At 63.1% G+C, this 203,077-nt stretch carries 197 protein-coding genes, 1 tRNA gene, 3 pseudogenes and 1 riboswitch; of the genes and pseudogenes, 73 read left to right on the top strand and 128 right to left on the bottom strand.

Annotated elements, in window-relative coordinates; genetic code table 11:
• The 9 genes from F4827_RS25540 to F4827_RS25500 form a co-directional block, all read right to left on the bottom strand.
• Positions 1-273: hypothetical protein (locus F4827_RS25540; RefSeq protein WP_183728084.1), on the bottom strand; the 273-nt coding region annotated here is incomplete at its 3' end.
• 45 nt (positions 274-318) lie between these two features.
• Complete coding sequence (locus F4827_RS25535; protein ID WP_183728000.1) at positions 319-1,485, bottom strand: porin; 1,167 nt, start codon at positions 1,483-1,485, stop codon at positions 319-321.
• Between the two features lie 676 nt (positions 1,486-2,161).
• Positions 2,162-3,325 (bottom strand): leucine-rich repeat domain-containing protein, encoded by a 1,164-nt coding sequence (locus tag F4827_RS25530; RefSeq protein WP_311674334.1) that lies wholly within the window; start codon positions 3,323-3,325, stop codon positions 2,162-2,164.
• 189 nt (positions 3,326-3,514) lie between these two features.
• Complete coding sequence (locus F4827_RS25525; RefSeq protein ID WP_183727995.1) at positions 3,515-5,158, bottom strand: FGGY-family carbohydrate kinase; 1,644 nt, start codon at positions 5,156-5,158, stop codon at positions 3,515-3,517.
• Between the two features lie 36 nt (positions 5,159-5,194).
• Positions 5,195-5,923, bottom strand: coding sequence for an SDR family oxidoreductase (locus F4827_RS25520; RefSeq protein WP_183727993.1), 729 nt, complete (start codon positions 5,921-5,923; stop codon positions 5,195-5,197).
• A gap of 45 nt (positions 5,924-5,968) precedes the next feature.
• Positions 5,969-7,228: a sugar ABC transporter permease gene (locus tag F4827_RS25515; RefSeq protein WP_183727991.1), complete on the bottom strand. Its 1,260-nt coding sequence runs from the start codon at positions 7,226-7,228 to the stop codon at positions 5,969-5,971.
• A gap of 11 nt (positions 7,229-7,239) precedes the next feature.
• Positions 7,240-8,094, bottom strand: coding sequence for an ATP-binding cassette domain-containing protein (locus F4827_RS25510; RefSeq protein WP_260175400.1), 855 nt, complete (start codon positions 8,092-8,094; stop codon positions 7,240-7,242).
• A 91-nt stretch (positions 8,095-8,185) separates the two neighbouring features.
• Positions 8,186-9,244 carry a sugar ABC transporter substrate-binding protein gene (locus F4827_RS25505; protein ID WP_183727989.1) on the bottom strand — a complete coding sequence of 353 codons (1,059 nt, stop codon included), beginning with the start codon at positions 9,242-9,244 and terminating at the stop codon, positions 8,186-8,188.
• A 124-nt stretch (positions 9,245-9,368) separates the two neighbouring features.
• The gene (locus F4827_RS25500) at positions 9,369-10,307 is read right to left on the bottom strand and encodes an AraC family transcriptional regulator (protein ID WP_183727987.1); all 939 of its coding nucleotides are present in this window, start codon (positions 10,305-10,307) and stop codon (positions 9,369-9,371) included.
• Positions 10,308-10,885: 578 nt separating this feature from the next.
• Here F4827_RS25500 and F4827_RS25495 point away from each other — a divergent pair.
• A complete protein-coding gene (locus tag F4827_RS25495) occupies positions 10,886-12,466 on the top strand; it encodes an isocitrate lyase (RefSeq protein WP_183727985.1) in 1,581 nt (526 codons plus the stop codon).
• A 50-nt stretch (positions 12,467-12,516) separates the two neighbouring features.
• Here the strand turns inward: F4827_RS25495 and F4827_RS25490 are convergent, their stop codons facing one another.
• The 12 genes from F4827_RS25490 to F4827_RS25435 form a co-directional block, all read right to left on the bottom strand.
• Positions 12,517-13,116 (bottom strand): MAPEG family protein, encoded by a 600-nt coding sequence (locus F4827_RS25490; protein WP_183727983.1) that lies wholly within the window; start codon positions 13,114-13,116, stop codon positions 12,517-12,519.
• Between the two features lie 110 nt (positions 13,117-13,226).
• Complete coding sequence (locus tag F4827_RS25485; RefSeq protein ID WP_260175399.1) at positions 13,227-14,531, bottom strand: reverse transcriptase family protein; 1,305 nt, start codon at positions 14,529-14,531, stop codon at positions 13,227-13,229.
• A gap of 398 nt (positions 14,532-14,929) precedes the next feature.
• The gene (locus tag F4827_RS25480) at positions 14,930-15,343 is read right to left on the bottom strand and encodes a DUF3597 domain-containing protein (RefSeq protein ID WP_183727981.1); all 414 of its coding nucleotides are present in this window, start codon (positions 15,341-15,343) and stop codon (positions 14,930-14,932) included.
• A 172-nt stretch (positions 15,344-15,515) separates the two neighbouring features.
• The gene (locus F4827_RS25475) at positions 15,516-16,205 is read right to left on the bottom strand and encodes a hypothetical protein (protein WP_183727980.1); all 690 of its coding nucleotides are present in this window, start codon (positions 16,203-16,205) and stop codon (positions 15,516-15,518) included.
• Positions 16,202-16,630 (bottom strand): DUF333 domain-containing protein, encoded by a 429-nt coding sequence (locus F4827_RS35875; RefSeq protein ID WP_311674327.1) that lies wholly within the window; start codon positions 16,628-16,630, stop codon positions 16,202-16,204. Before F4827_RS35875 ends, F4827_RS25475 begins: the two co-directional genes overlap by 4 nt.
• 105 nt (positions 16,631-16,735) lie before the next feature.
• Positions 16,736-16,912 carry a hypothetical protein gene (locus F4827_RS25465; RefSeq protein ID WP_183727978.1) on the bottom strand — a complete coding sequence of 59 codons (177 nt, stop codon included), beginning with the start codon at positions 16,910-16,912 and terminating at the stop codon, positions 16,736-16,738.
• 346 nt (positions 16,913-17,258) lie between these two features.
• Complete coding sequence (locus tag F4827_RS25460) at positions 17,259-18,707, bottom strand: APC family permease (RefSeq protein ID WP_183727976.1); 1,449 nt, start codon at positions 18,705-18,707, stop codon at positions 17,259-17,261.
• A 218-nt stretch (positions 18,708-18,925) separates the two neighbouring features.
• Entirely contained in the window at positions 18,926-19,867 is a 942-nt protein-coding gene (locus F4827_RS25455; protein WP_183727974.1) for a helix-turn-helix domain-containing protein, read from the bottom strand.
• Positions 19,868-19,973: 106 nt separating this feature from the next.
• Positions 19,974-21,302, bottom strand: a complete 1,329-nt coding sequence (locus F4827_RS25450) for an aspartate aminotransferase family protein (protein ID WP_183727972.1) — start codon at positions 21,300-21,302, stop codon at positions 19,974-19,976.
• 23 nt (positions 21,303-21,325) lie between these two features.
• Entirely contained in the window at positions 21,326-22,825 is a 1,500-nt protein-coding gene (locus tag F4827_RS25445) for an aldehyde dehydrogenase family protein (protein ID WP_183727970.1), read from the bottom strand.
• A gap of 178 nt (positions 22,826-23,003) precedes the next feature.
• Positions 23,004-23,444: a hypothetical protein gene (locus tag F4827_RS25440; RefSeq protein WP_183727968.1), complete on the bottom strand. Its 441-nt coding sequence runs from the start codon at positions 23,442-23,444 to the stop codon at positions 23,004-23,006.
• 26 nt (positions 23,445-23,470) lie between these two features.
• The gene (locus tag F4827_RS25435) at positions 23,471-24,166 is read right to left on the bottom strand and encodes a helix-turn-helix transcriptional regulator (protein ID WP_183727966.1); all 696 of its coding nucleotides are present in this window, start codon (positions 24,164-24,166) and stop codon (positions 23,471-23,473) included.
• Between the two features lie 237 nt (positions 24,167-24,403).
• On the opposite strand from F4827_RS25435, the gene F4827_RS25430 reads away from it, so the two are divergent.
• A complete protein-coding gene (locus tag F4827_RS25430; RefSeq protein ID WP_183727964.1) occupies positions 24,404-25,201 on the top strand; it encodes an SDR family NAD(P)-dependent oxidoreductase in 798 nt (265 codons plus the stop codon).
• A gap of 572 nt (positions 25,202-25,773) precedes the next feature.
• Here F4827_RS25430 and F4827_RS25425 read toward each other — a convergent pair.
• From F4827_RS25425 to F4827_RS25405, 5 genes and pseudogenes are all read right to left on the bottom strand, one after another.
• The gene (locus F4827_RS25425) at positions 25,774-26,556 is read right to left on the bottom strand and encodes an SDR family oxidoreductase (RefSeq protein WP_183727962.1); all 783 of its coding nucleotides are present in this window, start codon (positions 26,554-26,556) and stop codon (positions 25,774-25,776) included.
• The gene (locus F4827_RS25420) at positions 26,553-27,413 is read right to left on the bottom strand and encodes a MoaF C-terminal domain-containing protein (protein ID WP_183727960.1); all 861 of its coding nucleotides are present in this window, start codon (positions 27,411-27,413) and stop codon (positions 26,553-26,555) included. The genes F4827_RS25425 and F4827_RS25420 overlap by 4 nt, the downstream gene beginning before the upstream one ends.
• Before the next feature lie 129 nt (positions 27,414-27,542).
• A complete protein-coding gene (locus tag F4827_RS25415) occupies positions 27,543-28,652 on the bottom strand; it encodes a class II histone deacetylase (protein WP_183727958.1) in 1,110 nt (369 codons plus the stop codon).
• A gap of 67 nt (positions 28,653-28,719) precedes the next feature.
• Positions 28,720-29,904, bottom strand: coding sequence for an MFS transporter (locus F4827_RS25410; RefSeq protein WP_183727956.1), 1,185 nt, complete (start codon positions 29,902-29,904; stop codon positions 28,720-28,722).
• A 31-nt stretch (positions 29,905-29,935) separates the two neighbouring features.
• Positions 29,936-30,969, bottom strand: a pseudogene (locus tag F4827_RS25405) (porin).
• A gap of 409 nt (positions 30,970-31,378) precedes the next feature.
• Between F4827_RS25405 and F4827_RS25400 the strand changes: the two are divergent.
• From F4827_RS25400 to F4827_RS25385, 4 genes are all read left to right on the top strand, one after another.
• On the top strand, positions 31,379-32,503 hold the full coding sequence (locus F4827_RS25400; protein ID WP_409258852.1) for a response regulator transcription factor: 1,125 nt from the start codon (positions 31,379-31,381) through the stop codon (positions 32,501-32,503).
• A 115-nt stretch (positions 32,504-32,618) separates the two neighbouring features.
• Entirely contained in the window at positions 32,619-33,527 is a 909-nt protein-coding gene (locus tag F4827_RS25395) for a LysR substrate-binding domain-containing protein (RefSeq protein ID WP_183728069.1), read from the top strand.
• Between the two features lie 163 nt (positions 33,528-33,690).
• The gene (locus F4827_RS25390) at positions 33,691-34,983 is read left to right on the top strand and encodes an MFS transporter (protein WP_183727954.1); all 1,293 of its coding nucleotides are present in this window, start codon (positions 33,691-33,693) and stop codon (positions 34,981-34,983) included.
• A gap of 49 nt (positions 34,984-35,032) precedes the next feature.
• Entirely contained in the window at positions 35,033-36,280 is a 1,248-nt protein-coding gene (locus F4827_RS25385; protein ID WP_183727952.1) for an amidohydrolase family protein, read from the top strand.
• A 98-nt stretch (positions 36,281-36,378) separates the two neighbouring features.
• On the opposite strand, the gene F4827_RS25380 is transcribed toward F4827_RS25385, so the two are convergent.
• Complete coding sequence (locus tag F4827_RS25380) at positions 36,379-37,293, bottom strand: LysR family transcriptional regulator (protein WP_183727950.1); 915 nt, start codon at positions 37,291-37,293, stop codon at positions 36,379-36,381.
• Between the two features lie 93 nt (positions 37,294-37,386).
• Here F4827_RS25380 and F4827_RS25375 point away from each other — a divergent pair, with 93 nt between their 5' ends.
• The 6 genes from F4827_RS25375 to F4827_RS25350 all read left to right on the top strand — a co-directional run bounded on the left by F4827_RS25375 (position 37,387) and on the right by F4827_RS25350 (position 45,503).
• Complete coding sequence (locus F4827_RS25375; RefSeq protein ID WP_183727949.1) at positions 37,387-38,952, top strand: AMP-binding protein; 1,566 nt, start codon at positions 37,387-37,389, stop codon at positions 38,950-38,952.
• A 102-nt stretch (positions 38,953-39,054) separates the two neighbouring features.
• Positions 39,055-40,230 (top strand): acyl-CoA dehydrogenase family protein, encoded by a 1,176-nt coding sequence (locus F4827_RS25370; RefSeq protein ID WP_183727946.1) that lies wholly within the window; start codon positions 39,055-39,057, stop codon positions 40,228-40,230.
• Between the two features lie 73 nt (positions 40,231-40,303).
• The gene (locus F4827_RS25365) at positions 40,304-41,629 is read left to right on the top strand and encodes an MFS transporter (protein ID WP_183727944.1); all 1,326 of its coding nucleotides are present in this window, start codon (positions 40,304-40,306) and stop codon (positions 41,627-41,629) included.
• A gap of 76 nt (positions 41,630-41,705) precedes the next feature.
• On the top strand, positions 41,706-43,613 hold the full coding sequence (locus F4827_RS25360) for an alkyl/aryl-sulfatase (protein WP_183727942.1): 1,908 nt from the start codon (positions 41,706-41,708) through the stop codon (positions 43,611-43,613).
• Positions 43,614-43,670: 57 nt separating this feature from the next.
• On the top strand, positions 43,671-44,732 hold the full coding sequence (locus tag F4827_RS25355) for a porin (protein WP_183727940.1): 1,062 nt from the start codon (positions 43,671-43,673) through the stop codon (positions 44,730-44,732).
• A 156-nt stretch (positions 44,733-44,888) separates the two neighbouring features.
• Positions 44,889-45,503, top strand: coding sequence for a glycine zipper 2TM domain-containing protein (locus F4827_RS25350; protein WP_183727938.1), 615 nt, complete (start codon positions 44,889-44,891; stop codon positions 45,501-45,503).
• A 66-nt stretch (positions 45,504-45,569) separates the two neighbouring features.
• Here F4827_RS25350 and F4827_RS25345 read toward each other — a convergent pair whose 3' ends face one another.
• Positions 45,570-47,243 (bottom strand): long-chain-fatty-acid--CoA ligase, encoded by a 1,674-nt coding sequence (locus F4827_RS25345; protein WP_183727936.1) that lies wholly within the window; start codon positions 47,241-47,243, stop codon positions 45,570-45,572.
• A 53-nt stretch (positions 47,244-47,296) separates the two neighbouring features.
• Positions 47,297-49,213, bottom strand: coding sequence for an MFS transporter (locus F4827_RS25340; RefSeq protein ID WP_183727934.1), 1,917 nt, complete (start codon positions 49,211-49,213; stop codon positions 47,297-47,299).
• A gap of 191 nt (positions 49,214-49,404) precedes the next feature.
• Between F4827_RS25340 and F4827_RS25335 the strand changes: the two genes are divergently transcribed.
• Positions 49,405-50,148 (top strand): helix-turn-helix domain-containing protein, encoded by a 744-nt coding sequence (locus F4827_RS25335; protein ID WP_183727932.1) that lies wholly within the window; start codon positions 49,405-49,407, stop codon positions 50,146-50,148.
• Between the two features lie 25 nt (positions 50,149-50,173).
• Here F4827_RS25335 and F4827_RS25330 read toward each other — a convergent pair whose 3' ends face one another.
• The 3 genes from F4827_RS25330 to F4827_RS25320 all read right to left on the bottom strand — a co-directional run bounded on the left by F4827_RS25330 (position 50,174) and on the right by F4827_RS25320 (position 52,702).
• Complete coding sequence (locus F4827_RS25330; RefSeq protein WP_183727930.1) at positions 50,174-50,704, bottom strand: GNAT family N-acetyltransferase; 531 nt, start codon at positions 50,702-50,704, stop codon at positions 50,174-50,176.
• The gene (locus tag F4827_RS25325; protein ID WP_183727928.1) at positions 50,701-51,288 is read right to left on the bottom strand and encodes a helix-turn-helix domain-containing protein; all 588 of its coding nucleotides are present in this window, start codon (positions 51,286-51,288) and stop codon (positions 50,701-50,703) included. The genes F4827_RS25330 and F4827_RS25325 overlap by 4 nt, the downstream gene beginning before the upstream one ends.
• 157 nt (positions 51,289-51,445) lie before the next feature.
• Positions 51,446-52,702: an MFS transporter gene (locus tag F4827_RS25320; protein WP_183727926.1), complete on the bottom strand. Its 1,257-nt coding sequence runs from the start codon at positions 52,700-52,702 to the stop codon at positions 51,446-51,448.
• 192 nt (positions 52,703-52,894) lie between these two features.
• Here F4827_RS25320 and F4827_RS25315 point away from each other — a divergent pair, with 192 nt between their 5' ends.
• Positions 52,895-53,278, top strand: coding sequence for a nuclear transport factor 2 family protein (locus F4827_RS25315; protein ID WP_183727925.1), 384 nt, complete (start codon positions 52,895-52,897; stop codon positions 53,276-53,278).
• 24 nt (positions 53,279-53,302) lie between these two features.
• Here F4827_RS25315 and F4827_RS25310 read toward each other — a convergent pair whose 3' ends face one another.
• From F4827_RS25310 to F4827_RS25295, 4 genes are read right to left on the bottom strand one after another with little or no spacing between them, the layout of a single operon-like run.
• Positions 53,303-54,841: an efflux transporter outer membrane subunit gene (locus F4827_RS25310; RefSeq protein WP_183727924.1), complete on the bottom strand. Its 1,539-nt coding sequence runs from the start codon at positions 54,839-54,841 to the stop codon at positions 53,303-53,305.
• A complete protein-coding gene (locus F4827_RS25305) occupies positions 54,838-55,911 on the bottom strand; it encodes an HlyD family secretion protein (protein ID WP_183727923.1) in 1,074 nt (357 codons plus the stop codon). Before F4827_RS25305 ends, F4827_RS25310 begins: the two co-directional genes overlap by 4 nt.
• A 12-nt stretch (positions 55,912-55,923) precedes the next feature.
• Positions 55,924-57,516: an MFS transporter gene (locus F4827_RS25300; protein ID WP_183727922.1), complete on the bottom strand. Its 1,593-nt coding sequence runs from the start codon at positions 57,514-57,516 to the stop codon at positions 55,924-55,926.
• 5 nt (positions 57,517-57,521) lie between these two features.
• Complete coding sequence (locus F4827_RS25295; protein WP_183727921.1) at positions 57,522-58,190, bottom strand: antibiotic biosynthesis monooxygenase; 669 nt, start codon at positions 58,188-58,190, stop codon at positions 57,522-57,524.
• A gap of 348 nt (positions 58,191-58,538) precedes the next feature.
• Here F4827_RS25295 and F4827_RS25290 point away from each other — a divergent pair, with 348 nt between their 5' ends.
• Complete coding sequence (locus tag F4827_RS25290; protein WP_183727919.1) at positions 58,539-59,453, top strand: LysR family transcriptional regulator; 915 nt, start codon at positions 58,539-58,541, stop codon at positions 59,451-59,453.
• 20 nt (positions 59,454-59,473) lie between these two features.
• Here the strand turns inward: F4827_RS25290 and mug are convergent, their stop codons facing one another.
• Together mug and F4827_RS25280 are read right to left on the bottom strand one after the other, a co-directional pair.
• On the bottom strand, positions 59,474-60,001 hold the full coding sequence (gene mug, locus F4827_RS25285; RefSeq protein ID WP_183727917.1) for a G/U mismatch-specific DNA glycosylase: 528 nt from the start codon (positions 59,999-60,001) through the stop codon (positions 59,474-59,476).
• Positions 59,967-60,974 (bottom strand): GlxA family transcriptional regulator, encoded by a 1,008-nt coding sequence (locus F4827_RS25280; protein ID WP_183727915.1) that lies wholly within the window; start codon positions 60,972-60,974, stop codon positions 59,967-59,969. The genes mug and F4827_RS25280 overlap by 35 nt, the downstream gene beginning before the upstream one ends.
• A 366-nt stretch (positions 60,975-61,340) precedes the next feature.
• On the opposite strand from F4827_RS25280, the gene F4827_RS25275 reads away from it, so the two are divergent.
• The 3 genes from F4827_RS25275 (at position 61,341) to F4827_RS25265 (ending at position 62,788) form a co-directional block, all read left to right on the top strand.
• Positions 61,341-61,952 carry a DJ-1/PfpI family protein gene (locus F4827_RS25275; protein WP_183727913.1) on the top strand — a complete coding sequence of 204 codons (612 nt, stop codon included), beginning with the start codon at positions 61,341-61,343 and terminating at the stop codon, positions 61,950-61,952.
• A 13-nt stretch (positions 61,953-61,965) separates the two neighbouring features.
• Positions 61,966-62,262, top strand: a complete 297-nt coding sequence (locus F4827_RS25270; RefSeq protein WP_183727910.1) for a helix-turn-helix transcriptional regulator — start codon at positions 61,966-61,968, stop codon at positions 62,260-62,262.
• A gap of 220 nt (positions 62,263-62,482) precedes the next feature.
• Entirely contained in the window at positions 62,483-62,788 is a 306-nt protein-coding gene (locus F4827_RS25265) for a hypothetical protein (RefSeq protein WP_183727908.1), read from the top strand.
• Positions 62,789-62,854: 66 nt separating this feature from the next.
• Here F4827_RS25265 and F4827_RS25260 read toward each other — a convergent pair whose 3' ends face one another.
• The 6 genes from F4827_RS25260 to F4827_RS25235 form a co-directional block, all read right to left on the bottom strand.
• Entirely contained in the window at positions 62,855-63,643 is a 789-nt protein-coding gene (locus F4827_RS25260) for a hypothetical protein (protein ID WP_183727906.1), read from the bottom strand.
• Positions 63,644-63,763: 120 nt separating this feature from the next.
• Entirely contained in the window at positions 63,764-64,066 is a 303-nt protein-coding gene (locus tag F4827_RS25255) for a hypothetical protein (protein ID WP_311674312.1), read from the bottom strand.
• Positions 64,067-64,162: 96 nt separating this feature from the next.
• Positions 64,163-64,247: transfer RNA gene (locus F4827_RS25250), tRNA-Leu, on the bottom strand.
• 175 nt (positions 64,248-64,422) lie between these two features.
• Positions 64,423-65,223 carry an alpha/beta fold hydrolase gene (locus F4827_RS25245; RefSeq protein WP_183727904.1) on the bottom strand — a complete coding sequence of 267 codons (801 nt, stop codon included), beginning with the start codon at positions 65,221-65,223 and terminating at the stop codon, positions 64,423-64,425.
• 42 nt (positions 65,224-65,265) lie between these two features.
• Positions 65,266-65,574, bottom strand: coding sequence for an AzlD family protein (locus F4827_RS25240; protein ID WP_183727902.1), 309 nt, complete (start codon positions 65,572-65,574; stop codon positions 65,266-65,268).
• Positions 65,567-66,298: an AzlC family ABC transporter permease gene (locus tag F4827_RS25235; protein WP_183727900.1), complete on the bottom strand. Its 732-nt coding sequence runs from the start codon at positions 66,296-66,298 to the stop codon at positions 65,567-65,569. The genes F4827_RS25240 and F4827_RS25235 overlap by 8 nt, the downstream gene beginning before the upstream one ends.
• A gap of 132 nt (positions 66,299-66,430) precedes the next feature.
• On the opposite strand from F4827_RS25235, the gene F4827_RS25230 reads away from it, so the two are divergent.
• A complete protein-coding gene (locus F4827_RS25230) occupies positions 66,431-66,889 on the top strand; it encodes an Lrp/AsnC family transcriptional regulator (RefSeq protein WP_183728048.1) in 459 nt (152 codons plus the stop codon).
• A gap of 334 nt (positions 66,890-67,223) precedes the next feature.
• Positions 67,224-67,799: a GGDEF domain-containing protein gene (locus F4827_RS25225; protein WP_183727898.1), complete on the top strand. Its 576-nt coding sequence runs from the start codon at positions 67,224-67,226 to the stop codon at positions 67,797-67,799.
• Positions 67,800-67,808: 9 nt separating this feature from the next.
• Here the strand turns inward: F4827_RS25225 and ligD are convergent, their stop codons facing one another.
• Together ligD and F4827_RS25215 are read right to left on the bottom strand one after the other, a co-directional pair.
• Positions 67,809-70,448, bottom strand: coding sequence for a DNA ligase D (ligD, locus tag F4827_RS25220; protein ID WP_183727896.1), 2,640 nt, complete (start codon positions 70,446-70,448; stop codon positions 67,809-67,811).
• A 24-nt stretch (positions 70,449-70,472) separates the two neighbouring features.
• Positions 70,473-71,363 (bottom strand): Ku protein, encoded by an 891-nt coding sequence (locus F4827_RS25215; protein ID WP_183727894.1) that lies wholly within the window; start codon positions 71,361-71,363, stop codon positions 70,473-70,475.
• 63 nt (positions 71,364-71,426) lie between these two features.
• Here F4827_RS25215 and F4827_RS35540 point away from each other — a divergent pair.
• Positions 71,427-71,585: pseudogene (locus F4827_RS35540) on the top strand (DUF3142 domain-containing protein); the annotation flags it as partial.
• 30 nt (positions 71,586-71,615) lie between these two features.
• On the opposite strand, the gene F4827_RS25210 reads toward F4827_RS35540, so the two are convergent.
• The gene (locus tag F4827_RS25210) at positions 71,616-72,143 is read right to left on the bottom strand and encodes a DUF4232 domain-containing protein (RefSeq protein WP_183727892.1); all 528 of its coding nucleotides are present in this window, start codon (positions 72,141-72,143) and stop codon (positions 71,616-71,618) included.
• Between the two features lie 226 nt (positions 72,144-72,369).
• On the opposite strand from F4827_RS25210, the gene F4827_RS25205 reads away from it, so the two are divergent.
• From F4827_RS25205 to fusA, 4 genes are all read left to right on the top strand, one after another.
• A complete protein-coding gene (locus F4827_RS25205; RefSeq protein WP_183727890.1) occupies positions 72,370-74,250 on the top strand; it encodes a methyl-accepting chemotaxis protein in 1,881 nt (626 codons plus the stop codon).
• Positions 74,251-74,367: 117 nt separating this feature from the next.
• A complete protein-coding gene (locus F4827_RS25200; protein ID WP_260175398.1) occupies positions 74,368-75,975 on the top strand; it encodes a nodulation protein NfeD in 1,608 nt (535 codons plus the stop codon).
• Positions 75,972-76,745 (top strand): slipin family protein, encoded by a 774-nt coding sequence (locus tag F4827_RS25195; protein WP_167052714.1) that lies wholly within the window; start codon positions 75,972-75,974, stop codon positions 76,743-76,745. Before F4827_RS25200 ends, F4827_RS25195 begins: the two co-directional genes overlap by 4 nt.
• Before the next feature lie 115 nt (positions 76,746-76,860).
• Positions 76,861-78,909: an elongation factor G gene (gene fusA / locus F4827_RS25190; RefSeq protein WP_183727888.1), complete on the top strand. Its 2,049-nt coding sequence runs from the start codon at positions 76,861-76,863 to the stop codon at positions 78,907-78,909.
• 148 nt (positions 78,910-79,057) lie between these two features.
• Here fusA and F4827_RS25185 read toward each other — a convergent pair whose 3' ends face one another.
• The 4 genes from F4827_RS25185 to F4827_RS25170 all read right to left on the bottom strand — a co-directional run bounded on the left by F4827_RS25185 (position 79,058) and on the right by F4827_RS25170 (position 84,959).
• Positions 79,058-81,472: a glycoside hydrolase family 31 protein gene (locus F4827_RS25185; RefSeq protein ID WP_183727886.1), complete on the bottom strand. Its 2,415-nt coding sequence runs from the start codon at positions 81,470-81,472 to the stop codon at positions 79,058-79,060.
• Positions 81,473-81,514: 42 nt separating this feature from the next.
• The gene (locus F4827_RS25180) at positions 81,515-82,714 is read right to left on the bottom strand and encodes a porin (protein ID WP_183727884.1); all 1,200 of its coding nucleotides are present in this window, start codon (positions 82,712-82,714) and stop codon (positions 81,515-81,517) included.
• Positions 82,715-82,751: 37 nt separating this feature from the next.
• Complete coding sequence (locus tag F4827_RS25175) at positions 82,752-84,047, bottom strand: MFS transporter (RefSeq protein ID WP_183727882.1); 1,296 nt, start codon at positions 84,045-84,047, stop codon at positions 82,752-82,754.
• 393 nt (positions 84,048-84,440) lie between these two features.
• Entirely contained in the window at positions 84,441-84,959 is a 519-nt protein-coding gene (locus tag F4827_RS25170) for a MarR family winged helix-turn-helix transcriptional regulator (protein ID WP_183727881.1), read from the bottom strand.
• A gap of 223 nt (positions 84,960-85,182) precedes the next feature.
• Here F4827_RS25170 and F4827_RS36030 point away from each other — a divergent pair.
• The 4 genes and pseudogenes from F4827_RS36030 to F4827_RS25155 all read left to right on the top strand — a co-directional run.
• Positions 85,183-85,392: pseudogene (locus F4827_RS36030) on the top strand (hypothetical protein); the annotation flags it as partial.
• A 144-nt stretch (positions 85,393-85,536) separates the two neighbouring features.
• A complete protein-coding gene (locus F4827_RS35535) occupies positions 85,537-85,713 on the top strand; it encodes a hypothetical protein (protein WP_260175397.1) in 177 nt (58 codons plus the stop codon).
• 46 nt (positions 85,714-85,759) lie between these two features.
• A complete protein-coding gene (locus F4827_RS25160) occupies positions 85,760-86,818 on the top strand; it encodes an aromatic ring-hydroxylating dioxygenase subunit alpha (RefSeq protein WP_183727879.1) in 1,059 nt (352 codons plus the stop codon).
• On the top strand, positions 86,818-87,783 hold the full coding sequence (locus tag F4827_RS25155; protein ID WP_183727877.1) for a PDR/VanB family oxidoreductase: 966 nt from the start codon (positions 86,818-86,820) through the stop codon (positions 87,781-87,783). The genes F4827_RS25160 and F4827_RS25155 overlap by 1 nt, the downstream gene beginning before the upstream one ends.
• A 6-nt stretch (positions 87,784-87,789) precedes the next feature.
• On the opposite strand, the gene F4827_RS25150 is transcribed toward F4827_RS25155, so the two are convergent.
• From F4827_RS25150 to F4827_RS25140, 3 genes are read right to left on the bottom strand one after another with little or no spacing between them, the layout of a single operon-like run.
• Complete coding sequence (locus tag F4827_RS25150; RefSeq protein ID WP_183727875.1) at positions 87,790-89,055, bottom strand: Zn-dependent hydrolase; 1,266 nt, start codon at positions 89,053-89,055, stop codon at positions 87,790-87,792.
• Positions 89,048-89,608: an L-2-amino-thiazoline-4-carboxylic acid hydrolase gene (locus F4827_RS25145; protein ID WP_183727873.1), complete on the bottom strand. Its 561-nt coding sequence runs from the start codon at positions 89,606-89,608 to the stop codon at positions 89,048-89,050. The genes F4827_RS25150 and F4827_RS25145 overlap by 8 nt, the downstream gene beginning before the upstream one ends.
• Positions 89,609-89,625: 17 nt before the next feature.
• Positions 89,626-90,789 (bottom strand): branched-chain amino acid ABC transporter substrate-binding protein, encoded by a 1,164-nt coding sequence (locus F4827_RS25140; RefSeq protein WP_183727871.1) that lies wholly within the window; start codon positions 90,787-90,789, stop codon positions 89,626-89,628.
• A gap of 208 nt (positions 90,790-90,997) precedes the next feature.
• Between F4827_RS25140 and F4827_RS25135 the strand changes: the two genes are divergently transcribed.
• On the top strand, positions 90,998-91,897 hold the full coding sequence (locus F4827_RS25135; RefSeq protein WP_183727869.1) for a LysR substrate-binding domain-containing protein: 900 nt from the start codon (positions 90,998-91,000) through the stop codon (positions 91,895-91,897).
• Positions 91,898-91,909: 12 nt separating this feature from the next.
• Here the strand turns inward: F4827_RS25135 and F4827_RS25130 are convergent, their stop codons facing one another.
• The 4 genes from F4827_RS25130 to F4827_RS25115 form a co-directional block, all read right to left on the bottom strand.
• Positions 91,910-93,043: a porin gene (locus tag F4827_RS25130; RefSeq protein WP_260175406.1), complete on the bottom strand. Its 1,134-nt coding sequence runs from the start codon at positions 93,041-93,043 to the stop codon at positions 91,910-91,912.
• A gap of 339 nt (positions 93,044-93,382) precedes the next feature.
• Complete coding sequence (locus F4827_RS25125) at positions 93,383-95,074, bottom strand: hypothetical protein (RefSeq protein ID WP_260175396.1); 1,692 nt, start codon at positions 95,072-95,074, stop codon at positions 93,383-93,385.
• 210 nt (positions 95,075-95,284) lie between these two features.
• Entirely contained in the window at positions 95,285-96,637 is a 1,353-nt protein-coding gene (locus F4827_RS25120) for a pyridoxal-dependent decarboxylase (RefSeq protein WP_183727865.1), read from the bottom strand.
• 20 nt (positions 96,638-96,657) lie between these two features.
• Complete coding sequence (locus F4827_RS25115) at positions 96,658-96,957, bottom strand: helix-turn-helix transcriptional regulator (RefSeq protein WP_183727863.1); 300 nt, start codon at positions 96,955-96,957, stop codon at positions 96,658-96,660.
• 137 nt (positions 96,958-97,094) lie between these two features.
• Between F4827_RS25115 and F4827_RS25110 the strand changes: the two genes are divergently transcribed.
• From F4827_RS25110 to F4827_RS25095, 4 genes are all read left to right on the top strand, one after another.
• Complete coding sequence (locus F4827_RS25110; RefSeq protein WP_221303809.1) at positions 97,095-97,544, top strand: DUF2946 domain-containing protein; 450 nt, start codon at positions 97,095-97,097, stop codon at positions 97,542-97,544.
• A 172-nt stretch (positions 97,545-97,716) separates the two neighbouring features.
• Positions 97,717-98,553, top strand: coding sequence for a hypothetical protein (locus tag F4827_RS25105; protein WP_260175405.1), 837 nt, complete (start codon positions 97,717-97,719; stop codon positions 98,551-98,553).
• Between the two features lie 23 nt (positions 98,554-98,576).
• Complete coding sequence (locus tag F4827_RS25100) at positions 98,577-98,939, top strand: copper resistance protein CopC (RefSeq protein ID WP_183727859.1); 363 nt, start codon at positions 98,577-98,579, stop codon at positions 98,937-98,939.
• Positions 98,940-99,093: 154 nt separating this feature from the next.
• Entirely contained in the window at positions 99,094-99,510 is a 417-nt protein-coding gene (locus F4827_RS25095) for a DUF1801 domain-containing protein (protein WP_183727857.1), read from the top strand.
• 51 nt (positions 99,511-99,561) lie between these two features.
• On the opposite strand, the gene F4827_RS25090 is transcribed toward F4827_RS25095, so the two are convergent.
• A complete protein-coding gene (locus F4827_RS25090) occupies positions 99,562-100,659 on the bottom strand; it encodes an aromatic ring-hydroxylating dioxygenase subunit alpha (RefSeq protein WP_183727855.1) in 1,098 nt (365 codons plus the stop codon).
• Positions 100,660-101,272: 613 nt separating this feature from the next.
• Here F4827_RS25090 and F4827_RS25085 point away from each other — a divergent pair.
• From F4827_RS25085 to F4827_RS25075, 3 genes are all read left to right on the top strand, one after another.
• Complete coding sequence (locus F4827_RS25085; protein ID WP_183727853.1) at positions 101,273-101,962, top strand: hypothetical protein; 690 nt, start codon at positions 101,273-101,275, stop codon at positions 101,960-101,962.
• A gap of 65 nt (positions 101,963-102,027) precedes the next feature.
• On the top strand, positions 102,028-102,975 hold the full coding sequence (locus F4827_RS25080) for a hypothetical protein (RefSeq protein WP_183727851.1): 948 nt from the start codon (positions 102,028-102,030) through the stop codon (positions 102,973-102,975).
• Between the two features lie 17 nt (positions 102,976-102,992).
• Positions 102,993-104,168, top strand: a complete 1,176-nt coding sequence (locus tag F4827_RS25075; protein WP_183727849.1) for a LysM peptidoglycan-binding domain-containing protein — start codon at positions 102,993-102,995, stop codon at positions 104,166-104,168.
• A gap of 300 nt (positions 104,169-104,468) precedes the next feature.
• Here F4827_RS25075 and F4827_RS25070 read toward each other — a convergent pair whose 3' ends face one another.
• Positions 104,469-105,044: a helix-turn-helix domain-containing protein gene (locus F4827_RS25070; protein ID WP_183727847.1), complete on the bottom strand. Its 576-nt coding sequence runs from the start codon at positions 105,042-105,044 to the stop codon at positions 104,469-104,471.
• Positions 105,045-105,385: 341 nt separating this feature from the next.
• Here F4827_RS25070 and F4827_RS25065 point away from each other — a divergent pair, with 341 nt between their 5' ends.
• Positions 105,386-106,888: a peptide MFS transporter gene (locus F4827_RS25065; RefSeq protein WP_183727845.1), complete on the top strand. Its 1,503-nt coding sequence runs from the start codon at positions 105,386-105,388 to the stop codon at positions 106,886-106,888.
• Positions 106,889-107,168: 280 nt separating this feature from the next.
• On the opposite strand, the gene F4827_RS25060 is transcribed toward F4827_RS25065, so the two are convergent.
• The 4 genes from F4827_RS25060 to F4827_RS25045 all read right to left on the bottom strand — a co-directional run bounded on the left by F4827_RS25060 (position 107,169) and on the right by F4827_RS25045 (position 111,204).
• Positions 107,169-108,092 carry a LysR family transcriptional regulator gene (locus tag F4827_RS25060; protein ID WP_183727843.1) on the bottom strand — a complete coding sequence of 308 codons (924 nt, stop codon included), beginning with the start codon at positions 108,090-108,092 and terminating at the stop codon, positions 107,169-107,171.
• Positions 108,093-108,222: 130 nt separating this feature from the next.
• Entirely contained in the window at positions 108,223-109,236 is a 1,014-nt protein-coding gene (locus F4827_RS25055) for a zinc-binding alcohol dehydrogenase family protein (RefSeq protein WP_183728037.1), read from the bottom strand.
• 116 nt (positions 109,237-109,352) lie between these two features.
• Positions 109,353-110,252: a LysR family transcriptional regulator gene (locus tag F4827_RS25050; protein ID WP_183727841.1), complete on the bottom strand. Its 900-nt coding sequence runs from the start codon at positions 110,250-110,252 to the stop codon at positions 109,353-109,355.
• Between the two features lie 28 nt (positions 110,253-110,280).
• The gene (locus tag F4827_RS25045; protein ID WP_183727839.1) at positions 110,281-111,204 is read right to left on the bottom strand and encodes a LysR family transcriptional regulator; all 924 of its coding nucleotides are present in this window, start codon (positions 111,202-111,204) and stop codon (positions 110,281-110,283) included.
• A 395-nt stretch (positions 111,205-111,599) separates the two neighbouring features.
• Between F4827_RS25045 and F4827_RS35530 the strand changes: the two genes are divergently transcribed.
• Both F4827_RS35530 and F4827_RS25040 read left to right on the top strand, forming a co-directional pair.
• On the top strand, positions 111,600-111,734 hold the full coding sequence (locus tag F4827_RS35530; protein WP_260175395.1) for a hypothetical protein: 135 nt from the start codon (positions 111,600-111,602) through the stop codon (positions 111,732-111,734).
• Positions 111,735-111,805: 71 nt separating this feature from the next.
• Positions 111,806-112,273 carry a YaiI/YqxD family protein gene (locus tag F4827_RS25040; protein ID WP_183727838.1) on the top strand — a complete coding sequence of 156 codons (468 nt, stop codon included), beginning with the start codon at positions 111,806-111,808 and terminating at the stop codon, positions 112,271-112,273.
• 18 nt (positions 112,274-112,291) lie between these two features.
• Here the strand turns inward: F4827_RS25040 and F4827_RS25035 are convergent, their stop codons facing one another.
• The 3 genes from F4827_RS25035 to F4827_RS25025 form a co-directional block, all read right to left on the bottom strand.
• A complete protein-coding gene (locus tag F4827_RS25035; protein WP_183727837.1) occupies positions 112,292-115,009 on the bottom strand; it encodes an MGH1-like glycoside hydrolase domain-containing protein in 2,718 nt (905 codons plus the stop codon).
• A gap of 54 nt (positions 115,010-115,063) precedes the next feature.
• Positions 115,064-117,052: an amylo-alpha-1,6-glucosidase gene (locus tag F4827_RS25030; RefSeq protein WP_183727836.1), complete on the bottom strand. Its 1,989-nt coding sequence runs from the start codon at positions 117,050-117,052 to the stop codon at positions 115,064-115,066.
• Between the two features lie 159 nt (positions 117,053-117,211).
• Positions 117,212-117,610 carry an FKBP-type peptidyl-prolyl cis-trans isomerase gene (locus tag F4827_RS25025; RefSeq protein ID WP_183727835.1) on the bottom strand — a complete coding sequence of 133 codons (399 nt, stop codon included), beginning with the start codon at positions 117,608-117,610 and terminating at the stop codon, positions 117,212-117,214.
• Between the two features lie 168 nt (positions 117,611-117,778).
• Here F4827_RS25025 and F4827_RS25020 point away from each other — a divergent pair, with 168 nt between their 5' ends.
• The gene (locus F4827_RS25020; RefSeq protein ID WP_409258851.1) at positions 117,779-118,225 is read left to right on the top strand and encodes a hypothetical protein; all 447 of its coding nucleotides are present in this window, start codon (positions 117,779-117,781) and stop codon (positions 118,223-118,225) included.
• Here F4827_RS25020 and F4827_RS25015 read toward each other — a convergent pair.
• The gene (locus tag F4827_RS25015; protein WP_183727832.1) at positions 118,219-119,892 is read right to left on the bottom strand and encodes an ankyrin repeat domain-containing protein; all 1,674 of its coding nucleotides are present in this window, start codon (positions 119,890-119,892) and stop codon (positions 118,219-118,221) included. The genes F4827_RS25020 and F4827_RS25015 overlap by 7 nt on opposite strands.
• 253 nt (positions 119,893-120,145) lie before the next feature.
• Here F4827_RS25015 and F4827_RS25010 point away from each other — a divergent pair, with 253 nt between their 5' ends.
• The gene (locus F4827_RS25010) at positions 120,146-120,670 is read left to right on the top strand and encodes a hypothetical protein (RefSeq protein ID WP_183727830.1); all 525 of its coding nucleotides are present in this window, start codon (positions 120,146-120,148) and stop codon (positions 120,668-120,670) included.
• Between the two features lie 44 nt (positions 120,671-120,714).
• Here F4827_RS25010 and F4827_RS25005 read toward each other — a convergent pair whose 3' ends face one another.
• From F4827_RS25005 to F4827_RS24980, 6 genes are all read right to left on the bottom strand, one after another.
• A complete protein-coding gene (locus F4827_RS25005) occupies positions 120,715-121,056 on the bottom strand; it encodes a high-potential iron-sulfur protein (RefSeq protein WP_260175394.1) in 342 nt (113 codons plus the stop codon).
• 78 nt (positions 121,057-121,134) lie between these two features.
• Positions 121,135-121,389, bottom strand: a complete 255-nt coding sequence (locus F4827_RS25000) for a hypothetical protein (RefSeq protein WP_183727828.1) — start codon at positions 121,387-121,389, stop codon at positions 121,135-121,137.
• A 110-nt stretch (positions 121,390-121,499) separates the two neighbouring features.
• A complete protein-coding gene (locus tag F4827_RS24995) occupies positions 121,500-122,216 on the bottom strand; it encodes an SRPBCC family protein (RefSeq protein WP_183727826.1) in 717 nt (238 codons plus the stop codon).
• A 295-nt stretch (positions 122,217-122,511) separates the two neighbouring features.
• Positions 122,512-123,462: a LysR substrate-binding domain-containing protein gene (locus F4827_RS24990; protein ID WP_311674292.1), complete on the bottom strand. Its 951-nt coding sequence runs from the start codon at positions 123,460-123,462 to the stop codon at positions 122,512-122,514.
• Complete coding sequence (locus tag F4827_RS24985; RefSeq protein WP_183727824.1) at positions 123,462-124,613, bottom strand: porin; 1,152 nt, start codon at positions 124,611-124,613, stop codon at positions 123,462-123,464. The genes F4827_RS24990 and F4827_RS24985 overlap by 1 nt, the downstream gene beginning before the upstream one ends.
• Positions 124,614-124,644: 31 nt before the next feature.
• Positions 124,645-126,090 carry a cytosine permease gene (locus F4827_RS24980; protein ID WP_183727822.1) on the bottom strand — a complete coding sequence of 482 codons (1,446 nt, stop codon included), beginning with the start codon at positions 126,088-126,090 and terminating at the stop codon, positions 124,645-124,647.
• Positions 126,091-126,523: 433 nt separating this feature from the next.
• Between F4827_RS24980 and F4827_RS24975 the strand changes: the two genes are divergently transcribed.
• The 4 genes from F4827_RS24975 (at position 126,524) to F4827_RS24960 (ending at position 132,013) form a co-directional block, all read left to right on the top strand.
• Entirely contained in the window at positions 126,524-127,672 is a 1,149-nt protein-coding gene (locus tag F4827_RS24975; RefSeq protein ID WP_183727820.1) for an aromatic ring-hydroxylating dioxygenase subunit alpha, read from the top strand.
• A 9-nt stretch (positions 127,673-127,681) separates the two neighbouring features.
• Positions 127,682-129,142 (top strand): NAD-dependent succinate-semialdehyde dehydrogenase, encoded by a 1,461-nt coding sequence (locus F4827_RS24970; protein ID WP_183727818.1) that lies wholly within the window; start codon positions 127,682-127,684, stop codon positions 129,140-129,142.
• A 140-nt stretch (positions 129,143-129,282) separates the two neighbouring features.
• Positions 129,283-130,245, top strand: coding sequence for a PDR/VanB family oxidoreductase (locus F4827_RS24965; protein ID WP_183728028.1), 963 nt, complete (start codon positions 129,283-129,285; stop codon positions 130,243-130,245).
• Between the two features lie 691 nt (positions 130,246-130,936).
• Complete coding sequence (locus F4827_RS24960) at positions 130,937-132,013, top strand: helix-turn-helix transcriptional regulator (RefSeq protein WP_183727815.1); 1,077 nt, start codon at positions 130,937-130,939, stop codon at positions 132,011-132,013.
• Between the two features lie 36 nt (positions 132,014-132,049).
• Here F4827_RS24960 and F4827_RS24955 read toward each other — a convergent pair whose 3' ends face one another.
• The 3 genes from F4827_RS24955 to F4827_RS24945 all read right to left on the bottom strand — a co-directional run bounded on the left by F4827_RS24955 (position 132,050) and on the right by F4827_RS24945 (position 134,705).
• On the bottom strand, positions 132,050-132,385 hold the full coding sequence (locus F4827_RS24955; RefSeq protein ID WP_183727813.1) for a hypothetical protein: 336 nt from the start codon (positions 132,383-132,385) through the stop codon (positions 132,050-132,052).
• A 183-nt stretch (positions 132,386-132,568) separates the two neighbouring features.
• Positions 132,569-133,648: a tartrate dehydrogenase gene (locus F4827_RS24950; protein WP_183727811.1), complete on the bottom strand. Its 1,080-nt coding sequence runs from the start codon at positions 133,646-133,648 to the stop codon at positions 132,569-132,571.
• Between the two features lie 178 nt (positions 133,649-133,826).
• Entirely contained in the window at positions 133,827-134,705 is an 879-nt protein-coding gene (locus F4827_RS24945) for a LysR family transcriptional regulator (RefSeq protein ID WP_183727809.1), read from the bottom strand.
• A 119-nt stretch (positions 134,706-134,824) separates the two neighbouring features.
• Here F4827_RS24945 and F4827_RS24940 point away from each other — a divergent pair, with 119 nt between their 5' ends.
• The 3 genes from F4827_RS24940 to F4827_RS24930 all read left to right on the top strand — a co-directional run bounded on the left by F4827_RS24940 (position 134,825) and on the right by F4827_RS24930 (position 138,835).
• A complete protein-coding gene (locus F4827_RS24940; protein ID WP_183727807.1) occupies positions 134,825-136,372 on the top strand; it encodes a UbiD family decarboxylase in 1,548 nt (515 codons plus the stop codon).
• Entirely contained in the window at positions 136,365-136,967 is a 603-nt protein-coding gene (locus F4827_RS24935) for a UbiX family flavin prenyltransferase (protein WP_167052820.1), read from the top strand. The genes F4827_RS24940 and F4827_RS24935 overlap by 8 nt, the downstream gene beginning before the upstream one ends.
• A 437-nt stretch (positions 136,968-137,404) precedes the next feature.
• Positions 137,405-138,835 (top strand): ATP-binding protein, encoded by a 1,431-nt coding sequence (locus F4827_RS24930; RefSeq protein WP_183727805.1) that lies wholly within the window; start codon positions 137,405-137,407, stop codon positions 138,833-138,835.
• Between the two features lie 130 nt (positions 138,836-138,965).
• On the opposite strand, the gene F4827_RS24925 is transcribed toward F4827_RS24930, so the two are convergent.
• The 35 genes from F4827_RS24925 to F4827_RS24755 form a co-directional block, all read right to left on the bottom strand.
• Positions 138,966-139,829, bottom strand: a complete 864-nt coding sequence (locus F4827_RS24925; protein WP_183727803.1) for a hypothetical protein — start codon at positions 139,827-139,829, stop codon at positions 138,966-138,968.
• A gap of 78 nt (positions 139,830-139,907) precedes the next feature.
• Positions 139,908-140,384: a lysis system i-spanin subunit Rz gene (locus F4827_RS24920; protein WP_409258850.1), complete on the bottom strand. Its 477-nt coding sequence runs from the start codon at positions 140,382-140,384 to the stop codon at positions 139,908-139,910.
• A gap of 65 nt (positions 140,385-140,449) precedes the next feature.
• Positions 140,450-140,947, bottom strand: a complete 498-nt coding sequence (locus tag F4827_RS24915; RefSeq protein ID WP_183727799.1) for a lysozyme — start codon at positions 140,945-140,947, stop codon at positions 140,450-140,452.
• Positions 140,940-141,152, bottom strand: a complete 213-nt coding sequence (locus tag F4827_RS24910) for an HP1 family phage holin (protein WP_183727797.1) — start codon at positions 141,150-141,152, stop codon at positions 140,940-140,942. The genes F4827_RS24915 and F4827_RS24910 overlap by 8 nt, the downstream gene beginning before the upstream one ends.
• A 60-nt stretch (positions 141,153-141,212) precedes the next feature.
• Entirely contained in the window at positions 141,213-141,461 is a 249-nt protein-coding gene (locus F4827_RS24905; RefSeq protein ID WP_221303808.1) for a hypothetical protein, read from the bottom strand.
• A gap of 81 nt (positions 141,462-141,542) precedes the next feature.
• On the bottom strand, positions 141,543-142,181 hold the full coding sequence (locus tag F4827_RS24900; protein WP_183727793.1) for a hypothetical protein: 639 nt from the start codon (positions 142,179-142,181) through the stop codon (positions 141,543-141,545).
• A gap of 110 nt (positions 142,182-142,291) precedes the next feature.
• Positions 142,292-142,606, bottom strand: a complete 315-nt coding sequence (locus F4827_RS24895; RefSeq protein WP_183727791.1) for a hypothetical protein — start codon at positions 142,604-142,606, stop codon at positions 142,292-142,294.
• On the bottom strand, positions 142,606-146,583 hold the full coding sequence (locus F4827_RS24890; RefSeq protein ID WP_183727789.1) for a phage tail protein: 3,978 nt from the start codon (positions 146,581-146,583) through the stop codon (positions 142,606-142,608). Before F4827_RS24890 ends, F4827_RS24895 begins: the two co-directional genes overlap by 1 nt.
• A 1-nt stretch (position 146,584) precedes the next feature.
• Complete coding sequence (locus tag F4827_RS24885; RefSeq protein WP_183727786.1) at positions 146,585-147,148, bottom strand: tail assembly protein; 564 nt, start codon at positions 147,146-147,148, stop codon at positions 146,585-146,587.
• A complete protein-coding gene (locus tag F4827_RS24880; protein ID WP_183727784.1) occupies positions 147,141-147,896 on the bottom strand; it encodes a C40 family peptidase in 756 nt (251 codons plus the stop codon). The genes F4827_RS24885 and F4827_RS24880 overlap by 8 nt, the downstream gene beginning before the upstream one ends.
• On the bottom strand, positions 147,897-148,580 hold the full coding sequence (locus tag F4827_RS24875; protein ID WP_183727782.1) for a phage minor tail protein L: 684 nt from the start codon (positions 148,578-148,580) through the stop codon (positions 147,897-147,899). It abuts the gene before it with no gap.
• Positions 148,577-150,250, bottom strand: coding sequence for a tail fiber domain-containing protein (locus F4827_RS24870; RefSeq protein WP_183727779.1), 1,674 nt, complete (start codon positions 150,248-150,250; stop codon positions 148,577-148,579). The genes F4827_RS24875 and F4827_RS24870 overlap by 4 nt, the downstream gene beginning before the upstream one ends.
• A 6-nt stretch (positions 150,251-150,256) precedes the next feature.
• A complete protein-coding gene (locus F4827_RS24865) occupies positions 150,257-150,598 on the bottom strand; it encodes a phage tail protein (RefSeq protein WP_183727777.1) in 342 nt (113 codons plus the stop codon).
• On the bottom strand, positions 150,598-153,981 hold the full coding sequence (locus tag F4827_RS24860; protein WP_183727775.1) for a phage tail tape measure protein: 3,384 nt from the start codon (positions 153,979-153,981) through the stop codon (positions 150,598-150,600). The genes F4827_RS24865 and F4827_RS24860 overlap by 1 nt, the downstream gene beginning before the upstream one ends.
• Positions 153,971-154,204: a DUF4035 domain-containing protein gene (locus F4827_RS36025; RefSeq protein WP_409258853.1), complete on the bottom strand. Its 234-nt coding sequence runs from the start codon at positions 154,202-154,204 to the stop codon at positions 153,971-153,973. Before F4827_RS36025 ends, F4827_RS24860 begins: the two co-directional genes overlap by 11 nt.
• A 74-nt stretch (positions 154,205-154,278) precedes the next feature.
• Positions 154,279-154,704, bottom strand: a complete 426-nt coding sequence (locus tag F4827_RS24850) for a phage tail assembly chaperone (RefSeq protein WP_183727773.1) — start codon at positions 154,702-154,704, stop codon at positions 154,279-154,281.
• A 2-nt stretch (positions 154,705-154,706) separates the two neighbouring features.
• Positions 154,707-155,186 carry a phage tail tube protein gene (locus tag F4827_RS24845; protein WP_183727771.1) on the bottom strand — a complete coding sequence of 160 codons (480 nt, stop codon included), beginning with the start codon at positions 155,184-155,186 and terminating at the stop codon, positions 154,707-154,709.
• Between the two features lie 65 nt (positions 155,187-155,251).
• The gene (locus tag F4827_RS24840; RefSeq protein WP_183727769.1) at positions 155,252-155,623 is read right to left on the bottom strand and encodes a DUF3168 domain-containing protein; all 372 of its coding nucleotides are present in this window, start codon (positions 155,621-155,623) and stop codon (positions 155,252-155,254) included.
• A gap of 4 nt (positions 155,624-155,627) precedes the next feature.
• Positions 155,628-156,125 (bottom strand): HK97-gp10 family putative phage morphogenesis protein, encoded by a 498-nt coding sequence (locus F4827_RS24835; RefSeq protein ID WP_183727767.1) that lies wholly within the window; start codon positions 156,123-156,125, stop codon positions 155,628-155,630.
• Complete coding sequence (locus F4827_RS24830) at positions 156,097-156,405, bottom strand: hypothetical protein (RefSeq protein ID WP_183728081.1); 309 nt, start codon at positions 156,403-156,405, stop codon at positions 156,097-156,099. The genes F4827_RS24835 and F4827_RS24830 overlap by 29 nt, the downstream gene beginning before the upstream one ends.
• A complete protein-coding gene (locus F4827_RS24825; RefSeq protein ID WP_311674277.1) occupies positions 156,359-156,658 on the bottom strand; it encodes a phage head closure protein in 300 nt (99 codons plus the stop codon). Before F4827_RS24825 ends, F4827_RS24830 begins: the two co-directional genes overlap by 47 nt.
• Before the next feature lie 29 nt (positions 156,659-156,687).
• Complete coding sequence (locus tag F4827_RS24820) at positions 156,688-157,230, bottom strand: head-tail connector protein (protein WP_183727763.1); 543 nt, start codon at positions 157,228-157,230, stop codon at positions 156,688-156,690.
• Between the two features lie 9 nt (positions 157,231-157,239).
• Positions 157,240-157,602, bottom strand: a complete 363-nt coding sequence (locus F4827_RS24815) for a hypothetical protein (RefSeq protein ID WP_183727761.1) — start codon at positions 157,600-157,602, stop codon at positions 157,240-157,242.
• Positions 157,603-157,667: 65 nt separating this feature from the next.
• The gene (locus F4827_RS24810) at positions 157,668-158,951 is read right to left on the bottom strand and encodes a phage major capsid protein (RefSeq protein WP_183727759.1); all 1,284 of its coding nucleotides are present in this window, start codon (positions 158,949-158,951) and stop codon (positions 157,668-157,670) included.
• A gap of 62 nt (positions 158,952-159,013) precedes the next feature.
• Positions 159,014-159,790: a head maturation protease, ClpP-related gene (locus tag F4827_RS24805; protein ID WP_260175393.1), complete on the bottom strand. Its 777-nt coding sequence runs from the start codon at positions 159,788-159,790 to the stop codon at positions 159,014-159,016.
• Positions 159,762-161,093, bottom strand: a complete 1,332-nt coding sequence (locus tag F4827_RS24800) for a phage portal protein (protein ID WP_311674272.1) — start codon at positions 161,091-161,093, stop codon at positions 159,762-159,764. Before F4827_RS24800 ends, F4827_RS24805 begins: the two co-directional genes overlap by 29 nt.
• A complete protein-coding gene (locus F4827_RS24795; protein ID WP_311674270.1) occupies positions 161,027-162,649 on the bottom strand; it encodes a terminase TerL endonuclease subunit in 1,623 nt (540 codons plus the stop codon). The genes F4827_RS24800 and F4827_RS24795 overlap by 67 nt, the downstream gene beginning before the upstream one ends.
• A 62-nt stretch (positions 162,650-162,711) precedes the next feature.
• On the bottom strand, positions 162,712-163,215 hold the full coding sequence (locus tag F4827_RS24790; protein WP_260175391.1) for a P27 family phage terminase small subunit: 504 nt from the start codon (positions 163,213-163,215) through the stop codon (positions 162,712-162,714).
• 198 nt (positions 163,216-163,413) lie between these two features.
• A complete protein-coding gene (locus F4827_RS24785; protein WP_183727753.1) occupies positions 163,414-163,782 on the bottom strand; it encodes an HNH endonuclease in 369 nt (122 codons plus the stop codon).
• 9 nt (positions 163,783-163,791) lie between these two features.
• Complete coding sequence (locus F4827_RS24780; RefSeq protein ID WP_183727751.1) at positions 163,792-164,310, bottom strand: hypothetical protein; 519 nt, start codon at positions 164,308-164,310, stop codon at positions 163,792-163,794.
• A 125-nt stretch (positions 164,311-164,435) separates the two neighbouring features.
• On the bottom strand, positions 164,436-164,849 hold the full coding sequence (locus tag F4827_RS24775; protein WP_183727749.1) for a hypothetical protein: 414 nt from the start codon (positions 164,847-164,849) through the stop codon (positions 164,436-164,438).
• Between the two features lie 17 nt (positions 164,850-164,866).
• A complete protein-coding gene (locus tag F4827_RS24770) occupies positions 164,867-165,928 on the bottom strand; it encodes a helix-turn-helix domain-containing protein (protein ID WP_221303807.1) in 1,062 nt (353 codons plus the stop codon).
• Between the two features lie 3 nt (positions 165,929-165,931).
• Positions 165,932-167,299, bottom strand: a complete 1,368-nt coding sequence (dnaB, locus tag F4827_RS24765) for a replicative DNA helicase (protein ID WP_183727747.1) — start codon at positions 167,297-167,299, stop codon at positions 165,932-165,934.
• Positions 167,300-167,322: 23 nt separating this feature from the next.
• On the bottom strand, positions 167,323-167,859 hold the full coding sequence (locus F4827_RS24760) for a phage regulatory CII family protein (protein ID WP_260175390.1): 537 nt from the start codon (positions 167,857-167,859) through the stop codon (positions 167,323-167,325).
• Between the two features lie 241 nt (positions 167,860-168,100).
• Positions 168,101-168,430: a YdaS family helix-turn-helix protein gene (locus F4827_RS24755; protein WP_183727745.1), complete on the bottom strand. Its 330-nt coding sequence runs from the start codon at positions 168,428-168,430 to the stop codon at positions 168,101-168,103.
• A gap of 95 nt (positions 168,431-168,525) precedes the next feature.
• On the opposite strand from F4827_RS24755, the gene F4827_RS34970 reads away from it, so the two are divergent.
• The 14 genes from F4827_RS34970 to F4827_RS24690 all read left to right on the top strand — a co-directional run bounded on the left by F4827_RS34970 (position 168,526) and on the right by F4827_RS24690 (position 175,704).
• Positions 168,526-169,233, top strand: a complete 708-nt coding sequence (locus F4827_RS34970; protein ID WP_221303806.1) for a LexA family transcriptional regulator — start codon at positions 168,526-168,528, stop codon at positions 169,231-169,233.
• A 141-nt stretch (positions 169,234-169,374) separates the two neighbouring features.
• On the top strand, positions 169,375-169,536 hold the full coding sequence (locus F4827_RS24745; RefSeq protein WP_183727743.1) for a hypothetical protein: 162 nt from the start codon (positions 169,375-169,377) through the stop codon (positions 169,534-169,536).
• Positions 169,537-169,538: 2 nt separating this feature from the next.
• Positions 169,539-169,664 carry a hypothetical protein gene (locus F4827_RS35525; protein WP_260175389.1) on the top strand — a complete coding sequence of 42 codons (126 nt, stop codon included), beginning with the start codon at positions 169,539-169,541 and terminating at the stop codon, positions 169,662-169,664.
• Positions 169,665-169,864: 200 nt separating this feature from the next.
• Positions 169,865-170,002: a hypothetical protein gene (locus F4827_RS24740; RefSeq protein ID WP_183727739.1), complete on the top strand. Its 138-nt coding sequence runs from the start codon at positions 169,865-169,867 to the stop codon at positions 170,000-170,002.
• Between the two features lie 8 nt (positions 170,003-170,010).
• Positions 170,011-170,217, top strand: coding sequence for a hypothetical protein (locus tag F4827_RS24735; protein ID WP_183727737.1), 207 nt, complete (start codon positions 170,011-170,013; stop codon positions 170,215-170,217).
• Positions 170,218-170,273: 56 nt separating this feature from the next.
• Positions 170,274-170,801: a PRTRC system protein E gene (locus F4827_RS24730; RefSeq protein WP_183727735.1), complete on the top strand. Its 528-nt coding sequence runs from the start codon at positions 170,274-170,276 to the stop codon at positions 170,799-170,801.
• A 12-nt stretch (positions 170,802-170,813) separates the two neighbouring features.
• A complete protein-coding gene (locus tag F4827_RS24725; RefSeq protein WP_183727733.1) occupies positions 170,814-171,209 on the top strand; it encodes a PRTRC system protein C in 396 nt (131 codons plus the stop codon).
• The gene (locus F4827_RS24720) at positions 171,206-171,388 is read left to right on the top strand and encodes a hypothetical protein (RefSeq protein ID WP_183727731.1); all 183 of its coding nucleotides are present in this window, start codon (positions 171,206-171,208) and stop codon (positions 171,386-171,388) included. Before F4827_RS24725 ends, F4827_RS24720 begins: the two co-directional genes overlap by 4 nt.
• On the top strand, positions 171,385-172,449 hold the full coding sequence (locus F4827_RS24715; protein ID WP_183727729.1) for a PRTRC system protein F: 1,065 nt from the start codon (positions 171,385-171,387) through the stop codon (positions 172,447-172,449). Before F4827_RS24720 ends, F4827_RS24715 begins: the two co-directional genes overlap by 4 nt.
• Entirely contained in the window at positions 172,446-173,159 is a 714-nt protein-coding gene (locus tag F4827_RS24710) for a PRTRC system protein B (protein WP_183727727.1), read from the top strand. The genes F4827_RS24715 and F4827_RS24710 overlap by 4 nt, the downstream gene beginning before the upstream one ends.
• Positions 173,160-173,164: 5 nt before the next feature.
• A complete protein-coding gene (locus F4827_RS24705; protein WP_183727724.1) occupies positions 173,165-173,971 on the top strand; it encodes a PRTRC system protein A in 807 nt (268 codons plus the stop codon).
• Positions 173,972-173,975: 4 nt separating this feature from the next.
• Positions 173,976-174,344 (top strand): hypothetical protein, encoded by a 369-nt coding sequence (locus F4827_RS24700; RefSeq protein ID WP_183727722.1) that lies wholly within the window; start codon positions 173,976-173,978, stop codon positions 174,342-174,344.
• Complete coding sequence (locus F4827_RS24695; RefSeq protein WP_183727720.1) at positions 174,341-175,093, top strand: PRTRC system ThiF family protein; 753 nt, start codon at positions 174,341-174,343, stop codon at positions 175,091-175,093. The genes F4827_RS24700 and F4827_RS24695 overlap by 4 nt, the downstream gene beginning before the upstream one ends.
• Positions 175,090-175,704: a hypothetical protein gene (locus tag F4827_RS24690; RefSeq protein WP_183727718.1), complete on the top strand. Its 615-nt coding sequence runs from the start codon at positions 175,090-175,092 to the stop codon at positions 175,702-175,704. The genes F4827_RS24695 and F4827_RS24690 overlap by 4 nt, the downstream gene beginning before the upstream one ends.
• On the opposite strand, the gene F4827_RS24685 is transcribed toward F4827_RS24690, so the two are convergent.
• The gene (locus F4827_RS24685; RefSeq protein WP_183727716.1) at positions 175,701-176,000 is read right to left on the bottom strand and encodes a hypothetical protein; all 300 of its coding nucleotides are present in this window, start codon (positions 175,998-176,000) and stop codon (positions 175,701-175,703) included. The genes F4827_RS24690 and F4827_RS24685 overlap by 4 nt on opposite strands.
• Positions 176,001-176,010: 10 nt before the next feature.
• On the opposite strand from F4827_RS24685, the gene F4827_RS24680 reads away from it, so the two are divergent.
• Entirely contained in the window at positions 176,011-176,334 is a 324-nt protein-coding gene (locus tag F4827_RS24680; RefSeq protein ID WP_260175388.1) for a helix-turn-helix domain-containing protein, read from the top strand.
• Here F4827_RS24680 and F4827_RS24675 read toward each other — a convergent pair.
• Positions 176,331-177,341 (bottom strand): site-specific integrase, encoded by a 1,011-nt coding sequence (locus F4827_RS24675; RefSeq protein WP_183727714.1) that lies wholly within the window; start codon positions 177,339-177,341, stop codon positions 176,331-176,333. The two genes, F4827_RS24680 and F4827_RS24675, sit on opposite strands and share 4 nt — an antisense overlap.
• 146 nt (positions 177,342-177,487) lie before the next feature.
• Positions 177,488-177,693, top strand: a riboswitch (cobalamin riboswitch).
• 87 nt (positions 177,694-177,780) lie between these two features.
• Between F4827_RS24675 and F4827_RS24670 the strand changes: the two genes are divergently transcribed.
• From F4827_RS24670 to F4827_RS24660, 3 genes are all read left to right on the top strand, one after another.
• Positions 177,781-179,727, top strand: a complete 1,947-nt coding sequence (locus F4827_RS24670; protein WP_183727712.1) for a TonB-dependent receptor domain-containing protein — start codon at positions 177,781-177,783, stop codon at positions 179,725-179,727.
• A gap of 666 nt (positions 179,728-180,393) precedes the next feature.
• On the top strand, positions 180,394-181,050 hold the full coding sequence (locus tag F4827_RS24665; RefSeq protein ID WP_183727710.1) for a peroxiredoxin: 657 nt from the start codon (positions 180,394-180,396) through the stop codon (positions 181,048-181,050).
• A 45-nt stretch (positions 181,051-181,095) separates the two neighbouring features.
• Positions 181,096-182,169 carry an MBL fold metallo-hydrolase gene (locus F4827_RS24660; protein ID WP_183727708.1) on the top strand — a complete coding sequence of 358 codons (1,074 nt, stop codon included), beginning with the start codon at positions 181,096-181,098 and terminating at the stop codon, positions 182,167-182,169.
• 41 nt (positions 182,170-182,210) lie between these two features.
• Here F4827_RS24660 and F4827_RS24655 read toward each other — a convergent pair whose 3' ends face one another.
• The gene (locus F4827_RS24655; RefSeq protein ID WP_183727706.1) at positions 182,211-183,599 is read right to left on the bottom strand and encodes a hypothetical protein; all 1,389 of its coding nucleotides are present in this window, start codon (positions 183,597-183,599) and stop codon (positions 182,211-182,213) included.
• A 165-nt stretch (positions 183,600-183,764) separates the two neighbouring features.
• Here F4827_RS24655 and F4827_RS24650 point away from each other — a divergent pair, with 165 nt between their 5' ends.
• Both F4827_RS24650 and F4827_RS24645 read left to right on the top strand, forming a co-directional pair.
• The gene (locus tag F4827_RS24650; RefSeq protein WP_183727705.1) at positions 183,765-184,568 is read left to right on the top strand and encodes a Sir2 family NAD-dependent protein deacetylase; all 804 of its coding nucleotides are present in this window, start codon (positions 183,765-183,767) and stop codon (positions 184,566-184,568) included.
• A gap of 47 nt (positions 184,569-184,615) precedes the next feature.
• Positions 184,616-185,680 (top strand): YafY family protein, encoded by a 1,065-nt coding sequence (locus F4827_RS24645; RefSeq protein WP_183727703.1) that lies wholly within the window; start codon positions 184,616-184,618, stop codon positions 185,678-185,680.
• A 19-nt stretch (positions 185,681-185,699) separates the two neighbouring features.
• On the opposite strand, the gene F4827_RS24640 is transcribed toward F4827_RS24645, so the two are convergent.
• The 10 genes from F4827_RS24640 to F4827_RS24595 form a co-directional block, all read right to left on the bottom strand.
• Positions 185,700-186,023, bottom strand: a complete 324-nt coding sequence (locus tag F4827_RS24640) for a hypothetical protein (protein ID WP_311674257.1) — start codon at positions 186,021-186,023, stop codon at positions 185,700-185,702.
• A gap of 61 nt (positions 186,024-186,084) precedes the next feature.
• Positions 186,085-187,557, bottom strand: coding sequence for an alginate export family protein (locus F4827_RS24635; RefSeq protein WP_183727701.1), 1,473 nt, complete (start codon positions 187,555-187,557; stop codon positions 186,085-186,087).
• A gap of 8 nt (positions 187,558-187,565) precedes the next feature.
• The gene (locus F4827_RS24630; RefSeq protein WP_183727699.1) at positions 187,566-188,528 is read right to left on the bottom strand and encodes a VOC family protein; all 963 of its coding nucleotides are present in this window, start codon (positions 188,526-188,528) and stop codon (positions 187,566-187,568) included.
• Between the two features lie 29 nt (positions 188,529-188,557).
• On the bottom strand, positions 188,558-189,295 hold the full coding sequence (locus F4827_RS24625) for a YoaK family protein (protein ID WP_183727697.1): 738 nt from the start codon (positions 189,293-189,295) through the stop codon (positions 188,558-188,560).
• A complete protein-coding gene (locus F4827_RS24620) occupies positions 189,292-189,543 on the bottom strand; it encodes a DUF1427 family protein (RefSeq protein WP_183727695.1) in 252 nt (83 codons plus the stop codon). Before F4827_RS24620 ends, F4827_RS24625 begins: the two co-directional genes overlap by 4 nt.
• Positions 189,544-189,599: 56 nt before the next feature.
• Positions 189,600-190,031, bottom strand: coding sequence for a DoxX family protein (locus tag F4827_RS24615; RefSeq protein ID WP_183727692.1), 432 nt, complete (start codon positions 190,029-190,031; stop codon positions 189,600-189,602).
• A 30-nt stretch (positions 190,032-190,061) separates the two neighbouring features.
• Positions 190,062-191,966: an amidohydrolase gene (locus F4827_RS24610; RefSeq protein WP_183727689.1), complete on the bottom strand. Its 1,905-nt coding sequence runs from the start codon at positions 191,964-191,966 to the stop codon at positions 190,062-190,064.
• Between the two features lie 146 nt (positions 191,967-192,112).
• Positions 192,113-192,748: a hydrolase gene (locus tag F4827_RS24605; RefSeq protein WP_183727687.1), complete on the bottom strand. Its 636-nt coding sequence runs from the start codon at positions 192,746-192,748 to the stop codon at positions 192,113-192,115.
• A gap of 257 nt (positions 192,749-193,005) precedes the next feature.
• On the bottom strand, positions 193,006-194,004 hold the full coding sequence (locus F4827_RS24600) for an alpha/beta fold hydrolase (RefSeq protein WP_183728005.1): 999 nt from the start codon (positions 194,002-194,004) through the stop codon (positions 193,006-193,008).
• 171 nt (positions 194,005-194,175) lie between these two features.
• Positions 194,176-195,639: a winged helix-turn-helix domain-containing protein gene (locus tag F4827_RS24595; protein WP_183727685.1), complete on the bottom strand. Its 1,464-nt coding sequence runs from the start codon at positions 195,637-195,639 to the stop codon at positions 194,176-194,178.
• Positions 195,640-196,121: 482 nt separating this feature from the next.
• On the opposite strand from F4827_RS24595, the gene F4827_RS35870 reads away from it, so the two are divergent.
• Both F4827_RS35870 and F4827_RS24585 read left to right on the top strand, forming a co-directional pair.
• The gene (locus F4827_RS35870) at positions 196,122-197,117 is read left to right on the top strand and encodes an AraC family transcriptional regulator (protein WP_183727683.1); all 996 of its coding nucleotides are present in this window, start codon (positions 196,122-196,124) and stop codon (positions 197,115-197,117) included.
• A 65-nt stretch (positions 197,118-197,182) separates the two neighbouring features.
• A complete protein-coding gene (locus F4827_RS24585) occupies positions 197,183-197,905 on the top strand; it encodes a LuxR C-terminal-related transcriptional regulator (protein WP_311674251.1) in 723 nt (240 codons plus the stop codon).
• Between the two features lie 21 nt (positions 197,906-197,926).
• On the opposite strand, the gene F4827_RS24580 is transcribed toward F4827_RS24585, so the two are convergent.
• Both F4827_RS24580 and F4827_RS35865 read right to left on the bottom strand, forming a co-directional pair.
• Positions 197,927-199,060, bottom strand: a complete 1,134-nt coding sequence (locus F4827_RS24580) for a PHB depolymerase family esterase (protein ID WP_183727681.1) — start codon at positions 199,058-199,060, stop codon at positions 197,927-197,929.
• A gap of 223 nt (positions 199,061-199,283) precedes the next feature.
• A complete protein-coding gene (locus F4827_RS35865; RefSeq protein ID WP_183727679.1) occupies positions 199,284-199,859 on the bottom strand; it encodes an H-NS histone family protein in 576 nt (191 codons plus the stop codon).
• A 53-nt stretch (positions 199,860-199,912) separates the two neighbouring features.
• Between F4827_RS35865 and F4827_RS24570 the strand changes: the two genes are divergently transcribed.
• Together F4827_RS24570 and F4827_RS24565 are read left to right on the top strand one after the other, a co-directional pair.
• Complete coding sequence (locus tag F4827_RS24570) at positions 199,913-200,236, top strand: hypothetical protein (RefSeq protein ID WP_183727677.1); 324 nt, start codon at positions 199,913-199,915, stop codon at positions 200,234-200,236.
• Positions 200,237-200,680: 444 nt separating this feature from the next.
• Positions 200,681-201,910, top strand: a complete 1,230-nt coding sequence (locus F4827_RS24565; protein ID WP_183727675.1) for an MFS transporter — start codon at positions 200,681-200,683, stop codon at positions 201,908-201,910.
• A gap of 96 nt (positions 201,911-202,006) precedes the next feature.
• Here F4827_RS24565 and phbB read toward each other — a convergent pair whose 3' ends face one another.
• The gene (gene phbB, locus F4827_RS24560; RefSeq protein WP_183727672.1) at positions 202,007-202,750 is read right to left on the bottom strand and encodes an acetoacetyl-CoA reductase; all 744 of its coding nucleotides are present in this window, start codon (positions 202,748-202,750) and stop codon (positions 202,007-202,009) included.
• Between the last annotated feature and the right edge of the window lie 327 nt (positions 202,751-203,077).

The raw sequence follows: 203,077 nt of genomic DNA, 5'->3' as shown, positions 1-203,077 counted from the left end.
GGCGTGCGCGAGCGGGGCGCCTGCAATCGAGGCCGCTGCGAGCGCCACGAAAGACGTCATCCGTGCTGCACGCAACAGGTTGTTTTGTTTCATGTGTTCTCCGATTCGGTGCCAGCCGAAACTGGCATACAGCGATCTGGCTCGTGGGTGCGTTGAGTCCACGTCCATCGTATCGACGATGAAAATATCGTTCGTATCACGGACGTGGTCGGGGAATGGATTGCCAATGTTGTGCCGCCCGCTTGAGGGCAGTTCACTGGCAGAACGCTTCATTGCCCGGGGTCATGCGCGCATGGCCCCGGGCGTCTACACCTGCGATCAGAAGGCGTGATACATGCCAATGTTGGCTTGAACCTGGTTGCCACCCGATGCGGTGTTACCGAAGTCAGCAACCGAAGCCTGAGCGCCCAGAGCATGGACGTAGGCACCCATGACGTAGACCGAAGTGGTCTTCGAGAGCGAATAGGTGGCGCCCAGCGACACCTGGTTGATCGACGCCATCGTGCGGCCTTCAGCGGCTTGCGCAGGCGTAGCCGCCGAACCGTAGACGTAGGTGTACTCGGCGGCCAGCGAAAGCGCCGGGCTCACGCGGTACTGCAGAAGGCCAGCCATCACGTTGAAGTGGATCGACGCTTGACCATCGGAGCCCTGGTACTGAGCGTTCGAGTAACGCAGGCCAGCCGTGTACGGACCGAATTCATATTGGCCGGCAATTTGAGCAATGCCTGCGCTCTTGAACGCATTGCCACCGTAGTAGCCCGACGACGGGTAGCCCAGGGCGCCGCCGAACGACGGCTGCGCCGTGGCGTTTTCCCAGCCGCTCTCACCCTGATTGACGGCGCGGAAATAGCCGCCGGCAACCGTCAGGCCACCTTGCAGGTAGTCCGCAGCCACCGACCACGATTGCCCCGAACCCGTCGCGCCGGCAACGCCGCCGAACGAGTACGCGCCTTCAACCTGGAAACCGTGGAAGACCGGCGAAATATATTTGACGGCGTTGTTCTGGTTCGTCGTGTTGTCGTTGTTGTCGACGTCGCCCGGCGTCGAGAATGCCGACGCCGAAATGCCGTCGCCGGTGATGCCTTGCACCATTTCCGTCACGGCATCGATCTGGCGACCCATACGCACCGTACCGTACTGGTCCGACGAGAGGCCTACGTAAGCCTGGCGGTTGAACAAGGAACGCGTGGAACCGATCGGACCCTGGCCGTTGATGCGGCCGGTGCCGATATTGAAGCCGTTTTCGAGTTTGAAGACTGCCGAGAGTCCGCCGCCGAGATCTTCCTGGCCCTTGACGCCCCACTTGTTCGAACCCGATGCGCCGCCATCGAGGCTGAACTTGTCGTGGCCGCCCACATTGGACGTATAGCCGATACCTGCGTCGAGCATGCCGTACAAGGTAACCGACGACTGAGCCATTGCTGCCGAGGATGCTGCGAAAGCGGCAACCGCCATCACGCTGATCTTGATTTTGTTGCTCTTCATCTGTCTTTCACGCCTGGAATAATTTTTTGATTGATTGAAATGGGTCGCGTTTTATTCGAATGTCGATGACGGTGTGCGACCTGCGCATTGCCTGATGCCGCGACGGCTCGCGCCTCATTCACGCCAATGGGAAATGGAGGCCATTCACTTCGCCATCCTTACAATCTCATACAAGGCCGCACAGAAAGTTTCGGCTTCCGGTACTGCCTCAATTAAAACCGCCCCGAGGGTTCGCCCCACACGACAACCGCCTCCCTGCTTCCGTTGCCGATCCAGCCAGCCGCGCGGACTGATAATGTGCCGAGCCTCCGGCTTGCAGCACAAACGCCTTGCCTGCCAACCCCAGCAAACCCTCACCGTAGAGCGAGGTAAGCGACCGTGTGCGGCTTCCCACGTGTAGAAACCATATCAGGAACAAAAATTGGCGTCAAAATTTGTTTGATATAAGTAAATCTAGTTTGATGCACTTGCGCCTTACCGACATTTCCCTTATATGAGCCGACCTCGAAACAGTACGCGCGCGGAATCCGCGCCTGCAATTCGGCCTTGATAACAAGATCATCCTGTTGGTCAATAAGGAAAAATCTGGACTATCTGATTTTTCTATTTCGTCAGCGCGGCCAGCTTGGCCAGTGCGGGATAGCAGACTGCGTAGCGCCGCTACCCCGCCCCCGATTTACCACACAATCCGCGTGCTCGGCAAGGCTGCCCTGAGATCATCGACATTGCTGGCTTGAGTGCCGTAGAGCACCAACTCGCGCAGCCCGGTCAGGCCTTTGAGCACGTCGACATTCCTGACCGGCGTATTCGCCAGATAGAGTTCCTGCAAACCCTTGAGCCCTTTGAGCGCATCGATATCCTGAACATCGGTGCGAAAAAGATTGAGCGTTTTAAGTCGCGTCAGATTGCTCAGGGCGTCGACGTTCTCGACACCGGTATCGGAGAGATTGAGCCTTTGCAGGTTAGTCAGCCCTTTCAGCGCGCCAATGTCCGTCACCGGCGTGCGCGAAAGAACCAGCGTATCCAGTTGAAGCAAGCCCTTCATGGCGTCGATATTGTCGACTTTCGACCCGTCCAGCACGAGCGTCGTCAGATTGGGCATGTCCGCTAGCGCATCGATATCGCGAACCGGCGTGTTGGCGAGATACAGCGCCTGAAGAGCGTGCAGATCTTTCAAAGGATCGAGACGCTCGACCTGCGTTTCGTTGAGATCCAGCACCTTTAACGCGGTCAATTGCCCGATTGGCTTGATGCTCTTGACGTTCCTCGCGCCGCCCAGTTTGAGGGTTTCGAGGTGTGGCAGTTTCGCCAGCACATCCAGGTCGCGCACCTGTGTATCGCGCAGATCGAGTTGTTGCAGGTCGCTCAAGTCCTTCAGTGCAGCGAGATTCGAGACCCCGGTCTCCCAGAGAGTCAGCGATTGCAGACCTGTCAGTTCTTTCAAGGCCTCGATGTTCTGCACCTGGGTTCGATGCAGTACGAGCCGTTTCAGCGAGTGCATGCCCTGTAGCGCGTCGATGTTCCACACCTGGGTTCCCGTGAGGTCGAGTGCCTCCACGTTATCCAGATCTTTCAGCGAATCGATGTTATCGACGGGCGTGTCCGTCAGGTTCAATTCGAGTTTGCGATCGAGTTTGTCGAGATGAGGGACCGCTGCGGCAAGCTGGGAAGTCGTCATGGTCGGCTTCGCCCGCAAGGCGATGCACCCCGGCTGCGGCGCGCTTGCGGCATCGCCGCCGCCATTGCAGACACCCGTGAAAAAACCGAGATCGCCTAGCGCGTGTTCATCCAGTCTTTCCCGGAAGGGATTGAAGATCATCAGCAGGATGACGATCAGCACGACGATGGCGCCGCACAGGATCCAGAATCCGGTGCGACGCGAAACTGGCGGACGCGCGCCTTGAGCGGCTGGCTGGGTGTTGTCGGGCGGGGTATCGGCCACGGGCGGCTCCGTTTGTGCGGGATGGCCCATTTATACACGAAGCGCGAGGCCGCGCCCCGTCAGTGCCGTGCCGCCCAGATGCGGCGCTCAGGCCCGCGTCTGCCGGATGCGCCTCGCCACATCCTGCAACTGTCTGAACGCGGCGTATCGCGCGTCATGCAAGGCGGCGATGTCTCCGGTAGCCGGTTCGTGGACCTTGTCGATGCGCGACATCCGAGCCATCGCACCTGGCAGGTCGCCGTACAGGCCTCCCGCCACCGCGCCCAGCATCGCCGCGCCCAGCAGCACCGGTTCCTCTGCCTCGGTCACGAGTACGGGCTTCGCCGTGGCGTCGGCCAGCAACTGGCGCACCAGCCCCAAGCGCCCGGCTCCGCCGCTGATCACCACCCGCTTGATGGGCGCGCCCGCCGCATCCTGCGCCTCGATGATCTGGCGCAAGCCATAGCCGATGCTGCAAATGCCGGCAACATAGAGCGCGACCAGGCTCTCCTGATCCGTCTGCATGCCCAGTCCCGCGACGACGGCCTTCGCATGCGGGTCGGCGAAAGGCGCGCGGTTGCCGAGGAATTCCGGCACCACATGGAGATCGCCCGCGAGCGTCACCGCATCGGAAAGCGTTTCGCAGGCCTGCACCGCCAGTCCCGCAAGCAAGGCGGGCAGCGATTGCCCGGCCTGCGTCGCACGGTCTTGCGCCTCGTGAGCCAGCGGATGCATGCCGATCAGCCGCTCGATGGCCGCACCGGCGACCGACTGTCCGCCTTCGTTCAGCCAGGTCTGCGGCACCATCGCCGAAAAATACGGCCCCCACACGCCGGGCACGAACACCGGCTCGCGCGTGGTGGTCATCGTGCACGAGGACGTGCCGAACACATAGGCGAGACAGTCTTCGGGCGCTCCGTCGGCGCCCACCGTGCCGATACCGCCTGCGTGCGCGTCGATCACGCCCGCCGCCACCGGCGTACCGGCCGCCAGCCCCAGCTCGGCGGCGGCCTGCGGCGTCAGCCCTTGCCCAAGCGCCGTACCCGGTTCGACCACGCGTTGCCCGATGCGCACGAACGCCTCGTCGGCGAGCACGCCCAGTCCCACCGCGCGAAAGTAACTCTCGTCCCAGCGGCGCTCGTGGGCCAGATAGGTCCATTTGCAGGTGACCGTGCACGTGGAGCGCGCCAGATCGCCGCTCGCACGCCACGTGAGGAAATCGGTCAGGTCGAAGAACTGCCACGCGGCCACGAACACGTGCGGGCGATGCTCCAGCAGCCATAGCAGCTTCGGAGTCTCCATCTCCGGCGAGATCGTGCCGCCGACGAAGCGCAGCACCGCGTGGCGCGTATCGTTGATGCGCTGCGCCTGATCGACGGCGCGATGATCCATCCACACGACAATGTCACGCCCGGCCTGTTCCGTGGGGCCGACCGGCAGCGGCTTGCCACCCTCGCCCAGCACCACGAGCGAGCAGGTCGCATCGAAGCTGATGCCGGCGATGTCCTGCGGCGCAAGCGCCGCCGCAGCCAGCGCATCCTGCACGGCGCGGCAGACGGCGCGCCAGATTTCCGCACTCGACTGTTCGACGATCGAGCCGCTCGAATGAAACACGCTGATATCGTGTTTCGCCGACGCCGCCATGCCGCCGTTCGCGTCGAAGACGCCGGCGCGGGCGCTGCCCGTGCCCACGTCCACGCCGATCACATAGCGCGCACGGCTCGCCGGGTGCTGCTGCTTCTCTAAAGTCATCGCAGTTGCTCTATCGGATGATGTGAGCGACGCCGCTCAAAGATCCACGCTGTTGGGCAGGATCACGAGATCGCGAATGGTCACGTTGCGCGGTCGGGTCAGCATGAAGATAACCGCATCGGCGACTTCCTTCGGCTGCATCAGGCTGCCGGAAGCCAGCGCCTCTTCCATCTTGGCCTTCGGCCAGTCGTCGAGCAGCGCGGTGACGACCGGTCCCGGCGCGACCGCGCCCACGCGCACGCCATGTTTGGCGACCTGGCGGCGCGTGGTGTGCACGAAGGCCTGCACCGCGAATTTGGACGCGGTATAGATTGGCTCCCATACCACCGGCACGATGCCCGCAATCGAACTCGTCAACAGGATGTCGCCCGATTGCTGCGCGACCATGTGCGGCAGCACGGCATGCACGCTGCGAAACGCCGCGTTGACGTTCAGGTTGAGCACGCGGTCCCACTCATCGGGATTGCCGTTCACCACCTCGCCGCCAACATATGCACCGGCGTTCGCATGGAATATGTCGAGCCCGCCGGCAAGCTGGAGGATCTTCGGCAACATGCCCGAGACCTCCGCGGGCTCCAGCAGATCCACCTGCAGGGGCAGCGCGTTCGGTCCCAGTTGCGCGCAGCACGCGTCCAGCCGCTCCTTCGCGCGGTCGATCAGGACCACCCTGGCGCCCAGCCCGACCAGCGCACGCGCGCACTCGAAACCGATCCCCGAAGCCGCGCCGGTGATGGCGGCCACTTTTCCCTTCATGGATTCAGACATGAACGACTCTCCGGAATGCATTGGATTAAACGTGATCGGGCGTCATCAGGCGCGGCCGTGCGTGACCCGCGAGCGGCGCGCCAGCGAATCGACGATCACGGCGATGGCGAGCACCGCGCCCGTAATCATGAAACGCAGCGACGAAGACAGATTGAGAAGCGTGAGGCCGCTGGCGATCGACTGGATCACGATGATGCCGAGCACCGCCGACCAGGCGCTGCCGCGTCCGCCGAACAGGCTCGTGCCGCCGATCACGGCCGCCGCGATGGCGTTGAGGTTGACGTCGCCGCTGCCGGCCTGCTGGCTCGCCGAAGCAAGGCGCGCCGCGGTGAGCACGCCGCCCAGCGCCGCCAGCGCGGCGCACAGCACGAAGGCACTCGTATAGATGCGCCGCACGTTGATGCCGGCGCGCCGCGCGGCTTCGCGATTGCCGCCCACGGCATTCATCGAGCGTCCCCAGCGCGTGCGCGTGAGCGCATAGTTCATGGCGACGGTGAGGCCCAGGAACACGCCGAACATCAGCGGCACGCCGCGGCCACGGTCGAGGTAGGCCACCACCAGTTCGAGGAACAGCGTGATGAGCGCAGCGCGCGCGAGCAGGCCGCCAAGCGAGGGCGCCGAGAGGCGGGCGGCGCGGCGCCGCTCACGCGTGCGCAGCCCGAGCACGACGATCGCGAGGCCCGGCAGCAAGGCCAGCACGTGCGAGACTACGGCGGGAATAATCATCAGTTGCCCGAAGTTCACCATCGGCGACCCGTAGGGCAAGTTGATCGAACCGTCCGAGCCGAGCAGATAGAGCTGCATGCCGAGAATCGCGAGCAGCCCGGCAAGCGTCGACACGAAACTGGGCATGCCCAGGCGGTTCAGCAGCAGCGCATAGAGCGCGCCGATCACACCGCCCACGACGATCGCCGCCACGATCGCCAGCAGCACCGGCCAGCCCTCGTTGACCCACAGCACCCCCAGCATCGCCGAAGCGAACCCGCTCATCGATCCCACCGAAAGATCGATTTCGCCGACCAGCAGCACACAGACGATGCCCAGCGAAATGACGCCCACCGTCGAGCAATCGAACAGCAGATTGACGAGGTTGTCGGCGGACAGAAACACCGGATTCAAACTGGCGAAAACCGTCCAGATGATGATCAGACCCACGATGACCGGCAGCGAGCCGAGGTCGCCCGCGCGGATCCGGTCGACGAAAGCGCGGAGGCTTTCGCCCACTCCATGGGCGTGCTTGACGCGCACATCGCTGCGGTCGAGCAGCGGGGCCGGCTGCGTGGCGCCCTGCGTTTGCTTGCTCATGTTGATTCCTTTCATTGAACGTCCTGCCCCGCATCCGGCCCGGCTTCTTGCCCGGCTTCCTGCCCGGCCACCGGCTGAGCGGCGCGGCGACCCGCGCGGCGCGACACCGCGTTCTCGGTCGCGCCGGTAATGGCGGCGACGAGTTCCGCATTGGAGGAGTGCGGATAGAACACCCCGTTGTTGCGCCCAAGACGCAGCACGACGATGCGATCCGCCACGGCGCGCACATCCTCCATGTTGTGGCTGATCATGATCACCGCGTGGCCGCGCTCGCGTACGCGCTCGATCAGGTTCAGCACCTCGGCCGTCTGCGCCACGCCGAGCGCCGCGGTGGGCTCGTCGAGCATGATCAGTTTCGGATCGAGCAACAGCGACCGCGCGATGGCAACCGTCTGGCGCTGCCCGCCGGAAAGTGAAGCGACCACATCGCGCACATCGGGAATGCGCGCGGACAGTTCGTTCAAGAGCGTCCACGCGCGCACTTCCATCTGCACTTCGTCGAGGCGCATCGGGCTCAACTCGCGGCCCAGAAAGATATTGGCGACCACGTCCAGGTTCTCGCACAGCGCGAGATCCTGGAATACCGTTGCGATGCCCAGATCGAGCGCCGTGGCGGGATCGGTGAGAGTGACCGGCTGCCCGCGGAACGTGATGGTGCCCGCGCTCGGCTGATGAACGCCCGCAAGCACCTTCACGAGCGTGGACTTGCCCGCGCCGTTGTCGCCGACGAGGGCCACGACTTCGCCCGCGTGCACGTCCAGCTCGATGTCGGTCAGCGCGGAGACGGCACCAAAATGCTTCGAGACGCCGCGCAGGCTCAGCACGAGTTCGCCCCGCGCGGCGCGGGATGGAGAGTTCTCAATCATGGACCCGGTCATGGTAGTACCCGCATTCGAAAAAAAACGGGAGACGGCCAGCGCCTCCCCATTGATCTGCATACCTGATCAGTTGTGGAAATCAGTTTGCGATGCCCAGCTTCTTGCAGCCGTCCGCGTAGCGCCCCGCGCACAGATCCTTCGCGCTCGTGAAGCCCTTGTCCAGCACCTCGGCCTTGATGTTCTTCGCGGTGATGACAGCCGGCTTGAAGAGTTGCGACGGGGTGTTGAAGAGCGTGGTTTCCGCCTTGGGCTTCTCGCCCGAGAGGAAGCCCACCGCAACCCTGGCCGCCGCGCCTGCCACGATCTCGCTGGGTTTGAGAATGGTGTTGTACTGGTCGCCCGCCACGATCAATTGCAGGCCCGCCAGCGTCGCGTCGTTGCCCGTCACGGGCGGCACCGGATTGACGCCGGCCGCCTTGAACGCGGCGATGGTGCCGCCAGCCGTGCCGTCGTTGGCGGCCACCACGCCGACGATCTGCGCGCCGAAGCGCGTGATCTGCCCGCTCACCCACTGCTGGGCCTTGGGCGGCGCCCATTCCGGCGTGTCGTATTCCGAAAGCGTCTTGTAGCCGCTGCCCTCCAGCCCTTCGTGAATGCCCTTCTTGATGAGGCCGGCCGCCGCATCGGTCGGCGAGCCGTTCACTTCGAGCACACCGCCCTTGCCAGTCGCCACACCCGCATCTTTCAGATGCTGCACGAGCGACTGCGCGATCGACTTGCCGATCTCCTCGTTGTCGAACGAGACGTAATAGTCGGCGGGCGTGGAGGGCACGGGGCGATCGTAGGCAATCACCTTGATCCCCTGACTCTGCGCCATATGCACCAGCGAGGCCGCCGCCGTCGAATCCACCGGATCCAGCACGATCACCTTCGCCCCCTGCGCGATCACCGAATTGAACTGTTGCTGCTGGGTCGAGGCGTCGGCATTGGCGTTCTGGTACAGCACCTTGCAGCCCGCACAGAGCTTGGCCATTTCCGCCTTGAAGCCGGGGAAATCGTGCTGCTCGTAGCGTGTCGACGCGTGGTCGGGCATCAGGAACGCCACCGTGCCGCTGGGCGCGGCGAAGGACGCGGTTGCGCCAGTCAGCGCCAGGCCAAACAGGGCCGCGCCGATCAGATGGGTCGAGAGTCGGGTCATTGAGTGTCTCCATTGTTGGAAAAATGCCGGTTCAGCGCATGCCGCCGGTGGACCACAGGTAAAGCTTCCCCACACCGGGCAAGACTGCCCGGTGCGATGACAGGTACGAGGCGCGAAGCGTGCGCTAGGCCGGCACGGTGGCCGCGACGGCGGATCCGGCGGCGCTGGCGGCATTGAGGCGTTGCCACGCACGCCAGCGCGACGGCGACATGCCCTTGATCTGCAGAAACTGCCGGTTGAAATTGGAGAGGTTGTTGAAGCCAACCTGGTAGCAGATGCCGGTAATGCTCAGCTCGTCGGACAGCAGCAACTGGCAGGCCAGATCGATACGCAACTGGTTCACGTACTGCACGAAAGGCACGCCCGTATGCCGACGGAAATAGCGCGAAAAGGCGCTGACACTCTGCCCCGCGAGCGCCGCGAGGTCGGCCTCGCGCAATTCCTGCGAGAGATTCTTGCCGATGAATGTCAGCACATGATTGATACGCGAACCGGCGTAGCGCGTCGGGTCGGCGTGATAGGCGGCGCTGGCGAGCCGTTGCGGCTCGGCGCTGCGCAGCAGCTGATCGAATAGCGCAATGAACAGCATGACGCGCCTCAGACCTTGTGCGCCGACCATCTCGCGCAGGATCGGCTCCACTGCCGCGCCAGTCTCGGGGGCGAACAGCAGACCGGTGCGCGAGGCGTCGAGCAGCGCTTCCACACGCCGGAATTCCGGAAACGCCTCGATCGCGCGCGTCACGAAGGCCGCATCGAACTGCAGGACGAGGCAACGTTCGTCCACGCGCTCGCCCGGCGGCACGCTGCTGACCCAGTTATGCGGCAGGTTGGGCCCGACCATCACGAGATTGCCCGGGACGAAGTTGCCGATGTGATCGCCCACGAAATACTTGCCCGTGGTGGCCGTGATCAGGTGGATCTCGTACTCCGGATGGAAATGCCAGCGCACCGTGCGATAGGGATAGCCATGCGCCCAGACCTTGAACGATTCGGCTGCCGGGACGGCGACCAGTTCGAGATCGGGCTGGTCGATCCGGGCGTGCCCGGCGTCCCGGTGGGTCATCCGATGGGTCGTCCGATGGGTCGTCCGATGAGTGGCGGAATCGGCCCGATCAGTCATCGCGTCCTGCGTGGTTAGCATCTGTCTCCTCCTGCGGCGTTGCGCGCCTTGTTCGTTCTTTCTTGTCAGGCCCGCGAAATCGACTCACCGCCGCCATGTCTGAAAATTAACCCGTCCGCATGCGGATCGGCTACTAAAAATAAGACGCCCTACTGATACTTTTTTGCATACGGGAAAGCCCCGATCGCGCCTGATGTCAATTTTTGTGCATCGCAACGTCCGGCACGCCACGCCTCGCTGGCTCCATGAGCCGAAAGCGCATTTCACATTGCGGGATTCACGCCGATTTTCGGTCGCCCGATCTTTTCGCCGCTCGAAAACGCGTTTTACATCGCAAAAACCTGCCGCTATCTCATTGAAAATAAACAATAAATAATGTCTTATGTCTTATATAAGAGTTGAGCGGACAGCGTTACTATCTAGTCATGCAGTGCGCTGCCAGAGACACACAGAGAGACGCAGCGGCACGCCGAACCAACCAGTCAAACGCGCATCCACATCAGGACCATCAGGAGAGACTCATGTCCCAATATCAAGACGACATCAAGGCAGTGGCAGGTCTGAAGGAACAGCAAGGCAGCGCCTGGAACGCCATCAATCCGGAATCGGCTGCACGCATGCGCGCGCAGAACAAGTTCAAGACGGGTCTGGATATCGCGAAGTACACGGCGAAAATCATGCGCGCCGACATGGCCGCCTACGATGCCGATCCGGCCAAATACACGCAGTCGCTGGGCTGCTGGCACGGTTTCATCGGCCAGCAGAAGATGATCTCCATCAAGAAGCACTTCAACAGCACCGAACGCCGCTATCTGTATCTGTCGGGCTGGATGGTCGCCGCACTGCGCTCGGAGTTCGGCCCGCTGCCCGACCAGTCGATGCACGAAAAGACGTCCGTGAGCGCGCTGATCCGCGAGCTGTACACCTTCCTGCGCCAGGCCGACGCCCGCGAACTGGGCGGCCTGTTCCGCCAGCTCGACGCCGCTGAGGGCGCCGCCAAGGCCGCGATCCAGCAAAAGATCGACAACCACGTGACCCACGTCGTGCCGATCATCGCCGACATCGACGCCGGTTTCGGCAACGCGGAAGCCACCTACCTGCTGGCCAAGCAGTTCATCGAAGCGGGCGCCTGCTGTATCCAGATCGAAAACCAGGTGTCGGACGAGAAGCAGTGCGGTCACCAGGATGGCAAGGTCACCGTGCCGCACGAGGACTTCCTCGCCAAGATCCGCGCGATCCGCTACGCCTTCCTGGAGCTGGGCGTGGATGACGGCATCATCGTGGCGCGCACCGATTCTCTTGGCGCGGGCCTGACCAAGCAGATCGCCGTGACGAGGCAGCCGGGCGATCTGGGCGACCAGTACAACTCGTTCCTCGATTGCGAGGAACTGTCGGCCGACCAACTGGGCAACGGCGACGTCATCATCAAGCGCGACGGCAAGCTGCTGCGTCCCAAGCGCCTGCCGAGCAACCTGTTCCAGTTCCGCGCCGGTACGGGCGAAGCGCGCTGCGTGCTGGATTGCGTCACGGCCCTGCAGAACGGCGCCGACCTGCTGTGGATCGAAACCGAAAAACCGCATATCGCGCAGATCGCCGGCATGGTCAACGAGATCCGCAAGGTCATCCCGAACGCCAAGCTGGTGTACAACAACAGCCCGTCGTTCAACTGGACGCTGAACTTCCGCCAGCAGGCCTACGACGCGATGAAGGCCGCCGGCAAGGACGTCTCGTCCTACGACCGCGCCCAACTGATGAGCGTGGAATACGACCAGACCGAACTGGCCCAGATCGCCGATGAAAAGATCCGCACCTTCCAGGCCGATGCGTCGCGTGAAGCCGGCATCTTCCATCACCTGATCACGCTGCCGACGTACCACACGGCCGCACTGTCGACCGACAATCTGGCCAAGGAATACTTCGGCGATCAGGGCATGCTGGGTTATGTGGCCGGCGTGCAGCGCAAGGAGATCCGCCAGGGCATCGCCTGCGTCAAGCACCAGAACATGTCGGGCTCGGATATCGGCGACGACCACAAGGAATACTTCAGCGGCGAAGCAGCGCTGAAAGCAGCAGGTAAAGACAACACCATGAATCAGTTCTGATTCCAGTACGCTCTTCGATTCAAACGCCAACCCGCAACGGTTGGCGTTTTTTATTTGCTGGGCGTTTCGGCGGACTTCGCTCGCGTGCCCCAGAACAGCACGGCTTCGACCAGCAGGAAGGCCGCAACGGGCACGATCGCACCTGGCTTCCCGGCGATTTCATTGCCAAACCGGCTCGCTACGTAGAGCAGCACAATCATGCTCATCGCCATTCCCGGCGCGCCAAGCCCGCGCAGCGCCGCGATGCGATGGTAGCCAAGCCAGAACGCCACTCTGGCGACGATCCAGACCACCGTGGTCGCGACGACTGCACGCATGGCGGCGCCATCGGCGCAATAAGCCGCAAGGCCAAATAGCGCCGCGCCAAATACAATGATCTGCTCGACCGTGTTCTGCAAATATCGTTGATTGATGAGCAGCCTTCTTGTCTCGAAGCGCTGCAATGGATCGAATGCTGGCGACGTCAACCGTTCGTGCGCCACGGCCTCCACACCGGTAACCAGGCAGAACAGCACGGCCACGCAAAAGCATTTGAGCGTCAATAGCATTCGTGCGGCGACGCTTTCCATACCCGGTAGAGGCGACATCCCGTGCTCGACGCCCAGCCAGAGCGCCAGGGCAAGCAACGCAGAGACGGCGATGGCGCTCATGCCGCGCGCGCGTTGCCGACGAAAATCGGACGGTGCCAGCCCGGGATCACTCATGAATTTCCTCTGTGTTTCACGTGGCGATGGATCTACTCGCATCGCGTCAGGCGCAATCAACTCGCCGATTCGAGTCGACTCCAGTCGATGCGATCGAAAATCGCGCGCAGCTTCGCGCCGCGCGCGGGGTTCAACATCGCCGCGTGTGCGACATGTCCCGCGAGCGATGCGCGAAAATCGGCCCGTCCATCGCGATTCTGCGAGACCGGGCCGTGACGCACACAATTGGTTAGCAATGCTTTTAAAGTGTCGAACCGGTCGCGCGCCAGATTCGGATGGCGGTTCACCACGACGCCCGCCAGCTGCTGCCGGATACCGCGCGCCATCACCCTCGTCTTGCGCGGCTGGACAGTGAAGCCCTCCTCCAGCGCAATGGCCGCGACCCAGAGCGGCAGGCGATCGGCCACGCGCTCCAGACGCGCCGCGCCGGAAAACGCCAGATCGTCCGCATAACGCGTGTAGTCCGCGCCCAGCGAGCGAGTCAGCGTGGCCAGACGCGTATCGAGCCGGAATGCACACAGGTTGGCGAGCGCAGGCGATGTCGATGCGCCTTGCGGCAAATGCCGCGCGCGCAAACGCTCTTGCCCGGCCCGGTCGAACTTGCCTTTCAACGCTTCGCAGTTCAACACGCGCAGCGGCACGCGATTGGTCGACAAAGCCGTCATTGCGTGCGAAACGGCAAGCGGATAACCGAGCGCATGGAACATGGCATGAACGCGCGCCTGGGTGATCGACGTAAAAAAGTCCGTGAGATCAAGGCGAATCACGAGCGGCTTATCCGCATGGGGCGTGGCGAACGAGACGATGTTGCGCCCCTTGCGAAACCCATGCGCAGCATCGTGCGGCGGCACGTGATCGAGAAGACCGTGCAGCAGCCTGTGTTGAGCGAAGCGCATCAGCGGCTTGGGACGCTCGATCAAACGATGACGACCATCGCGTTTCTCGCGCGCGTGATACGAATAATGATGCAGGGGCGAGGACGCCTCGCCGGGCTCCACTCGCCAGCGCGTCGCGAGCCAGGAGAGATCGCTGTCGTCCAGTTCGAGCCATTCGGCGAGATCGTGGAGCGTGGGCAGATGCGGTAGCCCGATGTGCGCGAGTTGCGGCGGCGGTGGTCGCTGCGCCGGGGCGCGCCGGATGATACGGATGATTTCGAGCCGCGCTTCACTACTGAAAGCGGCGACGAAGGCGGGCGCGTTTTCCAGCACGGACGTCAGTTCATCGGCCTGCGTGGCGTCCCAGCGCGACGCAAAGGCGCTTAGCGCCTGCTGGGCAACTTCCTGCATCCATGCGCCGTACACACCGAACGTCGCAGTCAGCCGCCCGACAATGCCGGCTACGTCGGGCGGACCTGCGAGCATGGCGTCGCAAGCAATAACGAGCGTGTTCCGCAAACCTGGTTGCATGATCGAAAAAGCGAAGGCGGGACGATGGATCAACGTGCCAGTCTGGCTAGAGCTCATTTGCGCGTCAGCGCAACGCCGCTCTTGCGATGTATTGCGGCTTGCGAGTCATCGGCGGGGTAGCCCCACCGTCCGGGAGCGTACTGCCGGACCCCGGGTCGTGCTTGACCCACCGCCCCGCGGACCGACGATAAGCGCCGCGTATCGCGCCTGTCAAGCGCACCTTTGGAATCGTCCCGTCGTGGAGCGATGGGCCATAAAAAAGCGAGCCGCGGGATTTGCTCCCGCGACTCGCCTTTGCGCTTCTTCCCATCCCGGCTCGCCTCTTCAGACGAGACCGCCATGTTGAAAGCGGATCAACCCGCCAGGTCGGCCGGCAGCTTGCCGCCGTTCGCGGCCAGCGCTGACATGACCTGCTTGTGCAACCAGATGTTCATGCTCGCCGAATCGTTCAAGTCGCCCGAGTACTTGAGTTCCTGCGCGAGTTGCTTGCGATGGTCGAGGCTGCTGTCCACGCCGAGCGCCTTCATCGTATCGACGATCGACACGCGCCAGTTCAGCGTCTGGCCGCTTTCGGACACGAGCTGGTCCATCACGACGGCAACGTCGACGTCGGTGAGCGGCGCGGGAGCCGGTGCGGCTTCGGGGGCGGCAGCCTGAGCGGCCGCCTGCGCCACTGCGGGGTCCGGCGTCGGCTCGACGGCCGGCGGCGTCTGGTCGGGTTTGGCCTTGTGGAACAGCTTGTTCACGATATCGCCAAAGATGCTCATTTGCTTGACTCCTGTGGGGGTTGCTGGTTGCCGAGGCGGCGCCGCAGCGCCGTCTTTGCCTCGTCAGGCGAAGTATGCCGGAGCATGGAAAATCGCCGTCCTGAAAATGCCCTGAAATGTGCCTGTCACATGGACGATGCTGGCGTTCGATGCTCCGCACCCGCCTCTGCAATTACCGCATATCGCATATCAATTGCAGCACGGCCTGCGCGCGCTCCAGCGGCAACTCGCTGATCGACAGGTGCACGGTGCCGGCCTGCTCGCTGTCCACTTTCACGTCGATCTGTGGCCCGCCCGTGACAAGGCGCGGCAGCACCACCGAGCGATGCCCCATCCACTCGGTGCTATGCAGCCCGATGCTCGCCAGCAGCGTAGGCATGATGAACAGGTGCGCGGGCCGCGCAATGGCGTAGCCGCGTGGCACGCCCTGCGCATACGACGCCTGCGCGGCATCCGCCTCGCCCTGCTCGCCACGCCGCGCGCGAATCCTGTCGAGCACGTCGAGATAGCCGGGCATCAAGCGCCCCTTGATCTCCTCGGCAAGACGGGTCGCTTTCTTGCTGAGCGACAGCGAAATCATGCGGCGGAAACGGCATGCACGCAGGGTTTCGACGCTGAGGTAGTCAGCGGCCCGCACCGGCGCGCCATCGAGCGCAAGCACACACTCCACCACGATGCGCCCCGGCGCCTCGGGCGGCGAAAAACGCAGCAGCAAGGTCGCGTCCCGATTGATATTCGGCAGGCGCACGACCCAGGCCCGGGCCTGCGGCCTGGACGAAGCATGGTCGATCTGCGCATGCAGGGCGTGTGCGAGCACCTGCACGTCGTCGCCATAGTCTCGATTTGTAGCCGGCGTGATCATTGCGCGGCCGCCTGGCATTCGCCGCGCAGCAAGGCCCACTCCTCGCACTGGTGACCGTTGGGCAGCTTGCAGATGCCGGTCTGCCCTTCGGCAGTCTGAACGATCTGCAGCGTTCCGCCGATGTGAACGCAGTTGACCGACGCCGGGTTGGCCAGCGACGCCTGTTGCTGCGCGGGACTTTGTGCACTGGTTGGAAGCGGTTGGGCACAAGCGGCAGTCGCGCAGAACGCGGCGACGAGTGCGGGGAGAAAGTGGATTGTTTTCATGTTGGCCACCGGGTGAGCAAGCGTTTCGATCCGCCGCCGGACGACGAAACCGGCATTTGCCAATGCAGGCGGCGACACGCCGGGCTTCTTCAGGACCGGTGAAACGCAATGATCACCAGAATGCCGATCGAAGCCCGCGCATCCCTGACGGTACAACATGCTTCGCGCGGCTGCGCGGGCGGCGTCACGAATTCGGAATTTACTCACTTGTCGCGAGGTGATAAGTGGAAGCCCGATCAAACCCGCAGCGGCATCACGGCTCAGCTACTTTCTGATCGCCGCCGTCACCACGATGTATTCGCCGGGATGGCGCTGCTTGAGCAGGACCCAGGCCTGATCGATGGCGGCGTCGCCTGAAACCGCGTCAACCCGGATCGCGGAGCCGATGTCCGTGGCGGTGTTTATATGGCGATGCGTGTATTTGACGATGAAAGCCGGCATATCTTCCTCGAATGGCTGTTGCGGCATACGCGAGCTCGATCCGACGGCTGGTAAATGGCCGCTGAATCTTCGGCGAGTGTATCGCTACGACCCTGAATTCGATACCGCGGCCCACAGTCTTTGACATTTCGCCGATCTCGGCCTGCCTCTGGCGCTGACGGGCCATGCCTGGATCGGGCCAGAAATGTTGCCGATCGTTGAAGCGCGCGAATCCGGCTCTGCAATTGCCGTGCCCTGCCGCGTAAACGCAGCGCGGCCCGTCATCGACGGGCCGCAGGGCGCATTTCGGACAACAGGAAGCGACAACCGGCCAATGATTGGCTATTGATTAACTTTTGACCGGCTACTACAGGCGCGAACTGCCGAGCCGCCCATACGCCTCGGGGTCACGCTGTTTCAGGCGGCGCGCCAGATACACGCCGATCACGGCGAACACCGGCAGGAGCGCCGTCAACGCATACGAGAGCGTGGCCCCCGCCCCCGTAAGCAGCGGGAAGTTCGCGATCGCGAGCATCAGCACCACAGCCAGCGCGATCCCCGACATTACCGGGAACCACACGACCCGCAGCGCGCCTTCCTGACGCACGCTCTGGCGGCGAAAGAACGCGAACACCGCCGCCGATGCCAGCGCCATCAGCGCGATGATGCACAGCGTCGCGACGTTGGTGAGCCACGAGAAGAGCGTGAGCACCGGGTCGGCGTGCGCGACGATGAACACCAGCACCACCACCGCCGCAATCGCCGACTGCCACAGCGAGCCGCGATGCGGACTGCAATGCACCGCATGCGTGCGTCCAAGCGATTTCGGCAGCAGCCCTTCACGGCCGCTGGCGAAGAAGTATCGTGCAGCCGAGTTGTGGAACGCCAGCAGGCCCGCATACACGCTCGTGATGAACAGCACGCTCATCGCCGCCGTGAGCGTGCTATTGGCGTAATGATCGGAAAGCGTGTAGAGGAAGGTAGTCGGATCCTGCAACGCATTGAGCGTCTTGACGATATCGTCCGCGCCCGCGCCAATCACCATGCACCAGACCGAGAACGCATAGAAGCCGCCAATCAGCAGTACTGAGATATACGTCGCGAGCGGCACGGTACGTTGCGGGTCTTTTGCTTCCTCGCTGTAAATCGTGGTGGCCTCGAAACCGATAAAGCTCGCGAAGCAGAACAGGAAGCCAAGCGCGGGCGTGCCGCTCATGAACACATGCGGCGTGAAGGAAACGACATTCACGCCATGCGCGCCGCCGCTCTTGAGAATCGCAAGATCGAGAATCAGCACGACCACATACTCGCCGAGCACGAGCAGCGACAGCACCTTGGCCGACAGATCGATCTGCCGATAGCCCAGCACGGCAATGCTCGCCATCGCAGCCAGCGAGCACGCCCACCATGGCGCATTCAGGCCGAAATGCGTCTGCAGAAAGCCCGACGCCACCGCGCCGAACATGCCATAGAGGCCAATCTGCATCGTGTTGTAGCCGAGCAGCGCGAGCAACGCGGCAGCGCCCCCCGCCGTGCCGCCCAGACCGCGCGCGGTGAATGCGTAGAAGCCGCCGGCGTTGGTGACGTGACGCGACATCGCCGTGTAGCCCGCTGCGAACAGCAGCAGGATCAGGACGGTGGCGATGAGCAGCGCCGGCGTGCCCGCGCCGTTGCCCAGCATGATGCCGATGGGAAAGCCGCCCGCGATGGCGACCAGCGGCCCGGCGGCGGAAATGACGAAAAAGACAATGAAGCCCAGTCCAAGGGCGCCTTTGCGTAGTTCGGTCGAGGGCGTGGGTTCTGCCGCGACGTTCATGTATCTCGCTCCGATGAGGTGTTATCGTGCCGCGGCGCGCCAGGCGGGCCGGGTGTTGGGAACACTGTAGGGAGCCAAAATTGCCGACCGGCAGCACAAATCGGCAAGCCGCGCGGCGCGGAGCCGGAACCAGGGTTAGTCGGGAGAAGAATCGTGCGCGAAAGGCGCGACGGTGTAAGGAGACCGAAAAATAGCGGGTAAAACGACGGGCGCGGCCCTCAGCCCTTGCGCACCGTTTGCGAAGGCAGTTCGCCAAACAGATCGCGATACTCGCGCGCGAAATAACTAAGGTGCGTGAAGCCCCAGCGCGCGGCGGCGTCGCCGATCCGCAGTTCGTCCGCGCTGGTGGAGCGCAGCAGGCGATGCACGGCGTTCAGGCGGATCGAGCGCAGATACTCCACCGGCGTGACGTTCGCCACGCGCTGGAAGCTCGTTTGCAGCGTGCGGCGGCTGCAGCGCAGCATGCGGCACAAATCGAGCACCGTGAGGGATTCCTGGGTGTTGTCCTCGGTGATGCGCTCGCAGCGTTTGACGATGTCGCTATAGGTGGCGTGCGTGAGGTCGCGCGAAGGCAGCCCCGTCGCGCTTTCGAGCAGGCCGAGCAGCACGCTCAGCACCTCGTCCTGGAAGCGCTTGATGGAAGCCGGATGCGCAAACGCAGCGCCATCGCGCTCGCTCGCATCGAGAAAAGGGGCAAGGCGCTGGCGCAGCGCCTGGGCAGCTTCGGCCGGAAACGGCACCACGTTGCGGCGCAACTGGCGCGCGGCCTCTTCGCCGATGGTCACGGCGACGAGTTCGAACATGGTCTCCGCGGGCAGGCTCACGCCCACATAGTGCATGGCCTCGGGCGTGTAGAAACGGAATTCCTCGCCGGGGCCGAGCTGCATGAGTGCATAGCCGTCGACCTTCTGGCCCTGGAAGGTGCCCACGACCGGCGCGTAAAGCGGCACCGCGAGCGAGGCAAAGCCCGCAGGCGAGACGCCTGCCTGCACCACCCGGCGGTTGGTTTGCTCACGGAAAAAATGAAATTCCCCCGACGAGGCCTGCACGACGCGGCTTTCGTAGCGGCCCGGCGTCATCTGACGATAGACCTGCTCCCAGCCATTCATGGCGAGCGAATGATCATGCACATCGGCAAGCGCGCTGACCCTGAAATCCATCTGCTGTCTCCTGCATGAATCAACAGCATTTTAATCGACGAAGTTTAATAGCCGAATATTAATGGATGAAAACGGGTCAGCGCTTGCCAGAAAAAAATGCCTGAATTCAGGCCTCCTCGAAGCCCGCCGCCAGCGCCCGCGCAATGGCGTCGATCTGCGCGGTCTCGATCACGAGCGGCGGCGAAAGAATGATCTTCGTACCCACCGGACGCACCAGCACGCCGTTTTCGCGCGCGATTTCCGCTACGCGACTGGCGTAGCCGTCGCTCGGCTCGATCGGCTCGCGCGTAGCCTTGTCCTTGACCAGATCGAGCGCCACCATCAGCCCCTTGCCGCGCACGTCGCCAACCGCGGCATAACGCTTCGCAAAGGGCCGCAAGGCTTCGAGCAGATGTTTGCCCTGGGTCGCCGCATTGGCCGGCAGGTTTTCTTCGGCGACGATCTTGAGATTCGCCAGCGCCGCCGCGCACGCCACCGGATGCCCCGCGTAGGTGTAGCCGTGCATCAGCGCACCGGTGAAATCGGCGTTCTTCATGAAAGCCTGTTCGATGCGCGCGTTGAAGGCCGTTGCGCCCAGCGGGATATAGCCCGACGAAATCCCCTTCGCGAAGCACATGATGTCCGGCTTCACGCCCCAGCCACGGCTGCCGAACATGCTGCCCGTGCGGCCGAATCCGGTCACGATCTCGTCGGCAATCAGCAGGACTCCGTACTTATCGCAGACTTCGCGGATCAGCGGCCAGTAGTTTTCCGGCGGCACGATCACGCCGCCCGCGCCTTGCACCGGCTCGGCAATAAAGGCGGCGACCGTGTCGGGGCTCTGAAACAGGATCTCGCGCTCAAGCATTTCGGCGCAGATACGGCCCAGCTCCTGCGGGTCCTGCGTGAACGGATTGCGGTAAAGCCACGGCGTTTCCACATGGAAGCAACCTGGCAGATTCGGCTCGTAATTGCGGCGAAACACCGTGTTGCCATTGACCGACGCACCGCCGAAATGCGTGCCGTGATAACCCTGCTTGAGCGAGATGAACTTGGTGCGATCGGCCTGGCCTTCGAGCTTCCAGTACTGGCGCGCGAGCTTGAGCGCCGACTCCACGGCGTCCGAGCCGCCCGAGCTATAGGTCACGCGCGTCATGCCTTCGGGTTCGAGCATCTCGATCAACAGGCGCGACAGCTCCTCGGCGCGCGGATGCGAAATGCCGTCGAACAACTGGAAGTATTCGAGCTCGTCGAGTTGTGTGGTGATGGCCTCTTTCACCTCGCGGCGGTTATGGCCAATGTTGACGTTCCAGAGCCCCGCCACGCCGTCGACCAGCTGTTTGCCGTGCTCGTCGAACACGCAGCAGCCGTCGCCGCGCACGATACGGATTGGCGTGCGCCGCTGCATCTCGGCGGGGTGGATCATCGGATGCCAGAAGGCGGATTGATTGCTCATGGTGTCTCCTTCGGATGCGCTTTTCAGTGCGCGATGCAGATGGATTTGGTTTCGGTGAAGCCTTCCACCGCATACTTGCCGAACTCGCGGCCCATGCCCGATTGCTTGTAGCCGCCGAACGGCATCGACGGATCGAGCGGCACATGGCAATTCACCCAGACCGTGCCCGCCTCGATACGCGGCACGAGATTCATGACCGTGCGCAGATCGTTGCTCCAGAGACTGGCGGCCAGACCATAAGGCGAATCGTTGGCCTGACGCAGCGCCTCGGCGGGATCGTCGAAGGGAATCAGCGCGAGCACCGGGCCGAACACTTCATCGCGCACCAGCGCGGCGTCGTGCGGCACATCGGCGATCACGGCCGGATTGACGTAGTAGCCCGGATGATCGACGCGCGTGCCGCCGGCGAGGAAGCGCAAACCATCGGCATGAGCGCGCGCGATATGCTGCTCCACGCGCTCGCGATGCTGCGCGGAAACGAGCGGATTGATCTGCGCGTTGGGATCGAGGCCGGCACCGAGCGTCATCGACCGCGCGACATCGGCGAGAGCGTCGGCGATCTGCCGATACTTGCTGCGATGGATATAGATGCGCGAAGCCGCCGCGCACACCTGCCCCTGATTCAGGAAGCCGCCTGCCAGCGCGCCCTGCACGGCCTGATCGACATCGACATCGGCCAGCATCACCGCAGGATTCTTGCCGCCCAGTTCGAGCGAGAAACGCGTCATGTTCTGCACGGCCGCCGTGCCGATCAGCTTGCCCGTAGGCGTCGAGCCGGTGAACGAGATTTTCGCGATCTGGGGATGCGAGGCCAGCGCCGCGCCGCATTCGCGAGCGCCGGTAACGACGTTGAAGACGCCCGGCGGGATGCCCGCCTCCACGGCGATTTCCGCGAGGCGCAGCGCCGTGAGCGGCGTTTCGGGCGAAGGCTTGATGACGATGGTGCAGCCTGCCGCGAGCGCCGGAATCAGCTTCCACACCGCGATCATGAGCGGGAAATTCCACGGCACGATGCCCGCAACCACGCCGACCGGCTCCTTGCGCGTGAACGCCGTGTAGCGCGCGCCGGGCGGGAACGGAATCGACACGTCGAGCGTTTCGCCGGTGATCTTGGTGGCCCAGCCGGCCATGTAACGCACGTATTCAACGGTCGCGCCCACTTCGATCGCGCGCGAGATGTTGATCGACTTGCCCTGCTCCAGCGTTTCGAGCTGCGCGAGGTCCTCGGCGTTGGCTTCGATCAGGTCGGCCAGATGCAGCAGGATGCGCTCGCGATCGGCGGGACGCAGACCGCTCCAGACACGCGCATCGAACGCCTCGCGCGCGTTGGAGACGGCACGGCCGACATCGGCGGCATCGGCATCGGGGACGGTGGCGATCACCTCTCCCGTGGACGGATCGAACACCTCGACACGCTTCGCGCTCTGCGCGGGCTGCGGGCCGCCGTTGATGAAGAGGCCATGTTCGCGCGCGACGAACGCACGCACGCTGTCGTTGACCCGGACCTTCGCATCGCTACTCATATCGTCAATCTCTCGCTTGTCACACAGTGGGTACCCGGTAAGCGCCTGGCCCGCGCGGGCGGGCACGGCTTCTGACGCCGACTTTAGGTGCGCGAGTGAGCGGGCGTTAGCGCAAATTGGCAGATCGCCGTGCGATGCGGGTAAACGTTCATCGCCGACCTGAGCACCGCGCCCGCCGCTACGGCCACACGCAGCGCTCGAAAGCATCGCGTTCGCGAAACGCCCGCTCGGGCATCAGCACGGCTTCGGCGGCGTTCACCTGCATCAGGAGAACATGACGCCGGCCGTCGTCATGCGCGACGATGGCAAAGGCCGTATCGTCGACGCCATGCCTGAAGCGTGGATCGACGGCGACGATATCGGGATCGTCGTGCAGACCACGGCAGCGCGCGGCATCGGCGATATTCCAGCTGTCGGGCAGGCGCAGCAGCACGTCGGGCACATCCTCCGCCCGTGAAATCACCACCGCGCCCGCGTGCGCGCAGCGGCGGAACCAGCCAGACTCGCCCGCGGGTTCGACGGCTACGGCGGCTACCGCGTAGAGCAGGAGTGCGGATTCGTCATACGTAGCGGGCGCTGCGTCGTCGGCGTCATTGAGCAAGGGCGCGCGGATATTCATCGTGCAAGCCTCGTTGGGATAGCAGATCAAAGAAACAGCGCGCCGATCAGTTCCGTGCGGCTCGACACGCCCAGCTTGCGGAACATGCGCAGCAAATGTGTCTTCACGGTGGGCTGCGAAAGCGCCAGATCGCGTGCAATCGCCTTGTTCGAAAGCCCGTCGCGTACCAGGCGCGCGATCTGTTCCTCGCGATGCGTGAGGCGCGGCGCCTCGGCGTCATCGCCGGTTGCGGCGGCATGGATCGCGCTTTCGCTGCGCAGCACGGGTGCGAGCGCGAGTTCCAGCAGAGGCTGCACAGCGCCCGCGTGATCGATTTCGTGCTGCGTGAACGGCGCATCCGGAGCGAAGCGCAGCAGCGAAAACGCGCCGATCACGCGGCCCTCGTCGCACAGCAGCACCTCCATCACATCCACCACGCGATGCGGTTGCAGGAAGCGACGCCAGTAAACGGAATCGCCGCGCAGCGCCTCGGGCAATGCAAGCGCGAGCGTGAGCACATTGCCGTGCTGACGCAGATAGCGCGACGGATGCATGGGGTCCAGCACCAGGTAACGCTGCAGCCAGGTGCGATGCATGGTTTCCGCGAGACCAAAGAGCTCGAAACTCGAAGGCTGCTGGTCGGCGCCGATCCGGTAGAACACGGTCGCGCCCGGGCGCGCCAGCTTCGCGAGCGTGGCGACGGCCGTTTCCAGCGCGGCGGCGCGGCGGTCCTGCGTGGGCATGAGCGGTCTCCGTGCTCGGGTGGTCTTGCGGTCCTGGGGTCCTTGCCGGACGGTCGGTATCGACGATGCTAGGCACGCCGGGCGCCAAGGTGTGAGCGCAAATTGGCAAACGGGTACGCGCCTGGCTTTGTGCGGACGCATGCGCCTTGTCATCCTTTTGCCCGATAGGCCCGCCGGCGCGCGCGGCCTAGACTGCGCGCACACCAATGCGGTACTAACACTTCAGGAGCTATCGGCATGACATCCCTCTATTCGCCCGAACAGGGCTGCGTGGTGATTACCGGTGCAGGCACCGGAATCGGCGAAGCTTGCGCCAGGCTTTTTGCCGCTCAGGGCGCGCGCGTCGCGCTGATCGGACGCCGTCGTGCGCCGCTTGAGCGCGTCGCGGCGCAGACGGGCGGCATCGTGCTGGAAGGCGACGCTGCGAGCGCTGCGGATTGGGAGCGGTTTAATGCTGCGCTGGCGGTTGAAGGTGGAGTCGCGAGCCTGATTGCTTGTGCGGGAGGGCTGGGGGCGGGCAGCGCTCTGGAAACCGGCGACGACGATTGGGCCGGTGCGATGCGCGCCAACCTGGATACGGCGTTCGTGAGTGCGCGAGCCTGTCTGCCGCAGCTGATCGCGCGCAGGGGTTCTATTGTGATGGTGGCGTCGATTGCTTCGCTGGCGGCAGGGCCTGGGGTGTGCGGTTACACCACCGCCAAGCACGCGCTGATCGGGCTGATGCGCTCGCTTGCGCGTGATTATGGTCCGCAAGGGGTGCGGGTCAATGCGGTGTGTCCGGGGTGGGTCAGGACGCCGATGGCCGATGAGGAAATGCTGCCGCTTATCGAGCGGTATGGGGAGACGCTTGAGCAGGCTTATGCGCGGGTTTGTGCTGAGGTGCCTATGCGGCGTGCGGCTGGTGCTGAGGAGATTGCACGGGTTTGTGGGTTTCTGGCTTCCGATGCTGCGAGTATTGTTACTGGGGCGGTGATTGTGGCGGATGGGGGGGCTTCGGTTGTTGATGTGCCTACTTTGGCGTTTGAGCGGGTTTAGTGGTTTTTGGTTGTCGCGTTTCCTTGTTCTTTTTTGTCGCGTTTCCTTGTTGTCGTGTCGGTCTATTAGCGTTGCCCCTGTGCGGGGCGGCACCTACTTTTCTTTGCCGCGGCAAAGAAAAGTAGGCAAAAGAAAGCCGCTCAAACCGCTAAATTGACGCCGTCCACCTCTCGCCCATCGACGGAGTGGTGACTGGGCATTGCTCCCACCACGCGCCCAATATCGGAGTGACAAAGCAGTCATTCATCCCGTTGTTCGCTGCGCTCACAACGGTTCGGTATGCCAGGGAAAGCGCAAACCTGCGGTTTGCGTTATGCCCCACGGGGCGCGCAGCGCCCCCGGATGTGCGGGCGTCACCACTCCGATATTGGGCGCGTGATGCGGGCGCTGTCCGGGCGCCACTCTGTTTTATAGGCTGTAGGTGTACCGCGAAGCACTGGCGGTGGTAGCGGCTTTCTTTTGCCTACTTTTCTTTGCCGCGGCAAAGAAAAGTAGGTGCCGCCCCGCACAGGGGCAACGCTAATAGACCGACACGAACACAAGGAAACGCGACAAACAAACGAACAAAAAAATCAACCCAAAACCGCCACCGAAGCCTCCGGCAACGTAGCCCCGCCATCAACCACAATAGTCTGCCCAGTCACATAAGCGGCCGCCGGCGAAGCCAGATAAACCATCGCAGCCGCGATATCCTCGGGTTCACCAAGCCGCCCAAGCGGCACCGCCCCCGCAATCCGCTCGCTCAAAGCCGCATCACCAAGATTCTCCATAGCGGGCGTACGAATCATCCCAGGCTCCACGCCATTAACGGTAATACGATACGGCGCAAGCTCAAGCGCAGCCGCACGAATAAACCCATTCACTCCCGCCTTCGAAGCGGCATAGTGAGCAAGACCAGGATAAGCAACCCGCGGCCCGGTCACCGACGAAGTCACCAGCAAACGCCCGCCACCCTGCCTCACAAACGCCGGCGTAGCAGCCTGCGCCAGCCAGAACAGCGCACCAAGATTCACCGCCAGCGTGCGCCCCAGCACATCCGGCGTAATCTCGCCAAAAGGCGTCAACGGAAAATACGCGGCGTTATGCACGACCACATCAAGCCGCCCAAAATCCGCCTCGACCCGCGAAATCAGCGCATCGATCTGCTCACGCTCCGCCAGATCGACATCATAGGCACGATGCGTGCGCATCGAATCGCCATCGGTCCTCTCCAGCCATTCACGCGCAACTTCGGCCTGCAGATCGGCAACCGCCACCGCCGCGCCCTCGCGCGCGAACGCCTCCACGATGCCGCGCCCGATTCCCTGAGCACCGCCCGTCACCAGCACGGTGCGCCCCTCGAACGCGCGAGTCATGCCGGATGCCGCGTGACGTTGAGCACCTGTGCATGCGCACCCACCGGGAAATTCGACAACGCATCGAAGCGGCTACCCTGATAACCAAAGATCTTGCCGTCGGTTTTCATGCGTTCAAGGTCGATCATGATGACGCCAAGCGTCGGCACGATCTTCTCGCGCCATACGAACAGGTAGAGCCTTTCGTCGATACCGATCATATGGCAGCGGTCCACATCGGCCAGCCCCGCTTCGACGCCCGACAAACACTGCCACGCATAGAAGTTCTCGTTCAGATAGACGTGCTCGTAGCGCTCCGTCGCGCTATAGGTGTAGAGATTGCGCATGCCGATCAACTCGTGCGTCGGTGCGTGCAGCGCGGCTTGCGTCGGTTCAACGCCGTCACCCGCCGCAATGCGACCGTGAAGCAATTGCGCCTGAACGCCGGTCAATTCCATGCCGCGTTCGACGCGCGTAAAGGCATCGATATGCGTTTCGGCCTCGCTGGGCAAGGCGCCCACCACCACGGTGCACAATGCGCGACGCAGGTCGAGCACGTAGCTCGTCGAAACGTTGCGCGGCTTGCCGCTGTCGTCCATGAGCGTTTCGTCGGCGCCCACGTAATCGACAAAATAGATGCCGTTGCGCACTGAACTCACCCGGCATTCATAACGCGCGCGATGCTGTTGCGAGCCGACATTGCGCTCGACTTCCACGCGCTGCGCGCCGGCAAAATGCAGCGTCGTCGCACCGTGCCCCTCGAATTCGAGTGTCAATCGGCGGCCTTCCAGATCGGCCGATGGCGCGAGGCTATGGCTGTCGGGCGCGAAACCTTCGGCGAGTGCGCCGACCTGAATAAAAACGGGTTGGGACGTCATGATAAGGAGGACTCCGTCAATAAGGTGTGAAAGCCGCTTGCCTTGCGCTGCACAGCGGGGCGACTCACACTCTACGGAGCCGCCCCGCTGCGCGGCATCAACCAGAAGGATGACAACGCGCCGCCGCAATCAGCGCACGAACATCTGCGCCATTTCGTCGATCAACTGGCGCTGGAACGCCGCAAAGCGCGCGCTCGGTTGCTGCAGGATGGCGAGGTCAAGCATCGGGTCTTCCACCTGGGTGCGCACGCCCGCCAGCGTTTCGACGATCGCATGCCCGCAGAAGGGCACATAGGCCTCGGAATAGCCGCCTTCGTGCACCACCACCAGCCGCCCGCCGCAATGGCGAGCGGCGGCGTCGCGCATGAGTTGCGTCATCGCGCGATAGCTCTCGCTATGCAGAAGCATGCGCGCGAGCGGGTCGACGGCGCTCGCATCCAGGCCGCTCGCCACCACGATCAGATCGGGCCTGAAGCGATTGAGCGCAGGCAGCACGATGCGCTCGAAGGCGTAGAGCCAGGCATCGTGGCCGCCGCCCGGAAGCAACGGAATATTGATGTTCGCGCCTTCGCCCGCGCCCGCGCCACGTTCTTCCGTGCCGCTGTAGCCAGGCGGGAAACAGCCTTCCTGATGCAGCGAAATAGTCAACGTGTTGGGATCGTCGTAATAGATCGACTGCGTGCCGTTGCCGTGATGCACGTCCCAGTCGATCACGGCCACGCGCTCCACGCGGTGCCTGGCGCGCGCCGCTTCGATCGCAATCGGGATATTGGCGAGCAGGCAAAAACCCATCGACTTGTCGCGCAGGCAGTGATGGCCGGGCGGGCGCGACAGCGAGAATGCATTGGCGGCGCGCCCCGCCAGCACGGTGTCGAGCGCGCTCATCGCCAGTCCTGCCGAGAGCGCTGCGATCTCATAACTGCCCTTGCCAAAGGGCGCCAGCTCGCCCAGGTCGCCGCCGTTCGCGTCGCTCGCCGCCTTGAAGCGTTCGAGGTAGTCGCGCGGATGGATGCGCAACAGGTCGTCGTCGCTGGCCGCATTGGCGCTGCCCATGTCGAGCGAGGCCGCCAGCCCAGACGCCTGGATCAGCGCCAGCAGGCGGCGCTTGGATTCGGGCGATTCCGCGTAAGCGCTCGCGGCGGGCGGCTGCACCCAGCCGCCGACCGGAAAGAACAATGCGTGGGTGCCGCCCGTGTGCCAGAAGGTGCGTTCGTCGGTGAAGAATGCCGTTTTGCTCATGAGTTTCTCTTGCTGGTGGTGGTTCTTGTTTGGTTTATCGATCAACGTCCGGATTGGGATTCGCACTTCAGGCACGCTCGACGCGCAGCAGGCAAAGGCAGGACATCACGCTGATGGCCGCCGCGCCGGCGAACAGCGCGGGGAGCGTGGCGCCCGCATCGAGCAGCACGCCCGCGATCAACGGTCCGGCGGCGAGTCCCGCGCCGATCACGAAATTCAGCGAGGCCATCAGCCTGCCCGTGCCGTCGTGTTTGGCGGCAGCGGCGAGGATAAAGGGCAGCACGAAGGTCCACGCGAACTTGAAGGCGAATACGGCGGCCATATAGCCCGCTGTGCCCGGTTGCGCGGCGAGTCCGGCCAGCGAGACGGCGAGGATCGCGTAACCTGTCAGCAGCATCGCGAGCCGCGCCACGCGACCGCCGATAAGCGAGGCGCAACCCGCGCCGACGATGCCCATCACGCTGGCCGCCGCGAGCACTTCGCCGGTATGGGCGGCATCGAAACCCGCGAGCGCGGCGGCCTTGCTCGCGAAGGTCCAGACGCCGCCAATTGCGACGTAGAACGCCAGCACGCCGCCAATCACCAGGCACGCATTGAGCGCAGCGCGCACGGTGCCCGTCTCCTGTGCCTTGGCAGTCGAACCTGTGCGCCTGGCGCGACCCAGCGCCGGATCGAAACCGCGCACGAGCGGCGCGGCGCACAACCCCAGCACGCCCAGCACGACATAAAGCGCACGCAGCCCGTAACCCGCAAACACGTGCGGCAGCAGGAACAGCCCCAACGCGCCCGCCACCAGCTGGCCGACCACCCAAAGACCATAGACGCGGTCGCGGTTCGCACTGGTCGCGGCGCTCGTCATGCAAAGCACCATCAGCGTGCCGCCACCCAGCGCCGTGACGCTGCGCAGCGCGAGCAGGCCCGCGAAGCCCGGCATCGCCAGCGCCGTCGCGAAGTTGCCGATGCAGAACACGGCTGTCGCAAGGGCCGCCACGCGACGCGCGTCGACACGGCCCAGCCACAGCAGCGAAGGCAGCGTCGCGCAGCTGAATGCGCCGAGTTCGACGAAAAAATACGTGCCGATCTGCGAGGCCGACAGGCCGAGCTGCACCGCCAGTTGCGCCGCGACAGCGGGCGCGACCAGCAACAGCAACGGCGTGATGGCTGCGAATACGACCAGCGAAAGCAGCGTCGAAGCCGCGAAATCGCGCGGCGCGGCATCCACCGCGGCAAACGATGTAGAGGGATTTTTCATGGCGTCAGGGCTTAAAGGAAAGTGGCGAGGCTCAGAACGTGTGGGACATACCCGCCATCGCGCCGAACTGCGAAACACCGGCGACGGGCAGCGAGTCGTATTCGTAGACCGGCTGCGTGCTGCCGCTGCTGTTGTGCGAGTAGCCGAGGTTCAAATAAGCGAAGGTGCGCTTCGAAAGCGCATAGGTGCCGCTCGCAATGTAGAGCGTGGGGTGCCCCACACCCGGCGTGTTCGAAAACGTGTGATAAATACCGGCCGCGAAACCCAGTGCCGCATCGAAGCGATAGCGCGCGCCGCCCCAGGCGACGGTCTTCGCCGGTTCCAGCGAGCCGGTCAGGCGTTCGCCGCCGCCATAGAGCGAGAGCTTGTCGATGTCCCAGTGCGCAGCCAGCACGCCAACCACGCGCTGCTCGGCGGACGTATCCACGCCCGGCGAAACCGTACCGTACGATTGATGGATCACCGCGCTCACGCCAAAGCCGTTGCCCGCGTACTGCGCGCCCGCCTCCAGCACGCGCCCCGAGCGCGAATTGCCGGCGACGCCGCCCGTCGCGGCCAGCGCCTCGCCGCTAAAGCCCGCGATATCCGGACTCTGATATTTGACGGCGTTGTCGATGAAATTCGCTGCCAGCGGCACGAGCACGCCCTGCCCGCTGTATGCCGCGTAGAGCAGCGGGTCGTAAAACACCGTGCGATCGAACAGCACGCTGAACTGCCGCCCCAGCGTCAGCGTGCCGAAGCCGCCCTTGAGCCCCACCCATGCCCCGCGAAAGAACGCGAGGCCCGGCACCGTGGCGGTGCCATCGTTGAGATTGAGCCCCTGTTCGAGGCGAAAGATCGCCTGCAGACCGCCGCCCAGATCCTCCGTGCCGGTAATACCGATCTGCGAAGGCAGCACGCCGTAGTTCTGCAGATTCACCGCGCCGTGCTCGCCGTCGGCGTGGGTGCGGTACTGATACCCGCGTCGAGAATGCCGTACAGCGTCACGCTCGACTGCGCGTGCGCCGTAGCGCTCACGCCCAGCGCTATCGTCAGGGCCAGCGCCTTGATACGCACCCCGCCCATTCCATCCCATCGTTTCATCGACCGACTCTCCAAACCGTACAACGTTGTTGTCATGAACAGCGTTTGTCCGGTGGCCGCCCTGCCCATCCATGCGGCGGACCCGGATCTGCGTGCAGTGTCGGTAGCGGGAAAAGTCGTGAACAGACGTTCAAGTGAACGCTGCGGAAAACCCTGATGCGCGCGGCAAACCTTATTGAAACGGGCTTGTAGCGGGTTTGCCGCGAGTGCGGCACACAGCGCTTCGCGCGCCGCCCCGTTCAAATGCAGGGGGCGACGCCACCCTCCAGCGCGCTGTTCGCCGAAATTCGACGGCACGTATAATCGATTGGGAATCGAGGAAGAATCGCTGCAAGAGACGCAAGATAGAGGCAACAAGAGACACCGCGAAAGCATCGCAGAGGAGGCGCGCTTGAGACGCAACGCAGACCGGCAAGTGCCCCTTCACAACGCGCCAGGCATGCCCGCCGCGATTGCCATCGACGCCTACTCGCAAAGCCCGCTGCCCGCGCGCAGCAACGATTTTGAAGGCCCGTTCCGCAGTGACGGCAGCGCCGGGCGCGACCTGAGCGTGCTGCTGCTCGATCTGTACGCGCTCGCCAACCAGACCGGCATCGGCGAATTCGAGAACGGCTTTTTCCGCCTGCTGGGCGCGCTGATCGATTTCGACGCGGGTTGGACCGGCGTGACCACGCACACGCCCGACGGCCCTGTCATGCACAACAGCTTCACGTGGGGACTGGCCGATTCGTTTTTTACGGAATGGATCAAGGTGCGCGATTGCGATCCGCTCGCGAGCGGCACGCGCGGCGTTTATGGGCGCGCGAAGTCGATCTCCATCGTCGATCCCGAAGCGCCGCCGCGCTTTCGCAACTGGGCCGTCAAACATGGGCTTGCGCAGTTGATGGTGGTGACGGCGCTCGACCATCGCTTCGGACTCACGACTTTTCTTTCGGTGTATCGGCGCGCGCTGGACAAGCCCTTTGGCGCCGATGACGCGCGCAAGGTCGAGAACGTGATCGTCCATCTGGCCGCGGCGCTGACGATCAACCGTTCGTTCCAGCTCACGCGCGAGCGCGGCGCAACGCCCAGCGCCTCGCCGGCACGCGCGATCTGCGATGCGTTCGGCACGGTCCATCAGGCCGACAAGGCGTTCGAAGCCACCTTGCGTCAGGACTGGCCGCTCTACGCAAACCAGACCTTGCCGCAAGCATTGATCGACTGGTTGCACGGCGGCGGCGCGCAGCCTTTTACCGGCGAGCACATCACCGTCCATTGCGTGCCGACGGCGGGGCTGTTCCAGCTGGAAGCGCGCACGCGTTCGGAACTCGACCGCCTGAGCCCGCGCGAACTCGTCGCGATCCAGCATTACGGCGATGGCTTATCGCACAAGGAAGTGGCGCAACGCATGGGTATTTCGCCCACCACCGTACGCCACTATCTGCGCTGCGCGTATCGCAAGCTCGGCATGCACGACAAGAGCGAGATTCCGCGTTTGCTCGCCGCGCGCAACGGGCAGGACGCGGCCGAAGGGTGAACGCGAGCAGCGCCTCGCGAGCCCAGGCCAATCAAAACGCCCTCGGCAAAATATGGACGATCGCGCACTGCGGCTGCATCATGACGTCAGTCCAATCCGCCTGCTGCCCGTCACCATGCGCCTCACGCCTCTTCCGCCGCTTCAATGCCTGGTCGCCTTCGAGGCTGCCGTGCGCCATGCCAGCTTCACACGCGCCGCCGCCGAGCTGCATCTCACGCAAAGCGCCGTCAGCCGGCAGATCCAGCAGCTGGAGGAATTTCTCGGCCGTTCGCTATTCGTGCGCGAGCATCGCGCATTGCGCCTGACCATCGCAGGCGAGCATTACGCGGCGCAGGTGCAGCGTCTGCTCACGCAATGCGCCGAAGCCACCGCGGACGTCATGAAGCATCACGCCGCGCTCGAATTGACCGTGGCGTGTTCGTCGGGTGTGGCGGTGCTCTGGCTCACGCCGCGTCTGCCGCAATTTCGCGCCGCGTTTCCCGATATCAAACTGCGTCTGATCGTGCGCGACGGGCTCGCCGCGATGTCGCCTGCGGAATTCGATGTCGGCGTCTATTACGTGCGGCAGCAGGCGAGCGCCGACTACACCGCGCGGCGTCTGTTCGACGAAGAAGTCTTTCCGGTCTGCTCGCCGGCCTATCTGGCGGGCCGCCATCTGGACGCGGCAGACCTCACCGGCGAAACGCTGCTATTGCTCGAAGACGGCCAGCGCCAATGGATGTCATGGTCAGAATGGCTCGGGCTCAACGGCGTGGCCATGCCGAAGGCGCAGCAAGGCATCACCGTCAACAACTATCCGCAGCTCGTGCAACTGGCCATCCTCGGCCAGGGCATCGCGCTGGCCTGGCGTCATATGATCGACGCCTGCCTTGCCGAGGGGCTGCTCACACGCGTCACGCGGGGCAGCGCGAGCCACGGAGGCGGCTACTATGTGATTTCGCCCGCCGATCGCGCGCAAAGCCAGGCCGCCCGCCTGTTCACGCGCTGGCTGTTCGAACAGGCCGAAGCGCAGCGCAGCGTCTGAGCCAGGGGCTTTCCGAACCTCGCACGACGCATGCGCACGATGCATGCGCGCCACGCATGCAGGCATGCGAATTTATCGTTTCAGAAAAAAAACGCGCCATCCTTAGCATCGGGGTCATGCGGGATACCTCCCGCCTTCCGGTCCACGAGTCAAGGAGGACGCCATGCAGGGAACGCTTTCACCGCGCGCCGCGCGCGCCGTCAATAGCGCCGCGCAACTGCGGCGCCGCGCCATTATCGCCACCGTGCTCGGCAACGGGCTCGAATGGTTCGATTTCACCGTCTACAGCTTCTTTGCCGTCACCATCGCGAGGCTGTTCTTCCCGTCCGGCAGCGAACTGACTTCCGTGCTGCTCGCCGTGGCCACCTTCGGCGTGGGCTTTTGCATGCGTCCCGTCGGCGGCATCGTGCTGGGCGTCTACGCGGACAAGGCGGGCCGCAAGGCCGCCCTGTCGCTCACCATCCTGCTGATGGCGCTGGGCACGGCGCTGATCGGCTTTGCGCCCACCTATGAGCAGGCAGGCATCGCCGCGCCGCTCCTGATCGTTGCCGCACGCCTGCTGCAGGGCTTTTCGGCAGGCGGCGAAATGGGCGGCGCGACGGCGTTCCTCACCGAATACGCGCCGCCGGGACAACGCGCCTGGTATTCGAGCTGGATCCAGTCGAGCATCGGCTTCGCGGTGCTGCTGGGCGCCGCCACCGGCACCTTCGTCACCACCGTTCTCAGCACCGAGGCCCTGCATAGCTGGGGTTGGCGCGTTCCCTTCCTGATCGGCATTCTGGTTGGCCCGGTGGGCTATTTCATCCGCAGCCAGATGGACGAGACGCCGGCCTTCAGCGCCGTCGAAGCCCAGGCGCGCGAGAATTCGCCGCTCAAGGAAGTGCTTTCGCAATATCCGCGCGAGACCTTTGCCAGTTTTTCGATGGTGATTCTCTGGACGGTGTGCACCTATGTGCTGCTGTTCTATATGCCGATGTATTCGGTGCGCACACTGCATCTGCCGCAAGCGACCGGCTTCGCAGCGGGCATGATGGGCGGCCTGATGATCCTGTGCTGCTCGCCCGTGGTAGGCAAACTGGCGGACCGCTTCGGCCGCCGCGTGTTCCTCTCCGGAGCAGCGCTCGCGATTCTCGTACTCGCGTGGCCGATGTTCGCCTGGATCAATCACGCACCGGGACTTGCAGCATTGCTGGTGTTCCAGGCCGTGTTCGGCGTGCTGATCGCGGTCTATACCGGGCCGATCCTGGCCGCACTCGCCGAACTGTTCCCGACCCGCGTGCTCTCCACCGGCCTCTCGGTGGCCTACAACTTCGCGGTGACGATTTTCGGCGGCTTCGCACCGTTTCTCATCACCTGGCTGATCGCCCGCACCGGCAGCAATATGGCGCCCGCGCTCTACGTGATCGTGGCTGCGGCCATCAGCCTCGTCGGCACGCGCTTCGTCAAGGACGCCTGAAACCAGGCAAAACCCCGGCGCTCCCAGCCCCATCGCCAAGGACCTTTTCATGTCAATCACCGTTCTCAAGGGCGGCAACGTACTCGACCTCGACCGGGGCGTGCTGCTCGAACATCACCATGTCGTGATCGAAGACGACCGGATCGTCGAAGTCAGCGATCGCCCCGTCGATCTCGCGCACGCGCAGATCGTCGACGTGCGCGGTAAAACCGTGATGCCGGGTTTGATCGACTGTCACGTTCACGTGCTCGCCTCCAACGCGAATCTGGGCGCCAACGCCGGGCAACCCAATATTCTCGCGGCAATCCGCGCGCTGCCGATTCTCGATGCCATGCTCTCGCGCGGCTTTACGAGCGTGCGCGACGCGGGCGGCGCGGACTGGGCGCTCATGCAGGCGGTCGATACCGGACTGGTGCCGGGACCGCGCATCTTCCCCTCGGGCAAGGCGCTTTCGCAGACCGGCGGCCACGGCGATTTTCGCCCGCGCGGCGATCTGCTGGAGCCCTGCTCATGCTGCTTTCGCACCGGCGCGATCGCGCGCGTGGTCGACGGCGTGGATGCCGTGCGTCTGGCGGTGCGCGAGGAAATCCAGAAAGGCGCCACGCAGATCAAGATCATGGCCTCGGGCGGCGTCGCCTCGCCGACCGATCCGATTGCCAATACCCAGTACTCCGAAGCGGAGATCCGCGCCATCGTCGAAGAGGCTCAGGCCGCCAACACCTATGTGATGGCGCACGCCTATACCGGACGCGCAATCGCGCGGGCGGTACGGTGCGGCGTGCGCACGATCGAGCACGGCAATCTCGTCGATGAGCAAGCCGCGCGCGTCATGCACGAACACGGCGCCTTCGTGGTGCCCACGCTCGTCACCTACGACGCGCTGGCCCGACATGGCGCGCAATTCGGCCTGCCGCCCGCTTCGGTCGCCAAAGTGGCCGCCGTGCAACAGGCGGGACGCGAATCGCTCGAGCTTTATGCGAAGGCCGGCGTGCCGATGGGATTCGGTTCGGATCTGCTGGGCGAGATGCATGCGTTCCAGTGCGGCGAATTTCGCATTCGCGCCGAAGTGCTCGGCAACCTCGAAGCGCTGCGTTCGGCCACCACGGTGGCCGCCGAAATCGTCGAGATGAAGGGCCAATTGGGCACGATAGCCGCGGGCGCCATCGCCGATATTCTCGTGCTGGACGGCAACCCGCTCGCGGATATCAACGTGATTGCGGGCGAAGGCGAGCATGTGTCTTACGTGCTCCAGCGCGGCAAGATCGTGAAAACGGGCGACAGCGCGCGCCCGAACTAATCCGTCGCTCAGGCGTGCCGGGCCCTCGCCGCCTCAATCGCACGCCGCGCACGCAGCGCACGCAGGATCGCGTGCACGCAGCCTCGCGCTGAATCCTTCTATTCCAGCGGCACCGTCGCCGCTGTCGGCTTCGCACGCTGCAACAGTTCCACCAGCCGCTGCGCAAGCGGCGACACATAACCGCCGGCCCGCACGATCGCACCTACGCTGCGGCCCAGTTCCAGTTCGCCGGGATCGACGTTCAAACGCACCAGCCCGCGCTGCGCGTTCGCCGACGCATTTCCGGCGATACACAGCATGCGCGAGCCACGCAGCAGTTCCAGCAGCGCAGGCACCGCGAAATCCGTTTCCACGCGCAAGGCGGGTTCGGGCAGTCCCTGGCGGCGAAACGCGTCGTTGACCTGGCGGCGCAGCGGAATATTCATGCCCGGCAGCAGCCATTCCTCGCCAACCAGATCGCGCAGTTTCAATCTGGCCTTGCGCTGCAACGGATGCGATTCGTCGGCCATCACGTAGAGGCGGTCGTTGAAGAGCGGCATCGTGGCGAATTCGCGGCCCACGTCGGGCGGTTCCGGCGCAACGGCCATATCCAGTTCGCCCGCGCTCATCAGCGCAAACAGATCGTTGGCGAGGCGCCGGCGCAAACGCAGGCGCGCGGCGGGACGCTCGTTCATCAACTGCCGGCATGCTCGCAGCACGATGGAGTCCGGCACCGTAGGCGAATAACCCACCCGCAGAATGCCTTGCTCGCCGGTCTGGATCGCGCGCAATTCCTTGAGCGCGTCCTCGTATTCGAGCGCGATGCGCCGCGCACGCTCCACGAACACGATGCCGCCCGGCGTCAGCACCACGCCGTTCGGGCTGCGATGAAAGAGGGCCAGCCCCACTTCGCTCTCGATCCGCTTGATCGCCTTGGTTAGCGCTGGCTGGCTCATGCCCAGCGCCTCCGCTGCCTTGCCGATTCCGCCGCAACGTTGGACTTCGAGCAGATAGTCCAGATCACGTGTCTCCATGGCATTCCCTTTGGTTATGGGTTTATAGCCACCACTTCATTGCGGTGATGACCGACATATTACACACTGGGCCGACATTCATTGGAGACCTGAATGAGCTTCCCCTATTTCCTGCGGCGCGCCGCGACTTATTGGGGCGACGTGCCCGCGGTGATTCATCGCGACCGCACGCTGACCTACCGACAACTCGAAGCGCGCTCGAACCAGCTCGCCCATGCGCTGCTCGCACTCGGCCTGCAACGCGGCGACCGCATAGCTGTGCAGGCGCGCAACTGCACCGAACTCGTCGAGATCGAATGCGCGCTCTATAAAACCGGTCTTGTGAAGGCCGCGCTCAATCCGCGCTTCACTGCGGCGGAAGCCAGCGACGTGGCGGAAAACTGCACGCCACGCGTGCTGATCGCCGGTCACGGCTACACAGGCTATACCCGCACGACCCCGGGCTTTGCGAGCGTCGAAGCCTTTATCGCCATCGGCGGCGGCGAGGGTTATCTCGACTACGAAGCGCTGCTCGCGCAGGCCGCATCGCATGCAACCGAGATCGTCAGCCACGCCGACGATCTCGCCGTGCTGCACTTTTCCTCGGGATCGACGGGCAAGATCAAGGCCGCGATGCAGAGCTACGGCAATCGCATGGCCTCGCTACGCAAGCTGCTGATGGGCATGGACAAGCAGCCGCGTCCCGGTGACCGCCTCGCGCTGGTGGGGCCGATCACGCACGCGTCGGGCATGCTCATGCAGCCCTTTCTCTATGGCGGCGCCACGCTGGTGCTGTTCGACCGCTTCGAGCCCGCCGCTTTTCTCGCCGATCTGGAACGCCTGAAGGTCACGCACGTCTTCATGGTGCCGGCGATGATCAATATGCTGCTCAACGAACCCGCACTGATGCGCGCCGATCTGAGCGCGCTTCAATCGCTTTCGTATGGCGCGGCGCCGATGGCGCCCGCGCGCATCGAGCAAGCGTGGGCGCGCTTCGGCCCGATCCTCTCGCAAGGCTATGGCGCAAGCGAATCGACTTCCGGCGTCACCCGCCTCACCGTGGCCGATCACGCCTACGCGATTGCCCAACGGCCCGAACGTCTCGCCTCCTGCGGGCGGCCGATGGGCGAGACGGAGGTGCGTGTGATCGATGAAAACGGCCGGCCGTGCGCCGCCGGTGAAGTGGGCGAAATCGCCATACGCGGCGAAGACGTGTTCAAGGGCTACTGGGGCGCGCCGGAACTCAGCGCGCAAGTGCTGGTGAATGGCTGGCTATTGACCGGCGACCTCGCGCGCACCGACGAAGACGGCTATCTCTATCTGGTCGACCGCAAGAAGGACATGATCATCTCCGGCGGCTTCAACGTCTATCCCACCGAAGTGGAAGCGGTGCTTTACCAGCATCCCGATGTGCTGGAAGCGTGCGTATTCAGCGTGCCCGACGAGCGTTGGGGCGAAGGCGTCAAGGCCGCCGTGGTCCTCAAACCGCAGCGTGCGGATACTTCCCGCCGCGCCAGCGCCGACGACCTCGTGGCGCACTGCCGCGCGCTGCTCGCCGATTACAAGCTGCCGCGCTCGATCAGCTTCGTGAGCGAACTGCCGCGCAATGCCAGCGGCAAGATCGCGCGAAAAATCGTACGCGAACAATACTGGCAAGGCGTGGACCGCCGCGTCAATTGACCTTCGCTTGATCACCCATTGAATCACGCATTGCACCACCTGTTGCACCACCTATTGCATCACTCATTGCATCACTCATTGCGTCACTCAGGATAGCGAATCATGTTCGATTACGTGACCGATCCGGTCTTCGACACCACCCGCGAAGGCATCCGCCGTTTCGTGGCCGAAGAGCTTGCGCCGATGGAGCGCGAACTCGGCCTCGATTCCGAAAGCGTCTGGCCGCGCGACGTTTTGCGCCGCGTCTGGAAGCGCTCGGCGGAACTGGGGTTTTATTCGGCCTGCCTGCCCGTGCAACTCGGCGGCAAAGGCTTTTCGGTGTTGCAGCAGTGCGCGCTCAAGGCCGACCTCGCGGCCAGCGGCTGTTCGCTCGCCATCCATGTCCTCGGCGATCTGGGCGGCCCGCCGCGGGTGGGCAATATGCTCAAGTACGCGACGCCCGATCAGTTGCAGCGCTATTTCATGCCGGTCATCAAGGGCGAAAAATCGACCTGTTTCGCCCTGACCGAACCGCATTCGGGCTCGGATGCGCAAAGCATCCACACCACCGCGGTGCAAGACGGCGACGATCTGATCGTGAACGGTCATAAGCACTACATCAGCGGCGCGCCGTTCGCGGACTTCGCCATCGTGATGTGCGTGACCGACGCGTCCACCACGCCCCCCGGCATCAGTGCGGTTCTGGTCGACCTCGATCAGCCGGGCGTGACGGTCGAGCAGGAATACGTGCCGATGTCGGGCCAGCATATCGACGCGGATATCCGCTTCGACAACGTGCGTGTACCACGTGCGAACCTGTTTGGCGGCGCGGGCAACGGCTTCAAACTCGGCATGTCGCGTATCAACGTGAACCGGCTATTGCACTGCCCCACGATGCTGGGTCTGGCCACTTCGGTCTATCAGGCCTCGCTCGATTACGCGCGCAGCCGCCGCCAGTTTGGCGGTCCCATCGCGCGCTTTCAGGCGATCCAGCACATGCTCGCCGATATGGCCGCCACGCTGTGGGCATGCGAAAGCATGATCGCGCAGACTGCCGCACTCGCTGACGCCGGCGGCGATCTGCGCATGAAGGCGGCGGCCTGCAAGGTGTTCGTTTCCGAGCGCTGTTTCGAAGTGGCCGACAAGGCCGTGCAGATTCACGGTAACGTAGGCGTCACGCGCCATCATCCGGTCGAGCAGGCCTTTCGCAAATTGCGCATGTTCCGTATTTTCACGGGCACGAGCGAGATCCAGCGCAATACGATTGCGCGCGCGATTCTCGAACCCGCTGCCGCGTGAGCGCGCGAGACGTGGCGCAAGCTTAGACAAGGCGCGCCTGCGACGCGCCTTCATAACAAATCCGGAGACAGGCATGTCCGCCAACGGTAGTGACTATCGGCCCGCGCGCGCGTGGTCGATCGCCATCATGCTCGCGCTGATGATGATGGTGAATTTCCTCGACAAGATCGTGTTTGGCATGGTGTCGGTGCCGATGATGCGCGATCTTGGCCTCACGCCCACGCAGTTCGGGCTGATTGGCGGCAGCCTCAATTGGCTGTTCGCCATTTCCGCCGTGGTCGGTGGCATGCTCGCCGATCGCATCGCCACACGCCTGATCCTGTTGCTGATGGCGTTGTCGTGGTCGCTGCTGCAATTGCCGATGCTGTTCGCAAGCTCGATGAGCGTGATCCTCATTTTGCGCGTGCTGCTGGGCGCGGGCGAAGGACCGGCCTCGCCGGTTGCGCTGCATGCGATCTACAAGTGGTTCCCCGACGAGAAGCGCGGCCTGCCCGCCGCCGTGCTGTATCAGGGCAGCGCGCTAGGTCTACTGGTCGCGGGCCTGGCGATTCCGCTCGTGACGGCGCGCTGGGGCTGGCGCGCGAACTTTGCGCTGCTCGCGGTGCTGGGCTTCGTGTGGTGCGCCTGCTGGCTGGCTTTCGGTGCGGAAGGGCCGCTGGGTTCGTCGCGCGGCTCATCGGCCAGGGCACGCGTGCAAGACGTACAGACCACCCAGCGCGTGCGCTGGCGCGTGCTGCTTGCGGATCGCACCATCGTCGGCAATTTCTGCGGCCATTTCGCGGCGAACTGGGTGCTTGCCACCTCGCTCACCTGGATGCCGCACTATCTGCAGGCGGGTTTAGGCTATAGCGCCAGCACATCCGGGCGGCTCTTCGCGCTGTTCGTCGGCATCACCACGCCGATGGGTCTTGGCCTCGCCTGGCTCTCGCAACGGATGCTTTGCGCAGGCCTGCCATCGCGACGCGCGCGCGGCCTCTTTATCGCCGTGGCGCTGAGCGTGGCGGGTTTGATGCGTATGGTGGTCTTCGTGCCGGCGCTCGGCCCCTTCGAGAAAGTGCTGCTGCTCACGCTCGGCAGCGGCCTCACGCTCGCGATGTATTCGGTCGGCCCGGCAATGCTCAGTGAGGTCGCCCCCGATGGGCAGCGCGGCGCGATTCTCGCGCTCAGCAATGCGATCGGTTCGCTTGCGGGTTTGTGCGCCCCGCTACTGACCGGCGTGCTGATCCAGCATGCGCACGGCAACACCGCTATCGGCTTCGAACAATCGTGTGTACTGGCCGGCTTCGTGTTGATCGGCTGCGGCGCGCTGTGCGCACGCTGGCTCGATCCACAGCGCTCGCGCGCAGCGCTGAGTGCGCTTGCGGAACCGGAATTCGTGGCCTCGCGCACCACGCACTGAGTCCGCGCATTCAACTTCCACACGATGGCGGGCGCGACGCGAACCGCGCGCCCTGTCCGGCAAATCCTCCGAAATCATGAACGACACCCTCCCCTTCCAGCGCGCGACGCAAGCCACCGCCGACGCCCAGATCGCTGCGCGACACGTCCTTCCAGCCGACGACCCGCTCGATATCGAAGAAGCCCAGCGCGGCTTTATCGGCACGATCCCCGATGCCGAAATCCGCGACGACTACGGTCGGCTCGTCTGGAGCATGGCCGATTACGCTTTCCTGGACGACGAGAGCGCGCCGCCTACGGCCCATCCCGCGTTATGGCGTCAGGCGCGCCTGAACCGGCTGCATGGCCTGTTCGTCGTGACCGAACGCATCTATCAGGTACGCGGATTCGACCTCTCGAACATGACGCTGATCGAAGGCGATCACGGCCTCATCATCATCGATCCGCTCACGTGCCGCGAGACCGCGAAAGCGGCGCTCGAACTCTATTACGCGCATCGGCCGCGCCGCCCGGTGGTGGCGGTGATCTACAGCCATAGTCATACGGATCATTTCGGCGGTGTGAAAGGCGTCATCGACGAAGCGAGCGTGCGCGCGGGCCAGTGCGCGATCATCGCACCCGAAGGCTTTATGGAAGAAGCGGTATCGGAGAACGTGCTGGCCGGCACCGCCATGGAGCGGCGCTCGCAATTCCAGTTTGGACAGACACTGGCGCGCAGCGCCTGCTGCCAGATCGACGCGGGCCTGGGCAAGACCATGCCGGGCGGCGCGGTCACGCTGATCGAGCCAACCCGGCTGATTCGTGAGGAAACCGAAACACATACGATCGACGGCGTGGAAATTGTTTTCCAGTTGACGCCGGATAGCGAAGCGCCCGCCGAAATGCACTTCTTCTTTCCACGGCTGCGCGCGCTGAACGTGGCGGAAAACGGCACCCGCACGCTGCACAATCTCTGCCCGCTGCGCGGCGCGCAGGTGCGCAATGCGAAGCTCTGGTCGCGTTATCTGAATCAGGCGATCGAGCGTTACGCGCTCCACGCCGATGTCGTGTTCGCGCAGCATCATTGGCCCACCTGGGGCACGGCGCGCCTGACGGGCTTCCTCGAACAGCAACGCGACCTGTACAAATATCTGCACGACCAGACACTGCGCCTGATGAATCGCGGCCAGACCGCGGCCGAAATCGCCGAATCGCTGGCGCTGCCCGACGCGCTCGCCGCGCAATGGCACACGCGCGGCTATTACGGCACGATCTCGCACAACGTGAAGGCGATCTATCAGCGCTATCTGAGCTGGTACGACGGCAATCCCGCGCACCTGCACGCGCTGCCCGACACGCTGGCCGCGCCACGCTACGTCGAGTACATGGGCGGCGCTCAGGCGATGCTCGAACGCGCGCACCGCGATTTCGAGCGCGGCGAATACCGCTGGGTCGCCGAGATCATGAATCGCCTGGTGTTCGCACAACCGGATCTGCGCGCGGCGCGCGAACTGGGCGCGGCGGCGCTCGAACAAATGGGTTTTCAGGCCGAATCGGCGACCTGGCGCAACGCCTATCTGCTGGGCGCTCGCGAGTTGCGCGAAGGACCGGGCCCGGCGGCGGGCCAGGTGATGCGCAGCCACGATCTCGTGCGCTCGCTCAGCGATGGCGCCTTCTTCGACTATCTCGCCGTGATGGTGAATGGTCTGAAGGCGCAAAACCTCGACATGCGCATGAGCTGGCATTTCACCGATCGCGATGCACGCTACGCGCTGACGCTCAAGCACGGCGCACTGACGTGGTCCTCGACGCCCCATCGCGACAGCCACGATCTGGGCATCGCGATGACACGCGCAACACTCGATCGCATCCTGCTGGGTGAAACGCAATTCGCTGCGGCCGTCGCCGAAGGCGATATTGCGCTCGATGGCGCGAAGGCGCTGTTCGGCGCGTTCCTGAAAACGCTGGAGAAGCCGGATGGACGCTTCAACGTCGTCGAGCCTTGATCGTAGATGGCGATTCATTCGTTATCCATACCAATCAAAATAGCATCGAGGAGACAGATGAAAAAGCTTCTACTGAGCGTTCTCGTCGGCGCGTTCCTTCCGGCGTGCGTCCACGCGCAATCGAGCGTAACGCTGTATGGCTATCTTGGCGGCGGCGTGCGCTGGACCAATGGCCTCAAGGGCGGCAGCGCCGTGGCCTTCAATAACAATATTCTGGCGGGCAACCGCTTTGGCCTTTCCGGCGAGGAAGATCTGGGCGGCGGCGTCAGGGCGATTTTCAAGCTGGAGAACGCGTTCAATAGCGGCACCGGCGCACTCAAGAATTCTGGCGTACTGTTTTCGCAGGCAGCCTATGTGGGATTCAACGGCGACTATGGGCGTCTGACGTTTGGACGTCAGGTAAGCGCGCATGAGTATTTTTCGATTCTCATCGATCCGCTCAATGGTCAGGGCCAGTCGCTCGCGGTTTCGCCCAACGCGCTCTACTACTTCAACTTCTTCACCTACGACACGCGCTTCAACAACACCATCAGCTACCTGGGGCGCGTGGGTGGATTGCGCTATGGTGCGAGTTATTCGCCCGGAGGCGTGGCCGGCAACACGCGCGCCGGCAGCAACCTTTCGGGAATGGCGCTGTATCAATGGAGCGGGGGCCTGGCAGGCTTCGGCTATCAGAAGCAATGGAACGCCAGCGCCACGCAGTGGGCCGAGACCTTCCAGGGCGGCGCCTCGCTCGTAATGGGCCCCGCGCGCCTCTTCCTCAGCTACGCTGATCTGCATGTGAGCGCCGCTGCGGCAGGCGCGCCGGAGCGGCACGACCAGATGCCGGGTGCAGGGATCGTCGTCTTGCCCACGTCGGCGATCCAGTTGACCGCAGCGGTCTACTACGACCGCGCAAGCCATCTGGCGAACGCGAAAAATGGCAACGGCCACAAACTCACCACTTACGCCGTCGCGGAGTATTTCCTTTCCAAGCGCTCCGAGATTTACGCCGAGGCCGATTTCAACGGATTATCGGGCGCGTATCGCAATGATGCGCTGAATATTTCGGCGCTCGGCATACGCTCGGGCACCGCGTCGACCACGGGCGTGTCGGTGGGATTGATGACGCGGTTCTAAAGCGCAATCGCGGCGCAGCGCGCCATCGGCAACAGACTTTACACGTTGTTACCCGCAGGTAGCGGACGGCTGGACAAGCATTCCTTATACTCCGCCGCATCCGTTACCCAACGACGGCACGCCGCGCAAATCGCGCGCTGCGCCGCAGACAACATCGTGATGCCCATGCTCTCTACCCGCTCTGCCCTGAGCGCCGCGCTCGTCGCCGCTACCGCCGTTTCGCTGTCCGCCTGTGTCGCGCCGGGCTACGGACCGGGCTATTCGTCGTATGGTTCGCAACAGGGCTATCAAGGCCAATATGCGCAGCCCGCGTATGCACAACCGGCCACCGTGCAACAACCGGCCTACGCACCGCCGCCTGCGCAGCCTTATGATTCGCAGAATAGCGGGCAATACAGCGGCCAATACAACAATCCGCAGTACAACAATCAATACGCTGCGCAATACGGCACGATTTCGGCGATTCACCCGGTCAGCAGCGCCACGAGCGCCGGCGGTGTCGGTGGCACCGTCGTGGGCGCGCTGGTGGGTGGGGTGCTCGGCAACCAGATCGGCCGTGGTCATGGCCGCGATGCCGCGACCGTGATTGGCGCGCTGGGCGGCGCCTATGCAGGCAACCAGATCGGTCAGCAAATGAGCGGTCCGGCAGGTTATCGCATCGACGTGCAGTTGAGCGACGGCTCGACGCGCGCCTTCGACGTGCCGACGCCAGGCGACCTGCATCCGGGCGACCGCGTGCAGATCAACGGCAGCCAGCTTTCGCGTTATTGATCTTTGCAACTGGCGCGAATCGTCAGCGGGCGTGACGATTCGCGCAGCCGCCCGGATATCGGACGCTCACGCGCGACCGTCGCGCAGTTCGCGACGCAGAATCTTGCCGATATTGCTCTTCGGCAGCGCATCGCGGAATTCGACCAGCCTGGGCCGCTTATAACCCGTCAAACGCTCCTTGCACCAGTTGAAAATATCGGCGTCGGTGATGGCCGGATCTCTACGCACCACGAAGATTTTCACGGCCTCGCCCGAGTGACGATCCGGCACGCCCACAGCGGCCACTTCGAACACGCCGGGATGCTGCGCCACCACATCCTCGATTTCATTGGGGTAGACGTTGAAGCCCGACACCAGAATCATGTCCTTTTTGCGGTCCACGATTTTCACCTGACCGCTTTCGTCCATGACCGCAATATCGCCCGATTTGAAGAAACCATCGGAAGTCATCACCTTCGCGGTTTCGTCGGGGCGTTGCCAGTAACCGGCCATCACCTGCGGCCCGCGAATACATAGCTCGCCCGCTACACCCACGCCCAGCACTTTGTTATCGTCATCACGAATCGAGACTTCGACAGAGGGCAACGGCAAGCCGATCGTGCCGCTCCAGGTCACGGAAACCGGCGAATTGCAGGTCACGCACGCCGAGGTCTCGGTCAAGCCATAGCCCTCCACCACGGGCACGCCGGTCTTTTCGAACCAGCGTCTGGCCACCGCTTCCTGCACGGCCATGCCGCCGCCCACCACGGCGAAAAGCTGCGAGAAGTCGAGCTTGTCGAAGTCGGCATGATCGAGCATCGCGTTATAGAGCGTATTCACCGCGGGGAACACGGTGATGCGATATGCGCGCAGCGTTTCGATCATGCCCGCCATATCGCGCGGATTGGGAATCAACACAGAAAGGCCGCCCGTATGGATGCTCAGCAATCCGCACACCGTCAATGCAAACACGTGATACAGCGGCAACGCGGCGACCGTCACATTCTGCGTGACGTCAGGACGTTTCGCGCGTGCCGGTTCGAGCCACGCCTGGGTCTGCAGCAGATTGGCGATGAGATTGCGATGCAGCAACGTCGCGCCCTTCGATACGCCCGTAGTGCCGCCCGTGTACTGGAGGAAGGCGATATCGTCGAGGCCCTGCTCCACGCGCTTGAACGGCAGGCGCGCGCCCTGCGCGATTGCGGCGTTGAAACTCGTGTAACCGGGCAAATTCCAGGCGGGCACCATCTTCCTGACTCGCCGCACCATGAAGTTCACCAGCCAGCCTTTCACGCCAAGCAGATCGCCCATGGTTGCGACCACAACATGTTTGACAGACGTGTGTTGCACCACCGCTTGCAGCGTGGTGGCGAAGTTCTCCAGCAGCACGATGGCTTCGGCGCCGCTGTCCTTGAGTTGATGTTCTAGTTCGCGCGGCGTATAGAGCGGATTCACGTTCACCACCACATAACCCGCGCGCAGGATCGCAGCCAGCGCGAGCGGATATTGCAGCACGTTGGGCATCATGATCGCCACGCGCGCGCCACGTTCGAGGCCCTTCGACTGCAACCACGCCGCCAGCCGGCGCGAAAGCGTATTGAGTTCCACATAGCTGATCGATTTGCCCATGCACGCGAATGCGGGCCGCGCGCCAAAATGCCGGAAGCTCTCCTCGAAAAGCGCCGTGATGGAGCCATAGCGCGACATGTCGATCTCGGCAGGCACGCCCGACGGGTAGGAATGGAGCCAGGGTTTGTTCATGGTGTGATTCGAGGCAACGAGAAAAGTATTCGGATCGCGTATCTGGCGGAGTTTCAAGGCTGCGCACCGCGCAAGCTCTGGACGATTTCCTGCAACCGTTGCGGCGACGCGTCGGCAGGGGCAAGCGGCTCGCCCACGGCCAGCGTGAGACGGCTCATCGCACCAAGACGCAGCGGACGCGGCATGCGGGCGCGCTCATCGCGTGAGAACACGCTGCCCCATAGCCCTTGCAGCGCCATCGGCACGACCGGCGCAGGCGTGCGGCGCAGGATTTCCGTGACGCCATGACGGAAGGTGTTCATTTCACCGTTACGCGTGAGCTTGCCTTCCGGAAAGATGCAAACCAGTTCGCCTTCGGTCAGCGCCTGGGCGCAACACGCATAAGCCTGATCGAGGAGTTCGGCATTTTCGTGCGCGGGGGCAATCGGAATCGCTTTCACATGACGGAACAACCAGCCGGCCAGCCGTGAACTGAAAATGCGGTAATCCATCACGAAGCGGATCGGACGCGGGCTTTCGGCCATGATTACGATGGCATCGACAAAGCTGACGTGATTGCAGACAAGCACCGCTGCGCCTTCATGCGGAATGCGTTGCGTATCGACAAGACGAATGCGATAAAACGTACGCACCAGCACCCAGGCAATAAAACGCAACATGAATTCGGGCACGAGCGAGTAAATGTACACGGCAATCGCGATATTCAACAGCCCGGTAATCAGGAAAAGGCCCGGAATTCCCACGCCCGCTGCGCCGAGCGCCACGCCCATCAGCGCAGAAGCAATCATGAACAACGCATTGAGAATATTGTTCGCGGCGATGATGCGGGCACGATGCGTCGGCTTGCTGCGGCTTTGAATCAGCGCATAAAGCGGCACGCTATAAAAGCCGCCAAACATCGCAAGCAGAAACAGATCGGCCAGCACCCGCCAGTGAGCGGGGGCGCCAATGAATTCGCTCACCGTTTGCAGATGGGCGTGCGCCGGCAACGCATGGCTCGCGAAGAACAGATCGATCGCGAACACGCTCATGCCGATAGAGCCAGGCGGCACGAGGCCGATTTCGATGCGTCCGCGCGAGAGACGCTCGCACAGCAGCGAACCCATGCCAATGCCGGCGGAAAACGTCGCCAGCAGCACGGTCACGACATCGGGATTCGCATTGAGCACATCCTTCGCGAAGCCGAAGAAAGACGAGAGAAACGTCGCGCCCACGAACCAGAGCCACGAAATACCGAGCAGGCCAAGAAACACCGTGCGATCCTCACGGGCGATCCGCAGATTGCGCCATGTCTCGCCGATGGGGTTCCAGTTGATGCGCAGATCGGGCTGCGGCGCGGGCGAAGCCGGCACACGCGCCGACACGATCCGCCCCACGATGGCCAGCGTCACGCACAGCGCCGCCAGCAGCATCGCACCCTGAGCGCCCGCAGCAGCGGCCGCGCCACCCGCCACGGTGCCCACCAGAATCGCCACGAAGGTGCCCATTTCGACGAGGCCGTTGCCGCCTACGAGTTCGGCATCCGCGAGATGTTGCGGCAGATACGCATATTTGACCGGGCCGAACAGCGTCGAATGCACGCCCATCAGAAACGTGCAGAGATACAGCAGCGCCGCGCCATGCAACAAGAATCCTGCGCCGCCGATCAACATCGCAACGATCTCGAAGCTCTTCACGAAGCGGGTGAGCGCGGCCTTGTCGAAGCGGTCGGCAAGCTGTCCGGCAGTAGCCGAGAACAGCACGAAGGGCAGCACGAACAGCGCGGGAATCACAAATGCGGCCGTTTTCGCATCGACGCCTGCGAAGCTTGACGTCTCGTAGGTCACGAGCGATGTGAAGCCGATCTTGAAGGCGTTGTCGTTGAGCGCGCCGAGGAATTGCGTCCAGAACAACGGCGCGAATCGGCGCTCGCGCAACAGGGCGAACTGCGAGGGTTCATCACGGCGTTCGCGGCTTGCAGTAGAGGTCATGAGTGGCTCGTGAGTGTGCGCAGGGAGTGTGCGGAATCAGCGGTCGGAGGGCGCGCGGTGCAGCTTGCCAGCGACATCGCGCGTGCGGCCAGAAGACGAAGCCAGTATGCTGACGAGGATCAAATCCGATGAAAAATCATGCTAGAGTGGCCGTCTCTGCCACCTGAAGTATCATTTTTCAATACTTTCCGATGAGCCAAACCGCCCAACTGATCGAAACGCTGAAGCGGCAACTGCGCGCGAGGCGGATGACCTACCGTGACGTCGCACAGGCGCTACGCGTTTCCGAGCCCAGCGTGAAAAGGCTGTTTTCCAAGGGGCGCTTTACGCTGGACCGGCTGGAAGAGATGTGCGGGCTGCTGGGTTTTACCGTTGCCGAGCTGGTGCAGGAAGCCGCGGCGACGGTGCCGCAACTGCGCATCCTCACTCAGGCGCAGGAGGCACAGCTCGTCTCGAACGAGCGGCTGCTGCTGGTGACGGTCTGTGCGCTCAATCACTGGACGCTCGACGATATCGTCGCGATCTACCGGTTCACGCGTGCGGAATGTCTCAAGCTGTTGCTCTCGCTCGATCGCATGGGATTGATTGCGCTGCTGCCCGGCGATCGCATCCGCCTGCTGGTGGCGCGCGATTTCGACTGGATTCCGGGCGGCCCGATCCGGCAGTATTTCAAGGCGCGCGGGCTCGGTGATTTTCTCGACGATAGTTTCGCGGGCGCGGGTGAATCGCTCGAATTCACCCAGGGCATGCTGACCGAAGCGGCGCGCGCGGAACTCGCGCTGGAATTGCGGCGGCTGCGCAGCAAGTTCGCAGCCTTGCACGATGAATCGGCATCCGCGCCGCTCACGCATCGGCGCGGTACCGGTTTGCTGATCGGCACGCGCGAATGGGAGCCGCGCATGTTTGCCGGATTGCGGCGTGAGATCGCCGACTGAAAAGATACGCCGACGATACCGATAATCAGCCGTCGACAGGATTGGCAGGCGTATCCAGTAGCAATTGATAAAACGCCAGATCGAGCCAGCGGCCGAATTTGAAGCCCACTTCCGGCAAGGTGCCAACGTGCCGGAATCCCAGCCGCTCATGCAAGGCAATACTGCCCGCATTGGTCGCGTCGATGGCGCCCATCAAGGCATGCACATCGTGCTCGCGCGCGGCGGCGATGACCGCGTCCATGACAAGGCGGCCAAGCCCCCGGCCGCGATGATCCTGGTGCACATACACGGAATGTTCCATCGTGTATTTGAACGCGGGAAACGCGCGAAAGGTGCCGTAGCTGCCAAAGGCCAGCAAGGTGCCGTTTTCGTCTTCCACACCGATCACCGGAAAATTGCCCGTGCGCTTGGCTTCGAACCAGGCCACCATCTTCTGCGCGTCGCGCGGCTTGTAGTCGTACAGCGCTGTCGAATTGACGATGGCGTCGTTGAAGATCTCCAGGATCGCATCGGCATGACGCTCGTGAGTGCATTGCACGATGATGGGATCGCTCATTTCGTTGTCCTTTGGGTCGTGGATACGGTCGTCAACGCAAGGGCGTAGCGCGCGGGCTTGCGCCCCGGGTTGCGAAAAACAATCTGCTGGTCCAGCACCATCGCCAGGCAGTCCCCGGCTTTCAGATGCCATACCTTTTCGCCAACGCTGATCGCCATCTCGCCTTCGAGCACCCAGACCTGCTGATGCGTCACGGCAAGGCGCGTCACGCCATCGAAGGTGACGCTCTCGCCAGGCGGAAAGCTCACTTCGACCAGTTCGAGCGGCGAAACAAAGCCCACCGGCGAAACATGGCGGCGCAGATAGCCGGTGGCGGGATCCCGCCACGTCTGCTGCTCCGCGCGGCGGGCGAGCGGCTGCTGGGCGTCGCTGGCCGCTTCCTCGGCGAATAGCGTGGCCATCGACACGCCCAGCGCGTGCGCCAGCTTGTTCAGCACCACCGCCGTGGGGCTGATCTCCTGGCGTTCGATCAGCGAGATGGTCGAGCGGCTCACGCCGCTGGCTTCGGCCAGATCGTCAAGGGTATGGCCGTGCGCCTTGCGCAGGTCGCGCACGCGTTTGGCAAGGAGGGCTTCGACATTCATAAATCCAGTATAATGGATTTCAATTCCACTGCAATGGAAATCGTGTGGCACGTATTGGTGCGTGCACCCGACGGCCATGTGGGCGAGATGCGCGATAAAAAAGGCTCTACCGGAAACGGCAGAGCCTTTTTTATGTCTGTTTTTATGGGCCCTCGCGTCAATGCTCCTGCTTGCGCGCCCATTGCGCGAGCCCCGCGCAGGCCACCAGCAACGCGCCGGTCGCAAAGAACACGGCATGCAGCCCCAGATGCACGCCTATCAAACCGCCAATCAACGGTCCGATCACTTGCCCGCTGAATTGCGCCGACTGCAACCAACCCAGCAAGCGTCCCGTTGACGATTCGTCCACGGAATGGCGCGCGAGTTTGCCGATCGAGGGCAACAGGCCCGCGAGCGTCATGCCCATCACCACGCGCAAGCCCCCAAGCTGCCACCAGTGCGTGACGAAGGCCTGCGGAATCATCGCCAGGCCCGTGAGCAGCAGACAGCCGATGATGACGCGCCAACTACCGATGCGATCAGCCAGCGAGCCAAGCCGCGCCGCCGTCAACATGCTGCCAAGGGCCGAGCACGCCATGACTGCGCCGGCCACGCGCGCCAGATGCGCGGCGTCGACATGCAGGCTGGAGATATAAACCGTGATGATCGGCTCGATCGACATATTGGCAAGCAGCACCATCATCGCGGTGACGAGCAGCGCCGCGACGACGCCCGCATTGGCGCGCCTCACCGCAGACGACGAAGCCGACGCCCGGTGCACGTGGCGCTTCGCATCGCGCTGCGCGTTGAAGTCTTCCTTCACCACGAAGATGGTGGCGAGCGCCGCCACCGCGATCATCGCGCCGCCTGCGAAGAATGTGCCGCGTATGCCGATCCAGCCCGGCAAAAAGCCCCCTACCAGCGGCCCGACCAGATTGCCCGCAAGCGCGCCCGTCGACAGAATGCCGAGCGCCCAGCCTGCGCGCTCGCGCGGCGCCTGGGTGCCGACCATCACCGTCGATGCCGACGCATAGCCGCCCACCAGCCCCGCGACGAGCCGCAGCGCCACCAGTTCGTAGACGTTGTGCGCGACGCCGATCAACGACATCACGATCGCCATGCCGATGGCCGCGCGCACGAGCATGGGCTTGCGGCCAAAGCGGTCGGCCAGTCGCCCCCATATCGGCGCGGTCGCCGCCGTGCCCAGAAACGTGGCGCTGAAAGCGATCCCCGACCACTGGATCACCGCCGCCTGCGAACTCACGCCCAGCTGGCGCACGTACAGCGGTAAAAACGGCAGCAGCATGCTCAGGCTCACCAGCGTCGTGAACGAGCCGAACACACAGACGACCAGATTGCGACGCCAGTACGGCGCATTGCGCTCGGCATAACCGGGCACTGCGGTATCGGCGGAAGACGTATCGAGCGTGCTCATTGCGCCCCCGATGTGACGGTTTTGACATAGCGTTGTTTCATGTCGATCACTCCTGGATCGCAACGTCCGGCGCATCGAATCCGCCTCGTCGCGACGTTTGCTACACTGCAAAGACAGCGCGCGTTAGCCCTGTATTTCAGGGGCCAAATGTGAATTCACCTACGCGCAAGCGCCTACACACGGAGACCTGCCATGCACGATCAGGCCATACGCGAAGCCCTGGATGCGCACTGGCAGGCATCGGCGGACGGCGATCTGGACGCGGAACACCGCATCTATGCCGACGACGCCATCTGCGACTACCCTCAATCCGGCGAACGCATTCTCGGCCGCGCGAATCTGCAGGCGCTGCGCGGCGCACATCCGGCCCGGCCATCGGGCTTCGACGTGCGGCGCATGCAGGGCAGCGGCAACCTGTGGATCACCGAATACACCATTCACTATGACGACCGTGTTGCATTCACGGTCAGCATCATGGAATTTCGTCACGGCAAGGTCGTGCACGAAACCCAGTATTTCTCCGAACCCTTCGCGGCCCCCGCCTGGCGCAGCCGCTGGGTGCAGATCGTTTCGTGACGGCACGACGCAACCGCGCGCGCATCAATGTGCCGCATATTGTCCGCCGTAAGTCGATTCCCATCCGCCGCCCAGGGCTTTGCACAGCGTAACGAGATTGGTCGCCGCAGCCATGCGGCTGTGCTCCAGATTGCTTTGCGCATCGAGCAACTGTTTCTGCACATTGAGCACGTCGAGGTAATCGAGCGCACCGGCCTTGTAACGCTGCTGCGCGATCGCCAGCGCACGCTCGTTCATGGCCACGGCTTCGGTAAGCCGGTCGCGGCGGCGTTGCTCGGCGTCGTACATCACCAGTGCGTCGTCCACTTCGCGCCATGCCTGCAAGACCGTCTGCTTATACACGATTGCCGCTTCCTGCTGCTGCGCTTCGCGTAACTGCAACGTGCCTTTGAGGCGACCGCCTTCGAAGATCGGCATGGTGATCGACGGCCCGACCACGAATTGCCCCGACGCCCAGCTCGCGAGACTGGAGAGCTGGAGGCTCTGAAAGCCAGCACTGCCGTTGAGCGAGATACGCGGATAAAAGTCTGCCTTCGCCACGCCAATCGAAGCGGTGGCGGCATGCAATTGCGCTTCGGCCCGACGAATATCGGGGCGGCGCTGCACCAGTTCCGAGGGGAAGCCGATGGGAATCTGCGCGGGCAGTGCAGGCACATCACGCGGCGCTGCAAGCATCTGACGCAATGCACCCGGCTCTTCGCCCAGCAACACGCCAATGGCGTTGATCGAAGTTTCGCAATGCGATTCGAGCATCGGAATCAGGCTTTCGATATTTTCCACCTGCGCCGAGGCGTTCGCGACATCGAGATCCGTCGTCACGCCCTCGTGCGCGCGAACCTGCGTGAGCTTCAATGCGTTATTCGCGATGTCGAGGTTTTCATGCGCGATCGTCAGCAGTGCCTGGGTATCGCGCAGCTCGATATAGTCGCGAGCCAGCTCCGCGCGCGCGCTCAACAGCACCGCGTTGCGATCTTCCCAGGAGGCGTCGGACATCGCGGTCGCTGCTTCCACGCTGCGCCGCACGCGGCCCCAGATATCGAGCTCCCATGACGCGTCGAAGCCGGCCTGATAGAGGTTATACGCGGGCGAGCCCTTGGAGCCAGGCATCCCGGCGACGCCCAGTGGCGCGCTGCCCGACGCCGATTGCGGCTGCGTCTGCGTTGGCGTCACGCCCAGCAGCGAGAGCACGCCGTTTTCGCTGCCGCGCTCGCGGTTGTACGAAGCGGCGGCGTCGAGTGTGGGCATCTGCGCCGCGCCCACCACGCGGCGTTGCGCGCGGCTTTGCAGCAAGCGTGCCGATGCAGCCGCCACGTCGAGATTGGCATCCGCAAGCTGCTGCTCCAGACCGTTCAGCACCGGGTCGTTGAACAAGCTCCACCAGTCCGGGGCGAGCGGCGCCTGAACGGGTTTGCTCGCCGCCTGTGCCGCTTGTGTGCGATCGAAGACTTCGGGCGTAGGCGACTGCGGCCGTTCAAAATTCGGGCCGACCGTGCAACCCGCCATGACAAGACACGCCAGGATCGTCAGGATGATGGCCCGGATGGAGGGATCGTTCGCCTTCATTTTGCTTCTCCTGTTTCGGGCTGATCCGCGCCGCGGCCCAGCGCCACTTCTGCTTCGACAGACAAGCCCACGCTCAACGCAGATACGGCAGCCTGGTCCGGATCGATGGTGATCTTCACCGGCACGCGCTGCACGACCTTGGTGAAGTTGCCGGTGGCGTTGTCCGGCGCGATGGGCGCGAAGCTCAGGCCGGTTGCGGGCGCGAGGCTATCGATATGGCCGTGAATCACCACGCCTGGAAGGCTGTCCACTTTCACGCGCACGCTTTCACCGGGCCGCATTTTCGTGATCTGGTTTTCCTGGAAGTTGGCGACCACATAGGCATCCGCCAGCGGCACGATCGCAAGCACCGGCGCGCCGGGCGTGACGAACGCGCCCACCCGGGCGGAGCGCCGGCCGATCTTCCCGTCCACCGGCGCGCGAATCTCCGTATAGGACAGATTGAGCTGCGCCTGATCGAGCGCGGCTTTGGCACGCTCCAGTGCGCCCGCCGCCTTGTCGCGCTGGGCGTGGAGAACGTCGAGATTCTGCCCGGTGGCCGACAACACGGCCTCATCGTGCGACTGCTGGGCGAGTTGCGCCGCCAGCGTGCTGGAGGCGCTTTGCTGCTCCTGCGCGGTGCCCGCACCGGCGTCGGACAGGTTTTGATAACGCGCGGCGTTGGCGCGTGCGAAGCCGATCGAGGCCTCGTCGGCGCGCAAGGTCGCGCGCGCCTGTTCGACCAGCGCAGGCTGGCGCGCGATCTCCGCATCGAAATTGGCCACCGACGCCTGCGCGGCCGCGACATCGGCTTGCGCGCTTCTGAGGGCGGCGCGATAGTCGCGATCGTCGATGCGCACGAGCAGTTGGCCCGCGCTCACCGATTGATTGTCGGCCACCAGCACTTCGGCGATCTGCCCGGCAACGCGCGGCGCAACCAGCGTGAAATCGGCGGTCACATAGGCGTCGTTGGTGGCTTCCGTATTCGAACCGGCAACCAATGTCGTGCAGGCCCATGCCGCCACGCCCGTCACGGCAACAAGCACGGCAGTCCGAATCACTTTGAGGCGAGAGAAGGTAGTCGTAGACATGGCATTCGTCCTTTATTTCGAAGAGTCCGGCGTCGTGCTCCACGGCGGATAGATACGCACCGGCAGCACGGGAACCAGCAAAAGCAACGCGACGGCAATACAGCCCAGCACGCGATAGAGATCGGCCGATGTCAGCACGACGGCCTGTTCGTGAATGCGATGTGCGAGTTCCAGCGGGGCTATGGCCGCATCGCTGCCCTCACTGGCAAGCCACGCACGGTTGCCCAGTTGATCGACCAGCATGCTTGAATGAAAATGCTCGCGCGCCGTGCCCAGACCCTCGATCAGGCCCGTCGCGATCGCGGCGGAAAACGTCTTGAGCGTGTTGAACATCGCCGAGGCAAACGGCCCTTCGGTGGGCGGCAAACCGGTGGTCACGCCCATCAGGATCGACATGATGATCATCGGCTGCGCCGCGATCTGCAGCGACTGCATCAGATAGAAGTTGCTGCGGATCCAGTCGGACGTCATGAAGCTGCCCATTGCGCAGGTCGCGATCATCAGCGCAAGCCCGCTTGCCATGACCCAGCGCGAATCCACCCGGCGCAGGTTCAATAGCGCGCCCGTCAAGGGCAGCGCGATCAGCAACGGAACAGCCAGCAACAAGGCCAGCGGCGCGCTCTGCAAGGGCCGGTAACCGTGCACCTTAGCCAGATACTGGCCCGGGATCGCGGCCATGCCCACCAGCAGAATCACGGTGCCCAGCAGCGTGGCGAGGCCATGGGTGAAATTGCGGCGCTTGAGCAATTGCAGCTTGAAAAACGGCACCGGCCGATACCACTCGTTGACGAGAAAGAGCGCGAGCAACACCGTGCCGCCGCCGAACAACACGCGAATCAGCGGAGATTCGAACCAGTCGAGGCGGTCGCCTTGCAAAAGACCGGTCACGATCATCGCGATCGCGGGAAACCCCGTGACGAGGCCGGTCCAGTTGAATTCGCGCAGGCGGTCGAGCTTCATGGCGTCGGCGGGCAGGCCTTGCTGGATTGCCGCGCAGCACAGCAGGCCCAGCGGCACGATCTGCCAGAACGCCATACGCCAGCTCACATACTCGGTCCACAGCGCTGCCAGCGGCGTGCCCAGCGCCGGCCCAAACGTTGCGGTGAGCGCATAGCCCGCCAGCCCGTAGAGCTTGATGCGCGGCGGCAGATAGCGCAGCGCGACGATAATCAGCATGGGCGGCAGGCAGCCGCCTGCGATGCCCTGCAGCACACGCAACACGTACAGCGCGGGCAGGTCGGGCGCGAACGGGCACAGCACGCCAAATAACATGGTGGCCATCACCGCCGCAATGGTGAAGCGCTTGAGCGTGAAGGTCACGCCCAGCCACGGCGCGAACACCATGATTGCCACGTTGCCCGCTTCGAACAAGGCGGTGAGCCATGTGCCGTCGTCGTGGCCGATCGAGAACGCGCCCTGGATGTCGGCCATCGCGGCTGCGGTGACCTGTTCGTTGAGGATCGCCAGCAACGAGGCCAGCAACATGCCGACCAGACCCACGGCCAGTCGCGCGGTAAAGCGTGTCGGCGTGGCGGCCGGTTGCGCGGCGCCGGCGGGCGACTGCGCGGCCGATATCGGCGTTGCCGGGGTATGGACGGTGTTCATGGCGATCAGCGCTGCGCTTCTTCGAAATACTGGGGCGCTTCGCGGCGATCGAACATGCCGTATTCGCGGATGATGCGGATGTGCCGCAGGCGCGCGTCCGCGGCGAGCGCGGTTTGACGCTCGAACGCTTCGGCAGCCTCCATATCGCGCCAGGTCGCCACCACGACCACGTCGCCTGGGGCCATCAACGCATCGAATGCATCCCATGCCACAAGGCCTGCGGCGTCCAGCGGCAAGCCGAGCGATTCGCGCACCGCGTCAGCACCCGCCTGCCTGACCCATGCCGCGTCGCGCGTCGCGTCGAGCAGGGTCACCGCTTTGCCCGCGCCCACTTCGGTCACGTCCAGGCGTTGCTCGGTGAGTGCCTCACCTTGCGGCACGCGTGTATCCGCCACCGTCTGTCCGATGCGCAGCCGGTAGTCGGCAAACACGCGATCGCGCGCGGCCTGCTGGATCTTGTGGTGCTTCGTGGTGGTGCGCCAGCGGATCAGGGACTTCTCATCGCGCCAGCTCGACAGCGAAAGCAGCCAGCCTTCGCGCGTCAAGCTCGCGTAGCGGTTGTTGTCGATAAAACCCTCGATCTTTTCGAGTTCGGGACGCAGCATTTTTGCCATGCCGAGATACGCATCGAATTGTTCGGGAGCAGGATTCACTTCAAGCATTGCGGAAAACATATCAACCTCGCTTGTGGGATTTGCGTTACTGCGTACTCGATGCAGTGAATCCATTGTCGAAGACAACGCACCTTTATTGAAGCTGAACCACGATGGCTTTTGGGCCATCGTGGGCGCGAATCCGGCCAGCGGATGGCGCAAGCTCCCGGCAGCGCAAAAGCCCCTTGAAAATGGCCTTCATGCGATGATTGAGCGCGATGAATACAGGTCATTGAAACGCGCTTTTGGGTCAATCGACAAAGCGCCATATCGCAGCCAGCGGCTCGCTGCCTACAATCGACTCATCAAATCTTTTAAAAATCGGATGCGTGCTTCGCTAAGGCGCACAAGCGGTTCTGGAGAGCCATCATGGACAAGTTGCGCGAGATGGAAGTGTTCGTCGCCATCGTCGATCAAGGCAGTTTTACGGCTGCCTCGGAGAAACTGAATATGTCCGCTGCGGCGGTCTCGCGCGCGGTCCATTCGCTCGAAGCGCGTCTTGGCGCGCACCTGCTGGCGCGCACGACGCGATCGGTGCGCGCCACCGACGCGGGCATGGCGTATCTGGAAACCTGCCGTCAGGTGCTCGATGCGATCACGGATGTGGAATCGAATCTCGCCGTGGATAGCGGGAATCCCGTCGGCACGCTGACCATTTCCGCGCCCGTGTTATTCGGACAACGATTTATCGCGCCGCTCGTCAATGCCTATGCGTTGCGTTATCCGGACGTCAACGTCAACGCCGTGTATCTCGATCGCCCGACGCGACTGCTGGAAGAAGGCGTGGATGTGGCGATCCGCATCGGCCATTTAGGCGATTCGTCGGCATTCGCGGTGAAGCTGGGTGCGGTGCGGCGGCAAACCTTCGCGTCGCCGGCGTATCTCGCCGGGCGAGGCGAGCCCATCCATCCGCGCGATCTGCTCGCGCACGATTGCGTGTCGTTCACCGGCGTGTCCCAGCCGCATGAATGGCTGTTCTATGAAAACGCCGTGCGATTGCCGGTGCGTATCCAGCCCCGTATGGTGGTCAATCTAGCGCCCGCTGCCGTTTCAGCCGCCATGGATGGCGTGGGCGTCACGCAACTGCTTTCCTATCAAGCCGCGCCTGAAGTCTCGGCCGGCGATCTGCTGCCGATCCTGCGCGACTATGAGCCGGACTCCACGCCGGTCAGCCTGCTGCATATGGAGCGGCGCGGCAGAAGCGGAAAGATCCGCTCGTTCGTGGAGTTCGTGACCGAAACGCTGCGCAAAAACACCTACCTTCAGGGCCCGCCGGCGCTGTAGCCGATACAGTCGGCAATACGCTAACGGCTCGCGGCGGCGATGCGCAATTCACGATACGCCGCCGCCAACGCATCCAGGCTGAAGCTGCGATTGAGTCCACTCGGATTGGGCAAAACCCATGCACGTGAGCCCGCAAATTCCGCGCTTTGCAGGCCCCACGCAATATCGCGCTTACCCGTCATTTCTGCGAGCGCCGTCTTGCCGAGAAAGGCGACGTAGCGCGGCGCATAACGGCGAATCTTCAGCTGGAGTTCCACTGCCGACGCCTGAATCTCGGCCTTCGACAATTCACTCGCGCGCGAGGTTGGCCGCGCCACGGCCGTCGTCAGCCCATAGCCGCATTGCGGCAAGCGATAGCCATCCGCAGGCCGGAATTCTTCGGGCGTAAAACCCGCCAGATGAAGCACGCGCCAGAATCGGTTGCCTCGCCCGGCAAAGTGCTGCCCGGTAGCCGCCGCGCGCATGCCCGGGTTGATGCCGCAAAACAGCACCGATAAACCGGGCTCGACGATATCAGGCAGCGAGGGCTGACAATCCGGTAATTGCATGGGGCTCGTTGAATGGCAAGTCTGCGCGGAAACGTTGGCGATATTGCTGCGGCGTCACGTTGAGCCGCCGTGCAAAGGTCGTGCGCATATGACTGGCGCTGTGAAAACCACATTGGTACGCCACGGTTTTGAGCGGCGCATCCGATTCTGCGAGCAGCTTTCTCGCCGAATCGACGCGCACCTGTTCGACGTAGACTGCGGGCGTCATCTTCGCATGCTTTGCAAAGACGCGCGAAAGCGTGCGTCGGCTAACCGCCGCTGCATTCGCCAGTTCGTCGATCGACAGCGCTTCGGTCATATGTTCGCTGACGTAGCGGTGCACCCGCGCGATTATCGGGTCTTCATCCTTGCCTGCGTTCATATACGGGCTGTACTGCGATTGACCGCCCTCACGCTGGATATAGACGACCAGCCGTTTGGCGACGCGCACCGCCAGTTCGTGCCCCCAGTCTTCCGCCACCAGGGCGAGGCAAAGATCGATGCCCGCCGTGACGCCGGCCGAGGTAAAAAGCCGACCGTCGCGCACGAAAATACGGTCGGACTGCACGTTGGCCTGCGGGAATTCGTCGGACAAACGCTCCGCATCGGCCCAGTGGGTCGTGACCTCGCGGGCGTCGAGCAAGCCCGCACGCCCCAGCACGAATGCGCCATTGCACACCGATCCGTAGCGGGCCGCGCCGCGCGCCTGGCGTTGCAGCCAGGTCAGAAACGGCGAGGACGGCCTGGCATCGGGCACACGCGGGCCGCCCGCGACCAGCAGCATGTCCCATTGCACGTCGCATTCGGCGAATCCGCACGAGACGGCAAGTTGCATGCCATTCGAGCAGGTCACAGCGCCCGCCTCGTAACCGACCAGCGAAACATCGTAATGCTGATGATCGGCGAGAAAGGTATTCGCTTCGGCGAACACATCGAGTGGGCCGGCAACGTCGAGCGCCTGCGCACCATCGAACACCACAATGGCGACTTTCATGCTGGAACCTTGGTCGGTAAGGAGGAATCAAGCGGGATTGAGCGGAAAATCCGGCGGTCATTGCGATGACCGTGACGCAGAGTAACGCAACGCCGGAAAGGCTTGCAGCCTGGCCCTGTAAAAAGACTTTTGCGCCTGTGTAATGAAATGGCAGACATGCCGCGTGGCCCAAAAAACGCGCTATCTGGCCGTTCAACGCACCAACGCGGCCCGCGCGCGGCGAGGCCGCCCACTACACTGTCCTCGTGTTGCAAGCGTCTCCTGCGCGTTATCAGCGCCTGGCGGCGTCAACTCCATCCAACCTATTGGGCGCATACAGCGAGGCCAACAGCCGCGCTTTCCATTGCGCCAGCGAGGAAATCGCACATGCAGGTCGCAATGATGCTTTATGCCGGTTTTCAATTGCTGGAAGTCAGCGATGCGATGGACGTGTTTCATGAGGCCAACCGACTGCACGAACAGGCGTTCTACGAGCCGCATCTGCTCGGGCCATCGTGCGGCAATGTGCTCGCCTCCAGTGGCGCCGCGCTTGCCACGGCAGACTGTTATGCGCACGCCACGAGTGCATTCGATATCGTCGTGGTGCCGGGATCGCCGCTCGCCGAGATGACGCCCGACCGTCGGCAAGTGGTTGAATGGCTGCGCCATGCGGGGGCCGCCACGCCGCGCATCGCCAGCCTTAGCGGCGGCGCGTTGCTGGTTGCACGCGCGGGACTGGCCGACAGGCATTGGATCACGACGGATCGGCGCTACGTAAAGCGCCTCGCCGACGAATTTCCCTCCACCCATGCGTTCGCCAGCGAAGCCTGTCTCAAGGACGGCAAGCTCTATTCGTCGGGCAGTGCGCGCGCCGGTTTGCATCTCGCGCTGGCGCTCGTCAGGGAAGACCTGGGCGCGCAGACTGCGGATCGGATCGGCGCTTCGTTGGGCTTGCAGTTGTCGGCGGCGAAGGCTCTGCCGCGCGTTCGAACCCACTAGACAGGACCCCGCCATGAACGCCGACCTGATCCACAAGGCGCTCGCCAATCCACTGCGCCGCGAGATCCTCGCATGGTTGAAGACGCCGCGCGAGGCCTTCGCGATGGGCTATATCGATCTGGGCCACGGCGTGCCGGTCAGCGCGATCCAGCAACGCAGCGGTCTTGCGCAATCGACTATTTCAGCCCATCTTGCCACGCTGGTCGATGCGAGCTTGCTGGTCACCACACGCGTAGGTCAATGGACCTTCCTCGCGCGCAACGAAGCGCTAATACGCGCTTTCGCCGCGCAACTCCACCGGCAACTTTAGGTCTTCGTACGGAGTCTGGGCTGCCCCGTCTTCCAGACGGATACTGAATGCCAGTCGCTTTTATTCAGGAATCCGACTTTAAATCGTCATTTAAAGCCCAGCTTATCCAAACCTTAAGGATTGCGGAAGTTACAAAAAATATACTTCTAAAGCGCATTTAAAGCGCCGCCGATAAAGCAAATGCCGTATTCCGGCGTTTCATTTAATCGGGAGAAATTCGATGGCAATTCAAGCAGTTTCCGGCCAGGCCGTGGCGACCCAGGTCGCAACGGCCACCACCACGAGCGGTCAATCGGCGCAAACCAGCGCCACGGCCCAGTCGTCCAGCGCCACGCAAACGCAAAGCTCGACGACGCCTGCACAAAACACGTCGTCGGCTTCCTATTCGGTCAAGATCAGCAATGCCGCGCGCGCGGCGTTGGCCGAGGCCACCGAGACCTCGGTGCAGACGGCGCAGGAAGCCAATCGCGGCGATCAGCAGGCGCAGCGCCTGCTGGCCAAAGAACACGCCAACAAGGTCGGCTAAGGGGGGAAGCGGCTCCCGCCTGCATGCATTGCAGCGGGAGCCTTGCTGTATTTCGCCAGGCGCGAATCAGCTTGTTCGCTGTGCCGCGCGTTGCGGAATCAGCACCATACAGGCCACGATAAACGCCAGCAGAATGCCCGAGGCGTACAGCCGGCTCACCGCCAGGCCGCCCTGCGCGACCGGCTTGTCGAGCAGGTCGCCCAGCGTCGCGCCCAACGGACGCGTGAGCACGAATGCGGCCCAGAACAGGAGCGTGCGCGATACGCGCGTGCCCAGCCACAGCAGCCCGACGATCACGATACCCACACCGAAGATGGCCGCGCCCACTTCGAACCCCAGCCCAAGGCCGCCGCGATCGTCGTCGGCGACCCAATCGCCCAGCGCGGTGCCCAGCGTCTGCGAAAACAGGATGGTGATCCAGTAGAACCATTCGACGCGGGGCGTGGCCACGCTTTCCACCGCCACCGTGCCCTCCGAGCGATACCAGATGCCCAGGCTCGCCGCCAGCAGCGCGACGATGACCGCGACGCCGCCGGGATAACCCACGCCCAGCGAGCGATCGCAAAAGTCCGCCAGGGTGGTGCCGAGCGTCGTGGTTGCGATGATGGTCGCCCAGTAGAGCCAGGCGTTGAAACTCTCCGCGCGAACCTGGGCGAACACCAGCGCAATGAATGCAGCAAGGAAAATCAGCGTGCCAACCAGATAACCGAGATTCAGCGACATGGTCACCCAATCGCCGCCGGTCTCGCCCAGCGTGGTAGCCGCGATCTTGATGATCCAGAAACCGAGCGTGAGCGCGGGCACCTTGCTCAGCGCATCCTCGGGAGTGAGCGTGACATTGGCGGTCGAATTCATGGGCGCGGTCTCCATCTTGCCGATGGTGGGAATGAAAACCTTCGACTGTATTCAACCGCGCCTTAACCCGACCTTAAGCCGCAAGCAAGGCCAACCTCTCCCGCACCCATGGCAACACGCCTATTGCTCCAGATCGCCAAACAGATCCGGCACCGAATGCGAGCTGGCCGGGTCGGGGACCGTCCCCGCTCTGACCTGAGCGAGCACATCCGCCGGCAACCATTGCTGTTCCAGCGCGCCCAGACCGCCTTCGATCAACTGCTGCAGAAAATAAGATGGCTTGCGGCCCGTGGTTTCGGCCAGCAACCGCAATCGGCGCTCGATCGCCGGATCGACGCGCACCGCGACGACTTTCAACTTCTCCGCACTCTTTTTCCTGCCCAACGTGTACTCCGTGCTTTCGTCTGCGTGGATGGCGCGCAATGCAATCGCCCATGAAAAAAACCCGCGAAAGCATGACGCATTCGCGGGTTTCCTGTAATCCTGACAAGGCTTTTAAAGACCTTGCCGGATGAATTCTGGTGCCGACGGCGAGACTCGAACTCGCACAGCTTTCGCCACTACCCCCTCAAGATAGCGTGTCTACCAATTTCACCACGTCGGCATTTCCTGCAAATGGATGCTTGAAGCTCCGTCTGCTTTTCCCGGCTTGCGTGTCGAACAGGTCGTCACTGGGCAAGGGATCGGCATTGTATCGAGTCCTTCCGGATTTTTGAAGGCCCGCGCGAAAAAAATCGGGAAATTTTTTTCAATCGTGTGAATGTGCCTGAAAAAGCGGCTCAATCCGCAAGCGGCAGGAGAAATTCCGCCACCATCGCTGCGACCTGCGCTTCCTGCTCGCGATGCGGAACATGACGCACGCCCTCCATGATCGCGGCGCGCGCAGGACCGCTCACGTACGCCGCAATACGCTCGGGATGCACGCGCGTGCCGTATTCGTCGAGGCTGCCGTGAATCGCCAGCGTTGGGCACGCGACACGCGGCAACACCGCATCGAGCGACCAGTCGGCGAATTCAGGCGAGAGCCACGTCTCGATCCACGCATCCAGCACCCATTGCGTCTTGTCGCCGTGATAGCGCGCAAGACGCGCGAACTGTGCGGGATCGCGAAACTGCGCCTGGGCGGCGCGAATACCCGCACGCGTGAGGTCTTCCACGAAGGTCTGCGCGGCCTCGCTCACGAGCGCGGCGCATTGCGCAGCATGCAGCGCGGCGCATTCGATTGCCATGCCGCCGCCCACGCTATGGCCGAAGGCGATAAAGCGATCGATGGCCAGGTGCTCGCAAAGCGCCGGGAAAAAGCGCACGGCTTCGTCGCGCACGAACTGCGCGCCAGGCCGGTCTGCACGCGCATCCGAAGCGCCAAAGCCCGCGCGATCGTAAGCGATCACGCGCCGGTTCGTTGCGCGCGCAAGGGTTTGCGCAAACGTGCCCCAGAGCGCGACGCAACCCAGCGAGTCGTGCAGCAGCACGATGGGGGCCCGCCCTGCGGGATCGCCATATGCCCAGCTACGTGCGAACAGCTTGCCCGTGGGGCCGGCGATCCAGTGGTCCTGCGTCAGCGCGGGTGTCTCGTTCATTGTTATGCGGTCTACGTGGTCGATTGAAGCCGGCCGGCGGTGCTAGCCGAAAACATGCCTCAGTATGCCTGTTGCCGCCACGCCGATCAGCACCGTCGGCAGCAAGGAGAGCCGCGTCGCGGCGAACAGCGTGATGGCGAGCGCCGCGAGATCGGCGGGATCGCGCGAGACGAACGCCGGTGCGATCACCGAGATCAACACGCAGCCCGGCACGTTCTCCATCACCGCGCGCATGCGCGGGCTGAGCGTGCGGTCACGCAGCGCCACGTAGCCGATGATGCGCGTGAGGTAAGTGGTCGCGGCCATCAGGAAGATGGTCGCCAGGGTGGCGAGCGTGTTGCCTTCAAGCATGGCCCGGCTCCCGCAGCACGGCCGTCAGCAGGCCCGCGCACGCGCCTGCCCCCACATACCAGGCGCCCGGCACATAGAGGTAGGTCACAGCCGCCACCACGAGACTCACGATCCACGGCAGGCTCGCACCCACGCCCTTCCACATGCCCTTGAGCAGCACCAGAAAAACAGCGGTGAAGGCCATGTCGAATCCATAGCGCTGCACGTCGCCCAGCACGGGCCCGAGCACCGCGCCCAGCGCCGTGAACGACACCCACGTAAGCCACAGGTTGATCGCGACGCCCATGTAATAGGCCATGCTCACGCGCCCGGTGCCGTTGACCTTCGCGTCGGCCATCGCCATCGCCCAGCTTTCGTCGCACATCAGGAACAGCGCGGGCAGCGCACGGCGCAGCGGGACGTGGCGGATATATTGCGCGAAAGCCGCGCTCATCAGAATGTGACGCGCATTGACGAGAAAGGACATCGCCACGATCAGCGCGATATGCGGCGGCGAAGTCCACAGGCGCACGGCCGTGAATTCGGACCCCCCCGCGAAATTCACGCCGGTCATCAGCGGAACTTCGATATTGCTCAGGCCCTTTTGCGCGGCCTGGGCGCCCAGCACAAGGGCAAACGGGATGAAGCCCAGCATGATGGGCAGCGCGGCGCGCATGCCGCGCGCGACTTCGGAAGTATCGATGGAACGCCGCGCGGAGGCGGCAGAGGTAGGCACACTGCTCATGATAATTACAATTCCTGCAAAGGCGATATTTTCTGCTGAACACGTTCGAATCGGGTTGCGTTGTGGCCATGCAGGCGCGAGAATTTGGCACTCAATGCTACAAATCAGCAAAAGAACGACATGGAAAGCCATCTGAAGCTCGACGCCATCGACCGCCGCATCCTCAACGCCCTGCAGCGCGACGGCCGTTTGCAGAACGTCGATCTGGCCCAGCAGGTGGGGCTGTCGCCGTCACCGTGTCTGCGGCGCGTGCGTCTGCTCGAAGAGGCGGGCGTGATCGAAAAATACGTGGCCGTGCTCGATCCGGCCAAGGTCGGCAAGGCGCTGACGGTCTTCGCGCGCGTGTGGCTCAAGGGGCAGGACGCGCATACGGTGGACAGTTTCGCCGAGGCCGTGCGCCAGTTCCCGGACGTGGTCGAGTGTCATCTGATGGCGGGCGACTGCGATTTTCTGCTGCGCATCGTGGCGGCCGATCTCGATGAATATCGGCGTTTCCTGATGGAATATCTGACGCGTATTCCCGGCGTGCAAAGCGTAAAGACCGATATTCCCATGCAGAAAATCAAGCTCACGTCCGAAATCCCCATGTGAGGTAATGCCCAGTCATATTGATGGATATGCCGGGTGATTTGCGTTTGACAATGCCTGACAGTTCCGCACGCGTGCCTCGCTGATAATGCAAAAAAACATCCGGCGGCTCACTTCATCAGCCTGCTGATTGAATTTCGCATCAGGCGCAGGAGCGGCCCAACCGGTCACGACAGGCATGACAGCCACACGCAGAGACCCTATGTCCAACAAGAACGCCTTCGCCAGGCGCGTGATTTACGCTGCGCGCGCCCGACCTCATCCGCCGCCGCTGAAACGGCGCACGCGTCGCGCATCGATACTGCCTACGCATTTGCGCGGCGAGCGGCACCATCTGATGAGCCGAATTCGCGAACTGGAAGCGGAAAATGCCGCGCTCGCCGAACTCTCGGTGACCGATGCGCTCACTGGCGCCTATAACCGGCGTTATCTGGAAGTGGTGCTGGCGCATGACGCCCGATTGCGCGAGCGCACGCATACTGCGGCGCTCTGCGTATTCGATATCGACCATTTCAAGCTCATCAACGACACGCATGGCCACCACGCTGGCGACCGCGTGCTGCGCGCCGTCGCCCGCGTGGTGACGGGCGGTCTGCGCAGCGGCGACGATTATCTGTTCAGACTGGGCGGCGATGAATTCTGCGTGCTGCTGTTTGCCGGATCGGCGTGCGAAACGCTGCGCGCGGCACAGTGCCTGCAACAGGCGGTGAGAACGCTGGAGCCGCCGCAACGCGAGTTGCAGGGCCACACGCTGACGATCAGCATGGGCATCGCGTGGCGCGCACGCAGGCCCGGACATGCGCCGGAGCATGAAACCACGGCCACGCCGTGGGACATGTATCAGCGCGCGGACCAGATGCTCTATGCGGCGAAGCGTGCGGGGCGCGACCGCATCGAGTTCATCGCGGTTTGAGGCTGCATTTCAGGCGGTATCGAGTTGCTTGCGCATCGCCGCGGTGATGCGTTGTCGCGCCTCGCCATAGCCCTCCCAAGGATCGGCGCGCAGTTTTTCCAGCCGTTCGCGCAGGTTCGCCACGGTCCAGTGTGCACCGCCGCTCACCGCGTCCAGCTCGTCCCAGCGAACCGGCGTTGAAACGCCCAGGCCAGGACGCGCGCGCGGTGCGTACGCCGCAATCGAAGTCGCACCACGGCCATTGCGCAGATAGTCCACGAAAATGCGGCCCTTGCGATTTTTCGGCCCCATCTTTGCGCTGAAGCGATCGGGCAAGGTGGCGGCCATATGCGCGGCTACCGCGCGTGCGAAATCTTTCGCTTCATCCCAACGCGCGTGGCGCACCAGCGGCACCACCACATGCAGGCCCTTGCCGCCGCTCGTTTTGCACCATGAGCGCAGGCCCAGCGCATCGAGCAGATCGCGCGTCAATTGCGCCGCCTCGATCATCCGGTCCCAAGGCAGCGCCGGATCGGGATCGAGATCGAAGATAAGGCGATCAGGCTTTTCGATGCCCGTGACGAGCGCATTCCATGTATGAAATTCGATCGCATCCATTTGCGCCGCGCCGACGATCGCGTCCGCGCTTTCGAAAGTCATCAGTGCGGCGTGGCCCGGATCGAGCCCTTCGTGCTGGGTCACATGGGGAATCTGCAGCTTGCTTGCGTGCTTCTGGAAGAACAGGTCGCCTTCCACCCCCGATGGCGCACGCACCAGCGCGGCAGGCCGCTTGTGCAGATGCGGCAGCAGCCAGGGCGCGACGGCCTCGAAGTAATGGACGAGATCGATCTTGCGCAACCCGCTGGCATCGTCGATTACGCGCTCAGGATGCGTGATTCTGATACCGGCCACTTCGGCTTCTCCCTTCACGGCGCGCCCCGTTGTTTTCGTCTGTGTTTTCGTCGGTGTTTTCGTGTGCGCCTTGCCCTTGACGGGCGGCGCCTGATGTTCGCGCACGATCGATTCAGGCGGCTTGTCTTCGCGCAGGCCGATGAAGGAGGCGTGGCGCACCACGCCTGCGCTGGTCCAGGTCTTGAAGCGTACTTCGGCCACGAGGTCAGGCCGCAGCCAATGCACGCCCGCGCGACGTTCGGCTGCGGGCACGGCCGCAAACGGCGAGGTCTTGCGCTCGCGTGCACGCATGGCGCTTGCCAGCGACTTGAGGCGCGCGGTGTCGAAGCCGGTGCCCACGCGTCCGGCGTACTGCAACGCTCCGCTTTGGTCATAAACGCCCAGCAGCAGCGCGCCGAAACCCACGCGGGTGCCCGCTGGTTCCGTATAGCCGCCGATCACGAACTCCTGGCGACGTGAACATCGGAGCTTGAGCCACGATGCGCTGCGCGTCGATGTATAGGCACTGCCGGCGCGCTTGGCGACCAGCCCTTCGAGATTCGCTTCGCAGGCGGCTTGCAGAAGCGCATCGGGGTCGCCTGCAAAGGCTTCCGAGAAACGCAGCGATTCTTTCCGCGCACCTTTCCGCGCGCCTTGCAGCAGCGCCTGAAGTCGTGCCCGGCGCGCTTCCAGCGGCACTTTGCGTAGATCGAAACCGTTCAGCCAGGGAAGGTCGAAGAACCAGATGGCGATGGCGTCGGCACTGCCTTCTTCGAAGGCGTTTTGCAGCGCCTGGAAGTCGGGCACGCCGTCCTTGTCGAGCACTACGGCCTCGCCATCGAGCCACGCCGATCTCACATCGAGCGCACGCAGCGCCTTCACCTGCTGCGGAAATTTTGCGCTCCAGTCTTTACCGCTGCGCGTGAAAATACGCACGTCATCGCCTTCGATGCGAGCCAGCACGCGGTAGCCGTCGAACTTCAATTCGTACAGCCAACCTTCCTCGCCGGGCGGCGCATCGGCAGGCGTAGCGAGCTGCGGTGAGAGCGCGGCAGGCAGCGATGCGCGCACTGCGCCCTTCAATGCGGGCTGCTCGCTGCGCGAGGTGCTGTTCCTTGTGCGCTTGCCCGCGCCCGCCAGTTTCTTTGTCGCGTGGGGTTTCCTGGCTGTATTCGTGGAATTTTGCGCTGGCTTTTGCGCGGACCTTGCAGCACGCTTGCCACCCGTACTATCGTCGATCACACGATATTCGTCTTCGCCTGCCGCGTCATCATCGCGTTGTTTGATCAGCAGCCAGTTGTCATGCTTGCCGCTGCCCATCGCACTGCGTACCAGCGCCCAGCCGCCATGCAGTTTTTCGCCGTCGAGCGTGAAGGCTAGCTTGCCGTTCCTGTAGCCGTCGCGCGCGGCTCGCATTCCGCCTTCGGGCTTCCAGGTGCCGTGATCCCAGATTTCGACGGTCCCCGCCCCGTAACTGCCTGCCGGAATGCGTCCTTCGAATTTGCCGTATTCAACCGGGTGGTCTTCCACATGCACGGCGAGGCGCTTGACAGCGGGATCGAGACTCGGCCCTTTGGGCACGGCCCAGGACTTGAGCGAACCGTCCAGTTCGAGACGGAAGTCGTAGTGCAAATGGCGCGCGTCGTGTCGCTGGACCACGAACGAGCCGGTGCTGGCGCTCGCACGCTTGCCGCGTCGAGCGGCACGGCCCGATGGCTCTGGCGTTGCATCGAATCTGCGCTTTGCTTCGTAATCCTTTAGATTTTGTCGAGTCGGCATGGCCTATCCTTGGTGCTTTCCGGCTCAGGCGGCGCGTTTCGAGCGTCGGCTTGCGGGTTTGCGTGGCCGCGCATCGTCGGCATGATCGTCTGTATCGCTGACATGACGCGCCGCGGCCTTGCGCTTGCCCAGACTACGCTTGAGCAGTTCGGTCAGATCCACGATATCCGCGCCGCGCGCTTTCTGCGCCGGAGCCTGCACGCGCGTCACTTCGTGCGCCTTGCCCTCTCTCACCTTGCGCTCGGCGAGTTCCAGAATCGCGTCGCGGAAGGTGTCGCGGTACGCATCGGGCTGCCAGTCGGTCGTCAGATCGTCGATCAGCTTGCGCGCCATCTGCAATTCGCGGCTACTGACGCCTTCGCTTTTGGCGCTCTTCGGCAAAGCCTGCACGTCCTCGAATTCACGCACTTCGGTGGACCAGCGCAAGGTCTGCAAGGCCAGCGCCGGACCGGCCGCGATCACCGCCGCAAGATGCTGCTTGCTGTGTAGCACCACGTTCGCAATGCCGATCTTGCCGCTCGAGGCCAGCGCGTCGCGCAGCAGCGCGTAGGTCTTGCCCGCGCGACGATCGGGCGTGAGCCAATAGGGCGTATCCAGATACACGAACGACAGTTGCGCCGCGTCGATAAACGCGAGAATGTCCACCGTCTGCGTGGCCTCGGCACTGGCGGCGCGGATTTCCTCGTCCGAGATCACCACGTAGGCGCCCTTCTCGTACTCGTAGCCACGCACGATGTCGTCGCGCTCGACCGGCTTGCCGGTGCGCTTGTTGATCTGACGATAGCCGATGGGGTCGAACGTGCGGCGCTCCAGCAGGTTGAAGCCCGTGTGTTCGCTCTGCGTGGCGGGAACCAGTTCGACCGGCACGTAGACCAGCCCGAAGCTGATGGCGCCCTTCCAGATGGCACGCGGCATGATCGCTCTCCTTCTCGCAGACGGTAGATCGGCTCAGAGGAATTATCCCGGAGCAAGCGCGATGCCCGGCTATTCTACGTTCTGCAAGGCCAGATCAAAGCCGCGCCCGGCGACGAATCGCAGGTGCGTTTCATCGCCCAGGGCGCGACGCTGCCGGACGCGCCGCAAGCGCGCCTCTGGCTCGCCTATCGCGCGCAGACGCTGCGCTGGACGCCGCGCATGGCAATTCCTGAAACTGCGGCGTTAATTCCCTTAGTTCGTCGGCGGCCGTTTCGGCTGGAACGGCACGAACTGATATTGCGGACCCTGGGCCCGCGCGCCGCAAAGATGCGCTTGCAGCGGCGCAGTCAATGCGCCCTGCCCGATGCCGACGCGCAAGGCCGAGGCGTCGATACATTGCGAGTCATCGAATACTTCGCCTGTCACCCAGCGCAGGCTGGCCCTCACGCTGGCGTGCGGGGGAATCACCACGGGCAGCAACACCGGGCCGGGATGCATGCCCGGCGTGGCCTGCAACGAAGCTTGCAGCGTCTGCTCGTTCGCATCGAGAAACGCCAGATCGGGACGCGCGGGAATCTGGCAGCGGCTGCGGCCGCGGTTGCGCAGCACCACGTAAGTCCCGCCGTGCGACATGCCGTTGAAATCGCCGCCACCATCGTCGAGGCTCAACGCGAGTTGCCCTGGCTCGCAAGGCACGGCCTGAGCGCGCGCGCTCGCTGCATGAGTCGAAAGCGCGGCACATAGCAGCACGCCCATCGTCTTCGTGATCGTCTTCAGCATCGCTCTGCCTTCACGACAAGATTCGGACATCGAATATATCCCCAATTAACGTGCGCCGCGCGCGTGCGCGTTGAACCGCAGCGCTCATACCTCGCACGCCGCGATCGCCCCCGCCAGCGTATACCCCCTATAAGCGATCTCCCATGAAGTTCCGGCCTCCAGCGACCGATAACGTCTTGACGGATCCCTCATCCGTTGCCGATCAATCCGCTGACCCAATACTTTCATGTCCATCTGGCGCAAACTTTCCATCCAGAACAAGCTGGTTCTGAGCATGACCACCTGCCTGCTGATCTTCATCGGCATTTCGAGCGGGTTGAGCATCTGGCTGATCGGCGATACGGTGCGCGAACGCGTCGTGCAGGACGAACTGCCCACCGCCGTCAACGGCATCCGCGCCGACGTGCAGCGGCAACTCGCGGGCCCGATCACGGCCGCGCGCGCCATCGCGCTCGATCCCTTTCTGCAGCAATGGGAAGCCGATGGCGAGCCGGACGCGGGCGCGGCCAACTGGACGCGCCTTGCCGCCAATATCAAGGCCGAGGAAAAGGCCGCCAGCGTGCAATGGGTCTCGGCCAGAACGGGCAATTACTACACGGAAGCGGGTCTGCAACGCAAGATCGGCGATCAGGACGGCTGGCTCAAGGCCTTCCTCGCCACGGGCAAGCCCTACGAAGTGAACATGGACCGCGACGTTGCCGTGGGCGGCTACATGATGTTCATCAACGCGCGTGTGCAGGGCGCGAATCAGGCGCAGGCCACAAGCGTCGCGGGCATGGCGCTGTCGGTCGATGCGCTCGCGGCCGGCATCTCCAGCTACAAGATCGGCCAGACCGGCTTCGCCTATCTCGTGCATCCGGATGGCGCGATCATGATGCATCGCGATACGGCTCTGGTGGACGGCAAGCACTTCCTCAAGGACACGCCGGGCATGCCGGCCGATACCGCCGCCGCGCTGCTGGGCGGCAAGCCCTACGCGTCGATGAGCTATCGTGCGCCTGCGGGCGCGCGCTATATCGCGACATCGTTCATTCCCGAGCTCGATGCCTACGTGGTGGTCGAGGTGCCGCAGGCGGAACTGCTCGGTCCCTTCGAGCGCACGATCCGCACCGCCACGCTGATTGCGGCCGTGGTGGGGCTGGCCGCCGCGCTCGGCGTGATTCTGCTGGTGGGCCGCGCGATTGCCGCGCCGGTGCGCCGCGCCGCCGTGCTGCTCGCCGAAATCGCCGATGGTCAGGGCGATCTCACGCGCCAGATGACGGTCGAAACCGGCGACGAAGTCGGGCAACTGGCCGATGCCTTCAACCGCTTCGTGGCCTCGATGGGCACGCTGGTGCGGCGCGTGCGCGCGTCGTCCACGTCGATCGCCATCGGCTCCACGCAGATCGCCATGGGCAACGCCGACCTGAGCCAGCGCACCGAGGAGCAGGCGAGCAATCTCGAACGCACGGCGGCGTCGATGGAGGAAATCACCGCAGCCGTGAAGAACAACACCGACACCGCGCGCACCGCCGCGCAGATGGCCAGCACCGCGTCCACCGCGGCCTCGCAGGGCGGCGAGGTGGTCGGGCAGGTGGTCAGCACGATGCAGCAGATCAGCGAGGCTTCGCGCAAGATTTCCGAAATCATCGTCGTGATCGACAGTATTGCGTTCCAGACCAATATTCTGGCGCTCAACGCCGCCGTGGAAGCGGCGCGCGCGGGCGAACAGGGACGCGGCTTCGCGGTGGTGGCGTCGGAGGTGCGCAATCTCGCGCAGCGCAGCGCGCAGGCCGCCAAGGAGATCAAGGCGCTGATCGAGCATAGCGCGGGGACCGTCGATGCCGGTTCGCGTCTCGTCGCCGATGCGGGCCGCGTGATGGGCGATGTGGTCGCGCAGGTGCAGGGCGTGAGCACGATGATGAGCGAGATTACCTCGGCGAGCGTGGAGCAGAGCGCGGGGATCGGCCAGATCGGCGATGCAGTGCAGCAACTCGATGAAGTGACGCAGCAAAACGCAGCGCTGGTCGAAGAAAGCGCTGCGGCGGCAGAAAGCCTCAAGCAGCAGGCCGCCGAACTCGACCGCCTGGTGGCCGTGTTCAAGGTGGGCGAAGAACTCGCGGCGTGAATCACGCGGGTCCAGGGCGATCGATGGGCGTCTAAGGGTTGAGGCTATCTACGCACCGTTCGCAAAGCGCCTAATCTTGAAGTATCGGGCCACCCCACTGCCCGTCCGGACGTTCCGATGCGCGCTCATCGCCCCACCCGGGCGGCGAAGCACGACACGCTGCCGCCTCATCCTCGCCGTGCGCACTTGCTGCGGGCGCTGCGCCGCCTGCGTTGCGTGCGCATGGCGCTGTTCGCGGCGTTGCTGGCCATGAGCCTTCTGGCCGGTCGCCTCGGCGCGTGGGCGGCGGCGCAAGGCGCCGTCGTGGTGATGAGCGTCAATGGCGCGATTGGCCCGGCCAGCGCCGATTTCATCGTCCGCACGCTTGAGCGCGCGGCCCAGCAGCACGCGGCGCTGGCGATTATCCAGCTCGATACGCCGGGCGGTCTCGATACCTCGATGCGCGAGATCATCAAGACGATTCTCGCCTCGCCCGTGCCGGTGGCCACATTCGTCGCGCCGGGCGGCGCGCGTGCCGCGAGTGCGGGCACTTATATCGTCTACGCGAGCCATATCGCGGCGATGGCGCCGGGCACGAATCTGGGCGCGGCGTCGCCCGTGCAGCTCGGGATGGGGTCGGCTCCGTCGCCTGCCACGCCGGGCATGCCCTCTGGCCCTTCAGGGCCTTCATCGTCGCCCGGCGCGTCCGCACCCCTGCCTGGCGACACCGCCTCCACCGAAACCCGCAAGATGACGCACGACGCGGCCGCGTATATTCGCGGCCTCGCGCAACTACGCGGCCGCAACGCCGTCTGGGCGGAGCGCGCGGTGCGCGAGGCGGTGAGCCTTTCCGCCAGCGAGGCGCTCGATCAGCACGTGATCGATCTGATCGCCACGGACGCCGCCGATCTCGCCCGCAAGCTCGACGCGCGCGTCATCGCCACCTCGGCGGGCAATGTCCGTCTGGCGACGGCGCATGCCCCGCTCGTCACCGTCGCGCCCGACTGGCGCAGCCACTTCCTCGCGATCATCGCCGATCCGAACGTGGCGCTGATCCTGCTGACCATCGGCGTCTACGGCCTGTTCTTCGAATTCGCCAACCCGGGCTTCGTGCTGCCCGGCGTCGCGGGCGGCATCTGTCTGCTGGTTGGTCTCTTCGCGATGCAGTTGCTGCCGGTGAACTACGCGGGCCTGGGTCTCGTGCTGCTGGGACTGGGGTGCCTTGTCGCCGAGGCGTTCCTGCCGACCTCGGGCGTGCTGGGCTGTGGCGGCATCGTCGCCTTTGCGGTTGGCGCGCTGATGCTGATCGATACCGATGTACCCGGCTACGGCATCCCACTGCCGCTGATCGCTGGCCTTACGCTGGGCGGCGCGGTGTTCGTGGCCTGCGTCTCAGGGGTCGCGCTGCGCGCGCGGCGGCAGCCGGTGGTGACCGGCGCGGAAGCGATGGTGGGCAGCGGCGGCGAAATCATCGACGAAGGACTGCAGTTCGGGCGCGGCGGCGCAAGCCTGGCAAGCGGCTGGGCCCGCGTGCACGGCGAACGCTGGCGCGTGGTGTGCGTGGCGCCGCTCGCGGCGGGCGCGCGCGTATGCGTGACGGCGCGCGAGGGCCTGGTGCTCACGGTCGTGCCGCAAGAGCAGGAACGAGACGAAGAAAGACAGGAAGAAAAAAGGCAACAACAAACGCAACAACAAGCGCAACAACAACGACAAGAAACACCCCATCCGGGAGGAGCATCGCCATGATCGGTTTCACGTTTGGCTTTTCGAGTCTGCTGATATTGCTTGCGGTGCTGTTCGCCGTCAGCGCCATCCGCATCTTCCGCGAGTACGAGCGCGGCGTGGTGTTCATGCTGGGCCGCTTCTGGAAGGTCAAGGGGCCGGGCCTCGTGTTTATCCTGCCGGTCGTGCAGCAGGCCGTGCGCATCGATTTGCGCACCGTGGTGTTCGACGTGCCCGCGCAGGACGTCATCACGCGCGACAACGTTTCGGTCAAGGTCAACGCCGTGGTCTATTTCCGCGTGGTCGATCCGGAAAAAGCGGTGATTCAGGTCGCGCGCTATTTCGAGGCGACCAGTCAGCTTGCGCAGACCACCTTGCGCGCGGTGCTGGGCAAGCACGAACTCGACGCGCTGCTGGCCGAGCGCGAACAACTGAACGCCGATATCCAGAAGACGCTCGACGCGCAGACGGACGCGTGGGGCATCAAGGTTTCGACAGTCGAAATCAAGCACGTCGACCTCAACGAAACCATGATCCGCGCGATTGCGCGTCAGGCCGAAGCGGAGCGCGAGCGCCGCGCCAAGGTGATTCACGCCGAAGGCGAATTGCAGGCATCGGAAAAACTGCTGCAAGCCGCCCAGCGCCTCGCGCTGCAACCGCAGGCCATGCAGCTGCGCTATCTGCAAACGCTCACCACGATTGCGGCGGACAAGAATTCGACGATCGTGTTTCCGTTGCCAATCGATCTGCTTTCAGTATTGATCGAGCGTCTGGGCGTGCCGAAAACCCCTTGAAATATTGCGCCGCAGCGAAAGCGCGGGGTCGTACCGAGGTCTGGAGAAGTTAGTTGGCAGTGCAGCCGATTTTCGCCAATAATGCCCGAACATCCACTACTGGACGATGGCGGCCATGGATTACAGTCCCGAAGCCATCCGCACAGTCGCGCTGGTCGGTCACGCCGGCTGCGGAAAGACCTCGCTAGCCGAGGCTCTGCTCCACCAGGGCGGCGCGCTGCACGCTCAGGGCAGCGTGAACCGCGGCACCGCGCTGTGCGATTTCGACCCGCTGGAGCGCAAGTATCATCACTCGCTCAGCTCCGCGCTCGCGCATATCGACTATCGCGACACGCGCATCTATCTGCTCGACACCCCCGGTTATCCCGACTTCGCGGGCCTGTCCATCGGCGCATTGACTGCCGTGGAAACGGCGGCCATCGTAATCGACGCGCGCACCGGCATCGAGATGACCACCAGCCGCATGATGGACGCCGCCGAGGCGCGCAAGCTCTGCCGCCTGATCGTGGTGAACGGCATCGACGGCGAAAAGGTCGATCTGCCCGGCCTGCTCGCGCAGATCCAGCAGACGTACGGCAAGCAATGCCTGCCCATCAACCTGCCCGCAAAAGGCGCAACCGATGTGGTCGACTGCTTTTTCAATCCGTCCGGCGAGGCGGATTTTTATTCGGTGGAGGCGGCGCACAATGCGCTGGTCGATCAGGTGATCGAACTCGACGCCGGATTGATGGAGCTGTATCTCGAACAGGGCGAAGCAATCCGTCCCGAGCAATTGCACGAACCGTTCGAGCGCGCCTTGCGCGAGGGCCATCTGGTGCCGGTGTGTTTCACCTCGGCGGCGACGGGTGCGGGCATCGCGCAACTGCTCGACGTATTCGTGCGACTGTTGCCCAATGTCACCGAAGGCAATCCGCCGCTTTTTTACCGTGAGACCGGCGCTAAAACCGAACCCGTGCGCGCCGAGCCGCGCGCGGATAAACACGTGCTCGCGCATGTCTTCAAGGTCGTGGTGGACCCGTATATCGGCAGGGTTGCGCTGTTTCGCATTCATCAGGGCACGGTGACGCGCGACAGCCAGCTTTATATCGGCAATGGCCGCCAGCCGTTCAAGGTCGCGCATCTGCTGATGCTGCAAGGCAAGGATCACACCGAAATCCCGCGCGCGGGGCCCGGCCATATCTGCGCGGTGGCAAAAGCCGAAGACATTGCGTTTGGCGACGTGCTGCACGACGCGCCCGAGGACGGGAATATCCATCTCACGCCGCCCGACTTTCCGAATCCCATCTACGGCCTCGCCATCGAACCGGCGCGGCGCGGCAACGAACAGCGTCTGTGGGACGTGCTGCAAAAGCTCGCCGCCGAGGATCCGTGCCTCGTCATCAGCCATCCGGCGGGCACCAACGAGACCGTGGTGCGCGGGCTGGGCGAACTGCATCTGCGCTATCTGCTGGAGCGCCTGACCGACCAGCACAAGCTCGAAGTCCTGACGCGCCCGCCCACCATCGCGTGGCGCGAAACCATCGGCGGCAAGGCGGAGGGGCACTGCCGCCACAAGAAGCAGACCGGCGGCGCGGGGCAGTTCGGCGAAGTCATGCTGCGCGTGGAGCCGCTGCCGCGCGGCGCGGGCTTCGAATTCGTCGATGCCGTCAAGGGCGGCGCGATTCCTTCGCAGTTCATTCCCGCCGTCGAAAAAGGCATCCAGCAGGTGATCGAAAGCGGCCCGCTCGCGGGTTTTCCGATGCAGGACGTGCGCGTGACCGTGTTCGACGGCAAAAGCCATCCGGTCGATTCGAAGGAAGTGGCGTTCGTCACGGCGGGGCGCAAGGCGTTTATCGATGCAGTGCTCAAGGCGCAGCCCGTGGTGCTCGAACCGATCGTCGATATCGAGGTGATGACGCCCGAAGCGGCGATGGGCGACGTGATCGGCGATCTCTCCGCGCGGCGCGGCCAGGTGCACGGCACCCACACCGTGAACGGCAATGCGATGGTGATCGCGGGCAAAGTGCCGCTCGCGGAACTCAACGACTACCAGTCGCGCCTGAATGCGATGGCGGGCGGCAACGGCAATTACAGCATCCAGCTGAGCCATTACGATCCCGTGCCGCCGGCGCAGCAGGACAAGCTTGCGGCGCAGCATAAGGCGCATGGCGGCGAGGCTGAATGAGGCCGAATGAAGCCGGCAATGCAATGAAACTCGCGGCATGATCACGGCTGCGCCTGGCGCTTCGACAAGGGCGGCGTTTTCGGGCGCGGATATCGTGCCCGCGCCACGTCAAGCGGCTTGCGCGCATCGACGTGCGCGCCATGTCGCTTTAAGCAGCCAGATCGACCGTCAGTTTTCGCCAGCCGCCGTCGCGCAGGTCCGCGACGATGCGCCCCGAGTCGAGCATGATCGCGCGCGTTTCGCTGTCTGGCAGATGGAGCTCGATCGTGTCGCACAGAAAGCGCCTGTCTCCCTCGCGCGCGAGCGTGATCGAGAGCGTCTGCGCGCCACCTTGCACGGCGATACGCCATGTGCCGCAACCGCCATCGCGCCAGGCCTGCGTTTCGCCATCGTCCTCGATATATTGCGCGCTCGTGCCGCCCTCGGCCGCCATCGGCACGACCATGAAGGCGCGTCGGTCCGCCCGCTCGCCGAAATGCTGTTCCGCCACGTTGAGCGCGATCACGCCGCCTTCGCGGATCAGCATGACCGGCGCATCCCACGGCGCGGGTAGCGTGAGCGTCTGCCCACCTTCGAACACCGCGCCGCTCCAGTAGTCGACCCAGCGTGCGCCAGCGGGCAGATACACCTGCCGCTCGCGCTGTCCTGCCTCCACGACTGGCGCAACCAGCAGCGACGCGCCGAGCATCATGTCGTCGCATTCGGCGTAGCACCGCGCGTCCGCCGGGAATTGCGCGAACGTGGGACTCAGCACCGGCTCATAGCGCGTGCTGGATTCGTGCAGCAACTGATAGAGATACGGGATCAGGCGGTAGCGCAGCTTGACGAGATTCGCTATGCGCGGCGTGAGTTCGGGGTACATCCACGGCTCGTTGACCGTGCCGTCGTCGTTCCACGAATGAATGCTGAAACGCGGCATGAACACGCCAAACTGCACCCAGCGCACGAACAGTTCCGGCTCCGGCGCGGGACCCGCGAAGCCGCCGATATCGTGGCCGATATTCGACACGCCCGAGAGCGCCAGCCCCAGCCCCATCTTGAGGTTGTAGCGCAGCGTCTCCCAGGAAGTCGCATTGTCGCCCGACCAGGTCTGCACATAGCGATGCATGCCCACGCAGCCCGAGCGCGACACCAGAAACGGCCGCTTTTCCGGCGCATAAGCGCGTTGCGCGTCGCGCGATGCACGCATCATCAGCAAGGTCTGCAACACCTTGGCCTCGCGCGCGGGGAAGGGCTGGCCGAAACCGTGCGCCAGTGCATTGGGCGTCCAGATTTCGAATTCGTTGTTGTCGTTCCAGGTCGAGGCGATGCCGTAACGCAGCAGGGCGTCGGTCACGCGCGCCTTCCACCACGTCAGAGTAGCCGGATTCGTGAAGTCCAGATACGCGCCCACTTCGTCCCAGAACTGCACCCAGGCAGGCTGGCCGTCCGAGTCGCGTATCAGCAGGCCATCGCGCTGTGCACGCTCGAACTCGGGGTGATCGCGCAGCAGACAAGGCTTGATGTTGGCGCACAACCTGACGCCGTGTTCCAGATAGCGATTGACGAAGCCTTCGACGTCAGGGAATTTCTCGCGATTCCAGTTGAACACGTAGCGCTTCGCATCGATCGACGTATAGCCCGACGAGAGATGAAACGAATCGCACAGAATGTCGTGTTCGGCGCAGCGCTCGGTGAATTCGTTCATGCGCGCCTGGGCGTCGGGCGCATCGGTATACGTCATCGTCGAGCCCGAATAGCCCAGCCCCCACTTCGGCATCAGCGCCGGGCGGCCCGTCATCCACGTAAAGCGCCGCACCGCGTCGAGCGGCGTGCCCGGCGAAGCGATGAAGTAATAGTCGAGATCGCCGTGATCGGCAATGAAGTGCCGATAGTGGCCGTGATAGTTGTCCAGCTCGCGGCCCATGTCGAAGGTGCAATCGGCGAGCGTGTCGTAGAACAGACCAAAGCCCGTTCGCGTCTGCGCGCGCCACGTCAGGTAGAACGGAATGTGCTTGTAGAGCGGGTCGGTGGTTTTCGCGCTATAGCCCATCGCGTCGACGTTGGTCATGCGGAACGACTGATTCGCACGATCGAGCGCGCCCGCGCGTTCGCCCAGGCCCAGATACATTTCGCCGGGCAATCGGCGCACGTAGTGATAAACCCGCTCGTCCCACCAGCCGAAGTTATAGGCCTGGGTGGCGCGGTCTTCCAGTGCGATCAACCATTCGCCATCCTGATTGATTTCCCATGCACAGAAGCCGCCGTCGAGTTTCACCGTCAGGCGGATTTTCGGCGTGCTCACGCGCACGCAGTCGGCCGCGATCTCGCTGGCATAGCCGGGCAGCGCGAAGCCCGACAGATCGAGCCGGTCGCGGCCTTCGATCGGCACGTCGTCCATGCCTGGCGCGATTGCCCAGCTGCGCGGCCCATGCGGCTGGCCGTCCGGCAGCACGCGCACCCGCACGATATCCTCTTCGAGCACGAAGATTTCAATGGTCGCGCCCTGCGCGCTTTGCAAGATCAGGCGGTTGCGCGCTTCGTCAATCAGGCGGAAAAACGGGCGATTCAGTAACGATGCCATCTGGCGATTCCCTGGGATTGCTTTGTAATTGCTTCTTGATATTTAGAACACGGTAGCGATGCCCAGCATCCCGACGAATTGCGAACGCGTGGACGAAGGCGTCGAATTCTGCGAATCGCCCACGTCAGGTACGGCATCGACGATCGCGCCGTTCGAGCCGAGCGTTTGCCCGCTGGCGTGCTGCCAGGCCTGCAAGGCATAAAGCGTTGTGCGTTTGGAGAAGTGATAAGCCTGCTTGAGCGAGACCTGTTGATAGCGCGCGGCGCTTGAAACGCCGTTGGCTTTCGACGCCAGCGTCCATGCATAGCCCGCCGCCACGTCGAACGCCGGTGTGAAGCGATACGCCGCCAGGGCCGCATAGGTATTGAACACCGCAGTATCGCGAAATGCCGAATAGCCGCCGGACAGATATTCGACGTTGGTGTAAGTCAGGCCAAGCGTGAGTCCGCCCGTTGTCCATGTGCCGGCGACGGCCGCATTCTGCACCGCGCGCGCCGAAAGATAGCCCGCGTTGAGCGCCGATGTCGCGAACGAGCCCGTCGCGCCGGGATCGAAATTCACCGTGCGGCCGGTGTTGTTCATGCGCAGATAGCCCGCTGCAAGATTGACGCCGCCAATCGCATAACGCACCGCGCCGCTCCACGTCTGTCCTGCGCCGACGCTGCCGGGAATGCCACTCAAACCATACAGCGCGCTCGCGCTGAGACCTTGCCAGTTGGGCGACGTCCAGGTGAGCGAGTTGTTGATGCGCACCGTGGTATCGAGACTGTCGATATCGCCGGGATGCGCGCCTGTGGCACCCGTCAGATAGGTGCTCGACGCCAGCGGGCCGACCAGCAGGAAGTACGGCGTGTACTGGCGGCCCATCGTGAGCGTGCCCCAGGTCCTGTTTTGCAGGCCCAAGTAAGCCTGGCGATTGAACAGCAGCCCCGCCGACGACGCCGTGCCGTTGTTCGGATCGAAACCCGCCTGCAGTTCGAAGATCGCGCTGGTGCCGCCGCCGAGATCCTCCGCGCCCTTGAAGCCGAATTTGGACGCGTACAGATTGCCCTGCCGCAGATAAACGTTCGAATGACCCTTCTGGTTGTTGACGTAGGCGATCGAATCGTCGAGCACGCCATAGAGCGTGACACTCGATTGCGCCTGCGCGCTGATCGATCCTGCCATTGCACCCATCGATGCGCCCGCAACAATCAGGGTCTTGAGCGCCTTGCCGCGATACGGGAAGTGTGAGTTTTTCATTTTTTGTCTCTTATTATGTGATGCAGTCCGATGCGTCTCAGGCTGCTTTGCGTGAAGCAGGCAGCGCACCGCGCGCTTCGCGCGTCTGTCCGCGTATCAGCAGGATCAGCAAGGCCGCGCCGATCAGGTCGAACGCGCCGAGGCACGCGAATAGCGGCCCAAAACCCACCTTGTCGGCCAATGCACCCACCACCAGCGAAAAGCTCAAGCCGCCGATCCACGCCGCCATGCCGCCAAAGCCGCTGGCCGTGGCCACCTCCTCCGGATCGAACACATCGGCCGACAGCGTGTTGACGAGCGTGGACAGCATCTGGTGCGCAAAGCCGCCCAGGCAGAACAACGCAATCGCCGTATACGGCGATGCAACCAGGCCGATACACGCGGGGCCGATCATCATGAACGCACCCAGCACCACGCCCGCCACGCGCGACCACAACAGCGGCACGCGGAAATAGCGCATGAGGAACGGCGAAAGATAACCGCCGAGAATGCCGCCCATATCGGCCGCGAGGAACGGCAGCCACGCAAACAGCGCGATCTGCTTGAGGTCCATATGACGCTCGGTGGCGAGATAGAGCGGAATCCAGAAACTGAAGGTCTGCCAGGCGGGTTCGGCGAAGAAACGCGGCAGCGCGATGGCCCAGAAGCGCCGCGAACCGAGAATATCGAGCACCGGACGGCGGCTCACCGGCGCGGCGCGCGCCTGACCGCTTTCGATCAACGCCAGTTCCTGCGCGGAAATACGCGGATGCTCCGACGGCGACCGATAGAGCACGAACCAGACTGCGGCCCACACGAAACCCAGCGCGCCCGTCGCCACGAATGCCGACTGCCAGCCGTAGCGCAGCGAGAGAAACACCACCAGCGGCGGCGCGAGCAAGGCGCCCAACGAGGTGCCGGCATTGAAATAACCCACCGCCACCGACTTCTGCCGGTCGGGAAACCATTCGGCCACGGCCTTCATGCCCGACGGGATCGCCGCCGCCTCGAACACGCCCAGCAAGCCGCGCATCATGCCGAGCGAGGTCCAGCCCGTGGCGAAGCCATGCAGCACGCCGGTCGCGGACCAGAGCGCCGCGAACAGCGCAAAGCCCAGCCGCAACCCGATCAGGTCGACGATGATGCCGCACACCGGCTGCATGATCGTGTAGCCCACCTGGAACGCGCCCACCACGTATGAATACTGCTGCGTGGACATGTTGAGTCCGCCCTTGAGCTCCGGCGCGAGCACGCCGAGCGAGTTGCGCGTGAGGTAGTTCATGATCGTGCCGATACAGACCAGCGCGATGATCCACCAGCGCAATCCTTTGATGCTTCGCGAGACTGCCGCCATACCGCTTGTCTCCATTTTGTTTTGATCTGATACGTTGTCGTATGACTTCCGAAGAGGCTCCGACCGTTTTTCACTCGGCGCCAAGCATCGCTATGGACATTCAACGCGATACCGATGCTATGTTCGCTTTCGAACCCCGTCAATAGGCAAAACACCCGGAAACGAACAGAAACGAAAATCCAATGTGATCGATATTAAGTACGACGTCAGACATCTTCAAAAATGCGCGATACAGCAATGTCCGTCGTCGCACCTGCCTGCAAGGCTTGCGCCGTGAAGCGGCGTGCGAAGTCGACGCCGGGGTTCGGCAGTTAGTTGCAGATAGCGGACGTAAAAAAAGCGGTGCCCACCGGGCAACCGCTGGTCGGCTGCAGAAACCGCGCTATGCGCGTCTCAATCCGGATCACCACGCCGCAGCGGCGCGCGACTTTTCTCGTTGTTGATGTGGACGAACTTCGCGAGCAGCGCCAGGAAGGTCTCCTGCTCGTCCTCGGACAGCGTCTGCATCATGCGCTTATGCAATTCATGCACCGAAGGCACCAGACTCTCCAGTAGCGATGCGCCCGTTTCGCTCAGGCGCAGCAGGCGCACGCGCTTGTCCTCGGGCGGCGTGATGCGCTCGATCCAGCCTTTTTCTTCCAGCCGCACCGCCAGCGTGGCCGTGGTCGAATTGTCGAGCGCGCAGTAACGCGCGAGCGTCACCTGATCGATATCGGGGTGGTCCTGGAGAATGCGCATCGCACCGTATTGCACTGGCGTGATATCGGGACCCAGCACGGTATGGAACATCGATACGGCGATCTGATGCGCGCGACGGATCAGGTGGCCCGGCTGTTCGTAGAGATCGGTGGACAGTTCGTCTTTTTTCTTTTTGCGCGTTCGTGTGGCAGGCCGCGATGCCGTACTGCTCATGTGATGTCCTCTGGTCAGACGGTGTTGCCGCGAGGCTGAAGCAACGCGCCCGCGTTGCGATCCTCTTCTCGATCGATGAATTTTAGCGCATCGACTGTGACGTTTTCGCCCTCCTCGCAGGCGTCAGACCTGACGGCCAGCCCAGGGAAGTTACTGAAAACATCGTGAACCTATCTTGTGTACACTGAACGTCAGATATTAAGCATGCTGAACGTGGCCATATGTGCGTGAACGGCATCGATACCTCGCATCGCGCCAAACAGGGAGACGCCGTGTTTGCCCTCAACCAGTGGTATATCGTCGGCTTTGGCTGGGCACTCGATCGCGCCACCCCGCTCACCCGCACGCTGCTGGACAAGCCGCTGGTTCTGTTCGCATACCTGATGGAGTCGCTGCCGCGCTCGAAGACCGCTGCTGTCGTCGCTCGCTGCCGCTGTCGTTCGGCACGGTGGAGGCGCGCGGGCTGCGCTGCGGCTATCACGGCCTGCTGCCGAAAAGAACCAGCTTCTGTGGATCGGGTTCGGCGACACCACTCATCCCGAGCCGTTGCAACCGCCGCCCCGACGGCTTCAGCAACATGAACCAGGTATTCGAACAGACCGCCCTGACCTTCGAGGAAGACAAGGTCGTGATCGAAGCGCAGTACCGCAATCAACAGCGTTTTGGCGAAGGCCCGCAGATCGACATTCGTGTCGATGTGGGCGCGAACCGCACGCGGCGCATCATTGCCGGCCTCACTGCAGTCGGCCGTTAAAACGCAGCAATCGCTGATAAAAAAACCGTCCCCAAGGAGATGCAAGGTGTTTCTCAAGAACGCATGGTATGTGGCGTGTACGCCCGATGAAATCGCGCAGGAGCCACTCGGCCGCACGATCTGCGGCGAAGCGATGGTCTTTTATCGCGCGGCGGGTGGCGCAGTCGCAGCGCTGGAGGACTTCTGTCCGCATCGCGGCGCGCCGCTCTCGCTGGGCTTCGTGCGCGACGGCACGCTGGTGTGCGGCTACCACGGTCTGGAGATGGGTTGCCACGGCAAGGCCACCGGCATGCCCGGCCAGCGTGTCAACGGCTTTCCGGCCGTGCGCAGTTTCCCCGTCATCGAACGCTACGGCTTTATCTGGGTCTGGCCGGGCGACGCCGCCGCCGATCCCGCCGCACTGCACCCGTTGCCGTGGGCCGAAGACCCGGCGTGGGCCTATGGCGGCGGCCTCTATCACATTCGCTGCGACTACCGTCTCATGATCGACAACCTCATGGACCTCACGCACGAAACCTACGTGCACGCCAGCAGCATCGGCCAGAAGGAAATCGACGAAGCGCCGCCCAAAACCACCAGCGAAGGCGATGAAGTCGTGACGAGCCGCTTTATGGAAAACATCATGGCGCCGCCGTTCTGGCGCATGGCGCTGCGCGGCAACGGTCTTGCCGACGATGTGCCGGTAGACCGCTGGCAGATCTGCCGCTTCTCGCCGCCCAGCCACGTGATGATCGAAGTGGGCGTGGCGCACGCGGGACATGGCGGCTATCACGCCAGCGCCGAACACAAGGCGGCGTCGGTCGTGGTCGACTTCATCACGCCGGAAACCGAAGCGTCGATCTGGTATTTCTGGGGCATGGCGCGCAATTTCCGGCCCGACGACGCCGCGCTCACCGACCAGATCCGCGAAGGTCAGGGCAAGATTTTCGCCGAGGATCTGGAAATGCTGGAGCGTCAGCAGCGCAATCTGGAAGCCTGGCCGCAGCGCAAGCTGCTCAAGCTCAATATCGACGCAGGCGGCGTGCTGTCGCGCAGGGTGATCGACCGGCTTCTCGCCTCGGAGCGCGGAGCAAGCGCGAATGCAACGCAAAACGCGGAGGCATGATGTCGGACGCCACTCTCAACGTCAGCGTCGCCCGCAAGTGGCAAGAAGCTCAGGATATCTACGGATTTGAATTTGTCGACGCTGAAGGCGGGACACTGCCGCCTTTCAGCGCGGGTGCGCATATCGACGTGCATCTGCCAGGCGGTCTGATTCGCCAATACTCGCTGTGCAACGATCCCGCCAGCACGCAGCGCTATCACATCGCCGTGCTGCGCGATGAAAACGGCCGCGGCGGCTCGCGCGCGATTCACGATCAGGTCGAGCAAGGCGACATCCTCAAGATCAGTGCGCCGCGCAATCACTTCCCGCTCGCTCACGGCGCGCCCCATCATCTGTTGATTGCCGGCGGCATCGGCATTACGCCGATTCTGTGCATGGCGGACCGTCTTTGTCGCGCTGACGAAGCGTTCGATCTGCACTACTGCACGCGATCGCGCGAACGTACGGCGTTTTTCGAACATATCGCGGCGTCGCCGTTTAGCGCGCGCGCTGCGTTCCATTTCGACGATGGCGCAGCGGCGCAGCGTTTCGATATTGCGGCGACGCTCGCGAACGCGCCTGCGGGCAGCCATCTGTATGTCTGCGGTCCGCGCGGCTTCATGGACGCGGTGCTTGCAGAAGCACGCCGCCAGCAATGGGACGAAACACGCCTGCATTACGAGTTCTTTGGCGCTGTCGTCGAGCAGTCCGCCGCCGATACCGCGTTCCAGGTTCGCATCGCGAGCAGCGGCGCAACCATCGACGTGCCGGCCGGCTGCACCGTTGTCGATGCGCTCTCTGCCAACGGCGTGGAAGTGCTGACCTCATGCGAGCAAGGCGTGTGCGGCACCTGCCTCACGCGCGTGATCGAGGGCAAGCCCGATCATCGCGACGCGTATCTCACCGAGGAAGAACAGGCGGCGGGCGATCAATTCCTGCCCTGCTGCTCGCGCTCGCTCACGCCACTGCTCGTACTGGATCTTTGATGCGTTTCAGGCGGGACCCGACTGGCTGCTCGCCAGCATCGCGTGCAGCAGCACGTTGGCGCCCGCCTCGGCCCATTCGGGCGTGATCGCTTCGCCTTCGTTGTGGCTCAGGCCATCCACGCAGGGGATGAAGATCATGCCCGTGGGCGCGACGCGCGCGAGATAACAGGCATCGTGCCCCGCGCCGGAAACGATATCGGCATGCGGCAGGCCGAGTTCGTTCGCGGCGCGGCGCACCGCTTCAATGCACGCGGGTGAAAACGGCACGGGCGCATAGTTGAAGATCTGCTCGATGGTGTATCCAAGCTGTGCTTCCTGTGCCGCGCGCGCCAGTTCGGTGCGAAGCTGCGCGTCCATCTGCGCCAACACTTCGGACTCCGGATGACGAAACTCCACCATGAAGAAGCAGCGTCCCGGCACGGTGTTGCGCGAATTCGGCTTCGCTTCGATCATGCCGACGGTCGCGCGCCCATGCGGCGCGTAACGGCGCCCGAGCGCCTGCACGAACGCGATCATGTGCGCGGCGCCCGCCAGCGCGTCGCGGCGAAGGTCCATCGGCGTGGTGCCCGCGTGCGCGTCCACGCCTTCGAGCTCGATTTCGTACCAGAGCTGTCCCTGCCCCGCCGTGACCACACCGATTGTCTTGCCGCTGCGCTCCAGAATCGCACCCTGCTCGATATGCAGTTCGTAGGCCGCGTGAACCGGCGTGCCGCCCACGGGCTCATCGCCGGCATAGCCGATGTGCGACAACGCTTCGCCAATCGTCGTGCCCGACGCATCGGTGCGCGACAAGCCGTATTCGAGCGGATAAACGCCTGCATAGACGCCCGAGGCGATCATCGCCGGGGCGAAGCGCGAGCCTTCCTCGTTGGTCCAGATCACCACTTCGAGCGGGTGTGCGGTTTCAATGCCCGCGTCATTGAGCGCGCGCACGACTTCCAGGCCGCCCAGTACGCCATAGATGCCGTCGTAGCGACCGCCCGTGGGCTGCGTATCGGCATGCGAGCCGGTCAGCACGGGGGCCGCATCGGGATTGCGGCCCGCGCGTCGCGCAAAGATATTACCCATGCGATCGACGCGGATCGTGCAGCCCGCTTCGCGCGCCCATTGCACGAACAGATCGCGGCCTTCGCGATCGAGATCGGTGAGCGCAAGGCGGCACACGCCGCCCTTCGCCGTCGCGCCGATCTGCGCCATGCGTTCGAGCGAATCCCACAGGCGCGCGCCGTTCACGCGCAACGAAGCGCGTTTGACCAGGTCTTGCTCAGCCATTCGCTTGCTCCGTGTGAGCTTTCTGCGCCTGTGCATCGCGCACGCGATAACGGAAATCGCAGCACTTGCCGCCCTGCATGATCGTACTGGTACGCGTGAGTTCGATGCGTGGGTCGTAACCCGCGATGAACTCACTATCGCGCGCGCAGCTCAGCAGATGGCCGATTTCGCCGAGGCCCATGGCGTGATACATCTCGGCGTAACTGCAACGATGCACGTTGTAATCGTAGGCATCGGCGTCGGCGCGCAGCGTTTCCACTTCGAGCGCATCGTCCTTTTCCCAGAGCACCTGCAGCGCGATGAACGAAGCGATGCTCGTGCCGTTGGGCTCGCGCGCCGCGAAATCGCGGCCCGCATCGATTGCCGCGCCACGCACCGCCTCGGCGATCACGGCTTGTGCGCGCTGCGCGCCGAAATCGCGCTTGAGGATCTCGTAGATCGGCTTGATGATTTCAGCCTCGATGCGGCGACGTTCGAGGATACCCAGCGTCACGCCGTTCACGCCTTCGCTGCGTTCACTTTGTCCGGCTTGCGGATCGTGTTTCTGCGTCATGATCGACTCCCCGATCTTCAGTGCACAGCGGCTTTCGCGCCGCCGCCCAGCACATCCACCACGGCCCACTTGCCATCTCGCACCTGATAGATCGTGTACGCCGGGTCCTTGAGGTTGCCCTGCGCATCGAAGGCGATGACGCCGGTCACGCCATTACGTCGGATCGTGTGCAAGGTCGCGACGATCTTCTTCGGGTCGGTCGAATTGACTTGCTGCGTGGCCGCGATGATGGTTGCGGCCGCATCGTAGGCGAACGGCGCATGCAGTTCGATCGGCGCATGCCAGCGCGCGCGATACTGCGCGTCGAAGGCGGGACCGCCCGGCATGCGTTCGAGCGGACGGCCCGGCTCCAGCGCCGCTACACCTTCGCCCGCGGGTCCGGCGAGCTTGAGGAAGGTCTGGCTCACGAAGCCGCCAGCGCCCAGCAACGGCGCCTGGATATGCAGCTGGCGCATGCGGCGCACGAGCGGTGCAGCCTCTACGTCAATGCCCCCGAGGAAAATCAGATCGGGGCGCCTGGCCTTGATCTCGGTGAGCACGCCGCTGAAATCGATGGTCTTGTCGGTTACGTACTGGTGATCGACCACCGTGCCGCCGTTGGCCTGCACGCCCTTGATGAACTGGTTCGCGAGGCCCGCGCCAAACGCGGTCTGATCGTCGATCACGGCAATGCGTTGGGCCTTGAGCGTTTTCACGGCATAGGCGCCGGTGTAAGCGCCGCTGTCGTCGTCATGGCCCATGATGCGAAACGAGGTATCGAAACCCTGCAGTGTGTATTGATGCCCCGTGGAAGCCGGTGCGATCTGCGCGATGCCCGCATCGTGATAGACGCGCGCAGCCGGCACGCTGCAACCGGTGTTCCAGTGCCCCACCACGCCAACCACATGACGATCGACCAGTTGCTGCGCCACCGTCACGGCCGTGCGCGGGTCCGACTGATCATCGGCGCTCGCGAGTTTGTAGACGACCGGCTTGCCGCCGATGGTCGGATGCCTGGCGTTGGCGTCGTCGATGGCGAGTTGCGCGCCGTTCTCCAGATCCTTGCCGATACGGGCGGAGCCGCCGGTGAGCGGCGCGGCGAGTCCAATCAAAACGACCTGTTCATCCTGGGCGTGGGCTGCGCCCGCGAGCAGGGTTGCGGCCAGCGCGGCGATCGGCAAAAGCAGGGGGTTCTTTTTCATGTGTCAGTCAGCGTGCGATGTGGGAACCGGATGGCGCCTGGCGCGTCGTCCTTGAATAATGAAAAAGATTACGTTTTGATGCGAAACCGCCTAAATTATCTTTAGTTCGATCATTATTCCCAACCGCCGCATTGACCAATAAACCATTGATTTAACGATACAAATTACAATCAACACGCTCACGATGCCGTTCGATATAATTCGACACATGAATAAAATTCAGCATATTGCCGACGATCCGCCCCTGCGCGCGGTGCGCGCCTTCGAGGCCTTTGCACGTCACGGCTCGGTTGTTTCGGCGGCGCGCGAACTGGATATCACGCCATCGGCGGTGAGTCATCAGCTGCAATTGCTCGAATCCTTCGTACAGACGCCGCTGACCGTGCGCAACGGCCGCTCGCTGGTCCTCACCGACGAAGGACGCGATTACTATCGCTCGATCAGCGCGGCGTTTTCGGTGTTGCGCAGCGCCACCGGCTTCGTGCGCGAACGCTCGGCGCGCCGCCAGATCACGGTGAGCCTGATTCCGCTATTCGGCATCGGCTGGTTCATACCGCGCCTGCACGATTTTCTCGCCAGCAATGACGACGTGGACGTGACGGTGCTCTACGCGAATCACCGCAACTACCGCAGCGACGCCGCCGATCTGTCGATTCGCTTCGGCACCGGCGACTGGATTGGCTATACGAGCACGCCGCTGCTTTCGGGCGCGGTGGTGCCCGTATGCACGCCGCGCTTCGAGCGCCGTTACGGGCCGCTGCGCAAGCCCGTCGATCTCGCGGGCGTGCCGCTGGTGCACGACGAGGACCGCAGCACGTGGGCGAACTGGCTGCAAAGCGCGGGCGCGCGGCACGTCACGCGCACCGAAGGCCCGCTCTTCGAGGATGGTCAACTGACCTTGAGCGCCGCCATGGCCGATCTGGGCGCGGCCCTGCTGCGCGCGCCGCTGATCTCGCGCGAACTGGCCTCGGGGGCGCTGCGCAAGCTGTTCGACCACGAACTCGACGACGGGCGGCACTACTATCTCTGCTGGCGCGCCGACGCGGAAATGCCGGACGGCGCGCAACGGCTCGCGCAATGGCTGCTGGATTCAGCCAGGGCGGCTTAGCGGGCCGGTGAATCAGAAACGGTGCCGCATGCCCGCCGCAACCACCACCTGATTGCTGTTCGACGACGGTGTGAGCGTGTAGACGGAGGCATCGAATGCGGCGATGTTGCGCCCGCCGCTCACGCTCTGATACACGCCCTCCAGATAGAGGTCGGTGCGCGGCGTGACCTGCCGGTCGATCTGCGCGACCACCTGGTTCCACTTCGGCCGGGCCGAACCCGCGCCTGCATCGAAACGCGCCTGCGTATAGGTATAGGCCGCCGCCACATACAGCGAAGGCGTCACGGCGTAGCGGCCATCGATCGAGTAATTATCGAAGATCAGCGTGTTGCCTTTGAGCGCGGCGATCTTGCCGCCTTGATAAAGGCCCGTGACATCGTCCGTGGCCGAGTGGGTCCAGCTCACGCCTACCGAATGCGGACCGAATGCGTAGCGCGCGCCCACAGCCACGATCAACTGATCGCCGCCCGTGACCGTCGCGGAGCCGTCGGTCGTGCTCACCGCGCCATCGGGATTGGCGACGTGGCCATCGCGATTGATCTTGAGAAACGCAGCGCCGGCCTTGAACGAACCGTTGGCGTATGAGAGTCCCGCACTGTACGCGGCGTTGTTGCCGAAGCTGCCCGGCGTGTTCGAGAAGCCGTACATCGCGCCCGTCGTGAAGCCGCGATACGTTTCGCTCGTGTAGCGCACGGCGTTGTTGATGCGGATGTTCTGGATCGAATCGTCGTTGTCGTAGGGGTGCATCGCCAGATTGCCGCCCCAGCCCGATCCCGCTGCGCCCAGCGGCGTAACGAAAGTCAGGATGAAGTCGTACTGGCGCCCCATCGTGAAGGTGCCATAGCCGTTTGCACGCACGCCCACATAGGCTTGTCGGCCAAACAGATTGCCGCCATTGCTGGTCTTGCCGTTGACCGACGAAAACCCGCCTTCCAGCATGAAAATCGCCGAAGCGCCGCCACCCAGATCCTCGCTGCCGCGCAGTCCCCAGCGCGACGCGCTGAGATTGCCGCTATTCACCGACACATTGCCGCTGCCGGGCGACCCCGCGCCATTGGAGCGCTGATTATTTACATAGGATATCGAAGTGTCTAGCAAACCATAGAGCGTAACGCTGCTCTGCGCATGAGCGACACCCGCGCTCATGCCGCTCAGGCCACACAGGCTCACGGCGCAGGTGGAAAGGACTTTTCTGTTCATCGTGTGCGGTTCTTGCAGGCATTCGGGTCGCGCGCAGACGGCACGCGGCGCTCCGATTAGCCGTCTTGTTGTTGGGAAAAGCGGAGCGCGCAGGGGCCGTGCGCACGCAAGTTCGCGATTGTCGGCGCAGGGCAATGAGGGATCAATACGACGCGCGCTAACGTACCTTTCCTGAAACAGGGGTGAATCGCGCGCAAAAAGAAAGGCCAGGCGCGCTTGCGCCTGGCCTCGCCTGGCCTGCACCTGGCCTCGTCAGACCCGGAACGTTTTTAGGCTAGCCTGGCATCACTTGCCGTTCACGCTGCCCGGTGCGAGCGAGACGCCGCGCAGCACTTCGCCAAAGCCAGCCTCGCGCAGCGTGACGAAATGTTCCTGCGAGGCGCTCGCCGCCGTGGTGTTGCGCAACACGTCGCGGATCGCGACGAGGCGGTTCGGGTCCGCGCCCTGATCGCCGTTGCCGCTCACCGTGGAGGTAATCGCCCAGATCGTCGCGGTGCCGTCCACATCCACATGCCCCGTGAGGTTGCGAAGACCGTCGGTAGCCGGCGCCCACGGCAGGCCGGTGGCGCTATTGGAGCCCGCCGGATACCCCGGGACCGTGTACGCCTTGCCCAGATTCAGGCCGTTTTGCAGCGTATAAGCCAGCTTCCACGTTTTCGTGCCTGCGTCGTACAGCCACTTTTGCAGGCCCGCGCGGGTCTGCGCAGCGGCATGCGTGTAAAGATCCGTGCCGCCTGCGTAGCCATCGCCTTCATCCGCTACGTACAACGTGTTGGCATTGGCGAACCAGATGCCAAACGGGTAGGCCAGGGTCGTCGCCGTCTTGTTCGGCGTGACGGGAAAGCCCGCGAGCACGCACACGTTATTCGGCAAACCGTTCGACTGCACCGTGGCCGCGGTGTAGGCAAGCGGGTTGGTTGGCAGCTTCGCGCCGGCCGCCGGCACGCCCACGCCCGCCGGACAGGCCGCGCCCGTCGTATCGACGAAATACACCGTGTTTACGCCATTGCTGCCGCTGCCCTTCGTGAAGTACACGACGTTGTTGTACACGGTGAGACCGCGGAAGTTGTCGTCCTTGCCCACCTTGTCGGCCTTCGCGCCCAGTTCCACGACCGAGAAGCTGGCCAGCGGCGTGGGCGTGCCCGGCGACTGCTGCGCTTCGTGCTCCCTCGTGGCCGCGATGTATTGCGACCCCGCGCCCAGGATCACGTTCGTGGGCTGCGGATTCGCGCCATTGCCCGCGTTGCCAACCGTGTAGTAGAAGCCCTCGCCGCTGGCGTTGTTGAGGATGGCGCTGCGGCCGTTATTGCCGCTGTATGCGTTGGTTTCGGTGAAGCTGAAATGGCCTTCGCGGTCGAGCCGCGCGACGGCGCGATAGAACGACTGGCCGTCGGGATTGGTCGGATCGTTCGCGCCGGGCGTGTTCGAGTTCGACACGTCGATGGCATTGACGGGCGCAACGTAACCCATGAAGGTCAGATAGCGGCCATCCGTCGACAGATTGAGCGCGAGTTCCGATTTCGAGCTGAAGCTCGTCACCAGCTGATCATGGTCCCTGCCCGGATGCAGGCTGTTGGGCACTTCGAGTGTATGCACCACTTCGCCGCCCGGCGTGATGGTGTCGAGGAAAATGCGCGCCGTGATGCCGAAGCTCGGATCGTAGAGCACGTTGTTCCAGACATACGGATAGGTGCCGTCGCTGGTCGCGCCATTGCCTTTCGGACAAGTGGCCTGCGTGCTGGCGCAGCCGGGCGGCAGCGCGGCGCCGGCCTGCACGTTGCCCGATAGATTGTCGTACACGCTGCGGCTGACGATCAGCAGGCCCGGGCCGCTAAAGAACGGCTCGGGCAGCTGGGCGTTTGCAGTCGTGCCTGTGATCGTGCCTGAAATAGCGAGCGTCAAGGCGGCGAGCACCGGACGGCGCTTGCCCGGCAGGCGGGAGAACTGGAAAGCAGAACGAAATGTCTCGATGGCCATCTGTAGCGTCTCCGTAAGGAATTTAAAGCTTGTTGTTCGGACGAACGGGAGGTCGATCGACGCTAACGTAACGGGACTTCGTGAAGGATTTGTTGCAAGGGAAATCAGGGAACGCAATCGCGTTGCCACGCGATCACAAAGATTGCTCAGGACATCTACTTTGATGGATGACCTGCGCGTGCGGCTTTGAGCCAGACGCGCAAGTTCAGTTCAGATCGCGTGCCGCTCGCGCAGGTCCGCCAGCAGCGCAATTAGCCGTTCAACATGCTCTTCCTGCGTCCGCCACGACGAAACGCTGATACGAAACGCCGGGCGGCCCTGCCACACGGTTGCGCCGAACCACACCTCGCCCGATGCCTGCGCCGCTTCGCGTATCGCGACGGTTTGCGCATCGCTTTGGGCGCGCACCAGCACCTGGTTGAGCACCACGCGGTTGAGCACCTCGTAGCCCGCTGCGCGCAATCCCTCGCCGATCCGCGCCGCCAGCGCGCAATGCCGCTCCACCAGCGCGGCCACGCCCGCACGCCCAAGGCTGCGCAGCGCCGCCCATACGGGCAGACCGCGCGGGCGGCGCGAAAACTCCAGATTCAGGTTCTTCTGCGCATCGTGCGAGGCGCTCGAATACACCGCATCGGCATTCATCGCAGCAGCGAGCGCAGCGGCGTCGCGGCAGATCGTCATCGCGCCGTCGTAGGGGGTGTTGAGCCACTTGTGCGCGTCGGCGGTCCAGCTATCGGCCTGCTCGACGCCCTCGGTCAAGGCCGCTTTGGCCGATGCGCGCGCCCACAGACCAAATGCGCCATCGACATGCACCCACGCGCGCGCCGCTTTCGCACGCGCAATCAAAGCGGCGAACGGATCGAATTCGCCGGTGTTCACTTCGCCCGCCTGCAGGCAGAGAATCGTCATATCGTCGAGTGCGGGCAGACGTTCCGGATCGATGCGCCCGCAACCGTCTACCGGCGCGACGATCAGGCGTCCGATGCCAAAGCCCAGCACGCGCAGCGCCTTTTTAACGGTGATATGAGCGAGTTCGGAGATCACCACTTTCACTTCGGGTGCGCCGGTCAAGCCGTCGTTGTCGAAGTCCCAGCCTTTGCGCGCGAGCAGCGCGCGCCGTGCCGCCGCGATCGCCACGAGCGTACAGGCCGTCGCGCTGGTGCCAAAGCCCACGGCGCTGCCGGGCGGCAAATCGAGCGCCTCCACCACCCAGCGCCCCGCGATGCGCTCGATCGTTGCCGCAGCGGGCGAATTGTCGAAGGTCGAGGCGCATTGATCCCACGCCAGCATCAGACGCTCGGCGGCAGCAGCGGCGGGCAGCGCCGCGCCAATCACAAAGCCGTAGTAGTTCGGCCCATTGGATGCCGCGGTCGCGGGCGAACCCGCCTCGTCCAGCAGGCGCAGCGTTTCGGCCGGCGGCGCGCCCTCGCCGGGCAGCGGCTCGTCGAAGGCGGCAAGACCGGCCAGCGCGGCGGCATCGGGAAACACACGGCGTTGCGCAACGGTTGCCAGGTAACGATGGGCGCGCCGGTCGGCGTCCCCGAGTAAGGCAAGTTCATCCATGCTGGACCTTTGAACGTGGTTCAGAGTTGTGAAAGTTCGCGGCCGAGCTTTTTCAGCTCGGCGTCGATACGCTTGTAATAAGTGAACTTGCCGACGCGCGTGGCACGCACGAGGCCCGCATCGGCAAGGATGCGCATGTGGCGCGTGGTGGTCGCGGGCGCGATGCCGAGCTTGTCCGTAATGAAGGTGCAGCACACACCCAGTTCATCGATGTCGCCATGCGGCTGCACCGGAAAATGGCGGCGCGGCGTCTTGAGCCAGCGCATGATGGCAAGGCGGCTTTCATTGGCGAGCGCACTGATGCGAATAACGTCATCCATTGAAGGAATCTCCTGTTTCATTTTGAAGTTTAGCTAAATGACGAAATGTGTGCCTGGGTTTGTGCTTGAGTCTTTGCTTGAGACGTGTATGCCGCCCCGCAAAACATCGGCATACCGGCTGCCAACCCGAAGCACTCATGCTGCATGGCATAATCCGGTCTTCTCTACCGCCGTTTTTTCTCTACACCGTGCGCCGCATTCATCTGAGGCTGGTCAGTCTATTGGGGACGCTTGCGATCCTCATGACGACGCTCGCCCCGGTGATTTCGCACCTGCTCGCGGTGCAGGCGACGCCCTCCGCGCAGCCGCTCATGATGTCGGCGCACTGCGATATGCCGTCGATGCGCCACCTGCACGGCATGGACGGAGCCAATGGCGCACACGGTCACGCACAGGCGCCCAACGCCGACTTGCAGGACTGCGGCTACTGCAACCTGCTCGCCCATCTGCCCGTGATGCCCGGCGTACTGTTGTCGCTGGCGCTCGCCACCCGTCTCGTGCACGCGCGCGTCGCGGCGCGCTTCAAGCGTCTCGCGCGCGTCGAGCCGCTCACCTTCGCGCTCGCGCGCGCCCCGCCCCTGGTTTGATCTGATCGTGACCGCCCTCGCGGCGCTGCGCCCAACGCCTGAAGGCGTGGCGTGTCGCCGCGTGCCAGCTTGCGCCTTCATGCACAAGGCGCACACCGTCATTGCAGCAACAACCACCAGGACCATCATGTCTGACCTCTCCCCGCGCACGGCCATCCGGCTCGTCTGCGCGATGCTCGGCGCGCTCGCGATCGCACCGCAGGCAGCCAACGCCCACGCCATTGCCGGCGACCGCGTCTTCCCCGCGACCATGGCAGTGGACGATCCCGGCGTCGGCGACGAAGCCAATCTCCAGTTTGGCCACGTGCGCGTGCCCGGCGATTCGGGCGACCAGAGCATCAATTCGTTCGACTTCGAATACGACAAGCTGCTCACGCCGCGTCTCGCGCTGTCCGTCGACGGCGGCTATGTGATGCAGAACAACCCCACGGCGCGCGGCTTCGACAACTTCGGCGTCGGCCTCAAGTACCTGCTGTACGTGAACGACGCACACGAGTTCATGACCTCGGTGGGCGTCAACGCCGATCTGGGCGGCACCGGCAGCCGCGCCATCGCCGACAACTTCTCGACCATCTCGCCCACGCTCTACGCGGGCAAGGGCATGGGCGACCTGCCCGACTCGCTCGCCTGGCTGCGCCCGATCGCCATCACCGGCGAACTGGGACCGTCGCTCACCACTGGCGCGGGCCAGCCCAACGCCTTCAACTACGGCTTCACGTTCCAGTACAGCCTGCCGTATCTGCAGCAGCACGTACACGATCTGGGCCTGCCGCAGCCGTTCTCGAATCTGATTCCGCTGGTGGAAGTGCCGCTCTCGCGCAGCCAGGGGCAGACGACCGGCACGATCAATCCGGGCTTTATCTGGATCAACCGTTATGGCCAGCTTGGCATCGAGGCGCAGATTCCAGTGAATCGCGCCAGCGGCTCCCACGTGGGCATTCTCGTGCAGACGCACATTTTCTTCGACGACGTGGCGCCGCACTCGATCGGCAAGCCGCTGTTCCAGTAATCGCTTTTCGGGAGAATCCGATCATGAAATCTGCCGCTTTTCGCCTCGCTGCCGCCGCCCTTGCACTGGGCGTGGCGCAACTCGCCTGGGCGCACGCCTATCCGACCCATCAGGAGCCGGGCGCCGGCATGACCGTGCCGACCACGCAAAGCGCCGTGACGATCGACTTCGACGACGCGCTCGAACCCGCCTTCAGCTCGATCCAGGTCGCCGATGCGTCGGGCAAGTCGGTCACGCGCGACAAGGCCGCCGTCGACGCATCGAACAGGAAGCGCATGTCGGTGCCGCTCGGCGCGCTGAGCGCGGGCACCTACACGGTCACGTGGATCGCAGTGGCCGCCGACGGCCATCGCACCACCGGCCATTACAGTTTTACGGCGCATTAAGCCTCACGTTAGGCCTCACATCACGCCTGACGTTAAGCCTCGCACCAGCCAGCGCGCCGATCCGGCGGCGCGCTGGCGCGGCGCAATGCCTGGCTTGCCTGCACGCCGAGGCCCGCCGTATCGTGTAGCTTTTACACGCAGATACGGAGACACCATGACGCCATCCGAGCAGATCGACGCCCTGATCGCGGGCATCCCCGACTGGCGCGCCGAGACGTTTGCCAACCTTCGCAAGACGATACTCGCGGCGGACAAGGCAATCGTCGAGGAGTGGAAATGGATGGGCAGTCCCGTCTGGGAACGCGACGGAATCATTGCGGTGGCGAACGCGCACAAGGGCAAGGTCAAGCTGACCTTCCAGTACGGCGCGAGCCTGGCGGACCCGGACGGTCTCTTCAATGCGGGCCTGGAAGGCAACGCTCGGCGCGCAATCGACTTCTTCGAAGGCGACAGGATCAACGCGCGTGCGCTCAAGGCGCTGATCCGCGCGGCGATCGAATTCAATCAGAACAAGAAAGCGTCGAAGGCGAATAAGGCGCCCGCTAAAACGGCAAAGAAAGCGGACGCCTGAATCGGCAAGAACACCGGCGGCTCAAGCGGCTCAAGCGGCTCAAGGCGCGCCTTAAACCAGATCGCTCACCTCGCGGATCGGGATGACCGTGCGCGCGCCGCAGCTGCGCAGCAGCTCGCGCAACTCGTTGATGACCGGGAACACCTCGTGATTCCAGTCGTCGCCCTGCATGTCGTGCGCGGCCTGTTCGAGTTCGACGATGGTGCGGTCCTCCGCGAAGATGCGTTCCGTGAACCACACCAGCAGCGGCCAGCCCAGGTCGAGCAGGAAGGGAATCGACGGCCGGCGGATCGACAGCAGGCCGAAGGTGCGGTTGGTGCGCTGCTGAGCGTCGAGCGGCACGTAGTTGATCCAGAGATCCATCACGAGCGTGCCGTCGCTCGAATGGATCTGCAGCGTCTGAAACGGATATTCCGTACGGATGGTCATCACGCTCTGATCGCTTTGATCCTCGCGCTTCTTGCTGCCGCGGAACACCAGCGCCTCGCCCGCGGGCTGCTTGCCTTCCATGCGTACGAAGGTGTAGTCCACCTCGATCCAGCCTTCGCCGCGCCGCCGTCCCAGCGAACGCGCGCGCATCTGGCCCATCTGCTTGCGGTGGAGAAACTGATGGTTCATGTCCATCAGATTCTCGTGCATGAACGAGTAATGACACTTCACCGCGCGGCCGAAACGGCGCGTCTTGTAGTCCTTGTTGCCCACCGAGGCGAGCGCGGGCACGGGGCGTTCGGCCGCCAGCGTGGCGTCGCCGGGGAAAACGAAGATCAGGCCGTGCGCTTCCTCGCACGGGTAGGCGCGCACGCCATTGGGCAAGCGTTCGCGGCCAAGGTACGGCACGTCCACGCACTGTCCCGAGCAATCGTAGGTCCAACCGTGGTAGCCGCAGCGCAGCGACTCGCCGTCGACCACGCCCTTGTGCAGCGGCACCTGGCGATGCGCGCAGCGGTCTTCGAGTGCGAAGACCTTGCCCGATTCCGTGCGGAACAGCACGATGGGCTCGCCGGCGAAGTGCACGCCCAGCGCCTTGCCCGCCTTGACCTCCCGCGACCAGGCGAGCGGATACCAGTGATCGGGATGAATGGGCACGCGGCGAAGATCGCGTACCGGGGCTTCGCTTGGGGAACCGTCTAAATAAGGCATTGCACGCATGCGTGATGTCTCCTTGCAGAACCGGGCACCAGCCGCCGTTGGGCACGCCAGCCCTGTGGGCGGATCGGCGCGGCTCCTGCCATGGTACTGGAATGCCATGGCCTTCGCTGGCGGTTCTGGGCACCGCAAATTTATTGCAGGTAGCAAAATGAGTGCCCGCACACATTTCGTGCGGGACGGGAAGTTTTTTCAATGTCGCGCCGGCTATCGTAGCGCGTTGCCTCGCGCCTTCGTGACCCGCCCTGGTTGGGACATACCCGTATCGAGCACGCATCGACCGGGCAGCGCAACCGGCAGACTTACGCGGAGGTTGGCGCGCTGCGATTGCGCGACTTGCGCAGTCGTTATCGCGAGACTTTTTTTGACGCCACCTTGGCAAAATATTCTGGATTCCGAATCAGTTATCGAAGCAGTTATACGCATCTTCATTCTGGATTCGAAAACGCCATCGGTGCAGCCCTGAGATACATTCACCACGCATATTTTCAGAATGATGCGGACTGCATAGAGTGCTAGCTCCACCTCTCAAGCGCCTCTTGATTTTCGTTGTGGGCGGCGCACAAAGAGCGCGCATTAGTCGTTGCGTTGTCAGCAAACACCCAGAGAGGACTGAATGAAAATCCCAGAAAGTCTCAAGAAGGTGGTGAACCTGGTTATCGTGGACGAATCCGCTGCGTCCGCGCCGGCCGCCGCAGAGACCGAAAGCGATTCGTCAACCAGCGCTGCGGGCACGGCGTCGGGCCATCAATCGTCACTGCGGACACAAGACGCGCAGACGGGGCAGCAGCCCGGCGCGAGCAGCGGAATCGATGTCGCCGACCTCGAAAAGCGCATCGACACGCTCATCCAGGACAACCCGGCCTACGCGCCCTATCGCGCGTTCGCCGAAATGAGCCAGTCCATCGCAGCGGCGGTGCCGGACGAACAGCAGCGCTATCGCGCCGCGCTGCTCGGCGTGAAAACCAATCTCGACGCCTTGCTCGGCGCAGTCAATTCGCATGCCGATGTGCTGGCGACAGAGCAGAAGAACTTTGCATCGGCGTTCGTCGCGCGGGCCGAAGCGGATATCGCCTCGCTGCGCGAACAGGAAACCCGCCTGAACGAAGAAATTGGCGCGCTTGCGCGCCAGCTTGCGGAAAAGAACGCGCAGAAGGACGCCGTCAGCAAGTCGATCAATAGCAAGACCGCGGGTCTCGCCAAGGCGAAGATCGATTTCGAATCCGTGCGCACGACGCTCGTGCAGAAATATGACGGCATCGTGAAGAAGCTTCAGGGCTACCTTGGAGAATCGGCACATGGCTAACGACATCGTGAAGTCCGCGATCAAGCAGCGCGTGCGCTCGTTCTGGGACACCAAGGAAGGCGGCGTTGGCAGTGTTGGGGGTCGCCGCGCTTGGCGGTCTCGTGTGGGGCGCGGGCAAGGTGATGCCGTTCATCGCCCGGCTCATGGAGAACACCGCAGCGGCGGTGTTCTTCGGCGCGATCGCCGTGGGCCTCGTCTATGTGCTCGTGTTCGATCCCACGCTGCGCAGCCGCCTCTGGCTGGCGTATCAACTGCTCATGAAAGGGCTGACCTACTCGATCATCAAATACGACCCGGCGGCCACGGAGCGCATTCTCTCCAAAGAGATCGCCAAGATGATCGATGAGGCATCCGAAGCACGCATCAAGGGCGGCGGCCGCGTCGAAGCCGTGCGCCGGACCATCGAGGAGTTCAAGGAAGAGGAGGAGCAGCTCAAGCGCGAAGCCGTGGCGATGGCGCGCAAGAATCGTCCGCAGGAGGACATCAATTCCCACGCGCGCCGCATCGGCCAGCTCGACGCAGCGATCCAGCGCACCGGCAAGGTCTACGACGAACTGAGCGCCAACTACAACAACCTGGTGGAAGCCGAAAACGCCTTCCGCCGCATGCACGACGAAGCCGAATTCAAGATCCGCCTCAAGGTCAAGGAATACGAAGCGGTGAATTCGATGACCGAAGCGTGGCGCGGTTTCCGGCGCGCGTTCAGCCGCACGACCACCGTCAACGAATTGCGCGACATGCTGGTGGATTACATCAACGACGACACCGCCGCGAAAATGGGCGAAATGCGCGCGTATGTGCAGGACAGCGTGAAGGTGATCGACGCGGTGCAGATCCGCGACGACGCCGACACCGAACGCGGCCTGCAACTGCTCGCCGATCTCAACAGCCGCCAGATCGATTTCACGCCCGCCGCGCGCCTGACCGATGGCGCCCATGCATCGTCCGCTGCATCCAGCAAGGGACAACCTCCCTCGCCCGGCCCGATCGACTACACCCGCTACAAAAACTAAGACTAAGGAGTCTCCTCATGCAGTTGACCACTGGTGCGAAGCGCTTCCTCGGCCTCGTCGCAAGTGTCGCGATCGTCTATGGCGCGTACTATGCCTGGCAGCACGGCCTCATCGGCAAGCATGGCGATACGCAACCGGCGGCGCTCGACGTCGGCAACAATTCGCAATCTGCGCCCGCCACGCCATCGACGGATCAAGGCACGACGCAGGCGGCTACTCAGCAACCCACGCAGCAGCCAATCCCCGCCAGCTTCACGCCCAATGCGGACACGCGGCAGCAGATCCTGCAAAACCACGTCGTGCGCATTTCGGTGGAGAACCCCAGCGAGCCGATCTACGGCGAGACCAACGGCACGCCGCATGGCTTCAACTACGAGTTCGCGAAGCTGCTGTTTGGTCAGCCCGAATTCAATGCCAATGGGCCGATCAGGATCGATACGCATCACGAAGTGAACGCGTACAAGGACGTGCCGCGTCAATTGCTGGCTTCGGACAACGGTGTGCCGGCGGTCGATATCGCCATGGACGGCCTGACCTTCCCCGACAACACGCCTTCTGGCGTGCTCTACACGAACCCCTATCTGGATGATTTTGGTTACGCGCTGATCGTGCGCAAGGGTTCGCCGCTGCACTCGGCAGCGGATCTCGCCGGCAAGACCGTGGGCATTTTGCAGGGCGATCCGGACGTGAAGGCCTTCGTCACGCGCCAGCTCCCCAACACGCAGTTCGTGGAGGTCAACGACGCCGACGACCAGTTCATCACCAAGGTCATCGACGGACATCAGGTCGATGCGTTCATCTACGACTACCCGTTCGCCGTCGAATCGATCAAGGGCAGCGACCTCAAGTTCGCGCAGACCAAACTCGATGGCTCGTCGATCAGCTACAAGATCGGCGTGCGTGCGAACGACCAGAATCTGCTGGTGTACCTGAATAGCGCGATTGGCCGCGTGAAGCAGACGCCTGCGTATCTGGATCTGCTGCGCAAGTATTTCCGCAGCGATCAGGCCGATGTGATTGCAGCGGGCAATGGCGAGCATACCTATGCAGTCAAACGCGGTGACACGCTCAACACCATCGCCGCCGCGCAGTTGGGCGCGGGCGCGCGTTACCGCGATATCCAGCGCCGCAACAACCTGCCGAATCCGAACCTGATCCTGGTGGGCGAGCAACTGATCATTCCGGTGCGCTAGGCAGCGCGCACGAAAGTCAGACAGGCGACAAACGGAGCAATGCGCGCAAGGGCGTGCATTGCCCCGTTTTTCATGGCTCAAGCGCCGATCAAACCATCGCTGCGCCACCAAGATCGTGCCATTTTGAGAGTACAACGGACGGAAATATCTTCAGCGTCACCCGTCAAATCATCCACCGGCGAACAACAGCAAGGAATCCTTATCGTACCTCAGCAGATCGCGGTGTGAAGCGTGTCTCTTGTATACGAAACCAGCAACCAGGAAGCAGCCGATATTGCGACTCACCCGGTACTTCCTCGATTAAAACAGCCGCGGCGTTCCTACCCAGACAACCACCGCTTCCTTGCTGCCGCTGTTGCTCCAGCTATGCGGCACCGTCGATTGATAATGCGCTGAATCTCCTGCCTGAAGCACGAATTCCTTGCCTTCCAGTTCCAGCGATAGTTCGCCGTCGATCACGTAGAGAAACTCCTCCCCCGCGTGCGTGGTGACTTCCGAGCGCTTCTTGCCGGTGGGCAGACGTACGAGGATCGATTCGAGCTGACGTCCCCCGGCCGTATTCGTGAGCCGGGCGAACAGATTCGCCGAATCCGCAAAGCCGAAAAATTCCAGCTGATCGCCGCGTTTGACCGAACGTTCCTCCGAGGGCGTGTCGACGAAATACTGCATCGTCACGCCCAACGCCCGCGCAATGCCCGCTAGCGAAGTCAGCGAAGGCGAGGCCAGGCCGCGCTCCACCTGGGACAGAAACGGCTTGGAGATGCCGGCCGCCGAAGCCGTCTGATCGAGCGTCTGGCCCAGTCGCTGGCGCAGTGCGCGAATCTTTTCGCCGAGCGCCAATGCGATCGGGCCCTGCTTTCCACTTGTAGAAACCATATCAGGAACGTAAATTATCGTCAAAATTTGTTTGATACAGATAAATCTGATTTGATAACCTTGCGGGTTGCCGGAATTTCACTTATATGAACCGGCACCAAAACTGTGCGTCAGCGAGATCCGCGCCGTCACTGTGATCGAAAGTCAGACAAAAATGAAATTGTAAACCTGGTGCCTGCGCGATCCGCAGACCAGCCACGGAGGAGATATGACATCAACGGGCGCCATAAGCGCCGTCCTTGCCAGCGGCATCACTCCCGGCGTGAGTGGGTGCCCGCTTCGCACGCGACCCGCGTGCCTTCGCCACTTTCGCAGTAAATGCGCAGCAAATTGAGGTCACAATGAATTCAACGGTTTCACGGACGAGGTCGTTCTCGACGGTCTTCCTGATCGAGATGTGGGAACGCTTCGGCTACTACGGCATGGCGGCGCTGCTCGTTCTTTTCATGGTCGAGCGGCTGGGTTTCAGCGAGGAGCATGCGACCCTCACCTGGGGCGCGTTCGCCGCACTGGTTTATGCATCGCCTTCGATTGGGGGCTGGATCGGCGACCGCGTGCTCGGCTCGCGCCGCTCGATGGTGCTGGGCGCCGCGATCCTGTTCGCGGGCTATTTGATGCTTGCCATGCCCAACGATCAACTGGGCCATATGTACGCGTCGCTTGGCGTGATCGTGGTGGGCAACGGCCTGTTCAAGTCGAACGCGGCCAACCTCGTGCGCCGCATCTATGAAGGTGACGAATCGCGCATCGACGCGGCGTTCACGATCTATTACATGGCGGTCAATATCGGCTCGACGGTGTCGATGCTGCTCACGCCCTGGATCAAGGATCAATGGGGCTGGCACGCCGCCTTCGCGGTCTGCTGCGGCGGCATGCTGCTGGGTATCGCCAACTTCTTCCTGATGAAGCGTACGCTCGCGCAGATCGGCTCGATGCCGGATGCGGAGCCGATCCAGTGGCGTCGTCTCGCGTGGGTGCTCGCGGGCGGCGTGGTGCTGGGCGTGGCCACCATGTTCGTGCTGCAGGACAAAAAGCTGGCCGTCACCTGCGTCTATACGGCGGGTGTGGCGATCCTCGCGATCTTCGGCTGGATGCTGATGACCTGCGAGCGCCAGGAGCGCGCGGGCCTCGTGGCCGCACTGATTCTCGTGCTGCAGGTGATCCTGTTCTTCGTGTTCTACCAGCAGATGTCGACGTCGCTCACGCTGTTCGCGGTGCATAACGTCGATCCGTCCTTCCGCCTGTTCGGCACCACGCTGTTCAGTTGGAGCGCCGCGCAATTCCAGGCGCTCAATCCCATCTGGATCATGGTCATGAGCCCGATCCTCGCGACGCTCTATTCGCGCCTCGCCAGCCGCGGCGGCGACGTGCCGGTTGCGGCCAAGTACGCGCTGGGCTTCGTCGTGGTGGCGGCGGGCTTCTTCGTCTATGCGCTGAGCGGTCGCTATGCCGTCGATGGCCGCGTGTCGTCGTGGTTCATGGTGGCGGGCTACGGCCTGTATTCGCTGGGCGAACTGCTCGTGAGCGGCCTGGGTCTCGCGATGATCGCGCGCTACGTGCCGGCTCGCATGAGCGGCTTCATGATGGGCGCGTACTTCGTGGCTACGGGCGTGTCGCAATACCTGGGCAGCGTGGTGGCCACGTTCGCGAAGATGCCGGAAGGCAATCTCTCGCCGCTCGAATCGCTGCCGCTGTACACGAAGCTGTTCGACGGTCTGGGCTGGCTCGCGGCTGCAGGCGCCCTGCTTGCCATCCTGCTGCTGCCGCTGATGGGCCGCCTCTCGCGCGCGCATCAGCAACAAAGCGAGCAAAACGCTGCAGAAGGCGAACTCGCGGCAAAGTAAGCATTGCATCAAGGCCGCGCGATACGTGTATCGCGGGCCTGGCTTCCCAAACGGGATCGTTGCTCACGCATCGATCCCGTTTTTGTTCGTGCGTTTCGTGCGCGGCACGGGCTAGAATCGGTGACACGCCTTTCTACGAGCAATTGCCGCCATGTCCGATAGCTTCGCCACCCTTCAAGCCGATGTCGCTGCGCCCGTCGCAAAACAACTCGACGCCTATGACGCACAGCACAGCCGCATGACTGCAGGTTCGTTGCACGCGCAATGATCTTTGAGCTGGCTAGGCAATCGCCGCGTTGTCGCTTGCCAGCAGCGGCGGCAAATGCTCGCCGACGAATTCAACCCACATGCGCACCTTCGCATCCAGATACTTGCGCGACGGATAGATCGCATAGATATTGCGCACGTCGAGCCGGTAAGTGGGCAGCACGCGCGTAAGACGCCCCAGCGCGTGTTCGCGTGCGAACGTCGAGGCGGGCAGCACGCCCACACCCATGCCGGATGCAATGGCTTCGGCCAGCGCCTCCGGCAGATTCACCGAGAAGGGCAGCTTCTGCGGCGAATAAATCTCCTCGCCCTGCTCGCTCTCGAACATCCACGATTCCGATTCGCCCGACGGCATCACGAGCTTCAGGCACGCATGCCGGTCGAGGTCGGCGAGCGCCTGCGGCGTGCCGTGTCGTTCGAGATAACCCGGCGACGCACACATCACGCTATAAAAGCTGCCGAGCGAACGCGAAATATAGTTCGACTCCTTCAGCGATTGCGCGAGCACGATGGAAATATCGAGCCCTTCATCGAGCAGATCGGGAATGCGCTGATGCAGCGTGAGTTCCACTTCGACGAGCGGCTGCCGCTCCATATAGCGCGACACCAGCGGCACCACGTAACGCGTGCCGAAGCCGCTCATCGAATGAATGCGCAAGCGCCCCGACGGCACCACCGTCGCGTTGCGGGCTTCGGATTCGGCCTGTTCGAGATCGTCAAGGATAAGGCGGCTGCGTGCGAGAAAGCGCTCGCCTGCTTCGGTGAGGAGGATCTTGCGCGTCGTGCGGTTGAAGAGGCGCGTCTGCAGATGCGCTTCGAGATCGGATACAGCACGCGAGGTATAGGCCGTGGTCGTGTTCAGCGTGTTGGCCGCGGCGGTAAAGTTACCCGCGTCCACGACACGTATAAAGACCCGCATGCTTTGGACGAGGTCCATGAATCACCGCCGGAATAATCGTTGCCTGGTATGAAAGATGGGAAAGGCTCATGCACGGCTGGCGCATGAGCCTTTCCCTATCCGTTGACGAAGCGAAGTATATCCCGGCGTCCCTGCGCCATTTGCGCAATCAGAAGCCTTCGAGCACGATCTTGCCGCGCGCGCGGTTGGTTTCGATCAGTTCGTGCGCACGGCGCAGATTCGCCGCGTTGATGCGGCCAAAGCGTTCGTTGAGCGTGGTCCGCAGCACGCCTTCGTCGATCAGGCGCGCAACGCGATCGAGCAGTTCATGCTGGCGAATCTGGTCCGCCGTGCCGAACATCGAGCGCGTGAACATGAACTCCCAGTGCAAGGAGACGGACTTGGTCTTGAGCTTGCGGAAGTCGACCAGCTCCGGATCGTCGATCAGGCCGAGCCGCCCTTGCGGTTTGATCGACGCCACGATTTCGTCGAAGTGATGATCGGTCTGGTTCAGGCTCGCGACATAGTCCACGCCTTCAAGGCCAATGCGCTTGAGCTCATGCGAAAGCGGCTTCGTATGATCGATCACGTGGTGAGCGCCCAGTTCAGTGACCCATTGCACCGTCTCGGGACGCGAGGCCGTGCCAATCACCGTGAGACCGGTCAGCTGCCGCGCAAGCTGCACGAGGATCGAACCGACCCCGCCCGCCGCGCCGATCACAAGCAGCGTCTGGCCGCTTGCCTCACGGCCCTGCGGCACCTGCAGGCGATCGAACAACAGTTCCCACGCCGTGATGGTCGTGAGCGGCAATGCCGCCGCCTGCGCGAAGTCCAGCGTCGCGGGCATCGTGCCGACGATGCGTTCGTCCACCACATGCAGTTCGCTGTTGGTGCCGGGACGCACGAGCGAGCCAGCATACCAGACCTTGTCGCCCGGCTTGAAGAGCGTCACATCGCGGCCGACCGCACGCACCACACCGCTCGCGTCCCAACCCAGCACTTTCGGCTGCCCGTCTGCGGGCGCCATGCGCGCGCGCACCTTCACGTCCACCGGATTGACCGACACGGCGTGCACCTCGACCAGCAGATCGTGGGCGCCCGGCGTCGGGTCGGGCAGGTCGAGATCGATCAACGATTCGGGATCCGTAATCGGCAGGCTGCGATGGTAGCCAATCGCTTTCATCATGCTTCTCCACTTGAGATCATTTAGGGGAGACATCATGAGCGAAATCGCGCGCGCGACCCAGAGGGCAGGCGCACAAGCAGTTTCAACGCAGGATTGAAAATGCGCGGGCCGACTCAGCCGAGATAGGCGGCAAAACGCTGCTGAAGGTAGTCACGCAATGCGCCGACGGTAGGCGAAAGCATCGCGCGGTGCGCGCAGACCAGATGCAGCGGCGCGTGTTCGGTGTCGAAGTGCGCCATCGCGGGTTCGAGCAGTCCGGCCTTGAGATCGGCGAGCACATCCAGACGCGACTTATAGGCGAGCCCCAGCCCGGCCAGCGCCCATTTGCGCACCAGTTCGCCGTCGTCGCTGCTGCGGTTGCCGTGCACGCTCACGACTATCGGTTCGTCGTCGCTGAAGAAGGTCCAGCGATCGTGCAGCGTGTCGCTCAGCGCGAAGCGCAGGCAGTTGTGGCGCGCCAGATCGGCGGGCGTCTGCGGCTTGCCGTGACGCGCGAAATACGCGGGCGTGGCGCACAGCACGCGGCGATTGTCGGGCACGAGCGGCAGCGCCACGAGGCTCGAATCCTCGGGCACGCCATAGCGGATCGCCAGCCCGATGGGCGCTCGGAACATATCCGCGATCTGATCGCCGATACGCACCTGCAACGACACCGCCGGATACCGGGTCTGAAAATCGTCGAGCCAGCCGTTCAGCAGATTGCGGCCCAGATCCGAGGGCATTGACAGCGATACCGTGCCGCCGATCATGTTGCGCCCGTAAGCGACGGCGTTGCGCCCCGCCTCCAGTTGCTCGATGGCATTGCGGGCAAACGCCAGGTAGCGCTCGCCGTCGGCGGTCAGACTCAGGCTGCGGGTCGAGCGCGCCAGCAGCCGCACGCCAAGTTCCGCTTCCAGCCGCTTGAGGCCCGCGCTCGCCACCGCGGGCGTGAGATCGAGCTGGCGCGCGGCAGCGGAAAGACTGCCGTTGGCGGCCGCCGAGACAAAAATCACGAGGTCTTCGAGTCGAATCATGGAGTCGCGTTGAGAGTGCGGGTTTGCTTCACGCCAGATACGGCTGCAATACTTCGGAAGCCTGATCGAATTTTTGTTCGAGGAAATCCAGCAATGTGCGCACGCGCGGCGCCATATAAGGCGTGCGCTGAAACAGCGCGTTCACGGGCGCATCCGGGCAGCGCCACTCGGGCAACAGCAGTTGCAGGCGTCCCTCCTGCAGATCGGCGCCAATGTCCCAGATCGACTTCATGACCACGCCGCGCCCTTCGATCGCCCATTCGCGCGCCAGTGCGCCGTCGTTGGTCTGGCGCGAGCGCTCGGGCGGCGCGGCGAACAATGCGGTCTGGGCGCCGTGCGTGAAGCGCCAGTTGTTCGATAGGCCCGCAGCCGAACCCAGCAGAATGAAATCGTGCTGATCGAGTTCGTCGGGATGGCGCGGCGTGCCGTGCGCCGCGAGATACGCGGGCGAGGCGCACAGCGCACGGCGATTATCGGCGAGACGTTTGGCGACCATCGCGCTATCGGCCGGCACCCCGAAGCGGATCGCCATATCGATATCGTCCTGCAACAGATGCGAAAGCGAATCGGAGAGCACCAGCGTGAGCGTGACCTGCGGGTGCCGCTCGTTGAATTCGTCGAGCCAGTGGCGCAGCACGGCGCGCCCGAAATCCGACGTTGCCGACACCCGCAACGCGCCGCTCACCGCCGCGCGGCCCGCCTGCAAAGCCGCGCGCGCGTCGTCAAGCGTTTGCAGCGCGTGCTGGCAGTGCGCGAGATAGACGCGGCCTTCGTCGGTCAGGCGCAGCCTGCGTGTCGAGCGCTCGAACAGTTGCGTGCGCAACACCCCTTCGAGCTTGACGAGCCGCGCACTGGCGGCCGCCGGCGACAGCCCGAGCTTGCGCCCCGCCGCCGAAAGGCTGCCCTGACTGGCCGCTTCGACGAACAGCCGTATGTCTCCGAGATTGTCCATGTTCCGCCGATGGAAGTGACTGGAAGCGCAGGCCGGGCCGATCCCGCCAGCTCGCGAGCGCCGCTGCGCGAAACCGGCATGTTACCGCGCCTGCCCGCTCACGATTGGGCCAGCGCTTGCCGCAAGCGCTCAAGCGCTCAAGCGCCGCAAGCTTGCGTAGCTGCGCCGGCAATCCCGCCGGGAACGCGCGCCAATCCGCAGGTGAACAAGGCCGTGGCCGATAACAGCGCGCCCGCAAGGGTGGGCTTGCCGCAGGACGTCGGCCCGGTTATCGCAGGACTGCTTCGGCTACGCTGCCATTTTCCTTGCAGGCAAGCGGATTGCTCTCGCTTTGCGCGGCCATGCAAATTCATGCAACCTCGAACCCGGCCGCCTCATTCAAGGGAGAATCCGCAATGAAAAAGCTGCTTCTGATCGCCGCTACGACGCTCGTTTCGCTCGCTGCCATCCAGCCGGCTTTCGCTTACGATCATCACCATTGCCACAAGGTAAGGGTGCATCATCATTGGGAGACCCGCTGCCATCATTGATTCGCGATCGGCGGGAACTGATGGTGGCGGCGTTTGCTATGATTGCTCTTTGATTTTCCGGAAGATTCCCCGTGCAGATCCTCGTCGACGCCGACGCTTGTCCGTCCGTCATCAAAGACATGTTGTTTCGGGCCGCGCGTCGCGTCGAGGTCTGCGTCACGCTGGTTGCCAATCAGTACCTGCGCACTCCGCCGTCGCCATTCATCAAGTCCATTCAGGTGCCGGCGGGCTTCGACGTCGCCGATAACCGCATCGTCGAACTCGCCGGATCCGGCGATCTGATCATCACCGCCGATATTCCGCTGGCCGCCGCCGTGCTGGAAAAAGGCGCGCACGCACTCGATCCGCGCGGTAACTGGTTCACGCCGGATACCATCAAGGAAAAGCTGACGATGCGCGACGTGATGGATCAATTGCGCAGCACAGGTATCGAAACGGGCGGCCCCGCGCCGTTCTCCACGCGCGACAGCAATACCTTCGCGAGCCAGCTCGACCGCTTTCTGGCGCGGCACGCGCAATCGCCTGGCAAGAAACCCTGAGCGCGATCATTGGCGGCGCTATGCCGCGCCGATCTCCGCTCCCACCGGCACATTGCCCGATGCGCTCATCGCGCGTGGCTGCAGCATCAGCGCAACCAGCGCAGTCCAGCCGGTCTGATGCGAAGCGCCAATGCCGCGCCCGTTATCGCCATGAAAATACTCGTGAAACAGCACGAGATCGCGGCAGCGCGGGTCGGCCTGCAACTGCGCATAGGCGCCCATTACCGGGCGCTCGTTCTTGCCGTCGAGCAGAAACAGCGTGGTCACGCGCCGCGCGAGTTCGTCGGCGATCTGTGCAAGCGAGCGTTTGCGGCCCGAGCCCGTGGGATATTCAACGAGGAAATCGTCGCCGTAATAGCGATGGAATTCGTATAACGATTCGATCAGCAGATAATTGACCGGCATCCAGATCGGCCCGCGCCAGTTTGAATTGCCGCCGAACACGCGCGAATCCGATTCACCCGGCAGATATTGCACGCCGAAATTGCAACCGTTGTAGCGATACACAAAGGGTTCGTCCAGATGCGCGCGCGAGAGCGCCCGTACGCCATGCGCGGACAGAAACTCGCTTTCGTCGAGCACACGTTTGAGCAGCGCCTTCATCCGATGCCCGCGCAATAGCGAGAGCAGCAGCGAATTGCCCTTGCCCGGCTGATTCCAGCGTGAAACCAGCCGCGCCAGATCGGGCCGGTGTTCGAGAAACCACACCAGGCGCTCGCGCAAACCGGGCAGGCCGCCATGGACCTGCTCTTCCAGCACGCGCACCGCAAAGAACGGAATCAGGCCGACGATCGAGCGCATGCGCAGCGGCTCGATGGTGCCGTCGGGCAGGCGCAATTTGTCGTAGAAGAATTCATCGACGCTATCCCACAGGCCCGTATCGCAGCCATCGTCGCAACTCACTGCGCCGGCGATATACAGGAAGTGCTCGAAGAACTTCACGCCGATATCGACGAACACGTGATTGTCGAACGCGAGTTCGAGCGCAATACGCATCAGATCGAGCGCATACGCGGCCATCCACGCGGTGCCGTCGGCCTGATCGAGACGCCCGCCGGTGGGCAGCGGCGACGAACGATCGAAGATGCCGACGTTATCCAGGCCGAGAAAGCCGCCCTGAAAAATATTGTGGCCGTCCGCATCCTTGCGGTTGACCCACCAGGAAAAATTCAGCAGCAGCTTGTGGAAGACGCGTTCGAGAAACTCGCGGTCGCCGTGGCCGGTGATGGCGCGATCGATCTCGTAGACGCGCCACGCGGCCCACGCATGTACCGGTGGATTCGCATCGCCGAAGGCCCATTCGTAGGCGGGAAGCTGACCGTTGGGATGCTGATAGCGGTCCTTCACCAGCAGCAACATCTGCTTCTTCGCGAACATCGGATCGATCAGCGCGAAGGCCACCGCCTGAAACGCCAGATCCCACGAGGCGTACCACGGGTATTCCCATTTGTCCGGCATCGAGAGAATGTCGGCGTTGCACAGATGCTGCCAGTCCGCGTTGCGCCCGTGCCAGCGCCCGGCAGGCGGCGTGGGCTGCAGCGGATCGCCCTGCATCCAGCGATGCACGTCGTACTCGTAGTACTGCTTGGACCACAGCAGGCCCGCGAGCGCCTGGCGCTGCACGAGACGCGCGTCGGCGCTTTCGATATCGCGCTGGAGCGCGGCGTAAAAGGCATCGGCTTCGGCGATACGGCGCGCAAACAAGGCGTCGATATCGAGCGCCGCCTCCTCCTTCGGTGCCGATACGGGCCGCCAGCGCAGCGTCACGACGGCGCGCGCATGCGCGGCGAGTTCGAGATGCACTCGCGCGGCCGCCCTGGTGCCCGCGTCGCGGCGGATCGCGTTTGCGTCGCCGTGCACGATGTAATCGTTGAAGCCGTCCTTGAACGGCCCCGCGCCCTGCATGCCAAAGAGACGCTGCACGTTGGTGTCGTTCTCGCAGAACAGCCACTCGACGCTCACGCCGTCCGTCGATTGCGCCGTGACGATCAGCGGCTCGTGGCGCTCGCTGTGCGCAAGCAGATGAGCGCCTTCAGCCGATGAAACGAACGTGAGCGATGGCTTGCCGGTGGCGGGCTTCCATGACCACGTATTGCGCGCCCAGATCTGCGGCAGCACGTCGATCGCCGCATGCCGTTCCGCGCGGTTTTCCACCGTAATGCGCATGACGATATCTTCGGGTGTGTGCTTCGCATACTCGATATGGACATCGAAATAATTTCCGTCATCGAATACACCGGTATCGAGAATTTCGTATTCGGGCACCGCCGTGCCGCGCCGCGCGTTTTCGTCGACCAGATCCTGATACGGAAACGCCGCGTGCGGATACTTGTAGAGCATGCGCATATACGAATGCGTCGGCGTGCCGTCGAGGTAGAAGTACAGTTCCTTGACATCCTCGCCGTGATTGCCCTGTTCGTTCGTGAGGCCGAACAGGCGCTCCTTGAGGATCGGATCGCGGCCATTCCACAGCGCCAGCGAAACGCACCAGACAAGCCGCTCATCGGCGAAACCGGCCAGACCATCCTCGCCCCAGCGATAGGCGCGCATGCGCGCGTGATCGTGGGGGAAGTAGTCCCAGGCGGTGCCATGCTCGCTGTAGTCCTCGCGCACCGTGCCCCACTGACGCTCGCTCAGGTAGGGTCCCCAGCGCTGCCAGCGGGCGTAGTCGCTCGAATAGAGGCGTTGGCCTTCGGCGGTCAGGTCGAGACCGGCGGCGCGCTGCAGCATGGGCATCCCCTTTTCATGGATCGGCGCGCGCACGCGCCGGGAGCCTCATGCTAGCGCGCTTTAACGATCGTCGGGCAGGCCAGGTTCGCCAAGCCGCGCGAGCACGCGCAGCAGTTCGCCCAGCGACCACGCCTGAAACGGCGTGCCACCGGGATGATGCGGTGCATCGCCATCGGCGACTTCGCTGATGTGATCAAGCCCCGCGCGGTCCAGATGCGCAAGCAGCGGCGCGACGAAGCGCGCGCAGGCGTTCGCACGTTGCGCTGCGTCATCGCCATGCACGCGCAGCCACGCGTCCACGAACGGACCCAGCAGCCACGGCCAGACGGTGCCCTGGTGATACGCGCCGTCGCGCTCGAGCACGCCCCCCGCGTAGCGGCCGCGATAGGCGGGGTCGGACGGCGCGAGCGAGCGCAATCCCAACGGCGTGAGCAGATGCGTTTCCACCTGCGCGAGCACCGCGCGCGCCGCCTCGCCCTTCAGCAGCGCGAACGGCAGGCCGCCCAGCGCGAAAATCTGGTTCGGGCGGATCGAGCCATCGACTTTGCCTTCGATATGATCCACGTCGATCACATCGAATAGCGCGCCCGTGGCCGGATCGACGAAACGCTGTGCGAACGCCGCGCTCGCGCGCGCTTCGAGCTCGCGCCAGCGGCTATTCCACGCGAGCGCGATGCGCAGCGCGTTGATCCACAGCGCCTGGATTTCAACCGGCTTGCCGATGCGCGGCGTGACGACCCAATCGCCCGCCTTCGCGTCCATCCACGTGAGTTGCACGCCCGGCACACCCGCACGCAGCAGGCCGTCGCGCGAATCGGCGGCGATACCGTAGCGCGTACCGCGCGCGTAGCCATCGAGAATCGCGTCGACGGCGTTTTGCAGTACGCACCGCGTTTGCGCCGGCACTGTCGCCGCCGCAAAGAAATCGTGCACGGCCACCACGAACCAGAGCGACGCGTCGACTGAGTTGTATTCGGGCGCGCCGCCTGCATCGGGGAAGCGGTTCGGCAACATGCCTTCGGAAACGGTCGAGGCCCATTCGAGCAGAATGGCGCCGGCGTCGTCGAGATCCTGCGTTTTGTCGCGGCCGTTCGCAAGCAGCAGACCGCGCAGGGCGATGAAGGTGTCACGGCCCCAGTCCGTGAACCACGGGTAGCCCGCGACAATGGTTCGGCCATCGCCGCGCGCGACAACGTAGGCATGGGCCGAACGTTGCAGTCGCGTGCCGCACGACGCGCGGCGCAAGGCTTCCAGAGCGGCCAGGCGCAGCGCGCGGCTGGCCGCGTCTTCGCCGCTGTGCGCCACGCCAGGCGCGGCTTGCGCGCGCAGCAGCAACACCGCCTCGCCTTTGGCGAGATCGAACGAGAACACGCCAGGCGTGGCGAGATCTTCGATTGCGTCGAGTCCGCGCTCCCGTTCGCGCGCATAGAAAAAATGGCGATACCAGTCTGGCGCGTGCGTATAGCTGCCGTTTGATTGCGCGACGATGGCGGGCAGATCGCCATAGGGCTGCCAGCGCACACGCTCGCCGTCGATCTGCGCATCGAAGGCGAATGCGGGGTTCTCGTGATGAAGCGCGTGATAGTCGCGGCCCGACAGCAGCGGGCGCACTTTCAGCGTCCCCGGCTTCAATGCGGCGGTTTCAGGCGGCGCTTCAAGACGCCAGCGCAGCACGGTTTCGCGGCTCGCCGTGGCCACGAATACCTCGGCGACAAGCGAGATTGAGTCGTCCAGCGCATAGCGCCAGGTCGGCCAGGGCGACGTATCGAAACTCGCGATGCGGTTCGCGGTATCGGCAGACAGCAGGTCGGGCGCATAGCGCTGCGCGGTGAGCGCGATCTTGCCGCCGTCGTGTTCGAGCCAGGCCTCGATGCCGTTGACGAGCACCACGCGGCCCGTGGGCGGCTGAGTCGCGGTGAGGAGTAGCGCGTGATAGCGGCGCGTGCGCGCGGTGCCGACGGTGCCGGATGCGAATCCGCCCGCGCCATCCGCTTCGAGCCATTCGTCGTCCAGGCGCGCTGCATCGATGGGAGGGGCAAGACGCGTCATCGGGTGGTCTCGCTGGGAGGTTGGCGGATGACGCCGAGTGTAATGGAGCGGCCGGCGGACCGCTCCGGGAAGCGCCTTGGCGCTTTCTCGCGCAGGCGCTTCCGGTCTACTTTGGCTGTACTGCGTGCGGCTGTACTACGGCCGTACTGCGATCGCGAATTACTGGCCGATGCCGAGCAGTTCGATTTCGAACGTGAGCGTGCTGTTCGGCGGGATCGGGCCGACTGCGCGGTCGCCGTAAGCCGTGTCGGCCGGGCAGGTCAGCCTGGCCTTGCCGCCCACCTTCATTTTCTGCACGCCTTGCGTCCAGCACGGAATCACGCGGTTGAGCGGGAAGCTCGCCGGGCCGCCATGCTCGGCCGAAGCGTCGAACTCGGTGCCGTCCGCGAGCGTGCCGCGATAGTTCACGCGCACGACATCGGTAGCGGCCGGCGACGCGCCAGTGCCTTGCTTGAGCGTTTCGACCACCACGCCCGAGGGCAGCTTTTCGACGGGGTTGGCGGCGAAGGCGCTCGATGCGACGGTCGCAGCGGCGATCAAGGCAATCAGGGATTTCATGCGAGGTCCTCGTTGAATAGAGCGTCGATTATATCGGCAGGGCTGTCTGGCTCCCCACATTGTGGCCCCGCAATTGATGGCCCCGCTTCCCGCCGCCGATTCGACGTGACGCGCAGGATTGGCGACAATGCTCCCCGCGCGCCAACGTCGGCGCACTATCTGGAAAGCATGATGAATCGACTGTTACAAAAACTGCTGCTCGCGGGATTGTCCGCCTGCGCATTCGCGGGCGCCGCTCACGCGCAGGTCAGCGCGCCGGGGCCGTTCAACACGCCCGCGGGCACGCTGCAGTTCGTGCGCGACGACCATGATTTCGTGGCCATGCTCAACCGCGACATGATCGACCGCTTCGACGCAAAGACGCTCACGCATTTCGACGAAACCGGCGGCCAGGGCGACCAGGTTGCGCGCGTGCTCGTGCAAAGCGCCAACGGCCCGGTGCTGTACGATCTGCGCCGCCAGCCGCCGCTCGTGGAGCATCTGCGCACCGACATGACCGTCAAGCGCGTGTTCTGGCAAGCCGACGAGGTCGTGATGCAAGGCCCCTCGGGCTGGTTCCGCTACAAGAACGGCACGCTCACGAAGCTGTCATCGTCGAAGTCGATTTATCACTGAGCGGCGCTGGCGGGCCCGCCAGATAGCAGCGCTTCGGTCACTTCCTCCGAAAACCGCATCGCACGACCTTCAATGAACACACGCCCGGGTTGCGCGGGATCGCGTTCGATGGCAGGCAAACCGTGCGCCCGCAGCGCTCGCGCGCAAGCCGGCCAGTCGGGCTGATCGAATCCCGTGGGTTCGTTGACGCTCGCCCACGACAACGTGCCGAGCGCATCGCCGCCGTAGCCATGCGCCTCGCGCCAGTTCGCGCCATGCGCGAGCAGGAAAGCCGTCAAGCCCGCATCGCCGCGAAATACAGCGTGATTAAGCGCCGAAGCGTCCCAGTCGCCGCCGCGCGCCTCGATCGGCCAGCCCAGTTCGACCATCAGCCGCACGGCGTCGTCCGATCCCCATGCGGCGGCATCGGGCAGCAGACGCAGCGGATCGCCGGACTCCGCCGCAAGCGAGCGCGGCAGTTCCGGATGCTGCGCCTGAATGCGGCGCGCCTCCTGCGCATCGGCGCGCGCGCAGGCCGCAACGAAGCGGTCCGCGTCGCTCAACGCGTCCTGCGCCCCCGCTGCGCGCAGACGCTGCGCCACATCGGTCAGGCCGGTGCGCATGGCAAGCCGATACGCGCTGACTCCCGCCGCGGTCTGCGCATGAGGATCCGCGCCCGCCTTCAGCAACGCATCGATATGACCCACCGGGCAGCGCACCGCAATCGCGCGCAGCAGCGGCGCGCCCCAAGATTGGGTCGGCCCGGCGCCCGCCGGTTCGTTAGGATCGCCGCCATACGCAAGCAGCCATTCAAGCGCCGACGGATCCGGCATATCGAGCGCGCGCCGCAGCGCGTTCGTGCCGCTCACCTGCGCGCCGCCATCAAGCAGCAAGCGCGTGCAGGCCGGGTTCTCCAGCGAGTGATAGAGCGATTCGCCGTCGTTGGGATTCGCACCCGCCGCCAGCAACATGGCCGTGAGCGCCGGATCGCGATTGACGCCCGCCGCGCCGTACAGGGCGCTCAGCGGCCCGCTTTCGTCAGGTGAGGCGAGCGACGCGGGCGGAAAGCGGTTGTAGATGGACTGATCCGGATCGGCGCCTGCATCGAGCAGCACGCGCACGCAATCGCGCAAGCGGGCGGCGTATTGCGGAATCTGCCCGAGCCGGGAATGCGTGACGGCCACCAGCGGCGGCAGCGCGAGCGGGCCGCCCGCGCGGTTGATCCAGCCAGGTTCGGCGTCGACGGCACGCCGCACGGCTTCGACATGCCCCGCCGCCAAGGCCACCCAGACATCGGCGAAAACCAGCTCTGGATGATCGTCCAGCAGTTGGGCCGCTACGCGCGGGCGTGCCGCGTCGTAGTTGCCGGTCACGTCGCCGCCATAGGCGAGATCGAGCCAGCGTCGAGTCAGCGTTGACGGCGTCTGCTGCGCCACGGCGCGCGCTTCCACGACAGCGATGAGATCCGCCCAAGAATTGAAGCCGTATTCGCGCGCGATGCAGGACTGCGCGTCGTGCAGGCGCAATTGCAGCGCGATCACTTCGGCGGGGCTGCGATGGGCGGCGGCGGGGAGCGCCGCGATGAAGCGCGCGAGCGCCTGCGAGTCGCCGTTGCGGTACAGGCGCAAGAGTTCCTTGGCTTGCTTTTTCAGATGATCGGGATGAGCCCTGGGAGGCAATGTTTGCATGACATCCTCGTGCAGTCTTGCCGAAGGTCCGCAATACCGGCAGCACTAAGGATGGTGAAATCCTGGCCTGAAGGCGACAGGTGGGTTCAACCCTTTCCGCGGACCCGGAAGCGGCCTGCACCGCTTGAGCCACGAGCGTACGGGAGGCCCAATCGAGCCGTCAAGCTCATGCGCAGGCGGCGCAGGGAAAGAGAAAGGGAACGGCGCATAAACCGTATATACTGTTTTTTCGTTTTACATTCGAGAATCCAGCATGACCACCGTAATCGCCCGCAAGCCGACGAAGAAAGCGTTTCACTTCCCCACCTCCGGGGACGCGAAGCGCGCGCAACGTAAGGCCGCTGCGAAGACCGAAGCCGCTGAGGTCGCCATTCAGGCCAAAGCGTCCGGGGAGCCGAAGGAACCCAAGGCTCAGGCTGACGTCGGTGCATCGACGAAACCCGTGAAGGCAGACAAGGCGCCCAAGCCTGTAAAGGCCGCGAAGAAGGCCGCCAAAACCGCGAAGACGCCGCGCGTGCGCGAATTGGCCGCCAAACCCAAGGGCAAGCCGGCGAAGAAAGAGAAGGTCATTCGCGACAGCTTCACGATGCCCAAGGCCGATCACGAGCGCATCGCGGCGCTCAAGCGCAAATGCCTCGAAGCGGGTATCAGCGTGAAGAAGAGCGAACTGCTGCGCGCCGGTATCCAGTTGCTGGACTCGGCTTCGTCCAGGCGTCTGCTGGCCGCGATTTCGGCGCTTGAGACCGTCAAGACCGGGCGTCCAGCCAAGGGCGAATAAAAGCGTTTGAGGGCCGTGGCGGCGGCTTGCCGCCGTGCGCGGCCTCACATGGTGCTGAACGAACTGCACCATCCCGCTGCGGCCACCCGTTTGCCGCTGAACAGCAAACAATCCCCCCATTGGTCGTCCGAACCCGCCTGAAACAGCGAACAGTTGCGGCAGTCCTGGCCCGGCTTATAGCCAGGAAATTGTTTGGGGTCGACGGTGGTGGCAACGGCCTTGTAGCCCAGACGGCGCGCCTGAACGTCGGACTCGGCCAAGGTGGGCTCGTCGGCCAGGGTCTCGCCGGTCAGCGTCAGCGAAGCAGCCGAACACAGACTCAGAACCAGAAACTTTCGACGCGAAGTATTCATCGTGGGGAAGACACTTTGGAGAGGGTTGAGCATGCGCCGTGACGCAGTGCGGCGCGACGCGCATATCCCGTAGTGTCTCAGGGTCCCTGGCTTTATGCAGCGTGACGCGCCTTAGCCCGTCGCGCCCGCACCGTATAAATCGTTGTCGTCGCCTCGCGCGGCTTCCTGGGTGTACATCGCCAGCACGCGGCCAACGTCGCGCACGAACTCCTCCATGGTCTCGATGCATGCGGGATCGTCCGGGGCGTAGTCTTCGGGGTTCCGCTTGCCCTGGGCGCGCCGGATCGCACGGATGCTGGCCTCAAGCGCGCGTGCCTCGGCCCAGATCGGGTCGTTTTCGGGAAGTTTGGGTTGTTCGTGCGCCATGGCTGCATTTTCGGCAGGCTGCGAACAAACTTTAGGAGTAGGGCTTCAGGTTTCCGAACGTCGCACTGACTGTTTTTATGGCAGGATCCGCGACCCTTTTTTAGCCAGCCCTATGTTTTCTCCCGCCAGGCCATGTGCCCGACATGCTCCTCCAGCTTGCGCGCATACCAGTTCATGAAGTGCGTGAGCATGAACTCCGAAGGCGCATGAGGCCCCGGCGTATAGGCCCGGGAATTCACGCCGCGCTGGTTATGCGCCACCAGTGTGGCGTCCTGTGCATTGGTGGCACGCCAGACTTCGGTCAGCGATGCAATGTCGTAGTCCACGCCTTCAACGGCATCCTCATGCACGAGCCAGGTGGTCTTGAGCGCGGTCTGCGTCGCCGAAATCGGCAATACGCGAAAATGAATGATGTGGTCCGAGAGAAAATGATTCCAGTTGTTCGGAACCCTGAACATTCTCACCGATCCCAGATCGCGCTCTGTGAAATCGCCAAGCAACTTGTTGCACGCTGGCCGGCCATCCGGGGTGAACGACACCGCGCCGCGATGAAACGGCAAGCGGATACAGCGGAACTCCGTGCCGCCATCGGCCGGTTGGTGCGGCAGGTTCAGGCTGTCCCACAGCGCGGTCTTTTCCTGCATCAGCAACTGGAAATCGCGGTTCGCGCGCGGATCGTCGGGCAAGGCGAATTCGATCAGCGTGGCCAGCAGCTCCGGATGATGCGGCGCGATATAGGGCGTGACGGCCGCCTTGAAGCGCGCGATATCGGGCGGTGTATCGGCGATGCAGAGATAGACCATGCCGCAGATCACTTCGACATGCACCGGACGCAGGCCATGTGCCCTGCTTGCCGCGCAACACGACCACCGACGTTTCGCCAATCGCGAGCGTGATGTAGTCGCCCTCGTGCGGGATTTCCGCGACGTTGCAGGCGAAAAGCCATTCGTTCGAGAACACCGCGTCGATATCGAGCTCGTGGAACGCGGCATCGGTGTAGAAGGGGCGTTCGAGGCTGTAGCCTTCGCGGCGCGCGGCAAGCAGGCTGCGCAGATGGGCGGGATCGATCACGTGGGTTTCCGGTTCCGTGTTGCTTCCTGTTTCGTGGTGCTATTACCTGGATTACCCGGCTTCATGCAAGGGTTCGGGCTTACGCGTTTCGCCGACTCCCGCCTGCGCGAATGCCTCGGCAAGAAACTCCACGCAGGCCTTGACCCTCGCCGATTGCGCAAGACGCTCGGGGAACACGGCCCACACATTGGCTGGCTGCGTGACGTCGGGCAGCACACGCACCAGCCGTCCTGCGTCCAGCAGCGGCTGCACGTCCCAGATCGAACGCAGCACGATGCCGCGCCCAGCCAGCGCCCATTGCACCGCTGCTTCGCCGTGATTGGTCGAGAGCGGCCCGGTCACCTTCACGCAGACAGATTCGCCGCCCGCATCGAGACGCCACACGCCAAACGGGTGATCACGCTCCTTGATCGCGAGACACGCGTGCGAATCGAGATCGGCAATCGTGCGCGGCGCGCCGTGCAGCGAAAGATACGCAGGCGAAGCACACAACACGCGGTAATTGTTGGCCAAACGCTTCGCAATCAGATGCCCGGCGATCTCGTCGCCGATACGCACGTCCAGATCGAAGCCCTCGCCCGCTACGTCCACCACGCGGTCGAACAGATCGAGCCGCACGTTCAGTTGCGGATAGCGGTCCGACAAGGCCGCGAGTGCGGGCGCGACGAACTTGCGCCCAAAGCCGAAGCTGCTGGACACGCGCAAGGTGCCGCGCGGCACGCGCTGCGTGAGAGAGACGTCTTCGACCAGTTGATCGACGTCATCGAGGATTTTCTCGGCCCACGCGAGCACGCGCTCGCCCGCCGCCGTGATGGCGACACGGCGCGTCGAGCGATGCAACAGACGCGTGCCCAGGCTCGCTTCGAGCACGCCCACGCGCTTGCTCACATAAGCGGCCGAAGCGTTGAGCGCCTCGGCCGCGCCGCTGAAGCTCGACTGACGCGCGACCGTGCAGAACACGCGCAGATCGTCCAGTTCGGGAGTGCCAGGCAGTTTGAGCATCAGAACGAATGGCGCATGCCGATACGCACATCGGCCTGGGTGGTGGTGGTGGACGGCGTGAAGCTATAGCCGATCACGGCATCGACGCCCTGCGACGCCTTCAGCCAGTCACCGGAAAGATAGACATCCGTGCGCTTGGACAGCAGATAGTGCACGCCCGCCGAGAGCATGTTCCAGTGATGCGCATCGAAGTGCGTGTACTGGTAGCCACCCACCACGCTCAAGGCCGGCGTGACCTGCCAGTTCGCGCCGCCCTCGCCCACCTGCATATGCTGGCTCTGACCCAAGGCCTTGATCTGCGTGTAGGTGAAGTCGCCCATCAGCGTGACGTTGCCGATGGCGTAGCTCGCGCCCACGCCGAACGCGCCCTGCTTGTCCACCGGGAACGGCGTATTCGCGTACAGGTCGTTGATGGCGCCCGTGCCCGGACCGACGCTCGCGCTCGGCTGCCCGAAGAACGAATGCACGCCGATCATCGCGTAGGGATCGAACGCGTATTGGCCCGACGGGCTATTCAGCTGCGTATAAGCCGTGCCCATCGCAAACGCGCCGCGCTGATACTGCGCGCCCACGCTCCATGCGCTGCCGTTATGGAAGCTGCCCGGCGTATTGCTGAACGAATACATGCCGCCGAATTGGAAGCCGCCGTAGGTGTTCGACATGAATTTCACGGCGTTGGGCAAGTGATCGCCATTCATGCGGTCGAAGTCGCCCTGATTGATGGCGTAGCCGCTGGCCCACGCGGAGACGTTGTACAGATAGACCATCTCCTGCGTCATGTCGATCTGGTTGCCAAAGGTGAGCGTGCCCCAGTCGCTCTGCAGTCCCACGTAGGCCGCGCGACCGAACAGCGAACCATTATTGGAAATCTGGCCATTGCCCAGGTGAAAGCCGCTTTCCAGCTTGAAAATGGCTTTCAGGCCGCCGCCCAGGTCTTCGCTGCCCTTGACGCCCCAACGGTTTGCGTAGGAAACGCCGTCGTCGAATTTCACCTGATGCGCACCGCCCGCATTGCTCACGTAGGTCACGCCCGCATCGAGCACGCCGTAAAACGTCACGCTGCTTTGCGCGCTGGCGGCAACCGGCATGGCGGCCAGCGTCAGCACGGCGGCATGCAGCACGCTCGTGCGCAGTCTCTTGATCGAATTCATGTCGCTATCTTGTGGTTGTTATGGCGTGGGATCAGTTCAGGCCGCGATCGGCTTCGCGCACGAGACGGCGTTCCTGTTCGATGTCGAGCGAGCGGCAGGTCCACAGATAGACCAGCGCGGCAACGGGCAGCCCCACCAGCATCGCCACGTCCGCGCCGCCCAGCAGGCGCGCGACCGGGCCGGTGTAGATCTCGGTCTTGAAGAACGGGATCATCGCGACGAAACCCACCGCATAGGCCGTGAGGCCGCGCCAGTTCCAGCGCCCGTAAATGCCGCGCGGGTTGAAAATCTCCCGCACCGAGTAGTGCGAATGGCGCACCACGAAGAAGTCGATCAGGTTGATGGCAGTCCACGGCGTGAACAGATAGCCCAGAATGCCGAGGAAGTCGCCAAACTTGCCCATGAAGTTATCCGACGCCGAGAACGCCAGCGCGGTCGCCACCAGCGCCACCACGATCAGGCTGGCAATGCGCTTGCTGGCGTTCGACTTGAGCGGTTTGAACGAATCCGTGATGCTCAGCAGCGTGAGCGACGCGCCGTAGAAGTTCAGCCCCGAAATGGCGAGCAACCCCAGCAGCGCGAGCAGCAGCGTGACTGTGCCGAAGCCAGGGAAGATCAGGTCGCCGGCGCGCTGGACCGCATCCGAGATTTCGATCTGCGCATTGAGGGCCGCCGCCGCCGTGCCCACCAGCATCATCCAGACACCGCCGATCAGCGCGCCGAGGAAGGTCCACCAGAAAGTGGCGCGCACACCGGTATCGGGCGGCAGGTATCGCGAGTAGTCCGAAACGTAGATCGACCACGACAGCTGATAGGCGGCGGCCGAAAACAGCTGCACGAGGAACGGCGTGGCCTTGAAGCCCGCGAAGCTCAATTGCGCGGCGGGGAACGGCATTTTCACGCACATGCCCACGCTGAAGATCGTCAGCGCGATGAGCAACGCGAACGCAAGCCAGCGCTGCGCCTTGTGAATCAGGTCATAGCCGAACACCGCGAGGCCCACCGCCAGCACGGTAAACACGATGTAACTCAGGTGTGGCTCGGTGCCCAGCAGATGATGCGCGGTTTGCCCCGCCATCAATTGATTGAACGAGTTGTAGCCGATGTAGGTGACGAGCGCGACCACCCACACCAGCAACGCGCCCATATAGCCGAACTGCGGGCGCGACTGGATCATCTGCGGCAGCCCCAGTTGCGGCCCCTGGCTCGAATGAAACGCCATGAAGAACGTGCCCAGCACATTGCCGAGCACGATGGCAATCGCGCTCCACAGCAGATTGCCGCCCATGCTGATACCGATCGCCCCGGCGGCGATGGTCGCCAGATTGGCATCGCCGGTAAACCACACCGGCCACAGATGCCAGGCCTTGCCTTTGCGTTCGGCGAGCGGCACGTAGTCAATCGAACGCGATTCGATTCGCGATTTGGCGCGCGACGGCTCGCCGGCCAGCGCTTCGGCTATTGCCTCTTGGGTCATGTCTCCTCCAGTTGTGGGGTGGCGCGGGCGGCCGCGCCTTGAACGAAGCCACCCTGCGCGCCGCGCGCGGTTGCGGAAAGCTTTTCCCGAACCTACGCGGCATGGTTATCCTATGGTTAACAACAAAACCATGGGTTAACAATAGTACGCACCCTGGAGGAGAGGAGCGCACTATCGGATCCGCCTATTGACGTCCGCCTCAAAATCAAGTTGCTTTGCGAGCGCGCAAACACCGTTGATATTTAATAGCACGGATACGCGCCGCGCATCATCGCCGGATAGCTTTCTCGCGGGTCCAAAGCCGTGTCGAGGGATAACCCTGATCCCTCATCCGTGAAATTTCTCTTATTCTTTTGTTAACCCATAGTTATTTTGTAACTTGTAGTTAATTTTCTAACGCACTTCTCTCACAGAACTCACTGCGGCGGACCCCATGACCTATCTCCCAATCGAATTCCACAAGCAACACGAGCTGCCGAAACTGCCGGCCGACTTCTGCGCCAACCCCGATCTCGCCTGGACCATTCCGGCGAGCTACTACACGGCAGAGTCCGTCTATAAGGCCGAAGAAAAGCGCATCTTCGAGGACACCTGGATCTGCGTCGCGCATCGCAGCGAGCTGGCGCAAGCGAACGCCTACGTCACGCGCGACATCGTCGGCGAAAGCATTCTGCTCGTACGCGGCAAGGACAACGTGCTGCGCGCGTTCTATAACGTCTGCCCGCACCGCGGCCATCAATTGCTCGAAGGCAGCGGCAAGGCCAAAAACGTCATCACCTGCCCGTACCACGCGTGGGCGTTCAAGCTCGACGGCGCACTCGCGCACGCCAACAACTGCGACCACGTGCAGTCGTTCGACAAGGAGAACTCCACACTCGTACCGGTGCGCGTGGAGGAATACGCGGGCTTCGTGTTCATCAACCTGAACCCGAACGCGGACAGCGTGGAAGCGCAGTTGCCGGGTCTGGAAGCGAGCCTGCGCGGCGCCTGCCCCGTGATCGACGACCTCAAGCTGGCCGCGCGCTTCGTGACCGAAACGCCCGCCAACTGGAAGTCGATCGTCGACAACTATCTTGAGTGCTATCACTGCGGCCCGGCCCACCCCGGCTTCTCGGACTCGGTCAAGGTCGACCAGTACACGCATACGCTGCACGGCAACTGGACGCTGCAGTTCGGCCACGCGCAGTCGTCGGAGCGCTCGTTCAAGCTCGACCCGTCGATCACGGACCCGAGCTTCCACGGCTACTGGGCGTGGCCGTGCACGATGTTCAACGTGCCGCCGGGCAGCGACTTCATGACGGTCATCTACGAATTCCCGATGAGCGCCGAAGTCACGCTCCAGCACTACGACATCTACTTCCTCAACGACGAGCCAACCGAAGAGCAGAAAAAGCTGATCGAGTGGTATCGCACAGTGTTCCGTCCGGAAGACCTGCGCCTGGTCGAGAGCGTGCAAAAGGGCCTGAAATCACGCGGCTATCGCGGCCAGGGCCGCATCATGGTCGATGAAAAGCGCAGCGGCATCAGCGAACACGGCATCGCGCACTTCCACAACCTGCTCGCGCAGCACTACCAGGACTGAGGAGCGACGATGACTTCGCTGCAACATCCCGGGCTGTTCCGCCAGCAGGCGTATGTGGACGGCCAGTGGTGCGATGCGCTCGACGGCGCGACGCTCGACGTGACCAATCCCTCCACCGGCGAGCGCATCGCCCGCGTGCCGAACATGGGCGCGAGCGAAACGCGCGCCGCCGTCGACGCCGCGCAACGCGCCCTGCCCGGCTGGCGCGCCACCACGGCGAAGGAACGCGCGCGCCTGCTGCGCAACTGGTTCGAGCTTGTCATGGCGAACCAGCAAACGCTGGCTGAACTGATGACGCGCGAGCAAGGCAAGCCGCTGGCCGAAGCGCGCGGCGAAATCGCCTATGCGGCCTCGTTCATCGAGTGGTTTGCAGAACAGGCCAAGCGCATCGACGGCGACGTGACCCCCAGCCCGAACCCGGATCAACGCCTGGTCGTCACGAAGGAGCCCATCGGTGTGTGCGCCGCCATCACGCCGTGGAATTTCCCGGCTGCGATGATTACGCGCAAGGCCGCGCCCGCCCTCGCCGCGGGCTGCACGATGGTGGTCAAGCCCGCCAACGAAACGCCGCTGTCGGCGCTCGCACTCGCAGCGCTCGCCGAGCAGGCCGGCATACCGGCAGGCGTGCTCAACATCGTCATCGGCAAATCGCGCGAAATCGGTCTGGAGATGACGTCCAGCCCGCACGTGAAAAAGCTCAGCTTCACCGGCTCGACTGAAGTGGGCCGCCTGCTGATGCGCCAGTGCGCGGACACGGTCAAGAAAGTCTCGCTCGAACTGGGCGGCAACGCGCCGTTCATCGTGTTCGAGGACGCCGATCTGGACGCCGCCGTGGAAGGCGCACTGCTTTCGAAGTATCGCAACGCGGGCCAGACCTGCGTGTGCGCGAACCGCTTCTATGTGCACGACGCGCTTTACGACGCCTTCTGCGAACGCTTCGTGGCGCGCGTGGCGGCCTTCAAGGTGGACGATGGATTCGCGGATGGCGTGAACATCGGCCCGCTCATTACCGAAGCCGCGCGCGACAAGGTCGATGGTCTCGTGCGCGACGCGGTGGCGCAAGGCGCGCGCGTGTTGACGGGCGGTGCGCGCCATGCACGCGGCGACAACTTCTACGCGCCTACCGTGCTGGCCGACGCAAAGCCCGGCATGGCCGTGCTCTGCGAGGAAATCTTCGGACCGGTCGCGCCCATCGTGCGTTTTTCGAGCGACGCCGAAGTGGTGCAACTCGCCAACGACTCGATCTACGGGCTGGCCGCCTACTTCTACAGCCGCGACATCGGCCGCATCTGGCGTGTGGCGGAGCAACTGGAGTACGGCATCGTGGGCATCAACACGGGGCTGATCTCCAACGAAGTCGCGCCGTTCGGCGGCGTGAAACAGTCGGGCATAGGCCGCGAAGGCTCGAAGTATGGCATCGAGGACTACCTGTCGATCAAGTACCTCTGCATGGGCGGCTTGACGCGTTGAAGCGCTTTCTTTGAGCGCACGCCGCGCAGCATGCGGATGCGGTCTTGCACCGCATCCGCCATTTAACCGAATTCCGAATCACGAAACACCCGCCTGCGATCAAAGCGCTTAAAGCGCTCAAAGCAGACAAGGAAAGCACCATGAACGCCCGCGAATCGATCACCGTCGACGTTGTCGCCGTCGAGCAACTCACCCCGCTCATCAAGCGCTTCACACTCGCGCTGCCCGACGGCGCGCCACTGCCCGCTTTCAGCGGCGGCGCCCACGTGCTGGTGTCGATGCAGGATGGCGAGCAGTGGCATCACAACGCGTACTCGCTGCTTGGTTCGCCGCACGATACGCGTCAGTATCAGATTGCCGTGCGGCGCGAAGAAGCCTCGCGGGGCGGATCGGCCTTCATGCATGAGCGCGTGCAGGTGGGCACGCGCCTGGCGATTGGCACGCCTGCGAATCTTTTCGAACTTGCCAAGGGCGCGAAGAAACACGTGTTCATTGCGGGGGGGATTGGGATTACGCCGTTTCTTGCGCAGTTGCAGGAGCACGCGGGTGGCGATCTTGATCTGGAATTGCATTACGCGTATCGCAGCGCCGAACACGGTGCGTTTGTCGATGAGCTTTCTGCAGGTCCGCATGCGGCGCGCGTTTTTTGCTATGTCGATAGCGAAGGGCAGCGGCTCGATCTACTCAAGCTGTTCAAGAATCTTCCTGCGGATGCACATGTTTATGTGTGCGGTCCGCAAGGGTTGAATGATGCGGTTTATGCGAATGCTGCGCTGTTGGGGTGGCCTCGGGCACAGTTGCATTCGGAGCAGTTTGCCGCGAGCGATACCGGTGGGAAGGCTTTTACTGTGGTGCTTGCGAAGTCGGGCATCGAGGTGGAAGTGGGCGAGGATGAGACGATACTCACGGCCATCGAGCGTGTGGGTGTGACTGTGGAGTCGCTGTGTCGCGAGGGGGTGTGTGGGACGTGTGAGGTCGCAATGCTCGAAGGCGAGGCCGATCATCGGGATCAGTATCTTGATGAGGATGAGAAAGCGGCGCAGAAGACGATTTTGTTGTGTGTGTCACGGGCGCGGACGAGTCGGATTGTGATTGATCTTTGAATTTGTTGGTGGGACTGGGGTGGGGGCATTTCCTTGTGTTCGTGTCGGTCTATTAGCGTTGCCCCTGTGCGGGGCGGCACTTACTTTCTTTGCCGCGGCAAAGAAAGCTAAGCAAAGAAAGCCGCTCACACCGCTAGAGTGACGCAGTCCACCACTCGCCCATCAACGGAGTGGTGACTGGGCAGCGCCCGCACCACGCGCCCACAATCGGAGTGACAAGGCAGTCATTCATCCCGCTGTTCGCTGCGCTCACAACGGTTGGGTATGCGACGGAAAGCGCAAACCTGCGGTTTGCGTTATGCCCCACGGGGCGCGCAGCGCCCCCGGATGTGCGGGCGTCACCACTCCGATATTGGGCGCGTGGTGCGGGCGCTGCCCGGGCGCCACTCTGTTAATAGGCTGTTGGTGTACCGCGAAGCACTGGCGGTTTGAGCGGCTTTCTTTTCCCCCCTTTTCTTTGCCGCTGCAAAGAAAAGGGGGTGCCGCCCCGCACAGGGGCAACGCTAATAGACCGACACGAACACAAGGAAACGCCCACACCCCAGGCACACCAACAAAAAACAACATCCCCCTCAAAAAACACCCCGCCCCCAATCCGCTAAACTAGCACCTCACCCGCCCAAGCCGCGCAGCGCCCCCGCAAAAGCGGCGCCAGCCGCCCACCCGCGCGACACGTCACAGAGGGAAATGGATGTCCGAGGATACGTTCGCGTTCCGTCTCAAGGTACTACTCGAGCACAAGAAGCTGAGTCTTCAGCAAGTGGCCGACGCCGTCGGTATTTCTCGCCCCGCCGTGCACAAGTGGACGCGCGGCGGCGAGATCGACTATTCGAATCTGCGCCGCCTCGCGGCCTTCCTCGACGTGAACTGGGTCTGGCTGCGCTATGGCGACGAAGCCGTGCGCGATCTCGGCATCGCAGGTACGACCGAGCTGCCCATGACCGACCTGCGTCGGCGCTACACCGCCGAAATCATGTCGAACGAGGCGCGCATGAAGCAGGCCCAGGAGTCGGCTGGCATCGTCACGTGGGAATGGAATCTCGTCACCGACGAGCTGATCTATTCAAGCAACTGCGAAAAGCTCTACGGCCGTGAACTCCGCAGCAACGACGAATTCTGGGAAATCCTTCATCCCGAGGACGCGATCTGGCTGACTCCAGACGCGTTGAAAGACGTGGTCGCCAGCAAGGCGCCGCGTGTGTGGGACTTCCGCATCATCCTGCCCGATGGGCAGATCCGCTGGATCGAATCGCGCGTCGCGACACTGCTCGACGATGCCGGCCGCCCGGTGCGCGTGGTGGGCACCACCATCGACATCAGCGCGCGCAAGGAAGCGGAATCCGCGCAGTCAGGTCGTCTGCAACTGCTCAACGACGCCGCGCGTATCGCGGGCGTGGGCGCGTGGCGCTGGCTGCGCGCGCAGGACGAGTTGATCGTCACGGACGAATGGTGCCGGCTGTTCGGCATCGATCCGCGCCATTCTCCGCGGCATTATGTCGAGCTGTCGCAGCATATTCACCCCGACGATCGCGCTGCCCGCGAGGCGGCGGTAAACGATGCGCTGTTACGCCGCGCCGATTATCGGGTGCTGTATCGCGCTTCGCTGCCCGACGATACGTGGCGGCTCGTGGTCGAGCAGGGCCAGGCGCGGGTGGCGCCGCATGGCGAGGACGTCTGGCTCACCGCGCTGTGCCGCGCCGCGCAACCGGCGGATATGCAGAGCATCGCGCAGCCGATCGCGGAAGACGGCGCGCCCGGCAACAAGTAAGGGCGCGGTGCGCGCGATCGCTTTACGTCCGTCGCGTCATGAATCGCGCGCATTGACCCGCACCATCGCATCCACCGCCGCCGCCACCTCCGGGTCCAGTTGCGGCCAGCGGTCGAACTGCGCCTCGGCGACCGGACGCGCGCGCGGTTGACGCACCGCCGCCGCACCTGCCGCTTCCGGCGGCGCCTTGCCATAGCGATAAACCAGCGTGCGGCGCGGCGCGACAACCTCCGCCACATGCACGATGCCCGCGTCCATCCAGATCCGCAGCAGCGCGCGCACGTGGCGAACCTCGGCATGCGTGGCCACCGCCAGCTCCGACGTCGTCCCGCTCAAGCCGCCCTGCATCGCTTCGATCAGGCGCTGCTCCAACTCCCCCTTCCCACGCATCCCTCACCCTCCGCTCGTGCAAGCAAAGGATCAACGCTAACCCCGTCGCACGCGGCTCCATCCTGAAAATCGGGCGCTAACATGCAAAACGGCAGGAAGCGCGCTCGTCAAGCTGCGCTTTCCTGCCGTCAGGGACTGCCGCAGACGTTAAACGCAGCGCCGTGTTTAAAGCGCCTGCGCGACCGCCAGCCCCACATCGCCCGTCTTCGCCGCGCCGCCCATATCCGGCGTGCGCGGGCCTTCAACCAGGACCTGCTCGATAGCCTGCATGATCGCGTCGTGCGCGGCCTTGAACTGCGCATCGCCGTTGCCGAGGAAGTCGAGCATCATCGCGCCCGACCAGATCATCGCGATGGGGTTCGCAATCGCCTTGCCGAAAATATCGGGCGCGGAGCCATGCACCGGCTCGAACAGCGACGGGAACGTGCGCTCCGGATTCAGGTTCGCCGAGGCGGCCAGGCCAATCGTGCCCGTACACGCCGGGCCCAGGTCGGAAAGAATATCGCCGAAGAGGTTCGACGCCACCACCACGTCGAAGCGGTCCGGCTGCAGCACGAAGCGCGCGCACAGAATGTCGATGTGCTGCTTGTCCCACTTCACGTCCGGGTAGGCCTCGGCCATCGCCGCCACGCGTTCGTCCCAGTACGGCATGCTGATCGAGATGCCGTTCGATTTGGTCGCCGCCGTGAGTTTCTTGCGGCCACGCTGGTCCGCCAGTTCGAATGCGTACTTGAGGATGCGGTCAACGCCCTGGCGCGTGAACACAGACTCCTGCAGTACGAACTCGCGATCCGTGCCTTCGAACATCTTGCCGCCCACCGAGCTGTACTCGCCTTCGGTGTTTTCGCGCACCACGAAGAAGTCGATGTCGCCGGGCTTGCGGTTGGCGAGCGGGCACGGCACGCCTGGCAGCAGACGTACCGGGCGCAGGTTCACGTACTGGTCGAATTCGCGACGGAACTTGAGCAGCGAACCCCACAGTGAGATGTGATCGGGCACCTTGTCAGGCCAGCCCACCGCGCCGAAGTAGATCGCATCGAAACCCTTGAGCGTGGCGAACCAGTCGTCGGGCATCATCTTGCCGTGTTCGAGGTAGTAGTCGCAGCTAGCCCAGTCGAAGTGCGTGAATTCAATCGACAGGCCGAATTTCGCGGCCGCCGCTTCCACCACGCGCACGCCCTCGGGCATCACTTCCTGGCCGATGCCGTCGCCTGCGATTGCCGCGATGCGGTAGGTCTTGCTCATGTCTCGTTCTCCGTTGCTGTGTTCTTCGCCTGATCCGGCGCGCCCCACCGGCGCGCTTCGATAGCTGCAAGCATGCCTCAGTTGGCGCGGGAACATTAGCCCCCAAGGCGTGGAGTCATTAAACACGATTCGTGAATAAAGCGACCTAAGTCGCGAAAACAGTGAAGCCCAAGTCCACTTAAACCGCCATCGCCAGCAGCGCCTGCGTGGCCGCCGCGCGGTCGTAGGCGCGCGTGGCGATCACCACTTCGCTATAGCCATTCGCCATCGCCAGCGGCTTGAATACCGCATCCTCCACGTCGAAGCGCGCGAGCGTGCGCGGCACCAGCCCCACGCCCAAACCCGCCGCCGCGAAACGCATCACGCCCACCGAATCCGTGGTGCGCAACACGCTTGCGGGTTCGAAGCCCGCCTCCAGACACAGCTCCATCGCGCGATGCCCGAGGCCGACACCCGGCGGATCGTCGACCACGATCAGGCGATCGTCCGCCACCTCGCGCAAGGTCACGCGCTTCCTGCGCGCCAGCCGATGATCGCGCGCGAGCACCATGTCGAGCGGCGTGCGCGAGAACGGCGTGATGCGGATCGAACCCGGCAGCGCTCCCGGCGGCGAGCGCAGAAAAGCCACGTCGATGCGCTCGTCCGCCAGCGCGCTCATCTGCTCCTGCACCGAGACGCTGCGCAATTCCAGTTCCACCTCGGGCCGCGCCTGGGTGAAGCGCTTGAGCAGCGCGGGCAGTTCCGGTTCGAGCACGATCGAATTCGCGTACGCGATGCAGAGCTTGCCCAGTTCGCCGCGGCTTGCGCGCCGCCCCGCCAGCACGGCGGTTTCGGCCTGTGCGAGCGCCGCGCGAGCGTGATCGAGGAACACCGTGCCGGCCGTGGTCAATTCGATCCCGCGCCGCACGCGGTGGAACACCTTGAAGCCCAGTTGCGTTTCCAGCGCCTTGATCTGCTGCGTGACAGCGGGCTGGGCGATGCCCAGACGCTCGGCGGTATGGCCGAAATGCAGTTCCTCCGCGGCGATCACGAAGGTGCGGAAGTGGCGGAAATCCATCGTCGGCCCCTGGCTATAGATAAGATTATCTTATCAAAAACGTGGCTTTCGATTTATTGATTCAATCGGTTGCAGAGGGTCAAATAGAGCCCATCAGTCACCCGAATGGACGCCACACCATGCATCAAGACATCGATTCCGCAGCACAAGACTCCGCTGCACAGCGCCCCCGCGCTCCCGTCAACGATCTGCGCTCCGCACTGGCGCATCTGGAAAGCATCCCGGGCCAGCTTATCGAGACCGATCACGAAGTCGATCCGCACGCGCAACTCGCGGGCGTCTACAAGCGCATCGGCGCGGGCGGCACGGTCGCGCGTCCCACGCGCCTGGGCCCGGCGATGATGTTCAACAACATCAAGGGCTATCCTCATAGCCGCGTGCTGGTGGGCCTGATGGCCAGCCGCAAGCGCGTGGGCCTGCTGCTCGATTCGCCGCCGCGCCGCCTCACCCAGCGCATGGCCGACGCCGTGCGCAACGCCATCGAGCCCGTGACCGTGCCGCGCGAAGCCGCGCCCTGCCAGCAAACGGTGCATCTCGCCAGCGACCCGGATTTCGATCTGCGCAAGCTGATCCCCGCGCCCACCAATACCACCAGCGACGCCGGCCCGTTCCTGTGCCTGGGCCTCGTGCTCGGCAGCGATCCCGACACCGGCCACGCCGACGTGACGATCCATCGCCTGTGCGTGCAGGGCCGCGACGAACTCTCGATCTTCTTCGCGCCGGGCCGCCATATCGACGCCTTCCGCCAGAAGGCCGAAGCACGCGGCCAAGCGCTGCCCGTGTCGATCAACATGGGACTTGATCCGGCGATCCATATTGGCGCGTGTTTCGAAGCGCCCACCACGCCGCTGGGCTTCGACGAGCTGTCGATTGCGGGCGGCCTGCGCGGCACGCCGGTCGAACTGGTCGATTGCGTGAGCGTCGCGCAGAAGTCGATTGCGCGCGCCGAGATCGTGATCGAAGGCGAAATCCTGCCGAATGTGCGCGTAGTCGAAGACCAGCATACGAACACGGGCCACGCGATGCCGGAATTCCCTGGCTACAACGGCCCGGCCAATCCGTCGCTGCCCGTTATCAAGGTCAAGGCCGTGACGATGCGCCACGGCGCGATCATGCAAACGCTGGTCGGCCCGGGCGAAGAGCACACCAATCTCGCCGGCATTCCCACCGAAGCCAGCATCTACAACGCCGTGGAAGCGGCCATGCCGGGCTTCGTGAGCCAGGTCTACGCGCACACCGCAGGCGGCGGCAAGCTGCTGGCGATCCTGCAGGTGAACAAGCGCAACGCCTTCGACGACGGCCGCGCGCGGCAGGCCGCGATCATCGCGCTGGGCGTGTATTCGGAACTCAAGAACGTGATCCTCGTCGATGAAGACGTCGATCCCTTCGATAGCGACGATGTGCTCTGGGCCATGACCACGCGCTACCAGGGCGACATATCGACGATGCTGCTGCCCAAGGTCAACGGCCACGTGCTCGATCCTTCGCAGACGCCCGAATTCAACCCGGCCCTGCCCGCGCGCGGCGTGACCTGCAAGACGGTGTTCGACTGCACGGCGCCGTTCCATCTGCGCGGCGAGTTCGAGCGCGCGCAGTTCATGGAAGTCGATCCGCGTCCCTGGGCGCCCGCCCTGTTCGCCGATCAGGAGGATGAAGATCATGAGTAAGCGTGCACTCAACGGCCGCAAGCGCCTGATCGTGGGAGTGACCGGCGCGACGGGTTTCGTCTATGCGGAGCGCACACTGCGCCTGCTGCGCGAAATGGGCGTGGAAACGCATCTGGTGATGTCGCGCGCGGCGGAACTCACGCGCGAATACGAATCGCCGCTCTCGCGCGACGAGGTGCACGCCCTGGCCGATCACGTCCATGCGATCGCCGATGTGGGGGCGTCGATCTCGTCGGGGTCGTTCCGCACGCTCGGCATGCTGGTGGTGCCGTGCTCGATGCGCACGGTCGGCGAGATCGCCTCGGGCGTCACCAGCACGCTGCTCACACGCGCCGCCGATGTGGTGCTCAAGGAGCGCCTGCCGCTCGTGCTGATGGTGCGCGAGACGCCGCTCAATCTCATCCACCTGCGCAATATGACGACGGTGACCGAAGCGGGCGCCGTGGTGTTCCCGCCGGTGCCCGCCTTCTACGCGAAGCCGCAAAGCCTCGAAGAGATGGTCGATCATTCGGTGAGCCGCGCGCTCGACCAGTTCGGTCTGGACACCGAGCGGATCGAGGCCTGGCGAGATATGCAGCACGTACGCGCGGCTTGAGCCTGCGCGCTCGCGCGATCACGTTCCCAACAACCCGGGCGTGATCGCCAGCCGCATGCCTTTCCGCACGCTTTCAAACATCCTGATTGGCGCTATATGGCGCGTTTTCACAACGCTGTGTGCGGCCCGCGGTTGACGCTGTGCGCACGCGCCCCTAACCTTGCGCGCTGATGGTTCCCCGGGAGGGGATTAAAAAACTCACGCAAGCCCTATCAGGCCTACACCTTCGCAGAATTTGGCGTAAATTTGGCGTAATCTATCGTGACTGTCTCTTTGCCGCGCTACGCGCCCTAAAACATTTAGGTCCGTAAGGCGAATGAACTGCAGCGTGTGTTTATCTCGACATCGCATGCAGCCAGAAGCTATGTGTCGGCCAGCGAAGCGGGTATGATCGATCCGCTTCGCTCGAAAAACAACCCGCACGCTCCTGTTCAAAGATGGCCATTGAAATTTTCTCTGTCCCCGCTCATAACGCGCAGAAAATCATTGCGACGCGCGAAAGCCACTACGCAGACATTAAAGCTATTGAGATACAACCGGCAAAATTGACAGAAACGATCTGCGCTTTTGCAAATGCAGACGGTGGTGAGCTATACATCGGCATTGATGATCCGACCGATGGGCAGCGGCAATGGAGAGGTTTCAAAGATCCGGAAGCTGCAAACGGGCACCTTCAGATCTTCGAAAAGCTATTTCCTCTTGGGCAAAGCTTCGAGTACAACTTTCTCGAATGCAACGGCTTTGAGGGACTAGTCCTACAGGTTGCGATAAAGAAGACCTCACAGATCATGCGAGCGTCGAATGGGAACATCTATGTCAGGCGCGGCGCAGCTAAGCATAAACTTACGGCCCCCGAGGAAATCCGTAGGCTGGAGTACTCAAAAGGCATAGCATCATTCGAGACTGAGATCGTTAACGTTGACCCCGAGGAGATTACTAATTCCGAAGAGGTCATTCGTTTCATGCTCGAAGTCGTTCCGCAGGCAGATCCCGAAGGCTGGCTGAAGAAGCAACAACTCCTCGTAGGTGGACGCCCGACGGTGTGCGGCGTACTTTTATTCGCCGAACAACCGCAAGCGCTGATGCCGAAGCGTTGCGGCGTAAAGATTTACCGCTACAAAACCTCGGATCAACAAGGAAGCCGCGACACGCTCGCTTTTCTCCCGGTAACGGTCGAGGGGCCAATCAATACCCAGATTAGAGGCGCCGTAGCTGAGACGATCAAAGTGGTCCAGCAGGCCAAGACTTTGGGCTCAATTGGCCTAGAGGATATTCAATACCCCTCCGAGGCGATTCATGAAATTGTTACAAACGCCTTAATCCACCGTGACTATAGCCTCGCCGATGACGTACATATCCGAGTGTTCGATAACCGCGTAGAGGTCGAAAGTCCTGGCCCACTCGCTGCCCATATAACGACCGCGAACATTCTGGATGAACGGTTTGCCCGCAACGGCAGCCTCGTGCGCCTGCTTAACAAATTCCCCGACCCGCCGAATCAAGATGTCGGTGAAGGTCTCAATACCGCATTCGATGCGATGCGCAAGTTGGGGCTTAAAGAGCCGATCATCACGAACAAGGAGAACTCCGTCTTGGTGACCGTGCGGCATGAGCGGTTAGCTTCGCACGAGCAGTTGATCCTTGAGTATCTACAAGATCATCCAAGCATTAGAAACAAGCAAGCCCGCGAACTCTGTTATGTTGATGCCGACTACAAAATGAAGCGGATCCTCGGGCGGTTGGAAGACCGACAGTTGATCGAGAAAGTACCAGGAACTATCCGAAACACGACTGCATATCAAAGAGGGGCACTGTTCGAACAGTGGCGTTCCATCATCGCGCTTGCGCCGGAGGTAAGCTCTTCATAGCTTCATCAAACATCTGAAGACGATGCTGATGCCAAGACGTCATAAAGCCGTGGTTGACGGGATAATTGAACGTCGTGAAGAAGAGAAGATGAACCGTTAGCCCGAACGAGCTAACGGTTCTTTATGCGCGCTACTGCGAGGCTGCCGGAGTCGATCCAGCAGTTACGGCGCTCGCCGCGCTGGTGTCGGCCGATTGCTTGTAGGCCGCTGCGACCTCATCGGCGATCGAATCTAGCAGCGCGTTCTGCAGATACGAGTCAGGCGATCGGCAGTCGGCACCATAGTGCGACAGATCGGTACCGACATTCGGAACCGGCTTGCCGCTCGAGTCGAAGCCGAAGCCGGTAGGCACCGATCCGATAAAGCGGATAGGTGCGCCATTCCGGAAAGCCTCGTCGAGCGCCCACCGCAAACCCGACGCCGCCGAATACTGCGTATCGCAAGTAAGCGTCGGCGCGACCACGAACACAGCCTTTCCAGCTACGGCAGCCCACTGCGAGAACACCAGCAGATCGGCAGCGAATTGCGTCATCGCCGCCTGCTGTGCGGAGTCAGTCGACGGCGTCACCATGTCGTCGAGCTGGAAATTGACGATAAGCCACTCACCGGGATCAGTCTTGAACTGGTCGGGCGTCGGCGATTTGCCGTTGTATTCCGTCGTCACGATCTGGTGCAGCGCCGTGCCATCCATTACCTGCGTCGTGACGTTGGCCGTCACGCCGCGTTCGGCCAGCGCGTCAGTGAGCGACTTCACCGTCGTCTGCGCATCCGATGCGGCGTTCGGCGCGTCGGCGGCAACAGCTGCCGAGATCAGGCTGAACTGGGCATGAGCAACGGCGGTCGACGACGTCGACACGATCGGCTTGCCGTACATCGAGATATTCAGCGACTTCGCCACAGGCTGCGCGCTGTCACTGCCACTGCTCCCACCGCCACCCCCACATGCGGCCAGACCAACTGCAAAGAGACAGGCCGTCACAAGCGTCTTTTTCATTCTTGTTCCCCGGTTCTAGGTGTTGTTGGCGCGGCCCTCTCAAGCCGCCCCAAAAGTTTACACGTGATTACGAATTGCCTACGAACAACCTGGCGTCTTAGGCCTGACGGCGCATACGTACGCCTGCAGCGCCTTCACTTTGTCGATTTCGTGCTGGTCGTCTCCAGCGACCCCGAAAACGCGCTCAGCAACCGCTGGGTCGAGGTCTGCGACGGCGGCGCCACCATCGCCCATGCCGGCGGCGCTGGAAGATCCGGCGCCGGCGTTGCCACCGGCTGCAGCACAGTTGCGCACTGCGACGCGCACGCGCTCAGTGCCAGCAGCGAGAGCGCTGCGGTAGTTACGGTTATCAGCTTCATGAGCCTCTTTCTCCTTCGTGGTCGCGGCATCCGCCGCAGCGACCGCCGAAGCGGCCTGGTTGTGCGCGTCGATCGCGCGGTTCTCGCCATTCAGCGCCGCACGCGACACGGCCAGCATGTCGCTGGTGTGCTGCTCGTTGTCCTTCGCGCGCGCGGCCTGCTCGGCGGCCAGCTGGCGCGCGCCGATCAGGTGCATCACTTCGGCACCGGCGGCCGCACCGAGCAGCGCGGCGATCAGGTAGGGAATTAGCGTCCTCAACATCACAACCCCCGCTCGCACATGGCACGCTCTTCCGCACGTCGGGTCACCAGACCAGGCAGCGTCCGGCCGCCGGCGTACACCCACTGCGGACGCCCGCCGTCCGATTCATTGATTGCGCGGCACGCTGCGCGCCAGTTGCCCGCATTGAACCGGCGCGCCGTCGAGCTGCCGCAGTAAGCGCTCGCGCCGATGTTGTAGGCAAAGCTCACCGCGGCTGCGAGCTGGTTCGGGTGCCCGCGCAACCCAGGCGTACACTTCAGCACAGGCTCGGCATGCTCAATCAACCGCTGCTCGAGGCGCACGCTGCACTCTTCAGGCGTGAAGCGCTGCCCGAGCGTGACGTCCTTCGTGTCGCCGTTGCACGCGGTCACGATGCCGATCGGGTCGGGCCTTGCGACGAGAACCGTCCCCTCGAACTTCGGGATGACGGAAAGCAAAAGGGCCGCAGCAGCGGCCCCCACAACACCCACAAGTGTTTTCTTCGATCCACTAGCCACCGTGCTCCTCCATTTCGTGCAGTCGCGCGTCCGATTCGCGCTGTTCGCGCTGATCCTTGCGCCACATGAAATACGCGTTGAGCCCGAACGTCAGGGTCGCTGTCGCGATACCGACGATCACACCGATGTCGGTGAGCGTCAGCGACGAACCAACAGCGATACCACTACCCGCGTAGCTAGCGGCCTCAGTTGGACTGATACGCATCCATCCCCCGGAAAAAATAAGCCGCCTCAGGGGCGGCGTTGCTTTCTGTGTTGTGCGCGCTCAGACGACAATTTCGCCGCCCACGAAGACGCTACGCGCAGGGTTCAATGCAGTTGTGTCGTCATTCGACGGCGCAACGATGAGCTGTTGCTCGGCGTAAGCAAATGCGCCGACGCCATCGGGCGGCAAACCTGTTACCTGGATCTGCTGCGTATACATTGCCGCCTTACCTGCAGCGCGTGCGTCCGCGCTCAAAAACGAATACATCATCACCATCGTCGCATTGGAAAACGCATCGAGCGTCACCATGCCGGCCACGTGATAACTCGCGATTGCGCCCGTCGACGGTGTTTCGTAATCCTTCTGAATTGCCATTGTGTCTTTCTCCAGTTAGATATTGCTCAGATCGATTGCCATGAATCGCCAGTCATACTGCGATCCGAAGCAGGTATTGTTTCCCGGGTGAAATGTCGAACCCACCTGGTAATACTGATAGAGAAAATTGACTGTCGCCCCCGATGTCTGGAAGCCGCCGATGTTGTACCAACCACTGCTGTTAATCCCGCCGCCCGTAGGGCTAAAAACGAAAGCTGTGCCGAGCGCAGCGACCCCTACCTTCGAAGCGCCTGGATACGTCCATGAAGCTGAGCGCGAATCCACCTGGTTCCACTGCCCCCAGCCCGGGCCCGCGCCCATGATGTTGCCGCTCTGCGTGTCGAGCACGCGGGCGAGGCGCTGGCGCGCATCGGCAACAAGCTCACCATTCGCGTTGAAAACCTGCATTCCGAAACCCGCTCCGGACGGTACTGCAGCCAGCGCCTGATCGAAAATGTAGACCGTGACAGCCGCCGCGACGTTGGACCAGATCTGCACGGTCCATGAACCATTACTGCTTACGCAACGCAGGATCGCAACGTACGCGTTCGGACTGTAGAGCGCGATCAACGGCTGGCTGGCACTGAACGAGAACGTGGCAACATTCGCGTTAAACGTGTATTGCACGCCAGCATTCGACTTGCCGGCGTTCATCGTGCCGGCGCCAGTCGTTACGTTCAATGTCTGCCGCAGTGCGTACGTTTGCCGCATTCCATCAATCTGGACCAGGCCACTATCAGTCCACGCCTGAAAACCAGCCGTCATCAAAATGCCCCGTAGTACAGAATGCCATTCTGGTAAATGTCATACGTCCCGTTATTCTTCGCTGCGTAGGACCACGTGAGAGTGTTCCCCGAGATCGAGAAACGCGGGACGATGACGCCACCGGAGAGATATCCCTCGCCGATCATCACGCTAGGCTGAAACGAAACCCACCCGCCTTGCACGAAAGCGTCATCGACTACGCTGCCGCCGACCCCGTTACCGATCGATTGCACACCGATGATTCGCATGACGCGATACGTAGCATCTAAAACGATGTTTCCGTTCGCGTCCCAGATCTGAAGTCCAGCACTCATCACCAAAGCCCCAAACGCACGCGCAGCACGTTGTTGTTGTCGTAGACGAGCAGCGTCGAATCCGTCAGCGTCAGATAGCCGCTGCCGGTGTTCGCGCCGTTGAGCGTCAGCGTTCCATTCTTGTCGAGCTTCCAGCGCGGCTGTCCGTTCGCGCCAACAGCCGTCGACTGGATGACGTCGGCGATGTTTGCGCTCTGGATCCAGCCTGTGCCGATGAATGCCTGCGCCAAGAACACCTGACCGCCCTGAACGATGAACGGCGACTGCACGGTCGACCCGGTGTTGTCGAGGATCGCGAAGCGCTGCGCCGCCACGAGTACTGACGACTCCACCACGCCGCTGCTGTTGTCTACGCCCACGCCGATGCTGGCGATATACGTGCGACCGCCGCTTGTGACCTGCGTCTTGATCGTGTACGACGCAGCAACGCGCCCGGTAAGATCCGCATACGACTGCGCAACCGTCTGCACAGCTGCAGCGTTTGCATTGGCTTGCGCCTGCACCGTGGTGATCTGCGATGCCTGCGCGCTGTCCGCATCGATCCGCGCCTGCGTCTCGGTTTGCACCGCCGCGCTCAACACCGCCGAAACGCCGTTGATCGTGCTTTGCATCTGGGCCGCAACGGTGTCCGTCTTTTGTGCCAGCGCCAGATCCGCTTCAGCCCGCGCCGACTGCTCCGACCACACACCTGCGTAGACCGTCGTCGCGCCCGCGTAGCCCCCGTTATCGCCCGCCATCGGCACGTTGATCTGCGCCGACAGCGCACTGATCTGCGTGCCAAGCGCCGAATCAGCGTTGGCCCGAGCGGTCGATTCGTTCGTGATCGCGGTCGTGTTTCCGTTCGCAGTCGCGGTGACCGCGTCGATACGCTGGCCCAACGCAGTGTCTGCGTTGGCCCGGGCCGTTTGCTCCTGAGTGATGGCCGTCGCGTTGCCGTTGGTCGTCGCCGTGACCGAATCGATGCGTTGCCCCAGCGCTGTGTCGGCGCTCGCGCGGGCCGTCGCCTCCTGCGTGATCGCCGTGGTGTTGCCGTTGCTCGTCGCGGTCACCGCGTCGATACGCTGGCCAAGAGCGGAATCAGCGTTTGTGCGTGCCGTCACCTCCTGGCTGATTGCCGTCGTGTTCGCGCCCGCCGTGGCCACCACGGTATCGATACGCTGCCCAAGCGCAGTGTCGGCGTCCGTACGCGCCTTCGTTTCCGTCTGGATAGCCGCGGCGTTTGTGCCGTTCGCTGCGGTGACGGTGTCGATGCGCGTGCTGAGCGACGAGTCGGCATCCTGCCGTGCCTGCTGTTCGCTCGTAATCGCGGCGCCGCGCGCAGTCGCCTCGTCAGAGATCGCTTTCGCGCGCGCGGTGGCCTCACCCGTAACCGCCGCGATGCGGTCGCTTGTCTCTTTCGAAATCGCCGACGCGTTGTCGCTGACGCCCTGCTGGATGCCGGGGATCGCATTGATCGGCGACAGCACATCCTGCCCGAGCTGCTGCTTCGTGATCTGACCGGTGAGATACGACAGGATCTGCGTCGAATCACTGCTGCTCTGGCCATTCACGCCCGCGCCGCTCGGATACCATGGCCCGATGTTGCCCGACGTGTCCGTGAGCCGCGCCCAGAAGAAGAACGACTGGCCCGCCGCCAAACCCTGCAGCATCGCGCGCGCCTGCGGATACGGATAAAGCGACAGGCGCGTCGCGGTGCTGCGGTCATTCGTCTTGCTGTACCAGACGTCGACATACTGCGTGTCGTTCGCCGAGCCGTCCGCAGGAAACGTCCAGTCGAGCTGGATGGCGAACACCTGCGTCGTGGTCTTCAGAGACGCCAGCGCCGGCGGCGGGCTCGTCTTGCCGGTCAGCACGGTGTCGGTGCCATACGCCGGGATCGACAGCACACCCATCGCATTCTCGGCGCGCACGCGCGCGAGATACGTGCCCTGATAGATGCCTGCGACTTCCACCTGCAGGCCGCCGGTCTGGTTGGCCGGCACCCAGTCGCCGTTGTCCTTTCTCCATTCCGGTACGTAATTCACTGCGCTCGACGCCGAGTCCCACGCGATCACCATGTTCGTCTTGGAAATGCCCTGATCGATGTAGGAATACGTCGAGAGCCGCACGTTCGTCGGCGGTGGCTGCACGGACGGCGGAATGATCGTGACCGGCCGCACCTGAATCTGCGCGCCGTTGTCGATCGCATCATACTTGCCGGGCTCGTACTGCGTGGCGTTGATCGTGTACGTGATCTGGCCGTCGTCGTCGCTTTCCTCAATGCTGACGACTCGAAAGAGCTGCGCGGCGAGGTCAGCACTTTCGAGCATCCATACTGCGCCGACCACTGCGTTTTGGTCGAACGCCTCCGTCACCTTGATCGTATTGCCGTTGACGGCCTGCACCGTGCGCTTCTGCGCGATGCCTGTCGGCATGATCACCGTGAGCAAGTCGCCTGCCGCAGCCGTGGGCGAGCGATCGAGCACCACCGTTGCGCCATTCATCGAGCGCACGCGCCCGCCCGTCTGCCGCCCCGCCTTGTTCGCGTCCGCGACCGCAATTACTTCGCCGGGGGCCGACAGCGTGCCGTCGAGCCCCACCTGAAACGATACCGTGTTCGTCTCGTAGCGGCTCGTGAGCAGCGTCCATAGCCCAAGGCGGTGCGCCTGGCCTTGCGACGTCGTGCCAAAGGCCGTGATCTGCGCCTTCACCACACCATAGCGCGCGAGGCCGTCATCGTCGGCCACATACTCCACGGCCTGCTGATACTGGTTGGCCGGGTCGTTCCAGCTGATCTGCGCGGCGGTGTAGCGCGTCTTGCGCTCCGAGCCGACGTACGAGAACTGCCCGCCGACCACGTTCGCCTGCGTATAGACGTAGACAGGATCGGACGGCATATCCGCCGTCACCAGCACCGTGCCAGCACCCCAGTACGCATTGCCGCGAAACACGCCGGCGAGATCCTGAAGCACCTTGAACGCATCCGATTGCGACTGGATCACACAGTTGCACGTGAAGCGCGGCTCGGTGCCGCCTTTGCCGTCCGAAACCATGACATCGCAATACTGCGCGATCTCATAGAGCGTCCACTTGTCGAGCGACGATGCATCTACGAAGCGGCCGCCGCCGTAGCGGTCATTCGTCACGAGGTCATAAAGCACCCACGCCGGGTTGTTCGTCCACGCCTGCTTGAACGTGCCATCCCACGTGCCCGAATACGTCCGCTGCTCGGGATCGTAGTTCGACGGCACGCTGATGATGAGGCCCTTGACATCGTACGAGCGCGTCGGCACCGAACTGAACGAGCGCGCGTCGAACGACATGCCGACCAGCGCGCTCATTGGATAGCGCAGCTTGCGATCGATGATCTCGGTGATCGCCTCGACGTTGACCGTGTCCTGAATGGAGTTGGTGTGCGCGTTTGCAGTGAGGCGGCGCACGCGCACCAGCCAGCCAGTTTCCGCTGTCGGCAGATCGATGCGCACGCTGCGCTCGTAGAGCGATGTCGTCTTGCCGTCGAACGCGCCCGTCAGCACCTGCGAATATGAACCACCATCGACCGCGACGTCGATCGCGTACTGCACAACGTAGCCCGTGACGTCTCCGGTCGAGGTGTTCTGCTGCTGAAGCGCGGGGACGCCGAACCGGATGCGCACCGCAGTGAGCTGCGTGTTTTCGACCTGGCGCACCCAAGGCGCGTCGCTCGTGAGCGCCACACCGATCGCCGTCTCGTTTTCGACCGCGGGGAAGCCCGGCAGATACTCCTGATCAATCGTCCCAAGGCGCGTGTCGACCGAGTAGTTCGAAAAGTTGGCCGAGCCGTCACTGTTGAGGATAGGCGTGCCGTCCAGAAACACGGATTGCAGCCCATTCACCAGCCCGACGATCGGCCCCTCCGAGATAAGGTCGAGTACCTTGGCGTAGGCGATCGAGTGCAGGCTATCCGGCGATTCCGTCGCCGTGGCGCCACTACTGCCCTTTGCTCCAGAAATCCGCATATCAGGTCTGGTCCTCTGCATAAATTCCGGAACTGATAACCTTCGAACCCACTAACATCCGCCCGTACACAAGCGGCACAGGCTCCCCCTGCGCCGCGCTGTTCACAGGCCCGTTGAAGTAGTAGGAAGTACCGTTGTTGACAACCCCGGCCAAGCCGCTCGTCTGCGGGCTGAGCATCTGCACAACGCCGCCTAGCGCCATCGACGCACCCAGGCCGATCAGCGTCGGCATTTGCGTGAAAACGCCCACCGCAACCAGCGCCACACCCAGGATCGTCTGAAAGAGACCGCCTCGCTTGCTGCCGACCAGCACCGGCGCGATACGGATCGGCTCGCGCCCGGCCGGGTAGTCGAGCTGGTCTTTCGCAAGGTTGCTCTTCCCGATGAACACCGCGAACGTCAGGCCCATGCGGCGCGACGCGGCGAGGAACTGTTTGAAGCCAGGCACGACGGCGCACAGGGCGCGAATCGCTTCGCGTGGCGAGCGCACCGCGAGGCGATGCGTGCGGCCATAACGCGTGCCTGCGACGCCATAAAGCTGAATCTCTCGAAGCTGGTCATTCATCGTGCTCACCCTCATAGCGCAGCACCATGCGCAGCGATTGAAGCCACATGCCACCCCACACAGCGCGGCGTGAGAGCTGCCCGTGCATGTGGTGAAGGAACTGGCCGTCGCCGATGTAGATGCCCGCGTGATTCGGCACGTCGTTTTGGCTGCGGATCTGCATTAGCAGGACGTCGCCGATTTCTAGTGCTGCGCCCGGCCCCACCTCGACGAACCCCGCAGCGCGGTAGTTATCGAGATAGAGCGATGATTTGCCGTCAGCCCACCATTCGTCGCGGCGCTCGAAATCGGGCAGCACGACGTCGCGCTCCAGCCGATACCAGTCCCTGACGATCGAATAGCAGTCGTGCACGCCGTGGACGAACGGACGCCCCACGAGCGGCGCAATGAAGCCGGTCGGCCCGAATTCGCACCACTCGTCGACATCGATCGAGCCGTTGGCCTGTACGCCCACCGATGCGATAACCCAGCGCGCTATCCCGCTGGCCTCACACATTGCCTTGTCTGCGGCGCTCGGATGCGCCCGGCCACCCGGATGTGAGTGCACGATCGCTACGATCTCGCCAGCGTCCTCGGCGCGCGCGTAATCCTCCGCGGCCAGCACGAACTGCTCCGTCGGCGTGGCCGCCCAGTTCACGCACGGCGTGTACGTTTCCTGGCCCTGGACGAGCGCCACCAACCCGACGCACTCGCGCGGGTATTCCGCGATCGCGTGTGCGGCGATCGCGGCCTTCGTCGTTTCATTCATTCAGGAGAGCGTGTCACTGAGAAATCCGCCGAATGGCAGCGGATTGTTGATTCCAAAGCGGCATTCACATCCGCTCGTGCGGAAACTGCATCGATCGAGCGCAGGATCGCTCACGGGCTGGTCATTTGCGTCGAAATACGCACTGCCGGTATAGCCGCAGATCGGACCTCGATACTTCAACTGGCAGATGCTCACGATCTGGCGCGCGGGCAACTGCTGTCCGCCGAAGTCGAGCGGCGTCGAAAGCGCAAACGCGACTTGCAGACCTGGCTGCTCGTTGCTCTTCTGTTCGACGCGCCAGATTTCCGAGAGCATTTCTGCCGTCGGGTCAGCCGTCAGGTTACCGTTCGGGAAATTAACTGCATCGAGGTAGCGCTTGAGCGTGCGCCGGCGGCGCACGGTCGCGCCCACCATGTCATCGAGAAAGACGCAGATCGCCGAGATCGTGCCGCCGATGTCGCCTACGGTGAGCGTGGGCGTGGGCTGCTGCGCGTCCGTGGTGCGCATGAATCCTGTCGCCTGAATGGGCCAGGGCTTGTATTCGTTGCCCTGCCACCAGATTGACGAGGATTGCAAATGGCCATGAAAACGCAGCATGTCGCCACCGATCGCCGTGCAGTCGACCTCGAAAAGTTGGACGATGTTTCCCGGCTCAAGCTGCTGAATGTCTGCTGTGATCGTCATGCACGTGCCTCCAGCGCTTCGATACGGGCAAATGCCTCCTGCAACGCTGACGTCAGAACCGCAACGATCGGTGCCCAGTTCAGGCTCTGGATCTGGGGTTTGCCGTTTTCATCGACGGCATCCTTCTCACCACACACCGCGCTCGGAATAACCTCTTGCAACTCGTGCGCGATGAAGCCGAGGTGACGCTTGCCGTCGGGACGGAAGATGCTGAACTTGCGCCATTCATACGAAACCGGGCGCAGAGCCTTGACGGTGTCAGACGCCCGAATTTTCAGATTCTTGACGTTCTTCTTTGCACGATAGTCCGAGCTCGTGGTGATATTTCCCAGTGACGTCGAGTCCACATACAGGCCAACGGCAGAGTTCGCCCACGTAAGATGAAACGTGTTCGAAACGCCCATCACCAGCGAATTGATCGTGCTATCGATACCGAAGCGAACACCTGTATTGGCTGGGTCCCACCAGATACTGAGGACGTTCGCCCCGTTCGTGCCGACATAGTTCGCACGCGGCAAATTCGCTGAATCCCACGGTGTAGCCGCTCCGAAATTCGGGCGATTCGTGAACTTAAACACACCGCCCGAAGAAGATCCCGGAATGTTGCCGCTGTCCCAAGGGGTGTTACCTGCGAATGTCGGACGCCCCGAAAACGCAGGTGCACCCTGCAGATAAGCAACACTCGCCTCCTGCGAATAGAGCGACGGAGCCGAATTTTTTTCGAGCTTCATGCGGCGCCATGCGACTCCACCGGCCGCCACCGTGACGCCATTGGCTCCTGCCTCAACCCCCAACTGAACATACACACTGGCAGTCCCGGTGGGAGTTGTGGCGGTGTAACTGCCAAACGTCCAGCCAGCGCCTGGTGTAGCTGCAACGCCCGGAGAAACGGTGATCACGCCGCCAGAAGAGTTGAGGAACACAATGCGAAACCACGCACTGCCGGAGCCCACTCCACCAGCATATATCTCACCGGAAACAGTGAGCACTACACCGCCGGCCATCGGAATGGGATTCGATCCAGCATACGAAGCCGCGGTCAAGGCAGCAGTATTCGACAGGTAGGTCCCTTCTGCTGTCCCGCTGCTTACTGCGCCGAGAAATCCGCTCTGCCAACCTCCAATCAGACCGAATTCTCCGGAACCGTTGAGCAGGAGGTTCGTACCATTGACAGCATTCAGCTTCCCACTGACAGGCAAGTTGCCCGCGATGCCGCCACCGATGGTCAGCGTACCGTTGACGATTTCGTTGTCGAGACGTGAACGCCCGCGCATGAGCACGTTCCACGCACCACCGAATGCATCCATCAGCGCGGATTCGCCGGGGTTGAGCTTAGATAGCCCCACCCAGTCATTCGTACCAGCCGCTGCAGCGAGCGTCACTACCGTCGAGCCCAGATTACGCAGAAGCAAGACGTCGTCTTGATCCGTCACCGCGCTAAGCGCAGGCAGGTTGATCGTGCCCGCATTGGCAAGATTGATGTGCACGCGCTTGCCGATGTGATTCACAGTGAGCCCTTGGGCGGCAGTGATCTGGGTGGCCGAGGTCAGCGCAGCTTGCGCGCCGAGCACGTCGATATTGGAATTCACCTTCGCGAAAGCCGCGCGCACGGGATCCCCATCGGTGCCAGCCGGAGCCGTCCCGAGATTTACTTTCTGAAGTGCGGTCATATGTTGTTACGGTGCGAAGGTTTGTTCGAACGTTGCGGTCATGGTGTAGATGTCGCCGTCTTTCGACGGGCGACTCCATGTCGCGCAGGTGAAAAGCAGAGGTGCAGCTTCGAGAGGTGGCGTCCAGAGGAAGGACGTTGCGCCGCCGTGCGCGATGAGGAACGCTCGAATCGCAGTGATCTTCGCGGCGTCGCCGATGAACTGCAGATCGAACGACCCCGCAACGTTGTTCAGCCCATCCGGCGCGCGCTGCGCGTAGCCGTCACCGAACTGCGCCTTACGCACGGTCGCCGTATCGGTACCAGAGAAGTTCGCGACAGTGGGGTCCCACTCAAATACATCAGCCATTAGCCCACGCTCCCGTATTTCTGCCGCCAAGCAGCACCACCCTGGCCCTTCATCCGCCTAGCGAACTTCTGCTCCCACCAGCCATCAAGCATCTTCTGCAACTCGATGATGTCGGCGTCCGACACGCTGTCGCCCTGCTTCCCGCCGAAAGAGAGGTTGAACTGTGGCCCGGACCCCGACTGCGGGACATCGACCGATTGCGCGCTGCCGACCGCGCCGCCCGTCGCGAAGTGCTGCCAGCCCCCAAGCGCGCGGCCTTCGTTAAGGCGGTTCAACACCTGCACGCCTCCGAGCGCAGCCATACCGCGCGCGCTGAGCACCCCCTCGCCATCGGACAGCATTGCGGGAATGGAGTCCGACGTGGACGTCCCTGGCCCGTAGACCGGACCGCCGCTGGCGAGGTGAAATACGTACGGCGTGACCGACGACGTGTAGCTTGCCGCCGAGCTCGCGCCGAACAGCGAAGTGACGCCCGAGAGCGCCGATGTAGACGTGCCGGACGACCCCATGAAGCCCGAGATCAACGATCCGAGACCGCTTCCGCCAAGGATGTTCGATGCCAGCGCACGGATCTCGATGCGCGCGATGTCGGCGAGAATCGACGTTGCGAGGCTGGAAAAATTCAGCTTGCCCGTCGACGTAAACTGCACGAGCGCGTCCTCCATGCCGGAAAATGCACTCGTGAAGACGTCGGCAGTCTGGCCCGCCACGTCGGCCGCCTTCGCCTCGTAGTCCTCGAGCGCACGGTTCGCACCGTTCGCCCAGTTCCCCTCGGCAGCGAGCATCGCCTCGTGGCCGTTCGTCACGATTCCAACCGCTGACGACTGCCACTTCTGCAACTGCGCGAGCTGCTCGTCGTACTGCTCCTGGCTGATGCCGTTCGGCTTGCCCAGTTGCTGCGCGAGCTGCCGCGACTTCTCCGCGTACTGCTGCTGGATCTGGTTGATCTGCTTCGCAAGCGACGACTGATCGCTGCCTTGCGAGACCGCGTTGACCTCGATATCCACAGCGTTCTGCTGCGCGGCCAGCTGAACGCGCAGCGCCTGCGTATAGGCTTCGACCGCGGCTTGCTGCTTGGTGTAAGCGGTCGCGATATCGTCGGCAGTTTTCTGGTCGTTATCGACCATCGCCTGCCGGATCTTTTTCTCCTGATCCTGATACTTCTGCAGCGCCGAGAGCTGCTTTTTGCCCGCAGCTACCTCTTCGGCCTTCTGCGTAATCGCCAGCTCGTCATCCAGCGCCGCCTGCCTGAGGTCGTGCGCCTGCTGAAGGCTCGACTCCAGCGAAATCAGGCCTTGCGAACGCAAACTTTCAACGTGCGTCAGCGACGTCTTGAGCGCGTCCTCACGCGCACGATAGTCATCGTCATAGGAACGCAACTGCCCGTTGATGACGTTTTGCCCCTCATCCGGGCCTTTCTTCGCGTGCGCCGCCGCTGTCGCATCCAGCAACCCCTGCAGCGTGTGCGTCTTCAGAAAGTTGCTGTCCGGGTTGGTGCGGGACAGCGCATCCCAATCCTTGATGATTTTTTGCTGCGCATCGTGCAGTTTCTCGGCGGGCGTTTCCGCCGCCTTCGCTGCCGCCGCGAGCTCGGTGTACGCCGTTTTCCCCGCTCGCGCATCCTCAGTGTCGAGGCTGCGCTGCTGAGCGATCTCTTTGTTTTTCTCGATGATCTGCTGCAGTTGCGCGATTCGATCATCGTTGCCGTCGCCCGATATCGCGTCGTGGAAACTGATCCCGAGGTTAGTCGAGTCGAGCTGCCCAGCCTTCCACTTCTGCCGCTCGTCGAGCTCCTGCTCGGGCGTCAACGCACCAGCCGCGCCAGCCACGCCCTGCGAAAAGGATTGCCACGCCGTGCTTGCCGCGTGCCGCGCGTCCTCCCATGCGGTTTGCACCTTACCGAGACTGCTCTGCAACTCAGCCAGGCGATGCTGCGACGCGTTCTTCAGCGCTTCAGCCAGAACGTCCTGCGCCTGCTCTGCCGCGCCCTGCTGCTCGAGCTCAGCAACGCGCTCATACGTGGCCGCGCTGATCAGCCCATATTTGTCGAGCACTTCACCAGCGAACTTGCCCGCACCGTCGCCGATTTTGGCGAAGTAATCCGCCATCTTGTCGGCGTTTTCGCCGGTCACCTGCGCCATGTCCAGCGCGGCTTCGCCGACATTGGACAGCGCATTCGACGAAATCTTGCCCGTGCCGGCCAAGCGCGTGAGGATCGTGGCGGCGTCACCAGCTCGCCCGGTCGCGATGCCGATCCTGTCTGCCATCTGCAGCAGCGATCCCGCCGTCACGCCCGCATAGTTGCCCGAGGCGATGATCGCCTGGTTCGCGGATGTGACCTTGCTTTCGTAGCTCACGAAGCCGGCCGCGCCGAGCGCGAGCGCACCCGTCACACCGAGCACCGCCGCGCCCATCGGCGTGAACGCAAGCTGCACCAGCCCGGCCTGCTGCGCGAGGATGCTCAGCGAACTGCCCATGCGGTGAAAGTTGCCGCTCGCGGCCTCACGGCCGAGCACCATCAGCTCGGCGCTCGCGCCGTGACTGTTGCGTGCGAGGCTCGACATTACCGACGAGCCCTTTTGCCCAGCCTCGCTTACCTTGGCGATAGCCTCGCGCTGCGACCCGATCTTAGAGAGCGCGCCGTTGTAGGTCTGGGCATCCACTGCGCCGGACTTGAAGGCCGACCGCAGTCTCTCTTCGGCCTCGTCCAGCGCGTCCAGCCTCTTCGCTGCGGGATCGATCTGCGTGAGCAACGCTGCCACGTCGGCCGCGGCCATCTTGCTCACCGTCTGTGTCGCCGCAGGCCCGGGCACGAACTCAGATGCAAGCCGCGACTTGCCAGCGGTGCCAGTGCCAACGCCTACACTGCCAACGCTGGCCGCCGCCCGCTGGGCCGAGTCCGCGACAGCGTTCATCGCCTCGACCTGCTCGCGCGAGCGCGTGACCATTGCGCGAATGCGCTCCGAGGCCTGCTCTTCCGATTCGGCGAACTGCGCCGACGCCACACTCGCCGATCCAAAAGCAGCCGCCTGCGCTGCCGCAGCTGCTTCGGCCGCTCGCAACTGCGCGATCAACGGCGCGGCTTCGTCGCCTACGCCGGCCCTCGCGGCGCGATACTCGAGCCAAGCTATCTTGCCCTGCGTCGTCTGAATGACCTCCCGCTCCAGCGACGCCAGAATCCGCTGGCCGCCGACGCTCACCTTCGTCGCAGCTTCGCCAGCGGAATCGCCGATCGCCGAGATCGAATCAGCAGCAGCGCCGGCAGATTGCTTCGCCGTACGCTCGAACTGCTCGACGGACGCCGCGCCCTGCCGCAGGCTGACGTCAAGCTTGTCGACGTCAGCTTCGACACTTAGTACTGCCTTGCCGACCTCATCGCTCATTTTTTCCTACCTTCGACAACAGAAACGACTTGAAGGCGCCCAAGGCGGAGGTCTTCTGCGCGACTTCCTTATCGGGCTCGTTCCCAAACTTCCACGGCGGCATGCAATCGGCGATCTTGACCGCGCGCGCACCGGCGGCCCGATAGATCGCCGTGACGATCGACGCAGCGTTGAAGTCGGATCGCCAGTCAGCGACCGGCGACGCCTGATCGAACGCCTGCAGCTCGACGAACTCACGCGCCGTCAGCGTGCGCGCGAGCTCGTCAGGCGTGCGCCCGAAACGCAGTGCCAGCGCGATCAGGAACTGGCGGCCTGGGTCTCGGGCAAGCCGTTTTTTGCGTCAGCCAGCGGCGTGCGCGAATCGAGATTTGCCAGTTGCAAGGCACGCGATACGACTCGCGCGTATTCCGGCCCCCACTGTGCGCGCAGCGCATCCGCATCGACGTCGGAAAACACCGGTGCGCCGCTCTTGTCGAAAAGCACGCGCACGACAAACGCTGCGTCGAGGCCGCGGCCAGCGTCACCCTTCGCCGCCTCGATTACGGCGGCCTGGTCGGCTTCCGGAGCGAGGCCAAGCCATTCGCGCGCCTTGACGCCCGCAAACTGCCAGTCGTCAGCCGACGGCTCGCGAACGACCGCCGCGAGCGCGCCCAGCGCGATCGGCTCCTGACGAAAACCACCGTTAGCCGCGAGCAGCGCGGCGCGCAGTTCAGTTGCGCTCATGCTTAGTTACCTCCCTGGGCAGGCGGCTGGTTGATCAGTACCGAGCCCGTGACCTGCACGTTGAAGGTGCCCGTGACGACGTTGTCGACGTCAGCCGACCACGTGTACTGATCGACGAGGCCCGCAAAAACGAAAGACGAGTTGTCGGGAAACGTCGTCTTGAAGATGCGCGGCTTCTTGTCCGCGTGCGCGGTAATCAGAGCCTGTTGCGCCGCATCGCTCGTCTTCCAGTTTCCCGACATCGCGAACGTGCCCGGGTCGCTCAGACCAAGGGCGTATTCCTTCGCCTTGGAACCGACCGTCGTCACGTCGATCTTCGACGACGCAGCACCCTGGTATTGCGGCTGCTTGACCGTAACCGCGAGATCCGCGAACGCTAGCGTTTCGTCCGCCAGGTTCGTCGACGACGTCGTCGACACCTGGAGCTGCATGCCCTGCGTGGGCGTGTACTGCGCGATGGTTGCGTCAACTACGTCAGCCATATGCACTCCTAATAGAAAGCCTGCGAATTGCAGGCACATAAGACAACCAGCCCATCACTACAGCGTCATGCGTTCGGCTGCAGCGAGTACCAGAGCGAAAAATCCATGCGCGAGCCGTACCAGTCGGTATCGTCCTCGTGCAGCCAGTCAGGCTCACCAATCGGCGTGCCGTTGAGCGAACCGGCCTTCGTGCGGTCGCAGACGGTTGCCCGCACACGCTCCATCAGCGCGCCAGCGCCGAGGCGGGTATTCGCCCACACGTTGATCTGCACACGCGCGTTTCGCGCCTCGCCCGGACCGGCCATCACCACATTCGACTGACCGCCTACGGCCTGGAACGTGATAAACGGACGCTGCACGCCCTCGGGCGCCGTGTCGGGAAAGACACGGCCATCTGCAAGCGCGTCGAGCGCTGCGCACAATGCAATTTCGAGCACGCTGTCACCCCTTGAAAATCTCCAGCAGCCTTTGCTTCAGGCGTTCGCGCATCGCGTCGATGACATCCCTGCGGCGCGCCTCGAAGGCCGGGCGCAGGAACGGATTCGCCGGCACCCACTTTTTGCCGATGTGTTGCGCGCGATGCTCTTTCCAGCGCACGCCCTTCGGCTTGGGCGGCACATACCAGTGCCCGAACTCGACCATGTGGCCGTAGTACGCCACGTCATTCGCGCCGCGTTTGCTGCCCTTGTCCTTCGTGCCGCGCCGGATGCTGACGTAATAGACCTTTCGCGTCGCGCTCGAGCGCTCCTCGATGAACTTGAGGTACAGCGCGCGCTTCAGGTTGCCCGTTTCGCCGTCCGGCGCACGGGCCGCTGCCTCGTCACGAAAGATAGTTCCACCGGCCACGGCCGCAGACCGCAACGGCGCTTCGCCGATCTCCGCGGGCAGCTGGCGCAGCATCGCCGCAAATTCAGCGAAGCCGGTCGTTTTCGCTGGCATCGGCGTCGCTCTCCACCTCACAAAGCACAAACCGCTGTGCTACATCGGTAATCTGCTCCCGCGTGGGATCGCAGTCGGGCGCTTCCGTCGCGTGGCGCTGCACCGTCAGCCGGATCGGCTCGTCGACGCACAGATGAATGTCCACGCTATACGCGCCCCGAACATCCGGAAACCACTGCGTCAGCAGTTCGACGAGTGCACGGCCCGCAGGCGACCACGGTGTTGCAATTTGATCAGCCATCATTGACCCCTGTGTTGCAGGCGAGATCGAGGTGGTCACGCCCTTCCTCGTCGGGCAGCACCGCGAGGATGTTGAAAATCGTCGCGCCGCATACGACACGCATGCTGGCTGTCACGTCAGTTCGATAACGAATCCGCACGCTCGCGGTCGCGCCGCTGACAATCGTTCCGGAGGTCGCATATTCCTTGCCGTTGAGGTAGCGAATATCCGCCCACGGTCGCGCGATCTCGCTCCAGGACGCCACGGGCTGGCCCGCTGCGTCTCGCTGCGTGCCGCGCTGCTGCAGCGACACGCGGCGGTTCAGTTTTCCGATTCGCATGGCTACACCGAAAGGAAGCGATAACGGTCGAGCAGCCCATCCGTGAAGCGGCCGGGCAACTCGTACGTCTGCACACTGTCGACGCTCGAGCGGTTTTCGCTGATCGCGCCGACCTGCAGAAGCATCCACTCGATGACCGACTCGGGCACGGTGTCGGATTCGAACGCGCCGCATTCAAACGTGATCGTCACCTCGCGCGCCGCTGGCAACGAAGCGAGAATGCGCGCAGTCGACGCGCCGGACAGATAGAAATCCATCGGCCCAAGCGATGCATCAGCACCAGCGTCGTCGACGTATTCGATCGACACGATTTTCGTCACGTCCTCCCACAGATACATGCGGCGCTCAAAGCTTTCGAAGCGCTTTTCGCACGTCTGGGGCAGAAGCGGCCTGCCGAGCTCGTGCTCGGCGCGTTGCCGCGCCGTCACGATTGCCCGTTTCAGAATCGTGTCGTTGTCGGGATCGGCATCCGCCTTAACGTGGAACTGCGCCTCTTCGAGCGAGATCGCCTCTTCGCTGGGCCCCACCGTCACCTTCGCTGCCATCCCGCCTCCCTAGCGCTTGAGTTTCAGCGCGTACGCAACCGAATCCGGATGCGTGCAGACCTGCCCGGCGCGTTCTGCCGCGCGCGCTGCCGTGCCAGTCAGCTCGACAACGTCGTTCGGCTTGCCGTGCTCGCATTTCAGCAGCACACGCGCCTGCACGGACTGGCGTCTTGCCGGCGGCGTGGGCGCCGTCGTGGCCGACGTCGGCGCTACAGCCGCCGTCGGATCGCTTTTCGGATCACCCGTGTTCGTATCGTCGGGCGGCGTGCCGCCCTGCGACGCATCGGGCTGCTTCTGCGCCCCGTCCTGCCCAGTCGCATCGCCCTGCTGTCCATCCTGCGGCGCATCGCCGCCCAGTCCGTTCGGGTCCATCGAAACCTCCATGCTGTAGGGTTTAAACGCGGGCGACCGAAGCCGCCCAGGTACTGCAGCCGTAGTTAGGCTGCAGCGCCGTTCTGGTACGTCTTGACGGCGCCGCCGATGTCGATCAGGTTGCCGCCCTGGCGGTTGAAGGCGATGAAGCCGATCTGGCCTAACGTGATGAAGTTCGAGTCGGCCATGCGGAACAGCGTCAGATCCATCACGCGACGGATCAGATACTTCGACAGGTCACCGAACGCAATCGACTTCGCGTTCGCTGCCATCGGGTCCATTTCCTGCGAGATCGTGATCGGACGGTTGAGCAGACGATCCGGCGCGCCGCCAGGATTGCCCTGCTCGTAGCCCGGCACGAAGATCGGGCGGCCCTGGGCATCCTTGATCTTGCGAACGACCTTCAGCGAATCGTCGTGCATCATGAAGCCGACGCGTGCGCCGCTCCGATAGGCCGGATCAACGCTGTGCTCCAGATCGACCAGATCGTCGTAGCCCACGGTCGTCGCCGAACCCGCAGCGCCGGCCTTGCCGACCTGGGCAGCCGTTACGAGGCCCATCGGCTGACCGTTGCCCGTGCCCTTCGTGAAATGCAGCGCGCTGATGCGACCGATGCGTAGCGCGAGCAGACCATTGATGTAGCCTTCGATATCGAACATGCTGTCCTGCAGCAGTTCGAACGGCACGGCGATCTTTTTCGACGAATACTTGTAGACAGCCATCGACAGGTTCTGGAACGTCGTATCGCCAGCGCCGACGGCCGCATTCTGGCCAACGATTTCGCCGATTTCCGCCGTCGCGTCTGCGGCCGGGAAGTTCATATCCGCGCCGGTGCCGCTCGTGAACTCCGTCGCGACGCCCAGGATGCCGCCGAACGCTTTCATCGCCTGCGTGAGCTGCGAGTAGTACTCCGTCGCGACCGTGTAGCCGCCTTCGGAGCCCGTCGTCGTCGACATCGCCGCATGGGGCGAAAAGCGCATCGCGTTCGCGACATCCGGGGTCATGCGGCCACGCATGCGCTGGATGTCTTCGGGGGCCAGCGCTGCGATGCCGCCCGACAGATAGGCGCGCAGCGCGCGCGACTCGTCGCTCTGGCCACCGTTGCGCACGTGGCCCGAAGCGTATTCGGTCGTGTCGCCGTTCAGTGCGTTCGCAGCAACCTGCTGGATCAGCGCCTCATGACGCTGGATCTCCGCGGTGATGCGCTCGATTTCGGCCATGCCGTCGTCGTAGATCTTTTGCTGCTCGGTTCCCCACTTGTCGCCGCCGTTGTTTTCGAGCAGCGCGTTGAGGTTTTTTGCGGTGGCGTCACGACGCTCCCGCAGTGCCTTGATATTGGTGGCGGCCATACGTTTCCTTTCAGAAATGAGAAGAGCCGCCCAAAGGCGGCTCCGTTACGACGCGGGAAGCGTCAGAGGGTCGTGCTCAGTTCAAGACGGCGGCGCATTGCCGCAATGTCGACTTTCGGCGGTTCGGCCGGCGGCGGCGCAACTGGCGCGAGCTGCTGCGCGGCAGGATCGCTGCGCGGAGCGTTCGGCGCATCGGGAACCTTCGGTGCATTCGAATAGGCCGAGAGATTCCAACCGGCAGCATTCGACGGGCCGGAGCCCGATGCCACTTCGTCAGCAAAGCCCTTCTCGACGGCTTCGGAAGCGGTGAACCATGTTTCCGCATCCATCCACGCCGCAATGTCTTCAGCCGTCTGCCCAGTCTTGTTCGCATAGGAGGTCACCAGGGTTGCGTCGACCTTGTCGAGCAGATCAGCGGTCGCCCGCAGATCGCCGCCATTGCCGTAGGCCAGCGCCGACGCGTTGTGGATCATGAAGAAACCGCCTTCGGCGATTACGACCTTGTCGCACGCGATGGCGAGGAAACTCGCAGCGCTGGCCGCGACGCCGTCGACATGCGCGACGACGGTCGATGCATGCTCGCGGATCGCCTGCTCCATCGCGCGCGCCGAAAACACGTCACCGCCGGGCGAGTTAATGCGCAGGTGGATCGTCGACGCGCTGATCTGGGCGAGCTGCTGCACGAACGTCTGCGGCGAGACGCCGCCGTACCAGTCATCGGAAACGATGACGTCGTACAGATACATCGTGGCCTCGTCCCCGCTTGCGCTCGCAACAACCTCGAAGCGCCGCGGCGATTGCCGGTTGTCGTTAATCAGTTGCAGGATTCGATTGGGCATCGACCGTTCCATTGAATAGTTTGTCGCCATCCGGTGCCGGAGGCAGGTTTTCCAGCTGACGCACTTCGTTCTGCCGCATCCAGCCGGGCTCGCCCGCGCGGCCAAGCGCTGCGCGATATGCCGCATAGCGCGAGGTCATATCACCCTTCAGTAGTGCTGACGGATCGTAGGCAATTGACGTCTTTCCACGCGTCGCCAGTTTGCGCGACGCTTCCTGCTGGATCTTCGTCATGTGCCGCCCGAGCGTGTAGCGCACAAAGCTAGTGCCCAGCTCCTCGAGCCCCTTGCCGAAACTGGTCTGCTTCTCCATCTGGCCGATCATGTACGGCGGCACACCGAAGATCCGCGCCACATCCTCGACCGTCAGCTTCTCGCGGTCGAGCAGCTGCGCATCAGCCGCGGTCATGCTGATCTTTTCGACCTTCAAGCCGCCGCCAATCACAACCGGCGCATTCGAATTCGACAGTCCGCTGTAGCGCTCCATCCACTGATCACGCAGCAGCTTCACCTGGTCACGGTCGACCTTTGCGTCGGTCTGCAGCACGATGTCCGGGCGCAGGCCATCGGTGAGCATGTTCTCGCCGACGTCGTTCGCGGCAAGCGCCGTGCTGATCGGCTGCCGCAGCACATGCCGGATCTGCGACATTCCCCTCAAGCCATCGAAACCGGGACCAGGCACATGCAGCATGTCGTCCTGGTCGATCGTTTCAACCGTACCGTCGAGGTTGACGATCGTATAAATCAGACGGTCTTCGTGTAGCAACGGCGTGCACCGGAGCGGATGAATCGGCTCCAGCGACTCGACGTTCACCGAGAACGGTGTCGGCCGGTGAATCCGGATATACAGGTTGCCGTGCAGCAGCAGCGACTGCGCGCTGAAATCCCAACCGAGAGCAGCGCTCCAGCGTGGATGCATCTCCTCGTTCAGCATGTACCAAAGATCGCCTTGCACCGGCGTCTTCAGCGTGTCCTTGACGGTGTACGTCTGGAGCATCAGCTGGCCAAGCGCACCACCGATCAGCGCCACGCTCGCATATACCGCACCGACCGCCAACGCATTGCGCTCGCTGACTGCGCGACGTCCGGGCGAAGAACCGGTCAACCAGCTATACCCTTCCGATCCCGGTTCCATCTCCGAAATCGGGATCGTATGGGTGCCCTGCGCGGCAGCGCGCTCCGCTTCGCGCCGGGCGCGCCATTCGGTCAGGATCGACGATCCCGCATTGTTTGGTGTGCTCATATCGCGATGATTTCCGGAGCCGGTTCCGGCTGATGAACAAGCGCACGGGTCATCGCCATGCACGTCGCGACGATCGGATCGATCCGACCTTCAGACGTTTTCTTGTTCGGCCGTATGTTTTCGTTCGTGTCGAGCAGCAGCGACACGTTGCTCGCGCACCACCGCAGGACAGGATTTGCGTTGTGTCGCAGCCGCCGCCCATACACCAGCCGCTCAAGCAGCTTCGAGCCCGGCGACAGGCCGCCAAAGTTCTGCGGCAACTGCACCATCGGCACGTCCTCCTCGAGCAGCTCGTTTGCCAGATGCGTCGCATTCCACACGTCGAACGCGATCTCCTCCACGTCAAAGACGCGGCAGGCCTGCAGCACCGTTGAGCGCACAACCTTGTAATCGAGCACGTCACCCTCGGTGACGATCAGCCAACCCTGCTCTTTCCACTTTGCGTACGGAGCAGCATCGCTTTTCGACTGCTCGGCAACCTTCGACTGCGGGCAAAACACCCACGCGAGAACGTGCCACTCGCCATCCTCATCGTCCGGGGGAAACACCAGCACGAACGATGTCAGGTCGCGCGTGCTCGACAGGTCGAGGCCGCCGAAGCAGCGCCGGCCAGCCAGCTCACGCGCAATGAATTTCGTGCCGCCCTCATCCCAGACGCGAATGTCGAACCAGCTCATCGCGCCGTTGACCCACACGTTCAGGTCTTTGGTCAGGTAGTTCGCCTTCGAACTGGGCAGCTCTTTGGCCTTGGTCGCCTGTGCGACCATGTACTCGTGCGTCTTCGCGCTGCCGAGGCTCGGATTCGCCTTCGGCCACACTGCCGGATCGAACGGATCGTCACCGTCGTCGAGCGTGAAGATATAGCCAAAGAACGTATCGTCCTGCACGTCGCCGCGAAGGATCGATACGAGATAGCCGCGAATCTCGGTACAGATGCCGTCGAGGATGTAGCCCGCTGTCGTGATCGCAGAGATCAGCGGCTGCAGGCGCGCACCCAGCGCCGACTCCATCACGTCCCACACCTCGCGCGTGCGATGCGCGTGCAGCTCGTCGACGACAATCGCTGACGGGTTCAGACCGTCCAGCGATTCGGCGTTCGCCGGCAGCGGTTTGAACACGCCGCCATTCGCCGTGACACGCTCCTGGTTCGTACCGTCGTAGATCTTTACGCTGCGCGCGAATCGCGGCGATCGTTTCGCGCGGCGCTTGTAGTTCTCGAGCGCCGGCTTGAACACGCTCATCGCCTGCTCGCGTGTCGTCGCGATGGTGTAGACCTCCGCGCCGATCTCGCGATCCATCAAAAACAGGTAGTCCGCGATTCCGGCCTTCCACGTCGACTTGCCGTTCTTGCGCGCGACCTCTTCGTAGCCGGTGCGAAAGCGGCGCAACATCGTTGCGGCGCGACGCCAGCCGAACAGCACTGCCGTAAAGAAGCGCTGCCACGGATCGAGCACCAGAGGCGTGCGTGCATCCTTGCCCTTGATGTGATGGAACTGCGTTTCGATCCAGTTGATGCAGTGCCACGCGTGCGCTGCACTGAAGATGATTCCGCGCGCCGCGCCGCTCTCAAGATCCTCGTAATGCCGCAGCACCGCGAGAAACACGAACTCGCCGACCACGACGTCACCGCGCAAAACCGGCAGGCCGTACTGCTCATCCCACGGCTCGAGCGCTGCGGGCGTCAGGCTGGCAAAGCGCTCGGGTGTGACTGAGCGTGCTCCAGCATCTGATCGAACAAATCGTCCTGCGGATCGTCCGGCTCCATCTTCGATTTCGCTATCAACATCGACGGCAGCGTCAGGCAGGCTTCCGGCAGACATTTGAGCAACCCGTCCTTCAAGCTCTTGGCCGCGTAGTACAGCTGGTGCGGCTGCACGTGCCCGTTCGGCGTCGTCGTCATGAACGAGCCGTTGTTGATTTTTTCGAAGTCGCGCAGCTGCAGCTCAGCCTTCACCCAGCGCACGAAGTCGACGCACACAATCGCGAGCACGACGCCCGCAGTCTTGTGCGGCACGCCTTCCTCGCGCAACGCGAGACAGAGGTAGTCCCAGACCTTGCGATGCGACGACTCGAAGTGCACGCCCGGCGGCGGCGGCGGCGATTCGATCCGCTTTCCAGCACGATCGACAGCGCCTCGGGCAGCGTTGCCCGCGCCGTCCTGCGTATTCGTTTCATTCAGCCCCATGTGGCGCTCCCGATGGAGAAGGAGGCCGAAAAGGTGTGTTTGCCCTTTCCAGCCTCTCTGCAAGGCGGGAATTTGTACCCCCCCCTCTTTGAAAAGTGCTCCGCGAAAAACTGGCCCTGAACTGGCGGTCCCGTCCGGACCGGCCCAGCCTTTCGGCACCCCCCGGGGGTCGGCGCTCGCGCGGCTGCTGCGCGAACCCTACTTCGCGCCGTCGAGGCCGTGCGATTCGCGACCGGTCTTTCGCTTGTGGCAATCGCGGCAGATCGCCTCGAGATTCTTCTCGTCGTCAGTACCGCCGCGCGCCTTGTTGAGAATGTGATCGACCATGCTGGCCGGCCGCAGTCGACCTGCGCGCTTGCACGTCTGACACAGCCCGAGATCACGCGCGAGGATGCGCTTGCGAAGCTTGTCCCATCGCGAACCGTAGCCACGTTGATGGCGCGTGCCACGCTGCTGATCGGACTGCCATCCGATCGAGTCGCGCGCATGCTCCTCGCAATAGCCGGGCACATCGAGCAGCTGCGCGCAACCGTGGTGCCGACATGGCGTCGGCGCGCTCTTCGGCATGGCCGACTATCAGGCGGTAGGCGCAGGCGCGGGATAGAGCGCCGCGAGTGCCGCGGTCGTCGCCGCTCGCACCTGGTCGGCGGTCAGCGAAGCGTCGATCGTCTTCAGCGCGACAGCGATTTGAATGGCGGTGTTGATGTTGTCCATACTGACTCCGTTCGAAGGGGTGGAAACAATTGCAATCGGCGCAGCAAGTGCTGAATTCACACCGACGTTGAAACCCGCGAGGTACGTGCGTCCGCCACTGCCGGTCTGCGTCATCAGGCGAGAGTCGGATGCCGCTCCGGAGACGATTTCACCGGCGAGCGGCGAACCGGCACTCAACCGCGCAGCCGTTTCTGCGGCGATCGCCGACGCATTCATATGCACCTGCGATTCGATCTGGCTGATACGGGCCGACAGATCAGCGCCAAGCGATTTCGCTTCGGCGACAGCATCAGCTTCGACGGCCTTTGCCTCGCTGGTGAACCACGAGGCGATCTTCAGTGCGATGGCTTTCAGGATCATGGTTTTGAGCGCCCAATGCAAAAAGCCCCGAGGCTTTCGCATCGAGGCTTTAGGTGTTCGGTTTTTGCTTGGCGTGCTGATACCCGGCAGGGCCGCACACACTCGGTAGAAACCGGAATCAAGTTGTGAAGCGGAGTGTATTCGAGCTATTTCGTTTCCGCAAGCTCCTTTTTTTCAATGCGGTCGATGATCGCCTGCATCGACACGAACTCGCGCTTTGGTGTGGTGAGCTGGTTTTCGATGGCACGCACCGCGTGCGCGAGCGCGAGATCGAACACGGTCATGGGACGCACACGCAACCCGAGCCGGCGGCAAATGACAAACGGCGGCTTGCGCCACACGAAATGCATCTGCAGCAATTGCCGATCCATCGGCATGATCCTGCGCATCGCGACCTCGATCCGGTGCGCATCCTCGACGTCGAGCGACGCGTCGATCGTCCTGCCGGGCACGCTCGTATCGCGAAAGTAGATGTTCGCGGTCAGGCCCATTCCACCTGCGTCGCTCGGCGATACACGCTGGCAACGCGCCCAGTTGATCAAACGATCTTCGAGTTTCATATCCAGAATTCCCCCGGTCAATCTTCGTAAAGGCCGATGTGCTGTCGGCAGTAGCCGCGCCGCGACAGTCCGGCGCCGATGATGGTTGTGGCAGCGCGCGTGCAACGGCAGCCGTTTTCTTCGTGCGCGCACTGGCGGTCGTCAGCGACAGCCGCGCTTTGCGCTTTCGTCGCACCAGCCGCGCGCTTTGCCTCGATCGCGGCATTGCGCCGCCGCCGAATTTCGTCCCAGTTTTTTCGCAGCCGCGCTGGCGCGATGACGATTGCCGACCAGAACCGGTCTGCATCAGCCCATGCGAACAGGCGCGCAATCTCCTGCGCTGTGTGTCCGTCGTCGGTGATCATCGCGTGCAGATCAGTCGCCCACTCGCCAAGATCCGGTTGCGGCAAGTCCGGCATACGCTGCCGAATGCGCTCGAGCATCCACAGCGCAAGCGAATTTTCATCGTCGACGGGTTTTTCTCTCTGATCGCCGGGCGTAGTACTAACCACAGAGGTATTAGAGAGAGAGGTTGTATACGTACTTCTGTTAACTGGTTTACTAGTAGGAACGTCGTTCCGGTAACTTTCGCTTTCTCTGCTCATTTTTTGAGCATCATCGGAACCTCCTTCCGGTAAGCTGCCTATTTTTTGGGCGTTACCGGAAACTGGTTCCTCTTTCCGGTTTAACGGGGGGTTACCGGAATCTCCTTCCAAATTGCCTAATTCTTGAGCAACGCTGCCTTCAAATTCCGAGTTATCCACATCGGCAGCAAGATCGAATTCGGCCATGTTGATCTGCGTGCGCGCGGCGCTCTCCGGTACCGACAGCCGGTAATGCCCATGGGCCCACTTTCGACCATGCTTGCGCGACTTCCAGCGCGTAAGCCAGCCCGATTGCTCAGCAAGCGTGATGTGCGTGCCGACACTGCGCTCGCTCAGGCTCGCCAGCTCTGCAATGCGCTCGACCGAAGGCCAGACGATTTCGTCGACGCCGTTTGCGTATTCGGCAATCACAAACAGCACCAGTTTTGTGGTGGAGGGCAGCTCGCTGCGCGCCATCGCGCGCCGCCACGTAAAAAACGGTGAAATGGTTCTCATGCGTCAGTAACCTGAATCCGGATCGGCGAAGTTTTCGAACCGGGTGATAGCGTTCTGGAACGCCAGGCGCACAGTGCCGATCGGGCCGTTGCGCTGCTTGGCGATGATGATTTCGGCAGTGCCACGATCGGCGCTGTCCGGGTTGTAGACCTCATCGCGATAGATGAAGAGGATCACGTCGGCGTCCTGCTCGATCGCGCCCGATTCGCGCAGGTCGGACATGACTGGCCGTTTGTTCGGGCGTTGCTCGAGGCCACGGTTGAGCTGCGACAACGCAATGACGGGCACATCGAGTTCCTTGGCGATCTGCTTCAGCGCGCGCGAGATTTCCGCAACCTCGCTTGCGCGCATTTCCGAGCCCGTGCTGTCGCCGGACATCAGCTGTAGGTAATCGATGACGATCAACCCGAGCCGGCCGCGTTCGCGATGCAAGCGGCGCAGGCGCGCCTTAAACGCTGACGGCGTGATCGCCGAGCTGTCGAGCACGTCGAGCTGCGCTTCGGACATGGTTTGCACGCCGTGCGTCAGCCTCGGCCAGTCGTCGTCCTCGAGGCGCGCCGTGCGCAAGCGCTGCTGGTTGATTCGCGAGACTGATGCGAGCATCCGCATCGTCAGCTGCTCAGTCGGCATTTCGAGAGAAAGCACGGCCACCGGAAGGCCGAGCTGGATCGCAACGTGCTCGGCGATATTCATCGCAAACGACGTCTTGCCCATCGACGGTCGACCGCCGACGATGATCAACTCGCCGCCGTGCATTCCGTCGAGGCGCGCGTCCAGATCCACGAAGCCGGTCGACGTGCCAGTGATGCCGCCCGTGCCAGGCTTGTGATAAAGGTCGTCGATGCGCTCGACGACGCGCGTAAGCGCCTCGACCATCGGATGAAACTCGTCAGCGCCGCGCGCCGCAGTTTCCGTGAGACGAAGAATCCCGGCCTGCGCCTGGTCAAGAATCTCTGACGCTGGTCGGCCCGTCGTGTTATGGCAGTTTTCGATCAGTTGGCGGCCAACGCGCACCGCGCCGCGCAGCTGTGCGCGCGTGCGGACGATTTCCGCGTAGCGCGCAATATTTGCCGCGCTCGGCGTCGAGCCAACCAGATCGTTGAGATAGCGAAGCGGCTGCTCGACCTTCGCGCCCGTCGACGTCAGGCGTTCGTACACCGTGACAACGTCGGCCGGCCGCTGGGCAAGAATGAGGTGAGTGATAGCGGCGAAGATCGCCCTGTGTTCGCCGACAGTGAAATCGTCGGCAGTAACCGTCGCGCTGATCAGGTCGTATGCGCTGTTGTCGAGCATCAGTGCGCCTAGCACTGCCTGCTCGGATTCGACAGACGCAATCACCCCTTGCGCTTCAGCCTCGTAGCTGGCGCCCATTAAACCCCCGGGTATTTCAGGCGTTAGTCGTTCGTCGAGACGAGCGCGCGCGCGGTCTGCACGGCGTGCTCAATCTGGCGCTGCCCTTCGCGGGCCACGCGCTCGATCGCCTCAACCTCACGCGGCTCGATGATGCCGTCTTCAGCAGCCTTGCGAATCTCATCGGCGAATTGGCCGACGCGGTTGCTCACGACAAGCGCGGAATTGACGAGCGCCGTGATGCCATCGCTGCCTTGGCTCGGCATCGGCTCTGCTGCGACGAGATTAAATCGCGCGTTGAAGGCGTGCACGGCGTCGAGTGCGTGCGGCTGATTCTTCTCGCGCATCCATTCGACGAGAAGCTCAAACATTTCGCCAGAGATCCGCGCACCTTCGACCTCGCGCAGTTTCAGGCGAAGCGACTCGCCAGTGATCCGGATGCCGCGGCGCTCGGTGAGAAAACGCGCTGCGTCCTCAACCTTGCCGGGCGTTTTCAACACCGACGTATAGAGCACGTCGATCCAAGCGATTTCGCTATATCTGCAGGTCATCCTATCCCCTTGTGGATAACTGGTTTTCATGCTGTTAACGCGCCCCAGGGCGACCTACGATTGCGTTACCGAATGTCATCGAGGCAAACATGAACAGCAAAGCAATGAGTAACGACCGCCATGCGAAAATGCCGGGCCACCACGCACCGCGCGCGGTGGCAGCCATGCGAAACAAGGTGGCCGGGCAGCGACTCGCGGGGCGCCGAGTGAAGGATGCGATTGCACTCTCGGCGCAGCAGCGGCGCAGCAACGAACTATTCAGCCGCTTTCTTCATCGACTGGTGTCGCCCGTTTCGGGCGGGACCCCACCGTCCGGAGGTTGAACGTCGTCGCTTGATGCGATGACATCGGCATCGTCATCGCGGAATGCGTCACGCAACGCCGTCCAGTCAAGATCCGGACGTAGGTCTTCGCAGCGAACGCCCGTCAGGCGCTGTATCAACGCGCAGCGCTCCATGGGCGTTCCGCGGCTGATCCAATTAGCGACTGTCTGCGATTGCGTCTTGCCGCCGATAAGCGTCGCCAACTGCTTCAGACCGCCCGCTTTCTTGATGGCCGCCCGTAGGGCCGGCGCTCCTGGATGTGGTGTTTTGGTCTTCATGGCGGCAAATATACACGCCATGTGAGTTCACAGCAAATGAAATGTGAGTCCGCTTTGTGAGCCACAAAGCGTGAGTGAACAGGTAACCTTTCATCATGGAAACTGCAAAAATCCCGTGGGAGCTCATTGCCGAGAAGCTTGATCGTCTTGGCAAGAAGCCTGCGTGGCTCGCCGACCAGTTAGGCGTCGGCACCAACGTCACAACGAATTGGAAGAGTCGTGGTGGTGCGCCGCACAGCCGCGCGAAAGCCCTGGCCACGATATTTAAATGCTCAACGGATGAATTGCTTACGGGCTCCCAAAAATTGCCCGTCAAAAGCGATACAAATATTCCCACAGACGCTTACAATGAATTTCATACGGGTGACAACTTCGCGGCCGGCCCAGACCTCCGGCCGCGTTGGTACCCTGAGATTTCATGGGTGCAAGCGGGGATGTGGACAGAAATTGCAGACAATTTTGTAGCAGCGGAAGACACGAAAAAGTACCAGTGCCACATAGACTTAGGCCAATACGGATACGTGTTACGGGTTGACGGACTTTCGATGACCGCGCCGCAGGGCGTTTCGCCGTCCTTCCCACCCGGCATGCTCCTCTTCGTTCGGCCTTACGAAGATGCCGTTCCCGGAAAGTACGTCATCGCCAAACGGAACGGCAACACCGCGACTTTTAAAAAGTTATCCATGATCGACGGAGAGCTTTATCTCGAAGCGCTAAATCCGAACTGGCCCGAGCAATATATGAAGGTCCAACACGACGACGTGATTTGTGGCGTCGTAATGCACGCCGGATTCGATCTCTAAACATTCACATACAAAGCCCCGCATCGCGGGGCTTTTTTTCGTCCCTACGATACACAAGCCGACTCACAAGCATTTTCCTCTTGCGAGAAACTCACACGCTGTGTATTCTGCGCCTGTCGAATCACTCACATGGAGTGTCACATGCGCAGCTACCGCTGTTTCTATCTGATGAAGGGCGACGAACCGAGTCCGCTCACGCCTTTTGTCCAAGTCAAAGCAGACGACGCAGTTAGCGCCGCTCAACTCGCAATGCGGGTTACCGGCTGCGCACGCGTGACCGAAGTCGAACGCATCGAGGGTTGATCATGACCCTTGAACAACTCGAAAAACTCGCAAACGGCTGGCCGTTCCACCGCGACTGGTACGCATTCGTTCTGCTCGCCGTCCTCTGGATTCTCGCGTCGGGCATCGCCCCGTTGATTTGGGACTAGTCGATGCAACTCACCCACATCAACGACCGGCGCCTCACGCCATCGACGATCGAAGAGCGCATCGCCAGTGCGTCTGCCTACGCATCGACGCACGCACATGAAGGCGACATTAACGCCCGCGCGCACCTGTTCATCGCAGCCGTTACCGGTTTTTTCGGTGCACACGTCCCGCGCGGATGCGCAGACCAGGCGGAGGCAGCATGACGGCGAATCGCCAAAAGCTGATGCCGCTCTGGCTGATCTGGATCATCGCTGCGATTACGGTTGTGTCGTTTTCAGCGATGCAGGTCGCGCTCGACGCCGAATCCGCGCCGCCGCGCCACGTGCGCACCGCCTAAGGATCGAAATGGAAAAAGGCCACCTGCCCCGGCATCTGCTGCGCGCCGAATGGCAACTGCTGCGGATGACCGGCGATTTCGATGCCGCGATTCGCAAGCCAGAGGTGGTCCGCACCCTCGAATCGTCGGCACGAGCGCGCGAACTGCGCGACCAGCGCCGCGTCGCCGCGCGTGCCGATTCAAAACTGCGCGCAGCTGGCGACTACGACGACTGAGCGCCGCGCCGCGCACCGCTTCACCCTGTTTTTCACACCAACCCTACGAGGTGACCATGTCCCTGTTCGCATCGCTGTACCCGCTTGCGCAACGCACGACACTCACGCTGCTTATCACCGCCGAAGGCGATCAGCTGCGCGTCAACGTAATGCCCCGCCCCAATGACGACGCCAAATGCGAAAAGACGATCTACCCGCTCTCGCTGCTTGCGACGCCCGACGAACTCGATGCCGAATTCGCCGACGCCGTCGCGATCTACGAGCCGAGCATCGCGTCGGTACTCGACCAGGCGCGTGCGGCCAGCGCCGCCAACACTGGCGGCGCGGCAGCGCTCCCCGCGCCCGCCGGCGCGCGCCGAAAGGGCAATCGAGCACCGAAAGCAGAAAAGCAGGAAGCTGAGCCTGCAGCGCCGACGGATGCCGCCCCCGCAGCGCCCGAGGTCGATCCACGCCAGATGCGCATCGACGATCCGGATGACGCCGCCGCAAACGCACCTGCAACCGCCGAACAGCCGTCGCAGGAATCGCAGCCGGAATTGCCCGCAGCATCCGAAGCGCAATCTGAAGGCCTCGACGTTTTCTAAGGAGCGCACACCATGCAAATCGAAACCCTCGCGCGCGAATTCGTCTACAACGGCGCCCGGCTGACCGACCCCGCGCCCAGCTTCACGCTGCAACAGGTTCGCGACTTCTACGCGAACACCTATCCCGAGATCGTTAATGCGGAAATCGAGGGTCCTGAGGTGAGAGGAAACAGGCACGTGTACACGTTCCGCCGCGCCGTTGGCACGAAGGGAAAAGCCGATCGGGTTGCCGACACGCTCGTACAGGCCCACGAAATTCTTGCCGCTGGAGTCGAGATTTCCCGGCCACTACGCATCTATCTCACCGAGCTCACTCAAGAGGCAAGCGCCCACGTGTGCCCGCTGCTGGAGGAAGAATTCGCTTTCGTGAATGCCCTGCACGCGCGCAACACCGGACAGGCGCAATGACGCTCGACCAGCTCCGCACCGAACTTGAGAGCGGAACGCGCCGCGACAGCGGCCCGACCACGCTCAAGCCCGAGGCGTTGCGTAACGCCAGCGCACCGAAGCTGCATCGGCTGGCAACGCAGCGCGCGCGTGGCATGCGCATGCAACTCCCCCACAACCAGATGCCCGTATTGCCATGACAAATCAGGCTCTCACGCTACCCAGTCTAGACGGCATCCCGGCCTACTACACAGTGCCAGTGGCCGATTCGTTCCTGCGCCCGCTGGCACTTTCGATGCTCAACGACGGCATGATCACCGCAGCCGACGTTGCGCGTCGCCCGTCGTCGATGATGTCGCTATGCACGAAGGCACTCACTCGCGAATGGCAGGGCGTCGCGGGTCAGCTATCGCTGTTTCAGTGGAACCTGCGGCTCGAAGAAAGCACGAGTTCGGAAAATTTTCGTTGGCGCAAAGACGAGAAAGACCCGAAGGCATGGGCGTTGATCACCACGAACCAGGGCCCGGTGAGCGCAGCGATCGTGTGTATCGGCCCGGCCGTTGAATACCTGGAAAAACTGCGCGCGGGCTTCGGACAAACCATTCTGGCCGCCCTGTATGACGTACTCGGCATGCTGCCATCGGTCTGCACCACGGCCACGATTATCGGCATGGGCCAATACTCGTATTGGCACGGCTGCAGCAACGAAGAGGACGCCATTGAAGAATTGCTGGCGATGCACGACTGCACGCGCGAGGAGCTGCTGACAAGCTCCGAGTTCATCACCCACAAAGAATTGTTCGGGCCGATGCCAGACTGGGCAGCCAATCCTGAACGAGTCCTCGATCGCGCCCAGATTAATCGTGCCGCGCGGGGAAATCCGTTCGCGTCCGACATCGTCGACGCGATGGACGAACTGTGGACTGCACTCACGTTTTGCGGGCCGTTCCCCGATCTGTCGGACAGCCACGTCGACGCCGACCTGATCGACTTCTCGCTGATTGTCCGGTGGACCGAAAATGATTCGGCCGGGCGCATCATCGACGACTACGCCCGTTATGCCTACGAAGGCGACTACATCGAGGCCGCGAGCGTGACACCAATCCGGCTCACGGACGGGTCCGGCCATGCCTCGCTGAAGGAATGGCTTCAGAAAATGCAGTCGGCCGCGCTGCTGGCGCGCGCCGCCGAACGCGTGCTGACGTTGCTCGGTGAGCGCGATTTCATCGAGCCCCGCACGCTGGTGAGGGTGTTCGCATGAACGACGTCATCATCGCCTGCGAGGCCGACAACACGCTCGAGATCGAAGCCGCCTTGCTTTTCTACCGCGCGCGCGGCAACGGCGACATCTACGCAACGCAGCATGACGTGCGCGTCGTCGACGATCGCCCGGCATTGCTTCCGGGTGTACCGCTCGCGCTCGAATCACTCGCCGAGTTCGCAGATCTGGCTGCGAAGCGCACCAGCTATCGCGGCTTCGTGCATGAGCGGGTTGTTTATGTTGCCCCGAACGTACTGGCGTGGTGGGTGCCGGCATGCACGCGCCGCGTCTGGTTCCAGCATTCGGGCGAACTCGGGAATGCGTCGGGCGACTGTCAGCATCCGCCGCTCGTGTTCATCGCCGCCCCCAGCAAATGGTCCGTATTCGCATTGCGCGAGAACACCCGCCCTGACGCGCATACGGCGCTCTACCGCGCGCCGTATTTCAACGTGTGGGAAAGCGGCGAGATCTGTGTCGGCAATGTCGCAACGCCAGACACGATCGACAGCGAAAGCATCAAGCCCTACGAAGATGCGTTTTTCCGAAGCCGCTTTACGCACACGAATACGGACAAGCTGATCAAAGGTCGCGGCGGCGCCTTGCGACTTTGGAAAAACCTGCTCGACGGCGCACCGTTTCCTATCAATCAACTGATCGACGCAAAGTGCACGCTTGCCGACGTCGTCAAAAAAATCTCGACCAAGGACTGACGAACATGGAACAACTTCTCAACGCATTCCAGAACGCTACGCAGGCAGGACTGCAAAACATCGCCGCGGCCCTCGACCAGTTTTCGAAAGGCGTCGCCGAGGAAATCGCCCGCGCCAAGCCGCGCGCGATCGCCGCTTCCGAGGACGACGAGCAGCTGCCGCTCGACGTTGCGTTGTTCGACAGCGCGCCAACCGTCGCAGTACCGAAGCACGCCAAGTTCGTCGCGCTGCAGGAAATCGGCCATCGCTTCCTGATGACGGCGGAAGGTGTCTTCGTCGAAGTGCGTCGCCCGTGGGCACACATCATCCAGCGCCTCGACTGGACGCGCGACTCGACCGCAAAGAGCACCGGCCCGATCCCGCCGTATGGCACCGTCGAAGAAAAGGTCGAGTTTGCGTTTGGCCGCCTGGGCAGCGCCCTTCAGGAACTCCAGGCGTTCGCCGCCGAGGCGCGCGCCGCGCTGCCGAACGAATACGCAGCCTGGATCATCTGGGATGCGCAGAAGCAGAAGTTGCAGTATCGCCCGCTGCCCGCCACTTCGGCGACACCCGGCTCGATTACCTTCGATCGCCCGGCCCTCGCCGAACACGAAAGTCTCGCGATCGACCTGCACAGCCACGGCGACAGCGCGGCCTTCTTCAGCCCGACCGATGACGCAGACGACGCCGGCGAAGTGAAGATCGCAGGCGTATTTGGCGGCCTTGGCGCTGGCAGCGAACCCGACGTCGCCTTCCGTCTGTGCGTGCTCGGCATGTTCATCCCCCTCAAGGTGCCCGCGGCGGCAATCTTCAAGCAGCCGCAGGAGGCCTGACGCGATGGACGTCCTGAGCATGATCGAACTCGCCGCCGAGGCGGCCAACTTCGAGCATCGTCGATATCGCGTTCGCGATATCGAAGCGATTCACGTGCGCGCCTGCGGCTCGCCCGAGTGGCGCTTTTTTAACCCGCTCGTTCGCGACTCCGATGCTGCCGAACTTGGCGCGCGCCTGCGCATCGACGTGCTGCACTTTGCCACGCACGTAACAGCCAGCGCCGGCTTCCAGGGCGTTCGTCATAGCGCTCTCGACGAAATCGGCCTCACCTGCAACCACGACGACGAGATCAAGCAGCGTCGCCGCGCCGCTCGGCGCGCTGTAACCGAGTGTGCGGCAAGGGCTGGCAAGACGAAGCGAGGCGCAGCATGAGCGCCGCAGTCCATATCGCGGGACCTCGACTGCTCGGCGCGCACGGTCGCGTGCGGGTGGCGCTTGTCGGTTGCGGTGGCAACGGCTCACAGATGCTCACGGGCCTCGCCCGGCTAAATCATGCACTCGTCAATCTCGGGCACGCCGGCCTGCACGTGACCGCATTCGACGGCGACACGGTGAGCGAATCCAACATCGGCCGGCAGATGTTCAGCCCGGCCGACGTCGGGCAGTACAAGAGCGTCGTCCTCGTGCACCGGCTCAACGCATTCTTCGGCCTCGACTGGCACGCGCGCGCTATGCACGCGGGCCCGGATGAAATGATCCGCGGCGGCCTTGATCTCACCGTGTTGTGCGTCGACAGCATCGCAGCGCGTGCGTCGCTCGCGACATGGCTCAAGCGCGCCGGCGGCTATGTGATGGACCTCGGCAACCGCGCGAGCGACGGGCAGGTAATTCTGGGCAGCAGCGATAACGCCGCGCGCGTCGAAGGCAGCACGGCGCTGCGCTGGCCATACGACGTGCTGCCTGAGCTGGTCGACACGTCGCTGCCCGAGGACACCACGCCAAGTTGCGGCCTTGCCGAAGCGCTCGAGCGGCAAGAGCTTTTCATCAATCAGGCGATCGTCACGCCGGCACTGGCGATCCTTTGGGAGCTTTTCCGGCGTGGCCGCATCAGCTGGTGCGGCGCGTTCGTCAATCTCAAGACCGGCCATGTGCGGCCCCTTCCTGTGGATAACACCAAATGAGCACGAATAAACCGGAATCACACTTTCCGCGCATCTGCTGCAATCTCGTTCACACCAGAAAGGCTTGCCCAGACTGCCCAGGCACAGCCGCCGAGCAGGCAGCGCAGGAAAGCGCTAAGCAAACACCAAAAATGCTCAGCGCGAAAGATGCGCTCGCCGCCATCGACAACTTCGAGATCGTCGGAGAAAACAACGACTCCCGCGAACCGAATAACGCCGATCGGTTCATGCTAAGTGAGTTCATTGCACACTGCTTCGACGGATACCGAATTGAGGAAAGCTCAAAGATTGCAGGTATAAGCGACGCAGCGCGCGATGTGCTTGCGGAGCGGGTACGGCAGATGAGCGATAAGGGCTGGACGGCGTCGCACGATGACGCGCATGCGTGCGGGGAGATCGCTGCATTCGCTGCCGTCTACGCGATGCCTGAAGGCGCCAGAGACTGGCCTACGGAAGAAACCGGATATGGGGCAACCCTATCCGAAGCGCTGACGCCTGACGGCTGGCAACCGAAATTCGGTGAGCGGCGTCGCGACCTCGTCAAGGCCGGGGCGTTGATCCTTGCGGAGATCGAGCGCCTCGACCGCAGGCGTCGTGCGACGCGCGGTTAGTGAGAAGTCGCGGGCTTGTGCAACAGATCGAAAACAGCCTCAAGCGTCGCATCAGGCATAACTTCGGCGAGGGCGCCGTGCACGATCTTTGTGTACAGGTCGCGCCCCTCCGGGGACTCTTCATTGATCTGTCTTGCCTCGAGCACCAGATCAAACAGTTTCGTAGCGGTATCAAGGATGGCTTCGGCTTGCGCCTTGGTGATTATCGTATTCATTCGACGAATATCGGCAAGCGCACCCAAAACTTGAGACGTAATACAGGTAAACAGCCCCCCATAGCCGGCAACCAAATTCAAGGAATCCGTGATGGATATGAGTGAACTGAAACAACTGCAGGATCTGCACGAGCTGATACCTATCCTGACCCGCCTCGTCGCGGCGCTTGAAAAACCAAAGCGCCTCGATGAAACGCTGTGGACGACAGAGCAGATCGCCCAATGGTTAGGCCTATCCAAGCAGACGGTCGAGCTCCGCGTCATCACCCGGCCGGACTTTCCCGGCGGTCTGCGCCCCGTCGACTCGGTTCAAGCGCAACGACGCTGGTTCGCCAGCGACGTGCTTGACTGGGCACGCAAAAACAAAGGCACGTTGCCGACGCCACGCCCTGGGCGTCGCCGTAAGCCCGTCTAATCGAGACGGGCCGCTAGCTCCGCGGCTGTCTCGTCGTAGTAAATCATTAGCGACTGGATATCCCGGTGCCCGATCATACGAGCAAGGGCCAGCACGTGCAGCTTGCGCGACAGTCGCGTCGTCGCTTCGTGGCGCGAATCGTGGAAGTGTAGGTCGGCGATCTCTGGCCGCTTCTTGGCCACCTCTGCCCGAGTGTTGCGCCACTTCGCATCAAGACTCCCTTGCACAACCGGGAAGCACCGATCCTCGTCCTTCACCTTCGGCAGGCGCTCAAACAACTCAACAGCTCTCGTAGAAAGCGGCACGTCGCGCGCGTCGCCGTTTTTTGTTTTCGGCAAATGTACGTAGCGACTTGCTAGATGCACATTCGGCCACGTCAGGCGAACGATTTCCCCCTGGCGCATGCCCGTCTCGATCGCAATCAAAAAAGCGACGGCCGCGTATTGCTGTGTCGTAGCGATTTCGCCTTCTTCGGTAAACCCGAGCGCTGCTGCCATCACCTTGGCCTCCTCATCGCTCACGCGCCGCTTTCGGGGAGACGGGTCCTCCGGCCGCTTCACCTCGCGCACCGGGTTCTCATGGATCCACTTCCACTCGTCCTGCGCGGCCTGAAAAACTGCAGATAGCAGGTTGAGATCACGGTTCACCGTGGAGGTCTTGACCTTCTTGAGGCGCTTGTCACGCCACGCGGCAATCTCCTCAGGCGTCACCTTACGGACGAGTGAACCAACGAACTCGAGCTCACTACGGAAGAATTTGAGGCGCGTCTCGTTCCACCTATGCTTGCCTTTGCTAGGCGATATCTTGTCGAGATACTCATCGAAGGCGTCGCCGAGCGTTTTCTGCACCTTGGTGTAGGATCGACGACTGCCAGCGGCAATTTCCGCCTCGAGACGCGTCGCCCAAGCGACAGCCTCCGCCTTCGTGTCGAAGGTTTTTGATTCGCGTATACCGCCCTTCGCGACCTCCGCGCGCCACGTACCACCACGCTTTCTATATGCTGCCATGCTCTCCGCCTTGGCGTAAATTTGGCGTAAAGCATAGCGGAATTCTGGATAATTTTGGACCGGATAGGCACAAGGCGCGATCAAAGGGAACCAGCGCAAACCCCCGCTATATATGGGTTTTGGTGATTCTGGTGGAGTTTGATATCATCCCGCCCAGATAAGATGGTTCCCCGGGAGGGGATCAAAAGGGAACGCAGTGAGGCCACGCGCCTGCAATCTGCGGCTGCCCCCGCAACTGTGAACGGCGAATTCATGCCGCACGCGCCACTGGATACCCGCACCGGGAACCGGGAAGGCCGGCATGGATAACGACCCGCGAGCCAGGAGACCTGCCATCGACCGAGGTCCAAGCAGCCGCGACGGGCGGGGTGTCCCGATGCGCAAGCGCCGCCCACGTGCGCCGCCCGTTGCAAGGACAGCCCGACCTCAGGAACCGTCCATGTCCACCGAACTGCTCAAGGCCGCCCGCCAAAGCGGCCTGCGCCGTCGCGCCGCCAGTGCGTCGCTGGCGCTTGCCGTGTGCGCCCTCGCGTCCAGCGCCTGGCAAACCGCGCGCGCCGACGATACGACGCTGCCCAACATCCTCGTCACCGGCGATACCCAACATCTGCCGCAATCGTTCGACGGCCGTTACGCCAGCACCCAGGTGCTCACGCGCGCGGACCTCGACCGCCTCTCGCCTGCTGATCCAGGCATTACCCAAGCGCTCGCGACGCTGCCGGGCGTGACGATTGCGCAAAGCGGCGGACCCGGCGCACTGGCCGCGGTGAGCATCCGCGGCTCGTCGTCGAACCAGGTGGCCGTGTTTATCGACGGCATCCGCATCGGCTCCGCGACCACGGGGGCCGCAGCATGGGCCGACCTGCCGACCTCGGCATTCGATCGCGTCGAAGTGATCTCGGGCCCGGCGGCGGCTTCGTTCGGCGCGGACGCGATGGGCGGCGTGATCCAGCTCTTTACTCGCCACGCCTCGAATCAGCCGAACCAGACAACCGTGTCGTTCGGCGGCGGCTCGAACAAGACCTTCGATACGCAATTGCGCACCTCGGGCACGGTGCCCTCGACAGGGCCGCTCGCGGCGCTGGGCGGCCTCACTTATTCACTCGGCCTGCACGACTACAACACGGCGGGTATCGACGCCACGCAGCCAGGTACATACGGCCACGAGGATGGCCGGAATCCGTACCATGCGCAGGACGTGGATGCACGCCTGGGGTATGCGCGCGACACCTGGTCGATCTCGACTTTCATGCTCTATCACCGCTCCGATCTGTCTTATGACAATGCCGGCGGCGACGACCGGCAACTCGATCATCAGTTGACGACGGGCATCGCCTTCCACCTCGATATCACCCCGACCACGCAGTTCGATCAGTCGATTGGCTATGCTAATGATCGCCAGTTCCTGTATGCAAACGATCCCACTATCGCGACCGATGAAATCGATTCGACGCGCCTGAGCACGTCGACTTCGATCACGCATCAGGAAACGGGGCATTCTTTGTTTGGGCTGCCGCTTTCCGGTGAAACCAAGCTGGCGTATGACTTTACGCGCGAGCAGGCTTTTCTGCCTGTCGATATCCCGAGTGGCGTGCCCGCGCGCAATGATTCCGCCTTTTCGCTGCATCAGGCGGCCACGCTTGGCGATGTGACGCTGTTCCTCGCGGGGCGTCATGAAATCGTGCAAGGGCAGGCGGTTAATACCGGCAACGCGGCGCTTTCGTGGGCGATTACGCCGGTGTATACCGCGCGCGTGTCGTATGGGAATGCGTTCCGTTTGCCAACGTTCGATGATCTCTATTACCCCGGGTTTTCGAATCCGGATTTGCTGCCGGAGCGTAGCGATACGGTTGAGGCGGCGGTCGATGCGAGTACGTCGTTTGGCACGGTTACTGCGGCAATCTACGATACGCGTGTGCATAACCTGATCGCTTACGTTGCGCCCGATTATTCGCCCGTGAATGTGGGGCGCGCGCATATTCAGGGTCTTGAGCTTTCGTATAAAGGGGCGATCGGGAAGTCGACGCCGGTTAGCGCTTCGGTGAGCTTTTTGAATCCGCAGGATGTGACCGATCAGACATGGCTGAACCGGCGTCCGCGTCAGACCGCTAGTGTGAGTGTGGATCATTCATGGGATGAGCTGCAGTTGCATGCTTTGAGTACGGGGGCATCGCTCCTGTATAACGGCTCTACGTTCGATGATCAGGCTAATATGGTTTATCTGCCGTCGTTTCTTACGGTGAGTCTGCGGGCGGCTTATCGGGTGAATTCGCATCTGGTTTTGGCGGCTTCGATTGCGAATCTTTTTAATCGGCAGTATGTGACGGCTTATGGGTATAACTCGTTGGGGCGGACTGTGTTTGGGAAGGTCAGTTATAGTTTTTGAGGTTTATTTTTTGGTCGTATTGAGGTGGTGGCGTTTCCTTGTTTTCGTGTCGGTCTATTAGCGTTGCCCCTGTGCGGGGCGGCACCTACTTTTCTTTGCCGCGGCAAAGAAAAGTAGGCAAAAGAAAGCCGCTCACACCGCTAATGTGACGCCGTCCACCACTAACCGTTTGACAGAGTGGTGACTGGGCATTGCTCGCACCACGCGCCGTAAAACGAAGTGACAAGGCAGTCATACATCCCGTTGTTCGCTGCGCTCACAACGGTTGGGTCTGCGAGGGAAGGCGCAAACCTGCGGTTTGCGTTATGCCCCACGGGGCGCGCAGCGCCCCCGGATGTGCGGGTGGCACCACTCCGATATTGGGCGCGTGGTGCGGGCGCTGCCCGGGCGCCACTCTGTTTATGGGCTGTGGGTGTATCGCGAAGCACTGTCGGTTTGAGCGGCTTTCTTTTCCCCCCTTTTCTTTGCCGCTGCAAAGAAAAGGGGGTGCCGCCCCGCACAGGGGCAACGCTTGCAAACCGACAACAAATCAAGGAAATGCCAACCGCCAACCAAGGCCAACCCAGGGCCACCCCCAAAAACCAACCACACAAAAAAAGGGCCCGACTCACAAAAACCGCGATTGTGCACCATACTCTAGAGACACTTCCCACCGAGGACCCCACCATGTCACTCCGCATCAACGACACCGCCCCAAATTTCAAGGCTCACACGACGCAGGGCACGATCGACTTCCACGAATGGATCGGCGACCAATGGGCGATCCTGTTCTCGCATCCCAAGGACTTCACCCCCGTCTGCACGACCGAACTCGGCTACATGGCGAAGATCGAGCCTGAGTTCACGCGCCGCAACGCCAAATTGATCGGGCTGTCCGTCGACCCGGTGGAAGACCACGCAAAATGGGCCGCCGATATCGAGGAAACCCAGGGCGCGGCCGTCAAATATCCGATGATCGGCGACACCGACCTCGCAGTCGCCAAGCTCTACAACATGCTGCCCGCCGACGCCGGCGAATCCAGCGAAGGACGCACCGCCGCAACCAACGCCACGGTTCGCTCCGTTTTCATCATTGGCCCCGACAAGAAAATCAAGCTGATGCTCACCTATCCGATGACCACCGGCCGCAATTTCGATGAAATCCTGCGCGTGCTCGATTCGATGCAATTGACCGCGCAATACAAGGTCGCCACGCCGGTCAACTGGAAGCAAGGCGACGATGTCATCATCACGACCGCCGTAAGCAATGAAGAAGCCGAAAAGACCTTTCCCGGCTTCAAGACCATCAAGCCTTATCTGCGTACGACGCGTCAGCCGGGTTGACGTTGCATCGGTGCGCCCCAACGCCTGCATGACGCCGAGGCCGCGATGATTTTTCGCCAGCTTTTCGATCCGGTTTCGTCGACGTATACCTACTTGCTGGGCGACGCCGCCAGCGGCGAGGCGCTGCTGATCGACCCGGTCTACGAGCAGGTGCCGCGCGATCTCTCGCTCGTGCAGGAGTTGGGACTGAAGCTGGTGGCGACGCTCGACACCCATGTCCACGCCGATCACGTCACCGGCGCGTGGCGTCTGCGCGAGCGCAGCGGTAGCGAGATCGCGCTCGCCGGCGTCGTGGGCGCAGAGGGCGTGAATCGTGCTCTGCAACACGGCGATCGTGTGACGTTCGGCAAGCGTCATCTGGAGGTTCGCGCGACGCCGGGTCATACCGGCGGCTGCCTCACCTACGTTCTGGACGATCACGGCATGGCTTTCACGGGCGACAGCCTGCTGATACGCGGCTGCGGTCGCACGGATTTCCAGGGCGGCAGTCCGGAGCAGTTATTCACCTCGGTGCGCGAGCAGATCCTCACCTTGCCCGACAATTGCCTGCTTTATCCGGCGCACGATTATCGCGGCATCACGGTGACTAGCGTGGCCGAAGAGCGGCGCTTCAATCCTCGTCTGGGCGGCGATGTCGATATCGGCGATTTCGCCGGTTATATGAACAATCTGAACCTTCCGCATCCCAAGCTGATGGCGGTGGCGGTGCCAGCGAATCTGCGCTGCGGCAAGCCCGACGGCGACGCGCCCGTGCACGAGGCGCCCGAATGGGCGCCGCTCACGCTGCGCTTTAGCGGCGTATGGGAAATCGAGCCGATGGCGCTGCTGGAGCATGGGCACGACTGGCAGGTCGTCGATGTGCGCGAGGCGGCGGAATTCATCGATTGTCTCGGGCATTTACCCGATGCGAAGCTTGTGCCGCTTTCGCAACTCATGGAACGAATCGATGAACTCGACCGCGAGCGGCCCGTTGTCGCCGTGTGCCGTTCGGGCGTGAGGTCGGCGCAGGCGAGTGTGTTGCTTGGCAAGGCCGGGTTTGCGCAGGTGGCAAATCTTGCTGGCGGGATGCTGCGCTGGCGCGCGGAGGGATTACCGGTAGCAGCGGATGGCGCCGGGTAGCGTCGCCGCTTCAAATTGCGAAGGCAGCGACGCTTTGGGGACTATTCGCCTTTGAGATACCCGTCTAGCCAGGGGCGGATGTTCGCCTGACCATCCTCCAGTCCGAGTGCGTCCTTGTTGAGTGTCCAATGCTTACCCTTTGCGGGAGGGCTATAGCAACGCTTGAACACCTCAAATTCCTGCAAAATAGCCGCGAGCTTGCTGGTATCGGGCGGATTTGACCCACCCGCGGCACGGTAGCACTTGCCCAGACCGTCTCTCGCAGTCCCGTCGCGAACCGAATCTGCTCCGTTTGCAAGCGGGAATGGGGTCGTTGAAAACAGCGCGAAAAGCGTTGTCAGCGTTGCGTTGACGAGTTCATCCGTGAAACCTTCATGGTCGCGGACTTCGATGCCGCTCGCAGCAATGCGATATTCAAAGCGAACCTTTCTGGAGGGTGTAAAACCCTCTTGCCATTCGCCCCCGCCCGCCCCACCATCGCTCACCTCGTCGGCAACTACAGGATCCGGCTTGACCGATACTGATTCTTTGCCGCCCAGGTCATAGCCAATCATGAACAACGCGGCTTCGAGTGCGCGGAGCCTGTCGGCATCTGGCTGGATACTTGCGAAACCGCCACTGCCATGAACCAACCGCTTTGCTATTTCGGCAAGCAGCCAGCTGGCTTGCAGATTCCACTTCGCATAAGCGACGCCGCTATAGAGCCTCAGAAAATCGAACTGCCTCTGCCGCGGATCGCGCAAGGGCGGATTCGAGGCGTTCGGGGAACTCTTGGCCGGCGCCCACGGGAATTGCAATTCGGCGGGAACGGATTCAAGCTTCTTCGCGAGGCAGAATTTGACGATCGTCCAGCCTATAGCCGCCGCGACGCGGCTGTCATAAATGACAAACTCTTTGCAGACGAGCGAGTAAACCTTGCTCATGCCCGAGGTGAAACGCAGATCGGGCGCCGTCAAAAGCGGATGTTGCGTATCGTTGCGATCGAGCGTGTCTCGCACTGAAGCTATGCGCGCGGCGAGACCGGATTCATTCGCTGTGAGCCAACTGACATTGCCCGCCGTCACGCCGCCCCATTTCATCACCGCGCAAGCGGCCTCACAAACACGCTTGTCGTCGCCTGCCGCCAGCGCGCTGCTCAACTGCTCGCGCAGCGCGCCAAGCGCCGTTGCATTCGATTCGAATGTATCGCCATGCGGTACGCCCAGCGCATTGACTCCGTCATGCTTCCAGCGATAATTCTGAAACGCGTCAAACACGCTCCCGCACGACCACGCCAGATTTTCTCGCCGCATCGTGTACTCATGCGCAAACGTTTCATCATCCAGTTTCGTACTCATCCACTCGATAAACTGCACAACGAATTCACGTTTAACGTATTCGTCTTTTGTCATCGCCTCGGCCCCGGTAGCTTTATCCACAGTGTTATTCATTGCGCCGCGCATCAAAATCCGTCATGCACGACGGCAAGCATTATTTCACCCAATTCGGCCAAATGCTGTCCCAATTCGCCTGGCGTCAAGCAAACGGCATTAGGACAGCGTTTGACCGTATCAAGGTAGATGCTTGCGCCATTCCGAATCGACCGAGGAAATGGAATGGACACGAAAGCAATTCAGCATGCCTCCCAGTTGATCCGCCAGGCAGATGCGCTAATCATCGCCGCTGGAGCAGGCATGAGCGTGGACTCCGGCCTGCCCGACTTTCGCGGTTCACGCGGCCTATGGACCACGCTCCTGCACGAGGACATGCACGAGCGCGATCTGCACGCATGGACCCAAGGCCGCTGCTTCGAGGCCGATCCCACTCAAGCGTGGCGCTTCTATGGCGAAGCACTACGCGTCTGCGAAAAGGCCGTTCCGCACGCGGGTCACGGGCTGCTGCTCGACTGGGCCCGACGCAAGCCTCACGGCGCCTTCGTCTATACGAGCAACGTCGACGGGCATTTCGAGGCGGCCGGCTTCGCGCCCGAGCGGATTGTCGAATGCCACGGCTCGATCCGCCATTTCCAGTGCGCGCGGCCTTGCTCGCCCCATATCTGGCCAGCCATGCCCATGTCGGACGCGCCATTGCTACCGCGCTGCCGCCGCTGCGGCGCGTTGGCCCGACCGAATTTTTTGTTGTTTTCCGACCCCGCATGGGTCGTTGCGCGCACCAACGCACAACGGTTGCGCATGGAGACGTGGCGCGCCGGTCCACGCAATCCGGTCGTGATCGAGATCGGCGCGGGACTCGCCCTGCCCGGTGTGCGCATGTTTGCGCAAAGCCTGCGTCTGCCGCTGATTCGCGTCAACGACGATGCCGCCGAAATTCACGGTGCCGCCACCGTCGCGCTTCATGGCCGCGCACTCGATGTGCTTCAGGATATCGACCAGGAACTCGCGAGGGTCCACGCACAATGAAACAAACTTCGCTACACTCTTGCGCCCCGTTCTATGCGCGAGAAACGATGGAACTCGAAGAGATTCTGCTGTCCGTATTGCCTTTTGTGGAAGACGCCGCGAACGTTAATGCAGCCGCTGCAAAAGGCATACCATTTTCCCGCATTCGCGAATTCGTCAACTCGCAGATGGACAAGCCAAAGCACGAGCGCACCATTCGTCGGCAGCTTCGCAGAATGGCGCCCTATGTCGATAAGGTGGGCGAAACCAACGGGGCACGCTGGTTCAAGACCACCAATGCGGTCATGCTGAGCAGCCAGGAGCACATCGACACAAACCTCGCCATCGCGCTGGTCTCGCTCGACCGCTGCCATTATCAGGGGCTGCCGACTGCCGTAATGGCCGGGCTGGAACCGGCCCTCGCAATGGCGCGGGCGCGGCTAAGGTCAGCGAAACATGGCACGCTGGCACGAGCCGGCGTCAATTGGAAACGTAAGTTCGTGCGCATGGACGGCGCACAACCGCTGGTCTATCCAACAGTGGATATCGAGGTCTACCGCCAGGTCTCGGATGCCTTGCTGCACGATCGCAAACTCAGCTTTGACTACCGTAAGCCGGCGGATGATTCGCAGCATGCCAAACGCTACGAGGCCCGTTCGCCACTTGGCATCGTCAATCGTGCGGGCGTGTTCTATCTGGTGGTCAATGAGCCAGCACAGGGAGGGCCGCGACTATTCCGGCTCGACCGGATCAAGCAGGCCAAAGCGCTGAATCACGCCGCCGAACGCGACGCGAATTTCAATCTCGACGCCTATGTCAGCAAAGAACAGGCACTGCATTTCTTCCCGGAGGCCGAAGTTCAGCTGAAGCTTCGCATCCACGCCAGCAGCGCGCCTCACGAACGCAGCGCCGCCCAGCACATGCTCAACGAGTTCACCCTGCACAAAGATCAGAAAATCCAATGGGCGTCCGATAGGCGCTCTTTCGAGCTGACGGCCACCGTCAAGCCATCGGTCATGCTGCGTCGCTTCCTGCACGGTCAGAGCGATTCGATCGAGGTGCTCGAACCCGCGAGCCTGCGCGAGGAATTCGCCGCACGCGCGCGCCTGCTGGCTGCACGTTACAGCGATTGAATGCCCGATTCGCCTCGCCTCACCAGAACTGCGGCAACGCCGCCCCACCCGGCCTGACCGCCGTCTTGCGGCGGCGTCTGAGCTTCACTGGCGCACGCGCAATATCGCCCCACGTTTGCGCGGCCAGACGCACCGCGCAATCGAACGATTCGTCTTTCACGGTATGACAATCGTCGATGGTGATCTGCCAGCCGCGTCGCGTGCGCTCGCAGCGTACCCGGTCGTCTTCCATCAGATCGCTATACCAGCGCCAGACGCGCGCGTCGTCGATGTTCGCGTTCACCGCAGCATTGAGCCGCGCCATTTCAATGCTCTGACTTTGCGTTTGTCTTTGCGTGCTCACGGTATTCCCCTGTCGATAAGCGCGTTCGTTGTTTCCATTCACAGGTGTCGTGCGTTGCGTTTCACCATGCGAGTTTCGCTTCGACGCCGACATAGTCGGCATTGCGCGCGCCCAGCGCCCGCAGCGAATCGCCCACTTCGAAATGCACGGCTTCGAGCGCCAGCGCCACGTTGTCGTTGACGATCCAGTCGGCGCGCACCTGTGCGTACATGCCTGTCCAAAGATCGCCCTTGCCAGCCGTGCCCGGCACCGTCGCCATGCCCTGCCCGTAGACGGCGTCCTGCGTCGTGTCGCGCCACTGGAAACCCAGTGCCGTCAACAGCGTGAGCTTCGGCGTGAGCTTGAACGTCAGCGATGGCTTTACATGAATCAGGTTGCTATAGCCTGTGTAACCCGCCAGCGTGAAGTAATAGCCGTTCGGGAAGAGCGGATTGAATGTGCCGACGTGACCATCGCCGGGATGGTGATCGCCCGACGCGCCATCGACCTGCACGCCCACGCGCGGCGTGCCCGGCAACGAAGAGAACGTGTAGCCGCCCAGCGCGCCAAACGCCCACGCGCCAACCGTATCCGCGCCTACGTGCCCGATCTGCGCCATCGCCTCGACGTCCCAGTCGAACGGCGCGCTCTTGCCCGCATAGCGCGCATCGAAGACATCGCGGCGTTCGTTACCACTCGCGTCCAGAAACCGCGCGTTGTCGCGCTCGTAGCGCGACCAGTACGCGGACAGATCGCCTGGCCCCACGCTCGCGCGCTCCATGCGCACGCCGCTGAACTTCAGATGCTTGTTCGACACATCGTCGAAGGTATCCACGTCGCGGTACTGCACCGGCTGCGTTAGATAGCCGATAAAGCGCCATTTGCCGATCTCGTAGTCGGCCCACAACGCGTCGAAGGCCTGACGCACGTTCGGGCCGTCGCGCACGGAAACGAAGCGCTGCAAGTCGAACGCCATTTCCTGACGCCCCACGCGCGCCTTGAACGTGCCGGGGCCGACGCCATACACGAACGCCACAAAAGCCTGCTCGATATCGAGCGGATTCTTGTCCACCGGCGACACCGCGTCCTTGCCGAAGGGCCGCGCATCTTCCAGCTGGAAAAACGCCTGCACGTGCTCGCCGAAGCGCGCATCGGCATGCACTTCGGCGCGCTGGATCACCCAGCTATCTGGCTTCGATCCGCCCAGGCCAAATAGCGGGGTGTTGTTCAGTTCAAAGCGCTCGCGCAGATTCGCGCCCAGCGAGAGATACCAGGCAGGATCGCTCGACAGCGCAATGTATTTGAGGCGGTCCAGCGGTTTGCGCGGCACGCAAGGCTTCGCGAGCGCGCCCCAATCCTCCTGCCAGCGGTTGAAGCTGGGGATCGGGCGCTTCGCATCGCAAGCGGCTTCGGTCGTTGCGCTCGTTTCTGTTTCAGCGCGGGCCGCACCAGCCTGCAGCAGCGCGCCCGCCACGAGGGCAAGCGCGGCCTGACGCGTCGTCTGTTTGATCGGCGACGAAAGGCAAAGTCGAAAGCCAGGGCGAAGGCCGCTCATCTCTTCACTCACTTCGCGGGTGCTTTCGCCAGTTGATGAAGCTCCGCGACGTAGCCGCCCGGGAACGCCACCATGGCCGTGCGGCCTTCAACGTTTTGCGCGGGCGCGACCAGCACCTTCACGCCGGCGGCCTGCGCCTTTTCGAGCGTCGCATCGAGATCAGCCACGCAGTAGCCGGTCGTTTCGCGGCCGTACGGATACGGCAGCTTGCCGTCGGTCACGAACACAAGCATGTTGCCGAAGGCGGATTCGATGCGCACACGCCGGATCGTTTCCCCGCTCTTGCCGATCTCCGCGCCATCCGCATGATGGTTATCCGAGACCACCTTGCCGTGCGAGAAGCGCACGAAACGGTGCACGAAATTCGATGCTTCGTACTTCGATACATAGACGCGGTTGTCCGGCACCAGTTCGAGCGGCGCATAGGACGGCGCCTTGGTATGCCAGTAAAGCTGCATCGTGAGCCCACCCGGCCACTGGATCAGCGCGTCCTTGCCGATGGGGTCGTCGAACGGCTCGACGATCACGTCCGCGCCCGCTGCACGCGCGGCGTGCACGGCCTTGTCGATATCGGTCACCAGATAGCCGGTGCGCTCGTTGCCGAACGGATAGGGCACCGGCGTTTCGAACGCGAACACGGAGAGCATGCCCACCGGCGTTTGCACGTACTGCGAAGCCGTTTTACTGGGCGTCGGCGTGACCGTGAAGACGGCGCGCGGCGAGGCCTTGCCGCCGAAGGTGGCGAGGAAGCTGTTGACGAAGGCGTCGATATCGGCGCTCGCAACGTAGACATGCGTCGTGTCGTATTGCGGGGCCACCGCAACCGCGGGCGTTTGGGCAACGGCAGCCGGATATTGCGAATCGTCGGCGAAAGCCGGGGCGGCATTGAAGGCCAGACCCAAAGCCGCGAAGGCGACGAGCGATGCGGCCGTGATGGCGCGCAGAGGACGGTTCAGGCTGAAAAGAGACACGTGTTGCTCCTGATGAAATGAATAGGGAATTACTGAATGGCGTGTGCGGCGGTGCCGTCGTTGGCGCGACAGGCAAACACGGCAATCGCACCGAGCAAGGCAAGCGGCACGATCAGCGCGCAGAACGAGGCGGCCAGCCAGCCTATCGCACCCAGGCTCGCGCCCACGCCGAAAGCGGCCACCGGCGGCAGTGTGCGGGCCAGCCGTTCGCGCACCTCGCGGCGATCGACATGCGTGCTGCGCGCCAGCAGATCGAACACATCGATCACGGCCTGCGTGACGTTGCCGGTCATGACGGTATTGGCGACCACACTGCGCGCGGTCAGACGCGGATGCGCGTTCTGCACGCCCATGCCGGCCGCGCCCAGCAGGCCACAGGCAATCGTAAGCGGCGCGTCGGCGTTCGTGATCGGCGCGGCGGCAAGACCCACGATCATGAAGGCGGCGAGCAGCACGATCTGCATCACATACAGGCCGCCCACACGCACCGCATGAGGTTGCGCGTGCAACCTGTCCGCGAGTACACGGGCACCGACGATGCCCAGGACGAAGGCGGGAAACGCCAGCCACTTGATCAGCAGACCGCCGTTCACACCGGCGATGCCCGAACCAATCATGATGAAGTTGCCGGTCACGTGCGCCGTGAACAGGCCGAACAGCGCGACGAAACCCAGCGTATCGACGAAACCCGCCACAAAGGCCAGCACGGTGTTCTCGCCGCGCATGGGGTCGAGCACGGCCTTGCTCTGCGCAGGCGTCGTGCTCATGGCTTGTTGCCCGTCGAATCGGCTTTGTCGAGCGACGCGCTCAACACATCGCGCTGCGCCGGCGCACTTTGCGTCTGCGCCTGCGGGGCGTTCCAGTGCGCCTGCACGAACGGAATCGCATGCTCGCCGATCACGATGCCAAGCAGCCCGGCGAGGGCAATCAACGGCGGCGCGGGCGACTGCACGCGCGAGAAGTAATAGAGCAGGCCAACGACGAGGCCCGCTCCGAGTGAAATGAGGTACGACATGTCGATCGCTCCTTGCCACGCTTAGGCGCGCGATTTCAAAAAGTCCGCCAGCGCGTTCAGGCCGACTGGCTCACACGCCGTTGGGTCAGGCGCGCTGCGCGCAGCGCGCTTTGCCACGTCAGGCGATAACGCCCCGCACCGCCGATCCCAACCGTGCCGAACAGAATCAGCAGCATCCAGGCGAACTGCCCTTGTTCGAGCGTCCAGTCGGGATGGACCAGCAACAGAGCGACTGCGGTGACCACGAGAATCGGCAGCGCGGCAAGACGCGTGAAAACGCCGACTATCATGAGCACCGGGCACACCACCTCCGCGAAGATCGCGAAGGACAGTGTGAAGGCGCTGCCCAGATGCAGCGGATCTTCGATCACGCCAAGTTGCACGCGCACGTGCAACGCCTTCGGCAAGCCGTGCACAAACAGCACGAGCAGGCTGGCGCTCACGCGCAGGAACAGCAGCGCAACATCGGCGCTCTCGAAACGTTTCATCTCTGACCTCGGCTTGACCCGCAACTCGACTTAAAACGCGAAACAGCTGCAACCCAGCGCGCCCCAGAACGCATTCGCGTCCGAGGCTGGCGCGTCGCTGCGCCACGCCCAGCCGTGCGCATGCTTGTGCACGCCGCACAGATTCACGCAGGCGTCGCTGCACGACTGCGCGAGCGTGGCGTTCGCCGCATTCGCTGCGTTCGACACCACGGGCTTGTAGCGCGCATAGCCGCCAAATTCCGCCACCGGCGACCACGACGGGCTTACCGGCAACGCAGGCGGCCCGTACGAGGTGAATTCCGCGTCGGCGTAGACCACGCGGCCGTTCACCACCGTCAGCACCGAATTCAGATGCTTGATGGCCTCTTCGTCGATCGTGAAGAAGTCGTCGCTGAGAACCGCGAAGTCGGCGTACTGGCCCGGCACGAGCGCGCCCTTCTTCGTCTCGTCGCTGGAGAACCATGCGCTGCCCACGGTGTAGCGACGCAGCGCTTCCATGCGCTCCAGACGATCGCGCTGCGCATACATCGGCGTGCCGCCAACGGTGCGACCCGAGACCAGCCAATAGAGCGAGACAAACGGGTTGTAGCTCGCCACCCGCGTGGCATCCGTGCCCGCGCCCACCGGCAGACCCGCTTCGAGCATCTGACGCACCGGCGGCGTGCGCGCAGCCGCTTCAGCGCCGTAACGCGAAATAAAGTATTCGCCCTGAAACGCCATGCGATGCTGCACGGCAATGCCGCCGCCCAGCGCGGCGATGCGCTCGATATTGAGTTGCGAAATCGTCTCGCAGTGATCGAAGAACCAGCGCAGGCCGTTGAACGGCGTGTCCTTGTTCACCCGCTCGAACACGTTGAGGAAGCGGTCGACCGATTCGTCGTAGGTCGCGTGCAAACGCCACGGCCAGCGGTTCTGCACCAGCAGGCGCACGACGTCTTCGAGTTCCTGCTCCATGCCGTCCGGCAGATCGGGGCGCGGCTCCAGGAAGTCCTCGAAGTCGGCAGCCGAGAACACCAGCATCTCGCCCGCACCGTTGACCTTGAGGAAATCGTCGCCGTCGCCGGGACGTGTGGTCTTCACCCATTTCGCGAAGTCTTCGATCTCGCGCTTCGCGTTCTGCGTGAAGAGGTTGTAAGCAATCCGAACCGTCAACTGATCGTTCTTCGCCAGATCCATGATGACTTCGTAGTCGTCCGGATAGGCCTGGTAGCCGCCGCCCGCGTCGATGGCGCTCGTCACGCCCAGGCGGTTCAGTTCGCGCATGAACTGGCGCGAGGAATTCTTCTGATCTTCCAGCGCGAGCCTGGGGCCCTTGGCAAGCGTCGCGTAGAGCAGACCCGCGTTCGGGCGCGCGATCAGCATGCCGGTGGGATTGCCGCGCTTGTCGCGCTGGATTTCGCCGCCCGGCGGGTTCGGCGTGTCGCGGTCGTAGCCTGCCGCGCGCAGCGCCGCCGCATTGAGCAGCGCGCTGTCGTAGAGGTGAAGGATGAAGACCGGCGTATCGGGTGCAATCGCGTTGATTTCTTCGAGCGTCGGGCCGCGCTTTTCCTCGAACTGGAATTCGTTCCAGCCGCCCACCACGCGCACCCATTGCGGCGCGGGCGTGCGCGCGACCTGTTCGCGCAGCATCTGCAGCGCGTCGCGCAGCGACGGCACGCCGTCCCAGCGCAGCTCCATGTTGAAGTTCAGGCCGCCGCGGATCACGTGCAGGTGCGAGTCGTTGAGACCCGGAATCACGGTGCGGCCATTCAGATCGATACGGCGTGCGTCGTCGCGCGCCCATTGCATGACGTCGCGATCGTTGCCGCTCGCGACGATCTTGCCGTCGGCAACGGCCAGCGCGGTCGAGAACGAGCGGCGCTCGTCCTGGGTAGCGATCTTGCCGTTGTAGATCACCAGGTCGGCGATGCGGCGAGGTTGATCAAGGGCGCTCATCGACGCTCTCCTGTTGAGTACTGGATTCAGTGCGGGTTTCGTGCGCAGGGGGGGGCGCGGGGCGACGGTCGTGACGCCGCGCCACGCGCCGCGTGCGAGGCAATGGCGCGTTTCAGGCTGCACGCGCCATTAGCGGGGCTTGCGGATCAGCCCGCCTCGCTCGCGTGCTCGCCGAGAATCTGCTTCGCGTAGCGCACGCCGATGCCGTAGGCGCTGTGCGCCTTGAAGATGTCCATGCAGCCTTCGTAGGTCTCGCCGCGCGCCCAGTCGCGTTGCAGTTCGCACATGAACTGCAGCGAGTTCATCGGCACCGCGCCCGCCTGGACGATGCGCTGCACGGCGCGCTCGTGCGCTTCTTCCGTGATGTCGCCGCATGCGTCGGTCGGCACGTAGATTTCGAAGCCTTCAGCCAGCATCTGGATGGTCGGGAAGGTGACGCACACTTCGGTCCACAGACCGGCGATCACGATCTTCTTGCGGCCGGTAGCCTTGATTGCATCACGGAAGCCCTGGTCTTCCCACGAGTTCATCGAGGTGCGATCGATCGGCTTCAGATTGGGGAACACGGCCTGCACTTCGGGCAGCAGATGGCCGCTGAACGAATCGGCGGCGATGGTCGTGAAGACCGTCGGCACCTTGAAGAGCTTCGCGGCCTTGGCGAGGATCTGCACGTTGTGCAGGACCGTGGTGCGCTCGTGCGAGTGCGTGCCGAAGAACATCTGCGGCTGGTGGTCGATCAGCGCCAGGGCGCAGGTGTCGGGGGTCAGCAGTTCAAATGCCATGTCAAACTCCGTTCAGGTGTCGGGGTGGATCGGGAGGTGTCCGCGCTGTCGTTGCATCGGTGTTTTGCCTGATTCAGCCAGGAGCGCGATCTGGGTGACAGATTAGAGATCGCCCGCCTTAAAGTCCTGTCGAAAACCTGAAGAGTTATGAAGAGGCTTTAAATCGGCACGCTTGTCTGCATCAATGGAAAAGCCGCTCGATATCGCTACCGGGCGGCTTTCATTAAGGTCTTGCGCGTGCTGTAGACGCGCGGCGATTACGCCTTCAGAAACGCCAGCAGATCCTGATTGACCTGATCGACGTGCGTGCTGCACATGCCATGCGGCGCGCCCGCGTAGACCTTGAGCGTGGCGTTTTTGACGATCTTCGCCGAGAGCTTCGCCGAGTCGTCGATGGGCACGATCTGGTCGTCGTCGCCGTGCAGGATCAGCGTTGGCACGCTGATCTTCTTCAGGTCTTCGGTGTAATCGACTTCCGAAAACTGCTTGATGCACTCGTACTGGCCTTTGATCGAACCGGCCATGCCCTGACGCCAGAAGTCCTGCACCAGCCCTTGGGAGACCTTGGCATTGGGACGATTGAAACCGTAGAACGGCATGGCGAGATCCAGATAGAACTGCGAACGGTTGGCGGCCACGCCGGCGCGGATGCCGTCGAACACCGACATCGGCAGGCCGTTCGGATTGGCTTCGGTTTTCACCATGATGGGCGGCACCGCGCCGATCAGCACGGCCTTGGCCACGCGCTTTTCGCCGTGGCGGCCGATGTAATGCGCGACTTCACCGCCGCCGGTCGAGTGGCCCACGAGCATCGCACCCTTCACGTCGAGCGCGTCGAGCACGGCGGCGAGGTCATCTGCATAGGTATCCATATCGTTGCCCTCGGACGGCTGGCCCGAGCGGCCGTGGCCACGGCGGTCATGCGCGATCACGCGATAGCCCTGGTTCACGAGGAAGAGCATCTGCGCGTCCCACGCGTCGGCGCACAACGGCCAACCGTGCGAGAACACCACCGGTGTGCCGCTACCCCAGTCCTTGAAATAGATCGGCGTGCCGTCCTTGGCGTTGACGAAGCCGCCGCCGTGGTGGTGGCCCGTGCCGTGCGCGTGAGTTGCGCCCGCTGCGCCTGCTGCCGTTGCGGCGCTGGCGCTCAGGCTCGACATGGCGGCGACGGCGCCGGCCACGCCAGCGCTCGCGGAAAGCAGACGGCGGCGCGTGGCCGAGGCGGGGGTCGAGTGGATCTGCTGGGTGGTCATGCGCGAGGTCATGCGATTTCTCTCCGTCGAACGTTTAAGCTGCGTGGTTTTCGATAGCGATGCGAACGAATCCGCATGCCTGACGGCAGCTTAACGATGACGGAAACGGAAGTCCTTATCGAAACCTGAAGAATCCTGAAAGGCGATGAAGCCGCGTTGTCCGATTGCGATTTATGCGGCAATGGCCAGCAACGTATTCTTTTCAGGCAGCGAAGAAAGTGGCGCGAAAAAAGCCGCCGATTCCCGCGTAGCGGCGGCATTCGCGCGTTCCAGCCAGCGTGCATCGTCCGCTTGCGCCAGCTTGTCGAGCGCGAACGCGCGCGTCACGCGCGGCAGGCAATAGCGCATCGCCGCCGTCGCCTCGTGCGGCTCGGCCAGCAGAAGCGATTTCGATACCAGCCCGCTCAATCCTTCGATCACCAGATCCGCGTCGAACCGGTCGCAGGCTGCGAGTTGCGTCGCCGCGTCGAGGTCGAACGCGCCTTCGAACAACGCGATACGGCGCAACACCGTCTGTTCGATGGCATCGAGCCGCGCATGACTCCATTCGAGCGTCGCGCCCAGCGTGCGCTGCCGCGCGGGCACGCCGCGCAGGCCATTGGGCATGGCGAGCAACTGCGTGTCGAGTTGCCCGAGCAGCGGCCCCACGCCGATCAAGGCGGCGCGCCGCGCGGCCAGTTCCAGCGCGAGCGGCAGCCCATCCAGCAGGCGGCATAGCGACGCGACCATCCCCAGCGGCGGCGTGGCCATCGGGTTGCCGGTTTCGCCCGCGCACACGTGACGCAGAAAGAGCTGCACGGCGGGGCTCGCGCGCAGGCGGGCTTCGCTCGCTTCCAGCGGCGGCAGCGCAAGCGGCGCCACGCGATAGACGCGCTCCCCGGCGATACGCAGCGGCTCGCGACTCGTCGCCACCACGCGCGCATGCGGGTAGGCTGCGCTCAACGCATGACAGAACGCAGCGGCCTCGTCGATTGCGCACTCGCAGCCGTCCACGACGAAGATCGTGTGGCGTGCGGCGGCGGCCTGATCGAAGTTCGGCAGAGGCGGCACGGCCTGCGCCGCGCAATGAGCGATTTCCGCGCAAAAGTCGATATAGCGGATGCCGGCCCCGGTGCCGGCGCTGCGCGCGTAGGCCAGCTCGCACGCCAGCGCGCTCTTGCCCACGCCGCCCGCGCCCGCGAGCGTCAGCATGGGTTCGGTGTCGAGCAGCGCGAGCAGTCCGGCGAGTTGATCGTCGCGGCCGATCAGCGGCATGCGGGGCACGGCGCTGGGCCACAGCGCGTCACGCGGCGCAGGCACGGCCGCAAGTACAGGTGCAGGTGCGGCGGCCTTTGCCGGCACGCGCTCCTCAGGCGCCGCCAGCCGGTAGCCGCGGCCCGCCACGGTGCGAATCCAGCCGTGCTTGCCGCCCAGCAGCTTGCGCAGCGCGGAGATATGCACCTGGATATTGTTGTCGACGACGATGGTGCTCGGCCATACGGCGTCGAGGATGGCGTCCTTCGAGACGATCCGGCCGTCGGCCTCGATCAGGAGCGCGAGAATATCGAATGCGCGCGCGCTCAGTGAATAGGGCTTGCCGTCCAGATAGACTTCGCGGCTCGCCAGCGACACTGTTACCCGCTCGAACTGGTGCATGGTTTCCTCGTCATCTTTCTCCCCTTCTCGTCTAATTTCGTCTGATCGCCCGATCGCGGAATCGCTTTGTCGCGCCGCCGTCCTGACGCTGGCGAACCGTGTCGTTAAGCGAATCGTAGGGTGTCGCCGCAGCTTGTTCCATCATCCATAGGTGTGGCCGCGCGACCGCTAACAGCTTCGAAACCGGGCACAGCGGAGCGCGTCGACGCGGCGCGCCCATGCAATGGGGCGATTTTTCTGGGCACTGCGCGCACGATTAATACCAAAGTATGAGTGGCGTGGCGCCGTGGCTGAATCCGCATAGCGGTCTTTGTCTGGAATGCGAAGCGGCGCGCATATCGGCGATTAAATCCGATGATTAATTCCGACGATTAATCGGCGATTCACGACACGCCTCACCCGAAAATCTGACATGCCCTATACTTCCACTCCGACGGCGCTGGCTTGCCGCGCCGGTATCGACGCTCCTGGAGACCGTGCCCGTGACCACCGAGACTCCCTCCCCGCGCGCCAACTCCCCACGCGACGGCTTCGGCTGCTCGCTCGAACGGCTCGCGCTGAGCCAGCAACTCGACGCGGGCGAGTTGAATCTGCACCGCAAACATGCGCGCGAGCGCATCTTCGGCCAGGTCGAGACACAGGCAGAGGATCGCGGTTTTCTCGTCGGTGTCTCGCTGCAAGGCGGGCATCAGCGGCGCATCATGCGCGGCGGAGCCGCGAGCGCCCATGACTTTGGCGAGCACGCGCTCTACGTGCGCGATTTCGATGACAACTATCGCGCCGATCTATCCGGCTCGTTCGACTTCGTGCTCGTGGAAGTGCCGCGCGCCTGGCTGGAGCGCATGGGCGCGGATGCCTCGCGCCATCGCGTGACGGGTCTTGCGCGCGTCGTCGGCCAGCGCGACGACGTTTTCGGCCATCTCTCGCGTGCGCTCCTGCCCGCCTTCGAGCGCCCCGAGGCGCACAGCCCGCTCTTTCTCGAACAGATTGGCCTGGCCATGGGGCAGCATCTGGTCGCGCACTACGGCGGCGTGAGTGCGCGCTCGTCATCGCGGCGCGCGACGCTGTCGCGCTGGCAGGAGACGCGCGCCAAGGAACTGCTGCTCGAAGGCGCGGGCGCAAGCGCCGGCATCTCGGTCGAGGCCATCGCCGCCGAATGCCGCCTTTCGTCCAGCTATTTCATCCGCGCGTTTCGCGGCTCGACGGGCTATACGCCTTATCAGTGGCAACTCTCGCAACGCATTGCACAGGCGCAAGGCATGCTCGCGCATAGCGCGCTCTCGCTGGTGGAAATCGCCAATGCCTGCGGTTTTTCCGATCAGACGCACTTCACGCGCATGTTCTCCAAGGCGGTGGGTACCGCGCCCGGCACCTGGCGGCGGCGGAACGCTGCGACGAACCTCGGCTCTGCCAGCGCCGAAGATTTGTCGCACCATTTTCGCCAAAACGGTTCAATAAGCGACAAGACGCCGGGTTAACGCCACGTTAGGATGCCTTTATACACACGCCGTCCCATCCATGCGTGCGCATCCGGAACTCAAACGTGAACCCGCTGTCCAGCACCGACGCCCCTCCTCTTCGTGACACGCCGACGGTCTATATCGTCGACGACGACGCGTCCGTCAACGAAGCGCTCTGCATGCTGGTGCACTCGGTGGGGCTTGGCGCGCGCGGCTTCCTCAACGCGCAGGCATTTCTCGACTTTGCGCGCGGCGACGAGCCATGTTGCCTCGTGCTCGACGTGCGTCTGCGCGGCAATAGCGGCCTCTCGCTGCAGGACACGCTCAACGCCGTGGGCGACCCGATCCCCGTCATCGTCATCACCGGCCACGGCGATGTGCCGATGAGCGTGCGCGTGATGAAGGCAGGCGCAACTGACTTCCTCACCAAGCCGTTTCGGGATCAGGATTTTCTGGACGCGATTGCGGTGTCGCTGGAACGCGACCGCGCGCGGCGCGCAGCGAAGCGCGCCAATCAGGACGTGGCCACGCGTTTCGAGTCGATGTCGCAGCGCGAGCGCGAGGTGATGGCGCTCGCGGCCTCGGGCAGGATGAACAAGCAGATCGCCGATGAACTAGGCATCAGCGAGGTCACGGTGAAGATCCATCGCGGCAGCGCGATGCGCAAGATGCAGGCGCGCTCGTTCGCGGAACTGGTGATACTCGCGCATCGCCTTGGCATTGCGCAGACGCAGGGCAGCGAATGCGCCCGCGTGCGGGACATGCCCCTCGCAGGCGATAAACTGCGTCGCCTGATTGAGGTTTGAATCGCCATTCCAGCGCCGCGTTTATGTCATTCGGTGCTGGCGTCTGAAAAAATTCCACAGCAAACCCGTGGCGTCCGGCCCGCGCGCCGAATGAAATGGCTCGCTTGGGTCGCCGCCGCTCCAGGCGTGACCCAGCCCGCGCACCACGCATAGGCGCACCACATTGCGGCCGCCTTTTACGTAATCGGTATAGTCCGCGCCATCGCGGCTATAAAAGCGCTGCTCGCCTACGCGTAATTCGCCTTGTGCATCCACCAGCCGGTTCAGGCGGGCGAATTCAAGCGTCAATTGCTCCGCATTGCGCTTTGCCACCACTGCGTCGAGTTCGCCGTGCACGATGATGGTGGGCATGCCGGGATAGTGATTGACATCCACGCGCGCATCGATCAGGTGCACGGGATTTTCCCGTGTGCCGCGGCGCATCACGCTCATCGCCGTCATGGTGGACGTCGCCGCGCCGAATACCGGCCCGGAATGCAGGCCCACAGCGGCAAACAATTGCGGACGTTCAATCGCCAGCGCCGCCGCCAAACCCGCACCCGCCGAAATCCCCGCCAGATAAATGCGCTGCGCGTCAAAACCATATTGCCCGACAATCGCCTCGATCAGCGAAGCCACCGAGGGCGCTTCCGTATGGGCGGGATCGTCATGCCAGTGCCAGCAGCCTTGCGCGTGCGCGGTTTTAGCCTGCTCCGGCAGCAGCACGGCGAAGCCGGCTCGCTCGGCGCGTTGGCAAATACGCGTGCCGCGCGCGAACGATTCCGCGGTCTGTTTGCAGCCGTGCAGCATGACAACGAGCGGCAAATTGACGGTGAATTCGACGGATGCGGGTAAATACAGCGCGTAAGCCAGGTGATTGACCAGACGTCCAGCAGTGGGCGGCGCGGAATGAAACGAGCGTAGCCAGCGGCCCGGCAATGCCGGCGGCGATGCGCTGGACAATATCTTCGGCGATGACTTTGGCGGCGCTTTCGAGCGAGGTTTTGGCGTTGCGCTCTGAGACGCACCCGATGCAGACGACGCGCGTTTTACAGTGGCGTTCGTCGAGAGTTTGACAGCTGCGGTTTTACGCCGGGTAGCCTTTTTCGGCGGCGCCATGACGCTTGCGAGCAGGTCTAAACCTCGAAGCCAGACGCTGGATCTTTTCCTGGGCATGGCGTGGGCGGTGACAGCGAAGCGACGCGGCATAACAGCCAGGAGCCGCAAAGAGCCCGGACGTCCGCAATGGACGTCCGGCGAATTCAGCCAATACTGGAGTACGGTAAACCCAATCGGGCGGATTATGAGAGCCGGCATTGCGCCAGCTTCCAGAATCCATCGTAAAGGCCGGTCGCGCCATTCCGGCGGTCGGCCTGTACTTCAACAAGCTTTGCGCTATTTAAGCTGCTGCGGCCGGAGCGGCAGCGGCTTCCACGGCAACGGCGCGCGGCTTGCGGGGCGCACGCGTCTTTTTCGCGGGAGCGGGAGCGGAAGCCGTAGCCGCGGCCTTGCGGCCACGCTTGGCGCCCGTCTTCGTCGCTGCGGCGGCCTTCGCGGCAGCACGCTTGAAGCCGGGTTTCGGGCCGCGCTTCGCGCCGGTGGTCTTAGCCTTCGGTGCGGCGGCAGTCGGTGCACCTTCGATCAGGAATTTCGAGCGGTCTTTTACGTCGCGAATCCACAGCGGCGCACGGCCACGGCCGGTCCACGTCGCGCCCGTTTTCGGGTCCGCGTATTTCGGTGCAACGTGATGCACCGCGGCGCGCGGCGCTTTTGCCGCGCCATTGGCGGCCGCGACGCCCGGCTTGCGGCCGCGCTTCTTACCAACGAACGATTCAATATCGGCGACGCTCAAGCCATGCTTGTGCATCAGGTCACGAATCTTCGTGAGACCCACCGATGTCTGCTTATTCGCAAGCGTTTCCGCCTGTTTTTGCAGCTTAGCGATCTTCAGGTTGATCGCGTCCAAAGTCACCATACTCACCTCCCTTATAGGATTTCGTCTCCAGACAGCTCTGAAACTTCGTTTGCATGGCGAAGTTTGGTCTGGTCCATATCGGCAATTGCCATCGTGGCAATCCGGATTATGGCGGGAAAAAGCCCGCGGGTGCAAACTCAATGGATGACATTCAGCAATTCGCAGGCCCAATAGCACTTAAAAGACCACAAATTTTTTCCGATTCCTTTCATCCGGTTACTTTCGATCTCGTGAAAGAGTGCAAAAAAGGCGCGCGAAATGCTTTCGAACTTCAGCATACAGAATTTGAAAAAATGAAACTTGCTGCGTGCAGGCCGCCCCCGACGCGACTCAAACGCAACTCAAACGCGATGGCGCGCCTCGCGATGCGCCAGTAATTATGAGCAATAGACCTAATAGTCAGTTGTCTGGCAAAAGATTGTGCGCGTGCAGACGAATGGGTTTCCGCGGGTCGCGCATTGCGTTGGTTGACGCTGCACGCTCTGCGTGGATACATCAGATGATCTAGAATGCGCGCTGCGGATGAATCTTGCCGGGTGACTTTCCGCTTTTCGATTCCGCCGGCCGCTGTTGTTTTTACACCCCATTTTTACACCCGGCCAGTTCGCCAGCCAACCTTGCATGCGATGCACGTGGCAGAGGTCCTGCGTATCGCTTTCTGTCGTTTTTCGTCGCTTACGATCTTGCCTTGCGTGGCCTTTGCGTCATGAACGCCATTCATCATGACGTTCGCGCGCCCGGTGTTATCGATCACATTCGATCCCATCCAACTTTTAAACCGCGCTTTTAGACCGCTCCAAACTTCGCTTTAGACCTGACCGATGAACGCACCTGCAGAAACACCCCTTCGCGCGGAGGCTGCCGAACCCGGCGGCGCGTCCGCGCTTATCGAGCCGCCTCATGGACTCGGCCTCGCCGAACTTTCGCTGGCGCTCGGCGGCTTTGCGATCGGCACGGCCGAATTCGCTGCCATGGGCATTCTTCCGGAGATGGCCGGCGATCTGCATGTCACGATTCCGCAAGCCGGCCATATGATCAGCGCCTACGCTGCCGGCGTGGTGGTCGGTGCGCCGCTCATTACCGTGCTGCTCGCGAGAATGCCGCGCCGCGCGTTGCTGATCTTGCTGATGCTGTTGTACGCGCTCGGCAATGGCGCGACCGCGGTTTTCCATAGCTACGGTTTCGCACTCGCGAGCCGTTTTATTGCCGGTCTGCCGCACGGCGCGTATTTCGGTCTCGCCGCGCTCGCGGCAGCCGCACTCGTGCCGCCGCATAAACGTGGCGCGGCAATCGGCAAGGTCATGCTGGGCCTGAGCGTGGCCAATGTGATTGGCGTACCCGCCGCCACCTGGCTGGGCCAGGCACTGGGCTGGCAAGCCTGCTTCGCGTCGGTCGCGGTCATCGCGCTGATCACGGCGGGCATGATCGCGTATTCGGTGCCCACCTTGCCGATGTCGAGCAAGGCCAGCCCACTCACCGAACTGGGTGCGCTGGGCCGTCCCCAAGTGCTGCTCACCTTGCTGGCCTCGGCGGTGGGTTTCGGCGGGATCTTCTCGGTATACAGCTATGTCGCGTCCACGCTCACCGAAGTCACGCATCTGCCGAGCTACCACGTGCCCTGGGCGCTGGCGCTGATCGGCCTTGGCATGATCATCGGCAATATGGCCTGCGGCTGGTTCGCGGACCGCTGGCTCAAGCGCACGATGCTGGGCATGTACGCATTCACCGCCGTCGTGCTGCTGGTGTTCGTCGCCGCCGCGCCGCATCTGTGGCTGATGCTGCCGGTGCTGTTCTGCGTGGGCTTCGGTTCCGCCTGCACGCCTGCCTTCCAGTCGCGTTTGATGGACGTGGCGGGCGACGCGCAATCGCTCGCAGCCGCCCTCAATCACAGTGCGTTCAATATCGCCAATGCGCTGGGTGCGTGGCTGGGCGGCATCGTGATCGCGGCGGGTTTCGGCTGGCTCGCCACGGGCTGGGTGGGGGCGATTCTCGCGGCGCTCGGCATCGTTGTATTGATGGCCTCGTTCGCGCTCGACCGAAAGAGGGCGTAATCAGGCGTAAAAAAACGCCGACACTGCAAAGTGCCGGCGCGAATGAATCGATGGTGGCCACGCAGCAGCGCTGCGCGGCCTGACTGCCATCCCGTGTTACTGCATGTGCTGGCCGCCGTTGATGGGGATATTCGCTCCCGTCACGAAACCGGCGTCGTCCGAGCACAGGAACAGCACGAGTGCGGCCACTTCGTCCGGATTGCCCAGGCGGCCCATCGGGATCTGCGGCAGGATCTTCGAATCGAGAATGTCCTGCGGAATCGCCGTGACCATTTTCGTCGCCAGATAGCCCGGCGAGATCGTGTTGACCGTCACGCCCTTGCGCGCCACTTCGAGTGCCAGCGACTTCGTGAAACCGTGCATGCCGGCCTTCGCGGCCGCATAGTTGGTCTGGCCGACCGAACCCTTCGAGCCATTCACCGACGATATATTGATGATGCGCCCCCACGAGCGCTCCACCATGGAGTCGCACAGCGGCTTGCAAATATTGAAGATCGAATCCAGGTTAGTGCGCAGCACGGCGTCCCAATTGACCTTGTCGAGCTTGCGGAAGGTCATGTCGCGCGTGATGCCGGCGTTATTGACCAGAATATCGATCGGGCCGATATCGTTCTGAATTTTTCTGGCGCCGCGCTGGCACGAATCGTAGTCGGCCACGTCCACCGAGTACGCGTGAAAATCGCGGCCCGCGTCCGAGTGACGCGCCAACCAGTCCTTTGCTCCTGCGTTGTCTGGCGAATGCGTCACCACGACCTTGTAGCCGGCGTCGTGCAGACGTACGCTGATGGCCTCGCCAAGGCCGCCCATACCACCCGTCACCAATGCAATACGCTTAGTCATCCTGTATATCCGCGAGAGAAGATAATCAATGGTCCTCGCAGCGCCCTGTTAAAAAGCGCCGCGTGCTACGAGGGCCGGCATCCCCGCATGGGGCACGAAGATTGCTCGGCATGGATCGCGCGGTTTTTTAGTTTGCATCAAATGATGCGCGAACTTACTGCTTGATCAACTGCTGCTTGCTTTTGCTGCTGCTTTTGATGCTTTGCGGCTGTTTCCATGTTCGGGTTCGCCATCTAGAAGGTGTTATGAACTTTCGGCCAGACCTGGTACCCTGGCGGGATGAAAAAACGCAGACCCTACCCAACGGACGTATCGGACGAAGAGTGG

The organism is Paraburkholderia bannensis, assembly GCF_014200455.1.
GTDB lineage: Bacteria > Pseudomonadota > Gammaproteobacteria > Burkholderiales > Burkholderiaceae > Paraburkholderia > Paraburkholderia bannensis_A.
Note: the sequence above shows the minus strand (reverse complement) of the source record. Positions and strands in the feature narration are given on the sequence as shown.

Bases quoted from the DNA above. Each gene is read 5' to 3' on its own strand.
- F4827_RS24775 (WP_183727749.1), bottom strand. From the start codon at position 164,849: ATGAAACTCGAAGATCGTTTGATCAACTGGGCGCGTTGCCAGCGTGTA.
- F4827_RS24895 (WP_183727791.1), bottom strand. From the start codon at position 142,606: ATGAGTGCTGGACTTCAGATCTGGGACGCGAACGGAAACATCGTTTTA.
- F4827_RS24905 (WP_221303808.1), bottom strand. From the start codon at position 141,461: ATGGTGACGCTCGATGCGTTTTCCAATGCGACGATGGTGATGATGTAT.
- F4827_RS24920 (WP_409258850.1), bottom strand. From the start codon at position 140,384: ATGCACCTGATCGGCGCGCGCCAGCTGGCCGCCGAGCAGGCCGCGCGC.
- F4827_RS25465 (WP_183727978.1), bottom strand. From the start codon at position 16,912: ATGCCGGCTTTCATCGTCAAATACACGCATCGCCATATAAACACCGCC.
- F4827_RS25455 (WP_183727974.1), bottom strand. From the start codon at position 19,867: ATGGATTTCAGGGTCAGCGCGCTTGCCGATGTGCATGATCATTCGCTC.
- F4827_RS25275 (WP_183727913.1), top strand. From the start codon at position 61,341: ATGCAGGTCGCAATGATGCTTTATGCCGGTTTTCAATTGCTGGAAGTC.
- F4827_RS35875 (WP_311674327.1), bottom strand. From the start codon at position 16,630: ATGTTGTACCGTCAGGGATGCGCGGGCTTCGATCGGCATTCTGGTGAT.
- F4827_RS25460 (WP_183727976.1), bottom strand. From the start codon at position 18,707: ATGAACGTCGCGGCAGAACCCACGCCCTCGACCGAACTACGCAAAGGC.
- F4827_RS24620 (WP_183727695.1), bottom strand. From the start codon at position 189,543: ATGTCGTACCTCATTTCACTCGGAGCGGGCCTCGTCGTTGGCCTGCTC.
- F4827_RS25490 (WP_183727983.1), bottom strand. From the start codon at position 13,116: ATGAGCGCCATCGCCGTCTCTGCGTTGCTTGCCCTGGCGCTCTGGCTG.
- F4827_RS25110 (WP_221303809.1), top strand. From the start codon at position 97,095: ATGCTGCATGGCATAATCCGGTCTTCTCTACCGCCGTTTTTTCTCTAC.
- F4827_RS24935 (WP_167052820.1), top strand. From the start codon at position 136,365: ATGAGTAAGCGTGCACTCAACGGCCGCAAGCGCCTGATCGTGGGAGTG.
- ligD (WP_183727896.1), bottom strand. From the start codon at position 70,448: ATGCCGACTCGACAAAATCTAAAGGATTACGAAGCAAAGCGCAGATTC.
- F4827_RS25065 (WP_183727845.1), top strand. From the start codon at position 105,386: ATGAATTCAACGGTTTCACGGACGAGGTCGTTCTCGACGGTCTTCCTG.
- F4827_RS25195 (WP_167052714.1), top strand. From the start codon at position 75,972: ATGATCGGTTTCACGTTTGGCTTTTCGAGTCTGCTGATATTGCTTGCG.
- F4827_RS35865 (WP_183727679.1), bottom strand. From the start codon at position 199,859: ATGGTGACTTTGGACGCGATCAACCTGAAGATCGCTAAGCTGCAAAAA.
- F4827_RS25000 (WP_183727828.1), bottom strand. From the start codon at position 121,389: ATGGCGCACGAACAACCCAAACTTCCCGAAAACGACCCGATCTGGGCC.
- F4827_RS24695 (WP_183727720.1), top strand. From the start codon at position 174,341: ATGAGCGCCGCAGTCCATATCGCGGGACCTCGACTGCTCGGCGCGCAC.
- F4827_RS24720 (WP_183727731.1), top strand. From the start codon at position 171,206: ATGACGCTCGACCAGCTCCGCACCGAACTTGAGAGCGGAACGCGCCGC.
- F4827_RS25450 (WP_183727972.1), bottom strand. From the start codon at position 21,302: ATGAGCAATCAATCCGCCTTCTGGCATCCGATGATCCACCCCGCCGAG.
- F4827_RS24845 (WP_183727771.1), bottom strand. From the start codon at position 155,186: ATGGCTGACGTAGTTGACGCAACCATCGCGCAGTACACGCCCACGCAG.
- F4827_RS24875 (WP_183727782.1), bottom strand. From the start codon at position 148,580: ATGACGATCACAGCAGACATTCAGCAGCTTGAGCCGGGAAACATCGTC.
- F4827_RS25105 (WP_260175405.1), top strand. From the start codon at position 97,717: ATGCTCGGCGCGCTCGCGATCGCACCGCAGGCAGCCAACGCCCACGCC.
- F4827_RS25095 (WP_183727857.1), top strand. From the start codon at position 99,094: ATGACGCCATCCGAGCAGATCGACGCCCTGATCGCGGGCATCCCCGAC.
- F4827_RS25495 (WP_183727985.1), top strand. From the start codon at position 10,886: ATGTCCCAATATCAAGACGACATCAAGGCAGTGGCAGGTCTGAAGGAA.
- F4827_RS24660 (WP_183727708.1), top strand. From the start codon at position 181,096: ATGATTTTTCGCCAGCTTTTCGATCCGGTTTCGTCGACGTATACCTAC.
- F4827_RS25120 (WP_183727865.1), bottom strand. From the start codon at position 96,637: ATGGATGAACTTGCCTTACTCGGGGACGCCGACCGGCGCGCCCATCGT.
- F4827_RS24810 (WP_183727759.1), bottom strand. From the start codon at position 158,951: ATGGCCGCCACCAATATCAAGGCACTGCGGGAGCGTCGTGACGCCACC.
- F4827_RS24670 (WP_183727712.1), top strand. From the start codon at position 177,781: ATGTCCACCGAACTGCTCAAGGCCGCCCGCCAAAGCGGCCTGCGCCGT.
- F4827_RS24985 (WP_183727824.1), bottom strand. From the start codon at position 124,613: ATGAATTCGATCAAGAGACTGCGCACGAGCGTGCTGCATGCCGCCGTG.
- F4827_RS24790 (WP_260175391.1), bottom strand. From the start codon at position 163,215: ATGGGGCTGAATGAAACGAATACGCAGGACGGCGCGGGCAACGCTGCC.
- F4827_RS24755 (WP_183727745.1), bottom strand. From the start codon at position 168,430: ATGAAGACCAAAACACCACATCCAGGAGCGCCGGCCCTACGGGCGGCC.
- F4827_RS25100 (WP_183727859.1), top strand. From the start codon at position 98,577: ATGAAATCTGCCGCTTTTCGCCTCGCTGCCGCCGCCCTTGCACTGGGC.
- F4827_RS34970 (WP_221303806.1), top strand. From the start codon at position 168,526: ATGGAAACTGCAAAAATCCCGTGGGAGCTCATTGCCGAGAAGCTTGAT.
- F4827_RS24945 (WP_183727809.1), bottom strand. From the start codon at position 134,705: ATGGATTTCCGCCACTTCCGCACCTTCGTGATCGCCGCGGAGGAACTG.
- F4827_RS25325 (WP_183727928.1), bottom strand. From the start codon at position 51,288: ATGAATGTCGAAGCCCTCCTTGCCAAACGCGTGCGCGACCTGCGCAAG.
- F4827_RS25005 (WP_260175394.1), bottom strand. From the start codon at position 121,056: ATGCTCAACCCTCTCCAAAGTGTCTTCCCCACGATGAATACTTCGCGT.
- F4827_RS25440 (WP_183727968.1), bottom strand. From the start codon at position 23,444: ATGAATATCCGCGCGCCCTTGCTCAATGACGCCGACGACGCAGCGCCC.
- F4827_RS25500 (WP_183727987.1), bottom strand. From the start codon at position 10,307: ATGACCCACCGGGACGCCGGGCACGCCCGGATCGACCAGCCCGATCTC.
- F4827_RS25425 (WP_183727962.1), bottom strand. From the start codon at position 26,556: ATGACTCGCGCGTTCGAGGGGCGCACCGTGCTGGTGACGGGCGGTGCT.
- F4827_RS25360 (WP_183727942.1), top strand. From the start codon at position 41,706: ATGAACGACACCCTCCCCTTCCAGCGCGCGACGCAAGCCACCGCCGAC.
- F4827_RS24565 (WP_183727675.1), top strand. From the start codon at position 200,681: ATGAACGCACCTGCAGAAACACCCCTTCGCGCGGAGGCTGCCGAACCC.
- F4827_RS25125 (WP_260175396.1), bottom strand. From the start codon at position 95,074: ATGGCCATCGAGACATTTCGTTCTGCTTTCCAGTTCTCCCGCCTGCCG.
- F4827_RS25525 (WP_183727995.1), bottom strand. From the start codon at position 5,158: ATGACTTTAGAGAAGCAGCAGCACCCGGCGAGCCGTGCGCGCTATGTG.
- F4827_RS25320 (WP_183727926.1), bottom strand. From the start codon at position 52,702: ATGAGCACGCTCGATACGTCTTCCGCCGATACCGCAGTGCCCGGTTAT.
- F4827_RS25435 (WP_183727966.1), bottom strand. From the start codon at position 24,166: ATGCCCACGCAGGACCGCCGCGCCGCCGCGCTGGAAACGGCCGTCGCC.
- F4827_RS25235 (WP_183727900.1), bottom strand. From the start codon at position 66,298: ATGAGCAGTGTGCCTACCTCTGCCGCCTCCGCGCGGCGTTCCATCGAT.
- F4827_RS25130 (WP_260175406.1), bottom strand. From the start codon at position 93,043: ATGAGCGCGGGTGTCGCTCATGCGCAGAGCAGCGTTACGCTCTATGGT.
- F4827_RS25145 (WP_183727873.1), bottom strand. From the start codon at position 89,608: ATGACGCAGAAACACGATCCGCAAGCCGGACAAAGTGAACGCAGCGAA.
- F4827_RS25180 (WP_183727884.1), bottom strand. From the start codon at position 82,714: ATGAAAAACTCACACTTCCCGTATCGCGGCAAGGCGCTCAAGACCCTG.
- F4827_RS24690 (WP_183727718.1), top strand. From the start codon at position 175,090: ATGAGCACGAATAAACCGGAATCACACTTTCCGCGCATCTGCTGCAAT.
- F4827_RS25175 (WP_183727882.1), bottom strand. From the start codon at position 84,047: ATGGCGGCAGTCTCGCGAAGCATCAAAGGATTGCGCTGGTGGATCATC.
- F4827_RS25215 (WP_183727894.1), bottom strand. From the start codon at position 71,363: ATGCCGCGTGCCATCTGGAAGGGCGCCATCAGCTTCGGGCTGGTCTAC.
- F4827_RS24970 (WP_183727818.1), top strand. From the start codon at position 127,682: ATGACTTCGCTGCAACATCCCGGGCTGTTCCGCCAGCAGGCGTATGTG.
- F4827_RS25140 (WP_183727871.1), bottom strand. From the start codon at position 90,789: ATGAAAAAGAACCCCCTGCTTTTGCCGATCGCCGCGCTGGCCGCAACC.
- F4827_RS25505 (WP_183727989.1), bottom strand. From the start codon at position 9,244: ATGACCCGACTCTCGACCCATCTGATCGGCGCGGCCCTGTTTGGCCTG.
- F4827_RS25305 (WP_183727923.1), bottom strand. From the start codon at position 55,911: ATGTCTACGACTACCTTCTCTCGCCTCAAAGTGATTCGGACTGCCGTG.
- F4827_RS25090 (WP_183727855.1), bottom strand. From the start codon at position 100,659: ATGCGTGCAATGCCTTATTTAGACGGTTCCCCAAGCGAAGCCCCGGTA.
- F4827_RS25345 (WP_183727936.1), bottom strand. From the start codon at position 47,243: ATGAACAAACCCTGGCTCCATTCCTACCCGTCGGGCGTGCCTGCCGAG.
- F4827_RS24930 (WP_183727805.1), top strand. From the start codon at position 137,405: ATGGCCATTGAAATTTTCTCTGTCCCCGCTCATAACGCGCAGAAAATC.
- F4827_RS25395 (WP_183728069.1), top strand. From the start codon at position 32,619: ATGCGCCTCACGCCTCTTCCGCCGCTTCAATGCCTGGTCGCCTTCGAG.
- F4827_RS24680 (WP_260175388.1), top strand. From the start codon at position 176,011: ATGGATATGAGTGAACTGAAACAACTGCAGGATCTGCACGAGCTGATA.
- F4827_RS24865 (WP_183727777.1), bottom strand. From the start codon at position 150,598: ATGGCTGATGTATTTGAGTGGGACCCCACTGTCGCGAACTTCTCTGGT.
- F4827_RS24960 (WP_183727815.1), top strand. From the start codon at position 130,937: ATGTCCGAGGATACGTTCGCGTTCCGTCTCAAGGTACTACTCGAGCAC.
- F4827_RS25515 (WP_183727991.1), bottom strand. From the start codon at position 7,228: ATGAGCAAGCAAACGCAGGGCGCCACGCAGCCGGCCCCGCTGCTCGAC.
- F4827_RS35530 (WP_260175395.1), top strand. From the start codon at position 111,600: ATGAAAAAGCTGCTTCTGATCGCCGCTACGACGCTCGTTTCGCTCGCT.
- F4827_RS25030 (WP_183727836.1), bottom strand. From the start codon at position 117,052: ATGACGCGTCTTGCCCCTCCCATCGATGCAGCGCGCCTGGACGACGAA.
- F4827_RS25280 (WP_183727915.1), bottom strand. From the start codon at position 60,974: ATGAAAGTCGCCATTGTGGTGTTCGATGGTGCGCAGGCGCTCGACGTT.
- F4827_RS24615 (WP_183727692.1), bottom strand. From the start codon at position 190,031: ATGAAACGTTTCGAGAGCGCCGATGTTGCGCTGCTGTTCCTGCGCGTG.
- F4827_RS25045 (WP_183727839.1), bottom strand. From the start codon at position 111,204: ATGGACAATCTCGGAGACATACGGCTGTTCGTCGAAGCGGCCAGTCAG.
- F4827_RS24610 (WP_183727689.1), bottom strand. From the start codon at position 191,966: ATGAGCGCCCTTGATCAACCTCGCCGCATCGCCGACCTGGTGATCTAC.
- F4827_RS25070 (WP_183727847.1), bottom strand. From the start codon at position 105,044: ATGGTTTCTACAAGTGGAAAGCAGGGCCCGATCGCATTGGCGCTCGGC.
- F4827_RS24870 (WP_183727779.1), bottom strand. From the start codon at position 150,250: ATGACCGCACTTCAGAAAGTAAATCTCGGGACGGCTCCGGCTGGCACC.
- F4827_RS25370 (WP_183727946.1), top strand. From the start codon at position 39,055: ATGTTCGATTACGTGACCGATCCGGTCTTCGACACCACCCGCGAAGGC.
- F4827_RS24885 (WP_183727786.1), bottom strand. From the start codon at position 147,148: ATGAATGACCAGCTTCGAGAGATTCAGCTTTATGGCGTCGCAGGCACG.
- F4827_RS25330 (WP_183727930.1), bottom strand. From the start codon at position 50,704: ATGAGCGATCCCATCATCGTGCAATGCACTCACGAGCGTCATGCCGAT.
- F4827_RS24980 (WP_183727822.1), bottom strand. From the start codon at position 126,090: ATGACCCAAGAGGCAATAGCCGAAGCGCTGGCCGGCGAGCCGTCGCGC.
- F4827_RS25150 (WP_183727875.1), bottom strand. From the start codon at position 89,055: ATGGCTGAGCAAGACCTGGTCAAACGCGCTTCGTTGCGCGTGAACGGC.
- F4827_RS24655 (WP_183727706.1), bottom strand. From the start codon at position 183,599: ATGAATAACACTGTGGATAAAGCTACCGGGGCCGAGGCGATGACAAAA.
- F4827_RS25245 (WP_183727904.1), bottom strand. From the start codon at position 65,223: ATGAACGAGACACCCGCGCTGACGCAGGACCACTGGATCGCCGGCCCC.
- F4827_RS25075 (WP_183727849.1), top strand. From the start codon at position 102,993: ATGCAGTTGACCACTGGTGCGAAGCGCTTCCTCGGCCTCGTCGCAAGT.
- F4827_RS24605 (WP_183727687.1), bottom strand. From the start codon at position 192,748: ATGGCATTTGAACTGCTGACCCCCGACACCTGCGCCCTGGCGCTGATC.
- F4827_RS25115 (WP_183727863.1), bottom strand. From the start codon at position 96,957: ATGGATGACGTTATTCGCATCAGTGCGCTCGCCAATGAAAGCCGCCTT.
- F4827_RS35525 (WP_260175389.1), top strand. From the start codon at position 169,539: ATGACCCTTGAACAACTCGAAAAACTCGCAAACGGCTGGCCGTTCCAC.
- phbB (WP_183727672.1), bottom strand. From the start codon at position 202,750: ATGACTAAGCGTATTGCATTGGTGACGGGTGGTATGGGCGGCCTTGGC.
- F4827_RS24965 (WP_183728028.1), top strand. From the start codon at position 129,283: ATGAACGCCCGCGAATCGATCACCGTCGACGTTGTCGCCGTCGAGCAA.
- F4827_RS25020 (WP_409258851.1), top strand. From the start codon at position 117,779: ATGATGAATCGACTGTTACAAAAACTGCTGCTCGCGGGATTGTCCGCC.
- F4827_RS25260 (WP_183727906.1), bottom strand. From the start codon at position 63,643: ATGAATTCGACCGCCAATGTCACGCTCACTCCCGAGGATGCGCTGAGC.
- F4827_RS24635 (WP_183727701.1), bottom strand. From the start codon at position 187,557: ATGAGCGGCCTTCGCCCTGGCTTTCGACTTTGCCTTTCGTCGCCGATC.
- F4827_RS25085 (WP_183727853.1), top strand. From the start codon at position 101,273: ATGAAAATCCCAGAAAGTCTCAAGAAGGTGGTGAACCTGGTTATCGTG.
- F4827_RS24705 (WP_183727724.1), top strand. From the start codon at position 173,165: ATGGAACAACTTCTCAACGCATTCCAGAACGCTACGCAGGCAGGACTG.
- F4827_RS25010 (WP_183727830.1), top strand. From the start codon at position 120,146: ATGACCACCGTAATCGCCCGCAAGCCGACGAAGAAAGCGTTTCACTTC.
- F4827_RS25270 (WP_183727910.1), top strand. From the start codon at position 61,966: ATGAACGCCGACCTGATCCACAAGGCGCTCGCCAATCCACTGCGCCGC.
- F4827_RS24880 (WP_183727784.1), bottom strand. From the start codon at position 147,896: ATGAATGAAACGACGAAGGCCGCGATCGCCGCACACGCGATCGCGGAA.
- F4827_RS25355 (WP_183727940.1), top strand. From the start codon at position 43,671: ATGAAAAAGCTTCTACTGAGCGTTCTCGTCGGCGCGTTCCTTCCGGCG.
- F4827_RS24940 (WP_183727807.1), top strand. From the start codon at position 134,825: ATGCATCAAGACATCGATTCCGCAGCACAAGACTCCGCTGCACAGCGC.
- F4827_RS25205 (WP_183727890.1), top strand. From the start codon at position 72,370: ATGTCCATCTGGCGCAAACTTTCCATCCAGAACAAGCTGGTTCTGAGC.
- F4827_RS25420 (WP_183727960.1), bottom strand. From the start codon at position 27,413: ATGACGTCCCAACCCGTTTTTATTCAGGTCGGCGCACTCGCCGAAGGT.
- F4827_RS24675 (WP_183727714.1), bottom strand. From the start codon at position 177,341: ATGGCAGCATATAGAAAGCGTGGTGGTACGTGGCGCGCGGAGGTCGCG.
- F4827_RS25385 (WP_183727952.1), top strand. From the start codon at position 35,033: ATGTCAATCACCGTTCTCAAGGGCGGCAACGTACTCGACCTCGACCGG.
- F4827_RS24710 (WP_183727727.1), top strand. From the start codon at position 172,446: ATGAACGACGTCATCATCGCCTGCGAGGCCGACAACACGCTCGAGATC.
- F4827_RS25340 (WP_183727934.1), bottom strand. From the start codon at position 49,213: ATGACCTCTACTGCAAGCCGCGAACGCCGTGATGAACCCTCGCAGTTC.
- F4827_RS25475 (WP_183727980.1), bottom strand. From the start codon at position 16,205: ATGATCACGCCGGCTACAAATCGAGACTATGGCGACGACGTGCAGGTG.
- F4827_RS24890 (WP_183727789.1), bottom strand. From the start codon at position 146,583: ATGCGGATTTCTGGAGCAAAGGGCAGTAGTGGCGCCACGGCGACGGAA.
- F4827_RS24975 (WP_183727820.1), top strand. From the start codon at position 126,524: ATGACCTATCTCCCAATCGAATTCCACAAGCAACACGAGCTGCCGAAA.
- F4827_RS24805 (WP_260175393.1), bottom strand. From the start codon at position 159,790: ATGCCCAATCGAATCCTGCAACTGATTAACGACAACCGGCAATCGCCG.
- F4827_RS25410 (WP_183727956.1), bottom strand. From the start codon at position 29,904: ATGAAAAATCCCTCTACATCGTTTGCCGCGGTGGATGCCGCGCCGCGC.
- F4827_RS24760 (WP_260175390.1), bottom strand. From the start codon at position 167,859: ATGAAAACCAGTTATCCACAAGGGGATAGGATGACCTGCAGATATAGC.
- F4827_RS25430 (WP_183727964.1), top strand. From the start codon at position 24,404: ATGACATCCCTCTATTCGCCCGAACAGGGCTGCGTGGTGATTACCGGT.
- F4827_RS24580 (WP_183727681.1), bottom strand. From the start codon at position 199,060: ATGCCCAGGAAAAGATCCAGCGTCTGGCTTCGAGGTTTAGACCTGCTC.
- F4827_RS24925 (WP_183727803.1), bottom strand. From the start codon at position 139,829: ATGAAAAAGACGCTTGTGACGGCCTGTCTCTTTGCAGTTGGTCTGGCC.
- F4827_RS24900 (WP_183727793.1), bottom strand. From the start codon at position 142,181: ATGAACGCCGGCAAGTCGAATGCTGGCGTGCAATACACGTTTAACGCG.
- F4827_RS24725 (WP_183727733.1), top strand. From the start codon at position 170,814: ATGCAAATCGAAACCCTCGCGCGCGAATTCGTCTACAACGGCGCCCGG.
- F4827_RS24910 (WP_183727797.1), bottom strand. From the start codon at position 141,152: ATGCGTATCAGTCCAACTGAGGCCGCTAGCTACGCGGGTAGTGGTATC.
- F4827_RS24850 (WP_183727773.1), bottom strand. From the start codon at position 154,704: ATGAGCGCAACTGAACTGCGCGCCGCGCTGCTCGCGGCTAACGGTGGT.
- F4827_RS25290 (WP_183727919.1), top strand. From the start codon at position 58,539: ATGGACAAGTTGCGCGAGATGGAAGTGTTCGTCGCCATCGTCGATCAA.
- F4827_RS25185 (WP_183727886.1), bottom strand. From the start codon at position 81,472: ATGGCATCGTTACTGAATCGCCCGTTTTTCCGCCTGATTGACGAAGCG.
- F4827_RS25225 (WP_183727898.1), top strand. From the start codon at position 67,224: ATGAGCCGAATTCGCGAACTGGAAGCGGAAAATGCCGCGCTCGCCGAA.
- F4827_RS25510 (WP_260175400.1), bottom strand. From the start codon at position 8,094: ATGATTGAGAACTCTCCATCCCGCGCCGCGCGGGGCGAACTCGTGCTG.
- F4827_RS24645 (WP_183727703.1), top strand. From the start codon at position 184,616: ATGGAACTCGAAGAGATTCTGCTGTCCGTATTGCCTTTTGTGGAAGAC.
- F4827_RS25170 (WP_183727881.1), bottom strand. From the start codon at position 84,959: ATGAGCAGTACGGCATCGCGGCCTGCCACACGAACGCGCAAAAAGAAA.
- F4827_RS24715 (WP_183727729.1), top strand. From the start codon at position 171,385: ATGACAAATCAGGCTCTCACGCTACCCAGTCTAGACGGCATCCCGGCC.
- dnaB (WP_183727747.1), bottom strand. From the start codon at position 167,299: ATGGGCGCCAGCTACGAGGCTGAAGCGCAAGGGGTGATTGCGTCTGTC.
- F4827_RS25240 (WP_183727902.1), bottom strand. From the start codon at position 65,574: ATGCTTGAAGGCAACACGCTCGCCACCCTGGCGACCATCTTCCTGATG.
- F4827_RS24835 (WP_183727767.1), bottom strand. From the start codon at position 156,125: ATGCCAGCGAAAACGACCGGCTTCGCTGAATTTGCGGCGATGCTGCGC.
- F4827_RS24665 (WP_183727710.1), top strand. From the start codon at position 180,394: ATGTCACTCCGCATCAACGACACCGCCCCAAATTTCAAGGCTCACACG.
- F4827_RS25265 (WP_183727908.1), top strand. From the start codon at position 62,483: ATGGCAATTCAAGCAGTTTCCGGCCAGGCCGTGGCGACCCAGGTCGCA.
- F4827_RS24745 (WP_183727743.1), top strand. From the start codon at position 169,375: ATGCGCAGCTACCGCTGTTTCTATCTGATGAAGGGCGACGAACCGAGT.
- F4827_RS24860 (WP_183727775.1), bottom strand. From the start codon at position 153,981: ATGAGCGATGAGGTCGGCAAGGCAGTACTAAGTGTCGAAGCTGACGTC.
- F4827_RS24600 (WP_183728005.1), bottom strand. From the start codon at position 194,004: ATGACCACCCAGCAGATCCACTCGACCCCCGCCTCGGCCACGCGCCGC.
- F4827_RS25520 (WP_183727993.1), bottom strand. From the start codon at position 5,923: ATGTCTGAATCCATGAAGGGAAAAGTGGCCGCCATCACCGGCGCGGCT.
- F4827_RS25380 (WP_183727950.1), bottom strand. From the start codon at position 37,293: ATGGAGACACGTGATCTGGACTATCTGCTCGAAGTCCAACGTTGCGGC.
- F4827_RS24625 (WP_183727697.1), bottom strand. From the start codon at position 189,295: ATGAGCACGACGCCTGCGCAGAGCAAGGCCGTGCTCGACCCCATGCGC.
- F4827_RS25025 (WP_183727835.1), bottom strand. From the start codon at position 117,610: ATGAAATCCCTGATTGCCTTGATCGCCGCTGCGACCGTCGCATCGAGC.
- F4827_RS24950 (WP_183727811.1), bottom strand. From the start codon at position 133,648: ATGAGCAAGACCTACCGCATCGCGGCAATCGCAGGCGACGGCATCGGC.
- F4827_RS25365 (WP_183727944.1), top strand. From the start codon at position 40,304: ATGTCCGCCAACGGTAGTGACTATCGGCCCGCGCGCGCGTGGTCGATC.
- F4827_RS24570 (WP_183727677.1), top strand. From the start codon at position 199,913: ATGGCGAAGTTTGGTCTGGTCCATATCGGCAATTGCCATCGTGGCAAT.
- F4827_RS25315 (WP_183727925.1), top strand. From the start codon at position 52,895: ATGCACGATCAGGCCATACGCGAAGCCCTGGATGCGCACTGGCAGGCA.
- fusA (WP_183727888.1), top strand. From the start codon at position 76,861: ATGGATTACAGTCCCGAAGCCATCCGCACAGTCGCGCTGGTCGGTCAC.
- mug (WP_183727917.1), bottom strand. From the start codon at position 60,001: ATGCAATTACCGGATTGTCAGCCCTCGCTGCCTGATATCGTCGAGCCC.
- F4827_RS24770 (WP_221303807.1), bottom strand. From the start codon at position 165,928: ATGAGAACCATTTCACCGTTTTTTACGTGGCGGCGCGCGATGGCGCGC.
- F4827_RS25310 (WP_183727924.1), bottom strand. From the start codon at position 54,841: ATGAAGGCGAACGATCCCTCCATCCGGGCCATCATCCTGACGATCCTG.
- F4827_RS24595 (WP_183727685.1), bottom strand. From the start codon at position 195,639: ATGCACCAGTTCGAGCGGGTAACAGTGTCGCTGGCGAGCCGCGAAGTC.
- F4827_RS25135 (WP_183727869.1), top strand. From the start codon at position 90,998: ATGAATAAAATTCAGCATATTGCCGACGATCCGCCCCTGCGCGCGGTG.
- F4827_RS25480 (WP_183727981.1), bottom strand. From the start codon at position 15,343: ATGAGCATCTTTGGCGATATCGTGAACAAGCTGTTCCACAAGGCCAAA.
- F4827_RS24785 (WP_183727753.1), bottom strand. From the start codon at position 163,782: ATGCCGAAGAGCGCGCCGACGCCATGTCGGCACCACGGTTGCGCGCAG.
- F4827_RS25300 (WP_183727922.1), bottom strand. From the start codon at position 57,516: ATGAACACCGTCCATACCCCGGCAACGCCGATATCGGCCGCGCAGTCG.
- F4827_RS24820 (WP_183727763.1), bottom strand. From the start codon at position 157,230: ATGGCAGCGAAGGTGACGGTGGGGCCCAGCGAAGAGGCGATCTCGCTC.
- F4827_RS25390 (WP_183727954.1), top strand. From the start codon at position 33,691: ATGCAGGGAACGCTTTCACCGCGCGCCGCGCGCGCCGTCAATAGCGCC.
- F4827_RS24700 (WP_183727722.1), top strand. From the start codon at position 173,976: ATGGACGTCCTGAGCATGATCGAACTCGCCGCCGAGGCGGCCAACTTC.
- F4827_RS25210 (WP_183727892.1), bottom strand. From the start codon at position 72,143: ATGCTGAAGACGATCACGAAGACGATGGGCGTGCTGCTATGTGCCGCG.
- F4827_RS25295 (WP_183727921.1), bottom strand. From the start codon at position 58,190: ATGTTTTCCGCAATGCTTGAAGTGAATCCTGCTCCCGAACAATTCGAT.
- F4827_RS25200 (WP_260175398.1), top strand. From the start codon at position 74,368: ATGCGCGCTCATCGCCCCACCCGGGCGGCGAAGCACGACACGCTGCCG.
- F4827_RS35535 (WP_260175397.1), top strand. From the start codon at position 85,537: ATGAACCAGGTATTCGAACAGACCGCCCTGACCTTCGAGGAAGACAAG.
- F4827_RS24735 (WP_183727737.1), top strand. From the start codon at position 170,011: ATGGAAAAAGGCCACCTGCCCCGGCATCTGCTGCGCGCCGAATGGCAA.
- F4827_RS25015 (WP_183727832.1), bottom strand. From the start codon at position 119,892: ATGCAAACATTGCCTCCCAGGGCTCATCCCGATCATCTGAAAAAGCAA.
- F4827_RS25055 (WP_183728037.1), bottom strand. From the start codon at position 109,236: ATGAAAGCGATTGGCTACCATCGCAGCCTGCCGATTACGGATCCCGAA.
- F4827_RS25155 (WP_183727877.1), top strand. From the start codon at position 86,818: ATGTCGGACGCCACTCTCAACGTCAGCGTCGCCCGCAAGTGGCAAGAA.
- F4827_RS25375 (WP_183727949.1), top strand. From the start codon at position 37,387: ATGAGCTTCCCCTATTTCCTGCGGCGCGCCGCGACTTATTGGGGCGAC.
- F4827_RS25035 (WP_183727837.1), bottom strand. From the start codon at position 115,009: ATGCCCATGCTGCAGCGCGCCGCCGGTCTCGACCTGACCGCCGAAGGC.
- F4827_RS24990 (WP_311674292.1), bottom strand. From the start codon at position 123,462: ATGCTCAAACTGCCTGGCACTCCCGAACTGGACGATCTGCGCGTGTTC.
- F4827_RS25060 (WP_183727843.1), bottom strand. From the start codon at position 108,092: ATGGACCTCGTCCAAAGCATGCGGGTCTTTATACGTGTCGTGGACGCG.
- F4827_RS25535 (WP_183728000.1), bottom strand. From the start codon at position 1,485: ATGAAGAGCAACAAAATCAAGATCAGCGTGATGGCGGTTGCCGCTTTC.
- F4827_RS25485 (WP_260175399.1), bottom strand. From the start codon at position 14,531: ATGCTCGCAGGTCCGCCCGACGTAGCCGGCATTGTCGGGCGGCTGACT.
- F4827_RS25445 (WP_183727970.1), bottom strand. From the start codon at position 22,825: ATGAGTAGCGATGCGAAGGTCCGGGTCAACGACAGCGTGCGTGCGTTC.
- F4827_RS24650 (WP_183727705.1), top strand. From the start codon at position 183,765: ATGGACACGAAAGCAATTCAGCATGCCTCCCAGTTGATCCGCCAGGCA.
- F4827_RS25335 (WP_183727932.1), top strand. From the start codon at position 49,405: ATGAGCCAAACCGCCCAACTGATCGAAACGCTGAAGCGGCAACTGCGC.
- F4827_RS25415 (WP_183727958.1), bottom strand. From the start codon at position 28,652: ATGAGCAAAACGGCATTCTTCACCGACGAACGCACCTTCTGGCACACG.
- F4827_RS24815 (WP_183727761.1), bottom strand. From the start codon at position 157,602: ATGGACCCGAACGGACTGGGCGGCGATGCGCCGCAGGATGGACAGCAG.
- F4827_RS24740 (WP_183727739.1), top strand. From the start codon at position 169,865: ATGACGGCGAATCGCCAAAAGCTGATGCCGCTCTGGCTGATCTGGATC.
- F4827_RS24730 (WP_183727735.1), top strand. From the start codon at position 170,274: ATGTCCCTGTTCGCATCGCTGTACCCGCTTGCGCAACGCACGACACTC.
- F4827_RS25050 (WP_183727841.1), bottom strand. From the start codon at position 110,252: ATGATTCGACTCGAAGACCTCGTGATTTTTGTCTCGGCGGCCGCCAAC.